This is a genomic window from Pleomorphovibrio marinus (assembly GCF_003347495.1).
GTDB classification, from domain to species: domain Bacteria; phylum Bacteroidota; class Bacteroidia; order Cytophagales; family Cyclobacteriaceae; genus Pleomorphovibrio; species Pleomorphovibrio marinus.
In genome coordinates, this window is the sequence record NZ_QCXY01000002.1 from 461,371 (window position 1) to 692,056 (window position 230,686).

184 protein-coding genes and 3 tRNA genes (1 of these 187 cut by a window edge) are annotated in these 230,686 nt (G+C 43.2%); 93 read left to right on the forward strand and 94 right to left on the reverse strand.

Features of this window, described 5'->3' with window-relative positions:
• The 3 genes from DB520_RS07905 to DB520_RS07915 all read left to right on the forward strand — a co-directional run.
• Window positions 1-814, forward strand: the final stretch of a protein-coding gene (locus DB520_RS07905) for a S8 family serine peptidase (protein WP_114749147.1). 2,654 nt of this gene lie to the left of the window's left edge; 814 of the gene's 3,468 nt are visible here — the last part of the coding sequence; its start codon lies beyond the left edge, outside the window; its stop codon occupies window positions 812-814.
• 156 nt (window positions 815-970) lie between these two features.
• Window positions 971-3,691 (forward strand): PQQ-dependent sugar dehydrogenase, encoded by a 2,721-nt coding sequence (locus tag DB520_RS07910; protein ID WP_198675270.1) that lies wholly within the window; start codon window positions 971-973, stop codon window positions 3,689-3,691.
• Window positions 3,692-3,713: 22 nt separating this feature from the next.
• Window positions 3,714-5,048 carry a Gfo/Idh/MocA family protein gene (locus DB520_RS07915; RefSeq protein ID WP_114749149.1) on the forward strand — a complete coding sequence of 445 codons (1,335 nt, stop codon included), beginning with the start codon at window positions 3,714-3,716 and terminating at the stop codon, window positions 5,046-5,048.
• Between the two features lie 52 nt (window positions 5,049-5,100).
• Here DB520_RS07915 and DB520_RS07920 read toward each other — a convergent pair whose 3' ends face one another.
• The 6 genes from DB520_RS07920 to DB520_RS07945 all read right to left on the reverse strand — a co-directional run bounded on the left by DB520_RS07920 (window position 5,101) and on the right by DB520_RS07945 (window position 12,928).
• Window positions 5,101-5,493, reverse strand: a complete 393-nt coding sequence (locus tag DB520_RS07920) for a hypothetical protein (protein ID WP_114749150.1) — start codon at window positions 5,491-5,493, stop codon at window positions 5,101-5,103.
• Between the two features lie 5 nt (window positions 5,494-5,498).
• Entirely contained in the window at window positions 5,499-6,290 is a 792-nt protein-coding gene (locus DB520_RS07925; protein WP_157971981.1) for a hypothetical protein, read from the reverse strand.
• 113 nt (window positions 6,291-6,403) lie between these two features.
• On the reverse strand, window positions 6,404-8,038 hold the full coding sequence (locus DB520_RS07930) for a hypothetical protein (RefSeq protein ID WP_114749152.1): 1,635 nt from the start codon (window positions 8,036-8,038) through the stop codon (window positions 6,404-6,406).
• Window positions 8,039-8,307: 269 nt separating this feature from the next.
• Window positions 8,308-9,456 carry a DUF4249 domain-containing protein gene (locus DB520_RS07935; RefSeq protein WP_114749153.1) on the reverse strand — a complete coding sequence of 383 codons (1,149 nt, stop codon included), beginning with the start codon at window positions 9,454-9,456 and terminating at the stop codon, window positions 8,308-8,310.
• A 5-nt stretch (window positions 9,457-9,461) separates the two neighbouring features.
• The gene (locus DB520_RS07940) at window positions 9,462-12,233 is read right to left on the reverse strand and encodes a TonB-dependent receptor (protein WP_114749154.1); all 2,772 of its coding nucleotides are present in this window, start codon (window positions 12,231-12,233) and stop codon (window positions 9,462-9,464) included.
• Entirely contained in the window at window positions 12,230-12,928 is a 699-nt protein-coding gene (locus DB520_RS07945; protein WP_114749155.1) for a hypothetical protein, read from the reverse strand. Before DB520_RS07945 ends, DB520_RS07940 begins: the two co-directional genes overlap by 4 nt.
• Before the next feature lie 224 nt (window positions 12,929-13,152).
• Between DB520_RS07945 and DB520_RS07950 the strand changes: the two genes are divergently transcribed.
• The 6 genes from DB520_RS07950 (at window position 13,153) to DB520_RS07975 (ending at window position 18,389) form a co-directional block, all read left to right on the forward strand.
• A complete protein-coding gene (locus DB520_RS07950) occupies window positions 13,153-14,235 on the forward strand; it encodes a Gfo/Idh/MocA family protein (RefSeq protein ID WP_114749156.1) in 1,083 nt (360 codons plus the stop codon).
• 69 nt (window positions 14,236-14,304) lie between these two features.
• Window positions 14,305-15,303, forward strand: a complete 999-nt coding sequence (locus tag DB520_RS07955; RefSeq protein WP_114749157.1) for a 3-hydroxyacyl-CoA dehydrogenase family protein — start codon at window positions 14,305-14,307, stop codon at window positions 15,301-15,303.
• Between the two features lie 270 nt (window positions 15,304-15,573).
• Complete coding sequence (locus DB520_RS07960) at window positions 15,574-16,101, forward strand: AAA family ATPase (RefSeq protein ID WP_114749158.1); 528 nt, start codon at window positions 15,574-15,576, stop codon at window positions 16,099-16,101.
• Between the two features lie 309 nt (window positions 16,102-16,410).
• Window positions 16,411-16,974 (forward strand): helix-turn-helix domain-containing protein, encoded by a 564-nt coding sequence (locus DB520_RS07965; protein WP_232834884.1) that lies wholly within the window; start codon window positions 16,411-16,413, stop codon window positions 16,972-16,974.
• A 60-nt stretch (window positions 16,975-17,034) separates the two neighbouring features.
• Complete coding sequence (locus DB520_RS27220; RefSeq protein WP_114749159.1) at window positions 17,035-17,313, forward strand: hypothetical protein; 279 nt, start codon at window positions 17,035-17,037, stop codon at window positions 17,311-17,313.
• Window positions 17,310-18,389 carry a fatty acid desaturase family protein gene (locus tag DB520_RS07975; protein WP_114749160.1) on the forward strand — a complete coding sequence of 360 codons (1,080 nt, stop codon included), beginning with the start codon at window positions 17,310-17,312 and terminating at the stop codon, window positions 18,387-18,389. The genes DB520_RS27220 and DB520_RS07975 overlap by 4 nt, the downstream gene beginning before the upstream one ends.
• Before the next feature lie 141 nt (window positions 18,390-18,530).
• Here DB520_RS07975 and DB520_RS07980 read toward each other — a convergent pair whose 3' ends face one another.
• From DB520_RS07980 to ruvC, 3 genes are all read right to left on the reverse strand, one after another.
• Window positions 18,531-19,736, reverse strand: a complete 1,206-nt coding sequence (locus DB520_RS07980; protein ID WP_114749161.1) for a porin — start codon at window positions 19,734-19,736, stop codon at window positions 18,531-18,533.
• A gap of 259 nt (window positions 19,737-19,995) precedes the next feature.
• On the reverse strand, window positions 19,996-20,415 hold the full coding sequence (locus DB520_RS07985; RefSeq protein ID WP_114749162.1) for a nucleotidyltransferase substrate binding protein: 420 nt from the start codon (window positions 20,413-20,415) through the stop codon (window positions 19,996-19,998).
• 114 nt (window positions 20,416-20,529) lie between these two features.
• Window positions 20,530-21,102, reverse strand: coding sequence for a crossover junction endodeoxyribonuclease RuvC (gene ruvC / locus DB520_RS07990; RefSeq protein ID WP_114749163.1), 573 nt, complete (start codon window positions 21,100-21,102; stop codon window positions 20,530-20,532).
• Window positions 21,103-21,164: 62 nt separating this feature from the next.
• On the opposite strand from ruvC, the gene DB520_RS07995 reads away from it, so the two are divergent.
• The 14 genes from DB520_RS07995 to DB520_RS08060 all read left to right on the forward strand — a co-directional run bounded on the left by DB520_RS07995 (window position 21,165) and on the right by DB520_RS08060 (window position 33,005).
• Entirely contained in the window at window positions 21,165-22,277 is a 1,113-nt protein-coding gene (locus DB520_RS07995; protein WP_157971983.1) for a glycosyltransferase family 2 protein, read from the forward strand.
• A gap of 31 nt (window positions 22,278-22,308) precedes the next feature.
• Window positions 22,309-22,560, forward strand: a complete 252-nt coding sequence (locus tag DB520_RS08000) for a hypothetical protein (RefSeq protein ID WP_114749165.1) — start codon at window positions 22,309-22,311, stop codon at window positions 22,558-22,560.
• Window positions 22,561-22,576: 16 nt separating this feature from the next.
• On the forward strand, window positions 22,577-23,788 hold the full coding sequence (locus tag DB520_RS08005; RefSeq protein WP_114749166.1) for a PP2C family protein-serine/threonine phosphatase: 1,212 nt from the start codon (window positions 22,577-22,579) through the stop codon (window positions 23,786-23,788).
• On the forward strand, window positions 23,785-24,417 hold the full coding sequence (locus DB520_RS08010; RefSeq protein WP_114749167.1) for a polysaccharide deacetylase family protein: 633 nt from the start codon (window positions 23,785-23,787) through the stop codon (window positions 24,415-24,417). Before DB520_RS08005 ends, DB520_RS08010 begins: the two co-directional genes overlap by 4 nt.
• Complete coding sequence (locus tag DB520_RS08015) at window positions 24,417-25,529, forward strand: glycosyltransferase (protein ID WP_157971984.1); 1,113 nt, start codon at window positions 24,417-24,419, stop codon at window positions 25,527-25,529. Before DB520_RS08010 ends, DB520_RS08015 begins: the two co-directional genes overlap by 1 nt.
• A gap of 28 nt (window positions 25,530-25,557) precedes the next feature.
• Window positions 25,558-26,334: a TatD family hydrolase gene (locus DB520_RS08020; protein ID WP_114749169.1), complete on the forward strand. Its 777-nt coding sequence runs from the start codon at window positions 25,558-25,560 to the stop codon at window positions 26,332-26,334.
• Entirely contained in the window at window positions 26,331-27,407 is a 1,077-nt protein-coding gene (locus tag DB520_RS08025) for an asparaginase (protein ID WP_114749170.1), read from the forward strand. Before DB520_RS08020 ends, DB520_RS08025 begins: the two co-directional genes overlap by 4 nt.
• A gap of 168 nt (window positions 27,408-27,575) precedes the next feature.
• Window positions 27,576-27,663, forward strand: a tRNA-Ser gene (locus DB520_RS08030).
• A gap of 295 nt (window positions 27,664-27,958) precedes the next feature.
• Window positions 27,959-28,768, forward strand: coding sequence for a MotA/TolQ/ExbB proton channel family protein (locus DB520_RS08035; protein WP_114749171.1), 810 nt, complete (start codon window positions 27,959-27,961; stop codon window positions 28,766-28,768).
• Between the two features lie 58 nt (window positions 28,769-28,826).
• Complete coding sequence (locus DB520_RS08040; RefSeq protein WP_114749172.1) at window positions 28,827-29,156, forward strand: hypothetical protein; 330 nt, start codon at window positions 28,827-28,829, stop codon at window positions 29,154-29,156.
• A 1-nt stretch (window position 29,157) separates the two neighbouring features.
• On the forward strand, window positions 29,158-29,802 hold the full coding sequence (locus tag DB520_RS08045; protein WP_114749173.1) for an ExbD/TolR family protein: 645 nt from the start codon (window positions 29,158-29,160) through the stop codon (window positions 29,800-29,802).
• A 1-nt stretch (window position 29,803) separates the two neighbouring features.
• On the forward strand, window positions 29,804-30,265 hold the full coding sequence (locus tag DB520_RS08050) for an ExbD/TolR family protein (RefSeq protein WP_114749174.1): 462 nt from the start codon (window positions 29,804-29,806) through the stop codon (window positions 30,263-30,265).
• 326 nt (window positions 30,266-30,591) lie between these two features.
• The gene (locus DB520_RS08055; protein ID WP_114749175.1) at window positions 30,592-31,359 is read left to right on the forward strand and encodes an SDR family NAD(P)-dependent oxidoreductase; all 768 of its coding nucleotides are present in this window, start codon (window positions 30,592-30,594) and stop codon (window positions 31,357-31,359) included.
• Between the two features lie 227 nt (window positions 31,360-31,586).
• A complete protein-coding gene (locus DB520_RS08060) occupies window positions 31,587-33,005 on the forward strand; it encodes a phytoene desaturase family protein (protein ID WP_114749176.1) in 1,419 nt (472 codons plus the stop codon).
• Here the strand turns inward: DB520_RS08060 and DB520_RS08065 are convergent.
• Window positions 33,002-34,402 (reverse strand): glycoside hydrolase family 28 protein, encoded by a 1,401-nt coding sequence (locus tag DB520_RS08065; RefSeq protein ID WP_394340929.1) that lies wholly within the window; start codon window positions 34,400-34,402, stop codon window positions 33,002-33,004. The two genes, DB520_RS08060 and DB520_RS08065, sit on opposite strands and share 4 nt — an antisense overlap.
• Window positions 34,403-34,516: 114 nt before the next feature.
• Between DB520_RS08065 and DB520_RS08070 the strand changes: the two genes are divergently transcribed.
• Window positions 34,517-34,675, forward strand: coding sequence for a DUF2256 domain-containing protein (locus DB520_RS08070; protein ID WP_114749423.1), 159 nt, complete (start codon window positions 34,517-34,519; stop codon window positions 34,673-34,675).
• A gap of 39 nt (window positions 34,676-34,714) precedes the next feature.
• Here DB520_RS08070 and DB520_RS08075 read toward each other — a convergent pair whose 3' ends face one another.
• The 27 genes from DB520_RS08075 to DB520_RS08205 form a co-directional block, all read right to left on the reverse strand.
• Window positions 34,715-35,791: a glycoside hydrolase family 43 protein gene (locus DB520_RS08075; RefSeq protein ID WP_114749178.1), complete on the reverse strand. Its 1,077-nt coding sequence runs from the start codon at window positions 35,789-35,791 to the stop codon at window positions 34,715-34,717.
• Window positions 35,792-35,827: 36 nt separating this feature from the next.
• Complete coding sequence (locus DB520_RS08080; RefSeq protein WP_114749179.1) at window positions 35,828-37,192, reverse strand: hypothetical protein; 1,365 nt, start codon at window positions 37,190-37,192, stop codon at window positions 35,828-35,830.
• A gap of 591 nt (window positions 37,193-37,783) precedes the next feature.
• A complete protein-coding gene (locus DB520_RS08085; protein WP_114749180.1) occupies window positions 37,784-38,386 on the reverse strand; it encodes a DUF2911 domain-containing protein in 603 nt (200 codons plus the stop codon).
• A gap of 81 nt (window positions 38,387-38,467) precedes the next feature.
• Window positions 38,468-41,575 carry a DUF5107 domain-containing protein gene (locus tag DB520_RS08090; RefSeq protein WP_114749181.1) on the reverse strand — a complete coding sequence of 1,036 codons (3,108 nt, stop codon included), beginning with the start codon at window positions 41,573-41,575 and terminating at the stop codon, window positions 38,468-38,470.
• A gap of 111 nt (window positions 41,576-41,686) precedes the next feature.
• The gene (argH, locus tag DB520_RS08095) at window positions 41,687-43,024 is read right to left on the reverse strand and encodes an argininosuccinate lyase (protein WP_114749182.1); all 1,338 of its coding nucleotides are present in this window, start codon (window positions 43,022-43,024) and stop codon (window positions 41,687-41,689) included.
• Between the two features lie 74 nt (window positions 43,025-43,098).
• Complete coding sequence (locus DB520_RS08100; RefSeq protein ID WP_114749183.1) at window positions 43,099-44,157, reverse strand: M20 family metallo-hydrolase; 1,059 nt, start codon at window positions 44,155-44,157, stop codon at window positions 43,099-43,101.
• A gap of 20 nt (window positions 44,158-44,177) precedes the next feature.
• Window positions 44,178-44,981, reverse strand: coding sequence for an acetylglutamate kinase (gene argB, locus DB520_RS08105; RefSeq protein WP_114749184.1), 804 nt, complete (start codon window positions 44,979-44,981; stop codon window positions 44,178-44,180).
• Between the two features lie 18 nt (window positions 44,982-44,999).
• The gene (locus DB520_RS08110; RefSeq protein ID WP_114749185.1) at window positions 45,000-45,944 is read right to left on the reverse strand and encodes a Rossmann-fold NAD(P)-binding domain-containing protein; all 945 of its coding nucleotides are present in this window, start codon (window positions 45,942-45,944) and stop codon (window positions 45,000-45,002) included.
• The gene (locus tag DB520_RS08115; protein WP_114749186.1) at window positions 45,945-47,108 is read right to left on the reverse strand and encodes an aspartate aminotransferase family protein; all 1,164 of its coding nucleotides are present in this window, start codon (window positions 47,106-47,108) and stop codon (window positions 45,945-45,947) included.
• Window positions 47,109-47,120: 12 nt separating this feature from the next.
• Complete coding sequence (gene argC / locus DB520_RS08120; RefSeq protein WP_114749187.1) at window positions 47,121-48,089, reverse strand: N-acetyl-gamma-glutamyl-phosphate reductase; 969 nt, start codon at window positions 48,087-48,089, stop codon at window positions 47,121-47,123.
• Complete coding sequence (locus DB520_RS08125; protein ID WP_114749188.1) at window positions 48,082-49,281, reverse strand: argininosuccinate synthase; 1,200 nt, start codon at window positions 49,279-49,281, stop codon at window positions 48,082-48,084. The genes argC and DB520_RS08125 overlap by 8 nt, the downstream gene beginning before the upstream one ends.
• Window positions 49,282-49,888: 607 nt before the next feature.
• Entirely contained in the window at window positions 49,889-50,581 is a 693-nt protein-coding gene (locus DB520_RS08130) for a GNAT family N-acetyltransferase (protein WP_114749189.1), read from the reverse strand.
• Between the two features lie 424 nt (window positions 50,582-51,005).
• Complete coding sequence (locus DB520_RS08135) at window positions 51,006-51,680, reverse strand: energy transducer TonB (RefSeq protein ID WP_114749190.1); 675 nt, start codon at window positions 51,678-51,680, stop codon at window positions 51,006-51,008.
• A gap of 74 nt (window positions 51,681-51,754) precedes the next feature.
• A complete protein-coding gene (locus DB520_RS08140) occupies window positions 51,755-52,132 on the reverse strand; it encodes a VanZ family protein (RefSeq protein ID WP_114749191.1) in 378 nt (125 codons plus the stop codon).
• A 3-nt stretch (window positions 52,133-52,135) separates the two neighbouring features.
• The gene (gene gcvH, locus DB520_RS08145; RefSeq protein ID WP_114749192.1) at window positions 52,136-52,516 is read right to left on the reverse strand and encodes a glycine cleavage system protein GcvH; all 381 of its coding nucleotides are present in this window, start codon (window positions 52,514-52,516) and stop codon (window positions 52,136-52,138) included.
• Between the two features lie 51 nt (window positions 52,517-52,567).
• Entirely contained in the window at window positions 52,568-59,713 is a 7,146-nt protein-coding gene (sov, locus tag DB520_RS08150) for a T9SS outer membrane translocon Sov/SprA (RefSeq protein ID WP_449421218.1), read from the reverse strand.
• Window positions 59,714-59,803: 90 nt separating this feature from the next.
• Entirely contained in the window at window positions 59,804-60,403 is a 600-nt protein-coding gene (gene ruvA, locus DB520_RS08155; RefSeq protein WP_114749194.1) for a Holliday junction branch migration protein RuvA, read from the reverse strand.
• 3 nt (window positions 60,404-60,406) lie between these two features.
• On the reverse strand, window positions 60,407-62,677 hold the full coding sequence (locus DB520_RS08160; RefSeq protein WP_114749195.1) for an NADP-dependent malic enzyme: 2,271 nt from the start codon (window positions 62,675-62,677) through the stop codon (window positions 60,407-60,409).
• A 33-nt stretch (window positions 62,678-62,710) separates the two neighbouring features.
• Window positions 62,711-63,817, reverse strand: coding sequence for a DUF4837 family protein (locus tag DB520_RS08165; RefSeq protein WP_114749196.1), 1,107 nt, complete (start codon window positions 63,815-63,817; stop codon window positions 62,711-62,713).
• 84 nt (window positions 63,818-63,901) lie between these two features.
• Window positions 63,902-65,314, reverse strand: a complete 1,413-nt coding sequence (locus DB520_RS08170) for a lytic transglycosylase domain-containing protein (protein ID WP_114749197.1) — start codon at window positions 65,312-65,314, stop codon at window positions 63,902-63,904.
• Between the two features lie 8 nt (window positions 65,315-65,322).
• Window positions 65,323-66,756, reverse strand: coding sequence for an Asp-tRNA(Asn)/Glu-tRNA(Gln) amidotransferase subunit GatA (gene gatA, locus DB520_RS08175; RefSeq protein WP_114749198.1), 1,434 nt, complete (start codon window positions 66,754-66,756; stop codon window positions 65,323-65,325).
• A gap of 11 nt (window positions 66,757-66,767) precedes the next feature.
• The gene (gene tatA / locus DB520_RS08180; protein ID WP_114749199.1) at window positions 66,768-66,971 is read right to left on the reverse strand and encodes a twin-arginine translocase TatA/TatE family subunit; all 204 of its coding nucleotides are present in this window, start codon (window positions 66,969-66,971) and stop codon (window positions 66,768-66,770) included.
• 112 nt (window positions 66,972-67,083) lie between these two features.
• The gene (locus DB520_RS08185) at window positions 67,084-68,376 is read right to left on the reverse strand and encodes a murein hydrolase activator EnvC family protein (protein ID WP_232834885.1); all 1,293 of its coding nucleotides are present in this window, start codon (window positions 68,374-68,376) and stop codon (window positions 67,084-67,086) included.
• Window positions 68,345-69,091: a DUF4292 domain-containing protein gene (locus DB520_RS08190; RefSeq protein ID WP_114749201.1), complete on the reverse strand. Its 747-nt coding sequence runs from the start codon at window positions 69,089-69,091 to the stop codon at window positions 68,345-68,347. Before DB520_RS08190 ends, DB520_RS08185 begins: the two co-directional genes overlap by 32 nt.
• Complete coding sequence (locus DB520_RS08195) at window positions 69,084-70,868, reverse strand: tetratricopeptide repeat protein (protein WP_232834886.1); 1,785 nt, start codon at window positions 70,866-70,868, stop codon at window positions 69,084-69,086. The genes DB520_RS08190 and DB520_RS08195 overlap by 8 nt, the downstream gene beginning before the upstream one ends.
• A 114-nt stretch (window positions 70,869-70,982) precedes the next feature.
• Complete coding sequence (gene dut, locus DB520_RS08200) at window positions 70,983-71,414, reverse strand: dUTP diphosphatase (protein ID WP_114749202.1); 432 nt, start codon at window positions 71,412-71,414, stop codon at window positions 70,983-70,985.
• A gap of 2 nt (window positions 71,415-71,416) precedes the next feature.
• A complete protein-coding gene (locus DB520_RS08205) occupies window positions 71,417-72,934 on the reverse strand; it encodes a lipopolysaccharide biosynthesis protein (protein ID WP_114749203.1) in 1,518 nt (505 codons plus the stop codon).
• 157 nt (window positions 72,935-73,091) lie between these two features.
• Between DB520_RS08205 and DB520_RS08210 the strand changes: the two genes are divergently transcribed.
• The 4 genes from DB520_RS08210 to DB520_RS08225 all read left to right on the forward strand — a co-directional run bounded on the left by DB520_RS08210 (window position 73,092) and on the right by DB520_RS08225 (window position 79,373).
• The gene (locus DB520_RS08210; protein ID WP_157971985.1) at window positions 73,092-74,573 is read left to right on the forward strand and encodes an amidohydrolase family protein; all 1,482 of its coding nucleotides are present in this window, start codon (window positions 73,092-73,094) and stop codon (window positions 74,571-74,573) included.
• 129 nt (window positions 74,574-74,702) lie between these two features.
• Entirely contained in the window at window positions 74,703-76,484 is a 1,782-nt protein-coding gene (locus DB520_RS08215) for an FAD-dependent oxidoreductase (RefSeq protein WP_114749425.1), read from the forward strand.
• Window positions 76,481-78,346: a 2-oxoacid:acceptor oxidoreductase subunit alpha gene (locus tag DB520_RS08220; RefSeq protein ID WP_198675271.1), complete on the forward strand. Its 1,866-nt coding sequence runs from the start codon at window positions 76,481-76,483 to the stop codon at window positions 78,344-78,346. Before DB520_RS08215 ends, DB520_RS08220 begins: the two co-directional genes overlap by 4 nt.
• Window positions 78,321-79,373, forward strand: coding sequence for a 2-oxoacid:ferredoxin oxidoreductase subunit beta (locus DB520_RS08225; protein ID WP_114749206.1), 1,053 nt, complete (start codon window positions 78,321-78,323; stop codon window positions 79,371-79,373). Before DB520_RS08220 ends, DB520_RS08225 begins: the two co-directional genes overlap by 26 nt.
• 335 nt (window positions 79,374-79,708) lie before the next feature.
• Here DB520_RS08225 and DB520_RS08230 read toward each other — a convergent pair whose 3' ends face one another.
• Complete coding sequence (locus DB520_RS08230; protein WP_114749207.1) at window positions 79,709-80,377, reverse strand: TIGR02117 family protein; 669 nt, start codon at window positions 80,375-80,377, stop codon at window positions 79,709-79,711.
• A 368-nt stretch (window positions 80,378-80,745) separates the two neighbouring features.
• On the opposite strand from DB520_RS08230, the gene DB520_RS08235 reads away from it, so the two are divergent.
• Window positions 80,746-82,227 (forward strand): glycoside hydrolase family 32 protein, encoded by a 1,482-nt coding sequence (locus tag DB520_RS08235; RefSeq protein ID WP_114749208.1) that lies wholly within the window; start codon window positions 80,746-80,748, stop codon window positions 82,225-82,227.
• Window positions 82,228-82,694: 467 nt separating this feature from the next.
• The gene (abc-f, locus tag DB520_RS08240) at window positions 82,695-84,281 is read left to right on the forward strand and encodes a ribosomal protection-like ABC-F family protein (protein ID WP_114749209.1); all 1,587 of its coding nucleotides are present in this window, start codon (window positions 82,695-82,697) and stop codon (window positions 84,279-84,281) included.
• 70 nt (window positions 84,282-84,351) lie between these two features.
• On the opposite strand, the gene DB520_RS08245 is transcribed toward abc-f, so the two are convergent.
• From DB520_RS08245 to DB520_RS08290, 10 genes are all read right to left on the reverse strand, one after another.
• Window positions 84,352-84,645, reverse strand: a complete 294-nt coding sequence (locus DB520_RS08245) for a Bor family protein (RefSeq protein WP_114749210.1) — start codon at window positions 84,643-84,645, stop codon at window positions 84,352-84,354.
• A 122-nt stretch (window positions 84,646-84,767) separates the two neighbouring features.
• A complete protein-coding gene (locus DB520_RS08250; protein ID WP_114749211.1) occupies window positions 84,768-85,373 on the reverse strand; it encodes an RNA polymerase sigma factor in 606 nt (201 codons plus the stop codon).
• A gap of 461 nt (window positions 85,374-85,834) precedes the next feature.
• On the reverse strand, window positions 85,835-87,124 hold the full coding sequence (locus DB520_RS08255) for a hypothetical protein (protein WP_114749212.1): 1,290 nt from the start codon (window positions 87,122-87,124) through the stop codon (window positions 85,835-85,837).
• A 122-nt stretch (window positions 87,125-87,246) separates the two neighbouring features.
• Window positions 87,247-87,684 (reverse strand): GNAT family N-acetyltransferase, encoded by a 438-nt coding sequence (locus tag DB520_RS08260; RefSeq protein ID WP_114749213.1) that lies wholly within the window; start codon window positions 87,682-87,684, stop codon window positions 87,247-87,249.
• Between the two features lie 68 nt (window positions 87,685-87,752).
• Window positions 87,753-88,385 (reverse strand): response regulator, encoded by a 633-nt coding sequence (locus tag DB520_RS08265; RefSeq protein ID WP_114749214.1) that lies wholly within the window; start codon window positions 88,383-88,385, stop codon window positions 87,753-87,755.
• Window positions 88,386-88,523: 138 nt separating this feature from the next.
• A complete protein-coding gene (locus DB520_RS08270; protein ID WP_114749215.1) occupies window positions 88,524-91,535 on the reverse strand; it encodes a sensor histidine kinase in 3,012 nt (1,003 codons plus the stop codon).
• A gap of 89 nt (window positions 91,536-91,624) precedes the next feature.
• Window positions 91,625-92,749 (reverse strand): hypothetical protein, encoded by a 1,125-nt coding sequence (locus DB520_RS08275; RefSeq protein WP_114749216.1) that lies wholly within the window; start codon window positions 92,747-92,749, stop codon window positions 91,625-91,627.
• 143 nt (window positions 92,750-92,892) lie between these two features.
• Window positions 92,893-93,711 (reverse strand): DUF5602 domain-containing protein, encoded by an 819-nt coding sequence (locus DB520_RS08280; RefSeq protein ID WP_157971986.1) that lies wholly within the window; start codon window positions 93,709-93,711, stop codon window positions 92,893-92,895.
• A 75-nt stretch (window positions 93,712-93,786) separates the two neighbouring features.
• Window positions 93,787-94,212 carry a DUF4345 domain-containing protein gene (locus DB520_RS08285; RefSeq protein ID WP_232834887.1) on the reverse strand — a complete coding sequence of 142 codons (426 nt, stop codon included), beginning with the start codon at window positions 94,210-94,212 and terminating at the stop codon, window positions 93,787-93,789.
• Window positions 94,213-94,243: 31 nt separating this feature from the next.
• Window positions 94,244-95,242, reverse strand: a complete 999-nt coding sequence (locus DB520_RS08290; RefSeq protein WP_114749219.1) for an FAD:protein FMN transferase — start codon at window positions 95,240-95,242, stop codon at window positions 94,244-94,246.
• Window positions 95,243-95,635: 393 nt separating this feature from the next.
• Here DB520_RS08290 and DB520_RS08295 point away from each other — a divergent pair, with 393 nt between their 5' ends.
• Window positions 95,636-96,112, forward strand: a complete 477-nt coding sequence (locus DB520_RS08295; RefSeq protein ID WP_232834888.1) for a hypothetical protein — start codon at window positions 95,636-95,638, stop codon at window positions 96,110-96,112.
• Between the two features lie 1,740 nt (window positions 96,113-97,852).
• Here DB520_RS08295 and DB520_RS08315 read toward each other — a convergent pair.
• Both DB520_RS08315 and DB520_RS08320 read right to left on the reverse strand, forming a co-directional pair.
• Window positions 97,853-97,925 (reverse strand) — tRNA-Lys (locus DB520_RS08315).
• Window positions 97,926-97,930: 5 nt separating this feature from the next.
• Window positions 97,931-98,007, reverse strand: a tRNA-Arg gene (locus DB520_RS08320).
• A gap of 352 nt (window positions 98,008-98,359) precedes the next feature.
• Between DB520_RS08320 and DB520_RS08325 the strand changes: the two genes are divergently transcribed.
• Both DB520_RS08325 and DB520_RS08330 read left to right on the forward strand, forming a co-directional pair.
• Complete coding sequence (locus DB520_RS08325) at window positions 98,360-99,814, forward strand: DUF294 nucleotidyltransferase-like domain-containing protein (RefSeq protein WP_114749223.1); 1,455 nt, start codon at window positions 98,360-98,362, stop codon at window positions 99,812-99,814.
• 91 nt (window positions 99,815-99,905) lie between these two features.
• Complete coding sequence (locus tag DB520_RS08330; protein WP_114749427.1) at window positions 99,906-101,237, forward strand: MATE family efflux transporter; 1,332 nt, start codon at window positions 99,906-99,908, stop codon at window positions 101,235-101,237.
• 4 nt (window positions 101,238-101,241) lie between these two features.
• On the opposite strand, the gene DB520_RS08335 is transcribed toward DB520_RS08330, so the two are convergent.
• The 4 genes from DB520_RS08335 to DB520_RS08350 form a co-directional block, all read right to left on the reverse strand.
• A complete protein-coding gene (locus tag DB520_RS08335; RefSeq protein WP_114749224.1) occupies window positions 101,242-102,609 on the reverse strand; it encodes an NTP transferase domain-containing protein in 1,368 nt (455 codons plus the stop codon).
• A 7-nt stretch (window positions 102,610-102,616) separates the two neighbouring features.
• The gene (locus DB520_RS08340; protein ID WP_114749225.1) at window positions 102,617-103,285 is read right to left on the reverse strand and encodes an N-acetylmuramoyl-L-alanine amidase; all 669 of its coding nucleotides are present in this window, start codon (window positions 103,283-103,285) and stop codon (window positions 102,617-102,619) included.
• 219 nt (window positions 103,286-103,504) lie between these two features.
• Window positions 103,505-104,584, reverse strand: a complete 1,080-nt coding sequence (locus tag DB520_RS08345) for an Ldh family oxidoreductase (protein WP_114749226.1) — start codon at window positions 104,582-104,584, stop codon at window positions 103,505-103,507.
• Between the two features lie 80 nt (window positions 104,585-104,664).
• Window positions 104,665-105,633: a Ppx/GppA phosphatase family protein gene (locus tag DB520_RS08350; protein WP_114749227.1), complete on the reverse strand. Its 969-nt coding sequence runs from the start codon at window positions 105,631-105,633 to the stop codon at window positions 104,665-104,667.
• A 210-nt stretch (window positions 105,634-105,843) separates the two neighbouring features.
• Here DB520_RS08350 and DB520_RS08355 point away from each other — a divergent pair, with 210 nt between their 5' ends.
• From DB520_RS08355 to DB520_RS08410, 12 genes are all read left to right on the forward strand, one after another.
• On the forward strand, window positions 105,844-107,427 hold the full coding sequence (locus DB520_RS08355; protein WP_114749228.1) for an acyl-CoA carboxylase subunit beta: 1,584 nt from the start codon (window positions 105,844-105,846) through the stop codon (window positions 107,425-107,427).
• A 167-nt stretch (window positions 107,428-107,594) separates the two neighbouring features.
• Window positions 107,595-108,662 (forward strand): M42 family metallopeptidase, encoded by a 1,068-nt coding sequence (locus DB520_RS08360; protein WP_114749229.1) that lies wholly within the window; start codon window positions 107,595-107,597, stop codon window positions 108,660-108,662.
• An 80-nt stretch (window positions 108,663-108,742) separates the two neighbouring features.
• A complete protein-coding gene (locus DB520_RS08365; RefSeq protein ID WP_114749428.1) occupies window positions 108,743-109,720 on the forward strand; it encodes a 2-hydroxyacid dehydrogenase in 978 nt (325 codons plus the stop codon).
• A gap of 95 nt (window positions 109,721-109,815) precedes the next feature.
• Complete coding sequence (locus DB520_RS08370; RefSeq protein ID WP_114749230.1) at window positions 109,816-111,054, forward strand: ADP-ribosylglycohydrolase family protein; 1,239 nt, start codon at window positions 109,816-109,818, stop codon at window positions 111,052-111,054.
• A 207-nt stretch (window positions 111,055-111,261) separates the two neighbouring features.
• Entirely contained in the window at window positions 111,262-111,777 is a 516-nt protein-coding gene (locus DB520_RS08375) for a hypothetical protein (protein ID WP_114749231.1), read from the forward strand.
• Window positions 111,778-111,988: 211 nt separating this feature from the next.
• A complete protein-coding gene (locus DB520_RS08380; protein ID WP_114749232.1) occupies window positions 111,989-112,534 on the forward strand; it encodes a DUF2071 domain-containing protein in 546 nt (181 codons plus the stop codon).
• Window positions 112,535-112,603: 69 nt separating this feature from the next.
• Window positions 112,604-112,894 (forward strand): helix-turn-helix domain-containing protein, encoded by a 291-nt coding sequence (locus DB520_RS08385; RefSeq protein WP_114749233.1) that lies wholly within the window; start codon window positions 112,604-112,606, stop codon window positions 112,892-112,894.
• Between the two features lie 224 nt (window positions 112,895-113,118).
• Window positions 113,119-113,466: a type II toxin-antitoxin system RelE/ParE family toxin gene (locus tag DB520_RS08390; protein WP_114749234.1), complete on the forward strand. Its 348-nt coding sequence runs from the start codon at window positions 113,119-113,121 to the stop codon at window positions 113,464-113,466.
• A gap of 4 nt (window positions 113,467-113,470) precedes the next feature.
• Complete coding sequence (locus DB520_RS08395; RefSeq protein WP_114749235.1) at window positions 113,471-113,776, forward strand: helix-turn-helix domain-containing protein; 306 nt, start codon at window positions 113,471-113,473, stop codon at window positions 113,774-113,776.
• Window positions 113,777-114,048: 272 nt separating this feature from the next.
• Entirely contained in the window at window positions 114,049-114,408 is a 360-nt protein-coding gene (locus DB520_RS08400; protein ID WP_114749236.1) for a hypothetical protein, read from the forward strand.
• A 55-nt stretch (window positions 114,409-114,463) separates the two neighbouring features.
• Window positions 114,464-114,706, forward strand: a complete 243-nt coding sequence (locus DB520_RS08405) for a hypothetical protein (RefSeq protein WP_114749237.1) — start codon at window positions 114,464-114,466, stop codon at window positions 114,704-114,706.
• Window positions 114,703-115,017: a PIN domain-containing protein gene (locus DB520_RS08410; protein ID WP_114749238.1), complete on the forward strand. Its 315-nt coding sequence runs from the start codon at window positions 114,703-114,705 to the stop codon at window positions 115,015-115,017. Before DB520_RS08405 ends, DB520_RS08410 begins: the two co-directional genes overlap by 4 nt.
• A 70-nt stretch (window positions 115,018-115,087) precedes the next feature.
• On the opposite strand, the gene DB520_RS08415 is transcribed toward DB520_RS08410, so the two are convergent.
• Window positions 115,088-115,450: a hypothetical protein gene (locus DB520_RS08415; protein ID WP_114749239.1), complete on the reverse strand. Its 363-nt coding sequence runs from the start codon at window positions 115,448-115,450 to the stop codon at window positions 115,088-115,090.
• Between the two features lie 187 nt (window positions 115,451-115,637).
• Here DB520_RS08415 and DB520_RS08420 point away from each other — a divergent pair, with 187 nt between their 5' ends.
• The 6 genes from DB520_RS08420 (at window position 115,638) to DB520_RS08445 (ending at window position 121,611) form a co-directional block, all read left to right on the forward strand.
• A complete protein-coding gene (locus DB520_RS08420; protein WP_114749240.1) occupies window positions 115,638-115,970 on the forward strand; it encodes a type II toxin-antitoxin system RelE/ParE family toxin in 333 nt (110 codons plus the stop codon).
• A gap of 7 nt (window positions 115,971-115,977) precedes the next feature.
• Window positions 115,978-116,277, forward strand: a complete 300-nt coding sequence (locus DB520_RS08425; RefSeq protein WP_114749241.1) for a helix-turn-helix domain-containing protein — start codon at window positions 115,978-115,980, stop codon at window positions 116,275-116,277.
• 1,162 nt (window positions 116,278-117,439) lie between these two features.
• Complete coding sequence (locus tag DB520_RS08430) at window positions 117,440-117,679, forward strand: hypothetical protein (protein WP_114749242.1); 240 nt, start codon at window positions 117,440-117,442, stop codon at window positions 117,677-117,679.
• A 3-nt stretch (window positions 117,680-117,682) separates the two neighbouring features.
• Window positions 117,683-118,087: a PIN domain-containing protein gene (locus tag DB520_RS08435; RefSeq protein ID WP_114749243.1), complete on the forward strand. Its 405-nt coding sequence runs from the start codon at window positions 117,683-117,685 to the stop codon at window positions 118,085-118,087.
• 1,318 nt (window positions 118,088-119,405) lie between these two features.
• Window positions 119,406-120,377, forward strand: a complete 972-nt coding sequence (locus DB520_RS08440) for an NAD(P)-dependent alcohol dehydrogenase (protein WP_114749244.1) — start codon at window positions 119,406-119,408, stop codon at window positions 120,375-120,377.
• A 274-nt stretch (window positions 120,378-120,651) separates the two neighbouring features.
• Entirely contained in the window at window positions 120,652-121,611 is a 960-nt protein-coding gene (locus DB520_RS08445; protein ID WP_114749245.1) for a CobW family GTP-binding protein, read from the forward strand.
• Between the two features lie 151 nt (window positions 121,612-121,762).
• Here the strand turns inward: DB520_RS08445 and DB520_RS08450 are convergent, their stop codons facing one another.
• The 3 genes from DB520_RS08450 to DB520_RS08460 form a co-directional block, all read right to left on the reverse strand.
• Entirely contained in the window at window positions 121,763-122,161 is a 399-nt protein-coding gene (locus DB520_RS08450) for a response regulator (RefSeq protein ID WP_114749246.1), read from the reverse strand.
• Complete coding sequence (locus DB520_RS08455; RefSeq protein ID WP_114749247.1) at window positions 122,158-123,642, reverse strand: PAS domain-containing sensor histidine kinase; 1,485 nt, start codon at window positions 123,640-123,642, stop codon at window positions 122,158-122,160. The genes DB520_RS08450 and DB520_RS08455 overlap by 4 nt, the downstream gene beginning before the upstream one ends.
• A 396-nt stretch (window positions 123,643-124,038) precedes the next feature.
• On the reverse strand, window positions 124,039-125,343 hold the full coding sequence (locus DB520_RS08460) for a YncE family protein (protein WP_114749248.1): 1,305 nt from the start codon (window positions 125,341-125,343) through the stop codon (window positions 124,039-124,041).
• A 346-nt stretch (window positions 125,344-125,689) separates the two neighbouring features.
• Here DB520_RS08460 and DB520_RS08470 point away from each other — a divergent pair, with 346 nt between their 5' ends.
• Window positions 125,690-126,673, forward strand: coding sequence for a GlxA family transcriptional regulator (locus tag DB520_RS08470; protein ID WP_114749250.1), 984 nt, complete (start codon window positions 125,690-125,692; stop codon window positions 126,671-126,673).
• Here DB520_RS08470 and DB520_RS08475 read toward each other — a convergent pair.
• The gene (locus DB520_RS08475) at window positions 126,646-127,374 is read right to left on the reverse strand and encodes a carbon-nitrogen hydrolase family protein (protein ID WP_114749251.1); all 729 of its coding nucleotides are present in this window, start codon (window positions 127,372-127,374) and stop codon (window positions 126,646-126,648) included. The two genes, DB520_RS08470 and DB520_RS08475, sit on opposite strands and share 28 nt — an antisense overlap.
• An 89-nt stretch (window positions 127,375-127,463) precedes the next feature.
• Between DB520_RS08475 and DB520_RS08480 the strand changes: the two genes are divergently transcribed.
• Window positions 127,464-128,606 (forward strand): aminotransferase class V-fold PLP-dependent enzyme, encoded by a 1,143-nt coding sequence (locus tag DB520_RS08480; protein ID WP_114749252.1) that lies wholly within the window; start codon window positions 127,464-127,466, stop codon window positions 128,604-128,606.
• A gap of 627 nt (window positions 128,607-129,233) precedes the next feature.
• On the opposite strand, the gene DB520_RS08485 is transcribed toward DB520_RS08480, so the two are convergent.
• The 4 genes from DB520_RS08485 to DB520_RS08500 form a co-directional block, all read right to left on the reverse strand.
• Window positions 129,234-130,769, reverse strand: coding sequence for a M81 family metallopeptidase (locus DB520_RS08485; protein WP_232834902.1), 1,536 nt, complete (start codon window positions 130,767-130,769; stop codon window positions 129,234-129,236).
• 159 nt (window positions 130,770-130,928) lie between these two features.
• Window positions 130,929-134,858, reverse strand: coding sequence for a heparinase II/III family protein (locus tag DB520_RS08490; RefSeq protein ID WP_114749254.1), 3,930 nt, complete (start codon window positions 134,856-134,858; stop codon window positions 130,929-130,931).
• Window positions 134,859-134,900: 42 nt separating this feature from the next.
• Window positions 134,901-136,052: a PAS domain-containing protein gene (locus DB520_RS08495; RefSeq protein ID WP_114749255.1), complete on the reverse strand. Its 1,152-nt coding sequence runs from the start codon at window positions 136,050-136,052 to the stop codon at window positions 134,901-134,903.
• Window positions 136,053-136,169: 117 nt separating this feature from the next.
• Window positions 136,170-138,206: an alpha/beta hydrolase family protein gene (locus DB520_RS08500; RefSeq protein ID WP_114749256.1), complete on the reverse strand. Its 2,037-nt coding sequence runs from the start codon at window positions 138,204-138,206 to the stop codon at window positions 136,170-136,172.
• A gap of 86 nt (window positions 138,207-138,292) precedes the next feature.
• Between DB520_RS08500 and DB520_RS08505 the strand changes: the two genes are divergently transcribed.
• Window positions 138,293-139,177, forward strand: a complete 885-nt coding sequence (locus DB520_RS08505; RefSeq protein ID WP_114749257.1) for a LamG-like jellyroll fold domain-containing protein — start codon at window positions 138,293-138,295, stop codon at window positions 139,175-139,177.
• 82 nt (window positions 139,178-139,259) lie between these two features.
• A complete protein-coding gene (locus DB520_RS08510; protein WP_114749258.1) occupies window positions 139,260-139,481 on the forward strand; it encodes a hypothetical protein in 222 nt (73 codons plus the stop codon).
• A 315-nt stretch (window positions 139,482-139,796) separates the two neighbouring features.
• Here DB520_RS08510 and DB520_RS08520 read toward each other — a convergent pair whose 3' ends face one another.
• A complete protein-coding gene (locus tag DB520_RS08520; protein WP_114749260.1) occupies window positions 139,797-139,994 on the reverse strand; it encodes a hypothetical protein in 198 nt (65 codons plus the stop codon).
• A 115-nt stretch (window positions 139,995-140,109) separates the two neighbouring features.
• On the reverse strand, window positions 140,110-141,354 hold the full coding sequence (locus tag DB520_RS08525) for an MFS transporter (RefSeq protein ID WP_114749261.1): 1,245 nt from the start codon (window positions 141,352-141,354) through the stop codon (window positions 140,110-140,112).
• A 247-nt stretch (window positions 141,355-141,601) separates the two neighbouring features.
• Between DB520_RS08525 and DB520_RS08535 the strand changes: the two genes are divergently transcribed.
• A complete protein-coding gene (locus DB520_RS08535; RefSeq protein ID WP_114749263.1) occupies window positions 141,602-142,057 on the forward strand; it encodes a lysozyme in 456 nt (151 codons plus the stop codon).
• Here DB520_RS08535 and DB520_RS08540 read toward each other — a convergent pair.
• The gene (locus tag DB520_RS08540) at window positions 142,049-143,509 is read right to left on the reverse strand and encodes a DUF1501 domain-containing protein (protein ID WP_394340930.1); all 1,461 of its coding nucleotides are present in this window, start codon (window positions 143,507-143,509) and stop codon (window positions 142,049-142,051) included. The genes DB520_RS08535 and DB520_RS08540 overlap by 9 nt on opposite strands.
• 4 nt (window positions 143,510-143,513) lie before the next feature.
• Window positions 143,514-146,771, reverse strand: a complete 3,258-nt coding sequence (locus DB520_RS08545; RefSeq protein ID WP_114749430.1) for a DUF1553 domain-containing protein — start codon at window positions 146,769-146,771, stop codon at window positions 143,514-143,516.
• 267 nt (window positions 146,772-147,038) lie between these two features.
• On the opposite strand from DB520_RS08545, the gene DB520_RS08550 reads away from it, so the two are divergent.
• The 4 genes from DB520_RS08550 to DB520_RS08565 all read left to right on the forward strand — a co-directional run bounded on the left by DB520_RS08550 (window position 147,039) and on the right by DB520_RS08565 (window position 150,864).
• Window positions 147,039-148,031, forward strand: a complete 993-nt coding sequence (locus tag DB520_RS08550; RefSeq protein ID WP_114749264.1) for a fasciclin domain-containing protein — start codon at window positions 147,039-147,041, stop codon at window positions 148,029-148,031.
• 232 nt (window positions 148,032-148,263) lie between these two features.
• On the forward strand, window positions 148,264-149,544 hold the full coding sequence (locus DB520_RS08555) for an amidohydrolase family protein (RefSeq protein ID WP_114749265.1): 1,281 nt from the start codon (window positions 148,264-148,266) through the stop codon (window positions 149,542-149,544).
• An 11-nt stretch (window positions 149,545-149,555) separates the two neighbouring features.
• Window positions 149,556-149,840 (forward strand): YciI-like protein, encoded by a 285-nt coding sequence (locus DB520_RS08560; protein ID WP_114749266.1) that lies wholly within the window; start codon window positions 149,556-149,558, stop codon window positions 149,838-149,840.
• A 118-nt stretch (window positions 149,841-149,958) separates the two neighbouring features.
• A complete protein-coding gene (locus DB520_RS08565; protein WP_114749267.1) occupies window positions 149,959-150,864 on the forward strand; it encodes an HAEPLYID family protein in 906 nt (301 codons plus the stop codon).
• Window positions 150,865-150,878: 14 nt separating this feature from the next.
• Here DB520_RS08565 and DB520_RS08570 read toward each other — a convergent pair whose 3' ends face one another.
• The 5 genes from DB520_RS08570 to DB520_RS08590 all read right to left on the reverse strand — a co-directional run bounded on the left by DB520_RS08570 (window position 150,879) and on the right by DB520_RS08590 (window position 158,893).
• Window positions 150,879-153,635, reverse strand: a complete 2,757-nt coding sequence (locus tag DB520_RS08570) for a PAS domain-containing hybrid sensor histidine kinase/response regulator (RefSeq protein ID WP_198675272.1) — start codon at window positions 153,633-153,635, stop codon at window positions 150,879-150,881.
• 133 nt (window positions 153,636-153,768) lie between these two features.
• Window positions 153,769-154,770 carry a PDC sensor domain-containing protein gene (locus DB520_RS08575; protein WP_114749269.1) on the reverse strand — a complete coding sequence of 334 codons (1,002 nt, stop codon included), beginning with the start codon at window positions 154,768-154,770 and terminating at the stop codon, window positions 153,769-153,771.
• A gap of 27 nt (window positions 154,771-154,797) precedes the next feature.
• Window positions 154,798-155,037 carry a hypothetical protein gene (locus DB520_RS08580; protein ID WP_114749270.1) on the reverse strand — a complete coding sequence of 80 codons (240 nt, stop codon included), beginning with the start codon at window positions 155,035-155,037 and terminating at the stop codon, window positions 154,798-154,800.
• Window positions 155,034-155,450, reverse strand: a complete 417-nt coding sequence (locus DB520_RS08585) for an OsmC family protein (RefSeq protein ID WP_114749271.1) — start codon at window positions 155,448-155,450, stop codon at window positions 155,034-155,036. Before DB520_RS08585 ends, DB520_RS08580 begins: the two co-directional genes overlap by 4 nt.
• Before the next feature lie 53 nt (window positions 155,451-155,503).
• The gene (locus tag DB520_RS08590) at window positions 155,504-158,893 is read right to left on the reverse strand and encodes a methylmalonyl-CoA mutase family protein (RefSeq protein ID WP_232834889.1); all 3,390 of its coding nucleotides are present in this window, start codon (window positions 158,891-158,893) and stop codon (window positions 155,504-155,506) included.
• A gap of 395 nt (window positions 158,894-159,288) precedes the next feature.
• On the opposite strand from DB520_RS08590, the gene DB520_RS08595 reads away from it, so the two are divergent.
• Both DB520_RS08595 and DB520_RS08600 read left to right on the forward strand, forming a co-directional pair.
• The gene (locus DB520_RS08595; protein ID WP_114749272.1) at window positions 159,289-160,371 is read left to right on the forward strand and encodes a site-2 protease family protein; all 1,083 of its coding nucleotides are present in this window, start codon (window positions 159,289-159,291) and stop codon (window positions 160,369-160,371) included.
• Between the two features lie 125 nt (window positions 160,372-160,496).
• Entirely contained in the window at window positions 160,497-161,789 is a 1,293-nt protein-coding gene (locus tag DB520_RS08600; RefSeq protein ID WP_114749273.1) for an acetyl-CoA hydrolase/transferase family protein, read from the forward strand.
• Between the two features lie 37 nt (window positions 161,790-161,826).
• Here DB520_RS08600 and DB520_RS08605 read toward each other — a convergent pair whose 3' ends face one another.
• Entirely contained in the window at window positions 161,827-163,644 is a 1,818-nt protein-coding gene (locus tag DB520_RS08605) for a tetratricopeptide repeat-containing sensor histidine kinase (protein ID WP_198675273.1), read from the reverse strand.
• A 326-nt stretch (window positions 163,645-163,970) separates the two neighbouring features.
• Between DB520_RS08605 and DB520_RS08610 the strand changes: the two genes are divergently transcribed.
• The 5 genes from DB520_RS08610 to DB520_RS08630 are packed head-to-tail and all read left to right on the forward strand — an operon-like array spanning window position 163,971 to window position 168,205.
• The gene (locus DB520_RS08610; RefSeq protein WP_114749275.1) at window positions 163,971-165,215 is read left to right on the forward strand and encodes an amidohydrolase family protein; all 1,245 of its coding nucleotides are present in this window, start codon (window positions 163,971-163,973) and stop codon (window positions 165,213-165,215) included.
• Complete coding sequence (locus DB520_RS08615) at window positions 165,212-165,724, forward strand: DUF4199 domain-containing protein (RefSeq protein WP_114749276.1); 513 nt, start codon at window positions 165,212-165,214, stop codon at window positions 165,722-165,724. The genes DB520_RS08610 and DB520_RS08615 overlap by 4 nt, the downstream gene beginning before the upstream one ends.
• A 10-nt stretch (window positions 165,725-165,734) precedes the next feature.
• Entirely contained in the window at window positions 165,735-166,280 is a 546-nt protein-coding gene (locus tag DB520_RS08620) for a DUF4199 domain-containing protein (RefSeq protein ID WP_114749277.1), read from the forward strand.
• Window positions 166,281-166,289: 9 nt separating this feature from the next.
• Entirely contained in the window at window positions 166,290-167,252 is a 963-nt protein-coding gene (locus DB520_RS08625) for a glycosyltransferase family 2 protein (protein WP_114749278.1), read from the forward strand.
• Window positions 167,252-168,205: a glycosyltransferase gene (locus DB520_RS08630; RefSeq protein WP_114749279.1), complete on the forward strand. Its 954-nt coding sequence runs from the start codon at window positions 167,252-167,254 to the stop codon at window positions 168,203-168,205. Before DB520_RS08625 ends, DB520_RS08630 begins: the two co-directional genes overlap by 1 nt.
• Before the next feature lie 6 nt (window positions 168,206-168,211).
• On the opposite strand, the gene DB520_RS08635 is transcribed toward DB520_RS08630, so the two are convergent.
• Window positions 168,212-168,982, reverse strand: a complete 771-nt coding sequence (locus tag DB520_RS08635; protein WP_114749432.1) for a class I SAM-dependent methyltransferase — start codon at window positions 168,980-168,982, stop codon at window positions 168,212-168,214.
• A 176-nt stretch (window positions 168,983-169,158) separates the two neighbouring features.
• Between DB520_RS08635 and DB520_RS08640 the strand changes: the two genes are divergently transcribed.
• Genes DB520_RS08640 through DB520_RS08655 form a run of 4 tightly spaced genes read left to right on the forward strand, consistent with a single transcriptional unit; the run spans window position 169,159 to window position 173,717 of the window.
• Window positions 169,159-170,478 carry an efflux RND transporter periplasmic adaptor subunit gene (locus tag DB520_RS08640; RefSeq protein ID WP_114749280.1) on the forward strand — a complete coding sequence of 440 codons (1,320 nt, stop codon included), beginning with the start codon at window positions 169,159-169,161 and terminating at the stop codon, window positions 170,476-170,478.
• Between the two features lie 50 nt (window positions 170,479-170,528).
• Entirely contained in the window at window positions 170,529-171,839 is a 1,311-nt protein-coding gene (locus DB520_RS08645) for an ABC transporter permease (protein ID WP_114749281.1), read from the forward strand.
• Window positions 171,832-173,310: a TolC family protein gene (locus tag DB520_RS08650; protein ID WP_114749282.1), complete on the forward strand. Its 1,479-nt coding sequence runs from the start codon at window positions 171,832-171,834 to the stop codon at window positions 173,308-173,310. The genes DB520_RS08645 and DB520_RS08650 overlap by 8 nt, the downstream gene beginning before the upstream one ends.
• A 14-nt stretch (window positions 173,311-173,324) precedes the next feature.
• Window positions 173,325-173,717 carry a (deoxy)nucleoside triphosphate pyrophosphohydrolase gene (locus DB520_RS08655; protein WP_114749283.1) on the forward strand — a complete coding sequence of 131 codons (393 nt, stop codon included), beginning with the start codon at window positions 173,325-173,327 and terminating at the stop codon, window positions 173,715-173,717.
• A gap of 4 nt (window positions 173,718-173,721) precedes the next feature.
• Here the strand turns inward: DB520_RS08655 and DB520_RS08660 are convergent, their stop codons facing one another.
• Window positions 173,722-174,600: a mechanosensitive ion channel family protein gene (locus DB520_RS08660; protein ID WP_114749284.1), complete on the reverse strand. Its 879-nt coding sequence runs from the start codon at window positions 174,598-174,600 to the stop codon at window positions 173,722-173,724.
• Between the two features lie 30 nt (window positions 174,601-174,630).
• On the reverse strand, window positions 174,631-176,565 hold the full coding sequence (locus DB520_RS08665; RefSeq protein ID WP_114749285.1) for an AAA domain-containing protein: 1,935 nt from the start codon (window positions 176,563-176,565) through the stop codon (window positions 174,631-174,633).
• A gap of 72 nt (window positions 176,566-176,637) precedes the next feature.
• Here DB520_RS08665 and DB520_RS08670 point away from each other — a divergent pair, with 72 nt between their 5' ends.
• Both DB520_RS08670 and DB520_RS08675 read left to right on the forward strand, forming a co-directional pair.
• Window positions 176,638-177,249 carry an acyl carrier protein phosphodiesterase gene (locus DB520_RS08670; protein WP_114749433.1) on the forward strand — a complete coding sequence of 204 codons (612 nt, stop codon included), beginning with the start codon at window positions 176,638-176,640 and terminating at the stop codon, window positions 177,247-177,249.
• Entirely contained in the window at window positions 177,230-177,679 is a 450-nt protein-coding gene (locus tag DB520_RS08675; RefSeq protein WP_114749286.1) for a hypothetical protein, read from the forward strand. The genes DB520_RS08670 and DB520_RS08675 overlap by 20 nt, the downstream gene beginning before the upstream one ends.
• A gap of 69 nt (window positions 177,680-177,748) precedes the next feature.
• Here DB520_RS08675 and DB520_RS08680 read toward each other — a convergent pair whose 3' ends face one another.
• From DB520_RS08680 to murI, 3 genes are all read right to left on the reverse strand, one after another.
• Window positions 177,749-178,801 (reverse strand): M42 family metallopeptidase, encoded by a 1,053-nt coding sequence (locus DB520_RS08680; RefSeq protein ID WP_114749287.1) that lies wholly within the window; start codon window positions 178,799-178,801, stop codon window positions 177,749-177,751.
• 90 nt (window positions 178,802-178,891) lie between these two features.
• A complete protein-coding gene (locus tag DB520_RS08685) occupies window positions 178,892-180,775 on the reverse strand; it encodes an amidophosphoribosyltransferase (protein ID WP_114749288.1) in 1,884 nt (627 codons plus the stop codon).
• Between the two features lie 166 nt (window positions 180,776-180,941).
• Window positions 180,942-181,754: a glutamate racemase gene (murI, locus tag DB520_RS08690; RefSeq protein ID WP_114749289.1), complete on the reverse strand. Its 813-nt coding sequence runs from the start codon at window positions 181,752-181,754 to the stop codon at window positions 180,942-180,944.
• A gap of 287 nt (window positions 181,755-182,041) precedes the next feature.
• Here murI and DB520_RS08695 point away from each other — a divergent pair, with 287 nt between their 5' ends.
• The 4 genes from DB520_RS08695 to alr all read left to right on the forward strand — a co-directional run bounded on the left by DB520_RS08695 (window position 182,042) and on the right by alr (window position 188,152).
• A complete protein-coding gene (locus DB520_RS08695) occupies window positions 182,042-183,415 on the forward strand; it encodes a sigma-54-dependent transcriptional regulator (protein ID WP_114749290.1) in 1,374 nt (457 codons plus the stop codon).
• Window positions 183,416-183,656: 241 nt separating this feature from the next.
• Window positions 183,657-184,877, forward strand: a complete 1,221-nt coding sequence (locus DB520_RS08700) for an ATP-grasp domain-containing protein (RefSeq protein ID WP_114749291.1) — start codon at window positions 183,657-183,659, stop codon at window positions 184,875-184,877.
• A gap of 165 nt (window positions 184,878-185,042) precedes the next feature.
• On the forward strand, window positions 185,043-187,001 hold the full coding sequence (locus DB520_RS08705) for a hypothetical protein (RefSeq protein ID WP_232834890.1): 1,959 nt from the start codon (window positions 185,043-185,045) through the stop codon (window positions 186,999-187,001).
• Window positions 186,995-188,152, forward strand: coding sequence for an alanine racemase (alr, locus tag DB520_RS08710; RefSeq protein ID WP_114749293.1), 1,158 nt, complete (start codon window positions 186,995-186,997; stop codon window positions 188,150-188,152). Before DB520_RS08705 ends, alr begins: the two co-directional genes overlap by 7 nt.
• An 86-nt stretch (window positions 188,153-188,238) precedes the next feature.
• Here alr and DB520_RS08715 read toward each other — a convergent pair whose 3' ends face one another.
• Together DB520_RS08715 and DB520_RS08720 are read right to left on the reverse strand one after the other, a co-directional pair.
• Window positions 188,239-190,707, reverse strand: coding sequence for an ATP-binding protein (locus DB520_RS08715; protein ID WP_114749294.1), 2,469 nt, complete (start codon window positions 190,705-190,707; stop codon window positions 188,239-188,241).
• Window positions 190,708-190,787: 80 nt separating this feature from the next.
• Window positions 190,788-193,265: an ATP-binding protein gene (locus tag DB520_RS08720; RefSeq protein WP_114749295.1), complete on the reverse strand. Its 2,478-nt coding sequence runs from the start codon at window positions 193,263-193,265 to the stop codon at window positions 190,788-190,790.
• Between the two features lie 75 nt (window positions 193,266-193,340).
• Between DB520_RS08720 and DB520_RS08725 the strand changes: the two genes are divergently transcribed.
• Window positions 193,341-195,005, forward strand: a complete 1,665-nt coding sequence (locus DB520_RS08725; protein WP_114749296.1) for an FAD-dependent oxidoreductase — start codon at window positions 193,341-193,343, stop codon at window positions 195,003-195,005.
• Between the two features lie 275 nt (window positions 195,006-195,280).
• On the opposite strand, the gene DB520_RS08730 is transcribed toward DB520_RS08725, so the two are convergent.
• From DB520_RS08730 to DB520_RS08740, 3 genes are all read right to left on the reverse strand, one after another.
• Entirely contained in the window at window positions 195,281-197,347 is a 2,067-nt protein-coding gene (locus DB520_RS08730; RefSeq protein ID WP_114749297.1) for a M13 family metallopeptidase, read from the reverse strand.
• A gap of 69 nt (window positions 197,348-197,416) precedes the next feature.
• Window positions 197,417-199,141, reverse strand: a complete 1,725-nt coding sequence (gene lysS, locus DB520_RS08735; protein WP_114749298.1) for a lysine--tRNA ligase — start codon at window positions 199,139-199,141, stop codon at window positions 197,417-197,419.
• A gap of 12 nt (window positions 199,142-199,153) precedes the next feature.
• Window positions 199,154-200,356, reverse strand: coding sequence for a proline dehydrogenase family protein (locus DB520_RS08740; RefSeq protein ID WP_114749299.1), 1,203 nt, complete (start codon window positions 200,354-200,356; stop codon window positions 199,154-199,156).
• A 140-nt stretch (window positions 200,357-200,496) separates the two neighbouring features.
• On the opposite strand from DB520_RS08740, the gene DB520_RS08745 reads away from it, so the two are divergent.
• Window positions 200,497-200,949 (forward strand): hypothetical protein, encoded by a 453-nt coding sequence (locus DB520_RS08745; RefSeq protein WP_114749300.1) that lies wholly within the window; start codon window positions 200,497-200,499, stop codon window positions 200,947-200,949.
• A gap of 43 nt (window positions 200,950-200,992) precedes the next feature.
• Here DB520_RS08745 and DB520_RS08750 read toward each other — a convergent pair whose 3' ends face one another.
• Window positions 200,993-201,604, reverse strand: coding sequence for a hypothetical protein (locus tag DB520_RS08750; RefSeq protein WP_114749301.1), 612 nt, complete (start codon window positions 201,602-201,604; stop codon window positions 200,993-200,995).
• An 86-nt stretch (window positions 201,605-201,690) separates the two neighbouring features.
• Window positions 201,691-204,054, reverse strand: coding sequence for an alpha-L-rhamnosidase-related protein (locus tag DB520_RS08755; protein WP_114749302.1), 2,364 nt, complete (start codon window positions 204,052-204,054; stop codon window positions 201,691-201,693).
• A 426-nt stretch (window positions 204,055-204,480) separates the two neighbouring features.
• On the opposite strand from DB520_RS08755, the gene DB520_RS08765 reads away from it, so the two are divergent.
• Window positions 204,481-205,479, forward strand: a complete 999-nt coding sequence (locus tag DB520_RS08765) for a GRP family sugar transporter (protein ID WP_114749304.1) — start codon at window positions 204,481-204,483, stop codon at window positions 205,477-205,479.
• 245 nt (window positions 205,480-205,724) lie between these two features.
• Here DB520_RS08765 and DB520_RS08775 read toward each other — a convergent pair whose 3' ends face one another.
• Entirely contained in the window at window positions 205,725-206,729 is a 1,005-nt protein-coding gene (locus DB520_RS08775) for a DUF4097 family beta strand repeat-containing protein (protein WP_114749306.1), read from the reverse strand.
• Window positions 206,730-207,457: 728 nt separating this feature from the next.
• On the opposite strand from DB520_RS08775, the gene DB520_RS08780 reads away from it, so the two are divergent.
• Entirely contained in the window at window positions 207,458-207,967 is a 510-nt protein-coding gene (locus tag DB520_RS08780) for a fasciclin domain-containing protein (RefSeq protein WP_114749307.1), read from the forward strand.
• 52 nt (window positions 207,968-208,019) lie between these two features.
• On the opposite strand, the gene DB520_RS08785 is transcribed toward DB520_RS08780, so the two are convergent.
• The 5 genes from DB520_RS08785 to DB520_RS08805 all read right to left on the reverse strand — a co-directional run bounded on the left by DB520_RS08785 (window position 208,020) and on the right by DB520_RS08805 (window position 215,165).
• Window positions 208,020-208,721 (reverse strand): 2-phosphosulfolactate phosphatase, encoded by a 702-nt coding sequence (locus tag DB520_RS08785; RefSeq protein WP_114749308.1) that lies wholly within the window; start codon window positions 208,719-208,721, stop codon window positions 208,020-208,022.
• Window positions 208,718-209,812, reverse strand: a complete 1,095-nt coding sequence (gene gcvT, locus DB520_RS08790; RefSeq protein ID WP_114749309.1) for a glycine cleavage system aminomethyltransferase GcvT — start codon at window positions 209,810-209,812, stop codon at window positions 208,718-208,720. The genes DB520_RS08785 and gcvT overlap by 4 nt, the downstream gene beginning before the upstream one ends.
• Before the next feature lie 121 nt (window positions 209,813-209,933).
• Entirely contained in the window at window positions 209,934-211,313 is a 1,380-nt protein-coding gene (locus tag DB520_RS08795) for a RagB/SusD family nutrient uptake outer membrane protein (RefSeq protein WP_114749310.1), read from the reverse strand.
• A gap of 12 nt (window positions 211,314-211,325) precedes the next feature.
• Window positions 211,326-214,394 carry a SusC/RagA family TonB-linked outer membrane protein gene (locus tag DB520_RS08800; protein WP_114749311.1) on the reverse strand — a complete coding sequence of 1,023 codons (3,069 nt, stop codon included), beginning with the start codon at window positions 214,392-214,394 and terminating at the stop codon, window positions 211,326-211,328.
• 444 nt (window positions 214,395-214,838) lie between these two features.
• Window positions 214,839-215,165 carry a HesB/IscA family protein gene (locus tag DB520_RS08805; RefSeq protein ID WP_114749312.1) on the reverse strand — a complete coding sequence of 109 codons (327 nt, stop codon included), beginning with the start codon at window positions 215,163-215,165 and terminating at the stop codon, window positions 214,839-214,841.
• 108 nt (window positions 215,166-215,273) lie between these two features.
• Here DB520_RS08805 and mce point away from each other — a divergent pair, with 108 nt between their 5' ends.
• From mce to DB520_RS08865, 12 genes are all read left to right on the forward strand, one after another.
• On the forward strand, window positions 215,274-215,735 hold the full coding sequence (gene mce, locus DB520_RS08810; RefSeq protein ID WP_232834891.1) for a methylmalonyl-CoA epimerase: 462 nt from the start codon (window positions 215,274-215,276) through the stop codon (window positions 215,733-215,735).
• A 149-nt stretch (window positions 215,736-215,884) separates the two neighbouring features.
• On the forward strand, window positions 215,885-216,907 hold the full coding sequence (thiL, locus tag DB520_RS08815; protein ID WP_114749313.1) for a thiamine-phosphate kinase: 1,023 nt from the start codon (window positions 215,885-215,887) through the stop codon (window positions 216,905-216,907).
• 681 nt (window positions 216,908-217,588) lie between these two features.
• Entirely contained in the window at window positions 217,589-218,245 is a 657-nt protein-coding gene (locus DB520_RS08820; RefSeq protein WP_114749314.1) for a DUF2490 domain-containing protein, read from the forward strand.
• Window positions 218,246-218,666: 421 nt separating this feature from the next.
• Window positions 218,667-220,937: a catalase/peroxidase HPI gene (gene katG, locus DB520_RS08825; protein WP_114749315.1), complete on the forward strand. Its 2,271-nt coding sequence runs from the start codon at window positions 218,667-218,669 to the stop codon at window positions 220,935-220,937.
• Between the two features lie 285 nt (window positions 220,938-221,222).
• Window positions 221,223-221,957: a DUF542 domain-containing protein gene (locus tag DB520_RS08830; RefSeq protein ID WP_114749316.1), complete on the forward strand. Its 735-nt coding sequence runs from the start codon at window positions 221,223-221,225 to the stop codon at window positions 221,955-221,957.
• Complete coding sequence (locus DB520_RS08835; RefSeq protein ID WP_114749317.1) at window positions 221,950-223,098, forward strand: hypothetical protein; 1,149 nt, start codon at window positions 221,950-221,952, stop codon at window positions 223,096-223,098. Before DB520_RS08830 ends, DB520_RS08835 begins: the two co-directional genes overlap by 8 nt.
• 211 nt (window positions 223,099-223,309) lie before the next feature.
• On the forward strand, window positions 223,310-224,908 hold the full coding sequence (locus tag DB520_RS08840; RefSeq protein WP_114749435.1) for an NAD(P)/FAD-dependent oxidoreductase: 1,599 nt from the start codon (window positions 223,310-223,312) through the stop codon (window positions 224,906-224,908).
• Complete coding sequence (locus DB520_RS08845; protein ID WP_114749318.1) at window positions 224,905-225,279, forward strand: CoA-binding protein; 375 nt, start codon at window positions 224,905-224,907, stop codon at window positions 225,277-225,279. Before DB520_RS08840 ends, DB520_RS08845 begins: the two co-directional genes overlap by 4 nt.
• Before the next feature lie 169 nt (window positions 225,280-225,448).
• Window positions 225,449-226,018: an RNA polymerase sigma factor gene (locus DB520_RS08850; protein ID WP_114749319.1), complete on the forward strand. Its 570-nt coding sequence runs from the start codon at window positions 225,449-225,451 to the stop codon at window positions 226,016-226,018.
• Complete coding sequence (locus DB520_RS08855; protein WP_114749320.1) at window positions 226,011-226,754, forward strand: hypothetical protein; 744 nt, start codon at window positions 226,011-226,013, stop codon at window positions 226,752-226,754. The genes DB520_RS08850 and DB520_RS08855 overlap by 8 nt, the downstream gene beginning before the upstream one ends.
• Before the next feature lie 225 nt (window positions 226,755-226,979).
• Complete coding sequence (locus tag DB520_RS08860) at window positions 226,980-228,008, forward strand: outer membrane beta-barrel protein (protein ID WP_114749321.1); 1,029 nt, start codon at window positions 226,980-226,982, stop codon at window positions 228,006-228,008.
• Between the two features lie 18 nt (window positions 228,009-228,026).
• On the forward strand, window positions 228,027-228,947 hold the full coding sequence (locus DB520_RS08865) for a DUF4097 family beta strand repeat-containing protein (RefSeq protein WP_114749322.1): 921 nt from the start codon (window positions 228,027-228,029) through the stop codon (window positions 228,945-228,947).
• 16 nt (window positions 228,948-228,963) lie between these two features.
• On the opposite strand, the gene DB520_RS08870 is transcribed toward DB520_RS08865, so the two are convergent.
• Both DB520_RS08870 and DB520_RS08875 read right to left on the reverse strand, forming a co-directional pair.
• Window positions 228,964-229,470 (reverse strand): hypothetical protein, encoded by a 507-nt coding sequence (locus DB520_RS08870; protein ID WP_114749323.1) that lies wholly within the window; start codon window positions 229,468-229,470, stop codon window positions 228,964-228,966.
• Window positions 229,471-229,477: 7 nt separating this feature from the next.
• Entirely contained in the window at window positions 229,478-230,575 is a 1,098-nt protein-coding gene (locus DB520_RS08875) for a ferredoxin--NADP reductase (RefSeq protein WP_114749324.1), read from the reverse strand.
• Window positions 230,576-230,686: the final 111 nt, after the last annotated feature.

A 230,686-nucleotide genomic window follows, 5' to 3' on the forward strand; every position in this document is an offset into this window, starting at 1 on the left:
TGTGGAAAATGTGGACCTTGTAGGGGAATCAGTTGTTAATCTTGGGCCAAATGCACAAATTTCAAATGCTGAAAACTGGTTGAATTTGAATTGCGAGAATGTTTTATTCCCCAATTTTGAAGTGAGGTTCAATTGTGCCGGCGGTTTAACCGAGTTCATTAATACCTCTGAGGGAAATATTTCTGCCTATAGGTGGAATTTTGCTAACATCGGAACTTCCACTTCCCAGTCACCAACTTACTTATTCAGTAACTCACGAACCTATCCAATAACTTTGGAGATCACCGGTCCAGGTGGAACCGCTGTATTGGAAAGGAATATACAGGTTAGGCAAAATACCCTTACTCAACCCGAAATTGTCGCTAATGGTGCTGTCCTGACTTCAAGAGTTCCTGCCAGCCAATACCAATGGTATAGAAATGGCCAGCCTATTTCTGAAGCCAATTCCCGCTCAATATCTGCGGAAGAGGGAGGAACCTATCAAGTTGCCGTTATTGATAATGAATGCAACAGGATTTCTGCTCCTGTTACGATTTCCAGTTTACCAAGTGAGCCTGCATTGAGTCGTCAAGGGTATAGGATTGGCCCCAACCCTGTTTCGGACAAGCTGAATATCCTAGTAAGCAATGACTATGTCGGAGAGATTACATTTGAAATCTTTTCTACATCTGGAAGGCAGGTTAAGAATGTAAAAGTCCAAAAAACGACTCAGGATTTAAATCATGAATTAGAGGTTCCATTTCCTAAAGGTGTATATGTGATAATGGTAAGCGAAGGGCAAAAAATATTTACCTTCCGGATTATTAAGGAATAAGGGCACTTGCTTATCCTAATTTAGTAAGGTTTGTAATAAAAGAAGCTAGGAAACAGCATTTTCCAAAAGTCCTTTTGATAAACAGTATTTACCCTTATTTTTAACTTTGAAAAAACACCACCATGTGCGATGGGGAGGCTATCTCCAGTAAATAATATGATCAACCTAATAAATAACCTAATAAGCATTAGACAGTATTTGTTCCCCAGTTTGTACTTTATTTTTGTCTTTGGCTGTCAATCACCAGGGCCATATGATCATAGGATGCCCGAGGATAATCGATTTACTAAGATTACTTTGGTGGAACAACTGGATGAACCAATGGAGTTGGAGGTATTAGCCGATGGTTCGGTGTTTTTTATTGAGAGAAAAGGAAAGGTTAAGCTTTATAATGGTGAGACGGGGGAAACTGAAGTGGTGGGTCAGTTAGATGTTTATCCGGAACATGAAGATGGGCTGTTGGGGATGGCCCTAGATCCCAAATTTGATCAAAATGGGTGGATGTACCTTTATTACTCACCTGCTGGCAGCGAAAGCATAAATAGACTTTCTAGGTTTACCTTCGACGACCGAAAAATGAGTAGGAACTCGGAAGTGGTGATGTTGGAAATCCCTGTTTTTAGGGGATGTTGTCACTCCGGTGGATCTTTAGAGTTTGGCCCTAACGGGAACCTCTTTCTTTCGCTAGGTGACGATACCAGTCCATTTGAATCCGACAATTATAACCCCATAGACGAAAGACCCGGAAGAGCAGAGGCCTTCGATGCTCAGAGGAGTTCTGGAAGTAGTATGGATTTGAGAGGGGGAATTCTTCGCATCAAACCTAAACCTGACGGGACTTACAGTATTCCGAAAGGAAATTTATTTCCCGAAGGCACACCTGCTACCCGACCGGAGATCTATGTATTGGGCAATAGAAACCCTTTTCGGATTTCTGTAGATCCAAAGAAAGGGTATCTTTATTGGGGAGAGGTAGGTCCTGATGCTGCTGAAGACCACCAAGAAAGGGGACCAAAGGGATATGATGAAATTAACCAAGCCAAAGAAGCTGGGTTTTATGGATGGCCTTATTTCGTTGGGGATAACAAGCCATACTGGTATTATGATTTTGTAAAGGAAGAAAGCATTTTCAAGTACGATACTGCATTACCCGTAAATCATTCTCCCAACAACACAGGTGTTAAGGAACTGCCACCAGCCCAAAAGGCCTTTATTTGGTATCCCTATGATGAAAGTGAGGAGTTTCCGCAATTGGGAGAAGGAGGAAGAAATGCCATGGCTGGGCCGGTTTTCTATTCTGACCTCTACAGGGATTCTGAGGTTAAGTTCCCAAAGTATTTTGACGGGAAGTTATTCATCTATGACTGGATGAGAAACTGGATTTTTCTGGTCACTATGGATGAAGATGGGAACTATCAAAAAATGGAACCCTTTATGTCCAATACCAAATTTGACAAACCCATAGATATGCAATTTGGAAGAGATGGATCTCTATATGTATTGGAATATGGCACTTTTTGGAATGCACAAAATGATGATGCAGGCCTATATCGCATTACTTTCAGCGAGGGAAATAGACCTCCGGTAGTGAATATAGCGGTCAACCCCAATAAGGGAGCGGCACCCTTGAGGGTGGAGTTCAGCAGCGAAGGCACCATGGATCATGATGAGGAGGACACACTTAGCTATTCGTGGGACTTTGTAGGAGCAGGTCAGGAACAGTCCAATGAGCCCAATCCCACTTACGTTTTTGAGAAACCCGGTATCTATAGGCCAGTTCTTACCGTTACTGACCAATCCGGAGTCTCAGTGCGGAACAGCTTAGAAATCCAAGTGGGCAATGAACCACCAAAAGTACAGCTTGAGGTTGAAGGTAATCGTTCCTTTTATTGGGACGATCTGAAAAATTTGAAATATAGGGTAAAGGTTACGGACAGGGAAGATGGACGTTTGGAAACAGGTGAAATAGCTGAAGAGGAAATTCAGCTTACTTTTAGCTATCTTGCTCAAGGCTTTGACAAAATTCAGGCTACAGCAGGCCATCAACAAACCCATTCCGGCCCTGTCGGTAAGGTGCTAATGGAAGGAAGTGATTGCTATGCCTGCCATGCCTTACAGAAGGCCTCAGTGGGGCCTTCATTTGAGGAGATTTCACATAGGTATTCGGCTATTTCCGATCAAGAGTTGGATAGACTTGTAGGTACTATTATCCATGGTGGCGGTGGGGAATGGGGAGACAGGTTAATGCCTGCTCATCCCCAATTAGAAGAAAAAGAGGTAATACAGATGGTGGAATACATACTTTCTGTAAATCAGGGTTCTGCTACAGGTGAACTGCACAATTTACCGGTGAGTGGAAGCTTGAGTCTCGACAAACATGGACCGGAAAAGGGTACTTATTTTCTAAGTGCCTCTTACTTGGATAAAGGTGCCGAAGGCCTGGATCCTATACCTGGAAGAGATGATCTTCAGCTCAGGTATGCAAAGGTGTTGGCGGCAAGTGCTGACCTCACCCATGATGCAGCCAAAGCAAATAACAAGGGCTCTTATCTTGTTAAATTTACTTCCGATAGTGCGTTTTTAGCGTTTAAGAGTATTGACCTTAGGGGCATTTACAAGGTAGTGATGGAGGTGGATCCTGCCAATACAAGTGGCAAACTGGAATTAAGACTTGGAAGTGAAGAAGGAGAATTAATAGGTGAAAGTCCAGAGCTTTCCAAGGCAGATAAAAAAGGGGAGTCTAGATGGATAGAAGTAGAGCTTCCGTTAAGCCCTAAACAAGGACAGGGAGATTTGTTTGTTGTCTATCGTGGACCTGAAAAAACCTCGATATGGAATGGGTTTCTTTTGAACTCTCTTTATTTCAATCAAGAATGAAAACAATAAACCAAACATAAACATGAGTAAAGTAAAAAATTCCCGGTTTTCCAGAAGAAAATTTTTGGGTACAGGATTGTTAGGAGCGGCTGGGGTAGGGTTGACACCTACTCTAAGCCTTGCAAAGCCCACTTCCGAATTGGCTTTCGCCCGAAAAGCGGAAACTCTAAGACTTGGTTTTATAGGACTAGGCAGGCAAAACAACGGCTTGATGAACAGTTTTATAACCATACCCGGAGTGGAGGTAGTGGCAGGGTGTGATGTTTATGGCGTAAAGAGAGAAAGGTTCAAACAAAAAGCTGATGAACATTATGCCAAAGAAGGAAAGAAGGTAGAGGTGGAAATTTACGAAAACTACCATGACTTGTTATCCCGAAAGGACATTGATGCAGTGGTAATAGCTTCTCCCGATCACTGGCATGCCTTAATGGCCATAGATTCCTGTAAGGCGAAGAAGGACATCTATTTGGAGAAACCCCTCACTTTTACAATTAAGGAAGGGCAGGAGCTAATTAAGGCAGTAAGGGAAAACAATGTAGTCCTGGCCACTGGTAGTATGCAGCGTTCTTATGCTAATTTCCAGCATGCTGTTAAAATGGTGCATAAGGGACGAATTGGAAAGGTAAGTGAGGTACACGCCTGTGTAGGTGGCCCTCCAAAACCCTTTGACCTTCCGAAGGAAGAAGTACCCCAAGACCTGAATTGGGAAATGTGGTTAGGGCCATTGAATGCCGATATCCATTTTAACCATGAGCTGAACCCACCTATTACCCTTAATCCACCTGAAAATGAAAAAATGTGGGGAGCTTGGCGTTGGTATAAAGAAACCGGTGGTGGCCTGACCACAGACTGGGGAGCTCATATGTTTGACATTGCACAATGGGCCATAGGTGCTGATAGAAGCGGGCCTATTGAAATCATTCCTCCTGGACATGGAAGTACAGAATACCTTACTTTTAAATATGCCAATGGGGTGACTGTAACCGAACAACCCTTTGATGAGAAAGAAACCAGGGGGTGTAAGTTCTTTGGGAGCGACGGGTGGATTGAAGTATCACGTTCTCATTACGAGGCCTCTGACCCCTCCCTCTACCCGGATATAGCGGAAGGGGAAAGTTTACAGGGAGGTGGTGGAAGAGCCCATCACCTTGATTTTATCGATGCAATCATCCAAAGAAGGGATCCAAATACTCCGGTGGAAATAGGCCATAGTACCTGCGTGACCTGTACCTTGGGTAATATTGCATATGAGCTGAATAGACCCTTGAAGTGGGATCCAAAGAACGAAAAATTCCCGGATGACCAAGAGGCGAGCAAACATTTACATCGTCCCTATAGATCGGGGTATCGACTGTAAGGTAATTTCGAGGGGCATACCGAAAGGTTGCCCCTTTTTTTCGTTCTGGAGACTAGCTTTTCATGGCTGAAGCCAAATTTTGAATGTTTTGCGTTATTTCTTTAGGATTTTTTGAAATTATAGCCAAACCAAGACCTGCCAATGCAGTAGCTAGGTGGATTCCTTGTTGGATGTTTTCGAGACCTTTCACGGTTTTTTCCATGCCTTGGCATAATCCCCGGATTTTCTCCAAATCAGACTTGGCCTCTTCTAGGACCAAAAGGGTAGAATGCACCAGCATTTCGTCACTCTGTTGAAAAATGGTGGAAATACATTGGTCTAGATGCTTTCGCTGTGCTTCATCCAGTTTATTCCAGTTGGCAAATAGAAAATCCTGAAGCAAGTTCCCCATCGTATGGTAGTATTTTCCGAGTTCCCTAGACTCTTTTGCAGATAGTTTTTCCATCCGGGTTACTGGCTAAGTTGGTTAAAGGCCACAATTAGATCTGAAAGGTCACTTTGATATTGTTTGGTGAAGGCCTTAAGGTCTTTTCCGGTCAAACGCCTCCTATTGTCAAATAGTACCTGATGTGCTTCGGATATCTTTCTCAGGGCAGTACTGGAAGTAGCTATCTGTGCTTCAATTTTTTTTATCTCGTCCAACTCCTCATAATATATTTTGGTGGCCATGCCAGTTTCAAAATCGCTCAGGTTTTCACTGAACGTAAGGCGTTGGAAATACCCGTAAAGCCTGGATTTTCTGTTGTCAAGTATGCCTTGAAGATTGCCTCTAAGCACTATTTCCATTTTCTCCAACAAAGCCAATAAAGGGGCGTTTGCCTCTTCGATGTATTGGCTCAGCCTTTTTCTTCTGAAGGCATCGGTACTGGCATTGACAATGACCCTTGCCAACTGGTTGTATGCCTCTGTTTCCTGTGGGGAAATCCTCCAATCACCAAAATCCCCTTCTACCATAACCCTTTTCGGACCGCTGAGATCGTATTGGGTTAGCTGGTTGCCGCTCAGTTTTTCAAGTCCGTCAAAGTACCCCTGAACGGTTAATTGAAGCCTGAGTAAAACACTGTCCGCTTCCTGGTAAGTTTCACATCCGCACTCTTCCTCTCTTTGTATGGTGAAAGAAGCCATACTCCCTATCCTGCACCTATCCCTGCAACCCTGAGCAAACCCGAAATTGATTTTTTGAATAGTTCCTATGGAAGTCTTTGAGGTCTTTGAGAAGTCCCCTACTTCTTTTAAGTTCACACAACTGCCCAGCAAAATGCAGCAGCAAAAAATCCAAATTCGATGTTTTTGATAGTGCCCCATGGAGTCGTACACTTGGTTTTAAACAAATATATAAATTCCACTAGTGGTTTCTATTTCACGCTAAAATTTAAAATGTGGTTTTCCCAGACTTGGGTATCAGGATGTAGGAAGCTGAGATTGATCTGATACTCCCCCGATAATTGGGAGGTGGTGAATGAAATTGAATCATTTTTCGGAGAAAGAGAAGGCTCCCATATCAAAATATTTCTGAAATCCGGTTTTCTTGCCGTAGAAGGAGGGCGAGTGAAATCATTTTCCACAGGAACTTGAATCCCCTTATATTCGATAAACAGCGCAGATTTGGGGAGGTCAAACTTCCCAAAGTCATTTTCAAAAGAAGTAAGGCTTATTACTCCTTCAAAGGTTTCCTTCTCGTAAAAAAAATACCTGGTAAGCAGGTCAAGCCTTTTGATATTTTTGGGATTGAGTTCCGCAAAGGCATCCGCATCAAAAACAGGCATAGCATCTATAAGGAGGAGAGGGTTGTTTTTAAACATGTTCTCGTGCGGTTTATTATAGGTTCTAAACAAAGTTTTACGATTTTGTTTCCTTATCAGTACGTGAGGGACGTATTCTCGGATTACGGTGGCTATATCATCAAATCGATTATAGTCATCCAACAAGTAGGACCTATCCGGGTTGATTACGGAGGCAAAGTCCTGTGGAGGGTTATAGGATTTTGGAATAAAATATTGATTCACGGATTTAGCCAAAATCCTTTCCTTAATTCTTTCTTTGTGTGCAGGATCTACTACCAGCCTTGGAAGCCGAAAGCTTTCTCTAGGCACGGCCGGCCAAAAAGGGGAGTCTAAAACAAAATTTACTTGGTCTTGCGATTTTCCTGATTGTACGACCACATAATCATAATGCCGAAATGCCCCCGTCTCAAACAAAAGCTGCCCTTGTTCATTCGGTTTTGTGATGAATAGGTGGGAGGAAGCCCCGTGTGCAGTAAGGTAAAATACCTCCGCAGTATCTATTGGCGTAGAGACCGTCCTACCTTTGATAACATGCCCATATATTTCTGGGATTGCTTGCTTGGCCTCCCAATCTTTCTCGGTATAGACATCAGCCCAGTCAATGTCCATCTTTTCTCCTTGGATGGGAATGGTATGTCTTACCGCCAATCTTACATTTTCTCTTACAGGAATGTTTTCGATTTTAAGGGCCACTTTTTCTTGAGTGGAATATTGTTTTTTATCTACGCTAAGCAGGCTTGAAGGCTTAGGAATCAGCTGTTTATCGGGAAGGGGTGCATTGGGATTTGGTGCCGATTCAGGGTTTATTACCGCTATTATGTCGTGATAAACCCCCGTTTCTCCAGAAGTATAAGGGCTGCTTCTGGTATAAACCCTTAATAGGTAGTTGTCGGTATCAAGGTTTTCCGGTACTGGAAGAAAACCCCTAGCATGGCCTTTGGAAACACCTATTAGCTGCTGGCTTACAGAAGTCCCTTCCCTGTCCAATATTTCGGCATAAACCACTTTTACCGGAGAGGGAGCTTCATTTAAAAACACATTGATGTCAAGCCACAGATCTTCCCCAGTTACTAAATGCCTATCAGAGACAAACACCTGAACCCTTTCGTTCCTGATTTGAGCTTGTTGTGCCATACAGATAAGCTGAGGCAGTATCCAGTAGGCTACAATAAAAGTTCCGATACTAATACAAAGACGGTTTTTCATCTGTTTATATTTGTTTTTCAATGGTCAGATGGAATGCCCTGGATAATCCTCCCCATGTGTGAGAATACTTTCTCATGGGCATTTCATATGTTTATAATTTCTTTTCAGCGGTCATATAGCCTGCCCCTGCCTGCCCCGAACTTGTTTCGGGGAACTTGTTTCGGGGGAATCTCGCATCTCCCCGATAGCTATCGGGGCATCCCAGTGTGTGACGTGCTCGTCATGCCCTGACTGCCGTCAGGACAGGCTCGATTTCATAGGCTTCTTTTTCAAAAGGATAAGTCTTCCCAAAAAGAGGGTCGATCTATGGTGCCACCCCTCATCCGGCAATCTGTACAATTCCTGGTGGTGGCTAAGAAGGCAGTACATACAGCGGAAAAGTCTCCACACCACTCGTAAAGGGGTACATTAATCGAAACCCGAAAATGCCTTTCATAATCTTCCATGCTTATAGTATCTACCAAACATGCTCTGTATTCTGGGATGATAGCATTCCATGGGTGTGCATCTGACCGGTCTATGAATATCCTTTTTTCGGTGGAAATACCTGCACTTACATATCCGATAACGGGCTCCTCAGCTTGATTCAGATTGCTGATGTTGCCCCTAACAAAAGAGGGGAGTGGGCTGAAAATATCTCCGATATCATCTGAATTCCTTCTGATGTTCTCCCAAAAGGCAAAAGCATCCTTGTCAATTGCCCTTTGCCGAACCAAGATACTGTACCTTTGCCCCAGTTTTTCGGAATTAACAGGGATTTCCAGCAATTCTTTGTTGTTGATGCTGTTGTTTTCGTACTTTTCCGAAGATTCCATGATCACCCGGGTGGAAGTTTCGTTATCCCAGCACTGGTAGAGTAATTGGTCTCGATTCACAAAGTCCCCCAATTCCAGGTCATATTCGAAATAGGATACGAAGGGGGTTCGGTAAATCCAGGTTTCCTCATATCCCCATAAAAAATACCTTGCTTCCTCATTTCCTTGGGTACTGGCATAGATTTTCATGCCTCCATTAGATTTCTCAAAATTTATTCGTCCAATTTCAGGGGTCAGGATCGGTTCCACAAAAGCAGATGCATATGAGGAGTTTTCAAAATTAATGGTGAGTCTGTAAGGTTGGTTTTGAGGCAGGGGACCTTCTAAGGTATAAATCCCTTCTCCCTGATTGTGAAGGGTCCATATTCCTTCCCTTTCGCCTTCTATACTTACTTGTGCCTGAGTTTGTGGGTCCGAGGCAACTTCCCCATAAATGGGGTTGGTTCTGCTTATTCGGAATTGTGTGGGCGATTCTCCAATATCTATATATCCCTCCACCACCAAAATGTTGTGGTCAAAACTACTTAGCTCAGGTTCGTAGGGTTCCCTGCATGCCATCAGTAACAAAATCGCTATCCCTATGTGTGTGATCCTTTGTTGCATAAGGCTTAAAATTTAAAATTATAGGTGATGAAGGGAATAGGTTGTGCAAAAATGGACAACTGGTATCCCTGAAGCACCCCATTGGTAGGGGCAAAATATACCGAATAGGGATTTGCCCTTCCTAATACATTATAAATTCCTGCAGACCAGGAAGCATGGGCCAATTTTCGGATCTTGTGGTTTCCTTCCAGGTTGAAGGAAATATCCACCCTGAAATAATCCGGGATCCTATGATCGTTACGGTCTGAGAAAAAGACCCTTTCTGCACCCCCGTATTCAAATTTGGCGATCGGAAGGGTAATGGGTCTTCCCGTGCTATAATTGGCATTGATGCTGGTGTTGATCCGTTTGGTAAATTCCCAATTTCCTACCAACATGATATCATGGGGTTGATCAAAGTTACTCGGATACCAACGACCATCATTGATCATTTCCCCAAGTTCCTGAGGGGAGGTTCTTAATAAGGAGCGAGAATAGGTATAGCTGATCCAACCGTTAAGCTTGCCGGAGGTTTTTTTGGCCATTAATTCCACTCCGTAAGCCTGTCCTTCTGTGTTGAGGATGTCCTGTTCTATGGATTCGTTTAGGATCAGGTTTGCCCCACTACCAAAATCAACCAGGTTTCTCATGCTTCTGTAATAAACCTCTACCGAGGTTTCAATGATGTTGTTTTTATAATTCTTGAAGTAGCCCAGGGACACCTGATTGCCGGTTTGGGGACGGATATGGGGGTCGCTTAGCTTCCATGTATCCGTAGGCGCAATGGCTGCGGTATTGGTCAACATGTTGACATGTTGCCTATTGGTGTTGAAACCTGCTTTTATGGCGGTGAAATTGTCCAGGGAATACCGTGCAGAAAACCTTACTTCCGGCCCGAGATAGGTTTCAATGACTTCCCCAGTTCCGTAGTTCTCTTGCCCGATTAAAGTGCCCTCACTCCGAATAGTGGTGGCTGGATATTGGTTCACCGTGTTTGGGCCTAGGTAATTGTACATCACCAATCTTACGCCTCCGTTTAGCAATAATTTTGAATTCACCTCATATTCATCTCCAATATAGAAGGCCGATTCCAACCCTCTTTCTCGTCCAATCACTTCTGGTATGACCATAGATTCCTGACCCTGGGGTAAAATACTTCCAGGGGAAAGGTTATAGAGCACGTGGTTCATGCCAAAAGAAACATTATGTGCGTCATCCAAGTCATAATTAAAATGGGTGCGCCAGTGACTTTGGTTCATGGTAAAGCCAAAGTCAAATGCGTTTAACGGATCCAGCTCCCCAGCTATCGAAAAGGCGTAACGGTCATGGCCAATCGTCATTTCTCCCTCCAGCTTGTCGTTGAAATAATGGGTCCAGGAAAGGTTGGCGTTTTGGTTGCTGTAGGCAAAGGCCGTGTCCAGATCAAACCTAAAAGCATCCTGGCTCCAATATCCGGAAAATTTCAGAATATTATTTTTGTTAATCTCATGACTCATGTTGAGGTTTAGGTCATGAAAGGAAGCTCGACTTTCCCGAAATTCGGACTCCTCATCCATAAGGCCAAAAAGCCAATTGGAATAAGTGCTTCTACCGCCTGCGGCGAAGGTGGTCTTTTCCCCTAATGGGCCTTCTAAATATAACCTGCTGGTCATTAGCCCAATGCCACCACCACCTTCTAACTTTTCCTTATTTCCAAATTTGCCTTTTACATCCAATACAGAGGATAACCGCCCCCCATATTGCACGGGCACACCTGCCTTATAAAGGTCCACGTTCTCCATCATATCTGGGTTGAAAGCCGAAAAGAGGCCAAATAGGTGGGTAGGGTTATATATGGTGGCGTTGTTGTATAAAATCAGGTTTTGGTCGGCTGCACCACCCCTTACGTTAAAACCTGCGCTAGCTTCCCCTACGGTTTGCACACCTGGCAGCGTGATGACGGCGCGAAGCACATCTACCTCACCAAGTACCGCCGGGATCTTCCTCATGGATTGCATGCTGATATTTTCCAAGCCCATTTCAGGTCTCTCTATATTTGCGGACTTTTCAGAGGTGACCGTAACCTCCATCAAGGAGATGATATTGTCATCCATGGCGATATTTAAGGTTCCATCCCCTAGCAAATTTACCTGTCGTTGTTCTTGATAGGCTCCAAAACTTTGTATGACCAGGGTGATTCGGCCCTTAGGAAGTAAAATAGAGTACAGTCCATCATCATCGGTAATGGTTCTGCCTTCATGATCAAGGGCATAAATGACAGCTCCTATTATGGGTTCACCCGACTCAAAACTGGTCACCAATCCACTCAAACGTGCATGGGTGGGAGTTTCACTTCTGGCTGCACTACCAATTTGCCAAAGCCTGTTTTTAGCAAAGCTCCTTTCTTCCCTTTCCTTTCCGGTCTCTTCCCCAGTGGGAAGAGTATCCGTTTCTGTAGCAGGCATAAACAATTTTTCGGCTCCTTGTAAAGTAATCCCCCTTCCCTTAGTGACAAACACCCTGCCCTCCGTATCGATAACATAATGGAGGTCCGTATCCTTAAAAAGCTGATTTAGCAACTGAGGGAGGGTGTTTTGATAGGCATTAATGTTGATGGAAAGTTCCGGTATGTCTTCAGGGTCGAAGAAAAACTGGTAAGGGCTTCTTTGCTCCACCATTTGGGCAAACCTTTCAAAGGAAACCCCCGAAAACAAACCACTGATGAGTTTGTTTTCCGCTTCTTGTGCCTGTACATGCCCAGTACAGATCAGGGAGATAAAGGCAATCCAAATACATAAGATACCATATTTCCTCTTCATGACTTGCTATTTGCTATCTCAACCAAAATTTTAAGGTAGGCCTCTTTATCTTTTTTAAACCTAATCCTATCTCTTTTCAACTGGGGCTTGATATCCTTTTTTTTTAAACCCATCAGCTCAAAGACCTCTTTCTTTCTCCTCACATAATGGAAATTCCCATCCAACAGAATTAAGTACCGCTCCTTTTGGTCATACATTCTGGCCTTTTTCATGTTGGTTGTGTTTTTACTGATCTCCTTTCTATGTTTGCAGTAAAGGCTTATTTCCCCTTCGTGAACCACCCTGTAAAACCCGTTTTTATGGAAAAAGAAGTTCAGATCATCTTTAATTCTGATAAATCGAAGGTCTTCCAACTCGAATTCGTCAATTTTCTCGTGGTTCAAAATTGTTTTTTGGCCCTTCGCAGGAGTGACACTGATCAACACATCATCAAAGATATCGTATTGTATGGGTACCTCCTCAAAAGCAATGTCACCTATTAAAAGTACGTTTTTTTCTAGGCTTTTAGACTGGAAAAAAGGGTGGCCTTCCACCCCTCGATTACTGGGAAAATACTGTCCCCCTGAGTGTAAATCAGGAAAATATTGGATTAGTTGGGTATAGTTTTCAAAAAGCACCCTTTCCTTAATAGGGGTTTGGGCCTCTATCGATAAAATCAAAAAAAAGACTAAAATGAAAAGTGAAAATTTAATCATAAAAGATTGGCTTTTAGAGCTGAGGAATAGGTTAATTCTAGGATTTTATAACAAGTTCGGGAAATGTCGCAATGCGCCCTACCATTTTCCATGAATGGTGGATTAATGGTTTGAGCGAAATGCCTATCAAAAATAATAAATTTTGGCCATGGCTTGGCAAAAGAATTTCATTAACTTCATCGGTGAATGTATAAAACTTATTTTTAACCCAAATCAAAAAGAAAATGACCCAAGATAAAAACCCCATCCGAATCCTGGTGGTAGGATGTGGAAATATGGGCAGCTCCCATGCCTTGGCCTATCACCAATTACCCGAATTTGAAGTTGTGGGGCTGGTTTCAGGCGGTAAGTCAAAAGAGGTTTTAAATCAAAAACTAGGTGGGAAATATCCCCTTTTCGATGATTATCACAAAGCGATGGAAACCACCCAACCTGATGCGGTCAGCATTAATACGTATCCGGATACCCATGAGCCTTATGCCATATATGCATTTGATAAAGGGTGTCATGTTTTTGTGGAAAAACCTCTTGCGGACACGGTGGAAGGAGCGCAGAGGGTAGTAGATGCAGCTAAAAAGCAGGATAAAAAACTGGTGATTGGCTACATTCTTAGACATCATCCTTCATGGGAGAGATTTATTGAGGTAAGCCATCAGTTAGGTAAGCCACTGGTAATGAGAATGAATCTGAATCAGCAGAGTGAGGGAAAGATGTGGACGCTACACCGGAACCTCATGAAAAGCCTAAGTCCAATCGTCGATTGTGGAGTTCACTATATAGATGTGATGTGTCAAATGACCCGATCCAAACCTGTGCAAGTATATGCAATTGGTGCCAAACTCACCGATGAGATTCCAGATGACAACTATAATTATGGTAACCTCCAAATCCGTTTTGAGGATGGGTCTGTTGGTTGGTATGAGGCTGGGTGGGGTCCTATGGTAAGTGAAACGGCATTTTTTGTTAAGGATGTTTTTGGACCAAATGGTTCAGTATCCATAGTAGCCAAGGAGGCCGGGGGCTCCGGAAAATCCGACAGTATAGAGGCACATAGCAAGACGGAATCTCTCCTGTATCATAGAGGTGAGCTGGATGCAGAGGACAAATTTGTGCACCAGGATGAGTGGATAGATCTAAGTGATGAACCGGATCATAATGGACTATGTAAGCGGGAGCAGGAGTATTTCCTAAAAGCCATCCAGGAAAATCTGGACCTTACAAACCATATGCAGGATGCGGTAAACAGCTTAAAGATTGCCTTTGCCTGCGATGAATCAGTCCGATCTGGGCAAGTGGTTTTGCTTTAAATCCCTTAAATCAATTTAATGGCTCCTCTGCTTTAAGCAGAAGGGCATATTTATTTTATACGATACTAAATGAATAAAAGCAAGGTACCCAGTGATATACCAGTGGGAATAGTAGGACTTGGATTGATGGGGAGCAGCATTGCCGTTTGTATGAGCTTGGCAGGGCACCCTGTTATTGGGTTGGAACCTATGGATGGGCAAAAGGAAAAGTCCCGGAAAAGAATCCAAGCCCATTTACAAACTGCCTATAATAATGGCTTGGTGCCTAACCCCCCAAGCCATTATCTGAGAAACATTCAATTGGCCTCTGAATATGAAAACTTAAAAGACTGTAAAATCATCATTGAGTCCGTAAAGGAGGATCAGAATATTAAGTTTGAGGTCTTTCGTAGGGTGGATGAGGTAGTAAGCCCTGACGCCATCATTACCAGCAATACTTCGGCTATTCCCATCTCTACACTGCAAGACGCGGTATCAAATCCCCAGCGCTTCTATGGATTACATTGGATGGAGCCGGCCCACACCACCCGTTTTTTGGAAGTGATTTGTGGGGAAAAGAGTGACTTGGAAGGGGGAGAATACCTGTACAGCCTTGCGGAGTTTTGGCAAAAGGAAGCGGTTTTGGTAAGAAAGGACATACGAGGCTTCATCGCCAACAGGCTGATGTATGCCATGTATAGGGAAGCCATGTTTCTGGTCGAAGGGGAATATGCAAGTGTAGAGGATGTGGACCGGGCTTGCAGGAATGTGGCCGGTTTTGCTTTTCCAATGATGGGGGTTTTTCGATGGATGGACTTTACCGGAATAGATTCCTACAAAAAAGTGATGGACGAACTTTTTCCCACCTTGAGCAATGCTAAAGCTCCTGGATCGCTAATCACGGATATCGTGGATAAAGGCGGTAGGGGAGTTTTTAATGGTAAGGGGTTTTATGAATATAGTGAGGGAGAGAAGGAGCTTTGGGAAAAGGCATATACCAAATTTGCCTTTGAAATCAGGGATTTGGCCCTTCAGTACCCTCATGATGTGGTGGAGAAGATGAAAGAGGAAAAGAAAAGTAAGGAATAGGTCATTCGATAGAAGGGATATTAACTCATTCTTGACTAGGTCGATTCCTCTTCGCTAATTCTGGCCCTTTTTGGGTTTAAGCCTTCCTTCCTAACAGGTCAAAACCAAACAATGCCCTTGGCATACAATGTGGGTAGGGAATAGAGACTGAGGAAGAACCCGATCCCTAATGGGATGTAATTTTAACTTCTATCAGAAGCTAAAAAAGAAAGCCTTCATTGCCTGCCAGAAAGCTGCACGCAATCCACGACCTGAACTGTTTCCAGAAAAATGAAACAAACCATATATTTTATTTCCGGTCCTGCTGGAGTTGGGAAATCCACTACGGCTAAACAGCTGATAAATAGACTTGCTAAAGGGGCCTATATCTCAGGAGACGATGTTAGTCATATACCCATTAAGGGACGCAGAAATCCATGGTTATGTGAGGAGACATATCGATTAACGTGGGAAAATATATTCAGCCTTACCCAGAACCTATTGAAATATGGCTATAATGTGGTCATTGACTATGTAAGTTTCCCAAGGGATGTAGACTGGTTTGTGGGAAAATTGAATGACCAAGAGGCTGAGGTAAAGTATGTCGTTTTGAGTACTGACTTAAGCACCCTGCTACACAGAGATGGATCCAGACCGGAGGAGTTAAAAATGGGCGAAAGGTGTAGTATATTGTTTAAAGAATTTAGGGAATTGGAGGGTGGAGATAGATTTACACTGAATACGGAGGCTTATGGGCTGGAAAAGATGGAAGAAATAGTGGATAAATTAATGGAAGACAGGAAATACATTTGGTACTAAATGAGGGCAGAGAATCCCTTACCTGCCCCAGGTCAGAAATGTCCATATTTCTTCGATTAATGGAATAACCCTTACTTTTTTTGTTTGGTTATTATTATAATCATATGCCACGAAATGCCTAATCCGGATTGAATTTGCGATAATAAAGTACATGATTAGCGTTCTTTTTAATCCTTTTATGCTTCAGATTGTGAATATATGGCAAATAATTACCGATAAACCATTATTTTTGATAAATATCAACTGGGTGGAGAGGCACTTTCAATCATTCGGCAGCATTAAATCAGAGCTGTTGATGGCTTAAAAAACATGAGTACGGAATTATACATCAAGTACATGGTCAGTTTGCGCTGCAAAATGATGGTCAAGGAAGTATTTAAAAATCTAGGTATTCCATATACAAATGTCGATCTGGGGGTGGTGGAGGTGCCGGCGCCTGTTTCCGCTGTTCAACATGAGTATCTAAAGAAGGAATTACATCGGATCGGGTTAGTCTTGTTGGACGATAAGAAAAGCATACTTATAGAAAAAATCAAAAATGTGATAATAGACTTAATTCGAAGTGACAGACTTCCAAAAGTCAACTATTCGGAATATATCAGTGAAAAAGTGGGATATGATTACAGCTACGTGGCCAATATTTTTTCGGAGATAAAGGGGATGACCATTCAACAATTTATTATTTTTCATAAAATAGAGAGAGTCAAGGAGTTGCTGCTATATGACCAACTTAGTCTCACAGAAATTTCGAACCAATTACATTACAGCAGTGTTGCACACTTGTCTAACCAGTTTAAAAGAATAACGGGACTTACTCCCAGCTTCTTCAAGCAATTAAAGGAAAACAGGAGACGAAATATAGAGGATTTGTAGGTGTCTTTCTTGTTATTTCATTGATATACAGCATATTATGCACATTTATATTTTTAATCAATGAAATATGTAAGTCTCTGGCAGACATTTGTAACATATATAGGTGAAAAAACACTAACTTTGATATTGCGAGAAATCTATTTGGCTTACCCATCCGAACCACCCCCCTTCTCAGTGCAATACCAATACGACAGATCAAAAAACATAGGAAGGCAAAACAAAAACGGAAAGACCGCTATTGTAGAAACCTTTTATAAAGGTGCACAAGCAAAAATGCAAAAGGGTAGCCAACTATCATTCATAAATGGTGATAACATCACAAAACTGATTAAAAAATGAGAACGTTGAAATTTTCTAAATCTAAGCGATCTGACTTCTTAAAAGTCTTAAGAGAGAGAGTGGACGATTATTTCAAAACGAACGGAATAACAAGGTACGGAAATCGAAACATGGTCATCAAGACCATATTTATGCTCTCCTTATTATTTATCCCGATCCTTATCCTTAACTTAGGTGTGGTTGATAATCCATGGGTTCTATTTGGCCTTTATCTGACAAGTGGATTGGGCATGGCCGGTGTGGGTATGGGTGTCATGCATGATGCCATTCATGGATCCTACTCCAAAAGCCGGACGGTTAATAAATACTTAGGTTATACAATGAACCTTATAGGTGCAAATGCAAACGTATGGAAGGTACAACACAATGTGCTACACCATACCTATACGAATATTGACCATGCGGATGATGATATCAATGCACCTTTCTTCCTAAGGTTTTCGCCCAATGCAAAGCGGTATTGGCTTCATAAATTTCAACACCTCTATATATGGATTTTTTATGGCTTATCCACCGTTTCCTGGATTACTACCAAGGACTTCATAAGGATTAAGCGGTATCATCGTTTAGGCTTTTTTAATGGAAAAGGCGAGCTAAACAGGGAGATAGTTAAAATCGTTTTGTGGAAAGCACTGTATTTTTCATACACTTTGGTTTTACCCTTGATAATGGTTCCATTACCCGCATGGATGGTGATATTAGCTTTCCTGAGTATGCATGTAATTACTGGTTTAAGCATAAGTCTGGTATTTCAAACTGCCCATATCATGCCGGACACCTCATTTCCAAAACCGGATGAGGACGGTATTATGGAAAATGACTGGGCTGTGCATCAATTGCTCACTACCACTAATTTTGCGCCCCGTAGCAGGTTTTTTTCATGGCTTATCGGTGGGCTTAACTTCCAGGTGGAGCATCATTTGTTGCCAAATATATGCCATGTCCATTACCCGAAACTTTCGAAGATCGTTTCTCAAACGGCCAAAGAGTTTGAGCTGCCCTATTATGTGAAGAAAAACTTTGCAGTGGCACTTAGGGATCACGTAAAAATGCTTTATACCCTAGGAAGGGTGTAGAGAATCAAAGCAAAAAGTATTATTTGCAGTATTCAACAATAAGGTCGTTATATTTAAACAGATAGATAGACATTTAATTTTTTCTGTTTAAATATAACTAATAGAGCAATATAGAATTACTATCCTTTTAGCGTTTTCCTTTTAAATTCCAAATTCTATCTGGAACCTGTAAATCATGCCTCCCGGTAGGTCTGGCCTGAATTGGTAGCCATTTAGTTGGCGATAGGTCACTTCTGCCAGGGCTTTTATCCTGTGGAAACTGAAGTACCGAACCAAAACGAAGGATGCTTCTTTTGCTCCTCCCTCGATTACGTCAATATCCTCACCCGGATTTACAGCGGCATACCTACTAGCTAGTTCATAGTTGGATGGAAAAATGTAAGAAGCTTGAATGTTTACCCCGGTTCCGGTATAAACGTTACGCATAAGGTCTCCCTGAAAGGTAATGGGATTATCAGCCACCCTATGGGCATATTCTCCATAAAGTGAAAATCCCCTGAACTTAAATACTGCATCTAATAGCCAGGTCTGCATATCAGTTTCTCCAAAAAGCTGTGGGCCTATTTGACCACCTGTTCGAATTGCGTCTTGGGTATAGTTGTAACTCGCCGCCACTGAGAGCTTGGGTTTTTGTTCCCTATAATAATCCCCCTCAAAATAATCCCCAAACCCGGTAAAGTCCCCAAAAGGCAACAATTCCAGTTTGCCGGAATAAGCTGCCCCGGTTTTGCGGTCTGCAATAAAATAGTTTCTTCCTGTACCTGTAGTAATTGCACCAATAAAATTGTACCTCAGTCCGCTGAGGTTATTTCTATAAATACCAAAAAAGCCATTGTCCCTGTCCACATTGAAGGTTTCGTTCAGTATTGTTCTGGAGGTGAACTGAAGGTCAGCAGAGGAGATAACCCTTTGTCTATTCCCAGGCAATTTCATCACGCCCATCCCTAGCTCAAGATGTGGGTTTACCCGATAGAAAACCACCGCATCTCTAATGATGTTCGAGTAGCCCGAATTGGCTTCATCTTGGTCCCCTCTGGTAAATCCAAGCTGGAAGGAATACCGAAACCGGTTGTTGAAAAGATGGCCAAAAGTATGAAGACGTGCCCTTCTGGTCAAAAAAGACCTCTCCTCCAACCCGAAAGGGGTCGCAGTTGCCGCTCTGGCTTCCACACGGTTTTGCATTCTAAAACGTAGATTTATGGAATAACTACTATCACTGGGAATAAACCCTATGCCATTTACAGAGTCTAGTCTAGAATTTAAAATGTTGATACTTTCTACTTGACCATATGAGGGGGTCAGGCTCCAAAAGGCCAAAACAAAAACAAAAGACAATTGAGTTTTCATGGATTTTTGCTACAATTCGGCAAAATTAACAATTTATTAATATTGAAATAATACTTAATTGATGAATAGGGATTTTATTTACGGGTGATTGGTAAATTGTGTCCACATGAAAAATCTACTACCAAATCCCCGAAAAGGCCATCGAATTCGGTAAGACAAGCTAAAGGCGAGAAATGGTGCTTCCAAATAAAATACCTATTAAAATAAAAATAAAATTAATAATGTTTCACACAGTGTATTATTAAGTTGAATTGTTTTATTATTTGTCCATTTGTTTCTTAAAATTTCTTTCAAAGTTTTCTAATAGAGAAAAGTATTTCTTGATGATGTTTTCAGAAATGGAACCCAGGTAATTTCCCGGATATAAAGGGTTGTATTGTATCCTGGCAATGATCATATCCAGCCAACCCTGACCGTCATCTATCAAATCCTCATGGAAAGCTTCCACAGTAATATCCCTGGAACCAGAAAAGGGGGGGCGTCCCTGCTCTTTAAAATAAGTTCGCATAGTGTCCAAGGCTTTTTCATGGGAAGTTTCAAAAAGACGGACAATATCAGGACGGTATTTTTCCAAGTCATCCTTATGTCTGTTGACCTCTTCAGTCAATTCCCTGAGTTCTTCCAATGCCTCGACAAATTCCCCAAAGCACTGCTCGCATGTAGGAAGGTACGGTTTCATAGGGTTAGGTAAAATAGTTAAAGGTACTGCCAATTCGTTCAGTTAAATTTATGCAAAAATCCCTTCCAATAAAAATATTGCTTTAAGGTAATAGAAATAAAGGCTCTTGCAGTTTTATTTCAACCTTTCCGGGTTATCCTCCAGAAAGGCCTTCCAACCTCCGCCCCTTCCCCTAGTCTGTAGCCTACCGGAATGAAAATGATGGCAAATAGCCACCCCGAGAGCATCTGAGGCGTCCATAGTTTTTGGAAGTTCTTTGAGGAGAAGCAGCGTTTTGACCATTTCGGCCACCTGTTGTTTGGAGGCATTGCCGTTTCCTGTTACAGATTGCTTCACTTTTTTAGGGCTGTATTCGGAGATGGGCACGTCTCTGGAAAGGGCGGCTGCCATTGCCACTCCTTGAGCCCTTCCAAGTTTCAGCATGGATTGGACGTTTTCTCCAAAAAAAGGGGCCTCCAAAGCCACCGAATCCGGATGATAGGTATCGATGATTTGGACAATTCGTTCAAAAATCTTTTTCAATTTCATGGCATGTTCCTTGTACTTTCCCAATTGTATCACCCCATAGTGGATGGTTTCCAGTGCATTCCCTTTAGCCATGACCAATCCATACCCCATCACGTTAGTACCAGGGTCTATCCCCAGGATTATTTTTTCTTTTGTGTGATTTTTCTCTTCTTTGCCCATTACCGCAAGTTAGTGTAATAAATAATATGCCTATATTCCACTCCCTTTTTTTATTCCATTGGATGGCCCAAATAGCTGTATCCTATTTGTTTTTATACCTGTTCTTATTCATCCTATTATATGTTAATTGGAGAAAGACCTTAGCCACTTCTTCATCTTTGCCCAATACCTGCAAGGTAGCCTTATTGATTCCTTTCAGAAACGAAGATTCCAACCTGTCAGGGTTCTTGCCAATGCTGATGAAATGGATTCCAGAGAGTTGGGAGGTTTTTTTTATTGACGATTGCAGCGAGGACAGCTCTTACCAAACGGTTGAGGCTTTTATCCACGCTAAGCAAATTAATAAGTGGAGTTTGATAAAATCAACCAAGCCTGGTAAAAAGGGCGCTTTGGCTACTGGGATTTATGGTACAGACGCCGAAATCATTATCACTACCGACGCCGACATGGTGCTTCCCAATCACAACCCTTGGGAATACCTTTTGGCTTTTTTTTCCGAAAGTAAGGTAAACATGGTAGCAGGACCCATTTTCCCCATGCAAAACGATGGGATGATGGCTGAATTTCAAAAATACGAGTGGGCGAGTGTTCAGTTGGTAACTGGGGCCACTTTCGGTTTGCAAAGGCCATTGATCTGCAGTGGTGCCAACCTGGCTTTCCGGAAATCGGCATTTAGGCAAGTTGGGGGGTATAAGGGAAATGAGCACCTGTTGTCGGGAGATGATGAATTCTTGCTCAAGAAATTCGTTCGCCAGTTCGGTGCAGACACTGTAGTATTTGCCAATGATCCCCTTTCTGCTGTTTTTTTCAAACCATTTGAGCAGATGGAGGATTTATTAAAGCAAAGAATCCGCTGGGCTTCCAAATGGAACGACCATAACAATAACTTTCATTCCATTTTTTCCATTGCCGCATTTATCCTTAGTGTATTTCCCTTACTTACACCCCTATTTTTTTTTATTGGGGAATGGGGCGTATTTTACTTTCTCGGATTTTGGACAGCCAAACTTAGTATGGATAAATTGGTTTTAGGAAAGGTGATCCAAACTTATGGACAGAGGGCATCTTTTAAAGGGGTGGTAATTACTGGCTTGTTGCATCCTCTATACGTGCTTGCTACTGGATGGGGTGTTGCAAGGGGAAGTGTGCTTTGGAAGGGAAGAAAAATAAAATGAATAATTATCTTTACGATAAATTAAACCAACCATGACTGACGATGAGTTTGACCTAATTGATGAGCTTTACTTTGTGCAGCCTTATTCCTATTTGAAGGAAACCTTGGATTGGGAAGATGAAAAGCTTTTGGTTATCTTGCAGAGACTACTGGAGAAAGAATGGATAAAATGCCTTTACGCTCCAGATGAGGAAATCTTCGGAGACTTTGATATTTCTAAGGAGGGAAAGCAACTTTTCTATCTGGCCACTAAGAAGGGGTTGATCCACCACAACACCATATAATAAAGAAGGAATAGCAGTGAGCATTGAAACCGTCAAATATCAGAAAAAAGAGCTGGAGTTAAAGGCCTTGTTGGAGATCACCCAGGCTATCAACGAGAATAAGTCGGAGACAGTTTTATTGAACATCTTTAAGTTCACCTGCCTGATTCACCTCAATATTAAATCTTTGGTACTGTATGTAACTGAAAAGGATGACTTTGACCAAAGGATTGCCCATAACGTAAAGGCAAATATACCATCTACCATTCCAAGAACCAGTGTAGAGGACAACCAAGAGGCTGGAAGGCTGAGCCTGACGCTTTCGGAGGAGTATTCCTTTGCCGGATTGGATATTTATATTCCGGTATATCATAAGGATAAGATGTTGGCCATTTTGCTGTTGAAAACGAAAGATGAGGAAAAGGAGCTGGATCTGGATTTCACGCAGGCTTTGACAAATATTTTAGTTGTTGCCTTGGAAAACAAGCGGTTTGCAAGAAGGCAATTGGAACAGGAAAGGTTAAGAAGGGAGCTTGAGATTGCCAGCAATGTGCAGCGTATGTTGTTTCCAGAACAACTTCCCGTCACTGAAAAACTCACCGCTAAAGTCACCTATTTTCCCCACAGTACCGTTGGAGGAGATTATTATGATTTAATTCAGAAATCAGAGGATGAGGTTTTTTTCTGTATTGCCGATGTCTCCGGAAAAGGGATGCCCGCAGCTTTGCTAATGTCCAATTTTCAAGCTGCACTTAGGACTTTATTGAGGAGTAGCTCCGATCTAAGAATGGTGGTTAATCAATTGAATTTCACCATTTTTGATAATACTAAGGGGGAACGGTTTATCACCTTCTTTCTGGCACATTTCCAATTCAGCACAGGAAAACTAAATTATGTGAATGCGGGCCATAATCCACCAATATTATGCATTGACAACCAAACGGGTGTAGAGGAACTAGGGGCAGGAACCACTATACTTGGTGCTTTTAAAGAGTTGCCTTTTCTGGAAACCGGAACCAGGGAGGGCTTAAAGGGTTTTACCATTCACCTTTTTACAGATGGCCTGACGGAGACCATAAATGCCAAGGAGGAAGAATATGGGGAGGAGCGTTTTTATGAGTTTATTAAAAGAAATCCATGTGAACTACCCGATGAGTTTCATCAGAGGTTTTCCAAAGAAATCGGGGATTTTGGTCAAGGTATGGCACGAAGAGACGATTTCACGCTTTTGTCATTGAAATTCACATGAGTTTCTTTCTTCACAAAGTGCCCTCGGTGATCCAGTGCTTATATCCTGCCTATATATGGCATAAGCCCAGGACATCGCGGAAGGTGTATCTTACCTTTGATGATGGACCCGTGCCGGAATCCACCCCTTTTGTACTAAATGAACTGGGAAAGAGAGGTCTTAAAGCCAGTTTTTTTATGGTGGGAGACAATGTAAGGAAAAATACCAGTCTGGCAAAGGAGGTCTTGGCCGGAGGACACCAAATAGGCAACCACACCTTCCATCATATAAAAGGTTCATCTATCGATACGAAGAAGTATCTTGATGAGGTCAAGGCCTGTCAATTCACCCTTGAAGACTGCTTGTCCATTTCCCCGGGACTTTTCCGGCCTCCTTACGGCAGGTTAAAAAAGAAACAGGCAACCCTACTGCAAAAAGACTTCAAGATTGTAATGTGGGAGGTGCTTTCGGGTGACTTTTCCCCTCGTTTGGATCCGGATACGGCTATCCGGAATACCTGTAAGTATACACAGGCAGGTAGTATTGTTTTATTCCATGATCAGGAGAAGTCCGCTTCATTTTTAAGAAAGGGGCTTTCGGACTATTTGGATTTCATCCAGGACGAAGGTTTCCAGACAGCATGGATTTGATGACACTTCTTCTAGGGGCTGCTATTATGTTGGTGGGTATTTCTATCCTACAATTTACATTATATATGTGGGATGGAAGGAGGAATGCCCCAAAGACCGAAATAAAATATAGTACAGAGGGGGAGTTGCCCAAAGTTGCTGTATTCATTTCCGCTAGGAATGAGTGTCTTTTGTTACCAGAATGTTTGCTCACGTTAGAAAAAATGGACTACCCGAGCCATTTGATTGATTTCTATATCGCTGATGACAATAGTGAGGATGGCACCGCAGAGATCCTTTTAAGTTGGGTGAAAAAAGAAGAAAACAGGCATGGATTTCTTATAAGGGAGGAACCTGGAACTGGCATAAATGGAAAAGCTAGGGCATTGGCAAAGATGACGGAGGTTACTGATGCCGACCTGTTTTTGTTTACCGATGCGGATTGTAGTGTGCCTTCCACCTGGGTAAGAAGTATGGTTTCGGCCTATAAAGTGGCATATGGGATGGTGATTGGGATTACGGAAGTTAAAAGGACTGGCCCTTTTTCTACCATGCAAGCATTGGATTGGTTTCTTCACCTTGGGGTGATCAAGCATTTGTCGGATAAGGGACACAGTCTTACAGCTATGGGTAATAATATGTTGATTGCGTCCAATGCATTAAAAAAGGCGGGAGGTTTCAGGGCTGTGGAGCGTAGCGTGACAGAGGATCTGGCAATTTGTCGCAGTCTTTATGAAATAGGATATCGACCCTATCATTTGGTGGAGAGTGGCAATTTGGTGAAGACTAAAGCAGAAGGGGGACTGACCTTATTGTTACAACAAAGAAAGCGTTGGGCAGTAGGAGCCATGGGGTTACCTTGGTATTGGAAATTCATATTGTTTATTCAGGTCGCTTTTTTCCCTGCCATTGTGTTCATTTGCTTTCAGCACCTATATATAGGAGCAATACTTTGGGCAGGGAAAATTTACCTTCAGTCTATGTTTTTGATCAAATTTGCCAAGAAAACGGAAACCATATTCAACCAAATTGACTTGTTTATTTTCGAGTGGTTTTATTTGTTCACTACATGGGCCACTGCGATCTATTATTTTTGGCCCTCCAAAATAAAATGGAAAAAAAGGGCCTATTAACAGGACTTTCGAAAGTAAATTTAACGAAATGGAATTTATCGATACGCACGCTCATATTTATTCCAGAAAGTTTGACTCAGACAGGGAGAGTGTGATTCGCCAAGCGATTGGGGCAGGTTTAGAACAAATTTATATGCCAAATATAGATTTGGCCTCTATTCCTTTGATGTTAGAGTTGGAAAAAAGTTTTCCGGGTATCTGTATTCCTATGCTGGGTTTACACCCCTGCGATGTCAAAGAAGATTTTGAAGCAGTTCTTGAAGAAATGGAGGGGTGGTTGGAGAAAAGAGATTTTGCAGGAATAGGGGAGACTGGTTTGGATCTTTATTGGGATAAGAGTTATTTTGAACAGCAAAAACAGGCTTTGTCCGTCCAAATTAGGTGGGCCAAAAAATGGAAACGCCCTTTGATATTACATTGCAGGGAATCCATGGAGGAGACTATTGGTGAAATTGGTAGACAGCATTCACAGGATCTGGCCGGGATTTTCCATTGTTTTACGGGAACTGTAGAGCAGGCAAATGCCATCATAGAAATGGGGTTTTACCTGGGCATAGGGGGTGTGAGCACCTTTAAAAACGGAGGTTTGGACAAGGTTTTGCCGACCATTGGACTAGAAAGGCTGGTTTTGGAGACAGATGCCCCTTATTTGGCGCCGGTCCCATTTAGGGGAAAGCGCAATTCCCCCGAGTACATACCTGTTATTGCACAACGATTGGCGGAAATTCTGGATGAACCCTTGGAGAAAGTAGCAGAGGTAACCACTGCTAACGCCAAGGAAATTTTTAAGGCAATTACTTCATGAACTACAAAATTGTAAGGCTCAACACCGCTGCTAAGACAGAAATTGAGCATGCCGTCCTGATCATCTATACTGGAGGAACTTTGGGTATGGCCTATGATCCACAAGGGGCGCTAGTGCCGTTTAATTTTGGTCAAATACTCGAGAAAATCCCGAACCTCAACAACTTAAATATCAGCATTACGGTAATAAGTTTCCCCGAACCCATTGACTCGAGCAACATCAACTTACAGCACTGGGTGGATATGGCTTATATTATATATGAGAACTACGATACATATGATGGTTTTGTGGTATTACACGGGACTGACACCATGGCTTACAGCGCCTCTATGCTAAGTTACATGCTTAAAGGCCTCAATAAGCCGGTGATTTTCACTGGTGCCCAACTTCCAATAAGCGAGATGAGGTCTGATGCCAGGGAGAATTTGGTGACTTCCCTGGAAATAGCCATTACCAAGGCAAATGGGAAACCTGTGGTACCTGAGGTTTGTATCTTTTTCAACCATATGCTATTAAGAGGCAACAGGGCCAAGAAAGTCCAAAGTGTACACTTCGATGCCTTTGAATCCGAAAATTACCCAGCTCTTGCAGAATCAGGCATAATCATTGACTTCAACTATGCTTCGATTAGGCCATATGAAGAGGGAAAGCACCTGAGGTATTATAATCAGTTAGACAACCATGTAATGGTATTGAAGCTTTTTCCCGGCATCACCAAAAGTGTGATTGAAAGTTGCATCAAAATCAAAAAACTAAAAGGCATTATTTTGGAGACTTATGGCTCTGGAAACAGCCCCTCGGAGGATTGGTTTTTGAAATTGATGGAAAAGGCAGTGAAGATGGGAGTATTGGTATTGAACGTTTCTCAGTGCAACGGTGGCAGGGTGATTCAAGGCAGGTACCAAACCAGTAAAGACCTTAAACGCATAGGTGTGCTCAGTGGAGGAGACATCACAACAGAAGCAGCAGTTACCAAAATGATGTTTTTATTGGCCAATGAACCGGATGAAAATGAGCTAAAGCGAAAATTGATTACCCCTTTGGCAGGAGAAATGTCTGTCTTGAACCATTAAATCCTACTATCCATAAAGTAAGTGGTAGTCAATTGTATAGCAAAATTCATGGAACTATAGTAAAATATAAATATGCCTTTTTTCCCAATAAGCCGTGGGATTATTTGCACAGGCTGAAAAATATAATTTTATTTGTCGCACCATTTGACCTACCCACCACATTTATACAGAGAGGTGTCCGAGCGGTCGAAGGAGCACGCCTGGAAAGCGTGTATACCCCTAAAGGGTATCGAGGGTTCGAATCCCTTCCTCTCTGCTTCATTTCACAGTTCTTTGTTATTATCCTTTCAGAATAGTTTCTTGGTGCTTGTTCTACCCCTAATTTGAACCTTCCGCTAAAAGAAGTTTATTTCCATTTATATATGGATATTTACCTTTTGGGAGCAATGAACAACCTGTTTAACAACTAAGATGCTAAAAGAAAATTAGGGTTTTTGTATTAAATATTCGCCAAATCCCTTGCATTTTGAACTGAAAAAATGATAACTTTAAAAATCTTAACACGATATTAGAAACCGTTCAACCTTTAAAAGTCTATTAAAAACTACATTATGAAAAAGTTAATCGCTTTATTCATGCTTGCCGGAATTTTACTGTCACCGGTTATTACAAAAGCACAAGATGAAACAGAAGAGGCTGAAGAAACTGAAGCTGCTGCTGAACAACCAACTCCAGAACCTGATCCCACGCCCGTCATGACTGATGACGAGATCATAGATGAGGATGAGACCTTCCACCAAGTAATCAAGGACAAGTTTATTGAAGGTGACCCCACTTTTATGACTCCGGTATTGATATGTTTGATATTAGGATTGGCGGTTGCATTGGAAAGAATCATTACCCTTAACCTCTCCACTACCAATACCAAGAAATTGTTAGCCAAAGTAGAGGAAGCATTGGAGACAGGTGGAATTGAAGCTGCCAAGGATGTCACTAAAAACACTAGAGGGCCAGTAGCTTCTATCTTTACCCAAGGATTGATGAGGTATTCCGAAGGCATTGACATGGTAGAGAAGTCTATTATTGCCTATGGATCAGTGGAAATGGGCCGTTTGGAAAAAGGATTAGTATGGATATCCCTGTTTATTTCCCTTGCTCCTATGCTAGGTTTCATGGGTACAGTAATCGGTATGATTGGTGCCTTTGACTCCATTGAAGCAGCGGGTGATATTTCTCCATCTTTGGTTGCGGGAGGTATTAAAATAGCCCTTTTGACTACAGTTGCTGGTTTGATTGTGGCCATTATCCTGCAGTTGTTTTACAATTACTGCGTGGCTAAGATTGATTCTTTAGTGAATGAGATGGAAGACGCTTCTATCACATTGGTGGACATCCTAGTTAAGCACAAGCTTACCAGGTAATCCATTGGATGATTTTGTTCTCCCTTAATAATTTACTAACTTAAGAATCGTTATAAAAATGGATACTACTGATATATTCTTATATGCAGGGTACTTGCTGATCATCATCGGTGCTATTTTAGCCATAGTGATGCCGCTAATCAAATCCATCGATGACCCCAAAAGCTTGCTTAAAACAGTGGTAGGTGTGGTAATCATTGGAGCTTTGTTCGCTGTGGCTTATTCCATGGCTGATTCAGAAGTGGCAGCAAGGTACACTGCGGAACCTTTCAATATTACGCCCACCGTGGCAAAGCTTGTGGGGGGCGTATTGATGACTGTATATGCACTGTTTATACTTGCTATTACAGGTATAGTGGTGACAGAAGTTACAAAAATCGTTAAATAATATGCCAAGCAAAAGAGGTAGAATGAGTCAGGAAGTTAATGCAGGTTCAATGGCGGATATCGCTTTCCTGTTGTTGATTTTCTTTCTTGTGACGACAACAATTGCTTCGGATAAGGGGATTCTAAACATTCTCCCTCCTAAGCAAGACCCTAATGATCCACCCCCAGAGGTGGAGCTGAATGAGAGAAATATCTTCAACATACTGATCAATGCAAATGATCAACTATTGATTGAAGGTGATTTCAGAACCGACGCGGTAGGCCTTTCGGACGAGATAAAAAAGTTTGTCCTTAATTTTGGAAGGCCCGATGAGGAAAATATGGCTTTATTCAACAGCCTTCCTGCCTCTCTAAGGGGCATGGCGGAGCAAAGCCCTGAATCCTCTGATTACCCTGGTTCTGGTGGTGCTGTGGTTTCCATTAAAACCAACCGAGGTACTAGTTACGAACTTTACCTTGAGGTTTTGGACCAAGTTAAAAAGGCCTATTTCGAGATCTATGGCGAAAGAGTGGGCTTGACAGCAGAACAATACCGGCAATTGTCTGGTAGGACTGCTGCAGAAGCCGAGTTAATAGATAAAGGTAAAGAAGGCATACCTATGGCGATCTCCATAGCGGAGCCTGATAAACTAGGAGGAGGAGACTAATATGGCAAAATTCAAGAAAAAAACGAAAGCGGATGTTAATATCCCCACTTCTGCGTTACCTGATATTATCTTTATGTTGCTGTTCTTTTTCATGGTGGTTACCGTGTTGAGGGAACAGGAGATCCTAGTGGAACAAAAGATTCCTCAAGCTACTCAATTGCAGAAGATCCAAAAGAAAACCCTTATCTCTTACCTCTATGTTGGTAAGCCTAAGAACACTTCTTTGTATGGTACAGAGCCACGTATTCAAGCTAATGATGTGCTTATTAATACCAGCGATATTGTCTTTTGGGTTACCCAGGAGAAAGATAAGTTGTCAGAAGCAGAAAGAGATCAGATTACCATATCATTGAAAGCCGACCGAGATGTAAAAATGGGTCCAATCAGTGATATTCAATTTGAACTTAGAGAGGCAGATGCCAGGAAATTGCTTTATGCTTCTGTTGGTCGAGTCGATTTATAATATTCGATTACATATTTATGCATTTAAAGGGCTGGTTTTACCAGCCCTTTTTTTATTGTTCCTAGGGACATAAATAGGTACGGAAATATATCATTTTTGCTTTGCAAGCTGTGATTCCTCGTTCCAATTCATCCCAATAGGCAAAAATATAGACAGCATTCTTGAATAGGAAAGGTTTAGCTAGCATATCTTGAATACACGGACTTTTGTCACTTTGTACTTTTCATTCATGTATTGTAAAAATAGTTGGCATATATTTTGGAGAATTGCCTGTGCAATTGGGGGATATTGCTTAATTTGATAGCTAATTCAACCTCTATAACCATATGGATTTATCTTCATTATTTTCCCTCAATAACAAAGTCGCTTTGATTACAGGTGCTAGTAAGGGCATAGGGCTTAGTATCGCCGAATTTTTTGCTGCTGCTGGTGCCAAGGTGGTCATTTGCAGTCGAAATCAAGATGCCTTGGATGAAGAGGCTGGAAAACTTAGAGGAAAAGGATATGAGGTTATAGGTATCGCGTGTAACGTTGGACACATCGAAGAACTCCCTAATTTAGTGGATCAGACCATTAAACTTTACGGCCAGTTGGACATCCTAGTGAACAATGCAGCCACAAACCCTGTATTTGGACCCGTGCATGACACTACATTGGAAGCTTATGATAAAATTATGGATGTGAATGTAAAATCTGCCTTTCAACTTATGTGCCTGTGCTTTCCACACCTACGAAAATCTTCAAACTCTTCTGTTATAAATATTAGTTCCATAGGGGGGAAGTCCCCAGAACAAAACTTGGGGATCTACAGCGTGAGCAAAGCCGCATTGATTTCCCTTACCCAAGTCTTTGCCAAAGAATGGGGCGATCATAAAATCAGGGTAAATGCCATTTGTCCTGGGGTGATCAAAACTAAATTTTCCGAGGCATTATGGAGCAACGACAAGATTATGCAAAGCATGATGCAAAGGTTGGCCATTAAAAGAGTTGGAGATGCAGATGAAATAGGTGCTGCTGCTCTGTTTTTGGCTTCAGAGGCATCTTCCTATGCAACGGGATCAGTGCTCACTGTGGATGGTGGATTTACATTGTAAGGGTTTCTTGGGCATATTACAGTTTGGTTTACTTGTGTATGCTATACTCTTTATCCAGCAAACTCTATCCCAATTGAATCTAGCATGACGCAAGCGTTATACAGAGTTCTAAAAATTGGCATATACAGAAAGGAAATGCCATTTGGTTTCTCGCAACTCTGCCCTGATCTTTTTCAGGAGGCTGCAACGAATCCGCAACGCTCGCGGCGTGAAATAAAGACATGTCAATGGTAGGAAATTATGACGCAATAGTAGTAGGTTCTGGCCCAAATGGCCTAGCCGCTGCCGTAGTCCTACAATCCCAGGGAGTTAAAACCCTTCTTTTGGAAGGTAAGGAGACTCTGGGTGGAGGTACTAGGACCATGGAATTAACCTTGCCTGGGTTTTATCATGATGTCTGTTCTGCCATTCATCCTCTTGTGGCCTCTGGCCCATTTTTTCCTACCCTTCCATTGGAGAAGTTTGGTTTGGAATTCTTGCATCCCGAAGTGTTGGCCGCACACCCTCTTGCTGACGGCAGTGCAGTAGCTTTGTATAAATCCATAGAGGCTACCGCAGCACATCTAGGAAGGGACGAAGCTTACTACAATGATCTGATGCATCCTTTGGTGAATAATTGGAAGGAGCTGTCCTCGGATTTTATGGGGCCTCTGAGTTGGCCAAGTAATCCAATGGGCCTTGCAAAATTTGGTATAAAGGCAATACAACCTTCGACATTCTTTGCGAGGAAGCTAAGGGAAGACTCCTCTAAGGCTCTTTGGGCAGGTATGGCTGCCCACGGAATTCAGCCTCTGACTAACCTGGCCACCTCAGCAATCGCCCTGGTATTGATGTGCGCAGGGCACTATGGGGGCTGGCCGGTAATAAAGGGTGGATCCCAAAATCTGGCCAATGCTCTGGCCAATTATTTCAAGTCCTTGGGAGGAGAAATCCAAACAGGCAAAATGGTGCAGAAACTTTCTGATTTACCAAATGCCAAGGCCATTCTTTTTGACCTCTCTCCAAAGCAACTAATGGATATTGCTGGAGAGTCTTTCTCCTCTTTATACCGCTGGCAACTAAATAGGTACAAGTATGGAATGGGGGTTTTTAAGGTGGATTTTGCGTTGGATGGCCCTGTCCCTTGGTTGGCCGAGGAGGCTAGAAAGGCAGGAACTGTGCATTTGGGTGGGACCTTAGAAGAAATCAAAACCGCCGAAGCGAAGATATGGAGGGGCAAATATACCGAAAACCCTTATGTGTTGGTAGCACAGCAGGGTGTGGTGGATACAAGTAGGGCACCAGAAGGGATGCATGCCCTTTGGGCCTATACCCATGTACCAGCAGGTTCTACAAGAGATTTGACCGAAATTATTGAAAACCAAATTGAAAAAAGTGCACCGGGCTTTAAGCGCCTGATTTTGGCCAAGAGCTCCATGAACACCAAGGACTTACAGGCTTATAATCCCAATTATATTGGAGGGGATATCAACGCTGGAGTGCAGGATATTACCCAGATTTTTACACGTCCTGCGTTAAGGGTATCGCCCTATCGTACCTCTGCCAAGAGTATCTATATTTGCTCTTCCTCTACCCCCCCAGGTGGGGGTGTCCACGGCATGTGCGGGTACCATGCCGCCCATAGAGCCCTTAAAGATTTGTTTTAGGGGTCAAAAGGTTTGCCGTTAATCGTTACCCCATCAAAAGTTAAGTCTGAAACATGATCGAACCTGTGGGTGGTTTCCACGCTTTCTATGGAAACGTTCTTCAGACGAAGGCCGGAGACTGGGGAGGATTCGTACCCTTCTAGGAGAATACCAGTTTTCCCTCCGTTTATTACCGATAGGTTTTCTACCCAAATGTTCTTTACTGTGGGAATATGCGGTCCCTCATCCTCATAATGCATATTTACTCTTATGACTTGGTCAGCTACCTGCCCTACGGTCACATCCTTCATAAAAATGTTTTCTACAGTGCCCCCACGCATCGAACTTGTTTTGATGCGTAACACCCTATCCAAGTTCGGGCTGTTCATCTCGCATCTTTCGGCAAAGATATTTTTTGCTCCACCGCTGATTTCACTTCCAATAACGACTCCTCCGTGGCCATCTGCCATTTTACAGTCCTGTATCACGATGTTTTCACTGGGTATTCCAATTCTTCTGCCGTCTGCGTTTCTTCCGGACTTAATGGCAATACAATCATCACCGGTATTGAAGTAGCAGTTCTTTATCCACACATTCCTGGAAGACTCGGGATCGCATCCATCTGAGTTGGGACCCTGGCTCTCCACGGTAACACCATCAATGGTGACATTTTCACACAAGACAGGATTAAGTATCCACATAGGGCTGTTGATTATGGTTACACCCTCAATAAGCACATTTTTGCAACGGTAAGGCTGTACAAACTGTGGACGTAAATAAAAGCCCTCTCCAAATAGTCTTTCCTCAACGGGGACATTGTCTTCTGCCATCTGAAATAAGGCATGCCTTTTATCCGCATCCTCTTGTTGGGGGTCACCCTTCATGTACCCGTATTGAGTTTTGCCCTTCCATGGCCACCAATTTTCCTTATCTGCCTGCCCATCCAGTATCCCTTCACCAGTGAGAGCAATGTTGCTTTCCTCGAAAGCATATACCAAGGGCGAGTAATTCATCAATTCTACCCCTTCCCAACGGGTAAAAACCAGTGGCAAATAGTCTTTGGGGTTGGTGGAGAAGAGCAACCTTGCTCCTTTCTCCAAATGAAGATTCACATTTGATTTCAGGTAAATGGGTCCAGTGGCAAAATTGCCTTTGGGCACAATTACCTTACCTCCACCCGCTTCATGACAGGATTCTATAGCTTTGTTTATGGCCGATCCAGAAGGTGTTTCCCCATCATCCACTGCCCCAAAATCCCGGATGTTCATTTCCAAATCAGGAAAGCTGGGCTTTTGAATTTGCGCAATAATGGCAGGTACTGTTTCCCATGGATCCGTTGCTGTATCCTGCTGCTTGGTTCCTGAATTACAGCCAAATAACACTAGTGTGAGTTGTAGGATTATCGAAATATTCTTCATAGCCATTGATTTGTGCAAACGTTTGCGCAAATTAAGAAAATTTATCTGTTTTCTCTTTTACACTTCTTGTTTTTTTAACAAGACCTTGGTTTAAAGGTTATCAAAATGTACAAAATGAAACGAACCAAAAAACAACATTTGCCCTCGAAAATATGCCCGGTATGTGGGTTTTCTTTTACCTGGAGAAAAAAGTGGGAAAAAAACTGGGAAGAAAAAGTCTATTGTTCAAAAAAATGCGCAAGGAAGAAGAAAGGCGGACAGCCCTATCCGTAACAATCCTCTTCCTTGCTTATTTAGCCCAAAATCAAAGGGCTATTTCATCGGGCTGATGGGGACTATGCTTCCATCTTCTCTGTGCTCCAAGGGAGCCATTTTGATGTTCCTAAGATGGGTCTCTCCAGAAAGCTCGGTATCGTGAAAGAAAAGATACCATTGGTCTTCAAACTTCACAATAGAGTGATGGGTTGTCCATCCCTGCACCGGTTCCAAAATGATGCCTTGGTAGGTGAAAGGACCATATGGATTGTCTCCTGTGGCATAGGCAATAAAGTGGGTATCTCCTGTGGAGTAGCTTAGGTAATAGGTGCCCTCATGTTTATGTATCCAAGCTGCCTCAAAGAATCTTCTGTCATGATCACCTGCAAGTATGGGATCTCCGGCGTTGTCCAAAATTTCTACATCCCTTAATTCTTCTGCCAGGGACTTCATGTCACTGTTGAGTTTTGCTACTCTGGGCATAAGGGCTGGTTCATCTGCTGAAGGCTCTCCATCGGTAGGAGAGTCCCCTTCAGATTTATAGGTTCCATCCTTCCATTTTTGCAACTGCCCTCCCCATATTCCGCCTAGGTATAAATAATACTCCCCATCATCATCTCCGAAAACGGATGGGTCTATACTGTAGGATCCTGCGATGGGCTCTGGTTCGGCCTTGAAAGGCCCTTCGGGGGAATCTGCAATTGCCACCCCGATCCTAAATATCCCATCTTTGTCTTTGGCAGGGAAATACAAATAATACTTGCCGTCTCTTTCGGCTGCATCCGGGGCCCACAACTGTCTTTCTGCCCAGGGAATGTCTTCTACACTAAGCACCACACCATGGTCTTTCACCTCGCTGCCGGGCTGCTCTATGGAGTAAACATGATAATCCCGCATTCCAAAATGCGAGCCCAAGTCATCAGTGGGTACTTCGGTTTCCACATCATGGGAAGGATAAATGTAGATTTTTCCCTGGAAAACATGAGCAGAGGGATCTGCAGTGAACTGATCCGTCACCAGGGGTTCAAAAGCAAAAGGGGAGGTTTCAACAGTCTCCTCGGATTTTTCTTCGCTTTGTGGAGATTCACATGCTAAAATCCCCAAGATTAGACAGGAATAGATAAGGTTTTTCATTGTTGGTTTGATAGGTTTAAATTTATCTTCATTTGGTTAATTACTATTTCCAAAGCCCCAGCTCAAGCCCAGATGAATATCTGCCTGTCTGGTGTCGGCAATTAAACCCGTTACAATGGAGTGACTTCCGACAAAAAAACCTCCAAATTGTAACCCCAATCCTCCGTTGATGCCAGCAACCTGGAAATGGGACCAGGGTGAATAGATTTGAAATTTACCTAGTACAATCCGAGGTGTAACTACCACCATATTTTGATGGGTGATAAGGATATTGGATGTTTCATCGGATAGTCTCTGCTGAAGAAAAAGGGAAACATGAAACAAGTTCGTGGGACTAAATTCCGCATAGGCATTGATCATGGTAGGGAAATTCACCCTAGTGCGGTTCGGATCCCGGATTTTTTCAAAGTATCCGGTGTTAAGTAACTCTTCCTCAATTTCCTCAAAACTCCCGTTCAAATCATCCACCCTGAAATATTCTCCTTCTGGTATGTTTACAGAATAGGTAGTGTTGGATTGATTGCCTCTAAATGACATTCCCCCAATGTTCTTAAAGGACAGCCCGGCATTTAATAAAGTTTTGCCATTATCTCGTTCTAGGGTATAGTTGGCACCAAAGTCCAATGCCACTCCCCCTAGTCCTCCTAGCCTAAACATGGATTCTTCAAACCCGAATTCATCAGTATCAAATGGGTGGGAATAGGCCACATTCAACTCACCAAAGGTATCGGTCAGCCTAATGCTGAAATCGTCCTCAACCAGGGTACCCCAGAGACCACTCAAACCCATGTTGGCATATACCGATGGAAATATAAAGCGAACATTGATACCGGCTCCTAACTTTTGGTGCCCTACCCTTATGATCTCCCTAGCTGCCATTAAATCCAATTCACTCCAACCAGCTACTGTGAATCTCTGGTTATTAGGATAATTTAGGGCAATCCTATTTTCGGCCGTGGAAATGGTGCTTGAAGCAGCATCAAAGTCCCCTAATAATGCCCTTCCCAATGTCACATCTAAATCCACTACATCTGCCTTCAAATAGGCCTGAGTACCTACTCCAAACGCCCACTTTCCCGTCTTAAACCCAGCAGAAGGGCCTAAAAATGCAATATCGGTTCTGAGGTTAAAGGGCTTATTGGCCCGCTCTAAAGCCAAATTTAATATATCGTCCGCGTTAAGAACATCTTGAAAGGAAAGTGCATTATTGCTTAATCCGGTGTGAGCTGAAAACAAATTGACCTCTACCTCTTTAGTCAGGTTAGTGAGTTCTGCCGGATTCATTTGTGCACTGATCATTCCTTTTCTTGGACCATTTTGTAAGCCTATAAAGGGTTGTTGTGCCACTGAAAAATTCTGAATTGTAAACCCTACAAAACCTAACAGTAAAAATTTTTTCATCTCTATAAAGGTTTAAAGAAGCGTAAATCTATAAAATTTTTCCCTATGAATTCCTATCGCTTGTGCATTTTTCGCTCCTTTGGCAAGTTGGAAGGCGAAAGTCTAGTCCCTTTCCCAAACTTGTTTAATGCAAAAGAGTTTTACCTTTTCAAAGGATAGGTATAAAAAAGGAATCGGATATTTCGCTAAAAAATTTGAAATCAGTTACGGATGGCTTAGGATACCATCTTTTTTATCTTGGGGTTTTTAAACCTGTTAAATTCATAAACATCGCAAAAGGAGTAGGTTTCTCCTGCTTTTGCGTCCTTCATTTTCCCATTGACCGCCGCGGTTTTCCCATGGGGGATGATATGGTATATATGTAGTAATTAGGCATGCTCTCCATCCATTTCGCGAAGAGCATGCTCAAATTCTTTTTTTCTCTTGTACAATATCGTCTCCCACCACTTCCCATATGATGTCATCTGTAACCAGGTTCATCAAAAGTGCAACATCTTGTCTAGCAAATGCTTCATTGAAGTCATTGAGCAAGCGTTGGAGTGCAGTTTCCGTATCTTACTTAGTATAAAATGGGAGGGTGCTTTTTTGGTGTTAATTAAAGATTCCCCGGAATCCATCCAACTTTTGATCCACTTGTGTGTCTACATCAAAGGATAACCGAGTTTTATCCCACCACATGGTTATTTTTGCGGTTTTGTTGTCTTCTGCGGAAATCATATAGGACAGTCTTTCCAGGGATTCGCTGGAAGTACTGGGAGATGCTTCTATCACTACTGCAGCATCGTTTTTCAAAGCTTCTTGATCTGCTTTCCCATCTTTAATATATGCAAAAACAGGACTCCCCTTAGAATTAAGGTGAATTGTCCACGGTCCGGAGGCTTTTGGAGTAATGAATATGGAGTATTTTCCAGGGCGGATATTAGTGCCATTGATACTAACTGGAGTGCTAAACTCAATAGTAGTGGGTGCGTTGGCTCCTGCTCTCCATGGCATGTCAAACTTTTCCAATTCTCCGAATACCTTTCTTCCCTTTACACCGGGGGAAGAATACTCAATACTGATTTTGGTAAAACCCACATTTTGGGAAACGGAAGCAGATGGGCTTGGGTTTGGAGCCTGAAGCTGGGCCATGGAGACATTGGCGCTAAGCAGCAGCAACATCGAGAAAAAACCAAAAATATTCTTTGTGTTCATGATTTAGGGTTTATGGATTTTTGAAATAAGAATTATTACCAAATATAAGCAAGAAGGGGGATAGTTTCTCAAGAAAAACCATTAATCGAGTTTCTTCCATTCCTCAATGATCGTTTTTAAAAGGGGATAGGGATGGTAGGAGGGGAGGTTGTCAATTCCCTCGCCCTCTGCAAGGTATTCTAAATGTTCAATGAGCCTGGAAGACTCCACATTTTGTTTCAGTTTTTCTGCCTCTGGTTTCATGTCCAAATACCTTAGCGCAATGATGTTTAAAACTGTTTGAGGCCTGTTTATTTGATTGGGAACAGGTTGAAGGAGTTTCTCCAAAGCTTTTCGGGAGGCTTTCTGGTTACCCCTGGCACGGAAAACCAGTGCTTCCATAAAATCCTGCATCCTTTCATCGGGATCAAATGGTTTTCCCACTCCTAGGTTTTCAGGCCACTCCCTCGACTTTGCAATTTTCCGCATGGCAGGGTTCCATCTTTTTGAGGAGATATCTTGTAATGTTGCCTTGAGTAGTAGGCTTTCGTATAGCATTCTGCCTTCTCCGGCACCCTCGTAGGGGAGAACCTGGATTCTATCCAGTACTTCCATTGCCTCCTCAAAGTGCTCTTGGATTGCAAGGGACTTGACCCAGTCCATCTCAATCATGTAATTGCCGGCAAATTTCTCTTTGGCTTCCTTCAATAAAGCATAATGTTTTTCAAACGCTTCCTTTTCTTCGTAATGCTTGGCAAGATAATACCAGGTTCTCCATTGTTCTGGTGCTAATGACCGTGCATTTTCCAAATCCTTTTGCGGGTCGTAGGCAGGAATATCCTTGATTAAAAGACTTCTATTTAAGTAGAAGACATAATCCCCTGTTTCCTCATTGATCTGATGTAGCAAGGAAATGGCTCTGTCTTTTTGCCCCATTGCCAATAAATTCAGGGCAAGGTAATAGTCCATCTTCCAGTGAGGATGATCCAAGGCATATTTTTCCAATAAATCCAATGTTTCTATTCTGAAAGGAAATACGCCTTCAAGGGGTGCCGCCAAAAAATTATTGAGATGATCGTCCTTTTGTGCTTCATCCGAATTTGCCAACCAAAGATGGACAAGAGGATGGTCAGGTGCCTCTTTAAGTATGCTTTTCCCAGCCTCTTTCATGCCATAAAGTTGATAGGTGGAGGCAATTTCCAAATAAGTCTGAAAGGGGAACTCATTGGTGATAGCTTCTGAAAAAGAGGCTAAATCTCTTTGCCCCAGGAGTACCTGTTCAAATCTTGCCCAAAAATGTAAAGGGTCTATGGAAAGAATTTTCTCCAAGGTTTCCATTGCTTTTTCATGATCTTCCATCAATCTCCAGGCTGCTGCCTCTACCTGCAATGCCATCAAGTTATGGATATTGAATTCCATTGCTTTTTTCGCAAATTCCAGAGCTTTTTTATGGTTGTTTTGTTGGAGATGGATTTCTGCCATTCTAGTATAGGCTGAGGATCTGAACTCCATGGATCTTGCGGCCCAACCATATGCCTCCAAAGCATCTAGATGTTGGGATTTTGCCGAATATAAGGTTCCTGCTACGAAGTTGGCCTGGGGGTCATAAAAATCATTGGCCAATGCTTTTTGGATATAGGTAAAGGCCTCTTTGAGTTGGGCCTGTCTGGTAAGCAATTCGGCGTAATCTATCAACGCCTGTTGGTGTGCAGGGCTTTTTGCCAATAAATCCTGGTATTTTTGGGCAGCACTTTCATGATCCCTACTGTAGTAAGCCTGTCTGGCCTCGTAATAAAGTGCTTGGGCATCAGAAGGTTCTTCAGCATGTGTTGTGTCATAGCTTCTGCTAAGTTTGTAAGGGTCTTCTTCCGCCCATTCAAATAACTTCTCCCCGTTTAAATGAATGCGTAACTTATTAGGGGCTTTATCCATTTCCAATTCATGGGTATATTGATCCATAGGGCTTAGGGAAACTGGCAAAGTCTCCATTAGTTGGTCATCCAAGTACACTTGAAAATCCCCCTCTATGGGTTGAAAAGGGTTAAAGTTGATAGAAAGTTTGCCTTGTTCCTGTTGAATAAAAAAAGCACCCTGCTCCATGGCCGCACTAATGCCCCCAATACCTTTTACCGGGAACCAATAATCTGTCCACTGATCCACCCCATAGGCCGAAAAGGAAGCTTTTGTAAGCGGTGTCTTTTGCCTGCTGCTGGGTTGGAACTGATTAAGCATTCTGCCTGCCTGAAATTCCATGTATTGACCGCTCTTGTCCGTAAGTAGGTCTTCCCATATTCCCCCTGACCTTGACAGTGCCCAAAGCCAGAGTTTTTTCCCAGGCATGTCGTCAAAATTGGAGAAGTGTCCAAATCCCACCCCTTTGTCGTGAAAATATCCCCCAAAGTGATTTTGATAGGATCCTGCCATGTGGTGGGATTTACTGCTGCCAAACCGGTTGTTGGCAAACATGGAGACCTTTCTTCCGTCTTGAACGGGCCAATCCATCATGTCACCACTGTGCTGAAGTGCCAAATGCCCTGGATAAAAGAATTCCAGGTCATCATCCACATGGGCGGCGGCAGTCATCCAATTATAGTAGGGTTGGCGATAGGGGCTGGGGTTGTACCATAGTCCGTCAGTGGTGAAATAGGCCTTGTCTTTTTCTAAAATGATTTTTACCCTCCACTGCGACCTATTGGGCAAGTCAATGGCGCCGACAACACAGGAAACGCTGCCGTCTTCATGTTCTTCTATATGGTAATCCACTGGAGTGGCTGTACTGGGTGCATGCCCAATGATACCGAAATTAAATTCTATGCCTCCGGAAGTCCAGGGACCCCGCATGGCAATGTTCCTAAACTTCACCACCTCATTTTGGTAGATAAAATCTTCTCCACTTGATTTTTCTATGGCACCCCAAACCCTGCCACCTATTTCGGGGGTAATGGTGACTTTCAAAAATTCGTTTTCCAGGGTGATCACCTTCCAATCCCTTTCAACACCTTCAGTAGCAAATCCCTCGAACTTGTGATAGGGATAGATATCTGGCTTAAAGGCAAAAGCCGCAATAGGACTAGGATCCGAAAAGGGATAGGTGAGGAAGGATTGGTTGGAGACCGAAACCTTGGCCTTTTGGGCTTTGACCGATAAGGGAAAAAAGAAAAACGCTAGGGAAAGCAAAAACAATCCCGAAGTTCGAAAGGTAGTATGCATGTAGGATATTTATATAACGTACTGCAAAATAGGGAATATTTGAATGAGTTTATCCCATTATTTTTCGAACAGGGTAATCCGGATGGTAAGGGGGAAAAAGGAAAGGGCTAATCAATTTCCGCTTATAAGCTGGGTGAGCTTTGCTTCCATATGCTCAAATTCAAACTCCATCAATACCTTTTTCATCTTTTCGTTGATCTCAGGTAGGCAAAGGTTTCCTATGCTGCCCTCATGGGTATGGGAGACTTCAAGTTTAGGGGCAAATGAACCTGCTTCTATATCCATCCCCACTTTCTTATAGGCATCACGAAAAGGCACACCTTCAAGCACCAGGCGGTTGACTTCTTCCACACTAAACAGGTAGGCATAAAAATTATCCTGTAACAGGTTTTTCTTGATTTTTATGTGTTCCAGCATAAAAGTTGCCATTTCCAAGCAGTCCATCAGATTTTTAAAAGCGGGGAAAATGGCTTCCTTCAATAACTGCAAGTCCCTATGGTAACCTGTACTCATGTTAGTTAGCTGTAGCATAACTTCATTTGGGGTACTTTGAAGCTGGTTAGTCTTGGCCCTCATCAGTTCAAAAACGTCAGGGTTCTTTTTGTGGGGCATGATGCTGGAGCCTGTGGTCAATTCGTCAGGGAAAGTCAGGAATCCAAAATGTTGGTTCATGAACTGGATGATGTCCACAGAAAGACGGTTTAAGGTTCCGGCAGACCCGGCCAAAGCGAAGGAGAGGTATTTCTCCGTTTTCCCCCTGCTGTTTTGGGCATTGATCACGTTATAGTGCAAATCAGCAAACCCTAACAATTGGGTGGTTAGGGTTCTATCAAGGGGAAAGGATGAGCCATATCCTGCTGCTGAGCCGAGGGGGTTAAGGTTCACTAGTTGATAGGCGGATTTCCATAGCAGCAGGTCTTCAGCCAAAGATTCCGCAAGCCCGCCAAACCATAGGCCAAAAGAAGAAGGCATGGCCAATTGGGTATGGGTATAACCCGGCATAAGGTCGTTTTTATGAGTTTCGGCCAAATCCAGCAATTGGTTAAAAAGCGTTTCCTTAAGAGCCACTACCTCCTTTATGGCATTCCTGTAGTAAAGCTTTAGATCCACCAATACCTGGTCGTTTCTGGATCTTCCGCTGTGTAATTTTTTGCCCACATCCCCGAACCTCTGGGTTAACAAAAACTCTACCTGGCTATGTACGTCTTCCACACCCTGGTCAATGGAAAATGTCCCGTTCTCTATTTCGTCAAAAATTTCCTTTAGTCCCTTTTTTAAGGTGCTAAGTTCTTCCTTTGTCAGTAAACCTATTTTCTGCAACATGGCGGCATGCGCCATGGAGCCCATCACGTCATAAGGGGCCAAAAGGAGGTCAAACTCTGGGTCTCTCCCTATAGTGAATTTTTCAACTTCCTTTTTGCTACTTGTGTTTTTTTGCCAAAGCTTCATTTTTTGAGTGGATTTTAGGGAGTTGGGGATTTTACAGGTCTCAAAATTAAAAAGTAAAGTGCCTAAACCCTACTTCATAGGGAAAAGTATTTCTCCAAAAGTTGAATATAGGAAGCAATACCTTGCCTGATTTCATCCTGATAAATAAATTCATCGGCCGTGTGGGATCGTGCAGAATCCCCAGGGCCGATTTTTACAGAAGGATAGGGGATAAGAGCCTGGTCGGATAGGGTAGGGCTGCCAAAAAGGTCAATTCCCAATGCCTCCGCAACATGAATAATCTTGTGTTGCCGGTCTATCCTCGATGATTGTAATCGCATGGATCTTGGCACCAATTCGGCTTTTAACTTACTTTTAAGCTCCTCCAATGTTTCCTCCAGGGTATAGGCATCCGTGACTCTTACGTCTAGGGTAAAGGTGCAGGTATCGGGTACCACATTATGCTGACTGCCGGCTTGGATTACGGTGGCACTTACTTTATTTTCCCCCAAATATTCGGAGACCTTTTCAAATTTAAAATCCCTAATTAGTAAAAGGTCATCCAAGGCCAGGTATAGGGCATTAATCCCTTCTTCCCTAGCAGCATGCCCTGCTTTTCCCTTTGTTGTTGCGTCTATGACCATAAGCCCCTTCTCTGCCACAGCCATTTTAAGCAAAGTTGGTTCACCCACTATGGCCAGTTCCAAGGGCGGTAGCTTTTCTAACAAGTGTGCAATACCTCCCTTACCACTAATTTCCTCCTCTGCGGTAGCGGCCAAAATAAGGTTATAAGGTAATTCTAAGGTATAAAAATGAACAAAAGCGGCAATAAGACTTACGAGGCAGCCACCTGCATCGTTACTACCCAGTCCAAATAATTTTCCATCTTTCTGGATTGGGGAAAAGGGGTCATTGTTGTATCCTTTATTTGGTTTTACAGTATCATGGTGGGAGTTAAGTAGTAGGGAAGGCTTTTTCGGATCAAAGTTTTTATTTACCGCCCAGATGTTGTTTTTTGTTCTGTAGGACTTAATTTCTTTGTTTTGAAAATAGCCTTGGATCAACAATGCTGTACCCTCCTCCTCTCTGCTCAAGGAGGGGGTGGCGATCAACGATTTGAGCAGTTCAAGGGCGTCGGTGTAAAGCTGTTCCAAAATAAAAAGGAGGGTTAAAATTAATAAAGGTCATAGCGTTGACTCCGGATGGTAGTCCCGGCATTGATTCCCTTAGCGGCTAGGATGAGATTTTCGGGAAGCCCCAGCCAAACATTGGACACGCCTGCTTTTAGGGCGGTGAAGGCATTGTCAAGCTTTGGTATCATTCCTGAATGAATCACTTTTTCTTTTTTGAGTTCTTCGTAGATGTCTTCATTTATGAGAGGTACCAGGCTGTCTTCTTTTTTTTCATCCATTAATACACCGGATCTGTCAAAGCAAAAATACAAATTCACCTGGTGGGCTTTTTGAGCAAGACTTGTGGCAACAGAGGAGGCTATAGTATCCGCATTGGTATTTAGCAATTGCCCATTTCCGTCATGGGTTATGGCACAAATTGCCGGCGAAACCTTCTGGGTCAGTAAGCCCACCAATAAATCGGTATTCACTGAAATCACATCTCCTACAAAACCATAGTCAATCTCACGAACGGGGCGCTTCTGTGAGAGGATAAGGTTTCCGTCCGCACCGGTTAGCCCGATTGCAGCCTGCCCAAAAGCCTGGAGTTGGGCCACAAGGTTTTTGTTGATAAGCCCTGCGTATACCATGGTGACTAAGTCCAGGGTCTCCTTGTCGGTAATACGCCGGCCATCTACCATTTTCGGGACAATACCCATACTCTGGCCTATCCTAGAAGCCAAAACCCCACCTCCATGAATCAATATTTTATTTCCTGGAAATCCAGAGAAAGCTTTCAAAAATGCCATGGATTTCTCAGGATGATCGATAACGTTTCCACCAATTTTAATCACATTGATCTCCATATAGATGAGATTTAGGGGTTAGGATAAGATTTTATCCAAAACAGCTTGGGCTGCAAAGATCCTGTTTTTTGCTTGCTGCTGTACAAGGCTCCTTTCGCTGTCCAGTATCTCATCGCTAAGCTCCAAATTACGCCTCACTGGAAGACAATGCATTACCTTTGCCGAGGGGTTGTTTTTGAGTTTTTCGGCAGTAAGAAGCCAGGGCTCATCCACCTGTATGATTTTGCCATAGCTCTGAAAGGCGCTCCAGTTTTTCACATAAACAAAATCCGCCTCTTCTAAAGCCTTTTCCTGATCGTATTCTATTGCGGCTCCTTTTGTAAAATTTTCGTCCAGCTCGTAGCCATGGGGATGGGTGATGGTGAGCTCATGACCACAACCTAACGCCCATTCTGAAAAGGAATTGGCAACCGCATGTGGAATTGCCTTGATATGAGGAGCCCATGTGAGCACCACTTTGGGCTTTTTCTTTCCCTGTAGGTTTTCCTTTATTGTCACCATGTCGGCTAGGCTTTGTAAGGGGTGTCTTACTGCACTTTCCAAACTCACTACGGGCACCTGGGCGTATTTGATGAATTGATGGAGGGTAAAGTCATCCATATCCTCCATTTTATTGGATAGTGTGGGAAAAGCCCGAATGGCCAAAAGGTCAAAATAACTCCCCAAAACAGCAGCAGCATCCTTGATGTGCTCCACCGTGTTTTTGTTCATGATTTCCCCATCCCTCATTTCTAGTGCCCAAGTTTCCTTGTCCATATTGAGCACTACAGGCTCTATGCCAAGGTTGGAGGCCGCTATTTGGGTGCTTACTCTTGTCCTTAAGCTGGGATTTAGAAAAATTAAGCCAATTCGCTTGCCCTTTCCTTTTTCTTGTTGGATCAGTGGACTGGATTTAAACCGAATAGCACTTTCTATCAATTCCTCAGCTAAGTTCCTTTCTTCAAATTTTATGAATTGCTTCATTTAATTATTTAAGTTGGTGGTTGCTCCCTCCTTGGCAGCAATAGTGCTTTCAAGGCAGTTTAAGAATAAATGTAAGGCTTTTCTTTCAATTGTTAAGGGTGGCAACAAACGTATCGTGTTTTTGCCAGCAGAACTACCTGTAAAGATATGATGCTGTTGGATCAATGTCTTTCTAATAGGAGCTGCTTCTGAGTAAAAATCTATACCGATCATAAGTCCCTTTCCCCGTACTTCCTGAATCCCTTCGGTTTTTTTTAAGGTAGGAATGAGCCATTCCCCCTGCTGTAGGGCATTGTCCATCAGGTTTTCCTGTTCTATCACCTCCAATACTGCCAGTCCTGCTGCACAGGCCAAATGATTCCCCCCAAAGGTTGTGCCCAGCAGGCCATGCTTAGCCTGGATATCCGGATGAACCAGTACCCCACCAATGGGAAACCCATTGCCCATTCCTTTGGCTACAGTGATCAAGTCCGGCTTTATGCCTTCCACCCATTGATGAGCAAAGAACTTTCCAGTTCTGCCGTACCCGGACTGCACCTCGTCGAGGATGAGTTTTGTTCCATATTTTTTGGCTAGGGCACTTAATTCCCGGAGAAATTCGGCATCGGGAACCCTGATACCATTTACCCCTTGAATTCCTTCTATTATTATGGCTGCGATCTCCTTTTCCTTGAGGGTTGACTCTACAGTATCAAGCTGATTGATAGGCAACAGGTATACTTCATGCCCAGCATTAAAGGGAGCGATGATGTTTGGGTTGTCTGTGATGGCCACTGCACCAGAGCTTCTGCCGTGAAACGCACCCTTGAAAGCGATTACTCCTGCTCTTCCAGTGGCAAAAGAAGCTAATTTTAGTGCGTTTTCATTGGCCTCAGCACCCGAATTGCACAAAAACAGGTCATAAGAAGGATACCCGGATAGCACACCAAGCTTTTTAGCAAGAGCTTTCTGAATGGGAATTTGCACCGAGTTGGAGTAAAACGCCAAGTCCGATAATTGCTCTTGAATGCGATTAACAAATTTAGGATGAGAGTGCCCTATGGAAATTACCGCATGCCCCCCATAAAGGTCCAAATATTCGGTGCCCTCCTTGTCCCAAAGCTTCGCTCCGGAACCTTTGACAGGGGTAATGTCCATTAAAGGGTATACATCGAATGGCTTCATGCTTTTCCTGTGTTAAAATCCAATACTTTTAAGTTTCAAGCCAATGGTTTCATCTAGCCCAAAGGCCAGGTTGAAATTTTGAACGGCTTGTCCAGAGGCTCCTTTCAATAGGTTGTCTATTGCACTATAAATGACTAATTGGTCAGCTTCCTTTTTTAAGTGAATCAGGCATTTATTGGTGTTGACTATTTGTTTGAGGTCTATGTCCCCTTCCGATACAATGGTAAAAGGATGCTCCTCATAGAACGTTTTATAAGCTTCAATGGCTTTTGACAGTTCACCCAAATAAGGGAAGTAGGCAGTAATCCATATACCACGGGGAAAATTCCCTCTATAAGGGACAAAAAGTATTTCATTTTGAAACTTCTCATCCACCTGACCAAAAGTTTGTTTGATTTCTTTAAGGTGTTGGTGGTTGAAAAGCTTATAGACGGAGATATTGTTATTTCTGTAACTAAAATGGGAAGTTTCTGCCAGTTTTTTCCCGGCACCCGTACTTCCTGTAATGCCAGTGACATGAATGGTATGGTTTACCCAGCCTTTTGCAATGGATGGAAGTAAGGCTAACTGTATGGCAGTTGCGAAGCAGCCTGGGTTGGCGATTCTCTTAGCACTTCGTATTTCTGTTTTTTTTACCTCCGGTAAACCATAAATAAATCCCTCTGATTCATCCCTGTAATCTGTAGAAAGATCGATTATTACTGTATCCTCATGGAAGGAATGCTGGTTCACAAAAGATTTGGTCTCCCCGTGAGGCAGGCACAAAAACACAGCATTTAAGTTTTTGCATAAAATTTGATCGGTGAATACCAAGTCTTTTTCTCCGATAAGATCGGGATGTACTTCCTCTAGTTTTTTGCCTTTTTGACTGTTGCTGTGTATGCAAGTGATTTCTACCTCCGGATGGTGCATAAGCAGGCGAAGTAGCTCCCCACCTGTGTATCCGGCTGCGCCAATCACTGCAGTTTTTAGTTTACTCATGATTTTGGGGTTGGTTCACTTTATGGAAAATTGCGGTTTGGTTTCCCAATATTTTTGTAAATCCCTTTACGTCCTCAGCGGTGTATCCCTTGTTCATTTCGCCATAGCTGCCAAATTTTGCCGACATAAGGTCGTTAGGGGAAGAGATGCCGATAAGTTGGAACCTGTAGGGGTGCAAAGCTACTTTTACCTCTCCGTTCACGTATGTCTGGGTGGAGCTTAAAAAGGCTTCCATGTTCCTCATCACAGGATCCAAGTAATGTCCCTCGTGGAGGTGATTACCGTAAAACTCTGCCATTTGGTTTTTCCAGAAAGCCTGCCATTTGGTAAGGGTGTGCTTTTCCAGCAATTGGTGGGACTTAATTATGATTAAGGGTGCAGCAGCCTCAAAGCCCACTCTGCCCTTAATGCCGATGATGGTGTCCCCTACGTGTATATCCCTTCCTATGCCATAGGGTGCGGCGATTTCCTGTACCTTGAGAATAGCGGATACAGGGTTTTCAAAGGTCTCGCTGTCAACCTTTTTTAATTCTCCTTGCTGGAAGCCCAGGGAAATGGTTTTACTGTCTTTGGCAGTGACTTGTGTGGGGTAAGCGTCTTCCGGCAAGGAATTTTCTGAAGTCAGGGTTTCCTTTCCCCCTACAGATGTTCCCCATATCCCCTTGTTGATGGAGTATGCTGCCTTTTCAAAATTCATGGTTACCCCATGTTTTTTGAGATAGTCAATTTCCTGCTCACGGCTAAGCTTAAGATCCCGTATAGGGGTGATGATTTCAGCCTCTGGCAATATGGTCTGAAAGATCATGTCAAACCTAACCTGGTCATTTCCCGCTCCGGTACTCCCATGTGCCACGGCTTTGGCCCCTATTTTTTTGGCGTACTCTGCCAGGGATTTGGCCTGTAGGATCCTTTCTGCACTTACAGACAATGGGTACGTTTGGTTTTTCAATACGTTCCCAAAGATGAGGTATTTTATCACCTCCCTATAATAGGTGTCGGTAACATCCAGAACTTGGAAGGATGCCACTCCCAGTTGCCGTGCTCTGTCTTCGGTTTGGGCAAGTTCTTCTTTCGAAAAACCCCCTGTGTTTACCAAGACGGCATGTACCTCAAACCCTTTGTCTTTTGAAAGATGGATGGCACAAAAAGTGGTATCAAGGCCACCACTGTATGCTAAAACTACTTTTTTCATGTGTTTATATTTTCTTTTCAACGGCCACATGGAATCTCGCCATGATAATCATCCCACTGTGTGTCGCTTGCGTCATGCTCGATTTCATATGTTTATAATTTCTTTTCAGCGGTCATATAGCCTGCCCCTGCCTGCCCCGAACTTGATTCGGGGAACTTGTTTCGGGGGAATCTCGCAACGCCCCGATAGCTATACGGGGCATCCCAGTGTGTGATGTGCTCGTCATGCCCTGACTGCCGTCAGGACAGGCTCGATTTCATATGTTTATAATTTCTTTTCAGTGGTCATATAGCCTGCCCCGAACTCGTTTCGGGGGAATCTTCGCATGTTTTATAATCATCCCTCCGTGTGAGGTTCTCCTCATGCCCTGACTGCCGTCAGGACAGGCTCGATTTCATGTGTTTATAATTGTCTATTTTTGGTCAGATAGCCTGCCCCGTCCCGATAGCTATCGGGATCGGGGGACTCGTTTCGGGAGCCTGCCCCGGACTCGTTTCGGGGGAATCTCGCATGATTATTTTCAAACCTCCGTATGAGGTTTACCTCTTGCTCGATTTTTTGATGTTAAGGACGGTTATGCCCTGGTTAGGGCAATGAAAACAAATGGTTATGAATTTACTTTTTCCTTTTTTTCTTCCTCAGACGATTTCGGCTTCCCCAAATTTAAGAACATCGCTTTTTTTATTTTAACCAGGCGGATGAAGATTTGAATATTTTTCCTGAAATCTTCGACCAGTTTCTTTTGCTTACTTTTCTTTTTGGTCTTAGGCTCATACAGCATGGCAGTGCAGAGGCAGTTCTGCCTGTTTTTGCTCATCAGGATTTGGTAGTTCACGCAACTTTGGCAACCTCTCCAAAAATCCTCATCCGTGGTGAGGTCATTGTAGGATACGGGATAATACCCCAGTTCCGAATTGATTTTCATCACTGCTGCACCCGTGGTAAGGCCAAAAATTTTGGACTCCGGATATTTTTTCCTGCTCAATTTGAACACTTCCCGCTTTATTTCCCGCGCTAACCCACACTTTCTAAATTCCGGTGAGACGATTAAGCCAGAGTTGGCCACAAATTTTCCATGCCCCCAGGCTTCTATATAGCAAAATCCCGCCCAGGTACCATCTGGAGTAAGGGCAATGACAGCCTTGCCTTCTGTCATTTTGGTTTTGATATATTCAGGGGAACGTTTTGCAATGCCCGTGCCCCTTGCCTGTGCAGACCGTTCCATTTCAGCAGTAATAGTTTCTGCGTAATCATGGTGCTGTTCCCCAGCGGCTTTTATGATGAATTTTTGGTTAGTCATTTAAATGGATCAATTTGGGCATGTCCTTTTCTGCACCCACAAGGTTCATGCTAAGGAGTAACCCGACAAGACTTGGTAATAAGAAATTTAATGGGGCGATATGGGCATCTCCGTAAGACACCTTGAAACATTGCAGGGCTAAGCCCTGAAAACAGACCTAAAAGTTTTCAGCGGGAATAATAGAAGTGTAAGACTTCTACTTGAAGTCTCAAAATTTTCTATGGATCCTATTTGAGATAGCTGTTTCATTATTGTTTCGTCTTACAAATATTCGATTATTTGTAGAAATATGCAAGGCTTGAATGAAATTAGTGTTTACTACGGTTTATAGAAACACTTAGTTGGGGAGTTAGTGAGAGAAAAAGGGAAAAAAGAAAAGCCATGGAAAAGTTTCCATGGCTTCAAAATATTTTCAAGTTTGCAATTAGCTTAACTTAAATCGAATAGGTAATCTCATTTTTACCCTTACAGGCTTACCTCTTTGCCTTCCAGGCTCCCATGGAGGTGCTTCTCTTACCACTCTCATGGCTTCTTCATCACATCCTCCTCCGATACCTCTTAGTACGTCCACATCTTGGATAGATCCGTCAGTGTTCACAACAAACACCACGTAAACAGTACCTTCTATACCCATTCTTCGTGCTTGAGTGGGATATTTCAAGTTTTTCTGTAGGTATTTGTTCCATCCTTCCATTCCTCCTGGAGGGGTAGGCATATTTTCCACCACGTCAAAGATTTCATCCGCTTTTTCCTCTACAGGGGCATCAGAGATTTCTACTTCTTTGATTACAGTTTCTTCCTTAACATCCACATCGAAATTCACCTCGATTTTTTCTTCGATTTCCACTTCATCGGGAATCTCCTTAATTTCTGGTTGTTCGATTGGTGGGGGTGGTGGAGGTGGTTGCTCCGTAATCGGAATATCTAATAATTCCTCAAAATCATCGTCAATTGAACCCAGATCCTTTAATAAGCCATCATTGTAGGACTTATATTCAAAGGCAAAAAGGACCAATCCGACGCTGAGCAATAGGCCAAGATTCAGGAACATTCCCGTCTTCTTGGACAAATCTGCTTTTGGTGTCTTTTTGGCTTCCATGATTTAAATTTTATCTGTATGGTTGTTAAATTAAATTTACTAAACAGAATTCAAGTCTAACAATTATTTTTTACTTATACAAGCACACTTTTATTCCTATATAAGAAAACGTAAATAACTGTACCAATAGTTCCGCCCAATGCATTGGCAAATATGTCCCACCGGTCAAAGGAGCGGTCAGGGACGTACATTTGCATGTACTCTGTAAATATAGCCAAAATTATTCCAAAAACTAAATAATTAATTAAAATAATTTTCCAAAAAGCACTTTTTATGGGCTGGGCATTCCAAACCCTGTTCCAGAGAAATACAAGCCCAAAAAACATGCTAAAATGTATAACCTTATCATAGCCGGGGAATTTTGGCAAACTAGGTATGCCACTTCCCGGACTCAAAATGGCATATAACACCCCTGCTGTCCAAAACAATGCCGGGATAATTCGGTACTGCATGTCCTAGGAAACTCCCACCAATTCGCCGTAGGCCTCACTGTCCATCAAATCCCCAGGCAGTTCCCCGTTGATTTTGATTTTTATCATCCATCCTTCCCCATAGGGATCCTCATTGACCAACTCGGGAGCTTGTTCCAACTCCTCATTTAATTCGGAGACTTCTCCGGAAAGGGGCATAAAGAGATCCGAAACGGTCTTTACCGCTTCTACAGTTCCAAAAACCTCACCCGATTCCAGCTCTTCACCGAGGGTCTCCACCTCTACATATACAATATCTCCCAGCTCTTTTTGGGCAAACTCAGTGATGCCAATAGTGGCAATATCCCCTTCAATTTTGACCCATTCGTGGTCTTTAGTGTACTTTAATTCTTTTGGAAAGTTCATAAATAGTGTTGTTAGCAGCCCAAAATTAACAGCTTTGAGCATATCTTAAAATTATTGGCTTAAATTAAATGTGAGTTGACCCCCAAAGGCCGTTGAACTCCTTCGGAAAGCGGTGGATACCTTCGGGTCATTGATAGTCCTGTCAAAATAGAACTGTACGTTCAGCTTTTGGTTTACCACATAACCAATACTTGGCCTTAATTGTATGTTCAGGTTTCCATTGGTGAGGGTATTTACTTCCTCAATTTTTCTTTGGATGGTCCGGGTGTCCACGATCCTGGTAGAGACCCGGACGGTAAGGTCATTACTCAGCACCTCCTGTCTACCCTGAATTTTGAAGGGGACTTTTACACCTGCTTTAGTATATCCCAAGTCAAACCGGAAATCTTGGCTCTTTTGTTCTGTCACTTGGGCATTGGAAAAGTTAAGGCCCATGTTTCGCTCCGTATTGTACTCAAAACTGATGTTCATCCTGTCTTTGGTGAGCAAATCCACGCCTACTAATGGGGCAAACCTTTCGGATATGACCACTTGATTAAGCACAAAAATCGGGATATAGGCCCCGAACTCATCTGTTAGAGAGGGTTGTGGCAAATTTTGTAATGTATTGTAAAGTTCCAAACCCTGCTGATAGAGCAAGGAATTCGAAAAATTACTAACCTCATAGGAAGAGGTGTAATTGTGAGTCAGGTTTATGGAGGAGAAATAATCGCTTAAGGTGGGCAACTTAGACAAGCCTCGGTATTCTACCCTCCAATTTGGTAAGGGTATGCTGGGAAAAGGGTTGAGTGAGACATCCTGGGCGGTTTGCCCGGAATAGGCAGCCAAAAACGCGGGAACCAAGACACTTTGCCCATTGATATTAAATTCCCCGCCCGGGTTTTCAGCCTCTAGTCTTCCTTGTATCACAGACCTGTATGCCTCAAAATTCTGAAACAAGGGGCTGTTGTTCTGTGCATCGTCCCTGGCAAATGTGGTGCGAAGCACATTGTAACTTATGCCGTAGGATCCCATCCGGCTTGGGTTTACGGATCGATAGTTTTCTGAGGTGGGGCTCTCTCGCCTAAATATTTCGTTGTAATCTCCGGACTCCCGCTTTCGGAAATCCACTACTATCCTGAAATCTTTTATGGGTTCTATCAAAGAGGATATCTGGAGGTTTATGGCCTGGTTTTGCCGGAAGGTTTGGGTAAGCTGTGTACTTGGGGCCAACATTCCCTGGTTGGCCAGGTCAAATCGGATATTATCGTTTTGGCTACCAAAGATAAAACCAAGGCCTGGGTTCATAAAACTCCTATCCATGCCCATAAGACCGGTATTTTCTATGTATCCTGGTAAAAAGGTGCCCTGGGTAATTTGATATCTGAAGTTGATCTCCTTCATCATCATGGCAAATTTCAGCAAACCGGCCATAAACCCCTCTGTTATCGGTTCGTCCTTTTTTTCTTCCTCTTGCCCTTGTCCTTGTCTTTGTCCACCACCCGGTGCTGGCCTACCTGGGACACTGGGGCGTTTTGGCGCGTTCAGGGCGTTTAGCCGCTTGCTTTTGTTATAAAGCCTGATGAAATCCAATTTTCCGTTTACCGACCTGTCCCTGGAGTTCTGAATCAGGTTACCCAAGGTGTCCCTCTGACCCAAAGCACCTGTCACCCACCCGTAGCTGGCTTCATACCTGAGGTCTGCCTTGATCCAGTCCGTGAAAGGGGATTTGTCCAAAGGAACGGAATAGTTTACCACCGCCTGATGGGTATAGTTGGTGGTACGTCCCAGCCTACGGATGTTTGCTCTTAGGGAATCCAACTTTGCCTCTGTATCCAGATCCCCCTCCGGTTCGTCCACTACGGCATTTACACTACTATTGAAATCAAAAGACAGATTTCTAGTCAAATCCCAGTTGAGACTGTAGAACCTGTTGATAAAGAAGCTTTTTTGGAAAAGTGTTTCTACCCCTTCCGTGCCCAGTTGGTCGTTTCGGTTTTGGGTGCGCATAAACCGCCTGTCCAAATCAAGCCTAGCCGACACCATAGAAGGGGAGAGGTTGAAATTCATGTCTTTAATAAGCTGGAAATGCTTTCCATCTAAAAATTCCATGTTCTTGAACGGCTCCACCTCCAGTGGGTTGGGCTGGTAGTTGTAGGCTACACTTCCCCTATAAGTTTCATGGTTGTAGCTTTCTAATTGGATATTGCTTTGACGGACGGAGCCATAGGCATAGGAAAAACTTAAATTCTCCAGATCGTATAGTCTATTGGTCTCCTTCTCTGGGTTTCGAACCTTCCTGACGTTGTTCAGGGCAAAATTGCGCCGTTTCGATTGGTCCAACACTAAATTTCTATACGCATCCCTTTCTTCATCGGTCCTGAATTTCTGCAAAGCGGTTTCAAAGGGTACGTCGGGGTTTAGAGGGTCAAATTCCGGCCTGGTGCTGGAATTTTCCACGCTTACATACATGGGGACACTAATGTTAAGGGCTTCTGGCAGCAGTTTCTCCACATTGACATTAGCCGAAATGTCGTATTGGGTGGTGGATTCCCTGGCCCGCTCTGAAAGCCGAGTTTCAAGCCCACCAAATCCAAAGGTGTTGTGCCGGATGGAAGATGAAATTACTGCAACATCCGCAATTTGGGCATTTAGCCGTGCATTGGCCGCCCATCCAGAGGATCGGTTAAAATCGGTCACCCTGAGCTCATTGGCCCATACGCAAACTGACTTACTGGCACTTCCGGTACCTCCGGGATTTCTGATTCCTATCATCATCCCTTGTATAAAGCTTAGTTCCGGTCTTCCTACTACTGTGACCTTATATTGGCGGATTTGTGCCGAATAGGCGAGGTTTTGAGGTTGTTGGTTGTTGTCCCTTTCTGCTTTGACCCCTACAATTTCGTCCAGGGCTATGTCTATTTCGTTTTCTAGGGGCCATATTTGCCTGGGATCCCTTGTGCCGGGCTGTGTAATCCTTAGTGGAACTTCCACTTCGTAGTAGTTGTCGGTGTAATCGGTACCCAACCTCAAGTATGCAGTAAGCTCTCCATCCTGGGCATCTTGGCTATTGGCATGGAAAAACATCTTCAACCTGCCATATTGTACCAAATCCTCATTGACATTTTTGAAAACCGCCCTAGAATCCCTACTCTGGAGGTTATCCACGCATAAGCGTAAGGATTGTTCGTTGAGTTCCCTTTCCACAGTGGAGGTATTGTCCCTGTCCCTGAAGAAACCTGGAGGCAACACGTAAGGGGGTTGGTTTTCGCTGCCTTGTCCATTTTCCTCGATATTTACTACTCCCACAGTAAAGTTGGAATTGTCCGGTTCAGGGATCTCAGAAAACCCTCTTTCGAACAGGGATTCCTGAAAGATCCTCCATTGACTTCCCACCAACCTGAAATTTCCCATTCTCAATACTACTGGCTGCTGGAAGTCGGTAAGATAGGTTCGGATAAAGCGAATGGATTTGAAACCGCTTATGCCACCGTAACTGGCGTCTGGCTGACGAACCGGAATCCTGAACAAATACCAGTTCACTTCCTCTCCATTTTCCACATGGGTTACCTTATCCACAATGCTGTTTTGACCCACTTCCATGCCTTGCGGCCTTAGGTCTATCTCGTATTCATAGTAACTCTCCAGTTCATTGATGGTGTTGTCAGCATTCAGGTCTTCGTTGTCGGGCACGTTGGAGCCGGAAGGGGTATAGGGGAGGTTGGTGTTACTGGTGATGGGGGTGTTGCCCTCCATTCCATTGAACCTCTTGTAGCGTTCTAGGATTTTGACATCATTTTGATCAAATTGTTGATCCAGGTAATATTGAAAATCATCGGCAGCAGGGTCTGCTTCAATGGCTTGCCTTGCCTCTGGGTTTACACTGAGACGATTCAAAAACCTGTCCGCATAGAAAGCCCTCTCTTCTTCACTGCTCAACCCATTCAAACCAACATCCTGGTTTTCCCTGGCCTCAGGGGAGTTGTCAAAGGCTGGGGTAAGAAATTGTTGAGAAGTCACACGACCCCATTCATTTTCATTTACCCTACTGGGGTCTCCATCGGCAGGCAAACCGTTTTCAAAAGCATGCCTTCCGTCCCTCATGACGTCTTCAGAAATTTCCCCTAGGTTGAAGACCAGTTTGCCCCCTGTGGTGTTGTTGTCATTGAAAATTCCGTCAAAGACCCGTCCATTCTGGCCTTGCAAAAAAGGATCCATAAGCCAGAATTCGATGTACTCGATATTGGTTCTGTCAAAATCCACTTCCGAGGTGATGGCCCTGGTCACAGCTCCGTAGTTTTGCCGTGGATTAGGCAGAAATCCCTCCGAAGTGAGGTTGGGGTTGAAATTGTACATTCCCCTTTCATGGGGAAAATAAGCCATCTCAAAAAGTGGTTCGGGAGTTACGATGACATCCCGGATCCTCCCTTGGTAAATCTCCTGGGGGATAACCCTTCTCACGTAATGGTTTCTTCTATCCTCCCTGGTAATATTGTTGGGGACTCCTGGCCCGGATTCCCGGTAAAACACATTGTCTATTACATACCAGGATAACCTTGCCCTTCGGTAAGCATTCCCCAGTCGGTCCTCTGATTGCTGGCTCAAATCAAACTGATTGTCATTGGTGGCCGGTGTGGCGCCTAACTTCCAGTTTTGGGGTGAAGACCCCAGATTAAAGGGAATAATCGCAGTTTCGAAATCATCTATATAGGAAGTTCCTTCCCCATCCACCTGATTGGAAGTGCCCGGGATTAGGTGTGCAAATTCACCGCTGAACTGAATCAGTGAGTTTTCTTTCGTTTCGGTAAAGGGCAAGGCGTCAGCAAGCTTGGTCAAAAACAGGGACTCGTCAGAGTAGTTCATATCCAGTCCCCAAAGGCTGTTTCGTAAGGTTTCGTTACCGGTATTTATCCTAGAGATATTCGGCCTCTCATTGAGATAAAGGAAGGTTCCACCCAAGTTGAAATTTTCATTAAATAGATAGTCGAACCGGGTCCCGAGCATACTTCGGGTTTGAAAGGATACCAGATCAGCCTTCTCGAAACTTATGCTTATCCGTTTTCCTGATTGAAGAATTCCCTCGTTGATGATCACCACCCGGCCTATATTATAGTCCACGGTGTAATCCACCCCCTCGGTAAGTGGGATGTTTCCAGCAGTTACCAAAACGGAGCCCTCTGAAATATTCAGCCCTGGCAGCATGATTTCCGAAGCTGATCCAGCGGTAAAGCTTCCTTTAAGGAAATATTTGTTCAAACGGGTGACCAGCTCGGCATCTGCAAGCGTGGTCCTATATAGTGTATCATAGACGAATTTATCAATTAGGTTGGACTCTGAAGGCAGGAAATGGCTTTCCAGAGTGGAACCAAAAGGTTCTAACACGGGGAAAATAACCAACCCCAGTTCTGGACGTATGGTAAGACCGGGTACAAAGTCAAAATTCCCATCCGGCTGAGGGTCGTTTTGGGGGTTAAGTTTGTCCAGTTGCAACAATCTAATAAGGGGGATATCCTTTACGTTCTGGCCTTCCAGCAAGCTGGGGTTGTCCAGTCCGGTCCTATCGTCCCTGTAGATAACCTGTAGCTGAAAGTTTTCCTTTTGGATTTGGTTTGCATTGAGGTTATAGATGTTTTTCATCATTAGGTCCCAGGTGGGCACCCGGGTATTGATGCGCTGGGGCCTGAGCATCTTTAGGAATATCACGTTGTTTTCCGGCCTGTTTTGATAATCTTCGGATAATTCACCCACTTTATAGGATTGGCCATTGTAGGTATATTCATAGGAAACCGCAATAACCTCGTCATTTTGAAGTTTTCGCTGCAGGGAAAAATACCCAAGTTCTCGATGGAATGTGTATTCGTTGGAGCTCAGTTTCCTTGCCCCGTTTACCTGCTCGAAGTCAGTGCCTCTTTCTAACCCCAACTCATTCGATAAGGCATTAGAAGATTCCTCATAGGACCGGAAGCTGGGATTGTTTCGCAAGGAACTCCAAAGGTTGTTGGCATTATTGGAAGCAGGAGCTTGGGCATCTCCGCTGCCAATGTTGGTGTTGTCCGGGCGGTAAATTACTTGGCCTTCCCCCAAATCCATAAAGGCCGCAAAATTTCGCAAGGTTTCGGTGTCATTGGAGCGGTTCATAATATATACCTCCAAACGGGTAATCTGAACCCCGGATAGGACTTGAGGGAGGCCCCTCAACCAATTCTCGTAGTTGTTCCTGAAGAAGTGGCTTAGAAAAAAATGCCTGTTTTCGTCGTAATTGGAAGCCCTGATTTCAAAGGGCCTTCCTTGGTTTCCCCCTTCAATAATGATCTCGTCTCTTCTCCCCCTTTGGGTAGAGGCTACGGTGGTCATAAATAGTTTTCCGAATTGCATCTGCGTTTTGACCCCAAAAAGATTTTGTCCCCCCTGGATAAGGCTGTTTTGGACGGGCATGTTCACGTTTCCGATCTCAATGCTCTTGATGATATCTTCCTCAAAACCTGCATATTCCACCTTAAGCTGGTTTTCAAAGTCAAAGGAGTTGTTGCTGTCAAAATTAGCCCCAATCCTTACTTTCTCCCCTAGCATTCCATTAACGCTCATTTGGATTTGTTGGTCAAAATTGAAACCTCCGTTTCTTTGTTGGCGTATAGGGATAGAAGGGTTGTCGATCCTTCTGAAGATTCCGCCGAAGTCAAGGTTTACGTTGCCTGTAGGAACGATGGTGATTTCGTTGCCGCCGAATATCCGGTCAAAGGTGGGACTCATGGTAATGGGAGGGATAAGCCCTCTGCCCCCTACGGCACTTTCTCCGTCCATTCCCCTCGAGCGGTTTCTCCAATATTCCTGACGTAGGCGCAATTCCTGCATCTTGGAATAATCATCGAAGTCTATGGTGTAACCGGGATCTTGCTGTAAGGTGTCAAACTCTTCGAGGATCTTGTACCTAAACGAGGTATCCACTTCCACTTCTATCCTTTGTTCCATAGGGGGCTCAAAGAGGAAAGGGGAAGTTCTTGGCTGAAATGGATTTTGATAGGGAAATAGCGGATTAGTGCCCAAGTCGTCCCATAACAGAAAGGAAGGTAGGGTTCTCCTCTTATTCAAGGAATCCAACCTACTAGGTAGCGTATCGGTAGGTGTAGGTAAGGTGTCTGTAGCTAGTGTGTCAGTAGGGGTTGAAGCAGGCTCCTGAAAGGCATACAATTGGAATTGGCACATAAAAAGTGACAACAACAGGCCTAAGGTTGTTGTTGAAAATTTATAGTGTACCGACTTGTTTCCCAAAAAAATATTTAACAAAGACAAGGTCAAAGCTTCTTCCCTTTATGTTGATTTTAAAGATGCCTTAATTAATTCTTCCAAAGAAATTTCATGTCCATTTTTTTTCAAAACGGAGGCGATATTTTTCTCGGCTGCCGCTTTAGGAAATCCTAAAGTAACCAAGGCTTGTAACGCTTCCTCTTTTAATTTATTGCTGCTTTGAATGAACCCGCCAGACCGAGAATCCATGATACCGTGGGTATCTCTATTTATCTTGTCCTTCATTTCCAGCACGATACGTTGGGCGGTTTTGGCACCAATGCCTTTTACTCTTTGAATGGTCTGATGGTCTCCTTGAAAGATGGCACTCTCCAGTTCCTCGGTTTGCAGGGAGGAGAGCACCATTAGGGCCGTATTTGGGCCAACCCCGGTGATGGAAATAAGCTCCAAAAAAAGTTTTTTTTCATTTTCCTTAAAAAACCCATAAAGCGTATGTGCATCCTCCTTGATATGGAGGTAGGTGTGAAGCATAATGAGCTCTTCGTCCTTAAGCTCAGAAAAGGTGTTTAGGGAAATCTTTACCAGGTATCCTACTCCCTGGATATCTATAATTACAAAGGTGGGATCTTTATGTGCTAGTTTCCCTTTGAGATAGGCAATCATAATTTATCCCTGTTCTAAACTTTGAGCATCTACTACTGCAATAGCCACCATGTTTACAATTTCCCGGATGGAACTCCCCAATTGAAGTACATGGACCGACTTGTTCATTCCCAGCAGGATTGGGCCAATGGCCTCTGCATTGCCGATTTCGGCCAATAGTTTGTAGGCAATATTCCCAGAGGCAAGATCAGGGAAGATCAAGGTATTGGCCTTGTTGTTCACTAGGGTACTAAAGGGGTAATTTTCCTTTTGGATTTTCTCATCTAGTGCCACGTTGGCTTGCATTTCCCCTTCTATTACCAGCTCCGGGTACCTTTCTTTTGCCTTAATGGTAGCCAGTGCAGTTTTCGTGGGCACCTCACCCTTTGCAGAGCCAAAATTACTGTAGGAAAGTATCGCGATTTTTGGGTCTATATCAAAGAACCTAACCCCATTGGCAGTTAACCCAATGATGTCCACCAACTGATCCGCAGTGGGATTGACGTTTACTGTGGTGTCAGCAAAAAAGAAAGGCCCTTTGTCCGAGTTCATGATGTACATACCTGCTACTCTGTCCACTCCTTTTTTCACACCAATAATTTGGAGGGAAGGGATTATGGTACGTGGGTAATCCTTGGTGAGTCCGGAAATTAAGGCATCTGCCTCTCCGGTTTCTACCATCATGGCCCCGTAATAATTCCTTTCCCGCATCAATTTCTTTGCCTCATAAAGCGTCAAGCCTTTTCGCTTACGCTTGTTGTAGAGGAGATTGCCATATTGCTCCAATTTGGAGGGTTCTTCGTTGGGGTCTATGATGGTGACATCCGGGAGGTCCAAGAAGTTTTCAGAAATTAGTTCCTTTATTTTTTCTTTGTTGCCCAAAAGGATTGGAATACCAATTTTTTCGTCTTTGATCAACTGGGCAGCTTTTAAGATTTTCCTGTTGTCTGCCTCCGTAAACACCACTCTTTTTGGGTTTTTCTTGGCTCTGGAAATGACCCTGGACATCAGGCGCTGGTCTATTCCTATCCGTTCCTGAAGTTCTAGCTCATAAGCATCCCAGTCTTGGATGGTTTGCCTGGCCACCCCGGATTCAAGGGCTGCCTTTGCCACGGCGGGTGCTATGGTGGTGATTAGTCGGGGATCCAGCGGTTTTGGAATCAGGTACTCTTTGCCAAAGGCTAGTTTGTTCTCCCCGTAAGCCTTGTTTACGATGTCCGGGACGGGGTTTTTGGCCAAACCGGCGATTGCCCTGGCAGCCGCCAACTTCATTTCCTCGTTGATACTGGTAGCCCTCACATCCAAGGCACCCCTAAAAATATAGGGAAAACCGATGACATTATTTACTTGGTTGGGAAAATCTGACCTTCCTGTAGCCATGATGATGTCCTCCCTGGCCTCCGTGGCAAGGTCGTAGGTGATTTCGGGGTCCGGGTTGGCCAAGGCAAAAACAATAGGGTTGTTGGCCATCAGACGCAAATCATCCTGGGACAATATATTGCCCGCAGATAGACCCAAGAGCACATCTGCATCTACCAGTGCATCTTGGATGTTATAATAGTCCTTCTCCGTGGCAAATTCCTTGTGGATCTCGTGAAGATGGGGACGGTCTTTTCGGATTACTCCTTCGATATCGCACATTACGATATTTTCGCTCCTTACCCCAAGCCCTTTATAAAATCGGGTACAGGATACCGCAGCCGCTCCGGCACCACTTACCACCAATTTGATCTTAGTGATGTCCTTTCCAATAATTTCTAGGGCATTTAGCAAAGCAGCACCGGAAATGATAGCCGTACCATGCTGGTCATCATGCATTACCGGAATATTCATGGCCTCTTTCAGCCTGCTTTCTATGATAAAACACTCAGGAGCCTTGATGTCTTCAAGGTTGATGCCCCCAAAAGTAGGCTCCAGGGATTTGATAATTTGTATGAGCTTTTCCGGGTCTTTTTCATTCACCTCCAAATCAAAGACATCTATGCCGGCGAATTTTTTGAAAAGTACTCCTTTCCCCTCCATCACTGGCTTGGAAGCGTCTGGACCTATGTCCCCCAAACCCAAAACAGCGGTTCCATTAGAAATAACGGCAACTAAGTTTCCTTTTGCAGTATACTTGTAAGCGTTGTTTCTGTCCTTTTGGATTTCCTTACAGGGCTCTGCCACTCCTGGTGAATAGGCCAATGCTAAATCAAGCTGGCTGGATAGGGGTTTGGAGGGAATGACTTCAATTTTACCGGCTTTTTTGCCTTGGTGGTAATTTAAAGCATCCTCTCTTCTGATTTTTATGACCATGAAAAGTTGGCTTTTATTTGGATTTTATTGTGTCTAGGCTCCTTCTTCGTTGATGATTGTAGCCTTTAGGATGGTTTCGATTTCCCTTAGTGAAGCCCTATGGGCCTCATTTGGATAATATACAAAGCCCTCCATGTAAAATACTTTTCCCCTCTCTGCATCTAACACGGTATAGGAGAGGAAAGACCCACCCATACTTTTGTTGTTGGTGCGCCAGGCTCCTCTCATCTCTACTGCAAACTGGTCATCAATGGTTACATTGGAAAACACTGGGGGTTCCAGGGTCTCCGTTACCACATAGGAATCCTTGTTGGCAGGATCAGCAAAAATCCTGGTTTTGGTAATTTGATCCCTTAACTTTATGATGTTCTCCGGAAAAACCTGATCCTCATCCTTGTAATCGGTCATGTAGAAAAACACACTAATATCCGGCTTATCCGCTCTTGGAGTGGGTTGTCGGAACCAGACAAACTGGTCGTCTTCCTCTACAAACTGGTAGGAGGCAGGCAGGTTGAGCTTGATCCCAAAGGTTTCCCTGCCCTTGTTAGTGGCGATGCTGCTTTTCCGGTTAAATAATGCTTTTGCTATTTGTTCCCTCTCTCGGGTCAGAAACAGATTTTGGATCCTCTCCCTGTTTTCTCTCAAATTCGAGATAAGTTCCTGGTCGTTGTTGCCAAAAAGATAGAGGACCTCCTGGCCTACCGCAAACTCATCTTTACTCCTCAGCATATAAAGGGAAGGGTCGTTTTGAGCCATTTCCTTGGAATTGGCAGTAAATTGGCTGTTGATGGTCCTGCTACCCGGACTTCTATCGTCAAAGGTGGTGACATAAACCATGTTTGATGCCATCCTCAAAATCCGGGTGAGCTTTCGGGGATCTACCTTCCTTATGTTGAAAAGGGACTCGCTTCGGATGATACCTTCTATGTTTCGTTGGAAAATCTCCTTGATTTCATCTCCCACAGGACCCGCATATTTGGCGGAATCGATTACCAAAATAATTTCACCTAACTCACCTCGTGCTCTTGGAAGGTTGCTTGTTGATTTTTCTCCCTCCCCGTTTCCTTCTTCACAGGAGCTTAACCCAAATGTAAAGAAAGCCAATAGGACAATTAGGTAGTTGATGTTAGTTTTATGCATTTTTGAGGGTTTTGATCCAATCTTCCTAATTTAGGAATAATTCAAAGCAGAAAAAAATAAAATTAAATATTTAGTTTTAAATTCTTACCCAATAATTAATTTTTGGCCAGGCTTTATTTGGTTGTTGTTCAGGTTATTGAGTCTTTTTAGCTGTTCTATGCTTACTCCTTCCAATTTCCGTGATATTAACCATAACGAATCTCCTGGCTGAACGGTATACGTTTTGGAGCCATTTTCTTGTTCTACCATTTCCTTGGCAGACGTGGAAGAGGCAATATTTTTGTTGAAGGCGGATTCATCTTGGTGAATCTGCAACACCTGGCCCACCTTGATCACATTGGAGTTTAGCCCATTCCAAGCTTTCAAATTGGATAAAGGCACATTAAATTGCTGTGCTATTTTACCGAGCACATCACCTGGCTTGACCCGGTAAGTCAAGGTTTGGGTGACAATTTGGGGTTTCTCTACTTCTTTTTCTTCTTTGACATTCTCAGCGAGTAACCTTTCTGTTTGCACTTTGAGGGAATCTCTGATCCAATATTGATTCTCTACCAGGTAATCAAAATTATAGGAAGGAATACGTATCTCCTTGTTCTTCCGATTGGCAGGAGCCTTGTTGCTCAACAATGCTGGGTTCAACATCTGTAAATCCTCTAAACAAATATCAGTGACTTCCACGAGCTTTTCCAAGTCCAGTTCGGCCTCCCATGCAATTTTCTCGTAATGGATCGGATAGGCATCTTCTTCCAAGATGAAATTATGGTATTCCGGATGTCTCAACACATACATGATGGCTTGGAACTGGGGAATGTAGCTCCTGGTTTCCCTAGGCAAAAACCTGTAGATCTCCCAGAAGTTCTTTTTACCTCCTGACCTGCGTATGGCTTTATTCACGTTTCCAGGTCCACAGTTGTAGGCTGCAAGTGCTAGTTCCCAATCCCCAAATCTGCGGTAAAGGTTTTTTAGAAAGCGCATGGCAGCCTCCGTGGACATTTCCGGATCCATCCTGTCGTCTATGTCCTGGTTGGTGTAAAGTTGATATTCCCTGCCTGTTCCTGGCATAAATTGCCACAGTCCCATTGCACCAACCCTAGACCTTGCTTTTGGGTTTAGCCCTGATTCCACTATTGCCAGAAACTTGATGTCCTCTGGCATGTTGTGACTCCTCAAGGCTTCCTCGAACAAAGGGAAATATTGATCTCTCCTGGCCAACATCATTTTGGTGTAGGTTCGGTTTCTTACCACAAAGTAATCGATAAATGAAAAAATGGTTTCATTTAACTCAAAAGGCATGTCGGTTTCCATTTTCTTTACCCTTGCCTCTATTTCAGAGTAGGTGAAGTCCGGAATATGCTCATAATCATGGAAAGGCTCCACAAATGCGGTGTCTTCCTTTCCACTGAATAGCGAATTGCTTTCTTGAGAAAAACTAAAATGGGGGGGCAATCCTAAAAGCGCCCCCGTAAATACGGCAATACCTAACTTTAAAAATTTCATGACCTATGTTAATTTGAAGACTTTAAATCCATCAAATAGTTGGCGAAGGCGTATAAGTCCGCCTCTTTAAAAGAGTTGGCCATAATTTGTAAACCTATCGGAAGCCCATTTGAATCATTCCCATTAGGAATGGATATCGCTGGAACACCAGATACAGATGCCTGAACCGTAAACAAATCTTCCAAGTACATGGCTACGGGGTCATCCCTATGTTCCCCAAACCTGAATGCAACACTTGGAGTGGTTGGCATTACAATATAGTCAAATTTATTTAAAAGGTTTTCAGTAAACTCCTTGATCATACGCCTTACTTTCTGTGCCTTGGTGAAATAGGCATCGTAGTAACTGGCGCTAAGCACAAAAGTTCCCAACATTATCCTTCGCTTCACTTCTTCCCCAAATCCCTCGGAACGCGTCAATTTGTACATGCTTTCCAAATTATGGGCATTTGGGGTTCTATATCCGTATTTAACACCATCAAACCTGGAAAGGTTCGAACTGGCCTCTGCCGTGGTAAGAATATAATAGGTGGGCAGCACATAGGTCAAAAGGGGAAAATCCACTTCCTCTACCTGATGGCCTTCTTCCCTAAGCTTATCCAGAATGTCCAGGGTGTGTTGCTTAATTTCATCCTGAAGCGCATCCGAGTGCATGGTTTCCTTTAAGCAGGCAATCTTTGCCCTCTTATCAAAATGCAACAGCTCGGAATAGTTGGGTACTGGTTTTTTGGAGGAGGTGCTGTCATAGTCATCTGGTCCTGCCATGGTCTCCAGTACCATGGCATTATCTTTTACATTATTGGAAAAGACGCCTATGGTATCAAAGGAAGAAGCATATGCGATCAGTCCCCATCTGGATACCCGGGAATAGGTGGGTTTAATACCCACAGTCCCAGTAAAGGCAGCAGGCTGACGAACAGAACCCCCAGTGTCGGTACCTAATGAAGCAGTGCATAAATTGGCTTGGACGGCAACTGCTGATCCTCCAGAAGAACCTCCGGGAACCCTACCTTCATCCGCAGCATTTAGAGTGTTGCCGTGGACGGAGTTTTCATTGGATGAACCCATACCGAACTCGTCGCAGTTTAACCTGCCAATGATGATGGCATCTTCGTCGATTAAGCGTTGAATGGCCGTAGCCGTGAATTGGGACTCAAAACCTGAAAGGATTTTGCTGGAAGCATTTGCTTCATGGCCCTGGTAGCACAGCACATCTTTAATGCCCAGTACCATTCCAGCAAGTTTACCAGCTTTACCAGTGCTTAGTTTTTTGTCTATTTCCTCTGCTTTTTCCAAAGCAGATTGGGTATAAACTTCAACGAAGGCGTTTAAGTGCGCCTTCGTCTGAATATTTTCCAAGTAATGATTGACAATCGCCTTACATGAGGTGTCTCCATTTTGCAGCGATTTTTTTATTTCGTCAAATGATCGGAATTTTTCCAATGTCGTTGATTTTAATCGCTGGTCTTCTTGTCCTTGATACCCTCCTCTAAATCATCTTGAATTTCTTTCGTGGCATCTTTAAATTCCCTGATGCCTCTTCCAAGGCCTCTTGCCAATTCAGGAATTCTTTTGGCACCGAAGAGTAGAATGACGACCAAAACGATAATCACCAATGAGCCACCTCCGATATTTTGTATGAAAGCCAATGTGTTCATATTCTGCTTATTTAGGTTTTAATTTATTACAAATATATAACTGTGTATGTCTAACACAAAAGAATAACGTCTAGTTATTCCTTTTTTTTACATGAATGAGTTAAAATACGGATTATTTCTTAGAAAGCCAAATACTTGGATCCATGACCTGTAGTCCCTTCCAGGTCTGGAAATGCAGTTCAGATACTCCGTTCTTGTCTGTATTTACGGTGCCTATCACGGATTTGGATTTTACCTCTTGCCCGGATTTTACAGCGATGGTCTTTAGCCGGCTATACATGGTGTAAAAATCGCCATGTCTGATGATGACTGTGCCTCCCATTCCGGGCACTGTAGTGATCTTGGTGACTACCCCATCAAATACAGATCGGACCTGCTCTCCATTGTTTGTTTGTATATCTATCCCATCATTGGTTTCGGTAATTCCCTTTAAGGTAGGGTGGGGGAAAGTACCGTACTTTTTGGAGATAAAGCCACTTTCTACAGGCCAGGGAATCTTGCCTTTATTTCCTTCAAAGGAACTGGATAATGCGGCCCCCTCAGGGGTTAGGGGAATGTTGCCCGAGGATTTAGCTGTGGTTCTGCTGCCTTCTTTTTTGGCATCCGCTTCAGCTAGCTTGATTTCCTCCTCAATAACCCTCTTTATCAGCCTGTTCAGCTCCTCCTGTTGTTTTTTGGCCTCTTGAATGTCTTTTTTAAGTTCATCCTCCCGCTGGGCTAGGTTGTTGACTACCCCTTGCTGTTCCTTTTTCAGCTTGTCTAAATTCTTTTTCTCCGACTGTTCCTGGGCCAATAGCCTTTCCTTATCTTTTCTCTTTTCCTCTAGTGCCAATTGCTTTTCTTCTAGCTCTTTAGCCACCTTCTCCATCTGCTCCACCTGTTTCTTTCTTGCATCCCCATACTGCTTTAGGTAGCTTAGACGCATGTAAAACTGTTTGAAGGTAGAAGCACTGAATACGAAGGTGAGAACGTTTACCCCACTGTTTAATTTATAGGAGGTATAGATCATGTCTGCGTATTCTTCTTTTAGTGTGACCAGGTCTTTTTCTAGCTCATGAATGTTGTTTTCTATGGCATTGACCTCCCTGTTGATCAGCAAAACTTCCCTATTAAGTGTTCCGATGTAGGACATCCTGGCTTCCAGCTTTTGGTTAAGGGCGTTGAGTTCGCTAAGGGTGTTTCTTTTTCTTGCTGTGGTTTGCTGGAGGATTTGATCATATTCTCTTAACTTCTTCTGAATAGCGGCTTTTTCGGCCTCCAGTTGGGAACGGGAGCGTGTAATAGGGGACTGTGCCTCCACCTGATAAGGCATGCAAAAAGCCACAAAAAGCAGGGCGAAAAAAAGGTGCCTCTGGGATAAACGTATGAGACGTTTAATAGTTATACGGAAAATTAAGTGAGTCATTCGATAGATCTACTTTTACTATCTCTGCATTCATGGACATTTTAGACCTGGGTTTGTCAGGTAGGCTGATTATCATATTCACTATGGCCCGGAATGGGAAAGGTTGGGATTCCACATCTTTGAATTCCTGGTAGTTTGCCGATAGGCTTCCACCATCCCTCCGTTTTGTGTCGCTTTGCAAGTCGGTGACCTTGCCGTGACGTGCGCTTATGGCCGACCGGTAGACCAAGTTGTCCCTTTCTTGGGTAAGTTCAAAAGACTGGCCCACCCTTACCATCCTGTCCCTAAGTGAAAACTCATGGGGGATATTGGCAAAGAGCAGATTTTGGGCCAGAGCCAAAGTCAGAGATACCCCGTAATTTTTGCGGAAGGTATCATAATCCATATCTATGGTGTTTCCGTTAATTCTGTCCCTGATCTTGATGAAATCATGTGTCATCACACCCCTTGCTGCCTCAATCCCCAAACCGGGGGACAGGCTAAACCACAATATGCTGTCCTTTTTGGCCCTTATATTCAGTGTTCCTTTGGTAATTTTCCCATTCCTGTCTTCAATCATTACCTTTCCCCTTGCAGATAAATAGTTGAAATCCAAGTAATTGGGTTCAAATTCATCCATAACGGTATCAGAAGAAAAAAGCTCGGGTTTGCGGGCACAGCCTGCGGATATGCCTACAAGGGCAAGAAAGAAAAAGACAAAAGATAGCCTATTCATAGTATTTTTTATGCTTGATTTTTTCAGACAAAAACTTGGAGGTCTCCTCCAGCCCTTCGGCTTTTTTCCAATACACTAAGGCCTCTTTCTCTTTTCCCAACTTATAAAGGATGTCACCGTAATGCTCATACATAACGCCGTTTGGTTCTTCTTGGTGTTCCAGAGCTTTTTCCATGTATTTTTTTGCCTCCTCGTAATTTCCGAGTTGAAACATCACCCAAGCATGTGTATCCAAATAAGTAGCGTTTTCGGGGAATTTCTTCACCAGTTTTTCAGACATTTTCTTGGCCTTCTCCAGATCCTTTTTTTCCAAAGACAGAAAATAGGCATAATTATTTAAAATATGCTCATTGTTGGGGCTAATTTCCAAAACTTTGTCATAGGCTTCAAAGGCTGCCTCTTTTTCTTCCAAATAATGTAAGGCATCCCCCAATTGCCCCAAGGTCATCATTTCCAGTTGTCGGTTTTTCCCCTCGTTGATGGCTAGGGATTTTTCGAGCGAGCCCCTGGCTTCTTCAAATTTTTTCTGCCCAACTTTAGCTGTCCCATCAAAGAACCAAAATTCCGGTTTATCAGGGAATTCTTCAGTGGCCAGTTCGGTGTAGGCCTCTATTTCCTGGTAGTCCTTTTGCAATTCAAACTTCAATGAAATGATGTTCTGAAGCACTTGCTCATCGGCAGGTGTAATGGCTGCTGCAGACTGAAAGTATTCTAAGGCTTCTTCCTTTTCGCCCATCATCAGTGCCCTTTCCCCCAGTGCAGCTTGTATGGCCACATTTCCTGGGTGCTGCTCTTCCATATAGTTAGAGAGGGTGTTTAGCAGCTCAAAGTTTGGAGCACTTCGCATTTCCCTACTTACTTCGGAGAAAGTCCTTGCCTTTGTTTCAGCATCCAAGTCGGGGTTTGCAAAGGCCTTTACCAAAAATTCATATGCCTTATTAGGCTCATTCTTTTCATTATATAAAGTAAATGCCGCCAAATTCAATTCAGGTTGGTCGGGATATACCTCCATATTTTCTTCAACTAGCTTAATGGCTCTTTGAATTTTGTTGTTATTAAAGAGGATCTCCACCAGCGCAAGCACGTATTCGGCGTTTCCGGGATGAGCCTCTATCAGCTTTTCTCCTTCCTTTACCGCACTTTCCAGGTCATTTTTCTTGAAATAGATCCGTTGTTTTTGAGCAGTAAGTTGCTCTACCACCCCGTAGTGTTCTTCAGCTTCGTCCAAAGCTACCAAGGCCTTGTCCAATTCATTGGAGGCAAGGTATAAGGAGGCCAATTCTAGAATATATTGTTGGGTATTCTCCCCATTTTCCATTAATGTCTGTATAACCTCTGCAGCTTCCTTGGCCTTTTTTTGCTTGCTGTAAATCTCAGCGATCATCAAGTGATAATACTTGTTAGAAGGGTTCAAATCCACGGCATTTTCAGCAAAATCCAGGGCCTTATCCAGCTTATTAGCGCGGCTGAGCATTTCCGCCATCTTAAAATGGATGGCTGCTTCCTCGGGGTTTTGCTCCAGGGCTTTTTCAAAATAAAAGTAGGCCTTTTCGTATTCCTCCAATAAAAGGAACTTCTGGCCTTCGACGAAATACCGTGAAGCCAGCATTTCTTTTTGCTGCTGTTTCTTTTCCTTCCTAGAAATCTTTTTCTGCGCAAATGCATCCAAACCGGTACCTGCAAATAGTACCAGTGACAAAAGACAGCTTAAAATAGCATTCTTAGGAATGTTTCTAAATGGATTTGTGGCGATTGCCCCGCCTATATTCATGTTCATTTTTATGCGATCTATTATATCTCCCCGCCTAGGTTAAACCCGAAATTTTACTTTTGGTTTCCAATCTGCTACAATTGCCTAGCCAATTTGGTTCCATTTACCCCTAAGCACCATTTACTTTCCAGTACTTCCATAACCACCAGAACCCCTTACTGTCTCATCCAATTCCATGGATTCCTGCCAAGAAATTTGTTCGTACTTAGCCACCACTAATTGGGCTATACGCTCCCCGTCAAACACCGTAAATGGTTCCTGTGAATGATTGATCAAAAGCACCTTGATCTCACCCCTGTAATCGGCATCTATGGTACCCGGGGAGTTTAACACTGTAATTCCGTTTTTGTAGGCCAAGCCGCTGCGAGGCCTTATCTGAGCCTCATACCCTTTAGGTAGGGCAATGTATAATCCAGTGCCTATAAGCTTTCGCTCCAAAGGCAAAATGACAATAGGTTTTTCCAGATCAGCCCTAAGGTCCATTCCTGCAGATTGGGCGGTTTGATAGTGGGGAAGAGGGTGCTTGGACTTGTTAATTACTTTTATTTCCATGTTTATTTTTTCCTGAATCGCGCAAAAAGCAAAGTTAATTCCTTTTTCTCCAAGGTGAAAACGAAAAAACCGTATGCAATGATAAACAAATTATGAATAAAAAAATCTAAAAAAATATTTCCGGTATGGATAAGAAATCCCGAATAGCTGAAAACAAAGGCCACAACCAAAATAACTATCGCTTTTTTGGTTTGATAAGGGATAGGATAATAACGTTGTCCAAGTCGGTAGCAAAGGATGCACATTACTCCATAAGAGGCGAAGGTGCTCATTGCTCCACCCATAAAACCCCAGATGGGTACCAATGTGAAGATTACTGCTACCGTAACTACGGCACCAATGGCAGTAATGTAGAAGCTGTAGGAAGTCTGGTCAGTCAGCTTAAACCAAATGCTCAGGTTATAATAAATCCCCAAAAACAAATAACCCATCAGCAACAAAGGTACCATGCTCAGTCCTGTCTCATAACCCTCCGCCTGAAAAAACAGGCCCCCAATCACATCCAAATTCACAGCCACCGCTACCATGAGAAATGTACAGAAAATTATAAACCAATGCATGACCCGAGCAAATACCTGAGGACTTTCCTTATTGGTGGCTTGCTGAAAAAAGAAGGGTTCTGCAGCATACTTAAAGGCCTGAATAATAAGGTTCATAAATATGGCCAGCTTGAAGTTCGCCCCGAAAATACCCCCTGCCTCCCTGGTGCTAAGGCCCTCATAAAAGCCCTCCGGCAGTGCATATTCAAATAGTCCCCTAGAAAACACTTCATTAGTAACACCTGCCAGCCCCATAAAAAGCAAGGGCATGGCATATTGCCACATGGGGGCTAGGATTTCCCTTTCCAGCTTGATTCCCAGGTTTCTAACCAGCAAAAACAGGAGGGGAAGCACCAGTGCATTCGCCAGGACATTGGAAAGGAGTATATAATCCACCCCCCAATCCGGGTTGTAAATTACTTGCACTATGGATTGCCATTCCGGGAACCACTCACCATGGAAAACGTGGTAACAGAAGACAATAAAAAAGATGTTTAGGGCAACATTTAGGCAAATGTTTAGCAATTTAATCAGGGCAAAGGACAAGGCTCTTCCTTCTATTCGCAATTTCGCATAGGGAATGGCCATCAAAGCATCTATGCACAGGATAAAGGCCACCCACCTGAACAAGTGCCCCTGGCCAGGATATTCCAGCAATTCGGCCAGCCCATCTGCAGAGAGGTAGATGACAGTTCCCATGATAAGGGCTACCAACCCCACCATGGAATGAGCGTTGTTGAATACCCGCTCCGGGTTCAGGCCCTTCCCGGTAGCAAAACGGAAATAGGCGGTCTCCATGCCAAAGGTGAAGATGACATTGAGAAAGGCGATCAGGGCATAAATCATGGTAAAACTACCCAGGTCCTCCTTAGTCAAATAACCGGTGTATAGGGGGATGAGCAAAAAATTAATGGTTTTGCCAAGGATGCTGCTGATGCCGTAAACTGCAGATTGCCCGGCTAATTTTTTGAGCTGACTCATGAGTAGTGTTCAAGGTTGCACGATACCCGCATAAAATTCAAGATTCAAAGCTACTTCAATTTTTGAAATTTGAGAACTTTTGGGGTGCAAGGTGGTAATAAATGGCAAGTTATCGGCTAAGGGGAGGAGGGGAGGCCCCAGAAATCCTGTGCGGTCGATGAGAACGGAACAAGTTCGCATAATTATTGCAAATAGTGAAGAAAAAACAATGACCATGGGTACCTACTACGACAATTCTTCTGGCCGCCGCAAATTTTTACAGCAATCAGGTTTGGTTCTGCTTGCACCCTATTTAAGTTTACCTAAAAACCCCGTAGCCAGGTTCATCCCAACATTACCTAGACGAGAAGATTTTTTAATAAAGGATGCGAGCATTCTGAGTATGGATAAGGAAATAGGAGAGATGCAGAATGGGGATATTCTGATCCGTAACGGGAGAATAGAGGCCATAGGCAAAAAGTTGGAGCACAGCAGTGCCAAGACCATTTCAGCCAAGGGCAAAATTGCATTACCGGGTTTTGTGGAAACGCACTGGCACATCTGGACGTCCTTGCTCAGAAGTATGGCCACCGCATCTCCGGGGGAGGGGTATTTTGAGACTACTAGGAACTTCGGTCCCTATTTCACCCCGGAAGACATGTATTGGGCGACCATGCTATCCGGGATGGAAGCTTTGTATTCCGGGATCACCACCCTGCACGATTGGAGTCATAATGTGCGGAGCAAGGCTCATGCAGAGGCCAGCATTCGCGCCCTCGGTGATCTGGGTATTAGGGGTAGGTACTCAGCAGGTGCGGCTTCCGGTCAAGATGGTGAGGAAATGGTGGATCTGGATTTGTTGAGGCAGCTACAAGAAAATTGGAGTGGGTACAGCACCGAGAGCTTGTTGCATTTGGGAATGGCCTGGAGGGGTATTGGAGGGCATCCTGGAATAGACAGTAAAGCTAAAGTGGGGATGAAAGAGCTGGAGATTGCAAGGGGCTTGGGGCTCCCTGTTTCGGTACATGCCAGTGCCCCAGAGATATTACAAAGACTCTTGGAAGAAAACCTGCTTGGGCCAGATATGCAATTGGTGCACGGAATGGGAGCAAGCCAGGCTGAAATAGGCCAAATGACGGAAAAGGGAGCTTCTTTGAGCATCTCTCCCTTTTCGGAGTTACGCATAGGGTATGGGTTTCCCCCAATTTTGGAATCCCTTAAAGCGGGTACCCCCTTGGGGCTTTCAGTGGACACCACCACCTTGACAGGAAATGCGGATATGTTTGCCATCATGAAGACCATGTTAAATTTGGCCACGGCCCTGAAAGAGGATGAATTTGCTACAGATGCTGTCAGGGTGCTGGAAATGGCAACGATTGAAGGGGCAAAAACCTTAGGTCTGGATCAGGAAACAGGCAGCCTTTCCAAAGGAAAAAAAGCGGATCTCATTCTTATAAATACGGAAAGCCCCAATATGGGATTTATGACGCATATACCTTCCTTGCTTGTGGAAGCCGCCCAGCCCTCTAATGTGTCATCGGTTTGGGTGGACGGTAGGCTACTCAGGCATGAAGGGAAGTTTCTTGGGTTGGATGAAAAAGAGATCTATGCCAAGTGCCGCGAATCCTTCTATTCCCTAAATAAAAAAGTTGACGGATAAATGGATTTAGTTTTAATTTTTTAATTGGCTTGCATGGAAAATACACCTAATAAAATTTGCTTTGTCAAGATAATTTTATAAGATTATCCGTTAAAAGTATAAAGGCTTGTAACATAAACCCAAATAGCCATGAAGCCTACTGACACTAATAACCCGGAATATTATCACAAGGTGGTGGACTGTCAATATGCCTGTCCTGCACATACTCCCGTTCCCGAGTACATACGTTTGATTGCAGCGGAAAAATACACCGAGGCATATATGATCAATTGGGAATCCAATGTATTTCCCGGAATCCTTGGCCGTACCTGTGACCGTCCCTGTGAACCTGCCTGCAGAAGGGTTAGGGTGGAGGAGGAGCCCGTAGCTATATGCAGGCTGAAAAGGGTGGCCGCGGATAACAAAGGGGAGGTGAAATCAAGGATGCCCCAAGGGCCATTTGCCCCCAATGGCAAAAGGATTGCTCTTATTGGAGCCGGCCCTGCCTCCCTAACTGTGGCTAGGGACCTTGCCCCATTGGGGTACGAAATCCATATGTTCGATGAGCAGATAGCGGGTGGAGGCATGATGAGGAGCCAAATACCTGCCTTCAGGTTGCCCGAAGAGGTGCTGAACGAGGAGGTCAACTATATTTTGGAAATGGGCATACATACCCAGTTTTTTACTTATGTGGAAAGCTTGAAGGAGGTTCTAGAGCAGGATTATGATGCGGTATTCGTGGGCACGGGTGCACCTAGGGGCAGGGATCTGCCAAAACTACCTGGAAGGAAAGAAGGGGATCCTTTTATTCATATAGGCATAGAATGGTTGGCAAACGTGGCCTTCGAGCATGTTGATTCCATCGGTAAGCGGGTAATTGTGTTGGGTGGGGGAAACACTGCCATGGACTGTTGTCGTACCTCCAGGCGACTTGGGGGAGAGCAGGTAAAAGTGGTGGTGCGAAGCCCCTTCAAGGATATGAAAGCTTCGCCCTGGGAAAAAGAGGATGCCATGCACGAGGACGTGGAAATCCTGGACAACCATGTTCCGCTAAGCTTTGAGATGGAAAACGGCAAGCTTGTAGGAATGAAGTTCCAAAAAGTGAAGGCCGTGTATGATGAAAAGGGGAAGCGCCAACTTTTGCCTACCGGTGAGGAGGATGTCTTTATTCCTGCCGATGAGGTTCTGATTGCCATTGGCCAGGAAAACAGTTTTCCCTGGATAGAAAGGGATATAGGCCTAAAGTTTGACGAATGGGAAATGCCTGTGGTGGACAAGGTTACCTTTCAGTCCACCCATCCCAAGGTGTTTTTTGGGGGAGACTCTGCATTTGGCCCTGAGAACGTGATCACCGCAGTTGCCCATGGGCACCAAGCGGCGGTATCCATACACCTGATGTGCGAGGGCAAGGATATTCACGACCGCCCCTCTCCCTATGTGAACTTGATAAGTCAAAAAATGGGTATTCACGAGTGGAGTTATGATTCCGCCGTGGCTGCTGACAAAAGGTACGTGGTGCCTCAGGCGGCCAAGGCCGTGACCTTGAAAGACAGAAGGATGGAGGTGGAGTTGGGGTTTGCCCCTCCATTGGGGTTTAAAGAAGCACAACGCTGCCTTAACTGTGATGTTCAGACGGTTTTTAGCGAAAATCTCTGCATAGAATGTGATGCCTGTATGGATATCTGTCCCACTTCCTGTATCACTTTTACCAGTAATGAAGAAAAGGAGACCGATCTAAGGAAAAAGTTGTTGGTACCTGCAGAAAATCCTACCCAGGATATTTTGGTGTCAGACAAACTGGCTACGGGTAGGGTGATGGTCAAAGACGAAGATGTATGCTTGCATTGCGGCCTATGCGCGGAGCGCTGCCCAACCTCTGCATGGGACATGCAGAAGTTTTTTTACAGTGTGACCAAAGCCCATCAACTATGATACAGGAAGTTTCAAAAAACAACACCCCTGTAGGGGTTAATGATTTTATCGTAAGATTCGCGAATGTGAATGGCACAGGCTCAGCGAGTGCCAATTTTCTTTTTGCTAAATCCATTTTCAGGATGGGCATACCCGTTACCCCAAAAAACATTTTTCCCTCCAACATACAAGGCCTTCCCACCTGGTATGAGGTGAGGGTGAGTGAGAAAGGATACCTTGGGAGAAGGGAGGGCATAGATCTGATGGTGGCGGTAAATGCCCAGAGTTTGGTGCAGGACATCGAATGTGTAAAGCCCGGAGGCTATTTGATATATGATAGCACAAAAAGACTTCCCGGAGAGTTGGTGAGGCCGGACATTCATTATCTGGGCATTCCCATGATGGCCCTTTGTAATGAAAATTTTGCAAACCCAAGACAACGGCAACTGTTTAAGAACATCATTTATGTAGGGGCATTGTCTGTTCTGCTAAAAATTGAGTTTGAAGTATTGGTGCAACTCTTGAACGAGCAGTTTGCAGGTAAGGAGAAACTAGTACCCCCGAATATTCAAGCTTTGAAACTGGGTATTGGCTATGTAGAAGAACACTTTGAATACCCATTGCCCTTCCATTTGGAGCGAAGGGACCTGATAGGGGACAAAATCATGGTAGATGGCAATACTGCATGTGGCCTGGGAGCCCTGTATGCAGGAGCCACCGTAGTGGCCTGGTACCCTATTACCCCTTCCACCTCCGTGGCCGAGGCCTTTGAAAAATTCGCGGAGAAATACAGGGTGGACGAAAAGACCGGAAAAAAGAATTATGCCATTGTGCAGGCTGAGGATGAATTGGCTGCCATAGGAATGGTGATAGGTGCCAATTGGAACGGGGCCAGGGCGTTTACCGCCACCAGCGGCCCTGGGGTGTCCCTGATGAACGAATTCATGGGCTTGTCCTATTTTGCGGAGATTCCCGCTGTGCTTATTGACGTGCAAAGGGCGGGGCCTAGCACGGGCATGCCCACCAGAACCCAGCAATCGGACATCTTGCTGGCGGCCTATGCTTCCCATGGGGATACCAAGCATGTACTGCTTTTTCCCTCCACTCCCAAGGAATGCTTCGATTTGTGCGCAGAGAGTTTTGATCTGGCTGAAGAGCTACAAACCCTCGTAATTCTCATGACCGACCTGGACCTGGGTATGAATGATCATATCAGCGAACCCTTTTCCTGGGACAAAAAGCGAACGTACAAAAGAGGTAAAGTCCATAGTGCAGAGGAACTGGAAAGCATGGGCAGGTTCGGTAGGTACCTGGATACAGATGGGGATGGCATTCCCTATAGAACCATAGCCGGAACACATCCTACCAAAGGGGCATTTACCACCAGGGGTACCTCTAGGGATGAGTATGCGGTGTATACTGAAGACCATAAGGCCTACCAAAGAAACATGGAGAGGCTCTTAAAAAAATGGGAAACCGCAAAGAAAATGGTTCCTCCTCCGCAGGAATATCAAAAGGAAAAGACCAGCGAGTTTGGCATGTTGTTTTTCGGGACGTCAACCTTTTCTGCGGAGGAGGCCAAGGATATACTTACCGCCAAGGGCATAGGAATGGACGGACTAAGGATCAAGGCTTTTCCTTTTCACGAGCGTGTGAAGGCATTTGTGGAAAACCATCATGTGCTATTTGTAATAGAGCAAAACCGGGATGGACAAATGAGGACTTTGTTGATCAATGAGTTGTCCGTCTCTCCGGCTAAGCTTATTCCTGTATTGAATTTTGATGGAATGCCCATCACGGCTGATGCCATTGCCAAGGCCATCGCTGCTTACCTTTACCAAGAAAATCTCTTGCAACATGACTTATATCAAACCCTTGTTTAGGCACCCCAAGTTGCCAAAGAATAAAATCGGCTATACTTTAAAGGAATACGAGGGAGCGCTTTCCACCTTATGTGCGGGGTGTGGGCACGACAGCATCAGTGCGGCTATCGTACAGGCTTGCTATGACCTTTCTATAGAACCCCATCGGGTGGCCAAAATCAGCGGGATAGGGTGTTCCTCCAAGACTCCTGCTTATTTTTTGGGGAATTCCCATGGGTTTAACTCTGTGCATGGGCGCATGCCCTCCGTGGCCACAGGTGCCAATTTGGCTAATAAGGACCTGGTGTATTTCGGCGTGTCGGGGGATGGGGATACGGCCTCCATAGGTATGGGGCAGTTTGTACATGCTATCAGAAGGAACCTGAATATGGTGTATCTGGTCATGAATAACGGTTGTTATGGCCTGACCAAGGGACAGGATTCGGCTACAGCTGACAAGGGTTCCAAGAGCAAGGCAGGGTCTATCAATCCTTTTCTTCCTGTTGACCTGGCAAGCATGGCAGTAGAACTCGGAGCTACTTTTGTAGCGCAGAGTTTCAGTGGGGACAAGGGGCAGTTGGTACCCCTGATAAAAGCAGCTATCCATCACACTGGTTTTGCATTCATCAATGTGATTTCACCTTGTGTCACCTTCAATAATAACGTGGGCTCCACAAAATCCTATGATTATGTGCGTGGTCACCTAGGGGTTACCTCCCTCATGGATTTAGTGATGGAAAAAGAACCCATCGCTGTGGATTATGAGCAGGGTACAGTGGCCAGGGTAGCCTTACACGATGGTACCGAATTGGAATTAAGCAAATTGGCCAATGACTGGGACCCGAAAAACCGGATATCTGCCATGAACGCCATAGAACGGGCTAGAGAAAATGAGCAGGTGCTTACTGGGCTCCTATACCTCAACACAGACTATGGGGATTTGCATGGGATTCTGGACACTAACGACACCCCCCTGAACCATATGGACGAATCTACCCTATGCCCCGGTAAGGCCAAGCTTGAGGATATAAATAAGGGTTTGCAGTAAGATAGGAATTCAAGTTTTGTTCCGGCCGGGTTTTAATTGTGATTGCTTATGGTAGGAGGATGAAGAAATGCATGGCTTTATGGCCTGTCCGATAGATAAAGGTATTTTTTTATATTTTAATATGTCTTTGGCCATTAGTCCAATTAATATTTTAACGAGAAATGTACGCTTTTTTAGCGTACAATATAATAAATTATAAAAGTAGTTAAGCATTTCAAAATGAGCTTGAAAGGTAGGTTGTCCCTTTATCTAAACCCGTTGAACTTTTGGCTCGAAATAATCTTTAAAATCCTTTTGAAAATGGAATCTAAAACTCTACTTGTTTAAAAATTACCCTAATCTAAGTAAAAAAACACACCCCAATCCATGGGAGTCCACAAGGAATTTTTAATACCGATCTTCTTCAAGCCGGCATTTGTCCAGTTGTTACACGTCCACAACATGTGGTATTTGCCATGAGCCGCATAGAATGAATCGTACTCGTGATAGCCTTTTCCCGGAAAAATCTTAGGTTGGCCATCTTCTATGACAAAATATTCCAAAATGTATTCCACCAGGGTTCGGTACATTTCTTCAGAAATCCAGATACTGCGGGCATCATCATTTGTCGGTGGCCTATACCTTCTGTGTTCCACGTGCATAGCAGCTTCGCTGGGGACAAACAATGCTTTTACAAGGGTAGGAAAGGTAAGGTCACTCATGGTGGGTGTGTTCAAATAAAAGTTCTTTTCTCCCCAACCTATGGCAATATGATTGATTTTTGCCTGTGTTTCCATTTCTAGTGGGAGTAAAGCCTCCCAATCATACACGCTGTTTTTAGAAGGAAGAATGAAGTCCGCATGAAGACCATTGGTTTGGACAAAGATTTCTATGTCCGTTTCTTCGGAGATTTTAGACGAATTTACAGGTACAAGCATTGCAAGTACGGCTGCAACTAAATATAAAATTAGTGCTCCTATTAAAAATAATACAGGATAGAAGATGATCATCAACGCTTTTTTCATCCATGATCTTTTAAAATGGTCAACTAACTTCTCTAAATTTAGGAAATATTGCTTAAATTAAAACAAAGGCCGTCATTTCTCAAAGTTCTATGGTATCCCCCCAGTGCAATAGGAACATCTGCAACTTCTTTTCTTCTGTAATTCATCCCGCTTTCACCTTCTCCGGTAATCCGACTTAAATTCAAAATGACGCTGTGAAGCCATTCCGCCAAACTTGGGAAAATGAAAAGTTGGCTCGGTCCAAAAGCAGTTGGAATGAATTAGAAAAACCCTTATTGTTTTAATGAAACTGCACTTATCAGTTACCACCTTTTTTTCTTATATTCCCCATTCTTTCTCCGAAAGTATTAACTTGAGTACCCTTCAAAATGAAAAATTATATCCAATTCCTTTTCGCTTTTCTTGCGTTCAACTTGGCCTGCTCCTCTTCTGAAGAGTCTGCGGACAAAGAAAGCAGGTTTGACGAGCCCTTTAGGCCACAGTACCACTTTACTCCCCCTTCCCAGTGGATGAACGACCCCAACGGTATGGTGTATTATGAGGGGGAATACCACCTTTTTTACCAGCATTATCCGGACAGCAACGTTTGGGGTCCCATGCACTGGGGACATGCGGTGTCGGAGGACCTTATCCATTGGGAACACCTTCCCATAGCCATTGAGCCGGACAGTTTGGGGTGGATATTTTCCGGTTCTGCCGTCTTTGATGCTGAAAACAGCAGTGGCCTGGGTACAGCGGAAAACCCACCTCTAGTGGCCATTTATACCTACCACGACCCTGTGGGAGCAGAGGCAGAGCGGGATGATTTTCAAACACAGGGTATCGCATATAGTACCGATAAGGGAAGGAACTGGATCAAGTATGAGGGGAATCCCGTCTTGGGTAATCCGGGCATTCGAGACTTTAGGGATCCTAAAGTGATCTGGATGGAGGACAAATGGATCATGTCCCTTGCAGTGAAAGATCGGATCAGTTTCTATTCTTCTTCCAACCTATTGGATTGGAAGCATGAAAGTGATTTTCAACCTGCTTGGGCAGCCTATGGAGGGGTCTGGGAATGCCCAGACTTGTTTCCTTTGACTACTCCGTCTGGGGAGGAAAAATGGGTGCTATTGGTGAGTATCAACCCGGGCGGACCCAATGGGGGATCAGCTACCCAGTATTTTGTGGGGGATTTTGATGGTAAGGCTTTTTTCACAGAGAGCAGTGAGGTAAAATGGCTGGATTATGGTGCAGACAATTATGCCGGGGTGACCTGGTCAAATATTCCAGATGAGGACGGCAGAAGGTTGTTTATAGGATGGATGAGTAACTGGACCTATGCCAATGTGGTGCCCACCGAAAATTGGCGATCGGCTAAAACCTTGCCCCGGGAAATTAACCTGATTGAGCAGGAAGGGGATTACCTGGTGATCTCCAGTCCCTTAAAAGAGGTAGAAAAGCTAAGGGAGTCCAGCATTAAAAAAGAAGGAATCGAATGGGAGTTGGATAGCGAACTGGCTGAACTTATTTTATTTCCCGATCAGGGGGACTTCAGCCTGGAGATAGGTAACGCAGATGGGGAAAAGGTGGTCTTTGAGAAAAAGGGGGATCGAGTAACCTTTGACCGCAGTAAATCCGGGATTACCGATTTCAGTGAGGCTTTCAGCGACATTCACAGTGCTCCCCTTAATGGGCTGGAAATAGACGAGCTAAGGTTATTTCTGGACCGTTCTTCCATAGAGATTTTCATCAATGATGGAGAGCTGGTCATGACGGAAATTGTGTTTCCAGAGTTTCCCTATTCCCAGGTAAAACTTACAGGGTTTAAGGGTAATTCCACATTGCATGCGTTAAGAGGGATTTGGTGATGCTAATTTCTAAAAATGAAATTTTGCTTATTCAGTACCCTTAGTTATGTCTTCCTTTCCAACTGTTTTCTGATTTCCTTCAGATAATTTCCTTTAGCCTTTCTGGTCCATCCACCCTTACCTCGTCCCCATAGGAAAGGATTTCGGCAAACAGAGGTTAGGAAGGACGTCAAAGATGTGGGTCAAAGCCAACCTCAGCGGATTTTGGAATTGCGAACCGTGGGAAGTAAGATTTCCATTAAAAAGACTTTTGAATATGCGGATAATTGTTTGCTCGAGGAGTTGTTCAATATGCGGGTTGATAACTCATTTTGACCTACTTTTTCATTAAAAATTTTTCGAAAAATCGTATATTTGCATCCGCACTAAAATAGAAACGAACATGAAGCTGTAATTTCTTTCAGACACAAATAAGGTCAGATCCTTCAGGGGTTTTTCCATTTTGTTAACCTTTTAAGAAAGAAATTATGCTTGTTTTACAAAACGTTTCATTTGCACTCCCCAATAAGGATTTGCTGTTTGCCAAGCTAAGTCTCACAGTAAACCCTCAGGACAAAATCGCTTTAATCGGAAACAACGGTGTAGGCAAGTCCACCTTGTTGAAAATCATTCAAGGAGAATTGTCTCCTACTGGAGGTTTTCTAAAAGTGGATACAGAGCCTTATTTTATCCCTCAGATTTTCGGACAATACGACCACCTTACGGTTGCACAGGCTTTAGGGGTATCCAATAAAATTATCGCGTTAAAGGAAATTTTGGAGGGAAAGGCCACCGAGGAAAACTTCACCTTACTTGCGGAAGATTGGACTATCGAAGAGCGATGTATCGAAGCACTGAAGGAATGGCAACTAGGGGGAATGATGCTGAGGCAAAAACTGGAGAGATTAAGTGGAGGCCAAAAGACAAAGGTATTTCTGGCAGGGATTTCCATTCATCAACCCAAACTAGTTTTAATGGACGAACCTAGTAACCATTTGGATACCTTTGGAAGACAACTTTTGTATGAGTTTGTTCAATCCACATCCAGTACCTTACTGCTGGTAAGCCATAACAGGAAACTACTAAACCTTATGAATCAAGTAGCAGAATTGAGCAAAGGGGGGATTACGGTTTATGGAGGAAATTATGATTTTTATTTGAAGCAAAAGGAAATAGCACGTAATGCCTTATGTCATGATATTCAAGAAAATGAAAAAGCCTTAAGAAAAGCAAAAGAAAAGGAACAGGAAACATTGGAGCGACAGCAAAGGAGAGCATACAGAGGAAAAAAGAAGCAGGAAAAAGCGGGCATGCCCAGAATAGCCATGAACCAAATGAGGAACAACGCTGAGAAAAGCACAGCAAAATTCAAGAATGTGCATGCCGATAAGCTAGGAGGTATCTCCCAGGAATTACAGGAATTGCGCGCTGAATTACCGGGTATGGATAAAATGAAATTCGGTTTTGACCATTCCACCTTGCACAAGGGTAAAATACTGTTTTCCGCAAAAGCCATCAATTTTTGCTATACTACGCCATTCCTTTGGGATGAAAACCTTAATTTTCAAATTTGCAGTGGTGAACGAATTGCCATAAAGGGATTAAACGGTTCTGGAAAAACCACCTTGATTAAACTGATTTTGGGTGATTTGGAGCCACAAGTTGGAACAGTGTATAGGGCCAACAACAAATCGGTATATATTGACCAGCATTATTCGCTTATCGACACCCAATTAAAAGTAATCGAACAAGCTCAGCAGTACAATGTATCTGGTTTACAGGAACACGAAATTAAAACCAGGTTAAGCCGATTTTTATTTCCCAAGGAATTCTGGGACAAACCCTGTAGTGCTTTAAGCGGCGGAGAAAGAATGCGCTTACTATTATGCTGTCTCACCATTACCTGCCAATCGCCGGATATTATTGTATTAGATGAGCCAACCAATAACTTAGATATTCAAAATTCAGAAATACTGACTTCCGCAATCAACGAATATCAGGGGACGCTTCTTGTAGTCTCCCACGATGAATATTTTTTGGACCAGGTGAATATTGAACGGAACATATTTTGTTGAAAATTCCTTTTTACCAATAACCTATTGCTAGAATTAAAAAAAGCCGGGCTTTTCAGCACCGGCTTCTTTTTTATTTCATCACCTTGGTAGTGGTTGGGGAATAAACCCCAAAGGTGATGGCATTTAAAAGACCATCAACAAAGCTATGCTGAATGGTCACCGAATAATCCGATGCCCCGGAGGCCATTTTCACCGGATCTGCAGTCTTGATGGGTGCCAAACCATAGATAAGGTAATGGCTTTTTTCTACAGTTTCTACCCCTTTTTGAGGGCCTTCGCCCACCATATAACTTTGGGTATAGCAGGAGCTTAATGAACCTACGATAAATAGAAGAAGGGATGTTTGAATAAGGATTTTTTTCATGGTTTTTAGATTTAAATTTTTTACAAATTTTTACTTTAAATTACTGGTAATCAATCACATAATTGTGTGGTAGTGGTGTTGATATTTCACTTGTCATTGCCAAAGACAAATTAATGAATTGCCTAATAGATATTGGAAGGCTCCAGATCAGCTCTACTTACCTTAGCAGGGATGGGGTTTCTTTTTAAGGGTTTTGTGGTGATCATTTTTTGCAGGTGTATCCTGGCCCGGCTCAACTGGGATTTAGAAGTGTTTTCACTGATGTTCAACTGCCGTGCAATCTCCTGATGGGAGTAGCCTTCCAGGGCGTATAAGTTAAATACTGTCCTATATCCTATCGGAAGGGTATTGATCAATTTCATCAGGTCCTCAACGGCAAAGCCATCTGTAGGTGCCACTGTAACCGGGGCAGGGAGTATTCCCTCCAATCCTATTTCCTTGTAAAGGTTTTTTTCTTTTTCCAGGTACATCAGGCATTCATTTACCATAATCTTTCTGATCCATCCTGCAAAGCTCCCACTGCCCTTAAACTGCTGGATGCGTTCAAAAACTTTCATAAACCCCACAATCAACACATCTTCCGCAGCAGCCGTTTCTTTGACATACCTTAAGCAGAGGGCATACATTTTTGGGGAATAGCGCTCATACACCTCTTTTTGAATCGAGGGTATGTTTTGCTGGCAGCCCAGGAACAGGTCGTTCTCAGAATAATTTTTAAGACATTTCATATGTTTATAATTTCTTTTTAGCGGTCATATAGCCTGCCCCGAACTCGTTTCGGGGGAATCTCGCAACGATAATCATCCCAGTGTGTGACGTTCTCCTTATGCTCGATTTCATGGTTCTGGTATTGCTTTAAAAATGGATAAAAATCATATCCAAAATTCCGAAACTCAGCTTGGTTTCGAAATCACATAAATGTGTGAAAGTGTTTGTGTTGGGTCATGAAAAATGATTTATAATTATGTTATTCAGAGTGTTTCCCCAATTTTTTGGGCGTAAAAAAGTTAGGGGTTATAGAAACTTGAGATGGGTAAATTGGCCAAAGCACCCTATGGAACCATCTACAACTGGGGTCCTTTGTTTTAGTTGGTGATTGAGGATAGAAGGGCAAGTTGCATTACCCCACTACCCTCTCTCATTAATGAGTGATTATCAGTTCTTACCTCATCAAGAAAACTAGCATCCCTTAATACATGATGATAGTGGCAAAAGAGGCTTGGAAAGCATGGGGTATATAAAAGGAAGCATTCAAATCCCCTGGTTCGTAAAGGGTCCCACTAATGGTTCCCGAAATATTTCCACCCACCTCATTACTGCTTTCGGTAATCTGAATGCTTCCATTATAATAGGGTTCCGATTTTTCATTGAAGGCGATACTTGTAAATCCATGGTAATTATTCAAGGATTCCACACCTACACCACCTTTTACCAATAAAGAAAAGGGATAAGAACCCAATCCGGAAAAACCAGGAATATCAAAGCCCATGGCAGAATCAATTCCTGAGGATGAGGTTTTGCCCATATGGATGTGCAGCACGTTTCCATCCCTTCCTACAAAGGTTTCAGCATTCGTGAATGAAAAAGAACCTACACTGTAAGAGTTATTGTTAAGGATAGTTATTTGAGAGAGCAGTAGAAATTTTCCTTTGCCCAGGTTCAACTCAGCTGACACGGACACGGTTTCCCCATCGGGCACCGCCACGGGTGCAGTGTATCGTACCTTCGATCGGTTATCGTTTACCGGTACCAATGTTCCCTTCTCGTAATTGGTAAAACTTACTTTTCCGTCAATGAGCCATTCTTTTATCAGACGCCCTTCTATGAGACTGGGAGGAGCAAGCGGAGCCAATAAGTCTCTGTATTTGGGATTGTCCTTTAGGCTGAGTTCGTATTCATAACCCACCACTTCCATATTGAAGGATTGGGATACGCTCAGGGCTTTTTGTCCCGGCTTAATCATGGCGGAAGCAAAAAAGGACCATCTGCTGAAATGGGGGAGTTTTGCAATAATGGTTTTATTGGCTTTGTCTACTGTTAAATTCCTTGAGGATTGCCAAATATTCTTTTCGTCCTGAAAGGCAATCTGGATCCATTCAGGACTTGATCCTGAGAGTTCCTCCTCGGTATAGTGAAAATGCAATTCAACTGGTTTTTGAAAGCTAGTCCCATCAGGTCCGAAATCAAATGCTGTACCCACTGCCAAATCCAAGGTATGGGATATGGGTTGTATGCTTATTGGGGTTTCGGAAGTTAAGGCCCCTTGAGGGAATACGAGTTTATGTTTTCCGTTTTCCCAACTAATGGTTCCTCCTCCCGGGCCTATTACCTGGGAAATAGGTTCTCCTATGGGTGTGCCTATTCCTGTGGGTACCCCTACTGGAGGAGGGGTGCTGGGGGTTGGAAATTTGTTATCGATGTTTTCAATGCATGCCTGGCAGAACAAGAATGCCAGCAATAAAAGCGATGTGGTTTTCATAGAATGAGAATTTTTCAGGCGTTCAAGCCCGGGTTAACGAAAAGGATTTGATTCAATTACCAGATTGAATCCTACACCTGATCGTTGCTCCTCTCCTTAAAAACCACCCATTTATGTAGGCCTCATTCAAATATCATTTCCAAAATTGGGAAAGGGTTTCCTGCCGCATCCAATGGATTTCTCTTTATGACCTTAAAACCTATTTTTTTGTAAAAGCCCACCGCCTGGCCATTTTGCTCATTCACATCTACCCTTCGGATATTCTTGGTTGATAAGGCAAACTCGGTAAGGGCCTTGCCTACACCACTGCCCCTGAAATCAGGGTGGATAAACAGCATTTCGATTTTGTTTTTGGAAAGCCCTAAAAAGCCTAACCTCCTGCCATTTAAATCGAAATAGGAATAAATTTCCACCTTAGCAAATAAGTTTCCCCTTACTATAATTTGTTTGATATCCTGTATCTTTTCAGGTGACAAAAAATGATGGGTTGCTTTTACAGAGGCCTCCCAAATACTCAAAATTTCAGGAAATTCTTCAGTTAGGTTGCTGGATTTGATCATTCAGTTTTTTTCTGTAAATAAAATACATAGAAATGGGTAAATCCAACCTCTTATGGAAAATATCTGTTCTATACTATCCTGTCCCGGAAGGCTTTTGCTACCGCTTCAGACTTGCTGTTGACATGGAGTTTCTCGTAGATTTTCTTGATATGACTTCTTACCGTGTCCATGGCAATAAACATCTCAGCTGCTATCATCTTGTAGGAATAGCCCTTTACCAAAAACTGTAACACCTGTTTTTCCCTTTCTGAAAGGTGATAGTTGTTGTCTCCCGGAATAGGTATTAAAGAAAACATCTTCAGTACCTGGGCAGCTACCGATGCTGTCATGGGTGCTCCACCGGTTGCCGCTTCCTGTATGTATTCCAGGAGTTTAGCTGGAGGTGTCTTTTTTAGGATATACCCGTTAGCCCCACTTTGAAGTGCCTCAAATATGTTTTTGTTGTCATCAAACACCGTAAGCATCAGGATGCTCACCTCGGTGTTTTGCTGCCGCACTATTTTGAGCCCCTCCAGCCCGTTCACTCCCGGCATATCTATGTCCATCAGGATCACATCAGGCTTGTAGGAACCTACCTCATAGGCGATGTTTGAGCAGTTTTTAAAGGAGGCCAATACCCGAAATCCCTCACTGCCATCTATCAACATGCTGAGGCCTTCCCGTAGCTGTGGGTTGTCCTCGTAAATCAAAACTTTAATCATGCTTTCTCTATTTTTACCCCAAATTTACCTGCCTATACCTGCTGCTTCAATCGCATATATGGGTTACTTTAATCGGATAATGCTTTTGTTATGCTCTTGGTGTTGGTTTCTTTCTGATTTTTAAACACCAAGGCTCAATTACGGCAATGGTATGTTCAATATCACCTGTGTCCCTTCGCCTAACTTTGAACATACCCTGAGCTTACCCCCCATTTTCTCTGCCCTTTTCTGCATGTTGTTTAGGCCATTTCCTTCGTCCGCATTTTTTGGGTTAAAGCCTTTTCCATAGTCTTGGACGAGCATTTGAAGCATTTTCTTCTTTATCGAAAACTGGATGAATGCGCTACTACACTGTGCATATTTTGCCAGGTTGTTAACCGCTTCCTTGTAGATCAAAAACAAGTCTCTACGTGCTTCCATAGGGATTTTGACCTGGTAGATTTTTTCCTCAACTTCAAACTTGAAGTCGATGTCTTTGGCTTCCAATACGGAATTGGCAAACTCCCTCATACGGGCTACTACCTTTTCCATGCTGTCATTTTGGGGCTTGATACTCCATACAATATCGTCCATGGCCTCCATCATCCTTTGGCTGTTTTCGGATATTTTGGAAAGATATTCACTAGTCTTTACCGGGTCGGTGTGCAGTTTGGTCTTGGCCATACTGCTGAGGATGTTGATGGTGCTGAGGGTAGATCCCATGTCATCATGAAGGTCCCGGGCCACTCGGTTTCTGACTTTCATTACCGCAAGAATCCTGTTGAGATTAAGCCGGAAAAAAGTGTAAACTATGCCGATGCCCATCGATCCCAAAACCAGCCTGAACCACCAGGTTTCATAGAATGGGGGCGTTACCCTGAAATAAAAAGTCCCTATGGCAGAAGAAACACGTTCCTCGTTTTCGCTTTTGAATTCCAACATGTAGTCTCCAGGTGGTAGCAGGGAATAAACTGCCATGTTACTGCTGCCACTTCCCCTCCAGTCCTTATCTATCCCCGAAAGTCTGTGGGAATATTTGAGTTTGTCCTGATAGGTATAGTTCAAGGTACTGAAGTAGAAGGTAAAGGCATTTTGGTCGTGTCGGAAGGTTCTTTTTTTCTCCGTCGTCAGGGAATCGACAAAAATCGCCTGGTCAAAGAGCTTTATAGAGGTCAGAGTAGGACGTTCTGGTTTCAGGCTATGGTTAAAATGTACGGGGTTAAACCGCACCATGGAGTTGTAACCCAAAAAAAGAATTTTTCCGTTTGCACACTTTATGCCTGAAGTACCATCTAATTCTGCCTGTCCAAAACCGTCTTTCTCGCCATATTTGGTAAAGGAGTTTTGAAAATAATTGTATCTGCAGATGCCATTGGGAGTGCAGACCCAAAGGAAGGCGTCGCTATCGGGAACTATGGCATTTATACCATTACTGACAAGTCCCTCGGAATAAGAAAGGGTGCGTATTTCACCACTTTTCTCATTGAAGGTGTGCAGAAGTTCATGCCCGAAGAAAAAGATGCTGTCATTGAGCTGAGCCATTTTGGTGATGGCACTGTTTCTGAACACGCTTTTTCCCAGGTGGAGGAGAACCTCCCCGGAAGTCAAGTCCAAACAGTAAGCACCGTCATGGGAAGAACCTACCCAGAGACGGTCTTTGGAGTCCACCATGTTAATAAAGGTGTAACCGTTAAACGCCCTCACTTTTTCAAAGGAATCATTGAGCAGTGGACTTCCTTTCTTGTATTTTAAAAGGTCACCTCTTTGTGTGGAAAACCAAATATTGCCTTCTCCGTCTTGCACAATGCTTCGAATGGTGGATTTACCAAATATGGGAAAGTTGAAATTGTGAGTTTCCAAAGTCTCTGGGTCTATCCATTGAAGCCAACCAGCCTGATTGCCTACCCAAACCTTTCCAGTAAGCTTATCCTGGCATAAAGTCCAAGTCTGTCGGATCTCTATCTTTGGGGCAGGTGGGCGGTAAATAGGGTCAGAAGGACGGGCTTTCAATTTTTCATCCAATATATGTATCCCTGTTCCCCAATCTGCAATCCAAAACTGAGTTTGCCTTTTATTAGGAAGGAAGATTTCCCTCACGGCATTAAAGGAATAGGAAATTTCCCGCTTGGGGGCGAAATAGTAATCCACCTCCATAGAAGTGTGAGTAAAGTGGTATAAACCCTCATCGGTAGCGATCCAAAGTGCTCCTTCCCTGTCTTCATACACCTGAAAAATTTCACTGTAATTGAAATATTCAAATCGGAAAAGGTCAAATTTATTGCCTTCCGAGTCAAATTTGTAGAGTCCATTTACCCCATATTTCCAAAGTTCATCCCGCTTGCTTTCCAGGGTGTGGCGGATTTCCCTGTAATCTAAATTTTTGTGGTTCAGGGAAGTAGCATCATCGGTGTATTTCCCAAGGGTTTCATTATAAGATGCAAACAACTGATCAAAAGGACTCCAGTAGCTGATCCAGTGTTTCCTGTCTTTGTCAATATGGTAACTGGTGACTATCTTAAATTCTTCCTGGTCAATAAAGGGATAGGAAGCGGGATTATGGCCCCTGTACGAGAGCTTATCCGACTTAGGGTCATAGACTGCCATACCTTCCTCACAGGCAATCCAGTAAAAACCGGTTTTGGTATCCTCAAACAACCTATTAACCCGATAATTTTGAGGCACCCGGACAGGAATCTCTTGATCCGTAAAGACCCCTTTGCTTTGGTTATACCAAAGTATTTTCTGGCGAACCAGTATTATAAAAATATTGCCATAGCTGTCTTGGTAGAGCAATTCCCCTTTGGAGCGGTTTTCGTCCTTTTCAAATGGGATTTCCCTGAAACTCTGGTCCGCAGGGTTATATATTCCATAATGGCTTCCGTAATTTATCCACATGTTCCCCTCTTTGTCCTCCATAATGAGTTTTACGGGCATAGCGGGTACTATTTCAGGCTTTTGAATGCTGAAGTACATAAAACTGTTGCCATCGTAACGCTGGAGGCCATTGGAGGTGCCTATCCACATAAAACCCTTTTTATCCTGCCAAAGGGACAGCACATGGTTGGAGGCAAGGCCATTTTTGACACCTAGGTGATTGAAAAATGGGTTGCTATTGGCCAGGATTTCCTGGCTTAACCATAAAAAAAGGAATATGGCCAATAGTCGCTTCATGTCGGGCAACTAAGATACGCAATGCAAGGAATATTGTTGGCTTCCCATACATAAATCACATAAATATGTGAACGGTGAAATGAACCATATCAATAATAAAAGAATTTTGTCAGCTCCTGGCCAATGGGCCCACGTAGCGTTCTTTGGGTCACCAGTCCATTACTATTTATGGCGTAATCCATAAAGTACGTGTAGGTCTGCCCTTGTTCTTCAACAATGGTTTTTCCAGCTAGTTTGGGCTGGTAGATCAAGCCTGGAATTCCGTTATAATAGGGTAGGGGATTGTCATTAAGGGTATATTCCGAATAGGAGATCCGTTGTATCATCTCCACTTCTACGGGAGAATTGAAGACAAAATGGGCTATGCTTTTCACATTACCATTTGAAAAGTAGCTGAATTCCCTGTATCCCTTCAGTTCCTCATTGCCATTATGCAATCTCTTTCTGTAGGCAATGTATGCCAAAGAACCATTTTCATCAAAGACATAGGTTTCATATTCCAGATCATCGGTATATGCATGCCTTTCCTTTTTGACCAGTAAGTCACCTTCGTAAAACAATTTTTGAGTTTCATTTTCGGGTAAGGAATAGATTTGCTGAAGCTGTCCCCCTTCATTGAACAAATAAGCTCTTTGACCGGATTGTGCTTGATTTTTATTGTTAGTCCAAGACACACTCAGTAAGTTTCCCGAAGGATGATAGGTAAATTCCTGTTTGTAATAGCCGGTACTTCCCTCCGTTTCGTAGGCTTTCAGCATCCCGGAAAGTTCATCGTCCAGTACCATCAGCTCATAAAATGCCATGCTCCCTTTAATCAGCTTGGAACTAAGGTCATCAATTTGAAACTGGACTTCTTGATGTCCCCTTATTAATTCGTCATTAACAGGAAAAATCCTGAAACTGATTTCAGTGCTCCCCTTGCTCACTGGGAGTTTAATTACCCCTTCAGAGGAAATTTCAGGAGAAGTACGGATCGGGTTGAAATCTTCACGGTTGATTTGTTTGATGCTAACCTCCCCGTTTTCCACGGCAGCCACGCTGAGGTGAAGCCTAACTGTGATTCCCTCGGTATTGTTTTCCTCCAAAATCCCAGATGGGGTACTGAAGTTCACTGTGGCTATTTTTTCAATGGGGAGGATTTCTGGCGGCTCACATCCAATCAAAATATAGAATAGGAAAATAAGTACCTCAATGGATAATAATGCTTTCTTCATTATACTAGATGTTGTTTTGTGAATGATGGTGTTTAGGGTCCTAAGGTTGCCTAAATCGAAATAAAATCTTCTCACCTTAGCCAATCGGCATGTGAGAAGACCTTGCTTCAATCCATGATAAGGGAACCAGAAACCCCAATTCTTTACTCAGCTCTCCTTAATTCAAAATCAGTAAGGTAGATTAAATACTCCTTCTTACTCATGTCATAACCCACATGGTATTTTTTTGGATAGTAGGCATCGACTTCTACCGCTTCAGGCTGAGGAAACTCTTCCGAAAGGTTAGGCTTGCTCTTGATATAGTCCAGCGTGATCATCGGCTCCAAAAATGCCACCTTTCCTTTGGAAGTTCCATAAATTAAGGTCTTGGTAAAGGTTTCGCCGTGCAACTCAGGACTCATTGGATTCAACCAGTGTACCCCCATTTTGGGTGCCCTTCCGGGCAATTGAACGTAATTTTCAGGAAGGTATTTGGCTAGCGGGATTTCGAGATCCATCTGGTCAGGAGCCAAACCGGAAATCTGTTGCCTTTCTTCTTCCGAAATAGTGTAAAAGTGGAAATCAAAATGGGGTAGATCATAAACCCCTTGAGGTTCATGACCTTCTGGTTCCCAATTCACTACAATATTCTTGTAGGGAGTTGTTTCGGCTTTTTTGTGAAGCTTCAGTACAAACTCATTGGATGAATGATGTACATGGGAGCCGGAAGGGAGGTTCTCCATTGATTTCTCACTCATCTTTATCCCTAGTGCAGTGGGAATGCGAGATTTGTTGTAAGTGATAAAGGACTGGATTCTTCCATTCCCCAGTTGTACGACTGGCCCTAAGTAGGTGATAAAATCCTTGGAAGATTCTCTATCAACCAATGTGTCTTGTTTTTCAAAGAGTTCACAGGAACTCAGGATCAGCACCAGTAGGAATGCGGCAACCCATCCCATGCTGTAATTTGTCAGTTTGTTCATAAAAGGGTTTGTTTAGTTTGTTTACTTTTTTTTCATTAATATTTGATTTTAAAGGGTTTGCAGCAATTTAATCCATCAGGATCCTGAGAGGATAGCTTGTTTTTTTTGCAGACCAATGCTGGTCAAAAGGCCGGCGCCCAGCAAAAACAGGATAGCTTCTATGAGTAACCATTGGGAACCGAAATTTCCCAGGAGTCCTTCCATCAAAATCGTCATAACCCTGCTTATGGCATAGCATCCCCAAAACACCACTAAAAAGCCTAGGGCCCAGTTTGGTTTTTGGAATAGTAGATAGACTAGCGAAAAGCAGATTGAGAGACCTACTCCTCCATATACCCCTCGGATGGAGCTGATCGCATCGGTGTTGCCTAGGTTTATATGGACCATATCCATGATCTTCTGTGGGGCAATCATGGCGAGCAGGCTCACATAGAGCAGCGATAGTAAGGAAAGCATGGTATAACCCTTAGCTGCTTTATCCAGAATTTTAGTTGTATTCATGAGTTGTTCTATTTTTGGTATGTACATTTTTTTACTTGTAAAATCCTGAGGAAGTCCAGTATTTCAGTACTCCCTCTTCGTCGTAAATGATCACCCCTTCTACCCCTTTCTGCATTTCAATCAACCCTTTGGTTGTTTCCAAATCCTGTATCATCGCTATGGTGGCCAAGGCATCTGCTTCCAGTGCCGAAGTGGAAAGGATATGGGTAGAAAGGATACCGTTTTTTAAAGGGTAGCCTGTTTTAGGGTCTATAAGGTGCGAATGTTTGTTTCCCTTATCATCCAGGTAAAATTTCTCAAAACTTCCCGAAGTGGAATAGCAGCGGTTTAGTACAGAAAAATTCCCTTTACCAGAGAGTGAAGCCAGGAGTTCTTCCGGTATGTTCAGCAGAAAATTGGTGGTTTGTTTAGGGTTGTTTTTCCCAAATACACAGCCATCTAGGCCAAATTCTATATGGAAACTGTTTACCCCCTTTGATCGCAGAAAATTACCCAAGAGATCAATGAGGTAGCCTTTATCCAAATAATTAAGATCTATGCTGCTGCCTTTGTGAAGGGCTTTTAAAGTTCCGTCCTCCACACTAATATTTTCTGTGGAAACAAGGGCTTTAAGGGAATCCACCATTGCTTTGCTCATTTGGTTTCTTCTGGAGAAGTCCCTTCCCCAGGCCTCTATCAGCGGAAGCATACCATGGCTTACCAAGCCTCCCGAAAACTGTTGGTAATGGTTAGAAACCTCCAACATCTTTTCCAAATGCGGAGAGTAATTTTCCAAGATCCCGTTTCGGTTAAACCGGGAGACTTCAGCATCTGGTCTTTGTAGATTGACCACTTTGTCCAAGCTGTAAATGATGGAATCCAGGGGTTTTTCCCACTGGGGATCACCTGTGTATTGAAGGGAAAAAGCCACACCCAAGGCCTTGCCTTCCATATACACAGTGGAGGAATTATTCCTGTACTGCTGCCAAAACACAAGGAGCAGGACTAGCAGGGCCAAGGATAGGGGGATTATGACAGATTTACTTTTCATCGTTCGTTCGAATGATCAACAGTGGAATGTCCGGCCGCTCAGTTATGGCTATAGGTATCATGACTGACGGTTGCTATTAGGGTGGGTATTTTTCTTAGCATTGTGATTGATTTTCTGGGTAGATGGAATTTTCACGTGTTGGGTTGTACGGTTATTTTGTAAAGGCACATAAATCACATCATCATGTGGTTTTGCACCGAACCATGCAACCTAACCCTTTCGTTTGCCGTCTTCCTTTTGATTTAAAATTAATTGGTGCAATAAAAACATTGGGCTAAGGCGTTTGCAGGCATTAATCGAGAATTAAAAAATGATCTCAATGATTATTCTGAGAAGATTCCCCAATGTCTATTTCACTTACGATGTTTCAACCTTTAACACAAACGAATCGAAATGAAAAAGCTAATGATGTTTTTCCTAGGTTTTTTTATGATGGGCCAAATGGTAAAAGCCCAGGAAGTGGTCAACGAAACCTTTAAGGAATGGAAGATTGTCACGGTGGTGGAATCCATCATACCAATGGGGCTAGGCCGGTCCCGCATGATTGAAAACATGACCGAGGTGGAGACGGAACAATTTAGGACTTCAAGAACGAACGGGAAGAGGTCTGCACAAAGCTCTGTGAGAAGAAAGGACCTAAAAGTGGATCACTTTGATGAGGCGAAATTGTTGAATTTTTTCAGTGCCACGGGGATTAATTTCCAGAATATCGCTTCCAACGACGCCATGATTGCATCTAGGGTTATGGAGCTTGAAGCAGAGGGGTATAAATTGGTTTTTGTGACCAGTGCTGTTGAGAGCTATGCCGGTGTGGATGACGACAGTGGTTTGTTTATTACCAGGATGTTTTTTTGTAGGGAATATTTCTGATTGGATGCTGGTACGTTTCTGTCGTGATCTGAATAGGATTCTCGGTAACAGTTTGCTTTAAAATAGAAAGACCTGGTTACTTACCGGGTCTTCTTTTATCTTCTGATCCCACACGGATCACGTGCTCTAAAAGAAACAGCCGGTTAAGTCATGAAAAGGCAACATTCCAAAAGGGCAAAAACCGTCGGGAACTTAGGATATGCCGGTTTGAGCAGTTTCAAAATGGCCCATAAATACTTGAAAAAGCCGAGGGCCATAGTTCAATAAGTACTATTTTTGAAAAAACAAATAGTTCTGAAAATCCCAAAACACGATTATCTCACGGCATGTTGATTTGGGGAAGTTATCTTTTCTTTGGTAATGTTCCATTCCGCATGATTCCTTATTTATCCTAGAGACCTCCGTAATATTCCCCCGCAGGTTCCCTAAGTATGGATTTCTATTTTTTTTGAATGAATTTAGGAAAATTTCCTTAATCGGCTGTAGGTTTATGTGGTTACTTAAAAAATGCACAAACTGTCATTTATAAAGGATCTCCTATTGATGTTGCAAGGCTATTGTATAGGGAGGGGGATTTAGGGCTTTCATTTATGGAGCTTGCAAACAAGTTAGCGGTATTGCCAAAAAGACAAGAAGTTTATGTCACTGGTAAAGCGGGTACGGTGTACTTATCTCACCCTTTTCTGGTACATTCAGCACAACTTCACAGAGGAAGTATCCCTAAGTTTATGGCACAATCTCCATTGTTGCTAAAGGGCGATTTGTTGCCGTTTGTATTTGTTGCGGGTACAAATGAGGGGAATAGGCGCCATGAATAACTCGGGAAAGCCGCGGTGTACCTATGGTTTCTGAAATGCTTAGATACAAAAACGGGAACAATTCTTTTCGAATTATTCCCGTTTCGTGATTGGAAGACCGTAGTATTCCTACCACGCCAAGCTACAGTTATTTTGACTTTTCCCCCAGTTACCCGGGTTCATGATCTTAGATCCTAAAACACCTACTGAAATGCCTTTCGGCAGACCAGCGTGAATTAATGGAAATCTGCGGATCCCCGTTTCAGGTTTAGGTTATTAAGCCACAACCCCTTTTTTTCCAAACTCTGTGCTTTGATCTTAATCCGGAATTTTACTTCCGGCCTTTTATCTCTCACTTGATAGTATCAAATATAGATTGTAGTCAGAGGATTACCTATTTTTTAATCAAGTATTTATGAACAATTTTCCCACAATATTTTGCGATTTGTGCACAAGTTATTCACATATTTAGTTTATTGTTAGGATACAGAATATTGTTTTGTTGTCAAATCGTACAATCCTTTTTTAGTTGAGGTGTTTAAAGTAGTAGGTGAAATCGTGATGGTCCCAATGGACAACTTTATGGGATGTAGATATTGAATGACTACTTTGGGGCTTCCCGATCCATCCCCTCTAACCAGCCCTGCTTCGGGATAAACTTCTCGCCCTAGTTTATATTGTAAAAAAAAGGAGACCTAGTATCCAAACCAAGTCTCTATTTACTTAAATCTAAGTATGGTGAACCGACAGAAGATGCCAGCGCTGCAATCTGGCCCAAGCCTAGAAATATCCAAAGGGATATTTCCTTAACGTCTTGTCCTCGCTGGGGCTTCCCGAACCATCCCCTCTAACCAGCCCTGCTTCGGGATAAACTTCTCGCCCTAGTTTATATTGTAAAAAAAAAGGAGACCTAGTATCCAAACCAAGTCTCCCTTTTCTACTGTGATCCCGCTGGGGCTCGAACCCAGGACCCATACATTAAAAGTGTATTGCTCTACCAGCTGAGCTACGGAATCATTACTGGTGATCCTGTCAGGACTCGAACCTGAAACCTACTGCTTAGAAGGCAGTTGCTCTATCCAGTTGAGCTACAGGACCAATATTTTTATTAACAACCAGCATTTCTGGTTTTTATCCGCTAGGCTCCCCTGAAACCTTCCCTACGAAAAAGCTGGGATGTTCTATCCGGTTGAACTACAGAATGTTATTCTAATTAAAAAAGGACTCAAAAACCGAAAAAATCCTGTTTTTGACCCCTTTTTCAAAAGCTTGTGCAAAGGTAAGGCAAGTTTTTATTAATTCACAACATTACTTCTTAAAATTCCGGACTTTGGCAACTAATACCCACTGCTGTTTCCCTATTGCCCTCACATTCAATTGGGTTAAAATTATACCGTGTACAATTTGCTGTGCTTGCCTTTTGGTTCTTAATTTGTAGGCAAATTGGCTTATGACAGAGGATACGCATACCGGCATTGATGACTTTTACGCCAAAAGGATAAAGGAAATCCACCCCAGGAAAATCAAGCTTTGTCCTTCCACCATGTCCATCAAGGAGGTGGCAAGGCAAATGGCCCATGAAAAAACCAGTTGCATATTTGTGGTGGGAAAGGAAGGGGACATTCAGGGGTATGTTACCGATATTACCCTCAGGGACAAAGTAATTGCACAGGAAGTCCCCGTAAACGCCCCGGTAGGGGAGATAATGGACAGCCCCATTGTCTACCTGGATCAGGAGGCCTTTGTCTATGAGGCTCTCATCCTGATGTTCCAGACCAAAACCCGTTACCTTTTAATAAAATCCAATGAAGATTTTGTGGGAATGGTGAGTAGGAACAAGATTTTAACCGAGCCTTCCAACTCCCCGTTTTTGTTTATTCAGTCGGTTAAGCAAGCCTCCACCAAGGAGGAGCTTCGGAAGAAGTGGTTGCAGGTACCGGCATTGGTGTATAGGCTGATCCAAAGGGGGGTGAGGTCTGAAATTGTTAACCAGATCATTTCCACAATAGCCGACACCATCAGTTTGCAGGTGATTGAAAACGTGCTTCGGGAAAAGGGACCTGCACCCGCTGCTTTTGTGTTTTTCACTTTGGGAAGTGAGGGGAGGATGGAGCAAACCTTGAAGACCGATCAGGACAACGCCATTATCTATGAGGATAAAGCCAATGAACAGCGGGAAAAAGTCAGGGCTTATTTCCTCGAATTTGCTGCTGAGGTATCCCAAAGGCTTCACGATATTGGTTTTTCTTTCTGTGAGGGAGGTTTTATGGCAAAAAACCCTAAATGGACCCATTCCTTGTCTCATTGGAAAAAAAACTACGAATCATGGTTCACCGAATCTTCCCCGGAAACGGTACGCACCTACGCCACCTTTTTTGATTGCAGGGCAATTTATGGTGACATTTCTCTGCTGGACAGCCTTAAGGCGTATATGGCTGACCAGTTAAAGCACCCTCTGGAACGGTTTTTTTTCAATATGACCCAAAATGCTCTTCAATTTGACCCCCAGCTGACCTGGCTAAAAAACATCCGTACTTTCAAGGTGGAAAACGAGGAGGTGTTTGACATCAAAAAGGCCATGAGCCCCATGGTGGAAGTAATCCGGATCTACGCCCTTTCCGAAGGGATTTTTGAGACAAACACTGGCAGGAGATTGAAGCTGCTTACCCAAAAGGGGGTGTTTGATGAGATTACTTCCCAGGAACTTTACCAAGCCTATTATTACCTGATGGAACTTAGGCTGGAAAGACAGGCATGGAGAATCATCAAGAAAAGGAAATCCCCTGAAAACTATATTCCTGTGGAGAAACTTACCAAGGTACAGGTGGCCACCATAAGGGAAACCTTCAAAGTGATTAAAGACCTGCAATTGAAGATCAAAATTCAGTTCACCAAGTCATTTTAGCCCTTTACCATAAATTACTTTTGACGAAGGTTTTAATTTGGTAGCTTCGTTGCCGAAAAGAAGGAATACAGTTTCCCTCAGTGGGATCACTATGAAGCATCAAAACTCACAATTTGGGACAGACCCCATTGGGAAGTTACTTTTACAACAGGCAGTTCCGGCAGCAGTGGGGATTTTGGTGCTTTCTATCTATGGCATCGTGGACACCATTTTTGTCGGGAGGTTTGTAGGTTCCCTGGGCATTGCCACCATTACCGTTGTGCTACCTATTACCTTTTTGATTTCCAGCATTGGCATGTCCATTGGAGTAGGGGGTGCGTCGATTATTTCCCGGGCCTTTGGGGACAAAAACCCCAGGAGGGCATATACTACTTTCGGCAACCAAATCGGAATGACCTTGACACTGGCCCTGATTTTTGTGGGGTTAAGTTTTTATTACCAGGAGGGGGTGCTTAAGTTATTTGGAGGTAAGGGGGATGTATTGGAGCCCTCCAAGGATTACTTTGAAATCATCTTGATAGGTATTCCCTTTTTGGCCTGGGCCATGATGAGTAATAACGTGATAAGGGCAGAAGGTTACCCAAAGGTAGCCATGTTCACGTTGATCGTCCCTGCAATCCTGAATATTATCCTTGACCCGATTTTCATCGTGGTATTGGATATGGGGCTTAAGGGGGCAGCCTGGGCCACCACCCTTTCCTATATGGCAAGTGCAGGATATACGGTATGGTTTTTCATATTCGGGAAATCCTCCATGCGGATAAAGGCGGAATGGCTAAAGCCAAATATGAATATTGCTTCAGAAATCAGTTCCTTGGGAGCTGTAACTCTGGCAAGGCAGGGAACAGTGAGTGTTTTGGCCATAGTGCTCAACAATGTACTTTTCAGCTATGGTGGAGAAATGGGGCTATCTGTATATGGGGTGATCAATAGGGTTATGATGTTTGCGAATTTTCCCGTTTTGGGAATTACTCAAGGTTTTGTGCCCATTGTGGGGTTTAACTATGGAGCCAGGTTAAAAGGCAGAGTGCAATTTGCCATTCAACTGGCCCTCAAATCATCCACCCTTATCGCGTTAGGGATCTTTGCCCTTATCATATCCTTTACCGGGCCATTGGTGCAGGTGTTTACCTCCGACCCGGAACTGATTGACCAAAGTATTCCTGCCATGCGGAAGGCTTTTCTGGCTACCCCGCTATTGGCCTTTAGCCTGATTGGCAGTGCCTATTTTCAGGCCGTAGGAAAACCCAAACCTGCCCTCTTATTGGCTTTGAGCAAGCAGGGTATATTTCTGATTCCCTTAGTATATATTATGCCGATGTTTTTTGGGATAGAGGGGATATGGTTTGCTTTTCCCTTGGCCGATACGGGCGCTGCGGGTATATCCTACTTTTATCTTAAAAAGGGGGAGGAGGTACTTTAGGCTTTCACCACCCATATTTGTCGGTGGACCAATCTTTTTTTATCAAACTTTGCTGCAACAAAAGCAACTTTTCGTCCTCTAAGTCTTCACTAAGCATAACACCCGGTCCCACAATGCTTCCTGTTCCAGCTTTTACCCCAGGTAGTAAGATGGCATTAATGCCTGTGCGGCAGTGGTCCCCGATATAGCAGGCATTGGCAAGTTCCTGGCTCTTCAGGTTTTCCCTTCTTCCCTTTACCTGCTGAGTCTGGAAGGAATCGTCAAACCTCAGTGACCCGCATACTGTCCCTGCACCTATATCGGTGTTTTCTCCTACTATTCCGGCAATCTCCATATAATGATACAGGTACACGTTATCCAGCAATACCCCGCTCAGCTCTGCCCCATGCAGTACCTTGCAGCGGTTACCTACCACAGACCCTTTATCAATGTAACACCCGTATCCGATTAGGCAGTTATCTCCTATACAGTTTTCTCCCTTTAAAAATGCACCGGCATCTATTTGCGTATTGTCACCCACCCAAAGATTGCCTTCAACTATCACATTCCTACCTATGGAGGAGTTTTTTCCAAGCCTTACAAACCCACACAGGTGTGCACTCTTGTCGATGTGGGCTCCTTCCTCAAGCTGATTAGCCCTTAATTCCCGACAAGTGATTATTGCTTGTGCATAGTTGGACTCGAGAAGATGCCAGGGCTTGTCCAGGTCCTGCCAGGGGCCAGAAGCCTGTACAGCCATTAGTTTAATCCCATCTTCCACCACATCAGACAGAACCCCCTCCAAGTAAACTTCCTCTGGGGGCATCACACCTACATCCACACGGGGAAAATATGCCGAGGAATTGCCAAGTTTGCTTGTCCATTCTAGGGGAAAGGCAAAGCCCAAAAATTGATGGGAGGTCTTTTCCCTGCTATGACCGAGGATTTCCTTGACGTATTCCCCTTGCCCATCCAGCGTACAACCAATATGGTTTTTACCGGACTCCTTGCGCTTTCCGACCAAGGCGGAAGGCTCCGTGCATTTCAGGAGACTTTGTAGGTCAGCTTCTGCATAAATGATATCCCCATAAAGGACCATCACCTGGGTATCCGTAATCCCCTCCAGCCCCTTTCGCAGCGTTTCGGCAGTGCCTTTGGTAGGACCCACATCTTGAATATCCAAGGAGGGGTCATTTCTGAAATAATGCTGGATTTTTTCTATTTTATGGTGGGCAGCCACCCTAATCTGTGTTATCCCCAAATTTCTAAGAATTCGTATTTGGTGAGCAAGCAAAGGTTCGTTGCCCACGGGTAGCATGCATTTAGGCCGGATTACATTGTAGGGCCACATCTTACTTCCTTTCCCTGCTGCTAAAATTATTGCCTTTTCCATGGGTGTATTAGGGTTTACTTTTAAATCTGTTTGTCCCCAGTCTTTTCCTTAACTTTTTCATAAATGCATCTCCGGGATCGCTCTTATCCGTAAGATAATTAGGGTCAGTTTCCTTCCATAATTCACTTCCCCTAAATGCCTGGTATTCATGATGGCCTATCACATAGGATATGTCGTGCCTTTTTGCCAGAAAATTTATCAGGTCGGCATTGGCCTTGAGTTGGGCTTTTGTAAGGGGAGCTTCAGGCCCTCCTATATTTTCTATACCTATGGCCATGTAATTTAGGCCAATGGTATGTCTGCCAAAGGTGGTATCGGGAAGCAAGCGAAAAATGGTTCCATCCCTATCCACCAAGAAATGTGCAGATACATTCAAATTGCTGGCAGTGCTGAGATCCTTTCTTCCGCCTAAGTAAACCGGGTTGAACACTTCATAAGTATCCTCCAAGGTGTACACAGCAGTCCAATGAACTACCACCATTTGGGGCTCAATAAGGGCATCCTCTTTGATGATGCCGTGTCGCTTGTCCAGATATTCCAGGGACAGCCTTTCCCTCTCTTCATCAAATTGTATTGGTTTCTCTAGAATGCGGAATGTAGGTCTGTTGCTGGAACATGCAATACCAAAAATGAAAAGGAAAGGGAAGAGTAAAGACAGGCTTTTGCTTTGGATCATAAGTTTTAAGTAGACGAAAGCCTAATGTAGCCAAAAATCAAAAAAGCTCCAATCAAACGACTAGAGCCTTTTTTATAATACAAACCTAACCAACTTTAATCTCTTATAATGTCTTTATGCTTATCTACTAATATATACGGCAAATTTAGAGTTGGGGACGTAAATCCTGTGTGACAAAAGTCATGTTTTGGGATGATTTTTTCCAAAAAAATGTTAAATCTACTCCATCCAACCAATTTCCAGCTTTTGGGCTAAGGATTTAAGGTCTTCTACCACGGCTGGCAAAAGTGGTATCCCTTCTTTTTTCCTTTTGGTTTCAAGTTCCCTTTCAGGATCACCGGGAATAAGTACCCTATCCTGCCCATCAATAGGAGTTGCTTCCCTAAATCTTTTGATCCAGGTATCCATTTGGCCCTTGAATTCATCCGCGGGTCTGAAGGCATCTATTCTCATGGCCCCAAAAAAATGACCCAGGCCTTTTCCCACAGGGTTGGGGTGGGGCTCCAGAAATGCAACAAATGGAGGTACCCATGGGCCGAAATTCGCACCCGAAAGTACTGCGGAAAAGATATCCACCACAGCACTGAGGCCATAACCCTTGTGACTGCCATGCACCCGGTCTCCTCCCAATGGCAAAAGCGCCCCGCCTTCCTTTACCCCATATGGGTTAGTGCTGGGCTTGCCATCCTTGTCCTGTACCCAACCTGAAGGGGCCTGTTCCCCTTTGCGCATGAGAATTTCCAATTTCCCATTGGCCGCAGTGGTGGTAGCCATATCCAATACGAATGGGTCCTGATGCAGGGCGGGTATGGCAACTGCAATGGGATTGGTACCCAATAAGCGCTCCTTGGAAAAAGTCGGACTTACCAGCGGGCTGGCATTGGTAAGAGATATGCCTATCATATCATGGGGTAAGGCCTGCATTGCATGGTATCCGGCTATCCCGTAGTGGTTGGAGTTTCTCACCGATACCCACCCTGTACCTACATTGTTGGCTTTTTCGATGGCCACCTGCATGGCATATGGACCCACCACCAAGCCAAGACCCCCATCCCCATCGACCACAGCCGTGCTAGGAGTTTCGTGTACCACCTGAGGTATTGGTTTGGCATTCAGTCGGCTTACTTCCCAAAGCCTCACATATCCCGAGAGCCTGGCCACTCCATGGGAATCCACCCCACGTAAATCTGCGGAAAGTAAAACATCCGCAGCAGTTTCTGCATCCCTCTCAGGGCATCCTATTTTCTGTAGGGTTTCTTTCGTGAAGGCATGCAAAGCAGCATGAGAGTAATTTTTCATTCCGGGAATTGAGTTCTAGCGTTGTGAAGCTGTAAAATTGGTAAAAAAACACAACAATCAAAAAACTGGAATAGGGTCCATCATTTCTCCATGGCGGCCAAGGACTCAAAAACATTTCCTGTTTTTTTATGGAAGAGCTCGGCAACGGCTCCTTCCTTCAAGCTGTAGGAAGAGCAAATGATGGAGGTGACTTGTATGTGAGACAATATATGTTGGATAAGGCATGAAGCGACCACAATCATATCCACCCGCATGGGGATCATTCCTTTAATCTTAAGTCTCTCTTGTTTGTTGAGCCCGATAAGCTGAGAGGAAATTTCCTCGAATTCAGCAATCGGTATTTGATGCTGCTGGGAGTGCCTGTCTTTTTTGACTCCCGATTTGGCCTCGTAGATATCAGAAAGCGTATCAAATGTTCCGGAAGCACCCACTAGGTTGTGAGGTTTTAGGGTTTCGATGGCTTTGATTAGGGGAGACAATTTCTGCCCCAGGTAAATTTTCAGGTTCTCCACATCGGTACTGCGTATAGGATCTTGATTATGAAACAGGTCCAGCATGCGTTGGCCACCTATCTCGAAACTCCCCTTCCAGAATATCTCTTCCTGGTTTCCAATAATAAATTCCACAGAACCCCCACCAATATCCATCATTAGGGAGGTTGAAGTACCCAAACAGCCACTAAGCTTAATTCCCCCATAAATAAGCTCTGCTTCCCGCTGTCCATCTATGATCTCCACGTGCAGGTCAAATTTCTCGCGGATTTGCCGGACGAAACTCTCCCCATTTGTGGCATTTCTCACTGCGCTTGTGGCAAAAATGGCAGTTTCTTCTATGTTTTCCCCTGCAATCAGATTTTTAAAATGTGCTAGTGTATGGAAAGCTCTTTTCTGGGCTTCAGGAAGGATGGTGTTCTGGGAAATACCACCTTGGCCTATTTTAACAGGTATTTTTTCCTTATACAAGGTTTGGAATTTTCTCCCTTTCACCTGGACCAATAACAAATGGAAGGTATTGGTGCCCATGTCAATCACTGCTGCTTTCCGGTTCATTGCGTCAGCCAAATTTTTGTGCGAATATAGGAAGTTTATGGAATATCGAATCCATATCTAACTTTATATTCAAAAAAATGTTGTTAAACCCCGAATACACACCTAATGTCATAGTCAAGGGTGGGGGAGAATTTTTATATCATTGATGGATAGGGGAATTATTTTTCATAGTGGGGTGTAGTGGCTATATTTGGTTAAACTTAGTTTTTAATGGCACAAAAAAAAGATAAACCCGATAACTTGTCCACCAGGGCAGGTAAGGTTCGAGAATTGGAAGAGAAAAATAACCTTGCCCTGAAAGGAGGGGGTGAAAGGAGGATAACTTCGCAGCACGAAAAGGGAAAGCTTACTGCAAGGGAGCGGCTTGACCTACTTTTGGATGAGGGTTCCTTTCAGGAACTGGATCGCTTTGTAACTCACAGGGGGAAAGATTTCGGCATTGACAAGGAGCAGTACCTGGGAGATGGGGTGGTCACCGGGTTCGGCACCATCAACAAACGGCTTGTTTATGTGTTTTCCCAGGATTTTACCGTGTTTGGAGGATCACTTTCCGAAACCCATGCGGAGAAAATATGTAAGATAATGGATCTTGCCATGAAAAACGGTGCGCCAGTGATAGGGCTAAATGATTCCGGAGGAGCTAGGATACAGGAGGGGGTAAATTCCTTGGGGGGATATGCGGACATCTTCTATCGCAACACCTTGGCTTCAGGGGTAGTCCCCCAACTTTCGGCCATCATGGGACCATGTGCAGGAGGTGCGGTTTATTCACCGGCCATTACTGATTTCATCTTGATGGTAGAAAACACCTCCTATATGTTTGTGACAGGACCCAATGTGGTGAAAACGGTAACCCAGGAAAAGGTAACCGCAGAGGAATTAGGAGGGGCATCCGCTCATGGCTCAAAGAGTGGCGTCACGCATTTTTCCTGTGCAAATGAGCTGGATTGCGTGGAACATATCAAGAAATTGCTTTCCTATATCCCCCAAAACTGCGAGGAAGAAGCACCTTCCATTCCCTATGAACATAAGGGTGAGGAAATTCGGGAAATTCTCGATGAGCTGATCCCGGAAAGCCCCAACCAACCCTATGACATGCGGGAAGTTATAGCTGGCATTATGGATACCAACAGTTTTTTGGAGGTCCATAAGGACTTTGCTGAGAATATTGTGGTAGGCTTTGGAAGGCTTGCAGGGAAAAGCATAGGGATCGTAGGCAACCAACCCGCAGTGTTGGCTGGAGTCCTTGACATCAATTCATCCCGGAAAGCGGCACGATTTGTAAGATTTTGTGACTGTTTTAATATTCCCTTGCTCGTGCTCGTGGATGTACCTGGATTTTTGCCAGGAACGGACCAGGAGTGGAACGGAATCATCGGCAATGGGGCCAAATTGCTGTATGCCTTTTCGGAAGCCACTGTTCCCAGGGTTACGGTAATTACCCGAAAAGCCTACGGCGGGGCCTATGATGTAATGAATTCCAAACATATAGGTGCTGACCTCAACTTTGCCTGGCCATCGGCAGAGATAGCAGTGATGGGTCCAAAGGGAGCGGCAGAAGTCATTTTCAGGAAAGAAATAGCCAGTGCCGAAGATCCGGAGGCCAAGCTGGAGGAAAAGGTAGCGGAATTCTCAAAGAAATTTGCAAACCCCTACACGGCAGCCGAAAGGGGGTTTATCGATGAGGTGATTTTGCCCAGAGATACCAGAGGCAGGTTGATCCGGGCATTTGCGATGCTGCAGAATAAAGTGGACAGCTTACCAAGAAAGAAGCACGGCAATATTCCATTATAAGGATAAATAGTCCCTTTTTTTGTATCCTGGCCAGGTGTTTGTCGAAAATTAATTTCCTTTGTAACCACTACTTTGTTAAGGCTCCTGGATTAGGGACCAAGACTTGGAAATGGGGTTTCTAAAGGCTCGAATTTTGTTAATAAAAAATGTTGAATTGAAGTAAAATTATGCAACCTAACGAAAAATTTCTTTACAAATATTTAAATAACCCATCCCCGACGGGGTTTGAGGCTTCGGGACAGCAACTTTGGCTGGATTATATAAAGCCCTATACCGACGATTACTTTACGGATGCCTATGGTACAGCCGTGGGGGTGATTAATCCCAAGGCAGATTTTAAGGTGGTGATAGAGGCCCATGCAGATGAGATCAGTTGGTTTGTCAACTATATCACTCCCGAGGGATATATTTACGTGGTAAGAAACGGGGGGTCAGACCATCAGATCGCCCCCAGTATGCGGGTGAATATCCATACGGAGGATAAGATTGTAAATGGGGTTTTCGGCTGGCCAGCTATACACGTAAGGGATAAGGCTAAAGAGGAACCTCCAAAGATGGAAAATATTTTTATTGACGTAGGCGCCAGGACTAAGGAAGAAGTAGAGGAAATGGGCATCTATGTAGGATGTGTGGTGACCTTCAAAGACGAGCTTTCTGAACTAAACGACAAGTTTTATGCTGGTAGGGCCTTGGACAACCGAATAGGTGGATATATGATTGCCGAAGTAGCCCGAAAAATCAAGGAGGAAAAACTGGATTTGCCTTTTGGACTTTATGTGGTAAATGCCGTTCAAGAGGAAATAGGCCTAAGAGGGGCGGAGATGATCGCCGCCAACATCAAACCCAATGTGGCTATCATCACCGACGTATGTCATGATACCACTGCACCCCTATATAATAAGGTTACCAGTGGGGACTATACAGCCGGAAAGGGACCTGTGCTTCCAACTGGTGCGGCAGTACACAGAAAATTGCTGGACTTGTTAATCTCTTCCGCAAAAACAAGAGATATTCCCTTCCAACGCTCCGCATCTTCCAGGAGCACCGGTACGGATACCGATGCTTTTGCCTATAGCAATGGAGGGGTACCTTCCGCATTGGTGAGTCTACCCATAAAATACATGCATACCACGGTGGAAACCGCCAGTAAATCGGATATCCTTCATGTTATCCACCTTATAGCAGGTTTTTTGCAGGATTTTGACAAGGGGTTTGACTTCCGGTATGTGAAATAAGATTGAATCACAAGGGTACCCGGCTGCCAAGCCGGGTCCTTTTTATGGCTTTGTTTACCTATCACCAATCTCACTCAACCATGAACGTATTTATCAATAAAATTATCCCGGAAAAAGGGCTGAAACTTCTCGAAGAAGCGGGTATTACCTACACCATGTGGAAGGAAAAGACCATCCTGGATAGAGAGCAGGCAATTTACTTTTGCAAAGGCCATGATGCTTTTATCAGTGCGGGCCAAAGTGGACTTGATGCTGATTTTTTCGCCCAGTGCAAACACCTCAAGGTGGTGGCACTTCACTCCGTAGGTTTCGACGGGGTGGATGTAGCAGCAGCCACCAAAAATGGTGTGCCTATTGGTAATACCCCCAACGTGCTCAACAGGGCCACCGCAGAAACAGCCCTTTTATTGATGTTGACCGTAGCCAGAAAAGCGCTATTTCTGCACAAGAAAATTCAAAAAGGGCAGTGGGGAGTGGCTCAGCCAACTGAAGATTTGGGATTTGACATGGAGGGGAAGACCTTGGGCGTAGTGGGTTTAGGCAGGATAGGTGCGGAGTTGGCCAGGATCTGCAAACAATCCTGGAACATGGATATCCTTTACTTTAACCGGGGTAGGAATAAAGAGGCGGAGCAGGAGTTTGGTGCCAAAAAGGTGAGTTTCGAAGAGCTATTGTCCAGCAGCGATGTGGTGTCGGTACATACCGCCCTCACTGCTGAAACCAAGGGGATGTTTAATGCAGATGCCTTTGAGAGGATGAAACCCACTGGAATCTTTATCAATACGTCTAGGGGTGGGGTGCATGATGAGCAAGCCTTGATCTCGGCTCTTGAAAAAGGTGTAATTTGGGGAGCGGGACTGGATGTGACCAATCCCGAACCGATGAAAGCGGGAAACCCCTTGCTGGAAATGGAAAATGCAGTGGTTTTCCCTCATATCGGTTCCTCTACGGTAGAAACCAGAGGTGAGATGTCCCGCTGTGTGGCGGAAAACATCATTGCAGGGCTTAAGGGGGAAAGGTTGCCTTACCCCGTGAACCCGGAAGTCTATGATAGTTGACACCCAGGCAATAACTTCAGTTGGAGATGGTCTGTGGCAACACAGACCATTATTTTTTTTGCTTCAATATTCGTAAATTCCCAAAAAAAACAGGCATGAAGCAGTTAATCTTTGTTTTCGTTTTCTCCATTTTTATTTTTTCCGGGTACAGCCAAACTTTCAAGGAAATATCAAAAGAAGCATTCAAGGACAAAATATTCGGGTACTGGAACGGTCAACTAGTGGGCAATTACTTGGGTTTCCCTTTTGAGAATTTGTATGATGAGGAGCCTATCCCTGTTTTTGTGGACAGATACTTCACTTTTGAGGATGCTGAAAAGCATGGGTTGAAAATGAACCTTGATGACCGCAGGGCCTATATACACATTATGGCTGATGCCTTGGGTGGGGCCTGGAGCGATGATGATACCGACATAGAACTCGTGATGCTGCACGGGTTGGAGGAGCATGGGCTGGATATTACCTATGAGCAGGTGGCCGCCTTGAGGGACAAGCATGTGCGCAGGTTTATTTGGGCATCCAATGCCAGGGTCAGGGAACTGATTAAAGAGGGTCATGTTCCCCCTGCGACCGGAAGTAAGGAGCTGAATGATTGGTGGTTTGGGGTTACCTCCCACCTGATCAATGAAATCTGGGGAGTGGTGTACCCCGGGATGGTGCAAAAGGCCGTCGAATGGTCCGAGTGGGGGGCCAGGATTACCAATGATGACTGGGCCACGCACCCTACCCTATTTTACGGTGCCCTATACAGCGCTGCATTTTTTGAAAAGGACGTCCATAAACTTATACAGGTTGGCATGGGTGTTTTGCCTCCGGACAGTCCCTTTTTGGAGGGAATCCATGATGTGCTGCGCTGGAGTGAGGAATTGGAGGATTGGAGGGACTGCAGAAAGCGCATCCATAAGAAGTATTTCAAGGAAGTAGCCGGGTTTGAGATTCCCTTTCCCATGATGGGATCCACCGTCAATGCCCTCAATGCAGTGATGGCTTTGGTATATGGAGAAGGGGATTTTGTACAGACCGTGGGCATAGCTGCCACCACGGGGTATGACTGCGACAACCAGGCCGCCACCCTTGGGGGGCTGATGGGGGTGATCCATGGGGGAACCCAAATCCCCGACCGGCTTACCAAAACCCTGCCTTCCAGGGGGGAATGGGAATTACCCTTCAATGATTCCTACCTCAATTACTCAAGGGACCAGCTTCCCAATCATTTCAAGATCAGTGATATAGTGGATCGCATCATGGCCTTGTCCGAAAAGGCAATAGTGGAAAATGGGGGAGAGGTAAAGGTGCAAAACGGGGAAAAGGTGTTTGTGGTCAAGGTGGAGTAATCATGGGTTTGGGATGCCAGGGAATATGCTGAAGGAAAAGATAGAGTTCGTCAGAGGGGAAAATAGTAATAATATTTTTTTATATGGCCCTAAAAAATACCCTAATCGGGGTATTAACTTACGAAATATAAAAAAATATTAAATTTTGAAAAATTCAAAAACTAAAAATGGGGTAATATAGAATAATAACTTGAAAGCGATAAATAAATGAAATTTGACTTGATAAAACCGAATAGAGGTAAGTATTTAAGATTATTGCTCTACCTGGTATCGTTTGTTTTATTTACGGCTATTGCTGTTTTACTAAGCTTTTTAGCATATAGTTCATTTATAAAGTTACCATTTTTTATTGAAAATTTTAAATTTACAGCAATTACAATTATTTTAATTACGGTTGTATCGATGTTGCTTCTAAATAATATTACCCGGGCTCTAATAGATAAAAGTGAAGTCATAGGTTCCTTAATTATACAGTCAGAACGTATTATAATTGACCTTAAAGGAAGTTTCAAATCTATCCAAAATGACGATATTAAATTTATAAGGTTTGCAAATGCTATGGGATGGAGTATTTCTAGTCCTGATGCCTATCAAATTCAGATTGTATTAAAGGATGGTTCCGAAATAGACATAGAATATATTCGAGCAAAAAATAAGAAATCCTCATTAAAATACTTTGCGAAAAAGAATGGAATTGAGACTAGATATTGGAATCTAGCATAATAATTACTAAGAATAGAAACAGATTCTTAATTGAAATTAAGAATTTTCTGGAAATCAAACCAAAAAATAACTAGCCCATAATTTCATAAAAAAAATCAAAGAGGTCAATATAAAGGGAAAATTATGTTTGATTTTTAGCTTGCCGTTTAGGAGGGTTGTTAACCTCTGAAAACTGTTTCCTTCTTTTATTTAACGAGAAATCTACACTATAATGAAAATCCCGACAATACACGGATATATCGACAGAAGAATTTTAATCAACTTCACGGCTGACCCAAAAGCGGTGAATAAAATTATTCCTTTTCCTTTTAGACCAAAAATTTATAAAGAAAAAGCAATTGTTGGAATTTGCCTTATCAGACTAAAAAACATAAAACCAAAAGGGCTACCTGATTTTTTTGGTGTCAACTCTGAAAATGGTGCTCACAGAATTGCGGTTGAGTGGGACGAAAATGGAGAAACAAAAATAGGGGTCTTTATTCCACGCAGGGACACTTCACTAAAACTAAATACTCTTGTAGGTGGACGAATATTTCCAGGCAGACATTATTACGCAAAATTCAACGTAAAAGAGAATAAGGGAAATTATCATGTTGACTTTAAAAGCTCTGATAATACCGAAATTTCAATTGATGCCATTGAGACAAAGTTGTTTAACGAGAAATCAATTTTTGAAACACTGAATAACGCTTCTGACTTTTTTGAAAATGGGGACTGTGGTTATTCGCCAAACAAAGACAAATTTGAAAGAAATTGAAAAGGCGAGTAAGTTGATGGACCAATACTTTGCCGAAAAAGAATCAGAAAAAAAGAAAAGAACGTAGCCATGAATACAAAAAGCTGGAAAAACATAAAAGATGATGTGTATGGAATGAAAGGCACATCACGAAGAGACGAACTTGAAAGAGATTTTGAATCATTTAAGATCGGTGTATTATTGAAGAAAGCCAGGGAAGACAAGAATTTGACCCAAGAGCAATTGGCGGAATTAGTAGACAAGAAAAGAACCTACATTTCAAGAGTCGAAAATAACGGAAGCAACCTGACACTAAAAACGCTCTTCGACATAGTGGAAAAAGGATTGGGAGGAAAAGTCAAAATTTCCATCGAATTGTAAAAACAAAAAATATGCGCTATAACATCACCTTTGATACAGCGGGCAGATCCGAGTAAATTTGAAAACTTGTATCTTTAAGAAGTTAGGAGTAAGCTTGGGAGATACGTCTCCGAAAGCACCCGTCTCCAAGCTAAATCCCGTTAGAGTGCATTAAAAGAGCCTATCCCCATATAAATTCTATTGAACTTGGAGAATTTTGTACCATTATTCGTTAACTTTACGTAATGGATAAGAAGAGAACCCTGATTTTTTACAAGAACAATTTTTCTGAATTCTTCGATAAGTTGCCTGTCAATGTTCAGAATAAAATTGACCAAGTCCTGTATATGGTCATGGTATTGGAAAGGATTCCCATAAAGTTCTTTCAACATATGACAGGAACAGAAGGCCTTTACGAAATCAGGGTAGAATTCGGCAGCGATATTTACAGGATTTTTTCCTGTTTTGATGAAGGTAATTTGGTGGTGCTCTTCAATGGTTTTCAGAAAAAGAGCCAAAAGACACCGAAGAAAGAAATAGAAAAAGCGTTAAGTCTAAAAGCAGAATATTTTAGTGAAAAGCAAAACCACTGATAAGATGGAAAATAGGGATAAAAAAAATATTACAACCTTTGAAGAACATTTAGAAAAAAGATATGGGGAACCAGGAACAGGTCATAGAATGGCATTTGAGGCTAAGGCGAAAGCTTTTGCCATCGGGGAACTTATCAAGGAAGAGAGAAGGCTTTCGAACATGACTCAGGAACAACTGGCACTGAAAACCGGAACAAAAAAGAGCTTTATTTCAAGAATTGAAAATGGTAAAAGTGATATTCAGCTATCCACGTTGTACAAAATTCTTGAAATTGGGTTAGGCAAGAAAATATCATTTACAATAGAATAAGGTAAAACGCACCCTAACCTTGGCTTGAGTGCAGCAGGCCGATTTCGAATAAAATAATCTTTTAGTCAATTAAGGCAGTTGGGGAAATCCGGCAAGAAAACGGATCCGAAAGGGCCCACCGCACCCAAACCCTGACCGTTAGCGAAAATTTAAAGAGACTTATACAAAGTAATTATACATATCATTTTATTTTTAAATATGTGTTCCTAGGAGCTGGAATCATTATGATTATAACATCTTTAGTTTCTTGGTCCTTCCCCAATCTGATAACCATGAACGGAGAACAAATGTCACAGGATTTTTTTGTTTCGATTGTCTTTTTAGTAATTGGGTTTTTCATGATCATAATTTTCTTTGGAATCAATGATAAATTTGTTGTAGTAAAATTGGGAGGTCAATCATTGATAGTTAAAAAAAGAACTTGGGAAAAAAGTAATAACTGGCTGGATGTCGAATCCTTATCTTTAATACAGTTTGTTTATCCTCCTCTGTATAGAATCAAAATTAGGGGTATCGAGAAAACGTTTTGGTTCAACCCTGAAAATCAATTTATCAGTGCAGGTGGGTTTACCAGTGATTTAAGTGAAATGGGGCATTTGATAAAGAAAAAGAAAAGAGAATTAGGAATTTAATTATCCAAATCTCTTGACCACCAAACCAATAATTCCGTAAATTGTTAAAAAAAGCATGGCAAACCTTACTTTAAACAACAAGGCATTGGAAAAGTATTTCGGACCTTTAAAAGGTCTTGATAATCTTTCCAAGAAAAAATTGATCATAAAATTGACAGAATCTCTTGAAGTAAAAAAAGAGAAGGTCGATCTTAATACTCTTTTTGGAGCATGGGAAGACAACAGGGATGCGGATGAAATCATTAAAGAAATCAGAGAATCAAGAGTTGAAAAATCAGAAAATACTGATTTCGAATGAAGTATCTTTTAGACACCAATATCTGTATCCATTTTTTACGAGGAAAGTTTGGGCTCATAAAAATGCTTCAGGAGATCGGAACTGAAAACTGTGCTATTTCCGAAATCACATTAGCGGAATTAGTTTCTGGTGCAGAAAAAAGTACAAACCCCAAAAAGAACCTTGAATTAATTGAGGTATTCACCAATCAAGTTATGATCCTCCCGATATTCAATGCCATATACATTTATGCAAAAGAAAAAGCCAGATTAAGATCAAAGGGTGTTCAGTCCCCCGAAACAAGTTCGGGGCAGGCTTTCACTACCTTGTAAGGGTCTCTGTTTTTCAGAGCTTGTTTCCAGTAGCTACTATGACCTACCGTTTGGCACGGCACAGGTACTGTTACCACAGCACAGGTTGGCTGACTTCTTGGCACATAGAAACCGAATCTATTCCAAGACCTCCCCAGAGCCTGTCCCGGACTCGCTTCGGGATAAGGGCATATTCCTTCCTCCGATTCCCGCAGCATCTACTAATTAGAGTATATTGGTCACGGGCATCGCAAAGATGTGCTTGCTCACCCACTCCAACTAGCCTCCGTATGCCGTTTCTGTTCGTCGGTACCGGATTTTGTAGTCCCGCTTTTAGTATATCCTGAGACTTCAGGGCTTCACTGCATTCCTCACGGAAAACCAGCTTGCGGCTTTCTAACAGGCTATACCAACTTGCCTGCAAGGGACTTGCACCCTCTGGAAGGGTACACACATTGTGTAAGCCTAATGCGGGCTGATTGGCTAAAATTGAGTATTTTGCAATCTATCTATCAAAGGTTAGTGTGGGCGGACAGTGAATCGCTCCGAAATCCGGGACTACGCTTATACTTATCGTTAGAGTGCATTAAAATAAGTCTGCGTTCTTGGAAAATGTTATCTTTTAAGATAACTTTGTGCGTATGGTCAGGAAGATTATTTTTTACGAAAACCACTTTATGGAATTTTACCAAGACCAGGATGAAAAGGTCAAGAGTAAGATTCAATATGTTTTTGAACTGATCAAGCAAGTGGAAAGGGTGCCCAAAAAGTTCCTCGATCATATTAAAGGAACTGATGGGCTATTTGAGGTACGTGTGGAATACCAATCAAATATCTATAGGATATTTTGTTGTTTTGATGAAGGAAGGTTAGTGGTTCTCTTCAACGGTTTCCAGAAGAAAACCCAAAAGACACCAAAAAAAGAGATCGAGAAAGCCGAAAGGTTAATGAAGGAATATTTTCAATCAAAGTAACAAAACCATGAAAGATTATAAGGATATCAAAACTTTCGATGAACTGATAGAATTGGAGCATGGAAAAATCGGGAGCGAAAGCCGAAATAAATATGAAGAGAACGCCAAGATGTTTATCGTCAGCGAGATGTTGAAGGCGGCAAGGAAGGAAGCCAACATGACCCAGGAGCAGTTGGCCGAAAAAGCTGGGACGAAGAAAAGTTATATTTCTAAACTTGAAAATGGAAAAGGGAACATACAGTTGTCGACCTTGATCAGGATTTTCGAACAAGGGCTTAATAGGAGAATTGGATTGACTTTCCTATAAAATGAAAGGAATAACGCACTCTAACATCACCTTGGATCCATCGGGGATCCCGGTAAAGATTTTGTTTTGTACTTTTAATAACATCCGTTCTGAAAAGAAAGGGTACGGCTCCGGAAGGACCCGCCGTCTCCAAGCTGAGGACCGTGTGTGACTTGAATCAGCCCCAAGGGGCTGAATGCTTTGAAATGGATGGAGGACTATTGGGCAACTAGTAGATAGGCCCTCCGATGGCGGCTTGAGGGCCTGCCCTGATTTTCAGGGTTAGTCCTGAGACCTCAGGGAGCAGACATCAAACTACCTTGCGCTGCATATCTGGGAAACTAATGTGTGGTGAGTGGTAAGGAAAAACGGGGACAATGATTCCTGTAGGTGAGTGCTGTGGAGCTGAATAGCTTGTCCCGGACTTGTTTCGGGAAAAATAAACCAGTGATGAAGCCTCGAGAAAGCAAATCTCGGTGTGGAAAATAGGTAATTACGTGTGTACCTATGACAAGTGTGGCGGACGTCCGGATCCCGATAGCTATCGGGAGGCCACACCGCATCCGGGGTTAAGCTGGCAGGAACGCAGTACAGGCCATTTCCCTGACGCAGTCAGGGGAACAAGTGAACTCTACACCGCTCTGTAAAATCGAAAGAGGAAGCGGACTTTCAGGGAATCCTGATGGAAAATCGGGACAAGTTGTGGAAGAGGTGTAGGGGGCAGACTCATTCGTAGTAGAGTTGAAGCTCCTGAAATGCTCAGCATTCACGAATACCGATAAAATTAATTGCCTTATGAGTAAATGGGAGTGGAGCACGGCAAATGTCCGGGAGGATATTTGAGCGAGGTATGCGGGTAGGGAGCATATCCTATTTCGCCTTCATATACAACCTTGTTCATTCAGGGGAGGATTTATGGAAAAGGGACAGGACCACCGCTAATTGATTAAATTAGTGCATTACCTTTAAGTGGTTGTTGGTATGAGGTGCCCCCGAGGGATCGGGGCAGGCTGTGTGAGGTGAGAGTCTCACGCAAAGCCTGTCCCGCTTTTACGGGAGTTCTGTGGGAAGGTAGGGGTGAAATTCCCCCGCCTGACCCGATTACAGGGAAGTTGAAGAAGAATCAAGTAGAATGGAAATCAGTTTTATGATGTAATTTCATATATTTATTAAAATTTAGGCTATGACACATGCAGAACGCCATATAGTGGAAACCTATTCGGAGCTTTTTGAAAGTTTGAGTTCGGTAAGCAAATTAGAGTTGCTGGAACGGCTCGCAAAATCTATTAGGAAAGGAAGAAAGTCTAATGAAAAGGATTTTTTTAGTTCCTTCGGAGGATTTGCTTCAGAAAAGCCAGCCGAAGAAATCATAAAAGATATTAGGGAAAGCAGGAAATTCAGATCAAAAGACTTGAAAATTTGATATATGCAATATTTGCTTGACACGAGTATTTGTGTCTTTTTTTTGAGAGGTAAACTCCATCTCGATAAAATCATCAAGGAAAAAGGTCTTGAGAATTGTTTCATCTCTGAAATAACAGTTTTTGAACTGAAATACGGAGCAGAAAATAGCGAAGATGCCAAAAAATCTCACAGAGCGGTTGATAAATTTGTAAAGGGACTAACCATTATTCCAATTTTTGGGATAGTAGACCAGTATGCCAATAATAAAGTCTTGCTAAGAAAAAACGGAACACCGATGCATGATGAATTTGATTTGATCATTGGTGTTACCGCACTAGCTAACGAAATGATTTTAGTAACAGACAATATTAAAGACTTCAGGTACTTAGAAAACCTGAAATTGGAAAACTGGTCGGAAAGAAAATAACCTCCCTGTAACAGCACCTAAGAAAACATGGGCACCCGGTGCCAAGGGAAAGGTTTATTTTCCGAACTAACTTTTTCTATGGTGTAAAGAAAATCGCTCCGAAATGCCCCACGATTCTTAGGTGCAAAACGTGACTTGAATCAGCCCTAAGGGGCTGAATGCTTTGAAATGGATGGAGGACTATTGGACAACCAATAGAGAGGCCCTCCTATGACGGTTTGAGGGCTTGCCCTGATTTTCAGGGTTAGTCCTGAGACCTCAGGGAGCAGCCATCAAAGACGCTGCATATCTGGGAAACTAATGTGTGGTGAGCGGTAAGGAAAAACGGGGACAATGATTCCTGTAGGTGAGTGCTGTGGAGCTGAATAGCTTGTCCCGGACTTGTTTCGGGAAAAATAAACCAGTGATGAAGCCTCGAGAAAGCAAATCTCGGTGTGGAAAATAGGTAATTACGTGTGTACCTATGACAAGTGTGGCGGACGTCCGGATCCCGATAGCTATCGGGAGGCCACACCGCATCCGGGGTTAAGCTGGCAGGAACGCAGTACAGGCCATTTCCCTGACGCAGTCAGGGGAACAAGTGAACTCTACACCGCTCTGTAAAATCGAAAGAGGAAGCGGACTTTCAGGGAATCCCAATGGAAAATCGGGACAAGTTGTGGAAGAGGTGTAGGGGGCAGACTCATTCGTAGTAGAGTTGAAGCTCCTGAAATGCTCAGCATTCACGAATACCGATAAAATTAATTGCCTTATGAGTAAATGGGAGTGGAGCACGGCAAATGTCCGGGAGGATATTTGAGCGAGGTATGCGGGTAGGGAGCATATCCTATTTCGCCTTCATTTACTACCTTGTTCATTCAGGGGAGGATTTATGGAAAAGGGACAGGACCACCGCTAATTGATTAAATTAGTGCATTACCTTTAAGTGGTTATTAGTATGAAGAGCCCCCGCATTATTGCGGGGCAGGCAGTGTGAAGTGAGAGTCTCACGCACAGCCTGTCCCGCGTTTACGGGAGTTCTGTGGGAACGTGGGGGTGAAATTCCCCCGCCTGACCCGATTTTTAAAACAGGTGAAATCGAGCCTGTCCTGACGGCAGTCAGGGCATGACGAGCACGTCACACACTGGGATGCCCCGTATAGCTATCGGGGCGTTGCGAGATTCCCCCGAAACAAGTTCGGGGCAGGCAGGGGCAGGCTATATGACCGCGGAAAAGACAATTATAAACACATGAAATCGAGCATGACGCAAGCGACGCACGGAGGGATGGTTATCATGGCGAGATTCCATGTGGCCATTGAAAAGAAAATATAAACACATGAAAGCGATACTACTAAAGGAATACGGATTGCCGAATGTTCTTGAAATTGGGGAAGTGGCAATACCTGTTCCGAATGCCAATGAGGTACTGGTGAAAATTCACTCAGCATCCATCAATGATTGGGACTGGGGGATAGTTAGGGGCAAACCATTTGTGATTCGTTTGTTTTTTGGTTTGAAAAAGCCAAAAATACCTATTCCCGGGGTGGATATCTCTGGAAAAATTGAAGCAGTAGGCGGCAACGTGCGGTCCTTTAATATCGGTGATGAGATATATGGAGATCTTTCGGAATGCGGGTGTGGTGGATTTGCCGAATATGTTTGTGTACCGGAAAAAGAATTGTCCAAAAAACCTTCCAATATTAGCCATAATGATACCTCTGCCCTGCCCCATGCCGGATTACTCGCTCTACAGGGACTTGTGGAAATGGGAAAGGTGAAATCCGGGCAGAGTATCCTGATCAATGGTGCCGGAGGCGGTGTCGGAACCCTGGGAATTCAAATCCTGAAATCATATGGGGTAAAGGTAACCGGTGTTGACAGTGCCGAAAAACTTGATTTGATGAAATCGTTGGGATTTGACAGCGTGATGGATTATAAAAAAGTGGACTTTACCGATACCGGAGAAAAATATGACCTGATCCTTGATACAAAATCAAACAGGTCCGTATTTAAATATGCACGGTCCCTCAAAGAAAATGGCAGGTATATCACCGTTGGAGGATCGATGTACAGATTATTGGAAATCGCATTGTTCGGTTCGCTAATAGTACTTTTTACCGGTAAAAAGCTGAGCGTACTCATTCATAAGCCAAATAAAGGTTTAGACCAGATTTCTGAATTTGTAGAAAAGGGGCAAATGAAACCTGTTGTTGATGGCCCCTATGGATTTGATAAAATCCCTGAGTTGATTCAATATTTCGGTGAGGGCAGGCATTTGGGAAAGATTGTAATTGAAATTAAAAAATAGCCAATTCCCTTCAAAGCACTTACCCTAAATCATCGCAATACCTTTAAGAAAGGAATTGTACCGGACGCACGAATTTTCGGAAACCTGTGTAGTGGCTTAACTTGACCAGTAGGAATAAATGAATACTTTAGTTTTTGCAATAAAGTTGCATAATGATTTTTTGTTCTTTTACTTTGGGTTGTTATGGAAATGAGGTAGGGGACACCAACTACCCCTCCCTTTTCTTTGCTTCGTTCTTATTTCAAACCTCACACATTGACAAAGTGTATCTCGCATGGAAAATACCCAAAAGATATCCACCTATATCCTGACTGGCTTTTTGGGTTCAGGAAAAACTACCGTTCTCAACCATCTGCTCGAAAGGGAAAAGGGAAAGCGTAATTTTGTGATTGAGAATGAGTTTGGAAAAACCTCCGTGGATGGCGCCTTGGTGAAGAAAAATTTCAATCGACTTTTTGAATTGAACAACGGCTGTATATGCTGCACCTTGGATGCGGAATTAATCGAGGTACTTGCCCAGCTGATCCAATCCGAGCATCAACCGGACCAACTATTTATAGAAGCTTCCGGTGTAGCGGATGCAGGTATGCTGGCCTCAGTGTTCAAAAGGGAGGATGTAATGCAATATTTTGAACTTAGCCAGGTGATTTGCTTGGTAGATGCGGAAAATTTTGAAGACAGGATCAAGGAAGTCCCAGAGATGTATAGGCAGTTGGTAGCTGCGGACCTTATCCTGATCAATAAATGTGACTTGGTACAAGCTTCCTATGCCAGCAAGCTTCATCCTACCATAGAAAAATTAAATCCCTTTGCCATAGTGAGCGGTGTGATTAACGGAGCATTCAATTTTGGCCTATTAGGGAGAAAATCCGATTTCAACTTCAGCAAAGGCCTTCCGTCTTCAATAGAAGTAAAGGCAAATGGGCACCGAATGAAGAGTATATCAGTGCAGGTGCCAACTCCGGTTGACAGGGATAAATTGTACACAGCCTTAACCATGACCCTGTTTTTGCATTACCATCAGGTATATAGGATAAAGGGATTCGTGAGGTTTGAGGATGAGCCCGGCCTTGTGTTGGTACAGTCCACGGGCAACAAGCTCACTTTCAAAGCTTGCCCAGAAATGGTGAAGGAAACTGAACTCGTGTTGGTATTTATTGGAAGAGACATAGAAAGGCCGGGAATAGAAAGGATTTTGAACCGACTCTGGAGTACCAATGAGATTGACCGGTAATTTTATTGACCACACCCTAACAGATTTATACTCTAAATCTAAAATTAAAGCTTGAATAGGAATAATAGCCCCCTTCTTTTTGGTTCAAAGAATCCAGCGAAAAGAAATCAAAACCATTTATACTTGTCATGCTCGATTTCACAAGGGTGACTTAAACCTTTTGGATCACCTCTATCATTTTTTCTTTGTTAATGGGTTTGATGATAAAATCAGAAACGGCATTAATTTCTTTTGCCATTTCAATTTCCTCTGGCGATATAGAGGAGCTGCAAATAAAAATTTTTATTTTCTTGGATAGATTTGGCGATAGCTTTGTGAATTCATGCAAAAATTGCCAACCATCCATGACCGGCATGCTAAGATCCAATAATATCACTTCTGGAAGCTCCGAGGGTTGCCTGAGGTTTTCTAACAAAAAGCCGAGTGCTTCCTGCCCGTTGTCGAAAACTTTTACCTGCTCCACTAAGTTTGTCTGCTTGATGGCTTTTTTAGCCAGGAAGACAAACACTTCATCATCATCCACCAAGGTTAAGTGTTGAATTCGTTTCATAATTTGTTGTTATCAATCTCTACAAAAAATGTGGCTCCCAGGTCTGGTTGGCTATCCACCCAAATCTTTCCGCCCATAGCCTCTACCTGAGACTTGGTCATAAATAGGCCAAACCCTTTTGCATCTTTATGTTTGTGAAAGGTTTTGCGAATTTTAAACATGTGTTTTTTGTGTAAATCCATGTTAATTCCCAGTCCATTGTCCTTCACGGAAAGTACTATTTTGTTGGCCTTTTTTATGGTTCTGATGCGGATGATTGGCTTTCTTTGTGGTGACCTATACTTCAGGGAGTTACTGATTAAATTGGTAAGTATACTTTCCATATAGCGATGGGGGAACCTTATTTTTGGAGCCTCCTCTATATCCACATGAACGTCTGCTTTTAATTCTGTAAGTTGGAAGGAAAACCCAAGTAGCACCTTTCTGAGCATTTGGTGCAAATCTATATCATCGAGTTCTATGTCCTTGTCCTGCTGGACTTGAATGGATTCCACAAGTTCATTAAAAACCTCCATAAGGTGGTTGATGACTGGCTTGATTTTATCCTGAATTTCCTGCCGCTCCACCTCGTCTTCCGAACTTTCCAGATAGTCCACGAGCATGGAAATGTTTACAAGTGGGGCCCTTAAATTGTGCGACACGATATTGCAGAAATCCACAAGCTGCTTGTTTTTGTTTTCCAAGGCTTTGGCATTTTCCACCGCTTTGTTTTTGCTTATCCTTAATGCTTCTTCTGCTTGTTTTCTTTCGGTAATGTCCGATCGTATGGCAAGGTATTGATAAGGTTTCCTAGCTTCATTTAAAAAGGGTACAATTGTGGTATCCACCCAATAGAATGTACCGTCTTTAGCTTGGTTTCTTAGCTCTCCCTTCCATACTTTTCCATGGGAAATGGTCACCCATAAATCCCTGATAAAGGATTTAGGGTGAAATCCGGAGTTAATTATCCTATGGTCCTGTCCGATTAACTCACTTCTTGAATACTTGGAGATCTTACAGAAATTATCATTGACATGTTTGATAAATCCCTTTTGGTCGGTGATGGCTACAATAGCAGATTCGTCTAATGCATATTTATAATCTGAAAGTTCTTTCAAAGAATTTTTTAGCCTTTCCTCACCCAACTTCCTTTCTGTAATATCATTGCGGATAGCTACATATTTGTAAGGTTTTCCTTCGGCGTCTAAAAATGGCACTATGGTGGTGTCCACCCAATAGTAGGTGCCGTCTTTGGCCCTGTTTTTTATTTCTCCTTTCCAGACCTTGCCTTTTGAGATTGTTGACCATAGGTCTAGGAAAAATTCCTTGTCATGAAAACCCGAATTTATTACCCTATGATCCTTTCCGATCAGTTCCTCTGGGGAGTATTTTGAAATCCTACAAAAGTTTTCATTTACATGATTTATTACCCCTCTGTGGTCAGTGATGGCTACGATTGCGGATACATCAAGGGTATATTGAAAATCTTCAATTTTTTCCATCCAATAACATTAAAAATAGTTTTTATTTACGAATCTTTATAAGTTATAAACTTTTTCGTGATGTTCATACTAAATCTAAATCAAATTTAGTCTATTTATATAAAAAATAAAAAATTGAGTCAGGGAATTTAGAATAATTGAATTATTTAATTACTGACTTTTTCAAATACAAGTTTGAAAGGGTAAATGTTGTAAACACGTTGTTCTGGTTTTGCATTCCCGAACCCAAAAAAAAGGATTCATTAATCCTTTTTACCTCTCCCTCCATTGGATTAAACACCTTTAATTTAAATTCCTTCGCGCACAATTCACAAACTAAAACCAAATTACCCTCATTTCAATTTGGCAAATACAATCCATAATTTAAGAAACATTAAACTGATCCTGGAGATTTCGTTAGTTGATGGAACGAACCTTAATGCCATGAAAATCGCTGGCCTCACGGTCTTCTATTGGTGCTGGCTGGATCACGGCAATTTTTCTTCGGTTGGAAGTATTGATAACGGAGAATCCCGGGGTCTCCCCTGTGGCCACGTGTGCGGCACCACTAATGGGGTTAGGGCCGCGTAAAGAAATAAACGCAAATTTGCCATCCGGGGAAAAATCCAGTATGTCTGGGCTGCTTCCTACATCATTCAAGGTATGTACGATCCTGTCAACCTGGGTATTGATTACTATACCGTTGTCACTGCCCCTGTTTACCTGCCATAGCCAAGGCCCTCGGGGACTTACACGGGCTCCATGGGCGTCCACCCCTCGGGTATCCGTACTTGATTTTATAAGGGTATGGTTGGAAGTGTTGAAGACATACCATTCTCCACTCTGGGCAGGAGGGTTGTCCTCATCACCGGGGTCTCCCCAGTTGGCATACATTTTCCGGCCATCCCGGCTGCGTGCCAATCCGCAATTTGCCTTTACCTCCTCCGGGGAAAAGGCCTTCACAATCTTTGGTTTACCGGATAAAATATCTACTACCACAAGACCGCCTGCACCAGGGCCAAGAGTTAGGTAAGCGAAGGCACCGTCGGCGGTATATTCGTGGCACACTGGGGCCGAAACACTCTTTTTTAAATCCAAATCACCTCCACCACCACCTTCAACTCCTTTAAATTTGTCTTTCCATTCCGGGTCCTTTGTTAAGTCGAGTTCACGGCCTTTGGCAAAACTTTCCGAAGTTAGATCGGCAGTAATCTCAGTAAAAGTAACTGTGCCAATGTTGGCTACCCAGATGGATTTGTCATCGGGGGTAAAACTGGCCATATGCGCACCGGCTCCAGTTTCTATTATTTCAATTACTTCACGATCCGAAGCACGGATGATCGCCACATTTCCAGATGCAGGGGAGGCTATTGCAGCGTATTCATAGGTAGAATTGAATTCAATCATGTGGGGCATGGTTACTTCTTTTTCTAATTCTCCATGGGCAAACAGTTTGGTAAAATCGATTACATCGGTTTCCTCCAGGCTGGAATTGTAAATATGGATCCTACTCAGCCCAGCCCCTTGGTCAAGTGCCCAAATTTCATAGTCTTTGGCACCCTTTCCCCTCATTGCTAAAATGGTGTCCTCAGAATCCCTGAGAGAGGTGTCATCTCCATACATTCCAAACTCACATCCCTGAAAGATCAAACATGCCAGGAATATAGCGAGTACGGAGTGATTGGGTTTTAATAAATTGGGTAGATTGGTATATTTTCGCATGATTTAACTGTATAAATGATGGGAGAAATATTAGAAACTAATTGTGAAGAGTGCTTGACTAAATCTAATAAAAATATCACTTATTCCAAATTTTATATCTTAAATTTTAAAATCGAGCATTGGGAGAACCTTACACAGCGAGATGCGGGATTCTCCCGAAATAAATTCGGGACAGGCTCCCGAAGCGAGTTCCCCGAAGCAAGTTCGGGGCAGGCAGGGGCAGGCTATATGACCGTTGAAAAGAAAATATAAACACATGAAAAAGAAGTTTTTGAAACCAACTGTATTACCCCGCCAATAAAAAGGTTGATTGTGCCAATATAAAACTGTAAATTAAGCCCTGATTATGAAGACTATAGGAATCATTGTGCCCCGTTCGGCTGTGACAGAGTCAGTGGCCAACCCAAGGTACCTTTTTAAAACAGCCAATCAGTTCCTGGAAGGGCAGGGGGTGGAGCCCCTATTCGATGTGATCCTTATCGGAGAGGAAAAGGAGGTGCCGGTGCATGATGGTTATTCCCTTATCCGTACCGATGCTTTAATAAAGGAGGAACCAAAGGTGGATGTATTGATTATACCTGCTCTGTTTGGGGATTTGAAGGAAACCCTAAATGCCAATCAGGCTTTAAAACCCTATATACAGTCCCAATATGCCCAAGGAGCGGAAGTTGCTTCTCTCTGTATCGGGGCATTCTTGCTTGCCAACACTGGTCTGCTAAATGGTAAGAAATGTTCTACGCACTGGGCCAGGTATCAGGAATTCAAAACCATGTTTCCTGAAGTGGAGTTGGTGGATGGGGGGATCATCACCGAAGAAAACCGGATTTACTCCAGTGGAGGGGCCAATTCCTATTGGAACCTACTGTTGTACTTGCTGGAAAAATACACTAACCGGGATACAGCAATTCTAGCCTCCAAATTTTTTGCGGTGGATATAGATCGGCAAAGCCAAGCTGCCTTTATGATGTTTGCGGGTCAAAAGGATCATGGAGACCAAGCCATCCTTAAGGTGCAGCAATATATTGAGGAGCATTATGAGGAAAGACTGATGATTGATGACTTGGCCAAGATGGTTGCCCTATCCAGAAGAAGTTTTGAGCGCCGTTTTAAGGAAGCCACCCAAAACCCGGTTCTCGGTTATGTGCAGCGGGTAAAAATGGAAGTGGCCAAAAGGAGTTTCGAAGCAAGTAAAAAGCAGGTTGCTGAGGTGATGTACGAGGTTGGGTACACAGATCCCAAGGCCTTCCGCACTGTTTTTAAGAAAACCACCGGTTTGACCCCTTTGGCATACCGAAACAAGTATCAAAAAATTAATGGGGTACAGGTGTGATTATTTGTGTTATACAAAAGAATTCCCTCCTTATCATCGGGCATTGCATTTAGCCTTTCTCCATTTGTGTTCCACCATGCGGTGCCTCCGGCAGCTACAAAGTTATCCGATGCACCGATAGAATTAACCATTCCCATGCAAATCCTGTGTTTTGAGCAAAATTTCCCGTATTGCCGATAAGCATCTTCTACTCCCTTTTGGGATTTGGAAACACTAGCAAGATAAATGGAAGAACCTGCCAGAGCAGCTTCTTCCACCTTATCTTCAAACATAGTTTCATAACAGATGCCAAAACTGACCAAAGTGTCATCGAAATTAAGTTGGAAAGGGGAGTGACCGGGTACAAAATAGGGGAATTCATCTTGGTGTAGTTTCCGCTTGGCATAGAAAACGGTGGAAACATTAGGACTGAAAATTCCTAAGCAAATTTGTATTCCATGTTCCGATTGAATTGGTAGTCCTATTGCAAAATGAATGTTAAGGAAATCACTAAGCGTTTGAAACTCCTTAATCCTTTCATCCCCTTTTTCCATGGCAAGGGTGTGAGCCAGTTTGGGTTCGTAATTGGTCAATGAAAGTTCGGGGAATACCAGGAGCTGCACACCTAGTAAAGCAGCTTTTTTTATATAGGCTTTATGCTTACCCATATTGGCTTCTAGGTTGTGGGAGGTGGATTGAAGCTGAGCAAGGGCAATTTGCATAGGATTTGAACAATTAGCTATAAATATAAGCTCCTTCCCTTTAAGTTTCCTCACTTTAAGGTACCTTGCCCCTTAAAAATCACGTAAACATGAAATGCCAAAAAGAACTGTTTAACCTAAACCCCGACCTAACCTATCTTAATTGTGCTTATATGTCCCCACAACTTAAAACGGTGACAGAAACAGGTATTAGGGCATTATTGAGAAAAGAGGACCCAACCAGCATTTTTCCGGTGGATTTTTTCGAACCAACAGAGCAACTAAGAAGCCTGTTTGCAACAATGATTGAGGCAGACGACCCAAAAAGGATCGTAACCATTCCATCGGTGTCATATGGGATGGCTATCGTTTCCCGTAACATCTCCCTTAATGCCGATGATGAAATCTTGGTAGTAGGGGAGCAATTCCCCAGTAACATATATCCTTGGACAAGGCTGGCAAAGGAAAAAGGGGCTAAATTGCTCACTGTACCCTCGCCACCCCCAATGGAAGGAAGGGGGGACAAGTGGAATCTGGATATCTTAGACGCCATTGGGCCGGCAACCAGGATCATTGCCATACCTCATGTTCACTGGGCGGATGGCACATTTTTCGACCTGCTTTCCATCAGCCAGAAGGCAAAATCCTTCGGAGCCCTTTTAATCGTGGACGGTACCCAGTCGGTTGGTGCCCTTCCATTTTCGGTAAAGAAGGTTCAGCCTGATGCCCTGATATGCGCAGGATACAAATGGCTGATGGGGCCGTATAGCTTGGGACTTGCCTATCTGGGGCCTGCCTTTGACGAGGGGTTTCCACTAGAAGAAAACTGGATCAACCGATTGAACAGTGAAGACTTTGGAGGTTTGGTCCGGTACCAGGAGGACTATCAGCCGGGATCCTTAAGATACGAGGTGGGGGAGCATAGCAATTTTATTCTGGTGCCTATGCTGACCCAGGCTTTGAGGCAAATTCAAGAATGGGGGGTGGAAAACATTCAGGAATATCTCTTGGGTATCGGTAAAGCGCCTCTACAAAGGCTCAGGGATAAAGGGGTCTGGGTGGAGAAGGAAGGAGCCTTCAGTCCCCATTTATTCGGAATTGCCATGCCTGATTTAGCACAGGCAAAGGAAAAACTACTACAGAACAAGGTGCATGTGTCCTACAGGGGACACTTTGTAAGAGTTTCGCCCCATGTCTATAACAGGGAGGAGGATTTACAGAGGTTGGTGGACATTCTCTTGGGTGGTGGGTAAGTTTCGGTCGGGCTCTGGCAAAGGTTACTTTGAAAAATCAAACTTAAATATCCAGAAAAGTCTGTTTGCATAAAGGAAGCCCCGGTTCTACGATTCTGTAAACCACTTCGAACTATTTCACCCTCAGGGCTAGAAGTACGGTTTTTCAGCAAATAATCGATACAATCTTCTTGTAAAGAACACTATTCATACGATCACAAAAACCTCAAATGGTAGAATTAATAAATTTTCCGCGGGTGGCTGGCTGTCAGAAAACCGGGGGTGCGGATGGTAGGTGGGTGAGGCAGGATTTTCCTGACCCCGAGCGGAGTCTCGGGGCCAAAAAATAAGAAAAGAAAGAAATAAAAGCACCTCAAAAGTCCCATCAAGGGTCAAATGAAGCGTCAACCAACAACATCGCTAAGCGTAGTTTGTAACTACGCTTCACTATCCCAGGGAATTTGTAATTCCCTTACCAATATAGGCTTTCTCAGACTTTGTCTTATTGGGTGCACCTAGCCCTGCAAGGGCGGTATATATTCACCTTTGGTCAATCTTACATCTGGTTTCGAATTGTTTCGCCCTTTCAAGGCTGGTGGATTTTAGAGTTTGATTTAGTCTGCGCATTATTTATATCTACGCCTTGCCCTATTCCTCCGAAGACGGTATCATCCGGGCACTGAGGTCGGGGTCAGCCATGTCCTTGTCAAAGGGGAACATGGGCCTGTTGATCCTTTTATATTCCAACCTTTCCAAATCCTGATCCACGCCCCCGGGAGTCAAGGCCATTACCCAATCTGCCCGCATATCGTATAATTCCGGCACCAAATAACCGATTTTAACCATCACGATATCTGTTTCCCTGGGGTTAAGCCCCAGCCGGGTAAAATCACTTTCCCGGTGATAGGGTTTCCTGTTTTTGGTCACGATGATGTTGGCAGAACCGATTTTCACTACCACTTCAGTTTCCGCGGAGGCATCCCCATGTTCTATAGCGAGGATTTCCCCGGAAAGGGTGATGGGAGGTGCATATCGGTCATCCACTATAGCACCGGCTTCGGCAGAGACTTTTTCGCCCACCCCTGCCTCAACGGCAGCTTCTACAAACTTGGGTCCTGGAATGGAGGCATAGATAAGGGAAGGGCCGTCTTCAGATTTGAACTCTGGCCGCTTAAAGATTTCATGTAGGGTCCAAGTTACATCCCCAGCCCCTCCGGCAGTTGGATTATCCCCCATATCACTAATCATAAAGGGTTTTTTGTCACTTTTGATGGCCATATCCAGGCTTTCCTTTAATGTGGTGGTGGGAGCGATAAAGTCAAACTCATTTCTTACCTCCCAGAAGCTTTGTGCCAGGTATTCTGCGGTGGAGCTCACTTTTTCCTGGTCGTCTCCCACTACCATCACAGAGCCTTGGTTTCTGGGCTCGTCGGCCCATGCATAGCCGATCCAAATGGCGGCATCCACCACTCCTTCCTGGTCTGCTGCTGGATATACCTTTGCATAGAGGCTTTTTCCGGGATCCACTCGGGTGCTGGTTTTTTCACCTGGAAGCAAAATGGGAACGGGTATCCAAGCCTTGTAGGCAGGTTTGCCCTTTCCACTTTCTAATCTTTCCAGCAGGTTGTCCACCGCCCTTTTTCTGGATTCCATGGCATCTTCATGGGGGGACATGCGATAGCTGGTGATGATGTCCGTATGCTTGGCCAACCGCTCTGTCACATTTCCATGGGGATCCATAGAAGTGGATAGGATGGGCGATTCTCCAATTACCTCCCTTACCCTTACGATAAGGTCTCCCTCAGGATCGTCTAATCCTTCCACACTCATGGCGCCATGAATATCAAAGAACAAACCATCATAGGGGCCATTTTCACGGAGCATATCCAAGGTCTTCTTAACCATGGATTCGTAAGCCTCCCGGGTCACAATGCCCCCAGGTATAGCATGCCCTTTAAAGGTGGGGATCCATTCTGCGCGATTACGGGTTTCTTCCCCCTCGGCCAAAAATGGATATAGGGAGAACACATCTTCCCCTTCCCTTGCCCTAAACGCTTCCTCATGCGTGAGTGCAGGAGAAAAAGTGCTGGATTCAATGGCAATCCCAGCTATGGCAATTCTGGGTAATTCCTTTTGTCGTTTATTTTCTGAAGGCTGGCAGGATAAAAGCCCTAGCACAGCCATACAGCATAAAGAAAGGTAAAGGTTGGTGGTGGTCATGGTGTATAAATTAGGTCTTGATATTAAAACATAATGCTTACAAAATTCGAAGCAACGAAGTTACTAAAACCTCGGCAAGCATTTCCCATAGCATTGTCAAAAATCACAGGCCTATTTTCCTATTTAGGGAATTTTATATACAAGGGTTTTGGTTTCACCGTTCACACTTATTTCTAAGCTGATTTTTTTTGACCCAATTTTGGGTTTACCCACCAATTTAGCAGACGCTTGGGGCATTTCTCCTTGAAAGGGCAGCAGTACAGTCACATACCTGAAACCCTTTTGGGTTCTCCGCTTTTCGGTTTGAAAGCTGAAAGCAGGCCTAGGTTCTTTTTGGGTATAAATGAAGGAGACCTGCCCCTCTTGCTCCACCAATGCTATTTCCGGCTGTAGTTGCGTGTTGACCAAGAGGTTATACCCATTCTCAAAATCGGTATGTACACTTAACGTTTCCTTGTCAAAAACGGCATTTCCGGGTGCCAACTGAAAATTGAGGTCAAGTACGCCTTCCCCTTTTCCTATTGCTTCATCCACGATTACAAAAAACGATTTATCCACAAACAATACCGCCCTTCTATGGGCCAAATCAGGGTAGCTCTGGTTTTCCACCACCAGTATATCCAGGTTTTCTCCGGGTTCCCAAAGTAACAACTCCGGTGCATATGCACTATTTTGTTCATTTAGGGTAAGGGTTTGGTGTACTTTTGTTTGACGAAACCAAGCCCTGCCCTCCGGATCCCCACTGTAAATAAAGCTCCCAGAGTCGGGGGTAAGGTTCCTCCCTCCGGCATATAGTTCAAAGGTGCCATTATCCGGTTGAGAATGGCCCCCTCCATCGGGACCGCATTTAAGTACCATGCAGATAGCATCAGTGCTCCAAGAGCTCCTCATGGAATAAAGGCCCGAGTGTTTAAAGGCGAAGGCCGTCTGTTCAGGCCTTTTTCCTTTTGCCCCTTCAGTAGCCACATAGAGGAAGTCAGGGCGGTCAAACAAGTCCCCCCATTTCCTCAACTGCTCGTAATATTGCCCTGGCTTACCGGTCCAGGCATCCCCAAACTGGGGGGTGGTGCCATCTGGGAAAGCCAGTTTCATGGGCACTTCACACATCTTCTCTATCAGGTTGGGGTATTCAGGGGAAAACTTATTTTCCATACCATTGGCCAATGCCATTTCATATGTACGGAGAAACCACCCTATACTGCTGGTGTGGTAGCCAAAGGCCAGCTCTCTTTGATGGCCGTCCGGATAAACCTGATGGGTAATTTCATGATTAAACCGACTGGTGGATTCTTCCAGCCAACTCACCGAGGAGGAAAACTCAGGAAAAGTCATGGCAATAAACCCAAGCCCTTCCGCTTCCATTAAAGCCCAGTTGCTTCCTGTGTTATAAGTTTCCATAAGGAAGGAAGCATGGTCCAAGCAACTGTATAGAAAATGGGTAAGCACTTCGGGGGTAAGGTGTTGGCTATTTTTGAAGTACTCAAATAGCCCCGTCCAGCGATAGCCTCTTATACCTGTTTCTATGGATCTCCATGCATGCTTGTGCTCCTCATCCCTGGGGTTTTTGGCTACCCAATCCTTTAACTGGTAAGCCCAGGCATGGGCATATTTCTCCTCTTTCTCCTGGGAATACGCCTTTCCCATGGCCTCCCAAAATGTCATCCGGTTTAGCTGCCATACCCATTCATTGTCGGGAACAGGCCTACTTGCCCAATCGATATTCCTGCCCACATTATAGGAAGGGTAGGCGGGCTGACCTACCATGATATGCTGAAGGGCATCCTCTGCCCTTTCCAGGTCCTTTTCTCCTGGGCTTAGCTTGTCCTTCTGCAATTCCACTAAGTGACGTACCCCTTCTCTGTTCCGATAATAGGACAAAAGTTCCCTGGCGGCAAGGATATGATTTTCCCCTGCCATTTTTACCCGTACCAGTTCAGGGTGATCAAGATCGAGATGCCCCTTGATTTCTTGAAATAGGGCATCATTGTCCAAGCTATTCCTGTGTGCCTGGGCCAATCGATTGTCAAGAATGATATTGGGGGCCATGGCAAGATCTTCCGGCATATCAGTATGGATGCCCTTTCCACCGTTGGTTTGTAATAGATTGTTCACTACCTCTATTTCCTTATTACCCCGATGCAGCTTTTCCAGAAAAATACCGTGTGTATCATTTCCCTCCACCAGGTTGTCCTTAATCCTGACTTCTTCGCATTCGGTCAAGTAGATGCCATTTCTTTTGTTTTTCGAAGTTACATTATCTTGAATGTCAATATTTTGACTAAAACTGATCCAAATACCCGCTCCCCATGGTGAAACAGCCATCCTGCTTTGCTGGATAGAAACGTTTTTTACCCGAGTAAGGTGGAGGTTGTGCAACAAACCTTCTCCGGGCACCACATTACCTCCATTGTCACTGAAGTTACAGTTTTGAATATGCACATCTTCTGCTCCTCGTATGGAAACGCCATGTTTCGTGAAGTTTTGAACGGTCAGGTTAATCAATTTCACCCCTTTGATTTGTCCTTCATCGTCCCCCATAAGCACGATGCCTTCCCTTCTTGGTGCGGACATGCGGGCCCTTTCCCTTCGGCCTTGGTTGGGGTCGCTGCCGGGAAGAACCTGCGTAGCCCCTTCAATCAATAGGTCCCTAATAGTGATGTTTTCCAGAGGAAAAGACTGGTTTCCTATGGTCAGGGCAGAAAGGTCCTTTTTCAAAGTGATCACCGTTTCCTCCCCTTCTCCGGCCAGGGTGATCCCGCTACTAAGCCAAAGTGGCGCCGAAAGTTCATGAACCCCCTTTTCCAATATCACAGGCATACCCTCTGTGGCCCCCCTATCAATGGCGGTTTGTACATTTCCTCCGGGACGAACACGGATTGCCTCTGATTGGCCTAAAGAATCGAAAGACTTGGAACCTGCACCCCTTTGGGGCATGGCTTTCGAAAGTGGTTCAGATGGAGAAGTTGAATCTGAGTGTGGAGTACGGTAAGGGGCTCTGCGGCTGCTTAGAAAAACCAAGCCGGATTGTTCCCTGGTTTGGGAAATTGCATGTGCAGTATGAGGTAGGGATAACCCCTTCACTTCTGTATAATGATCATATACATATTCGTAGATGTCCCTCCATTCTCCTCTACCCCTTTCTGAGATGGGACCATAGCAGGGTACTTCTTTCCCCGCCATATACTTGGCACTATGCTCGAACCCCAAGGCCAGTCGGTTTTGGGCTACACCAAAAAAGTCCAAACCTTGGGTCCAAGCTACCTGGGAGGCTTTTGCAAATTCTCCTAGCCCCAATTGCACATGTGGCCAGTCACGAGTGGTTTCTTGGGTTTGTCCATTGGGGTAGATATATTTGGTGATCCCACCATTATTGGGTCCCCAATAGTACCGGTTCACAGCAGACTCGAAAATGTCTTGCCTGTCGGTAAATACGCCCAGACAAAGCAGGGTGTTGATTATGGCAGCATCCCAGTTTCCGTTTGCTTCGGTGAAGAAATCCCTGATGACAGGATAAAAGGAACCCAACATGAGCTTTTCGAATTGGGCAATATCTACCTCTTTCCATCCTGCACCGGAATACCGGAGGATTTCTGCTGCATTTAAGAAATTTTGCCCCGTCAATGCGGTGATAAGCTTGGCATCATTGTCATCAAAATCCCAAAGTGTTTCCGACCAGGCTTTGAGTATTTCAATGGCCTTATCTGCATGGGGTTGCTTTTCGGTAATAAACCACATCAAGGCATGAGCATAAGCTGACCGGGCACTTTGGGAAAGTTCCCGATGTCCTTGCCCTTCCCGACCATATGAACCCCTAACCACATGGGTAAATGGCTTGGCTTCAAAGGAGAGGTCAGCTTCCTCGGAAAGGGTCTCAAAGGCCTTTAGGTATTCGGGATTGCCATCTTTAATCTGGTTTTTCAAAAAGTCAAGATCCTGTTGGTTTTGCATCATCCCGGGATGTACAAATGCCTTAGGAGTCCAAACAGTGCTCTGGGCAGCGCATACGCCAATTAAGAACCATCCTAAAACAAGGGAAAGCTGTAGGTGTATCATGGGTTTATTGTTCAATCTTCCAAAAGGGTTAGGAGCCGATTATTAATCCAGCGTGATAACCCCCCTAAAAAGGGTGATGTTTTTTTTCTTGATCACTGTCACCCTATCGTGAATAGGGACAAGTTCTCCATTATTATGCCTTATGACATATTTCATCTCGAAGGAGGGAGACTGCGATCCCAAAGATTTGTAGTTTGATTCAATTTCCTTGATTTTGGATTTTTCAGCAAACTTTGTCCAAAAGTTCTGATATAAGGTCAAATTCCATGATTGGTATCCCAATAGAGATTCTACCTGTGAGCTTACGAAGGTTAGGTATAGCTTATCTGCATTTGCTACATAGACTATAGCTTTGATGGATTGTAGTAAAGTCTCATAGTGGATTTTTTCAGAGAGCATTCCCATAAAGCTCCTTTTTGTTTCGTCTATGTCCTGTACGGCCCCGTAAACTCTACTCACCAATCCATTTTCAAAGGCTACTTTTCCTGTGGCTCTGATCCATTTTTCCTTACCCTTTGCTGTTATGATTTGAAGCTCAACATCGAATGGCTGCCCATTTTCCTTAGCCAACTCCAGGGCTTTGCCAATTACTTTTCTACTAACTCCTTCTTTGTAGAAATGAATGGCAGAGCTTAATTCCGGCTGATAGGTGATAGAGACGCCGTGAATCTCCTTTACTGTGGGAGACCAGAAAAGCCTTTGAGAGGTCAAGTCAAGTTCCCAAGTCCCGGTTTTACTCAGTTTTAACCCTTCTTCCCATAAGGAAAAAGGGTTTCCGGAAGTTTGAGGTATATCAGCAATAATAGGCCAATTCTCGGTTCTACTTTGCTTTTGTAAAACCTGAACTACCTCTTTGAGGTTTTCCCGGTTCCCTTGGGGGATATGTTCCACTTGCCAAACCCAATTCCTATTTTCCTCACTATCTTGATTTGGAGCTTCTACAAATTTATGCTTCTCTCCAGAAGCGAAAACCTTTTTCAGCGAGGATAAGATATTGGAAGCGGAAGGCAAGAAGCTGTTTGAGAACACCTCTTCAAGCAATTTGCCCCTTAACTCCTTACTTTGGGTATGGAGCAAGTTTGCATATGCAGGGTTAATGTCCTTGATTCTTAAGTCTTCCCCGTCCAAAGCCACTACTAGGGTAGGAAGCGGCAAAAGGTGGAAAATGGGAGTGGTGTCAAAATTGCTCACCATGACTAGGGGTATGGTAAATGGATGAAAGGTTAATCAACCTTTTAATTTATGAAAAAAGATCTTTCCTTGCCATATTGAGCTATGTTTTTTACACCAATGGATACTATCCCGGTGTCATTATTTTTTATGCTTTTCAAACCATCCTAGAATATAGCCCACATGCCTAATCAGGTTAGAGGGCCTGGCAGTGAGGTTGTGAGATGCACCAGGTAGGCGGACTAACATGCTTTCTACACCCTGTATCTGTAATGCATTGTAATATTCTTCTGATTGGGATATTGGCGTTCGGTAGTCGTTTTCTCCCACTACCACCATGGTAGGGGTCTTGACATTTCCTACTAGGGAAATAGGGGACCGTTTGAGGTATTGCTCCGGATCTTCCCAGGGCTTTGCGTCAAACCAATATTTATAAAAGGTAGCCACTCCATCCGCCGTAAGCACAAAGCTGTACCAATTAATCACCGGTTTGGATACCACAGCAGCCCTAAACCTGTCCGTCTTGCCAATGGCCCAACTGCTTAACACACCCCCTCCACTTCCTCCGGTGATAAAAAGGTTGTCTTCATCCACAAAGCCTTTTTTAACCACATGGTCAACTCCGCTGATAAGGTCATCGAAGTCCTCGCTGGGATAGTTATTGTTAATATATGCGGCAAACTCCTCCCCATAACTGGTACTGCCCCTTGGGTTGGTATAGAGTACGACATACCCCTTTGCAGCCATCAGTTGAAGTTCAGGTGTAAAATGTGGACCATAACTCAAGTAGGGGCCACCATGGATCTCAAGGATTAGTGGGTATTTTTTTGAGGAATCGAAATCGGGAGGATAAATGATCCAGCCCTGAATATTTTTGCCGTCAAAGGATGAGGGATACCAAATTTCTTCCACCTTGCCCAGCTTTTTGCCTTTTAGGAAGGTATCATTGATTTGGGTGATCACTCTTTCTTTTCCCCCAGTACCAACGGCAATTTCCGAAGGCCTTTCTGCAAGAGAATGCGTGAAGGCATAATCCCCATTTTTGGAAAATGATGCCGATCCGGAACTATAAGGCCTACCTAAACTTGCTCCACCGATATTGTCCGTCTTTACTTTCACATTACCCTTTAGGTCTAAATTGGCCAAATGTCCCTGGCCTTCCTTGGTGTATGTGATATTCAGGCTTTTTCCGTCTCCTGCCCAAGAATAAGCATCCAAATCCAGTCCCAAACCATGCTGGAGCTTCTGCTGCTGGCTTCCGTCTATGTTCATCGTATAAATATCAGAGAGTTGATATCCTACAAACTCATCTTCATACCAGGTATAGGCAATTTTTTTCCCATCTGCAGAAACCTTGGGGTTTTCGTAGGGACCTCTTCCCGCTGTAAGTTGCTGTAAGGAATTGTCTTTTATGGAAAGTCGATAAAGATGTGAGTTTTTAGGCGCTAGGTCAGCTTTTTCACTGCGGTTGGCACTAATAACCAAACCCTCACTATTTGGCAACCAGGAAAATGAATTATGGTTAAAATTTCCTGACGTTAGCTGGCGTGGGGCCCCACCCTCAGCGTTTACAATAAAAATGTGGCTATATCCAGGCTCCACAAATCCAAAGTTACCGTCCGAACGGTACTTGATGTAATCGATGATTTTAGCAGGTTCGGCCCATTCTGCTCCCTTTGGGGCCTTGGGGAACTCACCAATACTGGGAGAGGAAGCTGGTACGTTTGTAGTAAACGCAATCCATTTACCATCTGGGGACCATTCCAAATTGCCTGGACTCCCGACTAGGTTGGTGATGGACGCCTTATGTCCGGAATTGAGCCAAATCACCATGATTTGGGAGCTGCCCTCTTCATTGGAAACATATGCAAGTCTTTCCCCGGATGGAGACCACTTTGCATTTCCGATATTGTTTTTCCCGGAAGTAAGAGGCTGGTGCCCTTCTCCATTGGCTTCTATCATCCAAAGATTGGAAAAGGCCTTGTCTTTCATGATATCAAATTGGTGGCGAACATAAACAATTTGGTCCCCCTCGGGGCTAATTTCCGGAGCACCTGCATACTGGAGCTGGAAAACATCCAAATCCTCCAATGGAGTAGGTGACTGAGCTAGCAGTAAGGAAGCGGGATATATTAAAAATAAAAACAGACAGTTGAGGATTCCTTTGATCAGGTGCATGAATTTTTGATTAGGATTATAAATGTCAAATATATGAATAATCAGCCATTTAGCTTACTTTTACATGTTAACCCACCTTTTTAACTATGCGCTTCTATCTGCTTAAAAACTGCATTCCTTTTTCTTTGCTATGCATTTTGGGAATTATCTCCTGCCAAGGTACCGGAAAGAACCAAATTCTGGAAACTCTACTACAAAAAGAGGGTTTGGTAGCTATTTGGGATTTTTCCGAAGAACCTGGGCAGCAGCGGGAATCTAAGGGAAAAGGTACTTTTCCATTAAAAGAAATGAAAGGGCTGGTAAATAGAGTGGATGAAGGGCCTGTTTCCGGATATTCTGCCCATCTGCGGGATTCTGCCTATTTTTCCTTACCCTTTGAACAGACAGGTGCTTTGAATATTCATGGCAAAGATCAATCCTTGACTGTAATGGCATGGGTAAATTGGGAAGGTGAGACAGGTTTTGTGGGGGGAATGTGGAATGAATATGAGGATGGGGGAAAGCGTCAATATGGACTGTTTGTCCACTTGCCTCATTATAATGGGGAAAAAAGCGTTTGTGGCCACATTTCTTGGACCGGAAAGCCGACTCCTCCTTTTCCATATAGTATAGATTATTCTGCCTCAGGCCAGCAATTGGAAGAGGGAAAGTGGCATTTTATAGCCTTTACCTATGATGGTAAATATATCAAGTCCTACCTGGATGGTACCTTTGAGGAGAGGGATCCTGAATTGATCAAAAACACTTCGGGGTTTGAAGGCTACCCTGATGGATTAACGCAACAAAAAAACCCTTATCACTTTCCTGAGGGCATTGGGGAGAATGGTTCTGACTTCACAGTGGGTGCCGTGGTATTAAGTCGGGGCATGGGTAATTTTTTCAAGGGAAAAATTGGAGGATTGGCGGTTTTCAACCGAAAATTGTCCGAAATTGAAATCCAGGAGATTTACGAGATCAGCATGCCAAAATAGGTAAGAATCTTTTCATAAAGTTAGTGTTATTCTTTTGTGAAATAATCACTCCTGTGTACCTTTGCCGAAACCGATTTGAATCATGGAAATTCTCCTCACACTCTTGATTTTCACGGCCTCTTATGGTTTGGTTTTCCTCTCACTTTTTCCGGAGAAATCTATAAGAAGGATCAACGAATTTTCTGACTCCACCGAAAAGACTATTAAGGGGAAATACGATTTAACTTGGCCTTATTTCCTTTCTTTTTTAGGTGGTTATGTGGTAGCCGCGGTAATAGTTTACCTTATTTGGGACCATATCTAAAAAACTACCAATTTCTCACCAAAAATCTAACCCAAAAAGGGAGGTTATACCTTTTAAAAATGGATTTATTGCTTTTGTAAACCTCTTTTCTATTAAACGAAATAGTTATTAATTGATTGGTTTTATATGGGTTCATTTTTACCCATTTTGCCATCTTGCGTAAAGGAATCCCTAACTCGGGAATACCTGTCCCATAAATCGCCACAGCAATCTCCTCTGAATTGGAAATTATTGACATTTCTGTATTTTTCGAATTGAGAGTTAAATCGGATTGTATACAGATGCTTTTCATGGGACAGGCAGTAGTTAGGAATATTATTTTTCTGAAGTGGTGATGTTTAACTTTCCATCTAGCTTCCAAGTAGTAAATTCATTTGAACCCACCTCCCTTGGCACTCCAATGGAAAAATTCTCGAAGTCGTAAGAGATTACAGCACCTTTACCTGTAAGTTTTTCATAAAGCCCGATCGCTAAATCTGGCCAAGATTGAATGTTTGATTTTTCTTGGGACATGATAATTTATAGTTGGTTAATTATAAAAAAGAAACATGGAGTTTGCCGTTTTGTTCAAAAAAAAAGACTGCCTGTGGTAGGCAGTCCTTGTTTCTGATTAAAATGGTTTATTGCCTTATACTGGTTCCTTTGGCATTTTGGCAGTACTGGTTACGTTTTTCTGCCAGAAGAAGAAAATAGTAAATAGCACGATAAGGATGCCTGGAAAACTAACCATGCTTAAAAGGGTGTCTTGGCCAGCAGCCAATTCCAATTCGTCCCCTGTTAGTCCGGCAGCCCTGTTGGCTTCCATGGAGTTGTCTATCCATGAGCCGATTATCGGTTGAAAAATCGCCGTTGAAAACATTCCTATACCTCCAATTACGGACATTCCAAGAGCACCACTCAATGGTACCCGTTGCGCAGTGGCTCCTACCATAACCGGCCAGAAGTAACATACGCCCATGGCAAAAATAATTGCGGCGAAATATGCAATGGGACCGGTAACTGTGCTGAAAAGGTAAATTCCTATGGCTGCCAAAATGGAACCGGCAAGTAAGACCCCAGTTTGACCCAGGGATTTCACCACGGGCCCTGCGAAGAACCTACCCACTGCCATCACACCTGTGGTAAGAGCTAGGATCAACATGGCATCCGCCCCGCTGTTTGCCAAAACGATGTTCACCCACTGTTGTGGTCCAAATTCAGATATTGCAGTTAATGCCATACAAACGAATAAGAAAAGGAAAACCGGGCTGATCATTGCCTTGAAGTTTTCAGCAAGGGAGGTAACTCCTTCCACTTTTGGTTTGGGGAATTTTTTTCCAAAAAACAGGATAAAGTAAATAATGGTAGGGATCATCAATACCCACATTTGGGATTGCCACAAAGCCAGTGTCCCACCTGCATCCGTCATAAACTTAGAAATTAATGCACCTAACAAAATCCCTCCAGGGAACCACATATGGAACCTGTTGAGCATTTTATTCATTTTAACCCCGGAATACATGTCGGCTATCATGGGATTACAAGCTGCTTCCGTACATCCGTTACCAAAACCTATAAAGAGGGTGGAGATCAGTAGAGTAGTATAGCCACCTGCATAAATGGTGAGCAGTATCCCCAAGGTATGGGCCACAAAAGCAACTCTCATGATATTGGCTGGGCCGAAGGTATGGTAAACCAGGCCACCAATAATCATTGAAATCGGGAATCCGAGAAACCACATGGAATTAATGAACCCAAGTTGAGCCCCTGAAAGCCCAAACTCCTGACCAAGTTGGGGCAAAATTCCTGCACGAATGGCAAAAGTAAAGGCGGTGGTGATCAGCGCAAAGCAACTGCCGTTAAATAATGCGCTCTTGTTAAGTTCTTCGTTCATTGAAATTGGGTTTAAACGTTGTTAAAATATTTTTTTAGGTTGACGAATTGAAATATTCCGACAATATAAAAAAAAATGATTTTACCTATTGTGTTTTTTACAGAATATTGGCTAAAATTATGTGAAGATAGCATTTTAAAGCTTGGAAATTACTTTACTATTAAGCAGTTAGGTGTAATGCCCTTTCATCCCTTATCCGAAATATATTTATCAAAAGCCCAGCGTACTAACCAAAACGTATATAGAAATGAATTTAAATGAGCGAGGCATCCAAGTGATGCACGAATTTGAAGGGATTAAATTGGAGGCTTATTTGTGCCCAGCCAAAGTCCCTACCATAGGTTGGGGAAATACCCGCTATGAAGATGGCACTCCCGTGAAAATGGGCGAGTCCATCAGCAGACAGAGAGCCGATGAATTGTTCAAAAACATAGCATCTACCTTTGCCAGGGGAGTCGATAATTTAGTGACCGCAAATTTGAATGACAACCAATTCAGTGCCTTGGTCTGTTTTGCCTATAATGTGGGTATTGGAAACCTAAAAAGATCCACCTTGCTACGAAAAGTAAACGCAAACCCTGAAGACCCGGGTATCCGTGGAGAATTTATGAGATGGAACAAGGCGGGAGGTAGGGAGTTGGCTGGCCTTACCCGCAGGAGAAAGGCCGAGGCTGACTTGTATTTTACGCCATCTTTAGGTTAAAATATCAGGTACTACTTCGCCATGAACATCGGTCAGCCTATACCGTCTACCCTGGTGTTTGAAAGTGAGTTTTTCATGATCTATACCTAGTAGATAAAGTAGGGTGGCTTGAAAATCATGCACGTGAACTTTATTTTCAACCACATTGTAGCTGAATTCATCTGTTTCCCCATATATCATTCCTTTTTTTACTCCTGCTCCAGCCATCCACATAGTGAAGCAGCCAGGGTGGTGATCCCTACCATAGTTGTCTTTGGTAAGCCTGCCTTGCGAAAAGCTGGTTCTTCCAAATTCCCCACCCCAAACCACCAAGGTATCCTCCAGCAATCCTCTTTGCTTCAGGTCCTGAATGAGCCCAGCCGTGGCCTGGTCTGTACTTAGGGCTTGTCTTTTGATGTCTTTGGGCAGGTTTCCATGTTGGTCCCAGCCCATATGGTATAGCTGTATAAATTTGACGTCCCTTTCTGCCAGTCTTCTGGCCTGAAGGCAGTTTGCAGCATAGGTGCCGGGAGTCTTGGCATCTTCTCCGTATAGTTTAAAAATATGTTCTGGCTCATTGGAAAGATCAACCGCTTCGGGTACGGAGTTTTGCATGCGGTAGGCCATCTCATACTGGGCTATTCGAGATTGGATCTCTGGGTCTTGCCAAAGGTCATGTTGGTGATCATTTAAGGCATTGATATGGTCTAATGCCCTTCTGCGGTCATGGTCTTGTATCCCGTGAGGGTTGTTGAGGTATAAAACCGGGTCTTTTCCTGACCTGAACTGTATCCCCTGATGATGGCTGGGTAAAAAGCCATTTCCCCAAGAGGCTGAATTTAAGGGTTGTGCCCCGGCGCTCTTGGAAAGCAACACCACGAAATTTGGCATGTTTTCATTGTCTGAACCCAGGCCATAGCTTAACCAACTACCAATGGAAGGCCTTCCACTTAGTTGGCTGCCCGTTTGCATAAACATTACGGCAGGTTCATGGTTGATGGCTTCTGTATATAAGGATTTCACAATACATAACTCGTCCACTACTTGTGCTGTGTAGGGAAATAGCTCACTGACCCACGCCCCAGACTGGCCATATTGCTTAAAATCGTAAATGGACTTGACCAAAGGAAAGGTAGATTGATCAGAAACCATCCCCGAGTTCCTTTGTGTACCCTGTACGGATGGAGGGATTTCCTGACCGTGCCATTTCTCGAGTGAGGGTTTATAATCAAAGGTTTCCAGTTGGGATGGCCCCCCACTTTGGAATAAGTAAATTACCCTTTTAGCTTTTGGGGGAAAATGGGTGTTTTTCAGTACCCCTCCCACACCCACATTGGGGATGGAAGATCCTGCCAGGATATCAAAGTCTCCCATAAGACTGGCAAGGGCTATAGAGCCAAAACCAAGGGATGCTTTCTTTAAAAAGCCCCTCCTCGTCTCTGCAAATCGATTATATTCCTTTTCGTCCATCATTCGATTACCTTATGGTGTATCCATCGGTTGTGTTCATTATTCCATTAATCACGGTAGCCAAAGCGGCCACCTCAATTGCTTCCAATCCTGGGTCACGCGCCCGACTACCGGTATGCAGATAGGCGATGGCGTTTTCTTTGTTGTTTTCGAAATTCTCGTATTCCTCTTCATAAAACTGCAGAAGGATATCCATTTCTTCGTTATCCGGATGCCTGCCAGTAGCTGACCTGTACGCATCAATAAGTTGCTTGTCCTTTTCTCCGGGTTGTTTGTGTATCAAAGCCTCAGCCAGTACCCTAGCAGCTTCTACATATTGTGGATCATTGAGCAAAACCAATGCTTGCAGGGGGGTAGAGGTTTGCCTTCTTCTCACATTGCATTCAGCACGGTCACCCACATCAAAGATCATCATGGAAGGCGGTCCGCTAGTTCGTTTCCATATGGTGTATAAGCTCCTTCTGTACAACCCTTCCCCGGTTTCTTTTTTGTACCTATAACGCCAGGACTTAGTGCTTAATTCGTCCCAAAGACCTTCTGGTTGGTAAGGGTAGGCACTGGGTCCTCCAATTTTGCGGGATAATAGGCCACTTATCGCCAAGGCATAGTCCCTTACCATTTCTGCGGTCATTCTGTAGCTGGGCCCCCTGGCAAGCAAGAGGTTTTCAGGGTCTTTTTCCAAAAGAGCGGAATTGGCTTTACTGCTTTGTTGGTAGGTTTCCGACATCAGGATAAGTTTATGCATGGCTTTGACGTCCCAGCCCGTTTCTTTAAAGGTGATTGCTAACCAATCCAACAGCTCCGGATGGGAGGGGAGATCACCTTGGTTGCCAAAATCATCTGAAGAACCTACTAACCCTCTTCCAAAATGCATTTGCCAAAGCCTATTCACAAAAACCCTGGCGGTCAAGGGGTTTCTTTCATCAAAGAGCCATTTGCTCAAGCCCAATCGGTTTTTGGGGTACTCCTCCGAATAGGGTAGCACCATTTCGGGGACGTTGGGGAACACCTCTTCAGTGGGTGAACTGTACAGCCCTCTGTCCAATACAAAGGTTGGTCTTGGCTCAGGCAGGTCCCCCATCACCATGATTTCTTGTATTTCGTCAAGCACCTTGGTCTGTTCCTTTCTTAAAGCCAACAGGTGTTTTTTCTTTTCCTTTAAAAATGGGTCTTTTCGGTTAATAAAATGCTCAGTCAAGACTGTGGAGGATTTTTGATCCTCCAGGAGCTGCTCAGCCTTTTTCGGACTATGGAGGTACATCACCTCCCAAGGTGACAGCTCCCTACTAAAAAGGGCAAGTTCGTCCAATCCCCCCTTAAGGAAGGTCTTCATTTTGTCCCTAACCCCTAAAGAAAACCCTCTAAACCCATAAGTATGGATGTCCGGCTCAAATAATATGGACTTATATAAGTTGTCGGCTACAGTTTCAGTAGCTATCTCTTTTCCGTTTAGATAGAGCACCAATCCCTCAGCATTGCCACTTCCATCGTAGGTCACGGCGATGTCCGACCACTCCCTGATAGGAAGTGGCTTTTTGGATTTTACCTGAATTGCATTCGAGGGCCAGCTGAAGGCCATGATAAAATTGAGCTTGTTTTCCTCTAGATGCAGGGAGTATCCTTTAAGTCCCAGTCGTATATCCTCACAATGGGTGAAAATCACGGCTTCTTTATAAACGGTGTCTGGATAAAGCGATATGGATACGGAAAAAGGGTCTGTCTGATCATACCATCCTACCTTTTCGGGAAGTTTAAGGGTGGTAAAGTCATTGATGAAAATAGCCTTTCCGGATTTTCCACTATTAATATCTGGCTCTGAAATCGTGACTGGTGCTGTTATCCTTCCAGTGCTGAAGTTTTGGTAGTTGGTCCCTTCCTTATCTGCTTTACAATCATCAAAAGAGTAGTTAACGACTTCCGACTCAGCAATTCCTCCTTTAAGCGAGGAAAGGGCCCCGGGCTTATTTTTTATAAATGCCTCGATTTTATCTACATTTTCTTTTTTGATAGTTTCTTTCCTGCCTTTCACATCTGCATTGGCCTGAACTATGGAGGAATCCAAATAGGCCAGCAGCTTCTCTTGGTTCTCGTCAGTAAGCAGTAGAGAAGGGCCTGGGACTTGGCCCGGTCCGTATACGGCTGTACCTAATTCATTGGTACTGTTGAAAAATGCGGCCATCTCGAAGTAGTTCTTTTGGGTAATGGGATCATATTTATGATCATGGCACCTTGCACATTCCATGCTTAGCCCCATCATGGCCTTTCCGACAGTCATCGTCCTGTCTGCCACGTATTCTTGGCGGTATTCCTCGAATACGATTCCAGCCTCGCTGTTTCTCTTATGAAGACGGTTAAAAGCGGTGGCTAGAATACTTTCCTTATTTGCATTGGGAATAAGGTCACCTGCAAGCTGCCATGTGATAAATTGCTCATAGGGCATGTTGTCATTAAAGGCCTCGATTACCCAATCCCGATAGGGACTGAAATCCCTATGCTTATCATCCAGGTACCCGTCTGAGTCCGCATACCTTGCCACATCCATCCAATCTGCTGCCATACGCTCCCCATAGGCAGGTGAGGCCAAAAGGCTGTCAACCAGTTTTTCGTAGGCCCTTTCATCGTGCTCTGCGGAGAGAAAATGGTCTATTTTTTCCAGGGTAGGGGGAAGGCCAGTCAAGTCAAAAAACAGCCTTCGTATCAATGTTTCTTTTTCTGCCTTGGGAGAGGGGGAAAGCTTCTCTTCCTTAAGTTTTTTTCTTACAAAAACATCAATAGGGTGCTCCTTGTCATCATGGGTAGAATGCCCTGGTGGAAGGGAAGAGCTTGGGGGAATAAAAGACCAATGGGGTTTATATTCGGCTCCCTGTTTGATCCATTTGGTAAGAGTTGCCTTTTCTTCTGTGCTCAGGAAAAGATTGGAACTTGGTGGAGGCATTTGTAAGCTTTCCTCTTCAGAAAAAATCCGGTGTATAAGTTCACTTTTCCCAGGCTTTCCCTTTACGATAGCAAAAGCGTGTTTGCTTTCGTTTAAGGCCTTAAATGCATAGGATTCCAGGTCTAACCTCAAGTCGGACTCCTGGTTTTTAGCGTCGGGGCCATGGCAGGCAAAGCATTTATCGGATAGTATGGGCTTTACATGGTAATTAAAATCAATCTGCTCAGGTAAGGCGGCCATGGCAATTTCCACCTCCTCTGGAGCCTCCCATTTACAGGATAGCATTATGGTCAGTAGGAGGAGTATACAAAAGTATTTTGGGCAATACATGGAACCTGTTTTAGGCGTTTTCTTCACCATATTGTAAGGGTGAAATATAGCAAAATGGCAGCAAATTTAAAAGCGGTTTTACATATACTCCTTTTTTGTTATTTGGACTGGAGTAGGTTAAAATTGTTGTGGTAATATGAACTTTTACTTCCTTAAAATTTCGATTTTTAAATAAAAATGTTATATTTATTTATGATTTTTAAAACTTAGTGTCAACCAAATATTATTGTACTTTTTTATTAATCTACAAATAAAGGATTTGTAACTATGAAAAAGTCAAATACATATCTTTATTTCCTTGTTTTTTTAATGCTGTTTTCCTCTTGTTTGGATGATTTTGGACGAAATAGGGAGGCTTTTGGCCCTTTTGATGTAGATGGTATGGCCGAGTTTTTTGATGCCCAGGGACTTACTTATTTTGCCCAGTATTACAGAATGTCTGGCGGAAATTTCTATGAAGAGGACTTTGAAGGGGGAATAACCATTTTTGCCCCATCTGATGAGGCTTTTATGCAAGCTATGGAATTATATGGATCCCCTGACTTGGATGATTTCGTGGCAAAGAGAGGTGGGATTGCCCATTTATCCATGTTAATTGGATCCCATATTTTTCACGGGGAGTTTTATGGCTATTTATTGGATACTACAGGGGTTATTTTTAATCCCTATACGGAAAATTTCCTCCATATCAAGAAGGGAAAATTTGCCGGGAATAGAGTTATTCATAGCCAGCCGGATTTTGTGGAAAAAGATATTTTATTGCCTTATGGCAATGGGGTTATGCATATTATTGATGGCGTCTTCCTTCCTTCCTATAAAAACAGAGAGAAAAATTTTGTGGAAGCATTCCTAGATTTGGGAATCCATGGGTTTCTTTCTGCCCTGGTGTATGAGGAAACCCTGCTGGAAAAGTTGATGAGTGGTCCTCAATTTTCCCTAATAACCCCACATGATAATGCTATCAAAGAATTCCTGGCAACGCAACAAGTAAGAAGCTTCAGAGAGTTCAAGGATAAACTGGGGGGGAGAGACCATCTAAGGGAATACCTAAGTCAATATATCATTGTGGAATCCCTAAACCATGAGGATATTTTGAGGCCAAAAGAATATTTCTTCCTCAATGGGGAACCTTGCTTGGTGAAATGGGAAAACCACCGATTCTATATCCGTAATGAAAATGGTCAAACTGTGTGGTCCATACTTCACGATACCACCAATAACGGGACCCTTCTGGTGGTGAATGATGTATTTGGAGAATAGCTACAAGAATGTGATGGTTTAATTAAAAGAAGAATAGGTTTCAATTGGCCTTGGTTTTAGTTATTTTTCCCTTATGAAATCGAGCCTGTCCTGACGGCAGTCAGGGCATGGCGAGCACGTCACACACTGGGATGATTATAGACTGCGAGATTCCCCCGAAACAAGTTCCCCGAAACAAGTTCGGGGCAGGCAGGGGCAGGCTATATGACCGCTGAAAAGAAATTATAAACATATGAAACCGACAATTTTTCTTTTTTCGATTATTCTCATTTGTTCATGTCAATCCCCAGATAAGCAGGAGGATGGAGGTGTCGCTTATGTTGGAGGCACCATAATCGACGGATCAGGAAACGACCCAATACCCGATGGTGTACTATGGGTGCAAGATGGAAGAGTAGTGATTTTAGGCACAAAAAATGAGATTGATCTACCTTCTGAGGTAGAACAGGTCGATGTAAGTGGTAAGGTGATAGTTCCGGGACTTATCAACGGGCATGGGCATGTAGGTGATGTGAAGGGGATAGAAGGGGGACATTATTCCAGAGAAACCCTACTCGATAATTTGAGGAAATATGCTCAGTACGGGATTACTACAGTAGTGAGTTTAGGGGGCGATAGGGAGGAGGCGGTGCCCCTACGGCATCTCAACGACACTATACCGGATGGGAGGTCAAGGCTTTTTATAGCTGGGGAAGTGATTACGGGAAATACCCCTGAGGAAGCCTTGGAAGTGGTGCAGGAAAACCATGAAATGGGGGTGGATTTTATGAAAATTAGGGTAGATGATAATTTGGGCACAAGCAGTAAAATGAAGGAGGAGGTTTATCGCTCCATCATCAATAAGTCCCACGAGTTGGGCTATCAAATTCCTACCCATATGTACTACCTGGAGGATTCCAAGAAATTGCTTGATGCCGGCTCTGACCTTTTGGCCCATAGCATTCGGGATAAAGTGGTAGACCAGGAATTTGTGCAATACTTGAAGCAAAAAGGTGTGGGGTATTGTCCTACCCTTACCAGGGAGCTTTCTACTTTTGTCTATGAGGATACGGCATCTTTTTTTTCCGACCCTTTTTTTCTAAAAGTTTATTCTCCTGAGGAAATTCAACCTTTATTAGATCCAAAGAGACAGGAGCAGGTAAGGAATAACCGAAATGCTCAAATCTACAAACAACAATTGCCGGTTGCGTATGAAAACCTAAAGATATTGTATGAAGCTGGCGTCCCAATTGTGTTTGGTACAGATAGTGGCGTACCTACGCGGTTTATCGGATATTTTGAGCATTTGGAGATGGAAATGATGGCAGAGGCTGGAATGGATGCCAAGGGGATCCTCATGTCCGCCACTAGCGTGGTGGCAAGGGAATTACAATTGAAAGACTTGGGCTTACTTGAACCAGGGTACTGGGCGGATTTTCTTGTGTTGGAGGCAAACCCCCTAGAAAACATCAGGAATTTCAGAAGGATAGTGGAAGTTTACATTGGAGGAGTCAAGCTCAAAGATACCGAGTAAATAAAACGCAAATGAAGGAAAAGTTTTTTCTGCTTACATATGATACCGTTTTAGGGTATTTAGAAAAAAGGAAACCATACCGGAAGGAACATTTAGCGCTGGCCAGGGAATTTTATGAAAATGGCCATCTCCTTATGGGGGGAGCCTTGGTAAGTCCAGCGGATAAGGCCGTACTGATTTTTAAAGGTAAGGACGAGGGCATAGCAACTGAATTTGTGAATAAAGACCCCTATGTGAAAATGGGTCTTGTCCGGAGCTACGAAATCCGTGAATGGAATGTGGTGGTAGGTGGTTGAGGATCAGGTTTTCCATTTTTTACCATCTTCAACATTACATTTTTTATTAAAAAAATTCGAACCTATTTACAGGTATGAAGGTATAAACCCTTAATTTCGCAAACTTATTTAATAATTGATGAAAAAATCACAAATTAGCTGTTCAAAAGCACTGGTAATCTTGCTTTTGGGCTTCTGTTTTTTAGGGGATTTGTCGGCTCAGGTAGAGCAGAGCGACACCCTCAGCATAGAAAATGTATATTTAGACAGTCTCTTCATTAATGAAATCGAACAGGTTCCGGGTCAAAAGCCCAAGGTCCTTCATGCAGAGCCACTATACATTGATTTGATTAGGGATCTTGGTGCAAGAAAAGGGGAAAAGGAATGGAACTTTGCGGTGGGCATGAATGCGGACAGGAATTACAATGAATATGAGGCATTGGTGGAGTATGAATGGGCTCCAATCGATCGACTTGGTTTTGAAATCGAGGTGCCGATGACTTTCTATGGACCTCCGGCCACAGATGAGAGTACTATACCATCCAATAGGATAGAGAGCCTGAAACTGGCCACACAATGGTCGTTTTTTGTTTCGGAAAAGGCAAGTACGACTCTGGCACTAGGTTATATCCATGAATTTGAAATTGTGGATGTCAATAAAATTGGGCAGGAAAGGTTGTACAAGGGAAACATTTACAATCCATTTTTCATAGCTGCAAAAAGGTGGGGCATGAACTACCACACCTTGATCTATACCGGCCCTAGGTTAGTCCAGGAATTTAACGCCCCTAACAAACGGATTTATGAAATCAACACCAATCTCCATTATATGATTACCGGGACAAGAAATTTCATAGGGATGGAAATAAACAAGGAATTGGTAAATGGAAGGTTGATGACAGTAATGCGTCCCCAAATGAGAGTGGCCTTGGCAGAAAATCTTATGGTTGGTATCGTAAGTGGAATTCCCCTGCACAGTGAATCCCGTGGAATTAGCTCCTTTGCCAGGATTATTTACGAGCCGGGTTTCAGAGCCATGCACTAAAGATGAATGTGCCCTCAGCCCCGGTCAAACTCGAGGGCACATTTTTTTATCTCATTTACGATGTCATTGATTTTGACGGGTTTGGTGAGGTAGTTGTCCATTCCCGCAGCCAATGCCAATTCGATATCGCTTTTAAAAACATTCGCAGAAAGCCCTATAATGGTACTTCTTTTAACCTGTTCCATGGAGCGAATGATTTTGGTTGCTTCAAGGCCGTTCATCACAGGCATTTGATAGTCCATAAATATCAGGTCATAGGGTTTTTTTTCCACCGCTTGCAAAGCTTCTACCCCATTGCTGGCCTTATCCACTTGGTATCCCAGTTGCTCCATGAGCATGGTCATAAATTTCAGGTTGATGTCATTGTCTTCCACCAATAGTATTTTCAGCGGATAATTTTTTGACAGTATTTCCAGGTGGTTGGAAGTTTCGTCTTCGGTTTTAAAGTTTGATTTTTCCGGGGCCACCTGTTCAATTTTTGCCATCAGGGTAAAAGAAAAAGTGGACCCAACACCCAGTTCACTTTCAATGTGCAAGGCGCCTCCCATTAGCTCGATGATTCGGTTGGCTATGGCCAAACCTAATCCCGTACCCTTATAGTCTGGGGAGGTAGAGGTATCCACTTGGGTAAAAGGCATTGTAAGTTGGGGGATTTTATCCTTGGGTATTCCAACCCCATTATCCTTGATACTGCAGTTCAGGATCATATTTTCGGAAAAAATGGATTCTCCTTTAATTTGAATTTGAATTTTTCCATTTTTATGGGAGTACTTTATGGCATTGCTCACAAGGTTAGAAAAAACCTGTTGGACCTTTTCCCTGTCCAATTCTACATATTGGGGGATTTCTTTTCCGATGGATAATTTAAGCTCTATGCCTTTATCAGAAGTCATCCCTAAAAACAAATCACATATCCTTGCCATTTCCTTGCGGATATCGAAAGTCACAGCGTTCAATTCCAGCATGCCAGCTTCTATTTTAGAATAATCCAAAATATCGTTTACTATGGCTAAAAGGGATTCCCCGGAGTCCGTAATGATGGAAACAAGTTTTTCCTGCTCCTTGTCCAGTTCAGTCTGCATAAGCAAGCCTATCATCCCTAATAGTCCGTTCATAGGGGTACGTATTTCATGGCTCATGTTGGCCAAAAACTGTGATTTTTCTAGATTTGCCCTTTCAGCAGCTTCCTTTGCTTCCTGCAGACCTTTTTCCCATAATTTCTGGCTAGTAATGTCCCTAGCCACAGAGATCATTTTTTCTTCATCCAGTTTAAAAAACCTAACCTCAAAATACCTTTTTCCGACACTTAGCATCAAATCCAGTTCCTGGGTTTGCATTTTACCGGTTTTGGCGGCTTTGTAAAAGGCCTTCATTACGGGCTCACTGGATTTTTCATCCAACACATCCCGGATATTTTTACCCATCGATTCGGAAGGAGGCATGAGCAATAGTCTTTCATCCTGTGCATAATAATCTAGGTAATCCCCTTGGTTATTGTAGATGAAAATTATGTCAGGTAGGCATTTTAGTACAGACCTCAGCCTGTTCTCACTTTTCAACAGCTCTTGTTCAGAAATATATTTTTCATTGATATCTGTACATATTCCAATACCACCCGAAAAGTTCTGTTGCTGGTCATAAAAGAGTTTCTCAAACAACTTCACCCTAATGGATTCCCCGGATTTTTTTTGAATATTGAGCTCATAGTGGAAAAAATCCAACTTCTTATCCAGTACTGTCTCTATTTCCTCAAGATAGTTTTCATACCCATCCAAAAACAAAGAACTTTTTTCCACTCTTTTTATTTCCTCTGGATCAAAACCAAGTACCTCCTTTACGTTTTCACTGACCTGGTATAGCTCCCAATTTTTATTATGATAGTATAAAAACCCCTTGGTCTGTTGCAAAAGCATGGTTTGTTGCCTTATCAACTGCTTAAGCTCCTCTGAATTTTTCTGGAGCAAAACATTTTTTTCATTTGATATCCTGAAATATTTAAAAACCAGGAACAGGACCAGAAGTAACAAAATAAGCATCCCGGCAAAAAGGTAGAGATAAGTGCCAAATATACCAGCAATGATTGTAGATCGCTTTTGACCAAACACAAAACCAAAATGGCCACCCAGGTTTTCAAGTGTAAAAGGGTATTGAGCAAGTAGGGTAGATACTTTGCCAATTTCGGAATGAACGACCGCATCTTCGTATTCTCCTCTCAGGCCCCCACTGATTTCCCTAGTGAGCAAATCCATGCTTTTACTATCAATTTCAATTTTGGCATGGAGATATTGTTGTCGTAATGAAGAAACGTCTGTCAACTGCCCATCATGATAAATCCATTTATTGCTGTCCGGCCCCAGGTAGTAGTTGACTAGGTGTTCTGAAAAAAACCGGAACAAGTCCAGTTTCGCGACCACCTTGATGTCTTTTAAATTGGCGTTAACTTGTATGCAGTTCCAGCAGTTATTGGAGGCATCGAACCCCCTATTTACCAGTTTTTGCTGGAAGTAATTACCCTTATCCACCCAAAAGACTCTTTGTTGACCCTCATAATGGATAATGAGGGTATCTATTAAATTATAATAATTGTTCAAAAGTCTCCTGGTCCTTCCTCTATTGTTTAAGTCATTTCTGTCTACTTTTTGAAAGTTTTCTATTTCCAGGCCACTGGCATAAAAGGTGAGATCTTCATTGAGAGCTGCGAATCTTCGCTGAGCTTCATTGGCTGCGAGCTCCACCTGTTTATTTAAGAACACCTTCCTTGTTTCCAACATGTGCTTGGAAAGCGCCCGGTAAAAAAAGATAGAGATAAAAATGATTAAAAAGACCGTGAAAATACTAAAACTGAATAGCCACCAGAACTTTTCTGGCCTTTTTTTGGGTTTTGCCGAAATATTTAGTTTCTTTTTAATCATGCAAGTCGAGCAAGTACCAGTTTAGGACATTCATCTGTCTACAATATGCAAAATAGTTTAGCCCACCCATTTCCAGGTTATAGGTATTTTCTTTTTCGTATAAAAATTTAGAAGCCATTCTTCTGACGTCCTTACTTTTGCTCCTAAATAGATTAAAATCCTCTTTCCTGAAATTGTCAGAAATAATCGTCTGAAGGTAGGTGTGGTTTTTTAACGGAGGCATACTTAGAGCTTCTATGGCTTTGGTGGTTCCGGCTACGATGGTGCCTTGGTTATCAATGATCACCAGATTTTTTTCAAATCTGCCTAGAAAATATTCCATTATATCAATAAGGGTAATATCCATACCCAAAACCCCCTTTAATTCTTCTTGGTAATACACCGGGTGGATCAAGGATAGTATCCAACCCCTTCCCGCTGGGTCTATATATATTTCCTCCACCCAAACCTGTTTTTTATCCGGGTTTCTTAATTCATCTGCTAGATAGTAAAAATTAAAGGCAGTTACATCGATTTCTGGGTCAATGGTGTTAACTAAATCATAGGGGGGGTAAAGTCGGGAAATCTGGCTCCCAGAATTGTAATACACCTGGGAAACCATGGGATGCCTTGAAAGTATGTCCTGAAAGGCCTTATCCATAGGTTCCGTTAGGTATACCTCCTCTATGGATTTATTCATATTATCTGCTTGAAAGCTTATGAATACAGTACTTGCAGATTTGTCCTCGTTGGGGTTATAAAACCATTTATTCTCGTCTAAAATGTATTTGTCGCTTTCTACAGACCTAATCAGGCTGTCTTTTTTTCCAAATAAACTGGTAGATAGTTCTGCCAATGCCTGTATTTCCTTTTCAAGTGGGATCAAATTCTCCTCAATGCGGAAAATGATCGAATCTAATAATTCAAAGTGAGAAAGATCTTCAGTTCTTGTTGCTGTATCACAAGCAAAAGAATTAATTAGTGTGAAAACACATAATAAAAAACCATATTTCATCTTTGAATATTTAAATTATTTTCAAATTTAAATATTTTCTATTTGATTTCTAAGAGATTTGTGCATTTCTTCAAATCTTTTTTCCACCTCCGATAAAAAATCTCCTGAGAGGAAGGAATCAAGATCACCTTCTTCCAAAACGTCGGACTCATTGACTTTAAAGGTTTGCTCTACAAGACCTTGTTCGAATTTAAGGAGATACTTATTGTTCCAAATAAAGACACTAATTTTTATATCTCCCTTTTTTAATTCTTTATGTACCCTCATGTTGGATTAACAATTTTACTTTCAAAGGTAATTTCAGGTTTAAGAGAAGAAGCCACCGAACAATATTTTTCCACGGCCAGCTTTATTACTTTTGCGAATTCCTCCTCCGTAGCGTCGGGTGAAGTGAGGATGAAGGATAGGTGGATAGCTGTATAATAAGCAGGAATGCCTTCCCTACGTTCCCCAATCGCTTCGGTCTCAAAAGAGGTGATGGTTCTTCTTTTTTTCTTCATCATTTGCACTGCGTCCACCGCAGAGCATCCAGCCAGGGCCGAAAGCAATAGCTCCATGGGTGATTGGTGTCGTTTCCCTTCCCCGTCATACATGTCTATGCCAATACGATTGCCGGATTCGTTGACCGCTTCGTATTCCTTATCCGCTTTCATTGTTAGGGTGATTTTTTTCTTTGCCATATCCGTGTTTACTTCAGATGTCAATTTAGTTTAAAATTTAAATTTAGCAATGTTTACATATTTCTTCTATACTGCCCCCCAATCTCATACAGGGCATTCGTGATTTGCCCCAGACTACAGTATTTTACCGCTTCCATTAGTCCCTTGAAGAGGTTTTCTCCTTTTGAGCCATCGGATTTGATTCTCTTTAAACAATTTTGGGAAATTCGGGCATGTACCTTTTTGAGATCGGCAATACCTTGGATCTGTTTTTCCTTTTCTGGTTTATTAGCCCTGATGATCTCACCAGATTCCCTTTCCTTTACCTGCAAATCAGACAAAAATGTGTTTACTCCAATAATTGGAAGTTCTCCATTGTGCTTAAGATTTTCGTAGTGCATGCTTTCTTCCTGGATTTTGCCTCTTTGGTACATGGTTTCCATTGCTCCAAGAACTCCTCCTCTCTCATTAATTTTCTCAAATTCTACATAAACTGCTTCCTCCACCAGGTCCGTAAGTTCTTCGATAATAAAGGATCCCTGCAAGGGATTTTCGTTTTTCGCCATACCTAGTTCCTTATTGATGATGAGCTGAATCGCCAGAGCCCTTCGCACCGAGGATTCTGTAGGGGTAGTAATGGCCTCATCATTGGCATTGGTGTGGAGGGAATTGCAATTATCATAGACGGCATTTAAGGCTTGCAAGGTGGTTCGGATATCGTTGAAGTCAATTTCTTGGGCGTGCAGGGACCTGCCAGATGTTTGGATATGGTATTTTAGCAGTTGAGACCGTTTATTTGCACCGTAAATAAACTTCATGGCTTTGGCCCAAATCCTTCTTGCTACCCTCCCGATCACCGCATATTCCGCATCTATCCCATTGGAGAAGAAATAGGACAAGTTCGGCGCAAAATCGTCGATTTTCATTCCTCTGGAAAGGTAATATTCCACATAGGTGAAACCATTTGCAAGTGTTAGCGCCAATTGGGTAATGGGGTTTGCTCCTGCCTCTGCAATATGGTAACCAGAAATAGAAACAGAATAAAAATTTTTTATTTGATGGGTGATAAAATACTCCTGTACATCTCCCATCAGTCGTAGGGAAAAATCAGTAGAGAAAATACAGGTATTTTGGGCTTGGTCTTCTTTCAAGATATCAGCTTGCACCGTACCACGTATTTTCCTAAGGGTATCTTGCTTGATGTTTTCATAGACCTCCTGGGGAAGCAATTGATCACCGCTAATGCCTAGCAACAATAAGCCCAAACCATCATGGCCGTCAGGCAGGCTGGCTCTATAGCTAGGGGAAGGTAATCCCTCTGCACTATACAAACTTTTGATTTTTTCCATGGTCTCTTCTACCATCCCGTTTTCTCGGAGGTATTTTTCACATTGCTGGTCTATGGCAACATTTAAATAAAAAGCCGTCACCGTGGCAGCAGGTCCATTAATTGTCATGGAAACCGAGGTTCTTGGGTCACAGAGGTCAAAGCCTGAATATAACCTCTTTGCATCGTCCAAAGTGGCGATGTTTACCCCGGAATTGCCGATTTTCCCATAAATGTCTGGACGAACATCGGGATCTTCCCCGTAAAGGGTTACAGAATCAAAAGCGGTGGACAACCTTTTTGCCTCCATGCCTCTAGATACATAGTGAAACCTTTTGTTGGTCCTTTCAGGCCCCCCTTCTCCTGCAAACATACGTGTGGGATCCTCACCTTCCCGCTTAAAAGGATATACCCCTGCTGTAAAGGGGAATGCCCCGGGTAGGTTTTCGTGAAGTTTCCATTTGACCAAATCCCCGTAACCACGAAACTTGGGAAGGGATATTTTTGGAATGGGTGTTCCGGATAGGGAATTATGATGTGTTTTTATGGACAAGGTTTTGCCACGGACCTCAAAGTCATAGTAGTCATTCTTATACTTGCTTTTTTGGCTATCCCAGCCTTTTAGCCATTCTAAAATGTCCTTGTCCATTTTTTGGCAAATGGATGATTCCAATCCATCCAAGGTTTCCAACACATCTGCTGAACTTTCCACATTATGTGCTTTTAGGGACTTTTTAGTTTCTATTACACCGTGGAGTTGATGGGCAAGTTCGATTTGAGTATTTCCAAAGGACTGGTATTCCCGGTGTTGGGATACAATTTCGGCGAGATACCTGGATCGGTCATTTGGGATAATTTGCGGCTTTGAAGGGGCTTTGCTACTAGGGAAAATCGGGGGCTCTTCTCCAAGTAAGTCAATTTTATCCTTTAAGTGTGTGGCTATGGTCTCAAATAAGCGGTGAACTCCTACATCATTAAACTGTGAGGCCATAGTGCCAAAGGCTGGTATATCCTCAAGAGTACCCTCCCACAGTCCTTTATTCCTTTGCAATTGTTTCCTTACATCCCTGAGTGCATCCTCTGCACCTTTCTTTTCAAATTTGTTGATGACTACGATATCCGCATAATCCAGCATATCGATTTTTTCCAGTTGGGTTGCGGCTCCGTATTCCGGAGTCATCACGTACAGGTTTATGTCGCCAAATTCTGTGATTTCTGTATCGGATTGCCCTATACCCGAAGTTTCTAGAATTATAAGATCCACATCAGTGGTCTTAATAAGTTTCAGAATATCTCGCAAATCCCTGGATAAAGAGAGATGCGCCTGCCTGGTAGCCATGGACCTCATGAAGACGGAGGGATGATATACGGCATTCATTCTGATCCTGTCTCCAAGGAGTGCCCCTCCTGATTTCTTTTTTGTAGGATCAATACACAGTATTGCCAATTTGAGATCTGGGCGATGCATGATAAATCGCCTTACCAATTCATCTACTAAGGTACTTTTTCCTGCTCCACCTGTTCCGGTTACACCTAAAATGGGGACCTCCCGTATTTGTAAGGTTTGCTCTAGGGTATTTAGGGTTTCACTGTGGGCTGATTTAAAACTTTCCACTGCAGTAATCCACCTAGAAAGAATCCTACGGTCAGTGGTAATTTCCTTGAACTCTTGCAGTGGTGACTCAATAAGTGGAAAATCCGACTTTTTCACTAGGTCGTCAATCATACCCTGTAGGCCCATTGCCCTGCCATCCTCCGGGGAATATATCCTGCATATCCCGTGTTCCTCCAAGGCCTTAATTTCTGAGGGTAAAATTGTGCCCCCTCCTCCACCGAAAATTCTGATGTGACCTGCGTCATTTTCTTGCAGTAAATCATGCATGTATTTAAAAAATTCCATATGGCCTCCTTGGTAGGAAGTGACTGCAATGGCATGTACATCCTCCTGGATGGCACAGTCCACAATTTCTTTTACGGAACGATTGTGCCCCATGTGGATGACCTCAACTCCGGTGGATTGCATGATCCTCCTCATTATATTGATGGCTGCATCATGTCCATCAAATAAGGAGGAGGCGGTAAGGATTCTAATATGATTTTTGGGTGTATATTTTTCCTGCATTTCTCTTTTTCCCATCAAATTGTTTTAATTTTAGCCTAGAGTTTTAAACCATCTCTTATGAAATCAAGCATGTCAGAAGCAACACACTGAGGGACGCCCCCAGATAGCTACGGGACAGGCAACCTGTCTGACGGTTTACCTGCCGAAGGCATGGCAATCAGGTATGACCGCTGAAAACACAATTTTGAACCTATATAACCGAGCCTGTCCTGACGGCAGTCAGGGCATGACTAGAACCTCACACGGAGAGATGCCTCCCCGATAGCTATTGGGGAGATGCGAGATTCTCCCGAAGTGAATTCGGGACAGGCTCCCGAAACGAGTCCGGGGCAGGCTCCTGAAACTAGTCCGGGGCAAGCTCCCTGCCTGAGGGCAGTCAGGTATGACCATTAAACGACAATTTTAAACATATGAAATTTTCACTTTACCTAGGCAAATATAAAGGAATAAAAGTTTTTATACATTGGACTTTTTCCATCCTTCTTTTGTGGATTATTATTGCCAATACCAGGTCGGGGATGGCCATGGAAGACACGGGTTGGACCCTGCTTTTCATTCTTTCTATTTTTTTCTGTGTGATTTTGCATGAATTTGGGCATGCCCTCACGGCCCAAAAATACGGGATTCAAACCAAGGATATTATCCTTTTGCCCATTGGTGGCCTTGCCAGGCTGGAAAAACTTCCTGAAGACCCCAAGCAAGAGTTGAATGTAGCGTTGGCGGGACCCTTGGTGAATGTGGTGATATTTATCATTTTATCTGTTTTTGTCTATTTCAATGGCGTTGACATGGAGTTGATCGAAGAAGAGCCTCATCTGGATGGGAGCACCCTACTTTTGTATTTGGCATCTGCAAATATATTTTTGGCGGTTTTCAACATGCTGCCTGCCTTCCCCATGGATGGGGGAAGGGTGCTGAGAGCCCTACTGTCCATCAGGATGTCTAGGGTGAAGGCTACCCAGATAGCAGGCTCTATAGGTCAATTTTTGGCCATAGCATTTGTCTTCATAGGGTTGTTTTACAATCCCATTTTGGTGTTGATTGGTATATTCATTTTTTTGGGCGCCCAGGCCGAGGTCAACCACACCACGCAGACCTCTATGCTCAAAGGTTACCAGGTATCCGATGCGCTGATGAAGCGTTTCCCTTTATTAGCCTACGATGCCAGTTTAAAAAAAGCCATTGAAAAGCTCTTGGATAGCCAGGCAACCCATTTTGTGGTGGTTAAAGACGATCAACCTGTAGGTACCCTTAGTAGAGATGAAATCATAAAGGGGTTAAGTGAATCTGGAGAAGATACCCCAGTAGAAAAAGTGGCTAATATGGATCCCATGAAGCTGGAAATTTATATGCCTTTGGAAGAGGCTTTTAAGAAGATGTCTGTAGAGAACAAAAAAGTTGCACTGGTATTTGAGGAGAATCTTTTTCTAGGCATTTTGGATCAGGAAAATATTTCAGAGTTCATCATGGTAAAACATGCGGTTGCAAAATGAGGGTAAAGGCCCCGCAAAGTGAAAATATTGAGAAACTTAAAAATTCGCTAGGTTTTCCTCATATCTTTTGTATTTTGGATTGCAGAGTTATATAAATTTATGTTTTTACCAAGAAAATAGTTTACATGATTACCTACAGTTCACCTGCGGAAGCAGTTTCTATAATTAATAGTCACCAAAGGGTATTCGTCCACGGATCTGCGGCCACCCCGTCTGAAATACTGCGGGCATTGGAGGCCAGAAAGGATGAGTTAGAACAAGTGGAAATAGTATCCATCACCACTTTGGGCGACATGCCCCTGGCAGACCCATCCTGCAAAGGAAGTTTCTTTATTAATTCATTGTTTGTTTCTGAAAATGTGCGTAAGGCTGTAAATTCCGACCAAGGTGGCTACGTACCCATTTTTTTGAGTGAAATTGGGTTTCTTTTCAGGCGGGGAGTACTTCCCATAGATGTTGCCATTATTCAAGTTTCACCACCTGACCAGCATGGTTATTGTTCTTTGGGAGTGTCTGTCGATATTGCAAAACCAGCCATTGAAACGGCTACCTTTATCCTCGCCCAGGTAAATCAGCAAATGCCAAGAACCCATGGTGACGGACTTATCCATTACAGCAAGTTCCATGCTGCAATAGAGGTAGACGAACCCCTGCCTGAAGTGAATTATGCATCCAAAATAGGCCCTAATGAGGAAAAAATAGGGCTGTATATCGCGGAGTTAATCGAGGATGGTGCTACTCTTCAGATGGGCATAGGGGCGATACCGGATGCAACCCTGAGGGCCTTGACCCATCATAAGGACTTGGGTGTACATACCGAGATGTTTTCCGATGGGGTGGTTGAGCTGTTAAAATCAGGAGCCATTACCAATAGGTATAAAGCAAAGCATCCAGGTAAAATCGTAAGTTCCTTTGCCATAGGTTCGAAAAAGCTGTATCAAGCAGTAAACGACAATCCACTTTTTTCTTTTCATGAGGCAGCCTATGTAAATGACACTGCAGTGATCCGAAGAAACCCCAAGGTAGTATCCATTAACAGTGGACTGGAAATAGACCTTACCGGGCAGGTATGTGCCGACTCCATTGGAAGTTACCATTATTCCGGTGTAGGGGGGCAAATGGATTTTATGCGGGGTGCAGCCTTATCGGAAGGAGGTAAGCCTATAATGGCCCTAAATTCCACGACTAAAAAAGGACAGTCTAAGATCGTTCCATTTTTAAAAGAAGGTGCAGGGGTGGTCACCACCCGCGCACATGTTCATTATGTAGTCACAGAATATGGTGTGGCATATTTATACGGGAAAAACCTAAGGCAGCGAGCCCATGCATTAAAGGCCATAGCCGCCCCTGAGCATCATGAAATGCTCGATAAGGCAATTTATGAGAGGTTTGGGAGCTTTATGTATCCGGCAAAATAAAATTAAAGTAGTAGTTGGTTTCTCTGAATCCATTACCCTAATTCTCTGTATATGCTTTCTTAAAAGAAAGAATAAACTCCGTGCCCTTATTGGGTTGGCTTTGAATTTGGATGATGCCTTGATTATTGAGCACAAACTGTTTTACCAGTAAAAGGCCCAATCCGGTTCCTTTTTCGTTGTTTGTACCTATTTGAGAAACCATCCTTCCACCTACAGCATCAGATAGAAAGTTCTTTCTGGACTCCTCATCCATTCCCTCTCCACTGTCCTTGATGTGCAGGTGAATCATGCTGCTGTCCTGTTTGTAATAAATTTTGATTTCCCCTTCGTTTGGGGTGAATTTAATGGCGTTGTGGAAAAGGTTTTGAATTATGATTTGAAACTGTCCCTTATCCGCCCAAATGGGAGGGAGAGGCTTGGATTCATGTGAGATTTTTAATTTCTTGGATTGGGTTTGATAATCATAAAGGTCTATAAGGTTTTCAATGACCTCAGTACTTTGGAATGCCATTGGCCTGGCCTCAAGGCTGTCCAGTTGCTGGTTGGCCCAATTCAAAAGTCCATCCAGCATACTTTCTGTTTTCTTTACCTGTTCGTAAAGCATGCGCAAGGCATCCTCCTTGTCCTCCTCCTTAAAGTAGCCTTCCAAATACATCTCGATCAGTTGAATGATGGAATGTAGGGGTGAACGCAGATCATGGGAAAGAATGGAAAAAAGTTTGTTTTTGGTTTCGTTGATTTCCTGAAGACCTTGGTTGTGTTTTTGGATTTTCTCGTGCTGGTTTTTGATGGTTCTGTTTTTTTCCAATAGCTCCTTGTTCAACTTTTCCTTTATCTTCAGGTTTTTGTGGTAGGTGAGTATAAAGGTTCCCAACAAAGCAGAAAGTACAAAGGAGAGGATTAGCCCATAGCTCTTCCTCTTGCTTTGTTGCATGGCAGCTTGCTGTTCTGCTAGTAGAGTTTCATTTTCTGCTTGTGCCAATTTGAGCTGTAGTCTATCAATTTGTTTGTCTTTTTCGGTGTTATACAAGCTATCCCCATAAGCCTTGTTGATCTTGGTGAAATGCAGTGCATTAGGAAATTCTTCCAACATTTCATGAGCACTTGCCAAAACACCGGTGGCCCTTTCTAAATCCCAATGTGCTCCAACCAGTATTGCGGTTTCATAACCTTTTTCCCCATAAGATTTTGCTTTTTCCCAGTCTTGGTGTAAAGCCGCAATCTCTGCTAATCCGGTATAGGCATAGGTCTTTTCCCAATTGTTTAATGAATGCGTGGCGGAAAGCACCTCCTGATAGAGCCTGACGGCAGTTTCTAATTGGTTTTTGTGAAAATGCACCTGGGCCATCCTGTTTTTCACCATCAGGTTCAGCACGTTTTGGGGATCGGTTTCCAGTAGCTTCAGCGCATTGGTGAGTAGCGATAGACTTTCGTCGTATTCCTGTAATTCACAATAACTAATACCCAAGTTGAACATGTTCCTTGCCATGCTGATGCTGTCCCCAAGGGTCCTGTTAATTTCCAGGCATTTATCCCAGGTCTTGATAGCTTCCTCGTATTCCTTTTGCCCAAGAAAAACCAAACCCCGACCATTCATGGCAAATACCCATCCTGACTGATCGTTCAGGTCTTCAAATACACGCTGTGCATCCACAAAGGATTCCAGGGCTACATCATAATCACCTAAGATGTAGTATACAGCTCCTCTGCGGTTTTGTACCCACGCTTTCCAGTAAGGGGAGTTGGATTCCTGAGCGAGAATTTCTGCGTGTTCAATATGAAGCAGGGCAGAGTCCCTGTCCTCATATTGATAAGCTTCTGCCTTCTCCAAATGCAGAGCAATCTTATTTTCCACACTATTTTGACCTGTTGCCTTTAAGGAAAAGCAAAAAAGTAAAAAGAGTATCGAGAGTAAATCAAACCCAATTCTTTGCATCACAACAAAAAGCGTTCAATAATAAGTTTTTACTTGGCTAAATCGTATAAACGCTGTCAAATTTAAAAAATTCTTTTGTGAATATAATTAATATAAAAAAACCTGTCTGAATTTTTTGATTTTCACAATCAGCCGATTTGATCAATACGCTGTTCTTCATGGAGACCTCAGGTAAAGTGGTGAGCAAGCCGAAATTCCTTCCATTTTAAAGAATAAAATTGCAGTTTTGCACAAATTCTCTGTATATGTCTATTCTATTTAAATCACTCAGGTTTGTAGCCGAAGGTGAAGTTAAAGAAGCTTCCGATTTTCTTTATGATGGTAAATCCGTAAAAAAAACTACTGAAGAACAACTTCCGGATCGATTCACCACAGTGGATTGTACTGGATTTTTGGGTTCTAGGGGATGGGTGGATTTAAGGTGCTTGGCTTCTGAGCCAGGGATGGAATTCAGGGAAACCATTGCAAGCCTTTGTGAGGGGTTGAGGGTGAGTGGCTTCACCGAGGCCGTGCTTATGCCCAATACCGTGCCGGTGGTGCAATCCAAAAACGAGGTAGCCTACATACAGCAAAAAAGCCAGGCGATGTTTCCAACCTTACACGTGCAAGCAGCGGTAACCAAGGACACTGCCGGGGAAGATTTCACCGAAATGATTGACTTATCCCATTATGGCGTGAAGATATTTGGTGATGGCATTCACCCTTTGGCTAATTCTGACCGCTTTATGAAAGCATTACAATACCTTCAGAAATTCGGAGGCATCCTTTTTGACCATTCCTATGACCCCCTGCTTGCGCTTTTTGGTCAAATGCATGAGGGTATTGTTTCCACAAAGTTGGGTATGAAGGGAATTCCGGGTCTCGCAGAGGAGATGGCAATACAAAAGAATCTATCGATATTAAAATATACGGGGGGAACATTGCACCTTCAAGCTATCAGCACTGCGAAGTCGGTGGATCTCATAAGAAAAGCAAAAGAAGAGGGTCTTTCTGTGACTGCGGATGTTTCTTTGTACCAGTTGCTGTTTACAGATAAGGATCTTGTCAGCTTTGATACCGCCCTGAAGGTTTTACCTCCTTTTAGGGAGGAAGTAGATAGGGTGGCACTTATGGAAGGATTGAAAGACGGTACCATCGATGCACTCGTTTCCAATCATATCCCTTTAGATTTTGATGCCAAACACTCGGAATTTGACCTCGCTGCCTTTGGAATGATAGGGCTGCAGACTTTTGCTCCTGGATTGGCTATGCTGGAAAAGGAACTGGGATGGCCACTGCTTATCCAAAAGATCACCGATGGCCCCAGGGGCGTTTTGGGAAGGCGCTCCGAGGAATGGGATTCCCTCACCATCTTTGACCCTGAGGAGACTTGGTATTTTGACCAAAACAACAATGTTTCCCTAAGTGCAAACTCCCCCTGGTTTAACCGTCAACTCAAGGGCAGGGTGAAATTCGTCATCAACAAGGGGAAATTTTCTCAACATTTATGAATAGGTATTTAATTTCTGCATATCCCTTTGGCCTTTTCGGCGGTGTATTGGCATTGGTCGGTTTCTGGGTTTTTTACTTGGTGGATCTGGATCCCATCACCATGAGTATTGTGTTTAATTTTGTGAATCTTAGCCTCTTTATAGGGATTAGCATATATTATTTTAAGAAGTACAGGAATAATGAATATTTGAGTTTTGCCCATGGCATGTCTGTGGGGTTCTTCACCTATGTTATCATCGCCACCATTTCCTTTCTGGGAATATATGCCTCCTTGTCGGTTTTTCCGGAGGTTTTTGGGGAGTTAAAGGCAGAACGAGTGCAGATGTTGGAAACCGAAGGGGTGGGCTTAAGGGAGCAAGTAGGGGAAAACGCCTATTTGAAAACGCTGGAAGAGGTGAAGGACATGAGGGTTTACCACTTTCCGCTGAACGATTTTATTTGGAAAATACTGTTCGGTTTGTTTTTGTCCATCATAATTTCCATAATTTTGAGAAGGAACAAACTTTAAATAAAACCCTATGGAATCTACTTCACAACCCGCCCAATCCGCCCTGAGATCCGGAGGCATGATGGGCCTGATTATGGTGATTATCAATTTCTTAATTTATGCATTCGATTCTTCTGCCTTGGTTGGATTTTGGTTTGCATTCTTCGTTTTGGTATTGTTTTTTGGATTATTGATTTACTTCGGCATACAATACCGTAAGGAGGTTGGTGGCTATTTGACCTATGGGGCTGCTTTTCAGTTCTCTTTTGTGGCCTTGATCGTTGCCGGTTTAATTTATACCATAGGGAATATTTTGCTGTATCATGTGATAGACCCAGCCCTGCCGGAAGTGTTGATAGAAAAGCAACTAAGCTCAGTTTTGGAAATGATGGACAAGTTTGGGGCAGGGGATAGTCTTTCTGCCGACGACTTGGATGAAATGAGGGAGAGCATGGTTGGTTCCTATACCATTGTAGGGCAAATTAAGGGGTTAGGGGTTTCTTTTATCTTTTATGCGCTTATGGCACTTATTGTAGCCGCAATCCTAAAGAAAAGGGATAAATCACTGAACTATTAAAAAGCAACTATGATTCAAGTTTCTGTTGTCATTCCAGTTTATAATGAGGAAGAATCCATCACCGAACTTATCTCTTGGATTAGGGAGGTCTTGGAAAGAGAAGGCCTTACCTTTGAGGTGATTTTAGTGGACGATGGAAGTGACGATGGTTCTTGGGAAGTAATCAAGTTGCTCTGCAAAAACGATCAGCGGATAAGAGCGGTGGGGTTCTTTAGAAACTACGGCAAATCTGCCGCCTTGGACATGGGTTTCTCCAAGGCAATTGGAGATGTAGTTGTCACCTTAGATGCGGATTTGCAAGACAGCCCGGAAGAAATACCCGCTTTGTATGCCATGATCAAGGAGCAGGGTTTTCAAATTGTATCTGGGTGGAAAAAGAAAAGGAAAGACCCCATTTCCAAAACTATCCCTTCTATATTTTTCAATTTTGTGACCAGGTTGCTTTCAGGGATCCATTTACATGATTTCAATTGCGGGTTAAAGGCCTATCAACTAAGGGTGGTAAAAAACCTTCATATCTATGGTGAAATGCACCGTTACATCCCCCTAATTGCCAAATGGAATGGTTTTGGAAAAATTGGTGAAAAGGAGGTGGACCACCAACCCAGGAAATACGGCACCACAAAATTTGGTATAGAAAGGTTCATAAATGGATTTTTGGATTTGATTTCCGTTTCTTTTGTTAATCGGTATAAGAAAAACCCCATGCATTTTTTTGGCACACTGGGCTCCTTGTCCTTTTTTACCGGGTTTGCAATTACCCTGAAGCTAATCATTGAAAAAATACAGGGCCTGAGCAAGGGAATTCCGGTAAGGGAAATTACAGCACAGCCTTTGTTCTTCCTCGCTTTGGTGGCAGTGATTATTGGCGTTCAGTTGTTCCTGACAGGCTTTTTGGCCGAAATGATGACCTCCAACAATTCCAGAAGAACAGATTACAATATTGCTGAGGAGATTAACCTGGAAGATTGATGGATTTTTCGGTAGTCATTCCCGTTTTCAACCGGCCCGATGAGATATGTCAATTATTGGAGAGCCTCAGTAAACAGACTTTAAAGGACTTTGAGGTAATAATTGTTGAGGATGGGTCTTCGGTAACCTGTGAAAAGGAGATAGACTCTTTCAGGGATCAATTACAAATCACCTATCATTATCAAGACAATGCAGGTCAAGGTATGGCTAGGAATACAGGGATGGGACTTGCAAATGGGAATTACTTTGTGTTTTTTGATTCCGATTGTGTGATTCCCCCTAATTACCTTGAAAAAGTAAAGGAGGCGATAGTTACAAGGCAACTGGATGGGCACGGAGGTCCCGACGATGCCAAGAGTGATTTTACCAGATGGCAAAAGGCCATGAACTATAGTATGACCTCTTTTTTGACCACTGGGGGCATTAGGGGCAAATTGCGAAACCGCAAGCAGTATCAAGCCAGGGGATACAATATGGGGTTTTCCAGGGAGGTTTACCAAAAGCTCGGGGGATTCTTGGATCCCAACCGTGCAGAGGACATTGAATTGAGCATGCGCATAAAAAAGGCAGGGTTCCGAATGGAATTAGTGCCAGAAGCCTCTGTGTGGCATAAACGGAAAAATACCTTAGCTTCCTTTTTCCGCCAAAGCTACCAGTTTGGGAAAAATAGGATGTTTATTAGAAAGTTTCATACTGATGCCGTAAAAATGGTACATCTCCTGCCTTTAGTCTTTCTGTTGGGATTCCTCGCCTTGCCTTTTCTTTTACTTTTTATTCCCCCGTTGTTCGGTATTGCTTGGATACTTTGGTTAGTGTGGGTTAGTGCGCTTTTAATTGACACTGGGTGGCGGTATTCCTCCCCTGTAGTGGCCCTAATGGCCCTGCTTACTTCCCATGGACAGTTATGGTGTTATGGTGCGGGAATTGCTGCGGGGTTTTTCGGGAAAAAGTAACCAGTTTTAATCCCTTTCTCCTTTGGAGCAGAAATAGATGGTCTCTTCGGGTGGGAGGGCGTATTTTTTGATTTCTTCGGTGGACAAGGATTTCACAAATTGGTTTTCCGCAACCCTAAGCCCGGATTTACTTAACCTTTTAGCATAATCCCGCCCGTATTTTCTTACGTGATCACTCTGACCAAACACTTTTTCTCTCTCCTTTGGGGATGAAATGGCCATATCTTCGAGGGTTTCTGGAAGGTCGTAGACGGGGGATTGGATGATGCCCCAACCGGAAGGCTTGAGAATCCGGTTGATTTCTTTACATGCCTTACTATCGCTATCCACATGTTCCAAAACATGGTTGCAAAATACCACATCGAAGCTATTAGCCTCAAAAGGAATATCATGGACATCCATCTTGATCTCTGCCAGTGGGGATTCCAGGTCACCAGTGATATACTCGATGTTGGAAAGGTTTTTGAATCTTTTTATAAAGCAAAGCTCTGGGGCAATGTGCAGCACTTTGAGTCGGTCTTGGAAGAAGGTAGTTTCTCTTTTCAGGAAAAGCCACATCAAGCGGTGTCTTTCCAGTGCCAGGCAATTAGGGCACAATGCATTTTCTCTCGCTGCCCTACCATAGGGAAGGAATTTCCTGAATCTGCTTCCACAGACTGGACATGTGACATTTTTTCCTTTGTAAAATAGGGAAGCAACCTTAAGCAAATTGTGGCTAAATAATTGCAAGTATTTTCTTGGGATATGTCGGATTACCCAACTGACCAAGGATTTCATCATTATTTTCCTAGTAAATTCTAGGACGCAAGTTAAGAATAGTTAAAGATAATCATGAAAAGAATGGTCAAGTTTGATTGAAATGAGAATTATTACTTCAATGGACATATAAGTTGGTTACTGGGTAAAGCTTTGATAATGAAAAGCGTAAATTTGTAAAAGTAAATTTTAAAGAAATGAAGAAAAACGTCATATATGCAGCGATAGGTAGTATTGTTGTTATAGCTATTTTATATTTTTCCTTGGGATCTAGCAGCACCACCAATTTGGGTGACATTACTGCACAGGCAAAGAAAGGTAAATTTAAGGTTGAAATTAACACTTCTGGTGAATTGGAAGCCTTGAGGTCGGTACAGGTCTTTGGCCCAAGTGAAGCCCGAAGATTTAGAGTCGGCTCGTTTACTATAGAAAAGATGATCGATGAGGGTACTGTAGTCAAAAAGGGTGATTTCATTTGTTCTATAGATAAAACAGAGCTTTTTGACAAATTGGAGGACAAGAGACTCGATTTGGAACAAATTAAGGCACAATTTGAGCAGACCCAATTGGATACCTCATTGAACCTCAGGGAAGAGAGGGATAATATCCTGAATTTGGAATATGTGGTTCAGGAGCAGGAGTTGATCCTGGAACAGTCCCAGTACGAACCACCGGCCATCATAAAGCAAAATGAGTATAATCTGGAAAAGGCTAAAAGGGAATTGTCTCAAGCCAATGACAGGTACAAGATCAAGACCATGCAGGAAAAAGCCAGGATGGTGGAGATATCTGCCAAGCTTAGGGAAGTAGAAGCCCAAGTGAACCAAATGGTAGAGGTTTTAGATAAGTTTGTGGTTAAAGCACCCCAAGACGGCATGGTTATTCATGTAAAGTACAGGGGTAGCAAGGTTAAGGAAGGTTCTCAGATAAGTTCATGGAACCCAGTAGTAGCCACCTTGCCAGACCTTACCACCATGCAGAGTATTACCTATGTCAACGAGGTAGACATTAGAACAGTAAATACAGGGCAGGAAGTGGAAATAGGATTGGATGCATTCCCTGACAAAAAATTTACCGGAAAGGTGACAAAAGTGGCCAATGTGGGTCAAAAGAGGCCTAATTCCGACGCAAAGGTTTTTGAGGTAATTGTGCAGATTAATGAATCCGATGAATCTCTTCGTCCTTCCATGACCACCAGCAACTCCATTATTGCGGAGCAACTTGAAGATGTGGTATATGTACCATTGGAGGCAATCAATGTAGAGAACGACAGTATCAACTATGTTTATCTTAAAAACGGGGTAAAGCAAGAGGTAATAATGGGCATGTCCAACGCCAATGATGTTGTTATTGAAAAAGGAGTAAATGATGGTGATAGGGTATACCTTTCTACACCAAGTTGGGGGGATAACTTAGCCGTAAGGCTTCTTGATGAATTGGATGGAAAACGCAACCTTGACGCTTCAGAGCCAAGGGTAACTGCAGAAAAAACCCAATCCTTTCTTCAGAACGAATAAGGAAAGCTTCTTGAAGAAAAGCTTTTTCCAGTAATATCAAACCTTTATTTATGATTGACGAAAGGCTAAAAGCCAATTTTTATATTGCTTTTGAAGCAGTAATATCCAATAAAGTACGCTCATTACTTACAGCCTTAGGTATTATCTTTGGCGTTGCCGCAGTCATCGCCATGCTTGCTATAGGAAACGGCGCTCAACAGGAAATTCTGGAGCAAATCAAGCTTGTAGGGGTTAATAACATAGTAATAGAGCCTATAGTGGAACAAGTGGAGGGGGAGGTAGATGAAGATGCAGGTGTGGAAGAAGAAAGAGGGAAATTCTCACCTGGTTTAAAGCTACAGGATGTAAAGGCCATAACCGATAATTTGCCAGGAATCCAAAATGTAAGCCCCGAGATAATATTTGACACGCATATTGTAAAAAGCGGGCTGAGAAGATCCGCAAAGCTGGTGGGTGTCACCCCTGCCTACTTCGATGTGCTGGACTTCAGGCTCAGTGAGGGTAGGATGTTCAGCGAAAAAAACTTGGTAAAAGGGGATGCTGTATGTATAATAGGAAGAGGGGTTCAGTCAAAGTTTTTCCCTAATCAAAACCCCATAGGTAAAAGGCTTAAAAGCGGTAACCAATGGCTTGAGGTAATAGGGGTACTGGAGGAAAGAATGGTATCGGAGTCCAGTGTGTCCAAACTTGGTATCCGAGATTTCAATATGGATGTTTACATCCCCATACAAACCATGCTGGTCAGGTACAAGGACAGGGATAAGGTGGTTCGCTCTGACTTGGTCGACAATGAATCCGGAAGCAGTAATTATCATCAGATCGATAAGCTTACGGTTCAGGTAGCAGAAAGCGAAATGCTATCTCCTACTGCCGAAGTCCTCTCCAAAATGCTGGAAAGAAGGCACTTTGGAGTGGTGGACTTTGAAATCACCATACCGGAACTTTTGCTTAAGCAGCAACAAAGAACACAAAATATTTTCAACATAGTACTGGGTGCCATTGCCGGCATTTCTTTATTGGTAGGCGGTATAGGGATCATGAACATCATGTTGGCTTCTGTGATGGAAAGAATAAAAGAAATTGGCCTAAGACTTTCGTTGGGAGCAAAAAAATCCGATATTGTTAACCAATTCCTATTTGAGTCCATTATGATTAGTATTTCCGGAGGAATAATCGGGGTGATTCTGGGCGTGGTTCTAGCGCACATGGTATCTGCCTTTGCCGAATTTCCTACCATCATTACACTACCTTCTATATTACTTTCCTTTGGAGTCGCAGCCACAGTGGGACTGGTGTTTGGTATAACACCGGCCAAGAGGGCTGCTAGTCAGGATCCTATAACCTCACTTCGATATGAATAAACAATTTTACCCACTTATGGCCCTCTTTTTTTTTGTGGCCATTTTTTCTGTTAAAGCTCAGGAGACCGTATCCTTCACGTTAGAAGACATTGTGGAACGCGCCAAGACCCAATCCCCTGCCGCTTTAAGGGCGGATACCCGTAGGGAAAACATGTATTGGGGATATCGTTTTCATTTGTCCAATTATAACCCGCAGTTACGGTTGAGCGGTACTGTGCCAAGTTACAGACAGGAGTTTAGCAATGTAATTCAACCAGATGGAACGGTTGAGTTTCGGGAAATTAGGCAAAACCTAATGGATTTGGAGTTGGGCCTACAACAAGAAATTGCTGCTACAGGGGCAACAATCTCAGTCAATAGTTCTACTAACAGGTTTGACAACTTTTTGACTGGAGAGGGGCAGCCTACTACCAGATGGAGTGGGGTTCCTGTCAATGTTAGGTTATACCAGCCAATTTTTGCTTTCAACCCCTTGAAATGGGATAAAATGATTGAACCTTTACTTTATGAGGAAAGTAAAAGGACCTTTGTAGAGGATATGGAAAACATCAGTGAGCGGGTGACGAATTACTTTTTTAACTTTTTGGTGGCTCAGGTGAACCTGGACATTGCTACGAAGAACCTTAAAAATTCCGAGGAGATCCTAAAAATTGAGAGGGGAAGGTACAATATAGGTACTACCTATGAAGATAAATTGCTACAGGTAGAACTTCAGGTATTGCAAGCCAAGCAAGATGTGGCTGGGGCCAGGTTGGATATGGAAAGTTCCTCTTTGGTACTTAAGTCCTTTATTGGCCTAAATGAGACCATAAACTTATCCCTGGAGCTGCCTGGGGAGATTCCTGAATTTGAAGTGAATGTGGATGAAGCTCTTCAATATGCTTTTCAAAACAGGTCAGATGCTACTCAATTTGAACGAGAACGATTACAGGCGGATGAAAGTGTGGCACAAGCCAGAGGCCAACGGTTCCAAATGGGTCTTAATGCAAGCTATGGATACAATAATGCCGCCTTTGCTTTCGGGGAAATTTTCACAGACCCCAATACACAAGCCTTAGTAAGTTTGAATTTTGGTGTGCCGGTCTTAGATTGGGGAAGAAACAAAGCCCGGATGAGTAGGGCCAAGGCAAATCAAAAACTGATCAATTATGAGGTGGATCAGGCCATCATCAATTTTGAGCAGGAGATTTTCACTATGGTCAAAAATTTCGAAATGCTAAGGGAACGATTAGAAATCACGCAATTATCGGATGAGGTAGCCGATAAGCGCTATGAAATAGCCTTTAAGCGGTACCAAAGTGGTAATGTGACGATAACCGACCTTAATATTGCCCAACAAGAAAAAGACAAGAACAGAAGGGAATATGTACAATCCTTAAGGGATTTCTGGACAGCATATTATGAATTAAGAAAGTCTACCTTATATGATTTTGAGAACCGACAGTTGCTTTATATACCAGAGGAAGAATAAACCATAAAAAGAGCTTGAAACGACTTAAGGTTACTTGTGCTGTGATAGAAAAAGAGGGGCTGTTTTTGGCCGTTCAAAGAAGTACGATCATGCCCTTGCCCTTAAAATGGGAATTCCCAGGAGGAAAAATAGAAGAAAGTGAGTCTGAAGAAAATGCCTTGGTAAGGGAAATTGAAGAGGAACTGTCCTTGAAGATTAGCCTAGTAGCAAGGTTGAACCCTGTAACTCATGATTACGAGGATTCCCAAATCTTATTGGTTCCATTTTTGGCGAAAATTGAGAGTGGCCATCTTACTCTTTTGGAACATCAGTCTTATAAATGGCTAGCACATTCTGAACTTCTTACCCTGGATTGGGCAGACGCAGACCTACCCGTGGCAAGAGAGGTTCATCAAAAATTTTCCTGATACCTTATGTAGGGTTATGTTTTATCGGGAGCTGGTTGTGGTTTTTCAGCTCAACGATGTTTCCGGGTAAATTGAATCCAGCCTCTTCAAGTGCAGTGAGCACAGACAAAATCGCGTTAGACCTAACTTTGGGATCCGGCTGGGACTTATTGTGGGTGTTTACCCAATAGGTTACGGTTACATTTAAAGTGCTAGCCGCTAACTCCGTCACATTTATAGTAGGTTTTTTATTTCCCTTTAACACTCCTGGCACAGTGGTGATAGTGTTTTTTATTAGGACCATGGCTTTCTCGTAATCACATCCATAGTCCAGCCCTACTACAAAGCTGTAGGCTAAAAACCCATCTATGGTGAAATTCGTCAATGGGTTTTTAATAATACTTGCATTGGGAATGAAAACATCCTTCCCATCAGGGGTTTTTACCTGGGTGTCCCTTAGGTTTAACATCAATACCCTTCCCCGCACTCCATTTATTTCCACTATATCTCCAATCCTATAGGGTCTTTTGAAGGCTAATAGAATGCCAGCAAGGAAATTTTCACCTATATCCTTCAAGGCAAAGCCTACAATAAATGCGGTGATCCCGGCTCCTGCCAAGATCCCACTTACAATGCCGGTAAGGCCAAAAAACCTAAAAATAATAGTAAGGGCAAACAAGATGATCACTCCCCTTACCCCTGCGGCAATAAATTCCACAAGCAAGTGGTCATTTCCACGTCTGTTGAGTTTATTTACAATAAGGTTTTTAATCCACTTGGAAATGAATATAAAGACCACCAAAACGACTCCTGCGATCAGCAAGCCTATAATAAGGCTGTTAAAATCTTCAATATCTTCTAGAAAGATTTCCTTAAGTTTTTCGAAAGAGTCTCCAAAATTCATCAAATCAATTGTTTAGGTTTGGGTTTTTGGCTAGTGTTCCATCCACTCGTAAATACTGGAATAGCAGTTGTTTTCGTCAATATAAGAAAGAAACTCTTTATAAAAAGGGTGTGTGCCCAAGGTACTGCTGTCTCCGATGACAATAAGCTGCCTCTTCGCTCTGGTAAGGGCTACGTTCATCCTTCTCGTATCCCCCAAAAAACCTATAATACCATCAGCATTGCTCCTTACTAGGCTGATAATAACAAGGTCTCTTTCTTGACCCTGAAAACCATCTATAGTATCGATGGTTAGTAATTCCTGAATGGGTTTAAGGTGCTCCGAAAATTCCTGTTCCTCTTGCATTTCCTTTAATGCCTCCACTTGTGCCCTATAGGGAGAAATCACCCCTATGTTCCATTTGTTGTCCAAAAACACATTAATACCCAGGCTTTTCACCACATCTACCAGCCGCAAAAGGGCAAACCTGCCTTCTTCCTCGTTCATGGTACTGAGGGTTTCCTTGTCGGTATGCTCTTGGAAGCCACTTCCGGCAGTATCTATAAACTGAAGGATCGGTAAATCCTCGGAGAGCCTGTGAGAATAGGTAGTGGGGGCTGCTTCTAGCTGGTTTTCATAAAAGTGCCTACTAGAAAACCCCATGATTAGGGAGGGCATCCTATACTGGCTAAATAGCATTTTGGCAGCTCGGGGTTGTCTGGAGATCGTTTTTTCAAAAAGAGTTTCCTTGAGTCCTCTTCTTCCCGCTTCAAAGGATTTTATGGTGGGGGGGAGTTGACAGTGATCTCCAGCCATGATGACTTTGTCGGAATAAAGGATTGGAATCCAGGTAGCCGGTTCTAGCCCTTGGGCAGCTTCGTCGATATAGACGATAGGAAAACGCATTCCCTTCATGGTGGGTGAGCCTGCCCCGGAGAAGGTACAGGCAAATACCTGGGTATGTTGAAAGATATCCATTTGGATATAGTCCTCCAGTTGTCGGATTTCCTCTTTGATCATCCTTACTTGTTCCCAAGACTTTTCCCGCTGGCTTCTTTCACTGGGGCCAAAGGTGCGTTTGTATTTTTTGGCTTGGCTCCTCAGGCTCTCTGCCCTTTTTCGCAGCGTTTTGAGGTCTTTGTAAACGGCATGCTGAGAGGTTTTAGCATCCAAGGTTTGTTGAAGAATATCATCATCTACCCTTGCTGGGTGGCCTATCCTAAGTGTGGCTATGCCTTTTTCCACAAGTTTTTCCACCAGAAGGTCCACCGCGGCATTGCTCGGCGCACATACCAACACCTGATGGTATCTTTGGATGCCAGCACCTATAGCCGCTACTAGGGTGGTGGTTTTGCCAGTGCCCGGGGGGCCGTGAATGATGGCAACATCCTTTGCGGAGGCTACCAAGGAAAGCGCCTGGTTTTGACCCGGATTAAGGGAAGGGTCTGGATGGATACTAGCCGAATTGTCAAAGGTAGCCCCTTCCTCTCCCAAAAGGATGTTTTTGAGTTGCCAAAGTCTTCCTTCCTTCGCCTTTATAACCTTGGACATGGCAAGGTCCATTTGTTTGTAGGTGCTTTCGTCAAACATTAAATCAATTCCCAGCTTACCATCTGTCATCCATTCTGGAAGCCTTTCTGTAGGAAGGGTGATAGCCATGTAGTTTCCCCTCACCGTATTGATGACCCCGTTTATGCCGGAACGTAATTTTCCCGTTGTTTTTTCATTGGAGAAAAAGGAAATGGTCTTGCCAGATTGAAATCCATGGGACTGTAACTTTTCTGGATATATGATCTCCACGATTAACTTATCCGCTAGGCCGGACTTCATTTTTACCAACTGCACTGGGTACCAACAGGTACCGGCGTCCTTTCTCTCTTGGATGGATTTGCTTTGCGTTTTTTGTCTGAACTGTTCCAGGTCTTCCTTCCACTCCAGCTTTAGCAGTTGTTTAGTATTATCTAATTCTTCTTGTAAATTTGCCATACTCGCGCCTGTGTTTCCAAACAATTGGCTAATATAGGGTGTTTTTCGTTCAACCAAACAGGGAATGGAGTAGTGAATTTTCTTGCACATGCGTATTTGTCCTTTGACCACCCAAAGATACTGGTAGGTAATTTTATTGGTGACTTTGTAAGAGGTGATCTTAAGGCACAGTTTGATAAAGATATTGTCATCGGGATAATGCTACACAGGGAGATAGATAGCTATACCGATCAACATGAGGTAGTGAAAGAGGCCCAGGAAATCCTTAAGCCCTACTTTTCAAGGTACAGCGTGGTGATCACAGATGTGTTTTTTGATTATTTTTTGTCCAGAGATTGGGACCAATATCATTCTAAACCCATTTTCAAATTCGCCCAGGAAGTTTATGGTCTTTTGGATGCGCATAGGGAAATCCTCCCGAGTAGCTTTCTCCACATGTATCAGTTTATGAAACAGGAAAATTGGCTTGTGGCCTATGGCACCATGGATGGTATGAAAAAGAGCTTTACCGGGATTTCAAAAAAGACCAGTTTTCGCTCAAAATTGGAGGAAGCACCCCGTTTCCTCGATGCGCATAGAGAAACATTTTTCTCCTATTTTCAAGCTTTCTTCCCCGAATTGATTAATTTTTCCAGGGCTAAACTTCAAGAAATACAGCAAAATTATGATACGTTGCAGACCTAAAATCAGCACTTACCTTTCCCTAAGTTTCATTGTCGTGGTTTTAATAGCAGGTTTGGCCTACCTGTTTTCTGATTTTCATAGGGGAGCTTCTTATGGGCTGGTTTTTTACTTGTTTGCCTGTACTATTATCACTGTGGTGCTCTTGCTACTTTTGGTGAAAATGATGGCGGGATTTAAGTTCGTACTTGCGGGCAAATCCCAAATCATCGTAAGCCTGCCCTTGAGGCGTATGAAGAGAGTCTATGCGCTCAACCAAGTACTGGGATGGCAAGAAGAAAAGGTGCTTGCAAACAAAAGGGAGTTTAAACAATTGAGCCTGATTTTTGACGATAAATTCAGCATTGCCATCAGTAATCATGAACACTTGGAATACGATGATTTGTTGACATACTTAAGAAAAAAACTCCCAAAGAAAAAAATAAAAGCCTGAGGTGAAAAAAGTGCATCAGCAAGAGGCTCTCATAGAAGACAACCCCCACTGATGCACTTAACTATTCAATTAATGTTTCCAATCGTAGGCGTCCAGGGTTTCCAAACAGGCCTTTAACAAGTGGATGCTAGCATGTATGTCTTCTTTGCTTGCCATCTCTATTACCTGATGCAGGTGCCGGGTAGGGATGGAAATAGCCCCTGCAATGGAACCCTGCTTTCCCATGCGTTGCACCCCAGCGGTGTCTGTACCTCCTGCTGTAAGTATCTCCGGTTGCCACTTGATCTTGAATTTCTCCGCGGTACTTTTCATAAAAGCGACCATCCTATAGTCGCAAATGGTGGAGGCATCCATGATTTTGATGGCCGTACCCTTTCCTAATTCGGTGATTTTCTCATGGGCAGAGGCACCAGGGACATCATAAGCGATAGTAGTATCCAGCGCAATGCCAAAATCTGGGTTTATCAAATGTGCGGATACGTTAGCTCCTCTCAGTCCTACCTCTTCCTGTACCGTAAAGGTGGCATACACATCATATGCGGGGTCCTCCAATTGTTTTAGCGTTTCGATAAGGATAAAAACCGCCACACGGTTGTCAATGGACTTGCAGTTGACACAATTACCCATTTCAATAAGTTCCCTTTCCCTTGTGATAGGATCCCCAATGGTGACGTATTTTTCCACCTCTTCCTTGGGCATGCCCAAGTCTATGAAGTAGTCCGTGAGTTTAGGTAGTTTGTTTTTTTCCTCCGTGCTCATCACGTGAATGGGTTTGCTTCCCATTACCCCTATCAAGTCTTTTTTACCGTGCACGATTACTCTTTGGGAGGTAAGTGTTTTTGGGTCAAAACCTCCCAGGGAGTGGAATTTCAAAAAGCCGTTATCATCGATGTGGGTGACGATAAAGCCAATTTCATCCATATGGGCGGCTACCATTACCCGCTTGTTTTCGGGATTTCTGTTCCCTCTTTTGATGGCAATGACATTTCCCAAATTATCCACCTGTACGGCATCGACCAGGGGGCTTACCTGTTCCAGGACAAAATCCCTTATTTTTTTTTCAAATCCCGGGGCACCGGGTAGTTCGCAGATGGATTTAAGTAGTGCTACGTTGATAGACATTGTGATGTTTTTTATGAATTAATTGTCCTAAAAATAAAAAAAAGGCGGTAGAAAATACCGCCTTTTTGGATTTATGGTTTCTCTATTACTTTAGTAGGCCCTTACTATTTTCCCTTCCATATAATTGACAAATGCCCGGTTTACCACCCGCATGCCCCCACGAGTGGGGAAATCACCGGTGAAATACCAATCCCCCAAATGATCGGGGCATGCCTGGTTTAGGTTAAAAACCGTCTGGTAAATCACATTTACATGGGCCTGAATATCTTCGGAGGTGATAATTTGGGCAATTTTGTCGGATATCTCCTGATCAGTGAAGTTCGAATAAATTTCTTTTACGTAATTTTCATTCGCATTGGGGGTAGAGATGCATTTGTCATAGATTTGATCCATGACGAAATCCATTCCCCTTTCTTTTATCAATGCAACTGCAGCTCGAAAGGCAATGAAGTCCTTCATCCTGGACATGTCAATACCATAACAGTCAGGGAACCTGATTTGTGGGGCCGAGGAGACAATGATGATACGCTTCGGCTTCAGTTTGTCCAACGTGGTAAGAATGCTTTTCTCCAAAGTGGTGCCCCTCACTATGCTGTCATCTATTACAACAATGGTGTCCACCCCAGGGCGAATTACCTCGTAGGTAGTATCATACACGTTGGAAACTAAGACATCCCTGTCCGAATCATTGGTGATAAAGGTTCTTACCTTTACATCTTTGCTGACGAGTTTTTCTACACGAGGACGGAAGTTCAATAATTCCTCTACATCTCCAAGGTGGGGTTTGCCTTCCAGCATTACCTCCCTTCGCCTTGCACTGAGGTAATCTTCCAGACCCTCTATCATACCATAAAATGCGGTCTCCGCGGTATTGGGGATATAGGAAAAAACTGAGTTTTTGAGGTCAAAATCAATGGCCTTGAGGATCTGGGGTACCAGAGCTCTTCCCAAGTTCTTTCTTTCCCTATAAATATCAGGATCAGTGCCTCTAGAAAAATAAATGCGCTCGAAGCTGCATGATTTTTTATCCCTTGGAGGAATAATTTCATATTCCCCAAAACTACCGTCCTTATTTACGATAAGGGCATTTCCTGGTTTGATTTCCCTGATTTCTTTATATTCTATATCAAATGCAGTTTTGATTGGGGGCTTTTCGGAAGCAATTACCACGATTTCGTCATCTGCATAATAATAGGCAGGCCTAATGCCTATGGGGTCCCGCACCACAAAACTGGCTCCGTTTCCAATGAGGCCAGCCATCGCATACCCTCCGTCAAAATCCCTACAACTTCTCCTGAGAATACGGGCTACGTCCAATTCTTGCTCTATGACCTCGGTAATTTCCCGGTTGGAATAAGTGTCCTTGTATTTGTCAAAAATCCGTTGGTTTTCCTCATCTAAAAAATGCCCTATTTTCTCCATGACTGTCACGGTATCCGTCTTTTCTTTAGGGTGCTGTCCAAGGTGAACCAGGATGTCAAAAAGCTCCTCCACATTCGTCATGTTGAAGTTTCCCGCCATGACCAAATTCCTGCTTCTCCAGTTGTTCTGTTTAAGGAAAGGATGACAGGTTTCTATGCTGTTTTCCCCGTGGGTTCCGTACCTAAGATGCCCAAGCCATACCTCTCCGCTGAAAGCTACATTTTCCTTTAGCCAGTCGGCATCCATAAGGCTTTGCTCAGAGCCATGTTTTCTGGCCTTCTTGTATTTCTTTGCTATTTTTTGGAATATTTTGGTTACCGCCTCCGACTCTACGGAACGGTACCGGCTGATATAGCGGGTTCCAGGATTGGTGTTTATCTTAATATTGGCGACCCCAGCACCGTCTTGGCCCCGGTTGATCTGTTTTTGCATCAAGACATAGAGTCGATTGACAGCATAGGTGGGAGAATTGTATTTGTCGATGTAATACTGTAATGGTTTTCTTAGCCTTATCATGGCTATCCCACACTCATGTTTGATTTGATCACTCATAGGACTAGGAAGGAGTAATATCCTTTACAAAGGTAAACCTTTTTTAGCGTTTGTTTCTAATAATGCTTAAATGAACTAACACAAAAACTAATATGAAAATCCCCTAGATTTTATAAAAAATTAAATAAGTGCACGGATTTACCAAAAATTAACAAAATCTGGCTGGCTATTCCCACAAAGGATATTTTTCCAGGGTGATTGCTTCCCCAAAAAATAACTTAGTGGTATGCTGAAAAGAGGGAGTGAAATCGGAGACCATAAACTGATCATCTCTTTTAACCCCTTTGTCAGATAGGTTATGGTATTCCAGCAGTGCTTTGACAGACTTTGCGACGATTTCAGAACTGTCGATGATCTTCACCTCACCTTGATAATAGGCAGAAATCTGATTTTTAATAAGAGGATAGTGCGTGCAGCCCAATACCAAGGCACTTATTCCTTCAAAAATGGACTGTGAAAGATAGGAGTCAATGATGGCATGACTCACCTCATTCTTGTGGAAGCCCTCTTCAATCATCGGCACCAAAAGAGGGGTGGCAAGAGATTCTAAGGTGATACCAACATCTAGTGCATTGACTTTTTGCAGGTACACCCCTGAGTGTATGGTTTGCTTTGTACCTATAAGCCCTACTTTTTGATCCGGGTGAAACTCACGCAAGTAATCGACCACTGGGTCTATGACATTGCACACCAAGGCCTTTGAGGCGACATATTCCTTTACCAGGTCAAAAGCTGCTGCAGAAGCAGAGTTACATGCAATAAGGATGAGCTTGCATCCGGATTTCAAAAGTACATCTGCAATCTTAACGGAATAGGCCTGTATGGCCGCGGTACTTTTGTCCCCATAGGGTAAATGAGCCGTATCCCCAAAATAAATAATTTGCTCTTTTGGGAGAAGCTGCCTTACAGCCTTGGCTACGGTCAGCCCCCCTATGCCACTGTCAAATATCCCAATGGGTGCGCTAGCCTTGGATGCCATCTCGTTAATCTTTTTAAAAAAACCAAAAAGCCCCCAAGTTCACGCACTTGAGGGCGAATGCAAGCGAAGAGTTTAAAGTTTATTTAATAGATACAAATAAACTAATACTTTTTCGAAAAAAAAAATTGTTACATTGTGGAATTCAATGCGGATTGGAAAGAAAGGGAGCCTAGCTTGGAAATTTAAAAATTGGCTCAATTTATGATCATGGATTAATTTGATAGCATTTGGTAGCGTAGAATGGATTTGATTGGAATCCCTTTCTATTTGGATCACCCATTATCTTTATGAATAAAGTTTTGTTGATAGAAGACGACCTCACCTATTCCAAGATTATTAGAAATTTTTTGGAAAAAAATGGGTATAAGGTGGAAGTCTGCACAGGAGTGGAAGCGGGAATAGGTTTATATGCCAGAATAGTCCCTGATTTGGTAATTACAGATTACAGGTTGCCGGATGGTACGGGTATGCAGGTCTTGGAGCACATTATTTCCTCTGAGCATCCATCACCTGTGATTTTAATCACCAACTATTCCGACATTCGAACGGCGGTGAAATCTATGAAAATGGGGGCTTCGGAATATATCACTAAACCTGTAAATCCAGATGAATTGCTGCTGGCGGTACAGGAGGGGTTGAAAAAAAACACTAAAAACCAGGTCAAGAGAGCCAACAAATCCCCCAATCCCCCTAAAGAGACTGGCCAACCTACTTACTTGGTGGGTAAAAGCAGTGGGGCCGAAAAACTGGAGAGGTATATTGATTTGGTTGCCCCTACGGATATGAGTGTGATTGTTTTGGGGGAAAGTGGCACTGGTAAGGAATACATTTCCAAGAGGATTCATCAAAAATCCAAGCGGAAAGATGGGCCTTTTATTGCCGTTGACTGTGGTGCTCTTTCCAAAGAACTTGCTGGAAGTGAGCTCTTCGGGCACGTAAAGGGGGCTTTTACTGGTGCCATTGACCACAAAACAGGGCATTTTCAGAGTGCCAACGGCGGCACTATTTTCTTGGATGAAATTGGGAACTTAAGTTATGAGGTTCAGATTAAACTTTTGAGAGCCATCCAAGAACGCAAGATCCGGAAAATGGGAGGTAATAAAGACATTTCTGTGGATGTTCGCATTGTTTCTGCCACCAACGACGATTTGATGCTATGTGCCAATAAGGGAGATTTCAGGGAGGATTTATTTCACCGGTTAAATGAATTCACCATACACGTGAGTCCCTTGAGGGAAAGAAAGGATGACCTCTTTTATTTTGCGGATTTGTTTTTAAAACAAAGCAACGAACAATTGGGGAAGAAAGTCACCGGATTATCCGAGGATGTACAGCAAATATTCAGGGTATATTCTTGGCCCGGAAATTTAAGAGAACTGAAGAATGTCATCAAGAGGGCTGTTTTGATTACGGGCGAGGGCGAAATCTTTAGGGAGGTAATACCGATGGAAATTATTCAAAAACCCAAAATAGACCATGTAGAGGCATCAGAGGAAGTTTCTTCAGCCATAGACCTGAAAACAAGTTTTGAAGAACAAGAAAAGCAACTTATCATCAAAACCTTACATGAGGTTCGCTACAACAAGTCAAAAGCAGCCAAAATGTTGAATATGGACAGGAAAACCCTGTATAATAAACTGGATAAATATAACTTAGAATGATTGGAACAAAATTAGGTACCTATAGAAACCCAAGGAGCTGTGGATTCTAGGCTACCTTCAGATTCCCAAAACGTAATCTTTTTTAATTAAAAAGGCTTTTTGTACCTGAACTACACAGTTAAGATTTAACTATTCTTTGCCCATGTAGGGATATTCTTATAATTTCAAATCTTTTGGCGAATAAACTGATTCTAGCCTGTTTTTTGCATATTTCCTATACCAAATCAAAAAAGATATAACTATGGCTAAATGTTTTGCACTGATGGGTTGGAGTTTACCCGTAATTGAAAGTATGCAGAAACTTGGGAAACCATTCGTAGTGGTTTCTTTTCCTGATTTTCAGTCCTATGCTGAGGAAAACAATATTCCTTTTGTTCCCTATAAATTTAATGAATGGAGCGACACTTCTAACTCTTTGGACCTTCTTGAAAAGTTGAAGGCATTTGATGCAGATGTAGCAGTGCCCTTGTTTGAAGAAACAGTAGAGTGGGCAGGTGCATTGAATTCCATATTCAGGGATGACCCAAAGGTACTTAATCGTGCGTTTTTATTCCGGAATAAGGCAATGATGAAAAGAAAAGCACTGATCGGAGGATTGAGGGTTGGGCTTTTCGAAGAAGTCTATAATAAGGAGGGAGTGAAAAACTTCATGGATAGGCTGAATGAAGCAAACCTTCAAATCGAAGGGGAGGAGGATTCTTGGGTTCATATTAAACCTTTTGCCTCAGCAGGTACAGTGGGTCACCGCCTTCTCAAGTCAAAAGCGGATGTAGACAGAAAATGCGAAGAGGGGGATTTTCCCTGTTTGGCGGAAAGCCACCTTCCCGGAACTGAATTCTCCTGTGAGGCGTTTATCCACGGGGGTAAAATCAGGTTTTTGAACATTACTGAATATGTGAAACTTGGTTATTCCAATTTCATACCAGAAGGAAAGCACCTGAACAGCAAAAGGGAGCGAATCATGCAGGAAATGCAAAAGCTCGTGAATATTTTTGGTATTCAGTATGGGATGATTCACCCTGAGTGGTTCTTAACCGAAAACGATGAATTGAGTTTCGGTGAAGTGGCTTGCAGGATTCCTGGAGGACATATTTTGGAATTGGCCAGTAAGGCATATGGATTTGATGCTTTGGCAGCTTTTGTCTGTTGCCATGATCCCAATTTGCCGGAGGAGGAGCTAAAAGAATTGTTGCCCGCTCCAGATGCCAGGCCAAATGAATTTTATGGAAACGTGATGATTTATCCGCGCAAGAACCGGATTTCCCAACTGGTGATTCCGGAGGAACTTAAGGAAGAATCTTATTTCCTAGATCATACTTTGGTACCCCCGCTGACTACCCAAAAACTAGATACCAGAGAAGGGTTCGGGAACCATTTTGGCACGGTGAATTTCAAAGGAGAAGATCCCGATAGAATGAGGGAACTACTTCTTCATTATGAAAATGTAGACTTCTATCAGTAGTTTTGTCAGAAAAAAAAGTCATAAAACCTTTCCAATGGAAGGGTTTTATTTTTAAATTTTCCATTTACTGTTAAATGGAATACGTATAAAGTTTACATAGTATATATATTAGAGAAGGAGAAAGGTCGTATGGAAAATCAAGCCGTTGTGGATAAACACCAAGACATGTTTGAAGAATTACTTCAGGAATATAGTGCTGCCACGGCACTCACCAAACCTGAAAAAGCCCAGAAATTAATGGGTCAGATTGATATAATGGCTGATTCAAGGAGTGGGCTGGAGTTTTTGTTTGAAAGAATTGAAAAATTGTCGGAGGCAGGCATATTTTTGGGGTCTCCTTGGGCGGATCCTTCAAAACTGGTGCCTACCCTAGTGAATGGTACATTGAAGAGCGGACACCCGAATTCCACCATAGAAATTCTGAGTGAGATAAGGCTGTTGGCCATTGCCAATGGAAAAATGAAGGTCGGAAATTTAACCCAGCATGAGGCAGCTAACTATATACAAGAGGTTGTCGTTTCCAATCTGGAATTTGTTTTTAACGAACCCCTTGAGGAAACGCGTCTGGTAATGAGCGACCATGAGCTATCCAAGGTACATTCATTGTTTCAATTTTTGTCTGCTTACACGGATTACGATCAGGTGAAAGCCAAAATTGCCGAAGAGCTATACCTGATTTGTGAGCAGAGGCCGGTAGTAACCGAGAAGCAAAGGAAGATAATCGCCTGGGTAAAGGAAAAAATATCCCTGGATCCGGAAAACCCAGATGACAGAAAGTTACTTTCTTTCCAAAGAAGTATTTACAGGCCTACTAAAAGGTGCATAGACCATGATTTTAGGACTTATAGAGAAACACTTTCCAGTTTAAGCCCGGAGGAGTTAAAGGCAGAATCGCAGGAAATTGGGGAAATGATGTTGAAGCACGGCCTTGTGAGCCAATTCCAGGCCAGCTTGCTCCTTTTTTTAGTGGAGACCAAAAAGGTGGAGATCATTCCCCTATGTTTAGGACTTAACCCCTCAGGAGTAGCAAGGTTCAATGAGTTGTCCACTTATGTTATTCAACTGATTAAGGAAATCATTGATCCCTTTAATGCCCAATGTATATACGGACTTGCCAAAATGCTGGAAAACAGCGTACTTTCTAGGGAAGCGGTAAGGTCAGGTTTGTCAAACCTACTTACCATTAAGATACACCCCGAGGTGGAGAAAAGGATTCTCAAATCCACTAGGACTCCCCATGAAAAAGTGAGCCCAAAACAATATTTGATTGGCGCAGTTTTAAGAATATTGGGTCAGCCTCTTGGCGTAGGCCAGGGCAATAATCCCACTTGCCAAAGTGCTAGGGGAATCAGTATGTGGAGTCAGCATGCACCTGCCAAGTTGATTCATATGATACAGACGGCTGCGGTATATGATGATCTTACATTTAGGTTTGAGGGTAGGGAAGTTAAGTATTCCACCACTCCCCAAGGGTTAGTTCAGGCCTTGGATCACAACCTAGATGCCGTATCAGTAACATTGGTGCCAATGCTGGACAGGGTATATAATGAAATGATGCGCCTTGCCTCAGGACGCGGGGAGGATCCTCATAAGTGGGTAAACCCTGCTTTATACGGGCAATGGATTCAAGTAGGATTTGCCTCAGCGTATGATTATATGTCAGATGCCATCATAGATTTTGATGGTTTTGTGAAGGTGTTTTATGCAACTTGCCATCCGGATTTCAATGGTGGAAACAGATTGGTTTACCCAAATCCGGTTGGGATTTTTATCACCTCGGCAAAAGCCGAAATGTTAGGCTTCCATGCCGTATCCCTTTTAAGGGTTGACAAAGATCCTGAGGGAATCTTAAGGGCGTACTTCCTCAACCCAAACAATGAGGGAAGGCAAGACTGGGGTCAGGGAATCAAACCCTCAGTGGTAGGTAAAGGTGAGGTTTATGGAGAGTCTTCCTTGCCACTATATCAATTTGCAGCCAGGGTTTACGCATTTCATTACAATACGTTAGAAGCAACAGAAAAAATGATAAACGTGCCGATAGAGGAAGTGCAGAAAGTAAGGCAGATAGCCAAGGAGAGTTGGGGACAATCCTACAATTGGCTAGACATAAGAAAAAAATGGTAAAGCACAGTTCTAGGATAGAGTTAAAACAATCGGCCTATAAAAACAATATAAATTTCATTAGAAAGAAAATTGGAGAAAAGGCTGTACTTTCTTCGGTTGTAAAAGCAAACGCCTATGGCCATGGGATAGAATCTTTTGTTCCCATGGCCGAAAAATGTGGTGTACAGCATTTTTCGGTAGCTTCTTCCTTTGAAGCGGAGCAGGTGCTTAATGCTTGCAAAAAGGAAAGCAGGATTATGATTATGGGTATAATCTATGAAGAAGATATCCCATGGGCAGTGGAGCACGGCATTGAGTTTTTTGTGTACAATTATGACAGGTTGCCAAAGGCGTTAGAGGCAGCCAAAAAAGTGGGAAAGCCAGCTAAAGTCCATATAGAGATGGAGACGGGAGCTAACCGTACAGGTATGCAAAAAGACGAGTTTGCCCCAGCGTTGAACTTTCTCAAAAAACATCAGGAGCATCTCGTGTTTGAAGGTTTGTGTACTCACTTTGGGGGTGCCGAAAGCATGGCCAACCAATTCAAAATTGATATGCAGCATAAAAGGTATAAATCCTTCCTCAAAAGTTGTCAAAGCAAGGGGTTAATGCCCAAGTACAGACATATTGCCTGCTCTGCCGCAGCACTCGCCATGCCTGATACAGTGTATGATTTGGTTCGTGTAGGTGTGGCCCAATATGGGTTTTGGCCTAGTCCTGAAATTTATTTTAACCACCTGCACGAGGTTGATAAAAAGTCTGATTCAGCCTTAAAAAGGATTTTCAGTTGGAAAACCGACATTATGGATATCCGAATGGTGGACCAGGGAGAATTCATTGGATATGGCACGGCTTTTCAAGCCACCCATGAGATGAAAATTGCAGTGCTTCCACTAGGGTATTCCAATGGCTATCCCCGGGCACTTTCCAATAGGGGACAAGTTTTGATTGCAGGCAAAAAAGCACCTATAGTTGGCTTGATCAACATGAACCTGTTTATGGTGGATATCACCCATATTTCTGACGTCAAGGTGGGGGATGAGGTGGTGCTGATCGGAAGACAGGGTAATGCAGTCATCAACGTGTCAAGTTTTACAAATGCTACCCAACTCCTAAACAATGAAATGCTGAGCCGCCTTCCCGCAGCTATTCCGAGAACCGTTGTCAGGTGATTGTTTCATTTAAGGGTGAACCCAAGTTTGATTCCTGCTCTGTAGTTATCTTTGGGAGATATTAGCATATGAAGCTTCATTAGTTCTTATTTTGCTTCATACTGATGAAGAATTTGGTTAAGTTCTTGGTAGATGGATGTGATTTGAAGATGTAGAGCATCCAAAGACGGTTCTATTTCCTCCCTTGGCTCCCCGGCTTTTGCTTTGTATTCAATCTGAGAGAGGTGTCGCGTGGATGCTTCCAAAATCCCAAAGGACGTCTTAAGTTTATGCGCCAGGGATACAATTCGCTCCATATTCCCTTTCTTTAAATCATCAGCTATTTGACCTACCGTTTCGTCTGTCTGCTTGATAAATACTTCAATCATTTCACGCTGAAAATCCGAATCCCCTTGTGTAAGGTCTATCAGTTGGTTAAGTGAAATATACCTATTGGTGGACGATTTAGTATGTTTTTCGGAATTTTCGCCGATTTTTGCCGTCCAAAAATTTAGTTTATCCATTAGGTCTTTTTTGTTAATGGGCTTGGAAAGGTAGTCGTTCATTCCGAAGGAGATGCATTTATCCTTTTCAGCCATCATGGAATGCGCAGTCAGGGCGATTATGGGTATGTTTTTGTCTATGTTTTCCCTGATTTTGAGGGTGGTTTGATAGCCATCCATGATCGGCATTTGTATGTCCATAAAAATGATATCGAATTTTTTTATGGATAAAAGATTCAGACCTTCCTCGCCATTTACAGCTATATCTAATTCATGATCTGTTCTAGAGAAAACAGCCTCCATAAGTTTTTGATTGAGTATGTTGTCCTCAAAAAGTAATATTTTTAATGGTATGGTTTGCTCAGGGTAGGCAGGAGATGCTTTTGAATAGGCTGGGGGAGGAGTTTCCATAAGCGTATAAGGAATAATGAAAGAAAAGGTAGACCCAATTCCCAATTGAGAACTCACGTTGATGGTTCCGGCTTGCTTTTCTATGAGGAGTTTACATATATTCAGTCCAAGCCCAGTCCCTCCGTATGTTCTAGTGGTATGGTCTTCGGCCTGACTAAAACGGTGAAAGATCATTTCTAGTTTGTCTTTCGGGATGCCTATACCGGTATCCTGTACATCAAACCTGATAGCCACTTCTTTACCCACTTTTTTGTCCATAGCTACTGCCAAACTCACAGCTCCGGCGGAAGTAAATTTGAAGGCATTTCCTAAGAGGTTTATCAGGATTTGGGAAAGCCTGTTTTTGTCTCCAATAAGTAGAAGGGGTAAGTCTTCTTGAAGTTGATGGTTGAAGTGGATTTTCTTTTGTGTAGCCTTGAGCCTAAACATTTTAAAGACATTTTCTATGGTGTCCCTTAGGTTGAAGGGGGATTTTTCGATTTGGAATATCCCGGTTTCAATTTTGGATAAGTCTAAAATGTCATTTACGATGTGAAGCAGGCTGTCTCCTGCTGCTTTAATGGAGTTAAGGTAGTCTAGCTTCGCGGGGGAATATTCCTGTTCCAGAAGTAATTCTGTGAACCCCAGAACGGCATTGATAGGGGTTCTGATTTCATGGCTCATGTTTGCGATGAAATGGTCCTTTTGGATATTTAGGTTGTCGGACATTTTTTTTGCGCCCTCCAAAGCTTCGAGGGACTTCACTTCCATGCTCACATTTTGAGCTACCTTGATTACCTTTCTCACTTTTCCATCTTTATCCATCACCGGGTTATAAGAAGCCTGTATCCATACCTTCTCTCCCGACTTGTGTATACGCATTAACCTACCAGACTGGAATTCACCATTTTTGAGTGATTTCCAAAAGCTGAGGTTATTGCTGATGTCTTTTTTATCCAAAAGGATTCGGTGAGGTTTTCCCATGAGCTCTTTTTCACTATAGCCTATAATGTCTTGGAAATTTTTATTAACCCCAGTAATGATGCCTTCGGGAGAAAATTCCACAACTCCACTTGATTTTGAAATGGCCTGAAACAGGTGATCATATTCCATTTTTAATTTTTGGAGCCTATTTTTGGTCTCCTTAATTTTGGATGCTAAGACCTTTTCCACCTCCCCCGCAAGGGATAGGTTTTTTTTCCTAGCTTCCAGTAAAACCATTACTTGGTTGGCAATTAGGGAAAGAGACTTTTTTTGAATTTCAGACAGTTGTTGTGGTTGTGTCCCGACTACACATAAAGTGCCTATACAATACCCATTTTCTGCCTTTAAAGGATACCCTGCATAGAACCTTATTCCATTTTCACCCTTTACTTTTGGGTTTTCCCGAACCCTTGGGTCCAAGGTTGCATTCGGAATCTCCAAAAAATCCTCGGCAGCCATGGTGTATTGACAAAATGTCTCCTCAAGCTTCACTTCATTTATATCAATCCCGACTTTAGCTTTGTACCATTGCCTTTTATCATCTATGACAGAAATAATGGCAATGGGGGTGTCACATATAACAGAGGCCAATTCGGCTAGGTCATCAAACTCTTTCTCAATAGGGGTGTCAAGAATTCCATAAGAAAGTAATGTTTTTAATCGTTCCAATTCTCTGTTGGAGGCTTTATTATCTGGCATTTCAAGTACTTTTAAAACAAGAAATTTTGCGGAAGAAATAAAATTTTACAGTCAAATTCTGACTTGGATGAGGATTCCAATCAGTTTCCAAGGATATATTCTTTACTTGTATCAATGGATAACAAAGTTAAAATATGGTACAGTTGATCTTTGATCCTTTCTGTTATGGATACAACGTCTTTAATCTCGATTATATTAGCATTTTTTTCCAATAAGTCAAGGTAATAATTGGTGACACCCAAAATTTCATAAGATGCTTGAAGTATTCTTGCTTGATGGGCTACTTCATCTAGTTTTCCTTCCTTACAACTTTGTTCAACTGCCTTAAAGAACTGGTCATTTTGCTCCATAAAGATGGAGAGTAAATCACTTTTCATTTTGATGTCTCCCATGGATAATTCTTCCAGCTTTTGGGAGATGGTATTTTCATCCAAGTTTGGGCTGGGTTTTTTTAATGTGCCTTGCTTCCTGTAAATGGTTAGCCAAAACCTGACTTTTTGGACTAAGGTTTGCCGGTGAACTGGTTTTGAAATATAGTCATTCATGCCGGCTGCAATGGACTTTGCCCTTTCCATAACAATAGGTTGAGCACTTAAGGCTATTATAGGAACTTCCGAACTATATTTCTCTCGGATTACCTTTGTCACCTCATACCCATTCTTACCGGGCATCTGCAAATCAGTTAGAATAAGGTCATATTTATTTTGAATAAATTTATTTAACCCATCCTCCCCATTTAAGGCTAAATCAATTCGGGCAGGAGTGTTTTCAAAGTAGGCTCCCAATAATTTTTGATGCAATACACTATCATCGATCAAAAGTATACTGCATTCTGGTATGGCCTCAGAATCAACTTGGTCAATAGCAAAACCTCTTCCTACATCTGGATATTTGTCTTTTTGATAGTCAAGTTGAAAGGTAAAGGTACTTCCTTTATTCAATCGGCTTTTCACCTTTATAGTGCCTCCTAGTTTGTCGATGAGTGATTGGCAGATGTTTAACCCTAATCCTGTTCCTCCATATTGGTTGTTGGATATTTCATGGGCTTGATAGAACCGGTCGAATATCAAATGGAGTTTTTCAGGGGGAATGCCTATGCCGCTATCCTTTATTTTGAAACCTACCCTCACGAGATCCTTTTTCTTCTCATTAATAGCCACTATTACCTTTACATATCCTTTTTCCGTAAACTTGACTCCATTGCCTATGAGGTTTACCAACACCTGATAGAGGCGGTTTTTGTCACCGATTATGCTGGATGGCATGGATTGAGGCAGCTCTACCTCCAGTGCAATCCCTTTTTTTTCAGCTTTAGGAGCAAATAAGCTTATTGACTGGGTAATTACCTCCTTTAAATCGAAAGAGGTTTTTTCGGTCTGAAATACCCCAGACTCAATTTTTGCCAAGTCCAAGAGGTCATTGATCAGCAGAAGTAGGCTGTCTCCTGCCATGGTTATTGCATTCAAATATTCCTTATTTTTGGTATCATTTAGACGCTCAGAAAGTAAGTCTGCAAAACCAATAATGGCATTTAAGGGGGTACGTATTTCGTGGCTTATATTGGCGATAAACTGATCCTTCTGCAAATGGAGGGTTTCGGAGGTTTTTTTGGCTTTTTCAAGCTCGTTTTTCGCTTCCATAACCTTGGTAATGTCGTTTCCAACCAACAATATCGAGCTAAGGATTTCAGGTTTATCCATCAAGGGGCAAAAGGTGGCATGTATCCATTTTGTGTCGGCACCATTAGAAATAGTAAAAACTTTTGAAATCACTCCTTTTTCTTCTAACCCTTCAATCAACTGTGGGAGTTGTTGCTCCTCGAATTCATTGAAAACGAAAGAGAGCATTTTCCCTTCTAAATCCTTTCTTGAAGCCCCTGACCATTTCTCAAATATTTCATTCGCAAAGGTGATGTCCCCCTTGGAAGTTATCGTAATCAAAGCATTCGATTGGCTAATAGCCCTATACAGGTTGTCGTACTCTAGGGCTTTCCTGTGAAGTTTTGCTTCTGTAGCCGCTATTTTTTCCCTAAGTACCTGCTCTAAAGTTTTGCCCAGCAATTGGTTTTTCTTCCTGGCCTCCATTAATTGTTGTACCTCCTGGGCAATCATTTCCATGATTTTACGCTGGTTGTCCTTCAGCTTTTTGGGGTGATAATCTGCCACCGCTAAGGTTCCTATAGCAAAACCAGCCATACTGATTAATGGAATACCTGCATAAAAGCGGATACCATTTTCCCCTTTCACAAAATAATTTTCTCTTAGATTAAGGTCTTTAGTAGCATCTTCAATTTCCAAGTATTTCTTACCTTTCATGGTGAATTGGCAGAGGGTGTCGGTCAATGGCACTTCTTGTAAGTCGATGCCTATTTTGGCTTTTAGCCATTGCCTCTTGTCATCGATCAAAGAAATTAGAGCAATTGGTGTTTCGCAAGCCACGGACAAAAGTTTCGCCAACCTGTCAAAATCCTCCTCTGCTGGCGTATCCAAGAGTCCATAAGCCAACACTTCTTTGAGCCTTTGTATGCCCTTCTTGTCGTCTAGGGATGATGAAGCCATTGGATTTGTGGTAGGTTAAAAATTTGTTGAAGGATTGAAAATAAAAAAGGAAATTTACAATAAAAAGATTCTTTTATGAATTTATTAAAATCTGGTCTTGGGTTTTATTTATTTCTTTGTGTTTCCACCATTATACCAGGGTATAAAAGCACTATGGAAGCCTTGGCCCAAAGCTCATTTGAAATAGTGGTATATGGGGGTACCTCCGCGGGTTTTTCTGCTGCCTTAGAAGCTGCTAAATCTGGTAAAAAAACATTGCTTATATCCCACAGTACCCATATAGGAGGTATGCTTGTGGAGGGACTTGGCGGTTCGGACATAGACAATCACCAGGGATTTCAGAACAGTCCCGCTGTGAGTGGAATTGCTTTGGAATTTTATAGGCGGATTGCAATTCATTATGGGAGGGAAAAGGAATGGAAAGAAGCTGTAGAAAATGGGTATAAGCTTCCTGAACTTTGGAAGTTTGAAAGCAGTGTGGCGGAAGGTGTTATTTCAGATTGGCTGGATGAATATGAAAATATTGAAATTATCAGAGGATCCCGTTTGGTAGAAGGCCGAGGAGCTGTACTCAAGGAAGGCCCCAGGATCAAAAACATTATTTTGGAAAGCGGAGAAAGGATAGAGGGGGAGGTTTTTGTTGATGCCTCTTATGAGGGAGATTTACTAGCTGCGGCAGGAATTTCCTTTACAGTGGGAAGGGAGAGCAACTCTACCTATGGAGAAACCCTGAATGGAATCCGAAAGGAAAATACTTATCGGCAGTTTGAGGTGAAGGTAAATCCATATCGAAACCCCAATGACCCGGAAAGTGGGCTCATCCACACCATTCAGGATGAGCCCTTGGGTACTCCAGGTGAAGGGGATGACCGTATTCAGGCCTATTGCTTCAGGATGTGCTTGACCAGGGAAAAGAACAACCTAATACCCTTCACCAAACCTGACAATTATGAACGAGAACATTATGAAATTTACCTTAGGTACCTTCGGGCCGGTGGTAAACTATATGTCCCAAATGAAAAACTGCCGAATGGGAAAACAGACCTGGGCGCATGGCATGACTTGTCCCATAACCTGTATGGGATGAACAGAGGATATCCCACAGCTTCTTATGCCGAAAGGGCGAGGATAATCCAGTATCACCGGGATTTTACACAAGGTCTGTTTTACTTTTTGTCGAATGACCTGGAAGTACGGGAATTGGATGAGGGTCTTCAAGAGACTTGGAGCAATTGGGGTCTTGCCAAAGACGAATTCACGGATAATAATGGCTGGCCACGGGATCTTTACGTAAGGGGTGGAAGAAGAATGGTTTCTGACTATGTGATCACGGAGCACCATGTCAAAAAAATGGAATTTACTGAAGTAGAAGATCCTATTGCATTGGCTTATTGGCCCCCTGACGTACATCATGTGCGAAGGATAGTGAAAGATGGCTATGCCTACAATGAGGGGTTTGTTTTTGGAGGAGAAAACTGGAGGCCCTTACCCATATCCTTTCGAAGCTTGATTCCTCCATCCTCCCAATGTACTAATTTGATTACCCCAACCTGCCTTTCCAGCAGCCATATTGCCTATGGGGCCATTCGATTGGAGTGGACTTTTATGATATTGGGACAAGTAGCATCCATTATCGCCAATGAAGCCCTTGAAAGGGGGATAGCTGTTCAGCGGCTTGCTTATCCGAATTTGCTTCCCAGGATTGAGGAAGAAGGGATTGTGACTTCCTTAGGTCAATAGTGGAACGGATAATGTTTCATATGTTTATAATTGATTTTCAGCGGTCATATAGCCTGCCCCTGCCTGCCCCGAACTTGTTTCGGGGAACTCGTTTCGGGGGAATCTCGCAACGATAATCATCCCAGTGTGTGACCTGCTCGTCATTCCCTGACTGTCGTCAGGACAGGCTCGATTTCTTATGAAAAAAGCGGATATTTCTGACTTATTGCAGCCAAAAATATCCGCTTTAGCAATCAGGAACTGTTGTAATTTACAGGTTCTTGATGGAGTTTTATTTACCAAATTCTTACCCTATCTTCTGGTGCCACAAACATGCCATCCCCCTCCATCACTTCGAAGGCCTCATAAAAGGCATCAATATTTACCAAAGGACCATTCGCTCTGTATTGTGCCGGGGAGTGAGGGTCTGTCTGCACCTGTGTCCTTAAGGCTTCCTCCCTGCTCTTTCCCCTCCAAATCGTGGCCCAAGAGATAAAAAACCGTTGTTCCTGGGAGAATCCATTCCTTTTTTCAGGTCGCCCATATTGCTGCAAGTGTTTTTGTAAACCATCATAGGCTACCAAGACCCCACCCAGGTCACCAATGTTTTCCCCTAATGTAAGTTGCCCTTTGACAAACACCCCTTCCAGTGGCTCATACCGGTCAAATTGTTCCACCAGTTTGGCTGTCCTTTTTTGGAAGTTTTCCAAATCTTCGTCTTGCCACCAGTTTTCGAGGTTGCCTTGGGCATCATACCTGCTTCCCTGGTCATCAAACCCATGTGAAATCTCATGGCCAATTACAGCCCCGATTCCACCATAGTTGACAGCTGCATCTGCTTCATAGTTGAAAAAAGGGGGTTGCAGTATGGCAGCGGGAAAAACAATCTCATTCCATGTGGGGTTGTAATAGGCGTTTACCGTTTGCGGGTTCATAAACCATTCGGACCTGTCCACTGGCTGATTTAGCTTTTTCAGGTTGTCTTCAAACCTGAACCTTGCCGCCTGGAGGTAATTGTCAAAATAGGAGGTAGTTTTTGGGTTTCCATCCACTATTAATCCGCTATAGTCCTTCCATTCGTCTGGGAAACCGATTTTCACCGAAAAAGTGGAAAGTTTTTCCATGGCTTTGTTTTTAGTTTCATCTGTCATCCAATCCAGTCCTTGAATTCTATCCCCCATAGCTTCCAGAATATTGTCCACCATGATCAAAGCCTTGTCTTTGGCTTCTTGGGGAAAATACTCTTCCGTATATAGTTTCCCTATGGCTTCACCTGCTGCATATTCGGCACTTGCTAAGACACGCTTCCACCTGGGTCTCATTTCCTCAGTGCCCTGTAGCTCTCTGCCATAAAAGTCAAAGTCTGCTTTCACCAATTCATGTTGAAGGTAGGGTGCTGCCCGGTTTATCACTTTCCATTGAAGGTACTCCCTCCATGTTTGAGTCGGCATGGTTTGAATTATGCCTTCCAATGCTTCCATAAAGGGCGGGGTGGAAATGATTATTTCTTCGGTATCCGCACCCACTTCCCTGAGAAAAACCTTCCAATCCAAGGAAGGGGTAAGTTGGCTGAGCTCTGCTGAGGTGAACTTGTTGTAGCGGGCTTCGGCATCCCGCATCTCAATTCTGGTTTTACTGGCCTGGGCCAACCTCGTTTCCAATTCCAAAATGTTGGATGCTGCTGTATTGGCATCTCCTTCCTCCCAACCCAAGTATTGGAACATACGGGAAATGTGTTTTTCGTATTTGGCCTTAATCTCTTGGAATTTCTCGTTGTCTTTGTCCACATAGTAATCCCTGTCCGGTAAGCCCAGCCCTCCTTGGGAAACATAGAGAGCATTGGCCTCGGAGTTTTTGGCATCAGTACTTACCCCAAAACTAAAAAATGCACCACCACCGAAACTTTGTTGCCATTGCAAATACTCCTGCAAAGAAAGCTTATCCTGAATATTATTTATAGCCTCCATCCAAGGATCAAGTGGGGCTATTCCTCTTTCTTCTGCCAATAAAGAATCCATTCCTATGCTATAGTAATCGATTGCTTTTCTTTGGTCCGATCCTTCAGGGTAGGCTTCACTATCTTCACTCGCCCTATCGAGTACTTTAAGAACAGCCTCATTGCTGGTTTCCCTCAATTCATTGAAACTCCCCCATCTGCCTTGATCCCCGGGGATTTCAGTTTCCCGAATCCAATTTCCGTTGACAAACAAAAAAAAGTCATCTTGCGGCCTTACAGTACTATCCATATAAGCAGTGTTGATGGCCTTTACTTCTTTTTGTTGATCTTCCTTTTCCGGTGAGCAGCAAAGAAAAGCTACACTTGCGATTCCAAAAAGAACCGAATTTCTGGTTGGTCTATTCATTAGTTGGCAATTTAGTTCTCGGTATTGAAAAAGGCACTGTTTTCAAAAGTGCCCTCTCTTAATCTTTGTCTAATCATCAGCCAGCCACTTTTCCACCTCCTCTTTGCTGGGATTGTTTGCTTGCAGCTTGAGTTTTTTTCGCCTGCCGCAGACATCATTAAATAGCTGGTTGGCATTTTGGGATTTAAGCTGCTCAATGGTATGAATGTTTAAATCCCTTAATGCAGGAATAAGTTCTTTTGGAACACCTAGGGTTTCAAAATCCTCATCTGATGCGATTTTTGGTTTATTTTCAGGCTTCATTTGAGGGAAGAACAATACTTCCTGGATGGTACTTTGGTCAGTTAATAGCATACATAACCTGTCTATCCCTATACCCAAGCCAGCCGTAGGAGGCATGCCATATTCTAATGATCGAAGAAAATCTTCATCCATGGCCATTGCCTCTTCATCCCCCCTTGCTGCCAATTTCAATTGTTCCTCAAACCGCCCCCTTTGGTCTATGGGGTCATTGAGTTCTGTGTAGGCATTGGCGATCTCCTTTCCATTTACAAAAAGTTCAAACCGCTCTACCAAACCGGGTTTGTCCCTGTGTTTTTTGGCTAAGGGTGTCATCTCTATGGGATAATCCGTGATATAGGTAGGCTGAATAAGGTTATCCTCAACCTTCTCACCGAATATTTCGTCGATAAGTTTGCCCTTACCCATACTGTTATCCACTTCTATGCCCATTCCTTGACATACATTTCTAAGTTCGTCCTCCTCCATCTTGCTTACATCTACCCCTGCATATTCGGTTATGGCCTCAAACATGCTCAATCTTCGGTAGGGGCCTGAAAATTCAATGACATGGTCACCCACTTTTACCCGGGTGTCACCAAGAACAGCTTCGGCTATTTTCCCCAATAAGTCCTCCACCATTTCCATCATCCAGACATAATCCTTATAGGCGACATAAATCTCCATGGAGGTGAACTCGGGGTTGTGGGTCCGGTCCATGCCCTCATTTCTGAACATTTTTCCGATTTCATATACGCCCTCATATCCACCCACAATTAACCTTTTCAGATAAAGTTCATTAGCAATACGAAGAAAGAGGGGTATGTCCAGTGCATTATGATGGGTTTGAAAGGGCTTGGCAGCTGCCCCCCCGTGAATCTGCTGTAATATGGGGGTTTCTACTTCTAGCCAGCCATGATCATCGAAGTACCTGCGCATTGTTGAAATCAACTTAGATCGTACAAAGAAAGTTTTCTTAACCTCCGGGTTCACGACCAGATCCACATACCTTTGTCTATACCTTAATTCTGGGTCAGTAAATCCATCATATACGTTGCCTTCATCATCCCTTTTTACCACCGGTAAGGGCTTGACAGATTTAGAGAGGAGTACCAGCTCCTTGACATGAAGGGAAATTTCTCCTGTTTGAGTGGTAAAAATGAAGCCCTTTACACCGATAAAATCCCCAATGCCCAGCAGTTTTTTAAAGACAGTATTGTAATAGCTTTTATCCTCCTCGGGACATAGATCGTCTCTTCTCAAATAGAGCTGAAGCCTGCCATGGGAATCCTGGATTTCCGCAAAGGAGGCGGATCCCATAATCCTACGGGTCATAAGTCGGCCCGCAATGGAGATATTCTTGTAATCGTTTTTTCGGTTTTCGTAGTTTCTATGTATATCCTCTGAGGTGGCGTTGATAGTAAAGGAAAGTGCAGGGTAGGGGTTTATTCCCATATTCAATAAGGCCTCCCTGTCTTTTCTCCGTTCTATTTCTTGTTCGCTTAGTAATTGCATGTCCTATATTGTTTATGCTATTTTTGGAAATTTCGGCAAATCCTTTCTTCTTTTTATTTCGGCTTTTAGCTTTTTGTATTCCCTACTGCTTTGCCCGGCAATGGCAGTGTTTTCGTCTATCCTTCGGGAAAGATAGGGAAGCACCTCCGCCAAAGGGCCAAAGGGCAGATACTTTGCCACATTAAACCCTGCATTCGCCAGATTAAAGCTGACATGGTCGCTCATCCCATAAAGTTGGGCGAAATATATACGCTCATCATTTCTTTGCATGCCATGCAGGTCAATCAATTCAGTCAGTATGGTATTGCTTAGTTCATTGTGTGTTCCGCAAATAAAATAGATACGTTGTTTATTATTGATGCAAAACTGTAAGGAAGTATCAAAATCCTTGTCCGTATCGGCTTTGGAAGTTTGTATAGGGGAGGGGTACCCTTTTTTATGTGCTCTTTTATTTTCTTTCTCCAGGTAAGCTCCCCTTACTAGCTTGACCCCCAAGTAATAGCCATGTGCCACAGCTCGCATGTGCGCGCTTTTCAACCTGCTGAGCATGTCTCTTCGATACATTTGATAGGAGTTATAAACGATTGCGGTATCTTTATTGTACCTGGCCATTCCCTCATCTACCCATTCGTCTACCACATCCTGAAACCAGCTTTCCTCCGCATCTACCATAATGCGTACCTTTGCTTCAAAAGCTGCCTCAAACAACCTGAGCACCCGTGATTTGGTGGAGATAAGTGCCTTTTCTTCCTTGCTGTTCAGTTTGGCTCCTTGCTGTTTTTTTTCCAACAGAGCAGTATCACCAAGTCCCGAGACTTTAAACACGGTAAAAGGAATCCGCTCATCGCCTTTGGAAGATTTTATGGTTTCCAGTATGACGGCTTCATTGGAAGTATAGCTTTCCTCCGAAGTTTTCCCTTCCACCGAATAATCCAATATGGCACCTACTCCATATTCTGCCAACTCATCGATTACCGGCTGGCAGTCTTTTACCGACTCTCCGCCGCAGAACTGCCTGAACACGTTTTCCCGAATGATACCCTTGATGGGCAAACCGAGTTTTAAACCTAAATTAGTGAGGAAAATCCCTATTTCCAGGAGAATTGGGAAGTGCATCCACCAATACAGGCGGCAGGATTTTCTCAAAGATCTATCCGATTTGTGGGCATAAGCCACTTCAGTGTTTTCGAAAGAAACGTTGGGTTTAGGATTCATTGGACTGTATCAAGCTGCAAAGATATTAAAAAAACAGGTACCTGCCGACTATTGTTTTATGATTTCTGGGTACAGGAATTGGCTTACTTACCTATGATTTTTTAGTTATAAGTGCTAACTTTAATCAAAAACTATGCTACATGGAAGGAATATTTAAAAAGCTAAATTATAGCGGACAAAACCCTATACATATCCTCAATGCACCGGCATCATTCGAGCCGGAACTATTAGCCCTGAAAGATAATGCGGAAATTATTACTGAGGCTACTGGCGAAATCCACTTTGTGCTTGCCTTCCTCCTAACTCAGGAGCAGGTAGATGCCTTTGCCAATGTGGTGTGCCCAATGCTTCAGGGTGATGCAGTTTGCTGGGCAGCATACCCAAAAAAAAGCAGCAAGAAATTTTCTTCTGACATAAATAGGGATAAGGGCTGGGACGCACTGGGCAAATACCAAATGGAACCGGTTCGCCAAGTAGCAATAGATGAAGATTGGAGTGCACTGCGGTTTCGTAAAGTGGCCTATATCAAAAACCTAAAGCGAAAATTTGGAACCATATCAGAGGAAGGGAAGAAGAAAACGAATGGTGAATAGGGCAATGCTGCCAATAAGTCCCTTTAAGTACAGGCGATTAGGATTAATGGATCTTCTGGTCACCTGTAAACAGGGGCTGCGCTTCTTCGAAAAACCCGGATTCATAAAAACCCCTGCTGAGTTCCAGGGCATCTCCGCTGCTTTTGTTTGAGCAGGATATTAAAAATTGTAGGACACCTTCTTCACTTTGACCCAAAATCTTCGCTTCATGACTTTCCACTAACTCTTCCAACTTTTCTATACCCTCTTCTTCTATCAAAGTGACAGTAAAAAGATGAGTCAGACCCAGTTCTATCCCATCTTCCGAATAAAAGTAAGGGGCGCTATAAATTAATATATTATTCCCCAAAAAAGTCTCATTACCTGCCCCAGTGATAGTCGTCCAATAGAAATCATGACCCTCTCCATAACCCGAAATCCTACTGGTATCAATGTTTGAGATTTGATTAATTTCCAAAAACAGGGTTGCTGCGATTTCCTCCCGGGACACTACTGAATCCAGAAGCACAAAATATTTCCCGGGTATTAAAGTCAGCATTACCTTTTCTCCATTTTCGTAGTAATGCTGTATTCGGTTATCCATTTCTGGGGGTACCTCTCCAGAAAAACAGGCCGAAAAGAGAAAAAGAAAAAAGGGAAAGGTATTGATTCTCATTATCTTTTGGTTTTAAGCAGATTGCACCAAATGCCATTCCAATTTATTAAATACCCCTTCTGATATAAAGGGAACATTTCCTTAATTTACCAAGTGATATGGTTATTTCCGGGGGAGAGCTTAAAAGCCTTTCCCTCAAATTCGAAATTGCCACTCAGCTTATCAGGCAATACTATGCTGGCCTTATTGGCATCAAATTGATAGCTTACCTCAATCATTCCTTTTGGGTGGGGCATGCTGCCAGTGAACTCCTTCAGATCCCCGGGATGGGGGGTAATCAATACCTCTTCAAAATGGGCAGATGAAGGCTGAATACCACATACCAAATGGATAAACTCAAAGTTGGGGCTGGCACTCCAAGCATGGCAATCCGACCGTGTATCTTGTTCATGTTCTGCAAAAGTGGTCAATCCCTGTGCAAGCATATCCTCCCAGGTTTGCAAATTCTGTATGAAGTAATCCCCTTTCCCAGCATGCTGAGCAGCCCTTGTCAAGTAAAACCTAAAATAAATATTTGCCTTGGATATCTTGTCGTCTTCTACAATCTTATCAAAAATTTCTTTCTGGGTATCTTTATCCCACAAATCAGATAAGATCCCAAAAATATTGGCATGTTGGCTGAAGTTTTCTTTTTCGGGGCTGTCTGCCAAAAGTCCCCTTTCTTCATCCCAGCCTTTTTCCAGACAAGCAGCTTTGATTTTTTGAGCAAGTTGCACAAAATGAGCCTTGAGGTGATTTTCACCAAAATATTCAAATAGCGCATTGGCCTCCTGCAATGCATAAAGGAACTGTAGGCTTAAGACAATACTTCCCCCTTCCTTAAAGCCAGGGGGAGAGGCCATTTCCCAACCATCCACTACATCCACATAGGACCACCAGGGCATTGGCCCAAGCAGGAAATCCTCATTCAACTTGTTTTCAAACCAGAAAAGGATACCTGCTACCTTGGAAAGGTAGGGCTCAATAAAGGCCGGATCCTCCCTATGCATGTGGTAATCATGTAACATATTGACCCAATACAGGGAGTAGGGTGGGATATATTGCCTGTAAGAAGCAGGATACCTGCTTTCCGTAATGCCTTCATCTGTGATGCTGTGGGCAAATTGATGCAAGGTGTTTTTCATCAACCTGTCATCGCCGGATACATAAAGGGATATCAAAGCCTGGATTCTGGTATCCCCAATGTATTGGAGTTGTTCGTAGTAAGGACAGTCCATATAAGATTCATCTGTACAAAGCAGTGCCGTTCTCCAACCTACCTCCCAAATATCACTATGCAATTGAAAAGGTGTGTTAAAAGTGGCTGTTTCCTCAAAGGGATAGATGAATTTTTTAGCTTCGTAACCCTCCCAAGCAAGTGGCTCTTCCTCCGTAATAATCTTTACTTCTATGTACCTCCATGTTCGGTAAAGCAATTGTTCAAATATCCTGTTTTTGCCCCCATCCATAAGGTAGATGTCCTTTAGTCCTATAAATTCCTTTCCCTCAATCTCGTCTCTATGTCCTTGCTTTCGGTCGGGCGTAAACAAAGTTTCGGCGTAGCTAACCTCCACCTTGGCACCTTTTCCCCCAGAAAAGGTATATTGCACATGGCCTTTTGTTAAATATTCCTGATCCAGCCAAATTATTACCTCGGTATTTGCAGGTACATGAATTACCTCCTCTTTTTTCCAAGTTTCCAAGACTGACTTTTGATTTAACCCCACCACTCTTCGGATCGTGGGTTTCTTTTCCTTACTTTCATCCATGAAGGGGATAGCTCTTTCACTTAAGCTCACATCCGTAAGGCCATAATTATGGGTGAAACCATAGGGCTCCCCCCGTAGTAGTGCTGTGGGTTTTTTCCAGGTATCATCTTTAAATTCCAAACCTTGCCAACCCCAAGGATGATCTTCTCCATCAATACGCTCTCCTCCACCCATGGCAAAATAGCTTATTACCTCGAAGTCTGGTCCTCGGTGGGTAGGTGAGTAGGACTTATCCACATGTACTTTCCAGTTCCCCTCTCCTGTGTTTAATGTGGACTCAAAATCCTTTTCTTTGCTTTTTAGGATAAACTTCAACCCATCGGAGGGGTAACGCAGCGGGTTCATTTCACCTAGGTCAAGAACCGTCAATGCCACTAAGTTTTCCCCCTCTTTTAAATAAGAACCTATGTCATAGGTATCATAGGTATAATGATACAGGTCGTTATTGGATGGTCCCTGCCCCAGATATTGCCCATTTACGTATAATTTGTACCTGATTACTGCAGAAACATCTATCTCCAAGGACGAAGGCTTTTCGCTGAGGTAAAATGTGTTTCGGGCATGCATGACTGCATAGTCCTGAAGGTCTGACTTTGGTAGGCTTACCCAACTTGCCTTCCACCTTTCCTGGGCATGGGAAACCTGTATGAGGGAAACAAAAATAAACAGGATAAAAAGGGATACAATTCGGTTATGGGGCATATTTTTAAAGGTACGAGCGAGCGTTGGAACTAATTAGGTATACCAAAAATATCTGTTACTCGGCGTATTTCCAACCTCTGGCACCCTCCATTGAAATATTTGGGAAAGCAAAATAAAAGACAGTGGTTCCTTTTAAGCTGAAATACTAAAAAAAGTAATTAAATAGCTCGGATAAAATCCTATATTTACCTCAATCGGAAATTGGCAAAATGGGGATATGTTATGTCCTTTGTCTAGGTTATCCTTGGATTGCAGAATACAGGAATTCCTGCTGGGTAATTAGAAAACGTAACTTGAAGAACTATTTAAATGTAAGGGCTGATTTCTTTTCCTTTTTGGAATTGTATTTCCCATATCCAATATTTCCTAAAAATTTGAAGGAACCATTATCTTAATTTAAATTAACCTGAAATAACCTTTTAGAATATGTTTATCATTACTTCCTACTCGCTGGCTGTGCTGTTTTGTTTTGTGACCATGTTGTGCTGGGGGTCCTGGGCCAATACCCAAAAATTGGCGGCCTCAAGCTGGCGCTTTGAATTGTTTTATTGGGACTATGTAATCGGCACCGTTTTGTTGGCTTTGGTCTTTGGTCTTACTTTAGGCAGTACAGGGGAGGGGGGAAGACCTTTTCTGGAGGACCTTCAGCAGGCTGAGATGGGAAATTATTTTAAAGCCCTGGCTGGAGGAGTCATCTTTAACCTTGCCAATATATTGATCGTTGCGGCCATTGCAATAGCCGGTATGGCTGTGGCTTTCCCGGTAGGGATAGGCTTGGCATTAGTGCTGGGAGTGGTAATCAACTATTTTTCTGAGCAAAAAGGTAGCCCTGTGCTTTTGTTTACAGGTGTTGCCCTAGTAACGGTGGCCATTATTTTGGATGCCATGGCCTATCGCAAGCTAAGTAGTGAAGAAAGGAAAAACCCTGCTAAGGGGTTGAAACTGGCTTTAATCGGGGGGCTGTTGATGTCGCTGTTTTACTTTTTTGTCCAACAATCCATGTCGCTTAATTTTCAGGATCCTGCGGTAGGCAAATTCACTCCTTATTCTGCTGTGTTTGTGTTCACATTAGGGATTTTAATCAGTAATTTTCTTTTTAATACCATTTTGATGCGTAAACCAGTAGAGGGAAACCCGGTCTCCTACCGCATGTATTTTCAAGGGAGACCCAAGATACACCTGGTAGGAATACTGGGGGGAATTATTTGGTGCGTGGGAATGTCTTTTAGCATAATTGCAGCTGAACAGGCCGGGCCTGCCATTTCTTATGGTTTAGGGCAGGGAGCCACCATGGTGGCAGCCTTTTGGGGAGTATTTATTTGGAAGGAATTCAAAAATGCCCCTAAGGATACCTTCAAATTGATTACCGCCATGTTCGCCCTCTTTATTATAGGGTTGATTTTGATTATTGTTTCGGGGGCTTAGGTGTTAGGCTAACCGAAAAGAACCTACGATGATTAAGGTTATACAAAAAGATGAGTTGCCCAGGTTTCAGGGTATGAGTGTATCTGCTTGTTTATCATTTCTTGTTGGGTTTTATTTCCAAGTGAAAGGGGGCGGTTTATGGGATAGGATATGTGAAAGGTGGGTAGGGGGCATTGAAACTTAAACAAATTCGAATGAAAAAAGAAACAAGGATTGGCCATCAATCCCTGCTTCTTTCTCTGCTACTATCGATCCAAAATACTGATTTGACCAGAGGTTACCGTTCCAGTGACGGTATGTGGGGCACCGTTGTCAATGAGGAGGTTTCCGGAATTTTGCCTTTCACCTACCCTCACCCTACCGCTTCCCGCGCTAAGGTTGTAATTGAAATTCCTCAGGTTGGATGGGGTTTGAATCTCTATTCTTCCCGAATTTGCATGAAGGGTTGTGTAAGGCCCCAAACCACAGTTGAGAGCCAGAATCCTTCCTGAACTTACCTTCAAAGGGCCAATTTCTGAAACATTGCTTAAGTGGATGCTACCTGAATTTACTTTGGCTATTACTAAGCCCTGAATAGAGTTCAGGGAGATTTTTCCACTTGAAGCTTCGGCATCTACTTCCCCTTTTACGGTATGGATATCAATTTTACCAGAAGAAACATTAGAATGAATGGTACCTTCCAAATTTATAGCATCCACATTCCCTGATGAAGCCTGTAGGTAAATTTTGGAGACTTTTATGTCTTTTGCATACACCTTTCCGGAACCCACCTCCAGCGACAAAGCCTCACCTGCAACGTTTTCGGCCTTTACACTTCCAGAGGCAGCACTTAAATTTAGCTCCATGGACTTTGGGCCTGTGAGGTAGATATGACCGTCTGTTCTCAAATTGCCGATTCGTCCTAGTCCACGGGAAGTTACTTCCACATTTAAGGTTTCTCCTTCCACTCTATATTTAATTTGGTGGCTATTTTCCCTGTTGGACTTCAGCAAAGCATCTAGCGTAACAGAAGTTATGCTTTCATCACCCACATAATGTGCTTTCAAAAATGCGGCATCCACATTAATGACCTTAATGTTGTCATATTCACTGTGAATGTCCTCTATCACATCCATGCTGTAGTCCATGCAGGAGCTGAGAAGGGCAAGGCTGAGGACAAACATTAATGGAGAAAGCGCCTTTTTTTGTACCTTAGAATGAGGAGCCGAAAATACCCAGGTTTTGGGTCTCTCTTGTGTTTTTGTTTTCATATGTTTATAATTTCTTTTTAGCGGTCATATAGCCTGCCCCTGCCTGCCCCGAACTTGATTCGGGGAACTCGTTTCGGGGGAATCTCGTATCTTCTCCCCGATAGCTATCCGGGGCATCCCTCTGTGTGAGGTGCTCGTCATGGTCGATTTCATTGTTTTTTTAAATAGTGCTAGGAATTATTAAGATGTACAGAAGCATTTACCAAAGCAGTGCCAACGTAAACTGAAATTCAAAAATCCTCCTCCATTGAAAAATTAGGCACTTTTTAGGGTGTTCCAATAAAAACAGAGTGTTCAAATTCGTACGGTTTAATACTGAAAATGTACAAATTCTATTTGAAGGGTAAATTAAAAAAGACGGTTTTTCTTTTTGATCAAAAGGACTTATTTCCACAATTCTCATTGGGTATGGATATCTCCTGGTAAGGTGTTATACCCATGAATTCGAGTATAACGCTGAATCAAACTCCTCCTATTTATTAGGATGGGTCAGGAGGAGGATTGCAATTCCGATTTATAGAAAGTATGCATTTATGGCCATTGAAAAGCTGCATATTGGTATATATAAATACCTCATTAAAAATTCGGGGATGTTTTTTAGGTTAACATGTTGGTGTCTATTTATAGGTAAGTTGAACACTTTTATAGGTCTTTGTTATGAATTAATTTTTATTAAATGAACAAAGGTTCTCTATTCCTGTTTTATTACCTGAACCAACAAAAACACCATGAAAAATTTATTTAACATTTTCGCTATCGTTATGCTATTTACAACATCATTTGCCTGGGCTAATGATGAAAAAGATCCACCGAAGAAAAATGCCGACATGGATATTGTCGAGCTGGCATCGGCAACTGATTTTCTATCTACTCTTGTGGCAGCAGTAGAAGCAGGGGATTTAGTAGATGTTTTGAAGGGTGATGGCCCTTACACAGTATTTGCTCCTACCGATGAAGCTTTTTCTAAATTACCAGACGGTACCTTAGAAACATTGTTAGCTCCCGAAAACAAGGATCAACTCATTCAAATCCTTACTTACCATGTGATACCTGAAAAAATCACTTCTGGTGATCTAAGGGATGGTGCTAAGGTAAAAACGGTGCAGGGTCAAGAAGTAACAATCAGTCTTAAAGATGGAAAAGCCATGGTAAACAATGCAGAAGTTACTGCCGCTGACATTGAAGCAACCAACGGAGTAGTCCATGTAATTGATTCAGTTATTTTGCCAGAAATGTAAGTACATATCTGATTATATTATTAAAACCCGTCCCAATGAGGGTCGGGTTTTTTTATTTAGTCACTAGCAGTTCTTCTTGCAATTGTAGTACAAGGTTAAACCGATTAAATGTCAGGCAAAAATCAATATCCGCTTCAATATTGTGGTTTTGCAAGCGTTTGGCGTGCGAGGCCTTTTTTAGAAAACCTGGTAAATCCCCCTTTACTTTTTGAAATAGCATGGACATGGCTAATGCCCCATCGCAATCGAATGCAAAACCTAATTTTTCTACAAGAGCACCTGCGTAAAGGGAATCTTCCAGGTTGTATTTCCCTTTCCAACCAGCACAAACAATTACCACATCTTTTCTTTTTTCCTGTAAAAAGGCAACTGTTGCGTCCAAATTAAGAAATGCGCCTATAATTACAATTTCCGCATCCTCTTTAGATTTTGCAATAGCTACAGTTCCGTTGGTGGTAGTAATGGCAACTTTCTCCCCTTGGTACTTTCCATTCAGGTAGCTAAGAGGGGAATTGCCAAGGTCAAATCCGGGTGCCTTTTTTCCATCTCTTTCTCCTGCGGTAATAAATCCTTCAGATTTCATTTTTTTACAGGACTCCAAGTTGTCCATGGGTTTAATGGCGAGCACACCATTAGCTGCTGCGGTGACCATCGTGGAAGTAGCCCTAAAAATGTCCACCACAACTGCTATTTTGCCTTTTAGTTCATGCAGGTGAATCAGCTCTGGGCTAAAACAGATTTCTACTTGGTTCATTTTTTTAACAAGGGTAACTTTTCCACTTTAGCTTCCAATACTTTTTTTCGAACAGAAATTCCTATTCTGGTTCCTGGCTTAGCATATTCTGTAGCCACGTAGCCCAGCCCAATCCCTATTCCCATACTAGGGGATAGGCTGCCTGAGGTCACAGATCCGATTTGGTTTCCCTCCAAGTTGTGGATTGGATAGCCTGCCCTAGGAATCCCTTTTTCCTGAAGGATAAAACCCACCAGCTTTTTGTCCACCCCTTTTTCTTTTTGGGCTTTAAGGTTCTCATGGTTGATAAATGGTTTGGTGAATTTGGTAATCCAGCCAAGTCCAGCTTCAAGGGGTGAGGTTTGGTCATCTATATCATTGCCATAAAGGCAATAGCCCATTTCCAGTCTCAGGGTGTCCCTGGCGCCTAACCCAATAGGCTGTATGCCGTGGGCCTTTCCTGCTTCAAGTACTGCTTCCCACACTTTTTTTGCCTCGGGGTTGGGGACGTAAAGTTCAAACCCCCCAGCACCTGTGTACCCAGTAGCACTAATAATCACATTTTGCACGCCTGCCAGTTCTCCCAATTTGAAATGGTAAAAGGGGATTTCGGAGAGGTCCGTTTCGGTTAAGGCCTGCAGTGTGTCCTCGGCTTTTGGTCCCTGGATTGCAAAAAGTGAGGTTTGGTCGGATAAGTCTTTCATTTCAGCACCCATTTCGTTATGCTTACTGATCCAATTCCAGTCTTTTTCTATGTTGGAAGCATTTACCACCAACATAAAGGCCTGATCGGCCATTTTATAGACTAATAAATCATCTACTATACCGCCTTTTTCATTGGGTAAGCAAGAGTATTGGGCCTGACCTATAGTTAGTTTTGAAGCATCATTGGAGCTTACTTTTTGGATCAGGCTTTCAGCCTTGGGCCCATTGATGAGAAATTCTCCCATATGGGAGACATCAAATATGCCCACCTTCTCCCTTACGCATTTATGTTCCTCTATGTCTGAGCTGTATCTTACGGGCATTTCATACCCTGCAAAAGGGATCAGTTTAGCACCTAGTGAAACATGTGTCTGGTATAGGGCGGTCTTTTTTACTTCTTCCTGCATGGATCGCGAGTGGTTAGTTTTGTTGGAATGGATATACCGGTGATTATATAGTAAAGAAAAATAAAAAAGACCACACCATGAAAGGGTGTGGTCTTTTTTATTAGGGATTCGAAGAAACTACTTATCCTCCGTATCCTGGATTTTGTGTCAAATTGGGGTTGGCATCTGTTTCTCTTTGGGGTATAGGCAACACCAACCTGGCGTCATCATAAGAATATATTAGGGAATTGTCAGTATTATCAATTATTGACCCTCTGGTACGCTTTACATCATGAATATTATGTCCTTCATGTGCCAACTCCAGTTTTCTTTCCATTAGGATTTCTTCCAAGGTAATAGATGTTTTTTCAGTAAGACTTACCCTTTCCCTAATCCTGTTGATGTCCTCCAAGGGGGTGGCTCCTAGTGCAGTACCTTCTCTGAAATTAGCTTCGGCGCGGGTGAGATACATTTCTGCAAGACGAACCACTTTCACGTTCCTAAACTGATCTCTCCACTTGTCCGTGCGGCGGTCTCCGGCCCTTATCTGAAACTGTTCTAGCCGCTCGTCCCCTGATTCATAGAGGTTAACGTGGCTGTTCAGTATGGTTACATCCCCATCCCTGCCACCAAAGTCAGGGGTAGAATAAAAGAGGTGCATATTGTTTCCGGGATCCTGGGTATTTACCTGAATGGTAAAAAGGTCCTCCGGAGAATCTGTTTCGGTGTTAAACGCACTCATGTAGTTGCTCACAAGCCTCTTTTCCTGTGCAGTGGAAAGGGCTATGGCCCTGTCAGCAGCATCCCTTGCCTCCCCAAAGTTTTCCATCTGCAGGTACACCCTGGAAAGTATTGCGGCAGCTACATAGTTCCTTGCAAAAAAGCCGTTGATCGAAGGGAGCAACTCTTCGGCCGTGCTAAGATCTGAAATCACTTGCTGATAAACCTCTTCTACCGTGTTTCTGGCCACTTGGTCTTCTGGAGAAACTTCGCGGGTAGGAGTCAGAACAATAGGCACAGCTAAATTGGAGGATGTGTTCCCTGCCGAATAGGGCAAACCATAAAATCTGGCAAGTTCAAAATAAATAGCACCTCGAATAAACAATGCTTCTCCTCTTACCCGGTCTCTATCTGCCTCATCCACCACGTTGATGGCCTCAAGGATATTGTTACAAATATTGATGGCACTATATCCCACTAGCCAACTTTCAGTAATGAAAGTATTATTGGTGAAAACGGATTTGTTAAACAATTCACGGGGTTGGTTAAAGGTGCCTTCCCATCGGATCTCATTATTGGCACCCAGCATTTCGGAGTATAATAACATCCTTCCGCCCCAAACACTAATATCCCTCAAATCGGCATAAGCACCTACCAGAACTCGCTTTACGTTAGCGTCGCTGTTCAGTGCAATTTCTTGGTCCACGCTCTGTGGTGGCGTTAAGAAAAGTTGATCTTCACACCCCGTTAAGGATAAGAGGATGAGAGAGAAACTTGTCAAATATATATAAATTTTTTTCATGATTCTTAATGATTAAAATCCTACATTAATTCCTAGAGAAAATGTCCGAGCCTGCGGGGCAGAATAAAAGTCATTGCCCTGAAACACATTTTGGTTTTGCGTGGTGCTACCCAGGTAATCCGCATTAACCTCTGGATCCCATCCCAAATAATTGGTGAAGGTAAGGAGGTTTTGTGCTAGGAAATAAATCCTCACTGTGTTTAGTCTCATCCTTTCCACCACATTGGAGGGAATATTATAGCCGAAGGTGAGGGTCTTTAATCTCACATAGCTGCCATCAGAAATGTACCTGCTGGAGGCGTTGCAACCATTACAGGCACCAAGTCGCGCCTGAGGGATATCCGTAATATCCCCAGGGTTTTGCCATCTGTCAAATTGCCTGAGTGTAGAGTTGTCAAACCAATCCCCATTAGCAGCATAAAATCCTCCACCACCTTCGTAAATATCATTTCCAAATACTCCCTGGAACAAGAAAGACATGTCAAAGTTTTTATACGTCAATGTATTGTTGATGCCCGCTATAAATGCAGGGTTGGGGTCACCGACTACCATTCTTTCTGCCTCATTGTAATCGTTGGTGGTTTCGGTGAGCTCTTCATTGCTATAATACAACGCATCCCCGTTAGAAGGATCCACTCCTGCATATTTTGGCCCGTAGAATACACCAATGGATTCACCGATAAATATGCCATTCAAAAAGCGAGAAGAGGTGGGAGGAATTGAAGTTTGATCTTCAGAAAGCTCCCTCACACGGTTAATGTTTCTGGCAAAGTTAAAATTGGAGTTCCATGTGAAGTTTTGACTGGCATAATTGGCAGAATTCAACACTACTTCCACCCCATAGTTTTCCATTCTACCTATGTTTTGCCTTTGAGAGCGGAACCCAGTAGTACCTGGAACTGGAACCAGCAAAAGTAAGTCTCGGGTATCCTTATGGTAGTAGTCAATCTCACCTGTGATTCTATCGCTAAACAACCCAAACTCCACTCCAATGTCCAGTTGCGCAGTAGTTTCCCAAGTCAGGTTGGGATTAGGGATCTGTGTAGGGTTTAGTCCTGGAAGCAAACCGTAAGAAACAGGTCCGTATAACCCAAAATGATCAAAGTTGCCAATTTCCGCATTTCCGGTTAAACCATAAGAAGCCCGGAGTTTCAGTAAACTTAAGCCTTCCTTTCCCTTTAGGAAATCTTCTTCCGAAGCTATCCACCCCACTGATGCAGCAGGAAAAAACCCGTATTTGTTGTTGTCCCCAAATCGGGAGGATCCGTCATACCTGGCACTGAATGTAAAAAGGTACTTATCGTCGTACTTATAGTTTATCCTTGTAAAATAAGAAAGGAATGTATTATAAGTAAGGGTGGATTCACCATCAGTGATTTCGGCAGCAGAGGCCAAGGTCCTCAGGGCATCCAAAGGAAACTCCTGACCATCCACCTGTGTGAAGTTTTCATCATAGCGCTGGAAAGACATTCCTGCCACTGCTTCTACCTGGTGCTTTTCCTGGAAATTTTTAGTATAGGTGAAATAGTTGTTGGTGTTGTAGTTAAACAACCTCAACCACCTTGAACTTCCAAATCCATTAGTGCCTTGACCAGTGATAGTTCTAGAACCAAAAAACCTTTCATCATTCTGATTAAGGATATCCACTGCAAAGTCCGATCTGAATCTTAAGTCATCCGTGAATTGGTATTCCCCATAAATGGTACTGATGTTTCTAAAGCTTGTAGTTAACCACTCTGCATTTTCAGAGTCTATAAGGTTATTGTAATAGGTGGCTACAGGCCGGTCATAAAGCATCCCATCTTGGTCCCGAATTGGGGTGATAGGTGCCAATGCCACTAACTGGATGGGATTATTGAACTGGTTATCCTCAGGAAGTCGGGTAGTTTCCGTTCTTGCCAAACTGAAGTTTGCTCCAATGTTAAACCTGTCAGAAACCTTATGGTCCAAATTTAGGCGACCGGAAATCCTTTCGAAGTTGTTACGAATCATAATTCCGTCCTGCTTGTCATAGGCTGAGGAAAAATAAAAGCGAGTCCTCTCATCCCCTCCACTTGCCGAGAAATTGACGTTTGTCACCCCGGCACCAGGATTGAATGCCTGCTCCTGCCAATCGGTGTCCACGCTGCCATCTCTCCAATCGGTGTGCCCACTATGGCGGTCAAGCCTGCTTTCCACAAATTCCAAATCGGAATCCGGGTAGTCTCCAGGGTTGTTGATGGGGTCAATCCCTGTTCTCAGATCGTTATTGTAACCCGCTTCCCTCATCAGTTCCACATATTGGGCTGAATTTAGGAATTCATTTCTCCTAGTGGGGCTACTGACCCCTCTTTGTATGCCTACATTGAACTTAGTTCTTCCCGCAGCTCCTGTCTTGGTAGTGATTAAGACTACACCATTGGAGGCCCGAGCACCATAAATGGCCGCGGCAGAAGCATCTTTAAGCACTTCGAAGGATTCAATGTCATTAAAGTTGATGTCTGCCATAGGGTTACTCTGTCCAATCCCTGTTCCTGCATTCATCGGAATACCATCAATCACATAAAGGGGCTCATTGCCACCGGAAATGGAGGTGGTTCCTCTTACTCGGATTTTTACTCCTTCACCCACTTTACCACTGGAGGATTCCACAAAAACGCCTGCCATTCTGCCTTGAATGGCTTCTTGGAAGGTAGGGACAGGAATGTTCTGGATTTCTGCTCCCTTTAGGGAGGCAACATTTCCGGTTAGGTCACCCCTTGTAACGCTTCCAAACCCCACAACAACTACTTCTCCAAGGGTCTTGGCGTCGGTTTGTAAGATAACGTCAATATTTTCTTGATCACCAACTTCAACCTCTTGGGACAAAAACCCAATATAAGAATATACCAATGTTTCAGATGCATCCGCCGAGACTGTGTAAGACCCGTCGATGTCCGTAATCGTACCCCGGGTAGTACCTTTAATTCGGACGTTAACCCCAGGCAATGGGAAATCATCCTCAGCAGAAATCACTGTTCCAGACACCTCTCTGGATTGTGCCATTGACTCCATCGTCAGGATTAATAGTAAAATGGCAATACTTAGTAAGCTTTTTTTCATAAGATTCTAAAATAATATGGATAAATGGTTTTTTAACAAGATTTTTATATAAACACTTTAATGGCTTTTTTCAGTATTTATGAAGAATCCTAGGCGATTTCGGGAAAACTGTGATAGTATTCGGCATGAATTTATAACACATTCTTGAAACTTCCTTTATAGGCTCCCTGAAATTTCTGAAAATTCTACTTGAATATTAATTTTAGGTGATTCTTTAATCTGGATTTAGGTATTTCCGTAAAAAATTCTTCAATGAAGCTAATGATTTAAACCGGAAAAGAGGCAAAATTATATATTTCATGAGGGACAATATAAAAATTGAAGCCTATATACTTTGTGCATGACCTATATTTATAGAAAATAAAAATAGTGATTTTTTAAACAAAAAATATAATTATTTAAGAAAAAATAAGTAATTTCTTAACTCTTAAAAGAGGTGTTTTGTCAAACAGAAAAACTTTCTCCACATCCGCAGGTTCTGCTGGCATTTGGGTTCACGAATTGAAACCCTTTTCCGTTTAGACCATCGGTAAACTCCAAAGTTGTACCTGCTAAATATAAAAGGCTTTTTCTATCCACAATGATTTTCACACCATTGTCTTCAAAAACTTGGTCCGTGTCGGTAAGTTTGGTGTCAAAACCCAAATCATACATCAGCCCGGAGCAACCACCACCTTTAACGGAAACACGGATGTTCTCTTCAGGCATCCTGTTTTCTGTTTTTTTAAGTTCTAAAATCCTCTCTTTTGCTTTTTCAGAAACAATGATCATATCGCTACTCTCCTTACTTTTAATTTATTTACTCTTGCAATTTGCTAACATTTTCAAGGTATAAAAAATTCAACATACAGAAAAGTTATTTCGCAATCCCTTTATTGGATGTTTTTTCAAATCCTGAAACCTTATCTTTATGCGCAGAACCAACAGCAATCTGAAATGAAATTAGACCATGTAGGAATAGCAGTCGATAACCTTCCTGAATCCAATTTGCTTTTTGAAAGGCTGCTTGGGGCACCTCCGTACAAAGAAGAAACGGTAACTGGGGAAAACGTGAAAGTATCTTTCTTCCAAACAGGGGACACCAAGCTGGAGCTGCTTCAAGCTTTGACAGAGGACAGCCCCATTGCAAAGTTCCTTTCCAAACACAAACCAGGTATACACCATTTGGCCTTTAAAGTGGAAGATGTGGCACTTGCCGCAGTTGAAATGGAGAAATCGGGTTTTGAGGTGCTGACAAATCCCCCAAAGATTGGTGCCGACAATAAATTGGTTGTATTTTTGCACCCCAAAACCACCAATGGGGTATTAATTGAGCTTTGTCAGGAATTGAAACAACAATGAAAACGAGTTCCCCATTCCAGATAGCTACCAGGACGTGGCAGGCAGGGGCAGGCTCCCGAAACGAGTTCCCCGAGTCAAGTTCGGGGCAGGAAGGGGCAAGCTACCTGCCGGGAGTCAGGTGTGACCTCTAAAAAGACAATTGAAAATTTATGAAAAGGACTGAAATCGGCGAAATCGGGGAATTTGGACTAATTGAGAAATTAAGCGAAGGCTTGTCACCAATACAAGAAAGTACCGTTTTGGGTATAGGTGACGATGCTGCCGTGATTAATGCTGGGGATAAACTCATGGTGGTGACCACGGACATGCTATTGGAAGGAGTTCATTTTGACTTGTCCTATTGTCCCCTTAAGCATTTGGGATTTAAGGCAATAGCAGTAAACATCAGTGATATAGCGGCCATGAATGCTATACCTAAGCAAGTTACCGTAAGCCTGGGCTTATCCAACCGCTTTTCGGTAGAGGCAGTGGAGGAGCTCTATCAAGGTATACAGGCTGCGGCTCAACATTACAATTTCGACGTTGTGGGAGGGGACACTACCACCTCCAGATCAGGATTGGTAATAAGTATCACAGCCATTGGCGAAGTAAGTAAGGATTTGATTAGTTACAGGTCAGGTGCTCAGAAGAATGACATAGTTTGTGTCACCGGGGATTTGGGGGGGGCATTGGTTGGACTGCAGGTCCTGGAAAGGGACAAGCAAGTTTTTCTATCCAATCCAAATATGCAACCTGAATTGGGGAAGTACGAATATGTGGTCGGCAGGCAACTGAGACCCGATGCAAGGATGGATATCATCCACGAGTTAAGGGAACTGCAAGTGAGACCCACCAGCATGATGGATATTTCAGATGGACTGGCCTCAGAGCTTTTTCATATCTGTAAATCCTCCGACAAGGGAGTGGCTATTTACGAGGATAAGCTTCCAATTCATAAGGAAACCTACGATACTGCCCTGGAATTCAACCTGGATCCGATTACCTGTGTGCTCAATGGGGGGGAAGACTATGAATTGCTGCTAACCATTTCTCAAGATGACTTCCAGAAGTTGGAGAAACATGCAGACATACACTTTATCGGCTATATTACAGACCCTAAGGAAGGGAAACTGCTCGTCACCAAAAGTGGAACAACAGCAGGATTAAAAGCACAAGGCTGGAAGCATTTTTAACAGTCCCTAAGACTTATGGTATTTATCAACCTTCAGGTAGCATTTACGTTTTTATAAATGAGGCGTATGGTAGATATTTATTGAAATCGGGTCTGCCTACCGGCAGGCATTACGAAGACGACACCCACTGGGATGCCCCCCGATAGCTATCCTTTTAGGGAGATGTGAGATTCCCCGGAAACGAGTTCCCCGAAACAAGTTCGGGGCAGGCAGGGACAGGCTATCTGACCATTGAAATTAAATAAAAACAGATGAACGAATGGCAACTGTCTGAGCAATGGTATTTACCCAATGAATTACTTTGAGCGGCATTTTTCCTTAGTAGTTTAGTAGTAAATGGGGATTAGGTGGGCCTAAATCAGTGCCTGTAAAATCACCCTCTAAATGACCTTTATACCTTGGATGTAATATCCGAGCAATATGAACTGGATAGTTTATAAATTATGTAGGGTTAAATAAAGGCGTTGAAAATTAAATCGCAAATCACTTTGCTAAAATGAAATCGAGCATGGCGGGATATTCACAGGGGGGGCGCACCTTCGAAAGAATACCGGGTTATCGGGGCAATGCGAGATTCTCCCTAGACGAGTTCCCCGACCCCGATAGCTATCCGGACGGGGCAGGCACCCCAACCTGCGGTGCAGGGAAAGTTATTACCACTGAAAAGACAATTTTAAAAACATGGAAAAAATCATCCTTCTGGTTCTACTTGTTATGCCAATTTCGCTTTGGGCACAATCCAGTGATCTGGGAAATTGGCTCATTTATTTCGGGGATAAAAAAGTAAACAAAAACTGGAATTGGCACCATGAAGTGCAGTACCGCAATTTTAACATGATAGGGGATGTGGATCAGTTACTCTTAAGAACCGGGTTTGGTTATAATCTTAGCGAGAACAATAACAATATTCACCTTGGGTATGCTTATATTTACAATGAGGAATTGCCTAAAGATCCCAAGGCTAAATCTACCTTTGAGGAAAACCGAATTTATCAACAGTTTATTACGCGACAACTTTTTGACAGATTTGCCATCCAACATCGATATAGGTTTGAACAGCGGTTTTTTGAGAATGATTTCAAGTTAAGATTCAGGTACTTTTTGAGCATGAATGTAGCGCTTAACCAACTTAAAATGACAGATAATACAATTTATCTATCTGCATATAACGAGATCTTTATGAATACAAAATCAGAAAAATTTGACAGAAATAGGGTATACGCAGGTCTTGGCTACCGATTTAATCCCAAGGTGCGAACAGAACTTGGGGTGTTGAATCAGTCCACCGCCAACTTTTCGAGAAATCAATTGAATATTATAAGCTTCTTTAATTTTTAACCAATGCCATGGGTTCCATGATGTATTTTCCTTTTTTGGGGGTACTAAAAAGGTACTGCCTGATTTGGTGAAACTGAAAAATTTATTCTTCCCTAAGATATGGGATTTCTCTTTTTTTATTCCTCATTCTAATGATCAAATTAACAGACAGTTATCCCTATAAAAAAGAGTTTTTTTCTAATAAAATTTAAAGGTGATTGATTTTATCTATAATGTAATCGAGAAAATCAATTTCCTTGGACCGTCGCAATCCACTACATTCGTTCTTTATCAATCACTATTTTAGTATAAACCAAATTTCATGTGTCATAGAGCATTATTAAACTGGCATTCATTGGGACACTAGGTTAGCTATTGATAAATATGGGAGTAGGGGCAGGTTGGGACAAGATATGGACATTGTTAAACAAATTAAAATCACATGAAGAAAATATATCTGTTATTTTATCTACTAAGTGCTGCAATTACAATAGCATCGGCACAAGAAATTAATAAGGAAGAGAAACAAGTAGACGGTTGGTCAGGTGCCACTAAAAAAGGAAGTTCTGCCATGAAGGCAACCGCAAACAAGGAGTGGTGGCCTAACCAACTTAACCTGAATATACTTCGTCATAATTCTGCTCTTTCCAACCCCATGGGTTCGGAGTTCAATTACATTGAGGAATTCAAAAGTCTGGACTATGAGGGATTAAAACAGGATTTGAGGGATTTAATGACAGATTCCCAGGAATGGTGGCCTGCTGACTTTGGCCACTATGGCGGCTTGTTTATCCGAATGGCATGGCACAGTGCTGGTACCTATCGCTCCGGTGATGGAAGAGGAGGCTCAAGGACAGGACAGCAGAGGTTTGCTCCCCTAAACAGTTGGCCTGATAATGGTAACCTGGATAAAGCGAGGAGATTGCTTTGGCCGATAAAGCAAAAATATGGGAACAAGATTTCCTGGGCGGATCTGATGATATTGACTGGCAATGTGGCTTTGGAGTCCATGGGCTTTGAAACATACGGTTTTGCTGGTGGCAGAGAGGATGTATACGAACCTGAACTTGACGTGTATTGGGGCGCTGAAAAAGAATGGCTAGATGATTCCAAGCGCTATTCGGAGGACAGGGAACTTGAAAATCCCTTGGCAGCTGTACAAATGGGGTTGATTTATGTGAACCCTGAAGGCCCAGAAGGCAATCCGGATCCAGAGCTCGCTGCCCATGATATTCGCGAAACCTTTGGGAGGATGGGAATGAATGACGAAGAAACGGTGGCCTTGATCGCCGGAGGGCATACGCTGGGAAAAACCCACGGTGCAGGCACTGCCGATCACCTTGGGCCTGAACCAGAGGCAGCCCCCATCGAGGAGCAGGGCTTTGGTTGGAAGAGTTCTTATAAGTCCGGTAAAGGACCAGACGCGATTACTTCAGGGCTGGAGGTGATCTGGACTTCCACTCCTACAAAATGGGGGCAGGGTTTTTTTAAGAGTTTGTTTGAGAACGAATGGGAGCTTACCAAAAGTCCTGCAGGAGCCTATCAGTGGGTGGCCAAGGATCCCAAGGTAATGTTTCCTGATGCCTTCGATAAGGATAAAAAACATAAGCCTACCATGTTGACTACGGATCTTTCCCTGAGGGTTGATCCTGTATATGAAAAAATCTCCAGAAGGTTTTACGAAAATCCGGAAGAATTCGACAAAGCCTTTGCTAAAGCCTGGTTCAAATTAACCCATAGGGACATGGGGCCTATAAGCACCTATTTGGGTCCAGAGGCGCCAAAAGAAGACCTGATTTGGCAAGACCCTATCCCTGCCGTAAACCATGAATTGATCAATTCCCAGGATATAGCGGCCTTGAAGAGCAGTATTTTAAGCTCTGGACTTTCCATTTCCGAGTTGGTGACCACTGCATGGGCTTCTGCATCTACGTATAGAGGCTCCGACAGAAGGGGAGGAGCAAATGGGGCTAGGATACGGCTGGCTCCCCAAAGGAATTGGGAGGTGAATAACCCCAAACAATTGAACAAGGTACTGTCTGTATTGGAAAAAATACAAGCCGATTTCAATGCTAATACCGCTGACAAGAAGGTGTCATTAGCTGATCTCATTGTCTTGGCTGGTAATGCTGGTGTGGAAAAGGCCGCATCCAATGCCGGTTTTGACTTGGATGTAACCTTTATTCCAGGTCGTATGGATGCTACACAGGAGCAGACCGACGTGGAATCCTTTGCCCTTTTGGAGCCCATGGCAGACGGTTTCCGGAATTACCTAAAGAACAGGTATACGCTTTCCACTGAGGAGTTACTGGTGGACAAGGCGCAATTGCTGACGCTTTCGGCACCCGAAATGACGGTACTTGTGGGAGGAATGCGTGCCATGAACGCCAATTATGATGGTTCAGGGCATGGAAGATTTGGAGAGGAAAAAGTCCAATTGACCAATAGCTTTTTCGTTCATCTATTAGACATGAGCACAGAGTGGAAGCCTATGGATGATACCAATGAAAGGTTTGAAGGAAAGGACAGGAAAACAGGAGAAGTGAAATATACGGCAACACGTGCAGACTTGATTTTTGGGTCCAATTCCGAACTTAGGGCCTTGGCGGAAGTATATGGTCAGTTAGATAACATGGAAAAATTCGTAAGAGACTTTTCTGCTGCCTGGGCCAAGGTAATGAACCTTGACAGGTTTGATCTGATCTATCAGTAAATAGTGCATTCGCTGCACACCACTTACAAAGCCGGTCTGAAAGGATCGGCTTTTTTCTTGTTCTAATCTCAGATTTATTAAGTTGGATTGCTTCAGCGGCAAAAAGAAAATGAGTTTTTCTAGAAATCTATATCGAATTAGCAGCTCATGCTAAATACCAGTATAAAATAATAAAGGATAAATTTGTCCTTTAATAAAAAACCATTAATTTTGCTTTTGACATTCCCAATAGGGATAGGGGTAAACCCTAATAAAAGATAAAAATATCCTTTAATAGCTTCGGTTATGAAAAATCTTGCTTCAAAAACAATTAGTGAAATCGTATCCAAAGATTACCGGACATCCACCCTATTTACCGCGATGGGTATAGCCTATAGCTGGCAGGGACAGGAAACCTTAGATCAAGTTTGCAAAAGAAAAAAACTGAACCTTGAGCAGGTTCTTAATAAGTTGCTTGCCCTTCTCCATTCCCCAACGGAGCGGGATTTTGATTTTACGTATTGGCCTGTGGAGCTATTGGTAGATTATATCGTACAGAAATACCACAGGTATATCCGAAGTAGGGTTCCGGTGATTAAACAGGTATTGAATAAACTATTGTTTTCTTCTGGAGAGGATTATACATTGCTTTATCAAGTATTGGGACTTTTTGAGAAGGGAGCTGCGGAATTGGAAAAGCACATGGCTAGGGAGGAGTTGATTTTGTTTCCTTATATCCGAAAGATGGCTCCGGATGAGAAGGGTTTGCGGAAATTTGATGCCCCACATTTTGACGGGGTTAGAAACTCCATTTTGGGGATGATACGGGACCATGAAAGAGAGGGGGAGCGTTTTCAACAAATTAAGAGTATAACCAAGGATTTTCAGTCCCCAAAGGAAGCGGATGAGAACTATAAAATTGCCATGGGGCTGCTGAGGGATTTTGACCACAACCTCCGAAAGCATTTGCACCTGGAAAACAATATACTTTTTCCAAAAGTACTGCAGTCGGGCAAAAAAGGGGAATTGGTATATGACTAGAAGGATAATAGTGGAATTCAAACCAGCCTATATATTCCCACTGGTGATTATAGGTCTGCTCATTGGCATCGCCGGGGGGTGGCTTAGGATGGGATATGCAGCATTTTTGGTGCCGCATGCCGCGGCTCAACATGGATTATTGATGGTAGGTGGCTTTTTGGGCACCTTGATTTCTTTGGAGCGTGCATTGGTCATCAAAGGGAAGTTTTGGTTTTGCGTTCCCCTATGTAGCGGATTGTCCATCCCTGCTATCTTGCTTGGATGGCCTGAACTGTCCATTTATTTGGTAGGGGCGGCAAGCATTGGTTTGGTGGGCATTATGTATGTGCAGAGTCTTAGGCATCCTGTATTGGACCAATACCTGTTGCTTTTTGGAGCCCTATGTTGGGTGTTGGGTAATTTTATGGTTGCTAACACTGGTTTTATGTTAGTGGGTGTGCCCTGGTGGATAGGCTTTATTCTGTTCACCATTGTGGGAGAACGCTTGGAACTGAGCAAATTTCTCCCGCTTCCTCCATGGAGCCGGCTGCTTCTGCCTAGTTTACTTGGTGTCTTTTTTTTAGGGATGTGGGTTCCCTTCCATACTTGGGGGATTTGGGTTATGGGTATTAGTGTATGCGGAATCGCCGGGTGGTTGTTGGTTTTTGACATGGCCAGATATGCAGCCAAGAAGGCCGGGTTGTTCAGATATATTGGAATTGGACTTATTACCGGGTATGTATGGTTATTGATTCATGGGCTAATCCTGTTTTTAATTCCGGAACATGCCTTACATTATGACCTCTACCTGCATACCTTTTTCTTGGGTTTTACCTTTTCCATGATTTGGGCCCATGCTCCCATTATTTTGCCTGCTGTGTTGAAGATCCGCCAGCAGCCCTTTCACCCCTTACTATGGGTAGGCTGGGGTGTATTTCAAGTGAGCCTTTTAGGAAGGATTTGGGCCAGCTTATCTGGAAATTTGGAAGGAAGGGTGATGTTTAGCCTGATCAACGGGTGGGCCATAATCGTCATGTTTTTGGCAATGGGAAGTTTGGTGTTCCTAATTAGTAGGAGTGCCGAATGCAACAGCGGTAATTTGAAAAAATCTGTCGCCGAATCCGGTTCATCCGGGATTCACCAAAAAAAGTTAGCCGGATAGGTTAACCAATTGTTTTTTATGTGTATAAAGTTTCTAACAGTTTATATTCAAATTATATAATAAATAGTTGGCCAATGCCACAAGAAAGTGGAATGTGATTTATGGACAAAAGGGAGTGAGTGGAGAATTTTTTTTTCAGAGGTTTGCCCGATTTTTATCATCTTTGCGAGATGGTTTGACCCATGGTTTAAAGGATAACTCCCTTTCCCGTATGAAAAAAGAAATTCAGCTTACCCTTAGTCCCGAACAGGCACATGACAGCATGTTCATCCATTCCCAATCGCTGAGGCAATTGGGAATAGATCCTGCATATGAGGGTGCTCATGTTCGTCAAGACAGACGTTCTATAGATGCAAGAGGCAAAAAAGTGAAAATCAATATTTCCGCGACGGTATTTATAGACGAAGCCCCCTCCCCCTTGTTGAATGTAGATAAAGACTATTCAAATGTTTGCAATGCTGATCCTATCCTGATCGTAGGGGCTGGGCCTGCTGGTCTTTTTGCTGCCCTGCGTGCCATTGAACTTGGACATAAGCCCATCCTTTTCGAAAGGGGAAAGGACGTGAGGAGTAGAAGGAGGGATTTAGCTGCCATCAACAAGTACCATGTGGTGGATACGGAGTCCAATTATTGTTTTGGGGAAGGTGGTGCCGGCACATACTCCGACGGCAAGCTTTATACCAGAAGCAAAAAAAGGGGGGATGTCCGCCGGATAATGGAAATTCTGGTTGCACATGGCGCATCAGAGCAGATCCTTGTGGAAGCCCACCCACATATAGGCACCAACAAACTTCCAATCCTCGTAGCTGCCTTGCGTGCATCCATTCTGGAAGCGGGAGGGGAAATCCATTTTAATACCAAGGTCGTTGATTTTATTATCGAAAATGGAGAGCTGACAGGAATTAAAACCCACGAAGGCGATTCCTTTAAAGGCTTGGGGGTCATTTTGGCAACAGGACATTCTGCAAGGGATATATTTGAGCTCCTTCAAAAAAAAGGTGTGGAAATTCATGCAAAACCATTTGCGTTGGGAGTGAGGATCGAACATCCCCAAGGGTTAATTGACAGCATACAGTATAAATGTGGGGTGGGACGGGGTCCTTACTTGCCTGCTGCGGCTTACTCACTTGTCCAACAAACGCAATTCCAGGAAAAGCAAAGAGGGGTGTTTTCCTTTTGCATGTGTCCTGGAGGATTTATCGTCCCTGCCGCCACTGCGCCAGGTGAGATTGTTGTAAACGGTATGAGTCCCTCTCGCAGGGACGGAAAGTTTGCCAACTCAGGAATAGTGGCTGCCGTGGAAGTGGAGGATTTGCAGGATTACAGACAATATGGCCCCTTGGCAGGGATGTATTTCCAAAAAGAGGTGGAACAAAAAGCCTGGGCTATGGGAGGTATGACACAAAGGGCTCCTGCACAGCGTTTGATGGATTTCGTACAGGGAAAGACCAGTCAAGACCTTTTGAACACAAGTTACCAGCCAGGGTTGCAATCCGCAAATATGATGGAGGTTTTGCCACTACAGATTGGGTGGAGGCTTAAGGAGGCCTTTTTGCAGTTTGGGAATAAAATGAAGGGATACCTTACCAACGAGGCGCAGCTTATAGGGGTGGAAAGCAGGACCTCCTCTCCAGTCCGTATTCCTCGCGACAGGGAAAGTTTTGAGCACCCCGGGCTCAAGCGGCTTTTTCCCTGCGGGGAAGGGGCTGGCTATGCGGGTGGCATTGTTTCTGCGGCAATGGATGGGGAACGCTGTGCCGAACGATTGGTGGCCATATATAAAAAACGACCTAACCTCGCTAAAAGATGAATGGAAAAAAAAGAACAGTTATAATAGGAGCCAGCCCCAACCCCACTAGATATGCCTACACCGCTGCCAAAATGCTGCACGACAATAAAGTGCCTTTCATTCCAGTGGGTATAAAGGAAGGTGTTGTGTTTGGCGAGAAGATTTTAGACATCCGGAAAAAACCGCAGGTGGAAGATGTACATACCGTAACGCTGTACTTAGGCCCAAAAAACCAAGAAGAGTGGGTGGATTACATCCTGTCCCTTTCTCCCCAGCGTCTTATTTTCAACCCTGGTACGGAAAACACTTTCTTGGCTGAAAAGGCCAAAGCGGCGGGAATTTCTGTAATGCCCGCATGCACCTTGGTGCTTTTAAGTTCAGGCCAGTTTTGAAAAGCGATTTCTTTACTCGTGTAGATTAATGTAAGTTTTTGATAATCAACATTTTTTGATTAGCTTTCTTGTCTTGCTTGATAATTTCATGATAATAGCGACTTTTTTTTCAACCCATGTGCAACCTATTTTATATAGGATGTATCTATACTATTGAAACCACCTGGAAATGTTTGTCAGAAAAACTTTTACTGAAGAAGAAACCATTGTAAGGGGATGTCTAAAGGGGGATAAAAAATCTCAAAAGCATCTCTATGAAGCTTATTCGGGAAAGTTTTTGGCCCTTTGCTACCGATATGTCAAGGACAGGGACCTGGCGGAAGACGTGATGATTGAGGGATTTATGAAAATCTTCGATAAACTTTCTCAATTTGAAAACAAGGGTAGCTTGGAAGGATGGATGAGAAAGGTGATGGTCAATCAGGCACTGCTAACCCTTCGTAAAAACAGACATCTCTCCATGGAAGTGAATTACGATGGACAGGAAGAGGGTCTGGGGGTGTATGAAGACCCCAATGACCTGGAAGCAGAGGACCTGCTTAAAATGGTGGAGGAGTTGCCGGTGGGTTATAGGACAGTGTTTAACCTCTATGCCATAGAAGGATACTCCCATAAAGAGATTCAAGACCTCTTGGGAATATCGGAAAGCACCTCCAAATCACAACTCAGTAGGGCAAGAGCCTTATTGAAACAGAAGTTAACAAAAATACCGATAGACAAAACGAATAACCATGGATAACAAGCAGGGGAAAAACATTGACGATCTCTTTCGCCAAAAGCTTGGGCAAATGGAGGTAACACCTGACCCTCAGGCCTGGGAAAAACTGGCCGGCAGACTGGAAGAAGGGAAAAAGCCGTTAGGATGGTTTTTTGGTAAGCTGGCAGCAGGCCTGGCCATCATTTTTGGCCTAGGGGCTGTCTGGTATCAATTTTCTGACAGTAACGGGGTGGAGGAGTATATAGTCCAGTATGAAGATATACCCAACTTAAATGAGAACTTGGTTTTACCTCCAACAGAGGAGTTGGAAGCAGAAGAAAAGGAAGAAAATACTGTTCAGGAAACTTTAAAAACGGAAAGTCCGGAACCCAAAGGAAGCGCTCCCAAAAAGGATAAATCTAGGCCACCCCTTGCAGCAATTGGGGAGGAAGCCAAAACCTCAAGAGTAGAAGCCCCAGTGATAACATTACCCCCTATTGAGCTAGTGGATGTTGACTTCGGGGATTTGTTGGTGGAGGAATTAATATCCCCCGAACCCTTGCCAAAAGAGAGTGAGGTAGAATACAAAGTGCGTATTGTCTCCAGAGGATATGCCTTTGCCCCCGACAAGGGTGACCTAGTGGATGGCATAGAAAACCAGGTAGAAAAGATAGGAAATTTCTTTAGCAAGGTGGATCAGGGCTTTTCCGAACTTCAGGATGCGAAAAATGACTTTTTCGCCTTTAAGACAACTAAAAGAGAAAAACAACAGAACTAACCTTATGAAGTCGAGCCTGTCCTGACGGCAGTCAGGGCATGACGAGCAGGTCACACAGTGCCCTGCCCCCCCCCCCGATAGCGGGACAGGGCAGGCAGGGGCAGGCTATCAAACCATTGAAAAACAAATTATAATCATATGAAATGCCCATGAGAAAGAATTCTCACACAGGGGGATGATTATCCAGGGCATTCCATCTGACCATTGAAAAACAAATATAAACAGATGAAAAAGTATGTAATTGCGATTTTTATGCTGGCCTTGATTCAGCAGGTATTTGGTGCAGAAATCAAGCTGCCAGAGGAACACTATTTGGGAGATAGTATTATTGTGGAATTTGGGAATTCCGGCCAAATGGTATTTATCGTAGACAACCCAGAGGATTTTGAGCGGCTCAAGAAACTGGATATCAACCAAATCATTCAGGAACTGGATGTCCCGCAGCCTGAGAAGGAGGGGCATCAAACCGTGGTAGAGGTTAAATATAAAGACGGGAACAAGGAAATATTCAGGATTTATGAGGATGGCCCGGAAACAGAGGTAAGTATCGGACGCTACAAGCTGAAGGTGGACGAGTCTGGGAGCAGGACCACGGTCAATGTGGAAACCGCCCCCAAGCAACGCAAGGACCCTGCATTCCGTACGTATTTTAGTGCTGACCTTGGGATTAATAATTATTTCCAGAATGGCAACATTCCCGGCCCTGGTGCCCCCTATGCCGTAAAGGGGTGGGGAAGTTGGAACGTCAACCTCAACTATATGGCTTCCCAACGCATATCAAATGGCTTGTTTTGGGACTTTGGATTGGGGGTACACTGGTACAATTTCAAATTTGAAAACAGGAGTATTCAGGCATTACCCTCTGAGGGAGGGGTGGATTTCATCAACCGCACGGATGTCAATGGATTTAAAAGTAAGGTTTCGGCTTCTTACCTGACCACACTTACCATGTTGAAGCTTGATTTTGGAAAATTAAACGATAGTGGCAGAAATGGGCTTAGGGTGGGAATAGGCCCTTATGCCGGATATAGACTAGGGGGAAGGAGTAAGTTGGTGTATAGGCATCTTGAAGGCTCTGGTAGGAGAAAGGAACACGAACCTGCGGGAAGTTACCTAAACAACTTTCGATATGGACTTAGGGGGGAGGTAGGATTCAGGAGTATCACGCTGTTTACCACCTATGACCTAAACCCTCTGTTTCATAGTGAAGTGGATCCTTCGCTCAATGCCTTTAGTTTTGGAATAACGTTTTAACCTCAAAACACGAAAATTATGGAAAAATATTCCAAATTCTGGATAACCCTGTTTGCATTTTTGCTTGCTCTGCAGGTGGCACATGCCCAGGAGATGATTGATAAAAGTTACTCGGGCATCTCAAAAATAGAGGTGGATATTTCAGGGATTGACATTAGCTACGTAGGTAATTCCGCTGCGTCATCGGTGGACCTAAAGGCCATGTTAGGGAAAAATGAAAACCCTAATAAAAGCCTGGTGGTCATCAAAATTGGGAATACCCTAAAAGTGGGGTATAAAAAGTCTGATAAACAAATTACAAACAATGAAAGGCGTTTCATTCAGCTGGAAGGCCCGGAAACGATTGCCATACAGGTGAAAAACACTTCCGGACAGGTCCAATTAAGAAATGTACATGGGGATGAAACGAAAGTGGTCATTAATTCAGGCCATGCTCGTGTACAGGGCATTTTTGGGGATGTTTCCATTAAGGGGAATTCCGGAAAAGTGGAGGCATCCAATATTCATGGCAACCTCGTTTGCAATGTGAACTCTGGAAATGTGGAGGTGATGGATGTCTTTGGCAATGTAAACTTCAGCTCCAACAGTGGTTCTATCAAGGCCAAGAACGTAGAGGGGAAGGTTTACGGCAAAGTAAACTCGGGACAAATGAGGTTGGATGACGTGATGGAACTGGGAGAGCTTAAGGTTACTTCAGGAAGTATCAAAGTGGTGAGGGGAGGGCTTGGTCCTGAAACCACCCTACAAGGATCCTCAGGAAGTATAGATATATCCACAGCTTCTGTATTGGAGGATTTCAACTTCGAATTAAACGCAGGTTCCGGGACACTTTCTGTGGGAGAGTATTCCAAGACCAAGAACCTTGTTGTTCAGAATGGATCACCGCATACCGTTAAGGGAAGTATCAATTCAGGTAGGATAAGGATTCACAACCGATAAATTTTCAGAAAGGGACTTAGTCATCACGTCTGTTGATCTGTTGTACTTTGTCCCTTTCTTCTTTTTTTAGTTTTAGTTGGTAAATAATTCGGTCTGGGGTGGGTTTCCCCAGTGAAACAAATACAAGCGTAATGGCATAAGCAATGGTAAATCCAGGGTTTTCAAACATCATCAAGCCCAGTGCCGTCAAAATCCCCACCCAAAACAATATCCAAAAGCGCTCCAAAGTAGCCTTACCAAGTAATTGTACCCTATTGAACAGATCCAAATTGGCGTTTTTAATGGACTGTACGCGGTTGTTGAAACGCAGCAATTGACCTATCAATAGTGCGATTACCAGCAGTAATATAAGGATATTAATAAATGGAGGCCAAACCGTAGAAATGATGGAACTTCCATTGCTAACGGAAAGATACACAAAGGAGAAAATGGGCAGGGGAAAGGCTATTAATAGCAACACCTTCCTTTCCAAAACCCTGAATTCTTTTTTTAATTGAGATACCTCCCCGTTGTTTTCTTCCATTCCTGTGCTATTCGATGTTTATTTTTATTTCTCCACTTTTGGGCTTAGAGCTACAGCAAAGGATATATCCCTCTGCGATCTCATTTTCGCTGAGTCCTGCATCCTCATCCATCTTTACCTCTCCGGACAAAAGCCTTCCTCTACAAGCAGTGCAAAGACCACTCTGGCAGGAATAAGGCATCTCGATCTCCTCGTCCAACCCAGCCTCCAAAATGGTTTTATCTGGGGTGACATCAAAGGTGTAGGACTGGCCTTCTAGGATCACGGTGACTGGCTGGGTGACGGCGAGAGCGGATTCATTACCATTGCTTAGGGTTTCTTTCTTTTCCATGTAGAAACTTTCCGAAATGACTTGGTCTTTAGGCACCTCTGCACTTTGCAAGGCCGATTTGGACAGCTCCATCATGCCCTCAGGACCACATAGGAAATACTTCGTTATCAGCCCATCGGATTGTTCCAATTCATTGATAAACGACTGCAGGTTTTCAGCTACTATTCGACCCCGCGCTCCCTGCCAATCCGGGCCCGGTTGGGTGAGTTGATGAATGACCTGAAGCCGATCCGGGTATTTTTGAAGTAGTTCGTCCAAAGCATTAAAAAAAATAATCTGAGATTCCGAACGGCTCCCATACAAAAGGCTTACTTTAGATTCCGGCTCGTTGATCAAAATGGATTTGATCAAACCCATGATAGGCGTTATGCCACTTCCGGCTGCAATCATTCCATAGTGGTGTCTATGGGCTGAATGATAAGGCGTGATAAACCCACCCATTGGCCTTAGCACCGAAACTTTTTTGCCAGGATGCATATAGTCGTTGAGGTAGTTGGAGACCAAGCCTCCTTTTAGCCGTTTTACAGTGATTCCCGGAAAAGGGTCCACGTAAGGGGAAGTGCATAAACTATACGACCTTCTATGTTCTTTTCCCTCCAGATGTATTATTACCGTCAAGAACTGCCCCGGCTTATAGTCCAAATGGGGTTCGGGTTGATCAAAATAGATGGTAATGGCCTCATTGGTTTCTTTCACCACTTCACGGATGCGAAGGGTAACCGGTTGATTGGCACTTTCTTTTTTTTCTTTGTCTTTATTAAATAGGTTAAACATTATGCAGACTAGAGTTAAATAATCAGTTTATGATCCTTGCCACAAAAATAAGGTGGATTCGTATTAAAGCTAAATCAGACCCCAATTTTATTGCTAGTAGCTTTATAACCA

Coding starts and splice junctions, on each gene's coding strand:
- DB520_RS08520 (WP_114749260.1), bottom strand. CDS start 139,994: ATGTCCCAAGAAAAATCAAACATTCAATCTTGGCCAGATTTAGCGATC.
- DB520_RS07945 (WP_114749155.1), bottom strand. CDS start 12,928: ATGATTAAATTTTCACTTTTCATTTTAGTCTTTTTTTTGATTTTATCG.
- argB (WP_114749184.1), bottom strand. CDS start 44,981: ATGGAGATCAATGTGATTAAAATTGGTGGAAACGTTATCGATCATCCT.
- DB520_RS08430 (WP_114749242.1), top strand. CDS start 117,440: ATGACACATGCAGAACGCCATATAGTGGAAACCTATTCGGAGCTTTTT.
- DB520_RS08450 (WP_114749246.1), bottom strand. CDS start 122,161: ATGAAACGAATTCAACACTTAACCTTGGTGGATGATGATGAAGTGTTT.
- DB520_RS08090 (WP_114749181.1), bottom strand. CDS start 41,575: ATGCATACTACCTTTCGAACTTCGGGATTGTTTTTGCTTTCCCTAGCG.
- DB520_RS08205 (WP_114749203.1), bottom strand. CDS start 72,934: ATGAGTCAGCTCAAAAAATTAGCCGGGCAATCTGCAGTTTACGGCATC.
- DB520_RS08645 (WP_114749281.1), top strand. CDS start 170,529: ATGATTGACGAAAGGCTAAAAGCCAATTTTTATATTGCTTTTGAAGCA.
- DB520_RS08125 (WP_114749188.1), bottom strand. CDS start 49,281: ATGAAAAAAGTAGTTTTAGCATACAGTGGTGGCCTTGATACCACTTTT.
- DB520_RS07955 (WP_114749157.1), top strand. CDS start 14,305: ATGAATAAAAGCAAGGTACCCAGTGATATACCAGTGGGAATAGTAGGA.
- DB520_RS08855 (WP_114749320.1), top strand. CDS start 226,011: ATGGATAACAAGCAGGGGAAAAACATTGACGATCTCTTTCGCCAAAAG.
- DB520_RS08140 (WP_114749191.1), bottom strand. CDS start 52,132: ATGCAGTACCGAATTATCCCGGCATTGTTTTGGACAGCAGGGGTGTTA.
- DB520_RS08620 (WP_114749277.1), top strand. CDS start 165,735: ATGGAATCTACTTCACAACCCGCCCAATCCGCCCTGAGATCCGGAGGC.
- DB520_RS08550 (WP_114749264.1), top strand. CDS start 147,039: ATGAAAAAGTCAAATACATATCTTTATTTCCTTGTTTTTTTAATGCTG.
- dut (WP_114749202.1), bottom strand. CDS start 71,414: ATGGAAATAAAAGTAATTAACAAGTCCAAGCACCCTCTTCCCCACTAT.
- DB520_RS08435 (WP_114749243.1), top strand. CDS start 117,683: ATGCAATATTTGCTTGACACGAGTATTTGTGTCTTTTTTTTGAGAGGT.
- DB520_RS08285 (WP_232834887.1), bottom strand. CDS start 94,212: ATGAATACAACTAAAATTCTGGATAAAGCAGCTAAGGGTTATACCATG.
- DB520_RS08775 (WP_114749306.1), bottom strand. CDS start 206,729: ATGAAAACAAAAACACAAGAGAGACCCAAAACCTGGGTATTTTCGGCT.
- DB520_RS08370 (WP_114749230.1), top strand. CDS start 109,816: ATGAAGCAGTTAATCTTTGTTTTCGTTTTCTCCATTTTTATTTTTTCC.
- DB520_RS08025 (WP_114749170.1), top strand. CDS start 26,331: ATGAACTACAAAATTGTAAGGCTCAACACCGCTGCTAAGACAGAAATT.
- DB520_RS08055 (WP_114749175.1), top strand. CDS start 30,592: ATGGATTTATCTTCATTATTTTCCCTCAATAACAAAGTCGCTTTGATT.
- DB520_RS08440 (WP_114749244.1), top strand. CDS start 119,406: ATGAAAGCGATACTACTAAAGGAATACGGATTGCCGAATGTTCTTGAA.
- DB520_RS08820 (WP_114749314.1), top strand. CDS start 217,589: ATGGAAAAAATCATCCTTCTGGTTCTACTTGTTATGCCAATTTCGCTT.
- DB520_RS08035 (WP_114749171.1), top strand. CDS start 27,959: ATGAAAAAGTTAATCGCTTTATTCATGCTTGCCGGAATTTTACTGTCA.
- DB520_RS08780 (WP_114749307.1), top strand. CDS start 207,458: ATGAAAAATTTATTTAACATTTTCGCTATCGTTATGCTATTTACAACA.
- abc-f (WP_114749209.1), top strand. CDS start 82,695: ATGCTTGTTTTACAAAACGTTTCATTTGCACTCCCCAATAAGGATTTG.
- DB520_RS08290 (WP_114749219.1), bottom strand. CDS start 95,242: ATGAAAAGTAAATCTGTCATAATCCCCCTATCCTTGGCCCTGCTAGTC.
- alr (WP_114749293.1), top strand. CDS start 186,995: ATGGTAAAGCACAGTTCTAGGATAGAGTTAAAACAATCGGCCTATAAA.
- DB520_RS08420 (WP_114749240.1), top strand. CDS start 115,638: ATGGTCAGGAAGATTATTTTTTACGAAAACCACTTTATGGAATTTTAC.
- DB520_RS08875 (WP_114749324.1), bottom strand. CDS start 230,575: ATGTTTAACCTATTTAATAAAGACAAAGAAAAAAAAGAAAGTGCCAAT.
- DB520_RS27220 (WP_114749159.1), top strand. CDS start 17,035: ATGAAATATGTAAGTCTCTGGCAGACATTTGTAACATATATAGGTGAA.
- DB520_RS08445 (WP_114749245.1), top strand. CDS start 120,652: ATGGAAAATACCCAAAAGATATCCACCTATATCCTGACTGGCTTTTTG.
- DB520_RS08395 (WP_114749235.1), top strand. CDS start 113,471: ATGGAAAATAGGGATAAAAAAAATATTACAACCTTTGAAGAACATTTA.
- DB520_RS08280 (WP_157971986.1), bottom strand. CDS start 93,711: ATGAACAAACTGACAAATTACAGCATGGGATGGGTTGCCGCATTCCTA.
- DB520_RS08540 (WP_394340930.1), bottom strand. CDS start 143,509: ATGATGGACGAAAAGGAATATAATCGATTTGCAGAGACGAGGAGGGGC.
- DB520_RS08260 (WP_114749213.1), bottom strand. CDS start 87,684: ATGATCAAATCCAGCAACCTAACTGAAGAATTTCCTGAAATTTTGAGT.
- argC (WP_114749187.1), bottom strand. CDS start 48,089: ATGAGTAAACTAAAAACTGCAGTGATTGGCGCAGCCGGATACACAGGT.
- DB520_RS08510 (WP_114749258.1), top strand. CDS start 139,260: ATGGAAATTCTCCTCACACTCTTGATTTTCACGGCCTCTTATGGTTTG.
- DB520_RS07910 (WP_198675270.1), top strand. CDS start 971: ATGATCAACCTAATAAATAACCTAATAAGCATTAGACAGTATTTGTTC.
- DB520_RS08475 (WP_114749251.1), bottom strand. CDS start 127,374: ATGCAAATTGCCCTTGCTCAGCTTCAATCCACCTCCCACAACCTAGAA.
- DB520_RS08595 (WP_114749272.1), top strand. CDS start 159,289: ATGAAATTTTCACTTTACCTAGGCAAATATAAAGGAATAAAAGTTTTT.
- DB520_RS08840 (WP_114749435.1), top strand. CDS start 223,310: ATGAAAAAAGAAATTCAGCTTACCCTTAGTCCCGAACAGGCACATGAC.
- DB520_RS08000 (WP_114749165.1), top strand. CDS start 22,309: ATGACTGACGATGAGTTTGACCTAATTGATGAGCTTTACTTTGTGCAG.
- DB520_RS08615 (WP_114749276.1), top strand. CDS start 165,212: ATGAATAGGTATTTAATTTCTGCATATCCCTTTGGCCTTTTCGGCGGT.
- DB520_RS08715 (WP_114749294.1), bottom strand. CDS start 190,707: ATGCCAGATAATAAAGCCTCCAACAGAGAATTGGAACGATTAAAAACA.
- DB520_RS08245 (WP_114749210.1), bottom strand. CDS start 84,645: ATGAAAAAAATCCTTATTCAAACATCCCTTCTTCTATTTATCGTAGGT.
- DB520_RS08485 (WP_232834902.1), bottom strand. CDS start 130,769: ATGGCTGTGCTAGGGCTTTTATCCTGCCAGCCTTCAGAAAATAAACGA.
- DB520_RS08525 (WP_114749261.1), bottom strand. CDS start 141,354: ATGAACGAAGAACTTAACAAGAGCGCATTATTTAACGGCAGTTGCTTT.
- DB520_RS08755 (WP_114749302.1), bottom strand. CDS start 204,054: ATGCCCCATAACCGAATTGTATCCCTTTTTATCCTGTTTATTTTTGTT.
- katG (WP_114749315.1), top strand. CDS start 218,667: ATGAAGAAAATATATCTGTTATTTTATCTACTAAGTGCTGCAATTACA.
- DB520_RS08695 (WP_114749290.1), top strand. CDS start 182,042: ATGAATAAAGTTTTGTTGATAGAAGACGACCTCACCTATTCCAAGATT.
- DB520_RS08745 (WP_114749300.1), top strand. CDS start 200,497: ATGGAAGGAATATTTAAAAAGCTAAATTATAGCGGACAAAACCCTATA.
- DB520_RS08625 (WP_114749278.1), top strand. CDS start 166,290: ATGATTCAAGTTTCTGTTGTCATTCCAGTTTATAATGAGGAAGAATCC.
- DB520_RS08470 (WP_114749250.1), top strand. CDS start 125,690: ATGAAGACTATAGGAATCATTGTGCCCCGTTCGGCTGTGACAGAGTCA.
- DB520_RS07930 (WP_114749152.1), bottom strand. CDS start 8,038: ATGAAAAACCGTCTTTGTATTAGTATCGGAACTTTTATTGTAGCCTAC.
- DB520_RS08340 (WP_114749225.1), bottom strand. CDS start 103,285: ATGATCCAAAGCAAAAGCCTGTCTTTACTCTTCCCTTTCCTTTTCATT.
- DB520_RS07985 (WP_114749162.1), bottom strand. CDS start 20,415: ATGAAACCGTACCTTCCTACATGCGAGCAGTGCTTTGGGGAATTTGTC.
- DB520_RS08830 (WP_114749316.1), top strand. CDS start 221,223: ATGAAAAATCTTGCTTCAAAAACAATTAGTGAAATCGTATCCAAAGAT.
- DB520_RS08235 (WP_114749208.1), top strand. CDS start 80,746: ATGAAAAATTATATCCAATTCCTTTTCGCTTTTCTTGCGTTCAACTTG.
- DB520_RS08295 (WP_232834888.1), top strand. CDS start 95,636: ATGAAAAAGCTAATGATGTTTTTCCTAGGTTTTTTTATGATGGGCCAA.
- DB520_RS08425 (WP_114749241.1), top strand. CDS start 115,978: ATGAAAGATTATAAGGATATCAAAACTTTCGATGAACTGATAGAATTG.
- DB520_RS08680 (WP_114749287.1), bottom strand. CDS start 178,801: ATGTCTATCAACGTAGCACTACTTAAATCCATCTGCGAACTACCCGGT.
- DB520_RS08765 (WP_114749304.1), top strand. CDS start 204,481: ATGTTTATCATTACTTCCTACTCGCTGGCTGTGCTGTTTTGTTTTGTG.
- DB520_RS08850 (WP_114749319.1), top strand. CDS start 225,449: ATGTTTGTCAGAAAAACTTTTACTGAAGAAGAAACCATTGTAAGGGGA.
- DB520_RS08565 (WP_114749267.1), top strand. CDS start 149,959: ATGAAAAAATCACAAATTAGCTGTTCAAAAGCACTGGTAATCTTGCTT.
- DB520_RS08490 (WP_114749254.1), bottom strand. CDS start 134,858: ATGATACACCTACAGCTTTCCCTTGTTTTAGGATGGTTCTTAATTGGC.
- DB520_RS08725 (WP_114749296.1), top strand. CDS start 193,341: ATGAATTTATTAAAATCTGGTCTTGGGTTTTATTTATTTCTTTGTGTT.
- DB520_RS08545 (WP_114749430.1), bottom strand. CDS start 146,771: ATGTATTGCCCAAAATACTTTTGTATACTCCTCCTACTGACCATAATG.
- DB520_RS08860 (WP_114749321.1), top strand. CDS start 226,980: ATGAAAAAGTATGTAATTGCGATTTTTATGCTGGCCTTGATTCAGCAG.
- DB520_RS08010 (WP_114749167.1), top strand. CDS start 23,785: ATGAGTTTCTTTCTTCACAAAGTGCCCTCGGTGATCCAGTGCTTATAT.
- DB520_RS08785 (WP_114749308.1), bottom strand. CDS start 208,721: ATGAACCAAGTAGAAATCTGTTTTAGCCCAGAGCTGATTCACCTGCAT.
- DB520_RS08575 (WP_114749269.1), bottom strand. CDS start 154,770: ATGAAATATGGTTTTTTATTATGTGTTTTCACACTAATTAATTCTTTT.
- DB520_RS08255 (WP_114749212.1), bottom strand. CDS start 87,124: ATGAAAACCACATCGCTTTTATTGCTGGCATTCTTGTTCTGCCAGGCA.
- DB520_RS08060 (WP_114749176.1), top strand. CDS start 31,587: ATGGTAGGAAATTATGACGCAATAGTAGTAGGTTCTGGCCCAAATGGC.
- DB520_RS08345 (WP_114749226.1), bottom strand. CDS start 104,584: ATGAAAAATTACTCTCATGCTGCTTTGCATGCCTTCACGAAAGAAACC.
- DB520_RS08085 (WP_114749180.1), bottom strand. CDS start 38,386: ATGAACACAAAGAATATTTTTGGTTTTTTCTCGATGTTGCTGCTGCTT.
- DB520_RS08050 (WP_114749174.1), top strand. CDS start 29,804: ATGGCAAAATTCAAGAAAAAAACGAAAGCGGATGTTAATATCCCCACT.
- DB520_RS07915 (WP_114749149.1), top strand. CDS start 3,714: ATGAGTAAAGTAAAAAATTCCCGGTTTTCCAGAAGAAAATTTTTGGGT.
- DB520_RS08065 (WP_394340929.1), bottom strand. CDS start 34,402: ATGAAGAATATTTCGATAATCCTACAACTCACACTAGTGTTATTTGGC.
- DB520_RS08225 (WP_114749206.1), top strand. CDS start 78,321: ATGACTTATATCAAACCCTTGTTTAGGCACCCCAAGTTGCCAAAGAAT.
- DB520_RS08265 (WP_114749214.1), bottom strand. CDS start 88,385: ATGATTAAAGTTTTGATTTACGAGGACAACCCACAGCTACGGGAAGGC.
- DB520_RS08355 (WP_114749228.1), top strand. CDS start 105,844: ATGGCACAAAAAAAAGATAAACCCGATAACTTGTCCACCAGGGCAGGT.
- DB520_RS08195 (WP_232834886.1), bottom strand. CDS start 70,868: ATGAACATGAATATAGGCGGGGCAATCGCCACAAATCCATTTAGAAAC.
- DB520_RS08740 (WP_114749299.1), bottom strand. CDS start 200,356: ATGAATCCTAAACCCAACGTTTCTTTCGAAAACACTGAAGTGGCTTAT.
- DB520_RS08325 (WP_114749223.1), top strand. CDS start 98,360: ATGACAGAGGATACGCATACCGGCATTGATGACTTTTACGCCAAAAGG.
- DB520_RS08360 (WP_114749229.1), top strand. CDS start 107,595: ATGCAACCTAACGAAAAATTTCTTTACAAATATTTAAATAACCCATCC.
- DB520_RS08405 (WP_114749237.1), top strand. CDS start 114,464: ATGGCAAACCTTACTTTAAACAACAAGGCATTGGAAAAGTATTTCGGA.
- DB520_RS08135 (WP_114749190.1), bottom strand. CDS start 51,680: ATGGAAGCCAAAAAGACACCAAAAGCAGATTTGTCCAAGAAGACGGGA.
- DB520_RS08190 (WP_114749201.1), bottom strand. CDS start 69,091: ATGAATAGGCTATCTTTTGTCTTTTTCTTTCTTGCCCTTGTAGGCATA.
- DB520_RS08110 (WP_114749185.1), bottom strand. CDS start 45,944: ATGAAGCAATTCATAAAATTTGAAGAAAGGAACTTAGCTGAGGAATTG.
- DB520_RS08390 (WP_114749234.1), top strand. CDS start 113,119: ATGGATAAGAAGAGAACCCTGATTTTTTACAAGAACAATTTTTCTGAA.
- DB520_RS08635 (WP_114749432.1), bottom strand. CDS start 168,982: ATGAAATCCTTGGTCAGTTGGGTAATCCGACATATCCCAAGAAAATAC.
- DB520_RS08585 (WP_114749271.1), bottom strand. CDS start 155,450: ATGGCAAAGAAAAAAATCACCCTAACAATGAAAGCGGATAAGGAATAC.
- DB520_RS08750 (WP_114749301.1), bottom strand. CDS start 201,604: ATGAGAATCAATACCTTTCCCTTTTTTCTTTTTCTCTTTTCGGCCTGT.
- DB520_RS08560 (WP_114749266.1), top strand. CDS start 149,556: ATGAAGGAAAAGTTTTTTCTGCTTACATATGATACCGTTTTAGGGTAT.
- gcvT (WP_114749309.1), bottom strand. CDS start 209,812: ATGCAGGAAGAAGTAAAAAAGACCGCCCTATACCAGACACATGTTTCA.
- DB520_RS08705 (WP_232834890.1), top strand. CDS start 185,043: ATGTTTGAAGAATTACTTCAGGAATATAGTGCTGCCACGGCACTCACC.
- thiL (WP_114749313.1), top strand. CDS start 215,885: ATGAAAAGGACTGAAATCGGCGAAATCGGGGAATTTGGACTAATTGAG.
- DB520_RS08835 (WP_114749317.1), top strand. CDS start 221,950: ATGACTAGAAGGATAATAGTGGAATTCAAACCAGCCTATATATTCCCA.
- DB520_RS08130 (WP_114749189.1), bottom strand. CDS start 50,581: ATGACTAACCAAAAATTCATCATAAAAGCCGCTGGGGAACAGCACCAT.
- DB520_RS08165 (WP_114749196.1), bottom strand. CDS start 63,817: ATGCATAAAACTAACATCAACTACCTAATTGTCCTATTGGCTTTCTTT.
- DB520_RS08015 (WP_157971984.1), top strand. CDS start 24,417: ATGACACTTCTTCTAGGGGCTGCTATTATGTTGGTGGGTATTTCTATC.
- DB520_RS08365 (WP_114749428.1), top strand. CDS start 108,743: ATGAACGTATTTATCAATAAAATTATCCCGGAAAAAGGGCTGAAACTT.
- DB520_RS08080 (WP_114749179.1), bottom strand. CDS start 37,192: ATGAAAAAATTTTTACTGTTAGGTTTTGTAGGGTTTACAATTCAGAAT.
- DB520_RS08845 (WP_114749318.1), top strand. CDS start 224,905: ATGAATGGAAAAAAAAGAACAGTTATAATAGGAGCCAGCCCCAACCCC.
- DB520_RS08665 (WP_114749285.1), bottom strand. CDS start 176,565: ATGGCAAATTTACAAGAAGAATTAGATAATACTAAACAACTGCTAAAG.
- DB520_RS07965 (WP_232834884.1), top strand. CDS start 16,411: ATGAGTACGGAATTATACATCAAGTACATGGTCAGTTTGCGCTGCAAA.
- DB520_RS08800 (WP_114749311.1), bottom strand. CDS start 214,394: ATGAAAAAAAGCTTACTAAGTATTGCCATTTTACTATTAATCCTGACG.
- DB520_RS08070 (WP_114749423.1), top strand. CDS start 34,517: ATGAAACGAACCAAAAAACAACATTTGCCCTCGAAAATATGCCCGGTA.
- gcvH (WP_114749192.1), bottom strand. CDS start 52,516: ATGAACTTTCCAAAAGAATTAAAGTACACTAAAGACCACGAATGGGTC.
- DB520_RS08275 (WP_114749216.1), bottom strand. CDS start 92,749: ATGAAGAAAGCATTATTATCCATTGAGGTACTTATTTTCCTATTCTAT.
- DB520_RS08590 (WP_232834889.1), bottom strand. CDS start 158,893: ATGGGAAAAAGAGAAATGCAGGAAAAATATACACCCAAAAATCATATT.
- murI (WP_114749289.1), bottom strand. CDS start 181,754: ATGGCATCCAAGGCTAGCGCACCCATTGGGATATTTGACAGTGGCATA.
- DB520_RS08610 (WP_114749275.1), top strand. CDS start 163,971: ATGTCTATTCTATTTAAATCACTCAGGTTTGTAGCCGAAGGTGAAGTT.
- DB520_RS07950 (WP_114749156.1), top strand. CDS start 13,153: ATGACCCAAGATAAAAACCCCATCCGAATCCTGGTGGTAGGATGTGGA.
- DB520_RS08045 (WP_114749173.1), top strand. CDS start 29,158: ATGCCAAGCAAAAGAGGTAGAATGAGTCAGGAAGTTAATGCAGGTTCA.
- DB520_RS08570 (WP_198675272.1), bottom strand. CDS start 153,635: ATGTTGGAAACAAGGAAGGTGTTCTTAAATAAACAGGTGGAGCTCGCA.
- DB520_RS07920 (WP_114749150.1), bottom strand. CDS start 5,493: ATGGAAAAACTATCTGCAAAAGAGTCTAGGGAACTCGGAAAATACTAC.
- DB520_RS08805 (WP_114749312.1), bottom strand. CDS start 215,165: ATGATCATTGTTTCTGAAAAAGCAAAAGAGAGGATTTTAGAACTTAAA.
- DB520_RS08040 (WP_114749172.1), top strand. CDS start 28,827: ATGGATACTACTGATATATTCTTATATGCAGGGTACTTGCTGATCATC.
- DB520_RS08630 (WP_114749279.1), top strand. CDS start 167,252: ATGGATTTTTCGGTAGTCATTCCCGTTTTCAACCGGCCCGATGAGATA.
- DB520_RS08380 (WP_114749232.1), top strand. CDS start 111,989: ATGAAAATCCCGACAATACACGGATATATCGACAGAAGAATTTTAATC.
- DB520_RS07975 (WP_114749160.1), top strand. CDS start 17,310: ATGAGAACGTTGAAATTTTCTAAATCTAAGCGATCTGACTTCTTAAAA.
- DB520_RS08600 (WP_114749273.1), top strand. CDS start 160,497: ATGATTACCTACAGTTCACCTGCGGAAGCAGTTTCTATAATTAATAGT.
- DB520_RS07980 (WP_114749161.1), bottom strand. CDS start 19,736: ATGAAAACTCAATTGTCTTTTGTTTTTGTTTTGGCCTTTTGGAGCCTG.
- DB520_RS08480 (WP_114749252.1), top strand. CDS start 127,464: ATGAAATGCCAAAAAGAACTGTTTAACCTAAACCCCGACCTAACCTAT.
- DB520_RS08870 (WP_114749323.1), bottom strand. CDS start 229,470: ATGGAAGAAAACAACGGGGAGGTATCTCAATTAAAAAAAGAATTCAGG.
- DB520_RS07940 (WP_114749154.1), bottom strand. CDS start 12,233: ATGAAGAGGAAATATGGTATCTTATGTATTTGGATTGCCTTTATCTCC.
- argH (WP_114749182.1), bottom strand. CDS start 43,024: ATGAAGCTTTGGCAAAAAAACACAAGTAGCAAAAAGGAAGTTGAAAAA.
- DB520_RS08460 (WP_114749248.1), bottom strand. CDS start 125,343: ATGCGAAAATATACCAATCTACCCAATTTATTAAAACCCAATCACTCC.
- tatA (WP_114749199.1), bottom strand. CDS start 66,971: ATGAACACATTGGCTTTCATACAAAATATCGGAGGTGGCTCATTGGTG.
- lysS (WP_114749298.1), bottom strand. CDS start 199,141: ATGCAATTACTAAGCGAACAAGAAATAGAACGGAGAAAAGACAGGGAG.
- DB520_RS08555 (WP_114749265.1), top strand. CDS start 148,264: ATGAAACCGACAATTTTTCTTTTTTCGATTATTCTCATTTGTTCATGT.
- DB520_RS08660 (WP_114749284.1), bottom strand. CDS start 174,600: ATGAATTTTGGAGACTCTTTCGAAAAACTTAAGGAAATCTTTCTAGAA.
- DB520_RS08335 (WP_114749224.1), bottom strand. CDS start 102,609: ATGGAAAAGGCAATAATTTTAGCAGCAGGGAAAGGAAGTAAGATGTGG.
- DB520_RS08385 (WP_114749233.1), top strand. CDS start 112,604: ATGAATACAAAAAGCTGGAAAAACATAAAAGATGATGTGTATGGAATG.
- DB520_RS08185 (WP_232834885.1), bottom strand. CDS start 68,376: ATGACTCACTTAATTTTCCGTATAACTATTAAACGTCTCATACGTTTA.
- DB520_RS08865 (WP_114749322.1), top strand. CDS start 228,027: ATGGAAAAATATTCCAAATTCTGGATAACCCTGTTTGCATTTTTGCTT.
- DB520_RS08210 (WP_157971985.1), top strand. CDS start 73,092: ATGAGAACGGAACAAGTTCGCATAATTATTGCAAATAGTGAAGAAAAA.
- DB520_RS08535 (WP_114749263.1), top strand. CDS start 141,602: ATGAATTTAAATGAGCGAGGCATCCAAGTGATGCACGAATTTGAAGGG.
- DB520_RS08020 (WP_114749169.1), top strand. CDS start 25,558: ATGGAATTTATCGATACGCACGCTCATATTTATTCCAGAAAGTTTGAC.
- DB520_RS08350 (WP_114749227.1), bottom strand. CDS start 105,633: ATGAACCGGAAAGCAGCAGTGATTGACATGGGCACCAATACCTTCCAT.
- DB520_RS08115 (WP_114749186.1), bottom strand. CDS start 47,108: ATGAAGCCATTCGATGTATACCCTTTAATGGACATTACCCCTGTCAAA.
- DB520_RS07995 (WP_157971983.1), top strand. CDS start 21,165: ATGGCCCAAATAGCTGTATCCTATTTGTTTTTATACCTGTTCTTATTC.
- DB520_RS08215 (WP_114749425.1), top strand. CDS start 74,703: ATGAAGCCTACTGACACTAATAACCCGGAATATTATCACAAGGTGGTG.
- DB520_RS08170 (WP_114749197.1), bottom strand. CDS start 65,314: ATGAAATTTTTAAAGTTAGGTATTGCCGTATTTACGGGGGCGCTTTTA.
- DB520_RS07960 (WP_114749158.1), top strand. CDS start 15,574: ATGAAACAAACCATATATTTTATTTCCGGTCCTGCTGGAGTTGGGAAA.
- DB520_RS08410 (WP_114749238.1), top strand. CDS start 114,703: ATGAAGTATCTTTTAGACACCAATATCTGTATCCATTTTTTACGAGGA.
- DB520_RS08685 (WP_114749288.1), bottom strand. CDS start 180,775: ATGAGTGATCAAATCAAACATGAGTGTGGGATAGCCATGATAAGGCTA.
- mce (WP_232834891.1), top strand. CDS start 215,274: ATGTTTTTTCAAATCCTGAAACCTTATCTTTATGCGCAGAACCAACAG.
- DB520_RS08580 (WP_114749270.1), bottom strand. CDS start 155,037: ATGAGGGTACATAAAGAATTAAAAAAGGGAGATATAAAAATTAGTGTC.
- DB520_RS08720 (WP_114749295.1), bottom strand. CDS start 193,265: ATGGCTTCATCATCCCTAGACGACAAGAAGGGCATACAAAGGCTCAAA.
- DB520_RS08330 (WP_114749427.1), top strand. CDS start 99,906: ATGAAGCATCAAAACTCACAATTTGGGACAGACCCCATTGGGAAGTTA.
- DB520_RS08220 (WP_198675271.1), top strand. CDS start 76,481: ATGATACAGGAAGTTTCAAAAAACAACACCCCTGTAGGGGTTAATGAT.
- DB520_RS08640 (WP_114749280.1), top strand. CDS start 169,159: ATGAAGAAAAACGTCATATATGCAGCGATAGGTAGTATTGTTGTTATA.
- DB520_RS08075 (WP_114749178.1), bottom strand. CDS start 35,791: ATGAAAAACCTTATCTATTCCTGTCTAATCTTGGGGATTTTAGCATGT.
- DB520_RS08270 (WP_114749215.1), bottom strand. CDS start 91,535: ATGAAGCGACTATTGGCCATATTCCTTTTTTTATGGTTAAGCCAGGAA.
- ruvA (WP_114749194.1), bottom strand. CDS start 60,403: ATGATTGCCTATCTCAAAGGGAAACTAGCACATAAAGATCCCACCTTT.
- DB520_RS08730 (WP_114749297.1), bottom strand. CDS start 197,347: ATGAATAGACCAACCAGAAATTCGGTTCTTTTTGGAATCGCAAGTGTA.
- DB520_RS08455 (WP_114749247.1), bottom strand. CDS start 123,642: ATGGAAAAAATTGAAGATTTTCAATATACCCTTGATGTATCCGCAATC.
- DB520_RS08700 (WP_114749291.1), top strand. CDS start 183,657: ATGGCTAAATGTTTTGCACTGATGGGTTGGAGTTTACCCGTAATTGAA.
- DB520_RS08650 (WP_114749282.1), top strand. CDS start 171,832: ATGAATAAACAATTTTACCCACTTATGGCCCTCTTTTTTTTTGTGGCC.
- DB520_RS08250 (WP_114749211.1), bottom strand. CDS start 85,373: ATGAAATGTCTTAAAAATTATTCTGAGAACGACCTGTTCCTGGGCTGC.
- DB520_RS08375 (WP_114749231.1), top strand. CDS start 111,262: ATGAAATTTGACTTGATAAAACCGAATAGAGGTAAGTATTTAAGATTA.
- DB520_RS08505 (WP_114749257.1), top strand. CDS start 138,293: ATGCGCTTCTATCTGCTTAAAAACTGCATTCCTTTTTCTTTGCTATGC.
- DB520_RS08500 (WP_114749256.1), bottom strand. CDS start 138,206: ATGCACCTGATCAAAGGAATCCTCAACTGTCTGTTTTTATTTTTAATA.
- ruvC (WP_114749163.1), bottom strand. CDS start 21,102: ATGGGCAAAGAAGAGAAAAATCACACAAAAGAAAAAATAATCCTGGGG.
- DB520_RS07935 (WP_114749153.1), bottom strand. CDS start 9,456: ATGCAACAAAGGATCACACACATAGGGATAGCGATTTTGTTACTGATG.
- DB520_RS08675 (WP_114749286.1), top strand. CDS start 177,230: ATGATACGTTGCAGACCTAAAATCAGCACTTACCTTTCCCTAAGTTTC.
- DB520_RS08230 (WP_114749207.1), bottom strand. CDS start 80,377: ATGAAAAAAGCGTTGATGATCATCTTCTATCCTGTATTATTTTTAATA.
- DB520_RS08400 (WP_114749236.1), top strand. CDS start 114,049: ATGAACGGAGAACAAATGTCACAGGATTTTTTTGTTTCGATTGTCTTT.
- DB520_RS08160 (WP_114749195.1), bottom strand. CDS start 62,677: ATGGTCATAAAAATCAGAAGAGAGGATGCTTTAAATTACCACCAAGGC.
- DB520_RS08795 (WP_114749310.1), bottom strand. CDS start 211,313: ATGAAAAAAATTTATATATATTTGACAAGTTTCTCTCTCATCCTCTTA.
- DB520_RS08495 (WP_114749255.1), bottom strand. CDS start 136,052: ATGGTGAGCAATTTTGACACCACTCCCATTTTCCACCTTTTGCCGCTT.